This is a genomic window from Stenotrophomonas sp. KH_029 (assembly GCF_057839765.1).
The window spans coordinates 225696-417500 of the sequence record NZ_CM174498.1 but is presented as its reverse complement, the minus strand read 5'-3'; the positions used below and the strand labels follow the sequence as shown (position 1 = coordinate 417500).

At 67.5% G+C, this 191805-nt stretch carries 167 protein-coding genes, 1 tRNA gene and 1 riboswitch (2 of these 169 running past the window's edge); of the genes, 72 read left to right on the top strand and 96 right to left on the bottom strand.

Annotation, left to right across the window (positions count from 1 at the left end):
• Nucleotides 1-601 carry the start of a tyrosine--tRNA ligase gene (tyrS, locus tag AC3ITM_RS01875; protein ID WP_489267991.1) on the bottom strand. 611 nt of this gene lie to the left of the window's left edge, so 601 of the gene's 1212 nt are visible here — the first part of the coding sequence; it begins with the start codon at nucleotides 599-601; its stop codon lies off the left edge, out of view.
• A 169-nt stretch (nucleotides 602-770) separates the two neighbouring features.
• Between tyrS and AC3ITM_RS01870 the strand changes: the two genes are divergently transcribed.
• Nucleotides 771-2240 (top strand): M23 family metallopeptidase, encoded by a 1470-nt coding sequence (locus AC3ITM_RS01870; protein WP_489267990.1) that lies wholly within the window; start codon nucleotides 771-773, stop codon nucleotides 2238-2240.
• Between the two features lie 87 nt (nucleotides 2241-2327).
• Entirely contained in the window at nucleotides 2328-3455 is a 1128-nt protein-coding gene (locus AC3ITM_RS01865) for an anhydro-N-acetylmuramic acid kinase (protein WP_489267988.1), read from the top strand.
• A 152-nt stretch (nucleotides 3456-3607) separates the two neighbouring features.
• On the opposite strand, the gene AC3ITM_RS01860 is transcribed toward AC3ITM_RS01865, so the two are convergent.
• From AC3ITM_RS01860 to AC3ITM_RS01850, 3 genes are all read right to left on the bottom strand, one after another.
• A complete protein-coding gene (locus tag AC3ITM_RS01860; protein WP_489267986.1) occupies nucleotides 3608-3835 on the bottom strand; it encodes a hypothetical protein in 228 nt (75 codons plus the stop codon).
• A gap of 83 nt (nucleotides 3836-3918) precedes the next feature.
• Entirely contained in the window at nucleotides 3919-5286 is a 1368-nt protein-coding gene (locus tag AC3ITM_RS01855) for an AmpG family muropeptide MFS transporter (RefSeq protein WP_489267984.1), read from the bottom strand.
• A complete protein-coding gene (locus AC3ITM_RS01850; protein WP_489267982.1) occupies nucleotides 5283-6083 on the bottom strand; it encodes an exodeoxyribonuclease III in 801 nt (266 codons plus the stop codon). The genes AC3ITM_RS01855 and AC3ITM_RS01850 overlap by 4 nt, the downstream gene beginning before the upstream one ends.
• Before the next feature lie 195 nt (nucleotides 6084-6278).
• Here AC3ITM_RS01850 and pyrE point away from each other — a divergent pair, with 195 nt between their 5' ends.
• The 8 genes from pyrE (at nucleotide 6279) to AC3ITM_RS01810 (ending at nucleotide 15970) form a co-directional block, all read left to right on the top strand.
• Nucleotides 6279-6938 carry an orotate phosphoribosyltransferase gene (pyrE, locus tag AC3ITM_RS01845; protein WP_489267980.1) on the top strand — a complete coding sequence of 220 codons (660 nt, stop codon included), beginning with the start codon at nucleotides 6279-6281 and terminating at the stop codon, nucleotides 6936-6938.
• Nucleotides 6939-6953: 15 nt separating this feature from the next.
• Entirely contained in the window at nucleotides 6954-7616 is a 663-nt protein-coding gene (locus AC3ITM_RS01840; RefSeq protein ID WP_489267978.1) for a hypothetical protein, read from the top strand.
• 413 nt (nucleotides 7617-8029) lie between these two features.
• Entirely contained in the window at nucleotides 8030-8122 is a 93-nt protein-coding gene (locus AC3ITM_RS01835; protein WP_017355708.1) for a potassium-transporting ATPase subunit F, read from the top strand.
• 12 nt (nucleotides 8123-8134) lie between these two features.
• Nucleotides 8135-9853 (top strand): potassium-transporting ATPase subunit KdpA, encoded by a 1719-nt coding sequence (kdpA, locus tag AC3ITM_RS01830; RefSeq protein WP_489267976.1) that lies wholly within the window; start codon nucleotides 8135-8137, stop codon nucleotides 9851-9853.
• A gap of 26 nt (nucleotides 9854-9879) precedes the next feature.
• The gene (gene kdpB, locus AC3ITM_RS01825) at nucleotides 9880-11931 is read left to right on the top strand and encodes a potassium-transporting ATPase subunit KdpB (RefSeq protein ID WP_489267974.1); all 2052 of its coding nucleotides are present in this window, start codon (nucleotides 9880-9882) and stop codon (nucleotides 11929-11931) included.
• Nucleotides 11928-12572, top strand: coding sequence for a potassium-transporting ATPase subunit KdpC (kdpC, locus tag AC3ITM_RS01820; protein WP_489267972.1), 645 nt, complete (start codon nucleotides 11928-11930; stop codon nucleotides 12570-12572). The genes kdpB and kdpC overlap by 4 nt, the downstream gene beginning before the upstream one ends.
• 37 nt (nucleotides 12573-12609) lie before the next feature.
• Nucleotides 12610-15270, top strand: coding sequence for an ATP-binding protein (locus tag AC3ITM_RS01815; RefSeq protein ID WP_489267970.1), 2661 nt, complete (start codon nucleotides 12610-12612; stop codon nucleotides 15268-15270).
• A complete protein-coding gene (locus AC3ITM_RS01810) occupies nucleotides 15251-15970 on the top strand; it encodes a response regulator transcription factor (RefSeq protein WP_489267968.1) in 720 nt (239 codons plus the stop codon). Before AC3ITM_RS01815 ends, AC3ITM_RS01810 begins: the two co-directional genes overlap by 20 nt.
• Before the next feature lie 242 nt (nucleotides 15971-16212).
• Here the strand turns inward: AC3ITM_RS01810 and AC3ITM_RS01805 are convergent, their stop codons facing one another.
• Genes AC3ITM_RS01805 through coaBC form a run of 3 tightly spaced genes read right to left on the bottom strand, consistent with a single transcriptional unit; the run spans nucleotide 16213 to nucleotide 20296 of the window.
• Nucleotides 16213-18555, bottom strand: a complete 2343-nt coding sequence (locus AC3ITM_RS01805; RefSeq protein ID WP_489267966.1) for a phosphomannomutase/phosphoglucomutase — start codon at nucleotides 18553-18555, stop codon at nucleotides 16213-16215.
• Nucleotides 18556-18569: 14 nt separating this feature from the next.
• Nucleotides 18570-19043, bottom strand: coding sequence for a dUTP diphosphatase (gene dut / locus AC3ITM_RS01800; protein WP_228884524.1), 474 nt, complete (start codon nucleotides 19041-19043; stop codon nucleotides 18570-18572).
• Nucleotides 19040-20296 (bottom strand): bifunctional phosphopantothenoylcysteine decarboxylase/phosphopantothenate--cysteine ligase CoaBC, encoded by a 1257-nt coding sequence (gene coaBC / locus AC3ITM_RS01795; protein WP_489267965.1) that lies wholly within the window; start codon nucleotides 20294-20296, stop codon nucleotides 19040-19042. The genes dut and coaBC overlap by 4 nt, the downstream gene beginning before the upstream one ends.
• A gap of 496 nt (nucleotides 20297-20792) precedes the next feature.
• On the opposite strand from coaBC, the gene radC reads away from it, so the two are divergent.
• The 6 genes from radC (at nucleotide 20793) to AC3ITM_RS01765 (ending at nucleotide 26159) form a co-directional block, all read left to right on the top strand.
• The gene (gene radC, locus AC3ITM_RS01790; protein ID WP_489267963.1) at nucleotides 20793-21491 is read left to right on the top strand and encodes a RadC family protein; all 699 of its coding nucleotides are present in this window, start codon (nucleotides 20793-20795) and stop codon (nucleotides 21489-21491) included.
• Nucleotides 21492-21636: 145 nt separating this feature from the next.
• Nucleotides 21637-23325, top strand: a complete 1689-nt coding sequence (gene argS, locus AC3ITM_RS01785) for an arginine--tRNA ligase (RefSeq protein ID WP_489267961.1) — start codon at nucleotides 21637-21639, stop codon at nucleotides 23323-23325.
• A gap of 18 nt (nucleotides 23326-23343) precedes the next feature.
• Nucleotides 23344-24210, top strand: a complete 867-nt coding sequence (locus tag AC3ITM_RS01780) for an SPOR domain-containing protein (RefSeq protein ID WP_489267960.1) — start codon at nucleotides 23344-23346, stop codon at nucleotides 24208-24210.
• A gap of 50 nt (nucleotides 24211-24260) precedes the next feature.
• On the top strand, nucleotides 24261-24737 hold the full coding sequence (locus AC3ITM_RS01775; protein ID WP_489267958.1) for a type II toxin-antitoxin system PemK/MazF family toxin: 477 nt from the start codon (nucleotides 24261-24263) through the stop codon (nucleotides 24735-24737).
• Nucleotides 24738-24945: 208 nt separating this feature from the next.
• The gene (locus tag AC3ITM_RS01770; protein WP_489267956.1) at nucleotides 24946-25731 is read left to right on the top strand and encodes a DUF6597 domain-containing transcriptional factor; all 786 of its coding nucleotides are present in this window, start codon (nucleotides 24946-24948) and stop codon (nucleotides 25729-25731) included.
• Nucleotides 25732-25802: 71 nt separating this feature from the next.
• Nucleotides 25803-26159 carry a VOC family protein gene (locus AC3ITM_RS01765; RefSeq protein WP_489267954.1) on the top strand — a complete coding sequence of 119 codons (357 nt, stop codon included), beginning with the start codon at nucleotides 25803-25805 and terminating at the stop codon, nucleotides 26157-26159.
• A 42-nt stretch (nucleotides 26160-26201) separates the two neighbouring features.
• Here AC3ITM_RS01765 and AC3ITM_RS01760 read toward each other — a convergent pair whose 3' ends face one another.
• Nucleotides 26202-26951, bottom strand: a complete 750-nt coding sequence (locus tag AC3ITM_RS01760; protein ID WP_228884530.1) for an SDR family NAD(P)-dependent oxidoreductase — start codon at nucleotides 26949-26951, stop codon at nucleotides 26202-26204.
• Nucleotides 26952-26994: 43 nt separating this feature from the next.
• Nucleotides 26995-27480 carry a hypothetical protein gene (locus AC3ITM_RS01755; protein ID WP_489267952.1) on the bottom strand — a complete coding sequence of 162 codons (486 nt, stop codon included), beginning with the start codon at nucleotides 27478-27480 and terminating at the stop codon, nucleotides 26995-26997.
• A gap of 156 nt (nucleotides 27481-27636) precedes the next feature.
• Between AC3ITM_RS01755 and AC3ITM_RS01750 the strand changes: the two genes are divergently transcribed.
• On the top strand, nucleotides 27637-28107 hold the full coding sequence (locus AC3ITM_RS01750) for a YehS family protein (protein WP_489267950.1): 471 nt from the start codon (nucleotides 27637-27639) through the stop codon (nucleotides 28105-28107).
• Nucleotides 28108-28250: 143 nt separating this feature from the next.
• Here the strand turns inward: AC3ITM_RS01750 and AC3ITM_RS01745 are convergent, their stop codons facing one another.
• Nucleotides 28251-28955 (bottom strand): TorF family putative porin, encoded by a 705-nt coding sequence (locus AC3ITM_RS01745; protein ID WP_489267949.1) that lies wholly within the window; start codon nucleotides 28953-28955, stop codon nucleotides 28251-28253.
• A gap of 175 nt (nucleotides 28956-29130) precedes the next feature.
• On the opposite strand from AC3ITM_RS01745, the gene AC3ITM_RS01740 reads away from it, so the two are divergent.
• Nucleotides 29131-29520: a DUF6165 family protein gene (locus AC3ITM_RS01740; RefSeq protein WP_489267947.1), complete on the top strand. Its 390-nt coding sequence runs from the start codon at nucleotides 29131-29133 to the stop codon at nucleotides 29518-29520.
• A gap of 21 nt (nucleotides 29521-29541) precedes the next feature.
• On the opposite strand, the gene AC3ITM_RS01735 is transcribed toward AC3ITM_RS01740, so the two are convergent.
• Both AC3ITM_RS01735 and AC3ITM_RS01730 read right to left on the bottom strand, forming a co-directional pair.
• Entirely contained in the window at nucleotides 29542-30285 is a 744-nt protein-coding gene (locus AC3ITM_RS01735) for a FadR/GntR family transcriptional regulator (protein ID WP_228884534.1), read from the bottom strand.
• 90 nt (nucleotides 30286-30375) lie between these two features.
• Complete coding sequence (locus AC3ITM_RS01730) at nucleotides 30376-33261, bottom strand: TonB-dependent receptor (RefSeq protein WP_489267945.1); 2886 nt, start codon at nucleotides 33259-33261, stop codon at nucleotides 30376-30378.
• A 281-nt stretch (nucleotides 33262-33542) separates the two neighbouring features.
• On the opposite strand from AC3ITM_RS01730, the gene AC3ITM_RS01725 reads away from it, so the two are divergent.
• Genes AC3ITM_RS01725 through AC3ITM_RS01700 form a run of 6 tightly spaced genes read left to right on the top strand, consistent with a single transcriptional unit; the run spans nucleotide 33543 to nucleotide 42395 of the window.
• Nucleotides 33543-35768: a polysaccharide lyase 6 family protein gene (locus tag AC3ITM_RS01725; RefSeq protein WP_489267943.1), complete on the top strand. Its 2226-nt coding sequence runs from the start codon at nucleotides 33543-33545 to the stop codon at nucleotides 35766-35768.
• A complete protein-coding gene (locus tag AC3ITM_RS01720; RefSeq protein ID WP_489267942.1) occupies nucleotides 35765-37996 on the top strand; it encodes an oligoalginate lyase in 2232 nt (743 codons plus the stop codon). The genes AC3ITM_RS01725 and AC3ITM_RS01720 overlap by 4 nt, the downstream gene beginning before the upstream one ends.
• Nucleotides 37993-39285 (top strand): MFS transporter, encoded by a 1293-nt coding sequence (locus AC3ITM_RS01715; protein WP_489267940.1) that lies wholly within the window; start codon nucleotides 37993-37995, stop codon nucleotides 39283-39285. Before AC3ITM_RS01720 ends, AC3ITM_RS01715 begins: the two co-directional genes overlap by 4 nt.
• 43 nt (nucleotides 39286-39328) lie before the next feature.
• Nucleotides 39329-40084, top strand: coding sequence for an SDR family NAD(P)-dependent oxidoreductase (locus AC3ITM_RS01710; protein WP_489267938.1), 756 nt, complete (start codon nucleotides 39329-39331; stop codon nucleotides 40082-40084).
• A gap of 29 nt (nucleotides 40085-40113) precedes the next feature.
• Nucleotides 40114-41295, top strand: a complete 1182-nt coding sequence (locus tag AC3ITM_RS01705) for a GDSL-type esterase/lipase family protein (RefSeq protein WP_489267936.1) — start codon at nucleotides 40114-40116, stop codon at nucleotides 41293-41295.
• A complete protein-coding gene (locus AC3ITM_RS01700; RefSeq protein WP_489267934.1) occupies nucleotides 41292-42395 on the top strand; it encodes a sugar kinase in 1104 nt (367 codons plus the stop codon). The genes AC3ITM_RS01705 and AC3ITM_RS01700 overlap by 4 nt, the downstream gene beginning before the upstream one ends.
• A 104-nt stretch (nucleotides 42396-42499) precedes the next feature.
• Here AC3ITM_RS01700 and AC3ITM_RS01695 read toward each other — a convergent pair whose 3' ends face one another.
• Nucleotides 42500-43096: a TetR/AcrR family transcriptional regulator gene (locus AC3ITM_RS01695; protein WP_489267932.1), complete on the bottom strand. Its 597-nt coding sequence runs from the start codon at nucleotides 43094-43096 to the stop codon at nucleotides 42500-42502.
• 112 nt (nucleotides 43097-43208) lie between these two features.
• Between AC3ITM_RS01695 and AC3ITM_RS01690 the strand changes: the two genes are divergently transcribed.
• Genes AC3ITM_RS01690 through AC3ITM_RS01680 form a run of 3 tightly spaced genes read left to right on the top strand, consistent with a single transcriptional unit; the run spans nucleotide 43209 to nucleotide 46080 of the window.
• Nucleotides 43209-44264, top strand: coding sequence for a sugar phosphate isomerase/epimerase family protein (locus AC3ITM_RS01690; protein WP_489267930.1), 1056 nt, complete (start codon nucleotides 43209-43211; stop codon nucleotides 44262-44264).
• Nucleotides 44264-45148 (top strand): alpha/beta fold hydrolase, encoded by an 885-nt coding sequence (locus tag AC3ITM_RS01685; RefSeq protein ID WP_489267928.1) that lies wholly within the window; start codon nucleotides 44264-44266, stop codon nucleotides 45146-45148. The genes AC3ITM_RS01690 and AC3ITM_RS01685 overlap by 1 nt, the downstream gene beginning before the upstream one ends.
• A complete protein-coding gene (locus AC3ITM_RS01680) occupies nucleotides 45145-46080 on the top strand; it encodes an alpha/beta hydrolase (RefSeq protein WP_489267926.1) in 936 nt (311 codons plus the stop codon). The genes AC3ITM_RS01685 and AC3ITM_RS01680 overlap by 4 nt, the downstream gene beginning before the upstream one ends.
• A gap of 88 nt (nucleotides 46081-46168) precedes the next feature.
• Here AC3ITM_RS01680 and AC3ITM_RS01675 read toward each other — a convergent pair whose 3' ends face one another.
• Both AC3ITM_RS01675 and AC3ITM_RS01670 read right to left on the bottom strand, forming a co-directional pair.
• On the bottom strand, nucleotides 46169-46597 hold the full coding sequence (locus tag AC3ITM_RS01675; protein WP_489267924.1) for an NUDIX domain-containing protein: 429 nt from the start codon (nucleotides 46595-46597) through the stop codon (nucleotides 46169-46171).
• A 127-nt stretch (nucleotides 46598-46724) separates the two neighbouring features.
• A complete protein-coding gene (locus AC3ITM_RS01670) occupies nucleotides 46725-47297 on the bottom strand; it encodes an OmpO family porin (protein ID WP_489267923.1) in 573 nt (190 codons plus the stop codon).
• 701 nt (nucleotides 47298-47998) lie between these two features.
• Between AC3ITM_RS01670 and AC3ITM_RS01665 the strand changes: the two genes are divergently transcribed.
• The gene (locus AC3ITM_RS01665; RefSeq protein WP_489267921.1) at nucleotides 47999-48358 is read left to right on the top strand and encodes a DUF1428 domain-containing protein; all 360 of its coding nucleotides are present in this window, start codon (nucleotides 47999-48001) and stop codon (nucleotides 48356-48358) included.
• 316 nt (nucleotides 48359-48674) lie between these two features.
• On the opposite strand, the gene AC3ITM_RS01660 is transcribed toward AC3ITM_RS01665, so the two are convergent.
• The 3 genes from AC3ITM_RS01660 to AC3ITM_RS01650 all read right to left on the bottom strand — a co-directional run bounded on the left by AC3ITM_RS01660 (nucleotide 48675) and on the right by AC3ITM_RS01650 (nucleotide 50919).
• Nucleotides 48675-49076 (bottom strand): hypothetical protein, encoded by a 402-nt coding sequence (locus tag AC3ITM_RS01660; RefSeq protein ID WP_489267920.1) that lies wholly within the window; start codon nucleotides 49074-49076, stop codon nucleotides 48675-48677.
• 381 nt (nucleotides 49077-49457) lie between these two features.
• Nucleotides 49458-50480, bottom strand: a complete 1023-nt coding sequence (locus AC3ITM_RS01655) for a histone (RefSeq protein ID WP_489267918.1) — start codon at nucleotides 50478-50480, stop codon at nucleotides 49458-49460.
• Nucleotides 50481-50523: 43 nt separating this feature from the next.
• The gene (locus tag AC3ITM_RS01650; protein WP_489267916.1) at nucleotides 50524-50919 is read right to left on the bottom strand and encodes a hypothetical protein; all 396 of its coding nucleotides are present in this window, start codon (nucleotides 50917-50919) and stop codon (nucleotides 50524-50526) included.
• 560 nt (nucleotides 50920-51479) lie between these two features.
• On the opposite strand from AC3ITM_RS01650, the gene AC3ITM_RS01645 reads away from it, so the two are divergent.
• The 9 genes from AC3ITM_RS01645 to AC3ITM_RS01605 all read left to right on the top strand — a co-directional run bounded on the left by AC3ITM_RS01645 (nucleotide 51480) and on the right by AC3ITM_RS01605 (nucleotide 59562).
• Nucleotides 51480-52907, top strand: a complete 1428-nt coding sequence (locus AC3ITM_RS01645; RefSeq protein WP_489267914.1) for a Do family serine endopeptidase — start codon at nucleotides 51480-51482, stop codon at nucleotides 52905-52907.
• A 115-nt stretch (nucleotides 52908-53022) separates the two neighbouring features.
• On the top strand, nucleotides 53023-53388 hold the full coding sequence (locus AC3ITM_RS01640; RefSeq protein WP_228884548.1) for a hypothetical protein: 366 nt from the start codon (nucleotides 53023-53025) through the stop codon (nucleotides 53386-53388).
• A 6-nt stretch (nucleotides 53389-53394) separates the two neighbouring features.
• Complete coding sequence (locus AC3ITM_RS01635) at nucleotides 53395-53895, top strand: phage holin family protein (RefSeq protein ID WP_228884549.1); 501 nt, start codon at nucleotides 53395-53397, stop codon at nucleotides 53893-53895.
• Nucleotides 53892-54353, top strand: a complete 462-nt coding sequence (locus AC3ITM_RS01630) for a protein sip-5 (RefSeq protein WP_489267912.1) — start codon at nucleotides 53892-53894, stop codon at nucleotides 54351-54353. Before AC3ITM_RS01635 ends, AC3ITM_RS01630 begins: the two co-directional genes overlap by 4 nt.
• Nucleotides 54354-54481: 128 nt before the next feature.
• Nucleotides 54482-55570 carry an AI-2E family transporter gene (locus AC3ITM_RS01625; protein WP_489267911.1) on the top strand — a complete coding sequence of 363 codons (1089 nt, stop codon included), beginning with the start codon at nucleotides 54482-54484 and terminating at the stop codon, nucleotides 55568-55570.
• A gap of 46 nt (nucleotides 55571-55616) precedes the next feature.
• Nucleotides 55617-56327, top strand: coding sequence for an HAD family hydrolase (locus AC3ITM_RS01620; RefSeq protein ID WP_489267909.1), 711 nt, complete (start codon nucleotides 55617-55619; stop codon nucleotides 56325-56327).
• Between the two features lie 23 nt (nucleotides 56328-56350).
• On the top strand, nucleotides 56351-57721 hold the full coding sequence (locus AC3ITM_RS01615) for a leucyl aminopeptidase family protein (RefSeq protein WP_489267908.1): 1371 nt from the start codon (nucleotides 56351-56353) through the stop codon (nucleotides 57719-57721).
• 153 nt (nucleotides 57722-57874) lie between these two features.
• Nucleotides 57875-58987, top strand: a complete 1113-nt coding sequence (locus AC3ITM_RS01610; RefSeq protein ID WP_489267906.1) for a catalase family peroxidase — start codon at nucleotides 57875-57877, stop codon at nucleotides 58985-58987.
• A complete protein-coding gene (locus AC3ITM_RS01605) occupies nucleotides 58984-59562 on the top strand; it encodes a cytochrome b (RefSeq protein ID WP_489267904.1) in 579 nt (192 codons plus the stop codon). The genes AC3ITM_RS01610 and AC3ITM_RS01605 overlap by 4 nt, the downstream gene beginning before the upstream one ends.
• Nucleotides 59563-59662: 100 nt before the next feature.
• Here AC3ITM_RS01605 and AC3ITM_RS01600 read toward each other — a convergent pair whose 3' ends face one another.
• From AC3ITM_RS01600 to AC3ITM_RS01590, 3 genes are all read right to left on the bottom strand, one after another.
• On the bottom strand, nucleotides 59663-63268 hold the full coding sequence (locus tag AC3ITM_RS01600) for an autotransporter outer membrane beta-barrel domain-containing protein (protein ID WP_489267902.1): 3606 nt from the start codon (nucleotides 63266-63268) through the stop codon (nucleotides 59663-59665).
• A 304-nt stretch (nucleotides 63269-63572) separates the two neighbouring features.
• Entirely contained in the window at nucleotides 63573-64175 is a 603-nt protein-coding gene (locus AC3ITM_RS01595) for a response regulator (protein WP_489267900.1), read from the bottom strand.
• Nucleotides 64172-65407, bottom strand: coding sequence for a sensor histidine kinase (locus AC3ITM_RS01590; RefSeq protein ID WP_489267898.1), 1236 nt, complete (start codon nucleotides 65405-65407; stop codon nucleotides 64172-64174). The genes AC3ITM_RS01595 and AC3ITM_RS01590 overlap by 4 nt, the downstream gene beginning before the upstream one ends.
• A gap of 348 nt (nucleotides 65408-65755) precedes the next feature.
• On the opposite strand from AC3ITM_RS01590, the gene AC3ITM_RS01585 reads away from it, so the two are divergent.
• The 4 genes from AC3ITM_RS01585 (at nucleotide 65756) to AC3ITM_RS01570 (ending at nucleotide 70333) form a co-directional block, all read left to right on the top strand.
• Nucleotides 65756-66994: an efflux RND transporter periplasmic adaptor subunit gene (locus AC3ITM_RS01585; RefSeq protein ID WP_489267896.1), complete on the top strand. Its 1239-nt coding sequence runs from the start codon at nucleotides 65756-65758 to the stop codon at nucleotides 66992-66994.
• A 154-nt stretch (nucleotides 66995-67148) separates the two neighbouring features.
• Nucleotides 67149-67838, top strand: coding sequence for an ABC transporter ATP-binding protein (locus AC3ITM_RS01580; protein ID WP_489267894.1), 690 nt, complete (start codon nucleotides 67149-67151; stop codon nucleotides 67836-67838).
• 13 nt (nucleotides 67839-67851) lie between these two features.
• The gene (locus tag AC3ITM_RS01575) at nucleotides 67852-69009 is read left to right on the top strand and encodes an ABC transporter permease (RefSeq protein ID WP_228884561.1); all 1158 of its coding nucleotides are present in this window, start codon (nucleotides 67852-67854) and stop codon (nucleotides 69007-69009) included.
• A gap of 13 nt (nucleotides 69010-69022) precedes the next feature.
• Nucleotides 69023-70333: an ABC transporter permease gene (locus tag AC3ITM_RS01570; RefSeq protein ID WP_489267892.1), complete on the top strand. Its 1311-nt coding sequence runs from the start codon at nucleotides 69023-69025 to the stop codon at nucleotides 70331-70333.
• Nucleotides 70334-70468: 135 nt separating this feature from the next.
• Here the strand turns inward: AC3ITM_RS01570 and rarD are convergent, their stop codons facing one another.
• Both rarD and yedA read right to left on the bottom strand, forming a co-directional pair.
• On the bottom strand, nucleotides 70469-71377 hold the full coding sequence (gene rarD / locus AC3ITM_RS01565) for an EamA family transporter RarD (protein WP_489267890.1): 909 nt from the start codon (nucleotides 71375-71377) through the stop codon (nucleotides 70469-70471).
• Complete coding sequence (gene yedA / locus AC3ITM_RS01560) at nucleotides 71374-72273, bottom strand: drug/metabolite exporter YedA (RefSeq protein ID WP_489267888.1); 900 nt, start codon at nucleotides 72271-72273, stop codon at nucleotides 71374-71376. Before yedA ends, rarD begins: the two co-directional genes overlap by 4 nt.
• A gap of 186 nt (nucleotides 72274-72459) precedes the next feature.
• On the opposite strand from yedA, the gene AC3ITM_RS01555 reads away from it, so the two are divergent.
• Nucleotides 72460-73800, top strand: coding sequence for an MFS transporter (locus AC3ITM_RS01555; RefSeq protein ID WP_489267886.1), 1341 nt, complete (start codon nucleotides 72460-72462; stop codon nucleotides 73798-73800).
• Between the two features lie 124 nt (nucleotides 73801-73924).
• Nucleotides 73925-74503: a hypothetical protein gene (locus AC3ITM_RS01550; RefSeq protein ID WP_489267884.1), complete on the top strand. Its 579-nt coding sequence runs from the start codon at nucleotides 73925-73927 to the stop codon at nucleotides 74501-74503.
• 6 nt (nucleotides 74504-74509) lie between these two features.
• Here AC3ITM_RS01550 and AC3ITM_RS01545 read toward each other — a convergent pair whose 3' ends face one another.
• The 4 genes from AC3ITM_RS01545 to AC3ITM_RS01530 form a co-directional block, all read right to left on the bottom strand.
• The gene (locus tag AC3ITM_RS01545; protein ID WP_489270004.1) at nucleotides 74510-76162 is read right to left on the bottom strand and encodes a M28 family metallopeptidase; all 1653 of its coding nucleotides are present in this window, start codon (nucleotides 76160-76162) and stop codon (nucleotides 74510-74512) included.
• A gap of 76 nt (nucleotides 76163-76238) precedes the next feature.
• The gene (locus tag AC3ITM_RS01540; RefSeq protein WP_489267882.1) at nucleotides 76239-77171 is read right to left on the bottom strand and encodes an MBL fold metallo-hydrolase; all 933 of its coding nucleotides are present in this window, start codon (nucleotides 77169-77171) and stop codon (nucleotides 76239-76241) included.
• 29 nt (nucleotides 77172-77200) lie between these two features.
• The gene (locus AC3ITM_RS01535; RefSeq protein WP_489267880.1) at nucleotides 77201-77539 is read right to left on the bottom strand and encodes a hypothetical protein; all 339 of its coding nucleotides are present in this window, start codon (nucleotides 77537-77539) and stop codon (nucleotides 77201-77203) included.
• Nucleotides 77540-77664: 125 nt separating this feature from the next.
• On the bottom strand, nucleotides 77665-78954 hold the full coding sequence (locus AC3ITM_RS01530; protein WP_489267878.1) for a tryptophan--tRNA ligase: 1290 nt from the start codon (nucleotides 78952-78954) through the stop codon (nucleotides 77665-77667).
• A gap of 107 nt (nucleotides 78955-79061) precedes the next feature.
• On the opposite strand from AC3ITM_RS01530, the gene AC3ITM_RS01525 reads away from it, so the two are divergent.
• Complete coding sequence (locus AC3ITM_RS01525) at nucleotides 79062-79868, top strand: hypothetical protein (RefSeq protein ID WP_489267876.1); 807 nt, start codon at nucleotides 79062-79064, stop codon at nucleotides 79866-79868.
• Nucleotides 79869-79969: 101 nt separating this feature from the next.
• Here AC3ITM_RS01525 and AC3ITM_RS01520 read toward each other — a convergent pair whose 3' ends face one another.
• From AC3ITM_RS01520 to birA, 8 genes are all read right to left on the bottom strand, one after another.
• The gene (locus tag AC3ITM_RS01520; RefSeq protein WP_228884570.1) at nucleotides 79970-80191 is read right to left on the bottom strand and encodes a CsbD family protein; all 222 of its coding nucleotides are present in this window, start codon (nucleotides 80189-80191) and stop codon (nucleotides 79970-79972) included.
• Between the two features lie 191 nt (nucleotides 80192-80382).
• The gene (locus AC3ITM_RS01515; protein ID WP_228884571.1) at nucleotides 80383-80520 is read right to left on the bottom strand and encodes an entericidin A/B family lipoprotein; all 138 of its coding nucleotides are present in this window, start codon (nucleotides 80518-80520) and stop codon (nucleotides 80383-80385) included.
• Nucleotides 80521-80589: 69 nt separating this feature from the next.
• Nucleotides 80590-80742: an entericidin A/B family lipoprotein gene (locus tag AC3ITM_RS01510; protein WP_228884572.1), complete on the bottom strand. Its 153-nt coding sequence runs from the start codon at nucleotides 80740-80742 to the stop codon at nucleotides 80590-80592.
• 149 nt (nucleotides 80743-80891) lie between these two features.
• Nucleotides 80892-81812, bottom strand: coding sequence for an arginase (gene rocF / locus AC3ITM_RS01505; protein WP_489267873.1), 921 nt, complete (start codon nucleotides 81810-81812; stop codon nucleotides 80892-80894).
• A 154-nt stretch (nucleotides 81813-81966) separates the two neighbouring features.
• A tRNA-Thr gene (locus AC3ITM_RS01500) sits at nucleotides 81967-82042 on the bottom strand.
• A gap of 43 nt (nucleotides 82043-82085) precedes the next feature.
• A complete protein-coding gene (locus AC3ITM_RS01495) occupies nucleotides 82086-82883 on the bottom strand; it encodes an SPOR domain-containing protein (RefSeq protein WP_489267871.1) in 798 nt (265 codons plus the stop codon).
• Between the two features lie 10 nt (nucleotides 82884-82893).
• Entirely contained in the window at nucleotides 82894-83631 is a 738-nt protein-coding gene (locus AC3ITM_RS01490) for a type III pantothenate kinase (RefSeq protein ID WP_489267870.1), read from the bottom strand.
• A complete protein-coding gene (gene birA, locus AC3ITM_RS01485) occupies nucleotides 83628-84596 on the bottom strand; it encodes a bifunctional biotin--[acetyl-CoA-carboxylase] ligase/biotin operon repressor BirA (protein WP_489267869.1) in 969 nt (322 codons plus the stop codon). Before birA ends, AC3ITM_RS01490 begins: the two co-directional genes overlap by 4 nt.
• Before the next feature lie 130 nt (nucleotides 84597-84726).
• Between birA and AC3ITM_RS01480 the strand changes: the two genes are divergently transcribed.
• Together AC3ITM_RS01480 and AC3ITM_RS01475 are read left to right on the top strand one after the other, a co-directional pair.
• Nucleotides 84727-85005, top strand: a complete 279-nt coding sequence (locus AC3ITM_RS01480; RefSeq protein ID WP_228884576.1) for a hypothetical protein — start codon at nucleotides 84727-84729, stop codon at nucleotides 85003-85005.
• The gene (locus AC3ITM_RS01475; protein WP_489267866.1) at nucleotides 84972-85760 is read left to right on the top strand and encodes a M90 family metallopeptidase; all 789 of its coding nucleotides are present in this window, start codon (nucleotides 84972-84974) and stop codon (nucleotides 85758-85760) included. The genes AC3ITM_RS01480 and AC3ITM_RS01475 overlap by 34 nt, the downstream gene beginning before the upstream one ends.
• 139 nt (nucleotides 85761-85899) lie before the next feature.
• On the opposite strand, the gene AC3ITM_RS01470 is transcribed toward AC3ITM_RS01475, so the two are convergent.
• The 6 genes from AC3ITM_RS01470 to AC3ITM_RS01445 form a co-directional block, all read right to left on the bottom strand.
• Nucleotides 85900-87318, bottom strand: a complete 1419-nt coding sequence (locus tag AC3ITM_RS01470) for an ATP-binding protein (RefSeq protein ID WP_228884578.1) — start codon at nucleotides 87316-87318, stop codon at nucleotides 85900-85902.
• A gap of 23 nt (nucleotides 87319-87341) precedes the next feature.
• On the bottom strand, nucleotides 87342-88025 hold the full coding sequence (locus AC3ITM_RS01465; RefSeq protein WP_228884579.1) for a response regulator transcription factor: 684 nt from the start codon (nucleotides 88023-88025) through the stop codon (nucleotides 87342-87344).
• 75 nt (nucleotides 88026-88100) lie between these two features.
• Nucleotides 88101-88466, bottom strand: a complete 366-nt coding sequence (locus AC3ITM_RS01460) for a hypothetical protein (protein ID WP_228884580.1) — start codon at nucleotides 88464-88466, stop codon at nucleotides 88101-88103.
• Nucleotides 88467-88678: 212 nt separating this feature from the next.
• Nucleotides 88679-89683: a tRNA dihydrouridine(20/20a) synthase DusA gene (dusA, locus tag AC3ITM_RS01455; RefSeq protein WP_489267864.1), complete on the bottom strand. Its 1005-nt coding sequence runs from the start codon at nucleotides 89681-89683 to the stop codon at nucleotides 88679-88681.
• A 103-nt stretch (nucleotides 89684-89786) separates the two neighbouring features.
• On the bottom strand, nucleotides 89787-92159 hold the full coding sequence (locus tag AC3ITM_RS01450; protein ID WP_489267862.1) for a VgrG-related protein: 2373 nt from the start codon (nucleotides 92157-92159) through the stop codon (nucleotides 89787-89789).
• 24 nt (nucleotides 92160-92183) lie between these two features.
• The gene (locus tag AC3ITM_RS01445) at nucleotides 92184-92786 is read right to left on the bottom strand and encodes a lysozyme inhibitor LprI family protein (RefSeq protein WP_489267860.1); all 603 of its coding nucleotides are present in this window, start codon (nucleotides 92784-92786) and stop codon (nucleotides 92184-92186) included.
• 190 nt (nucleotides 92787-92976) lie between these two features.
• Here AC3ITM_RS01445 and AC3ITM_RS01440 point away from each other — a divergent pair, with 190 nt between their 5' ends.
• The gene (locus AC3ITM_RS01440) at nucleotides 92977-93933 is read left to right on the top strand and encodes a cation diffusion facilitator family transporter (protein WP_489267858.1); all 957 of its coding nucleotides are present in this window, start codon (nucleotides 92977-92979) and stop codon (nucleotides 93931-93933) included.
• A gap of 9 nt (nucleotides 93934-93942) precedes the next feature.
• Here the strand turns inward: AC3ITM_RS01440 and AC3ITM_RS01435 are convergent, their stop codons facing one another.
• Nucleotides 93943-94788: an AraC family transcriptional regulator gene (locus AC3ITM_RS01435; protein WP_489267856.1), complete on the bottom strand. Its 846-nt coding sequence runs from the start codon at nucleotides 94786-94788 to the stop codon at nucleotides 93943-93945.
• Between the two features lie 110 nt (nucleotides 94789-94898).
• Between AC3ITM_RS01435 and AC3ITM_RS01430 the strand changes: the two genes are divergently transcribed.
• Nucleotides 94899-95324: an organic hydroperoxide resistance protein gene (locus AC3ITM_RS01430; RefSeq protein WP_489267854.1), complete on the top strand. Its 426-nt coding sequence runs from the start codon at nucleotides 94899-94901 to the stop codon at nucleotides 95322-95324.
• A 199-nt stretch (nucleotides 95325-95523) separates the two neighbouring features.
• Here AC3ITM_RS01430 and mmsB read toward each other — a convergent pair whose 3' ends face one another.
• Genes mmsB through AC3ITM_RS01405 form a run of 5 tightly spaced genes read right to left on the bottom strand, consistent with a single transcriptional unit; the run spans nucleotide 95524 to nucleotide 101068 of the window.
• The gene (gene mmsB / locus AC3ITM_RS01425; RefSeq protein WP_489267852.1) at nucleotides 95524-96414 is read right to left on the bottom strand and encodes a 3-hydroxyisobutyrate dehydrogenase; all 891 of its coding nucleotides are present in this window, start codon (nucleotides 96412-96414) and stop codon (nucleotides 95524-95526) included.
• On the bottom strand, nucleotides 96411-97586 hold the full coding sequence (locus tag AC3ITM_RS01420; protein WP_489267850.1) for an enoyl-CoA hydratase/isomerase family protein: 1176 nt from the start codon (nucleotides 97584-97586) through the stop codon (nucleotides 96411-96413). The genes mmsB and AC3ITM_RS01420 overlap by 4 nt, the downstream gene beginning before the upstream one ends.
• Entirely contained in the window at nucleotides 97583-98380 is a 798-nt protein-coding gene (locus tag AC3ITM_RS01415) for an enoyl-CoA hydratase (protein ID WP_489267849.1), read from the bottom strand. The genes AC3ITM_RS01420 and AC3ITM_RS01415 overlap by 4 nt, the downstream gene beginning before the upstream one ends.
• On the bottom strand, nucleotides 98377-99543 hold the full coding sequence (locus AC3ITM_RS01410; protein ID WP_489267847.1) for an acyl-CoA dehydrogenase family protein: 1167 nt from the start codon (nucleotides 99541-99543) through the stop codon (nucleotides 98377-98379). The genes AC3ITM_RS01415 and AC3ITM_RS01410 overlap by 4 nt, the downstream gene beginning before the upstream one ends.
• Nucleotides 99544-99562: 19 nt before the next feature.
• Nucleotides 99563-101068 (bottom strand): CoA-acylating methylmalonate-semialdehyde dehydrogenase, encoded by a 1506-nt coding sequence (locus tag AC3ITM_RS01405; protein ID WP_489267845.1) that lies wholly within the window; start codon nucleotides 101066-101068, stop codon nucleotides 99563-99565.
• Between the two features lie 111 nt (nucleotides 101069-101179).
• Between AC3ITM_RS01405 and AC3ITM_RS01400 the strand changes: the two genes are divergently transcribed.
• Nucleotides 101180-102550: a helix-turn-helix domain-containing protein gene (locus tag AC3ITM_RS01400; protein ID WP_489267843.1), complete on the top strand. Its 1371-nt coding sequence runs from the start codon at nucleotides 101180-101182 to the stop codon at nucleotides 102548-102550.
• Between the two features lie 3 nt (nucleotides 102551-102553).
• On the opposite strand, the gene AC3ITM_RS01395 is transcribed toward AC3ITM_RS01400, so the two are convergent.
• A complete protein-coding gene (locus AC3ITM_RS01395) occupies nucleotides 102554-104443 on the bottom strand; it encodes an RpoH suppressor (RefSeq protein WP_489267841.1) in 1890 nt (629 codons plus the stop codon).
• Nucleotides 104444-104811: 368 nt separating this feature from the next.
• A riboswitch (cobalamin riboswitch) is annotated at nucleotides 104812-105045 on the top strand.
• A gap of 213 nt (nucleotides 105046-105258) precedes the next feature.
• Here AC3ITM_RS01395 and metE point away from each other — a divergent pair.
• The 3 genes from metE (at nucleotide 105259) to pncA (ending at nucleotide 108988) form a co-directional block, all read left to right on the top strand.
• A complete protein-coding gene (gene metE, locus AC3ITM_RS01390; RefSeq protein ID WP_489267839.1) occupies nucleotides 105259-107553 on the top strand; it encodes a 5-methyltetrahydropteroyltriglutamate--homocysteine S-methyltransferase in 2295 nt (764 codons plus the stop codon).
• Between the two features lie 70 nt (nucleotides 107554-107623).
• A complete protein-coding gene (locus AC3ITM_RS01385) occupies nucleotides 107624-108304 on the top strand; it encodes an epoxyqueuosine reductase QueH (RefSeq protein WP_489267837.1) in 681 nt (226 codons plus the stop codon).
• Between the two features lie 57 nt (nucleotides 108305-108361).
• Nucleotides 108362-108988, top strand: coding sequence for a bifunctional nicotinamidase/pyrazinamidase (gene pncA / locus AC3ITM_RS01380; RefSeq protein ID WP_489267835.1), 627 nt, complete (start codon nucleotides 108362-108364; stop codon nucleotides 108986-108988).
• A 173-nt stretch (nucleotides 108989-109161) separates the two neighbouring features.
• Here pncA and purU read toward each other — a convergent pair whose 3' ends face one another.
• Both purU and aceE read right to left on the bottom strand, forming a co-directional pair.
• On the bottom strand, nucleotides 109162-110013 hold the full coding sequence (purU, locus tag AC3ITM_RS01375) for a formyltetrahydrofolate deformylase (RefSeq protein WP_489267834.1): 852 nt from the start codon (nucleotides 110011-110013) through the stop codon (nucleotides 109162-109164).
• Nucleotides 110014-110079: 66 nt separating this feature from the next.
• Nucleotides 110080-112752: a pyruvate dehydrogenase (acetyl-transferring), homodimeric type gene (gene aceE, locus AC3ITM_RS01370; RefSeq protein ID WP_489267832.1), complete on the bottom strand. Its 2673-nt coding sequence runs from the start codon at nucleotides 112750-112752 to the stop codon at nucleotides 110080-110082.
• A gap of 153 nt (nucleotides 112753-112905) precedes the next feature.
• Here aceE and AC3ITM_RS01365 point away from each other — a divergent pair, with 153 nt between their 5' ends.
• Nucleotides 112906-113838 carry a substrate binding domain-containing protein gene (locus tag AC3ITM_RS01365; protein WP_489267830.1) on the top strand — a complete coding sequence of 311 codons (933 nt, stop codon included), beginning with the start codon at nucleotides 112906-112908 and terminating at the stop codon, nucleotides 113836-113838.
• Between the two features lie 43 nt (nucleotides 113839-113881).
• Here AC3ITM_RS01365 and AC3ITM_RS01360 read toward each other — a convergent pair whose 3' ends face one another.
• The 7 genes from AC3ITM_RS01360 to AC3ITM_RS01330 form a co-directional block, all read right to left on the bottom strand.
• Nucleotides 113882-114991, bottom strand: coding sequence for an NADH:flavin oxidoreductase/NADH oxidase (locus tag AC3ITM_RS01360; RefSeq protein ID WP_489267828.1), 1110 nt, complete (start codon nucleotides 114989-114991; stop codon nucleotides 113882-113884).
• Nucleotides 114992-115102: 111 nt separating this feature from the next.
• Nucleotides 115103-115912 (bottom strand): NAD-dependent protein deacetylase, encoded by an 810-nt coding sequence (locus AC3ITM_RS01355; RefSeq protein WP_489267826.1) that lies wholly within the window; start codon nucleotides 115910-115912, stop codon nucleotides 115103-115105.
• A 40-nt stretch (nucleotides 115913-115952) separates the two neighbouring features.
• On the bottom strand, nucleotides 115953-116366 hold the full coding sequence (locus AC3ITM_RS01350; RefSeq protein WP_489267824.1) for an acyl-CoA thioesterase: 414 nt from the start codon (nucleotides 116364-116366) through the stop codon (nucleotides 115953-115955).
• Between the two features lie 326 nt (nucleotides 116367-116692).
• A complete protein-coding gene (locus AC3ITM_RS01345) occupies nucleotides 116693-117712 on the bottom strand; it encodes a ribonucleotide-diphosphate reductase subunit beta (RefSeq protein ID WP_038691153.1) in 1020 nt (339 codons plus the stop codon).
• Between the two features lie 228 nt (nucleotides 117713-117940).
• Nucleotides 117941-120352 carry a ribonucleoside-diphosphate reductase subunit alpha gene (locus tag AC3ITM_RS01340; RefSeq protein ID WP_489267822.1) on the bottom strand — a complete coding sequence of 804 codons (2412 nt, stop codon included), beginning with the start codon at nucleotides 120350-120352 and terminating at the stop codon, nucleotides 117941-117943.
• 534 nt (nucleotides 120353-120886) lie between these two features.
• Complete coding sequence (gene zapE, locus AC3ITM_RS01335) at nucleotides 120887-121987, bottom strand: cell division protein ZapE (protein ID WP_489267820.1); 1101 nt, start codon at nucleotides 121985-121987, stop codon at nucleotides 120887-120889.
• Nucleotides 121984-122670 (bottom strand): alpha/beta hydrolase, encoded by a 687-nt coding sequence (locus tag AC3ITM_RS01330; protein WP_489267819.1) that lies wholly within the window; start codon nucleotides 122668-122670, stop codon nucleotides 121984-121986. Before AC3ITM_RS01330 ends, zapE begins: the two co-directional genes overlap by 4 nt.
• 56 nt (nucleotides 122671-122726) lie before the next feature.
• On the opposite strand from AC3ITM_RS01330, the gene AC3ITM_RS01325 reads away from it, so the two are divergent.
• Entirely contained in the window at nucleotides 122727-123596 is an 870-nt protein-coding gene (locus AC3ITM_RS01325) for an EamA family transporter (RefSeq protein ID WP_489267817.1), read from the top strand.
• An 84-nt stretch (nucleotides 123597-123680) separates the two neighbouring features.
• On the opposite strand, the gene AC3ITM_RS01320 is transcribed toward AC3ITM_RS01325, so the two are convergent.
• From AC3ITM_RS01320 to AC3ITM_RS01310, 3 genes are all read right to left on the bottom strand, one after another.
• Nucleotides 123681-125126: an ExeM/NucH family extracellular endonuclease gene (locus AC3ITM_RS01320; protein WP_489267815.1), complete on the bottom strand. Its 1446-nt coding sequence runs from the start codon at nucleotides 125124-125126 to the stop codon at nucleotides 123681-123683.
• A gap of 94 nt (nucleotides 125127-125220) precedes the next feature.
• Nucleotides 125221-125739: a c-type cytochrome gene (locus tag AC3ITM_RS01315; protein WP_489267813.1), complete on the bottom strand. Its 519-nt coding sequence runs from the start codon at nucleotides 125737-125739 to the stop codon at nucleotides 125221-125223.
• A 114-nt stretch (nucleotides 125740-125853) separates the two neighbouring features.
• Nucleotides 125854-126459: a TetR/AcrR family transcriptional regulator gene (locus AC3ITM_RS01310; protein ID WP_489267811.1), complete on the bottom strand. Its 606-nt coding sequence runs from the start codon at nucleotides 126457-126459 to the stop codon at nucleotides 125854-125856.
• 139 nt (nucleotides 126460-126598) lie between these two features.
• Here AC3ITM_RS01310 and AC3ITM_RS01305 point away from each other — a divergent pair, with 139 nt between their 5' ends.
• The 3 genes from AC3ITM_RS01305 (at nucleotide 126599) to AC3ITM_RS01295 (ending at nucleotide 131430) form a co-directional block, all read left to right on the top strand.
• The gene (locus AC3ITM_RS01305; protein ID WP_489267809.1) at nucleotides 126599-127762 is read left to right on the top strand and encodes an isovaleryl-CoA dehydrogenase; all 1164 of its coding nucleotides are present in this window, start codon (nucleotides 126599-126601) and stop codon (nucleotides 127760-127762) included.
• Between the two features lie 10 nt (nucleotides 127763-127772).
• Nucleotides 127773-129383: a carboxyl transferase domain-containing protein gene (locus AC3ITM_RS01300; protein ID WP_489267807.1), complete on the top strand. Its 1611-nt coding sequence runs from the start codon at nucleotides 127773-127775 to the stop codon at nucleotides 129381-129383.
• A 64-nt stretch (nucleotides 129384-129447) separates the two neighbouring features.
• Complete coding sequence (locus AC3ITM_RS01295; protein WP_489267805.1) at nucleotides 129448-131430, top strand: acetyl/propionyl/methylcrotonyl-CoA carboxylase subunit alpha; 1983 nt, start codon at nucleotides 129448-129450, stop codon at nucleotides 131428-131430.
• A 16-nt stretch (nucleotides 131431-131446) separates the two neighbouring features.
• On the opposite strand, the gene AC3ITM_RS01290 is transcribed toward AC3ITM_RS01295, so the two are convergent.
• Complete coding sequence (locus tag AC3ITM_RS01290; RefSeq protein ID WP_489267804.1) at nucleotides 131447-132622, bottom strand: putative peptide maturation dehydrogenase; 1176 nt, start codon at nucleotides 132620-132622, stop codon at nucleotides 131447-131449.
• Between the two features lie 192 nt (nucleotides 132623-132814).
• Here AC3ITM_RS01290 and AC3ITM_RS01285 point away from each other — a divergent pair, with 192 nt between their 5' ends.
• Entirely contained in the window at nucleotides 132815-133111 is a 297-nt protein-coding gene (locus AC3ITM_RS01285; protein WP_489267802.1) for an NHLP-related RiPP peptide, read from the top strand.
• Here AC3ITM_RS01285 and AC3ITM_RS01280 read toward each other — a convergent pair.
• The 4 genes from AC3ITM_RS01280 to aceB all read right to left on the bottom strand — a co-directional run bounded on the left by AC3ITM_RS01280 (nucleotide 133098) and on the right by aceB (nucleotide 139962).
• Nucleotides 133098-135647 carry a putative peptide modification system cyclase gene (locus tag AC3ITM_RS01280; RefSeq protein ID WP_489267800.1) on the bottom strand — a complete coding sequence of 850 codons (2550 nt, stop codon included), beginning with the start codon at nucleotides 135645-135647 and terminating at the stop codon, nucleotides 133098-133100. The two genes, AC3ITM_RS01285 and AC3ITM_RS01280, sit on opposite strands and share 14 nt — an antisense overlap.
• 14 nt (nucleotides 135648-135661) lie before the next feature.
• Entirely contained in the window at nucleotides 135662-136705 is a 1044-nt protein-coding gene (locus AC3ITM_RS01275) for a GGDEF domain-containing protein (protein WP_489267798.1), read from the bottom strand.
• 256 nt (nucleotides 136706-136961) lie between these two features.
• Nucleotides 136962-138254: an isocitrate lyase gene (aceA, locus tag AC3ITM_RS01270; protein WP_489267796.1), complete on the bottom strand. Its 1293-nt coding sequence runs from the start codon at nucleotides 138252-138254 to the stop codon at nucleotides 136962-136964.
• 61 nt (nucleotides 138255-138315) lie between these two features.
• Complete coding sequence (gene aceB, locus AC3ITM_RS01265) at nucleotides 138316-139962, bottom strand: malate synthase A (protein ID WP_489267794.1); 1647 nt, start codon at nucleotides 139960-139962, stop codon at nucleotides 138316-138318.
• A 108-nt stretch (nucleotides 139963-140070) separates the two neighbouring features.
• Here aceB and AC3ITM_RS01260 point away from each other — a divergent pair, with 108 nt between their 5' ends.
• From AC3ITM_RS01260 to AC3ITM_RS01250, 3 genes are read left to right on the top strand one after another with little or no spacing between them, the layout of a single operon-like run.
• Nucleotides 140071-141036, top strand: coding sequence for a LysR family transcriptional regulator (locus tag AC3ITM_RS01260; RefSeq protein ID WP_228884635.1), 966 nt, complete (start codon nucleotides 140071-140073; stop codon nucleotides 141034-141036).
• Between the two features lie 10 nt (nucleotides 141037-141046).
• Nucleotides 141047-141952 carry a LysR substrate-binding domain-containing protein gene (locus AC3ITM_RS01255; RefSeq protein ID WP_489267792.1) on the top strand — a complete coding sequence of 302 codons (906 nt, stop codon included), beginning with the start codon at nucleotides 141047-141049 and terminating at the stop codon, nucleotides 141950-141952.
• Nucleotides 141949-142461 (top strand): hypothetical protein, encoded by a 513-nt coding sequence (locus AC3ITM_RS01250; RefSeq protein ID WP_489267790.1) that lies wholly within the window; start codon nucleotides 141949-141951, stop codon nucleotides 142459-142461. The genes AC3ITM_RS01255 and AC3ITM_RS01250 overlap by 4 nt, the downstream gene beginning before the upstream one ends.
• Nucleotides 142462-142482: 21 nt before the next feature.
• On the opposite strand, the gene AC3ITM_RS01245 is transcribed toward AC3ITM_RS01250, so the two are convergent.
• Nucleotides 142483-143757 carry an MFS transporter gene (locus AC3ITM_RS01245; RefSeq protein ID WP_489267788.1) on the bottom strand — a complete coding sequence of 425 codons (1275 nt, stop codon included), beginning with the start codon at nucleotides 143755-143757 and terminating at the stop codon, nucleotides 142483-142485.
• Between the two features lie 132 nt (nucleotides 143758-143889).
• A complete protein-coding gene (gene lepB, locus AC3ITM_RS01240) occupies nucleotides 143890-144528 on the bottom strand; it encodes a signal peptidase I (protein WP_489267786.1) in 639 nt (212 codons plus the stop codon).
• 180 nt (nucleotides 144529-144708) lie between these two features.
• On the opposite strand from lepB, the gene AC3ITM_RS01235 reads away from it, so the two are divergent.
• Nucleotides 144709-145119, top strand: coding sequence for a hypothetical protein (locus AC3ITM_RS01235; protein ID WP_489267785.1), 411 nt, complete (start codon nucleotides 144709-144711; stop codon nucleotides 145117-145119).
• Between the two features lie 3 nt (nucleotides 145120-145122).
• Nucleotides 145123-145572, top strand: a complete 450-nt coding sequence (locus tag AC3ITM_RS01230; protein ID WP_489267783.1) for a 3-dehydroquinate dehydratase — start codon at nucleotides 145123-145125, stop codon at nucleotides 145570-145572.
• Nucleotides 145573-145796: 224 nt separating this feature from the next.
• On the opposite strand, the gene dcp is transcribed toward AC3ITM_RS01230, so the two are convergent.
• The 3 genes from dcp to arfB form a co-directional block, all read right to left on the bottom strand.
• On the bottom strand, nucleotides 145797-147968 hold the full coding sequence (gene dcp / locus AC3ITM_RS01225) for a peptidyl-dipeptidase Dcp (protein ID WP_489267781.1): 2172 nt from the start codon (nucleotides 147966-147968) through the stop codon (nucleotides 145797-145799).
• Between the two features lie 142 nt (nucleotides 147969-148110).
• Nucleotides 148111-148671, bottom strand: a complete 561-nt coding sequence (locus AC3ITM_RS01220; RefSeq protein ID WP_228884890.1) for a lysophospholipid acyltransferase family protein — start codon at nucleotides 148669-148671, stop codon at nucleotides 148111-148113.
• 46 nt (nucleotides 148672-148717) lie between these two features.
• The gene (arfB, locus tag AC3ITM_RS01215) at nucleotides 148718-149149 is read right to left on the bottom strand and encodes an alternative ribosome rescue aminoacyl-tRNA hydrolase ArfB (protein ID WP_228884641.1); all 432 of its coding nucleotides are present in this window, start codon (nucleotides 149147-149149) and stop codon (nucleotides 148718-148720) included.
• A 141-nt stretch (nucleotides 149150-149290) separates the two neighbouring features.
• Between arfB and AC3ITM_RS01210 the strand changes: the two genes are divergently transcribed.
• Nucleotides 149291-149857, top strand: coding sequence for a DUF2059 domain-containing protein (locus tag AC3ITM_RS01210; RefSeq protein WP_489267779.1), 567 nt, complete (start codon nucleotides 149291-149293; stop codon nucleotides 149855-149857).
• 44 nt (nucleotides 149858-149901) lie between these two features.
• On the opposite strand, the gene AC3ITM_RS01205 is transcribed toward AC3ITM_RS01210, so the two are convergent.
• From AC3ITM_RS01205 to AC3ITM_RS01195, 3 genes are read right to left on the bottom strand one after another with little or no spacing between them, the layout of a single operon-like run.
• Nucleotides 149902-150669 carry a pseudouridine synthase gene (locus AC3ITM_RS01205; protein WP_489267777.1) on the bottom strand — a complete coding sequence of 256 codons (768 nt, stop codon included), beginning with the start codon at nucleotides 150667-150669 and terminating at the stop codon, nucleotides 149902-149904.
• 39 nt (nucleotides 150670-150708) lie between these two features.
• Nucleotides 150709-152367 carry a ubiquinone biosynthesis regulatory protein kinase UbiB gene (ubiB, locus tag AC3ITM_RS01200; RefSeq protein ID WP_489267776.1) on the bottom strand — a complete coding sequence of 553 codons (1659 nt, stop codon included), beginning with the start codon at nucleotides 152365-152367 and terminating at the stop codon, nucleotides 150709-150711.
• Nucleotides 152364-153005 carry a ubiquinone biosynthesis accessory factor UbiJ gene (locus AC3ITM_RS01195; RefSeq protein WP_489267774.1) on the bottom strand — a complete coding sequence of 214 codons (642 nt, stop codon included), beginning with the start codon at nucleotides 153003-153005 and terminating at the stop codon, nucleotides 152364-152366. The genes ubiB and AC3ITM_RS01195 overlap by 4 nt, the downstream gene beginning before the upstream one ends.
• 168 nt (nucleotides 153006-153173) lie before the next feature.
• Here AC3ITM_RS01195 and ddlA point away from each other — a divergent pair, with 168 nt between their 5' ends.
• On the top strand, nucleotides 153174-154280 hold the full coding sequence (gene ddlA / locus AC3ITM_RS01190; protein WP_489267773.1) for a D-alanine--D-alanine ligase: 1107 nt from the start codon (nucleotides 153174-153176) through the stop codon (nucleotides 154278-154280).
• 95 nt (nucleotides 154281-154375) lie between these two features.
• Here ddlA and AC3ITM_RS01185 read toward each other — a convergent pair whose 3' ends face one another.
• The 3 genes from AC3ITM_RS01185 to oleC form a co-directional block, all read right to left on the bottom strand.
• Nucleotides 154376-154531 (bottom strand): DUF1328 domain-containing protein, encoded by a 156-nt coding sequence (locus AC3ITM_RS01185; protein WP_228884647.1) that lies wholly within the window; start codon nucleotides 154529-154531, stop codon nucleotides 154376-154378.
• A gap of 66 nt (nucleotides 154532-154597) precedes the next feature.
• A complete protein-coding gene (gene oleD, locus AC3ITM_RS01180) occupies nucleotides 154598-155608 on the bottom strand; it encodes a 2-alkyl-3-oxoalkanoate reductase (RefSeq protein WP_489267771.1) in 1011 nt (336 codons plus the stop codon).
• Entirely contained in the window at nucleotides 155605-157260 is a 1656-nt protein-coding gene (gene oleC, locus AC3ITM_RS01175) for an olefin beta-lactone synthetase (RefSeq protein ID WP_489267769.1), read from the bottom strand. The genes oleD and oleC overlap by 4 nt, the downstream gene beginning before the upstream one ends.
• 117 nt (nucleotides 157261-157377) lie before the next feature.
• On the opposite strand from oleC, the gene AC3ITM_RS01170 reads away from it, so the two are divergent.
• Nucleotides 157378-157806, top strand: a complete 429-nt coding sequence (locus AC3ITM_RS01170) for a YkgJ family cysteine cluster protein (RefSeq protein ID WP_228884651.1) — start codon at nucleotides 157378-157380, stop codon at nucleotides 157804-157806.
• Between the two features lie 72 nt (nucleotides 157807-157878).
• Here the strand turns inward: AC3ITM_RS01170 and AC3ITM_RS01165 are convergent, their stop codons facing one another.
• The 7 genes from AC3ITM_RS01165 to AC3ITM_RS01135 form a co-directional block, all read right to left on the bottom strand.
• Nucleotides 157879-158766 carry an alpha/beta fold hydrolase gene (locus AC3ITM_RS01165; RefSeq protein ID WP_489267767.1) on the bottom strand — a complete coding sequence of 296 codons (888 nt, stop codon included), beginning with the start codon at nucleotides 158764-158766 and terminating at the stop codon, nucleotides 157879-157881.
• Entirely contained in the window at nucleotides 158763-161264 is a 2502-nt protein-coding gene (locus tag AC3ITM_RS01160) for a DEAD/DEAH box helicase family protein (RefSeq protein WP_489267765.1), read from the bottom strand. The genes AC3ITM_RS01165 and AC3ITM_RS01160 overlap by 4 nt, the downstream gene beginning before the upstream one ends.
• 1 nt (nucleotide 161265) lies before the next feature.
• Nucleotides 161266-162888 (bottom strand): site-specific DNA-methyltransferase, encoded by a 1623-nt coding sequence (locus tag AC3ITM_RS01155; protein WP_489267763.1) that lies wholly within the window; start codon nucleotides 162886-162888, stop codon nucleotides 161266-161268.
• Complete coding sequence (gene fic / locus AC3ITM_RS01150) at nucleotides 162888-164006, bottom strand: protein adenylyltransferase Fic (RefSeq protein WP_489267762.1); 1119 nt, start codon at nucleotides 164004-164006, stop codon at nucleotides 162888-162890. Before fic ends, AC3ITM_RS01155 begins: the two co-directional genes overlap by 1 nt.
• Nucleotides 164007-164162: 156 nt before the next feature.
• The gene (locus AC3ITM_RS01145) at nucleotides 164163-165179 is read right to left on the bottom strand and encodes a 3-oxoacyl-ACP synthase III (RefSeq protein WP_489267760.1); all 1017 of its coding nucleotides are present in this window, start codon (nucleotides 165177-165179) and stop codon (nucleotides 164163-164165) included.
• Between the two features lie 113 nt (nucleotides 165180-165292).
• Nucleotides 165293-165610, bottom strand: a complete 318-nt coding sequence (locus AC3ITM_RS01140) for a DUF4156 domain-containing protein (RefSeq protein ID WP_228884654.1) — start codon at nucleotides 165608-165610, stop codon at nucleotides 165293-165295.
• Nucleotides 165611-165856: 246 nt separating this feature from the next.
• Nucleotides 165857-168721 (bottom strand): M16 family metallopeptidase, encoded by a 2865-nt coding sequence (locus AC3ITM_RS01135; RefSeq protein ID WP_489267758.1) that lies wholly within the window; start codon nucleotides 168719-168721, stop codon nucleotides 165857-165859.
• Nucleotides 168722-169111: 390 nt separating this feature from the next.
• Between AC3ITM_RS01135 and AC3ITM_RS01130 the strand changes: the two genes are divergently transcribed.
• Both AC3ITM_RS01130 and trmL read left to right on the top strand, forming a co-directional pair.
• On the top strand, nucleotides 169112-169576 hold the full coding sequence (locus AC3ITM_RS01130; protein ID WP_489267756.1) for an XAC0231 family protein: 465 nt from the start codon (nucleotides 169112-169114) through the stop codon (nucleotides 169574-169576).
• Between the two features lie 43 nt (nucleotides 169577-169619).
• Nucleotides 169620-170096: a tRNA (uridine(34)/cytosine(34)/5-carboxymethylaminomethyluridine(34)-2'-O)-methyltransferase TrmL gene (gene trmL, locus AC3ITM_RS01125; RefSeq protein WP_489267754.1), complete on the top strand. Its 477-nt coding sequence runs from the start codon at nucleotides 169620-169622 to the stop codon at nucleotides 170094-170096.
• 74 nt (nucleotides 170097-170170) lie between these two features.
• Here trmL and AC3ITM_RS01120 read toward each other — a convergent pair whose 3' ends face one another.
• Nucleotides 170171-171334, bottom strand: coding sequence for an acyl-CoA dehydrogenase family protein (locus tag AC3ITM_RS01120; RefSeq protein ID WP_228884658.1), 1164 nt, complete (start codon nucleotides 171332-171334; stop codon nucleotides 170171-170173).
• Nucleotides 171335-171456: 122 nt separating this feature from the next.
• Here AC3ITM_RS01120 and AC3ITM_RS01115 point away from each other — a divergent pair, with 122 nt between their 5' ends.
• The 3 genes from AC3ITM_RS01115 (at nucleotide 171457) to AC3ITM_RS01105 (ending at nucleotide 174352) form a co-directional block, all read left to right on the top strand.
• The gene (locus AC3ITM_RS01115; RefSeq protein WP_489267752.1) at nucleotides 171457-171957 is read left to right on the top strand and encodes a GNAT family N-acetyltransferase; all 501 of its coding nucleotides are present in this window, start codon (nucleotides 171457-171459) and stop codon (nucleotides 171955-171957) included.
• A 198-nt stretch (nucleotides 171958-172155) separates the two neighbouring features.
• The gene (locus tag AC3ITM_RS01110) at nucleotides 172156-173832 is read left to right on the top strand and encodes an electron transfer flavoprotein-ubiquinone oxidoreductase (RefSeq protein WP_489267750.1); all 1677 of its coding nucleotides are present in this window, start codon (nucleotides 172156-172158) and stop codon (nucleotides 173830-173832) included.
• Between the two features lie 100 nt (nucleotides 173833-173932).
• The gene (locus tag AC3ITM_RS01105) at nucleotides 173933-174352 is read left to right on the top strand and encodes a c-type cytochrome (RefSeq protein ID WP_489267748.1); all 420 of its coding nucleotides are present in this window, start codon (nucleotides 173933-173935) and stop codon (nucleotides 174350-174352) included.
• On the opposite strand, the gene AC3ITM_RS01100 is transcribed toward AC3ITM_RS01105, so the two are convergent.
• Nucleotides 174338-177940, bottom strand: coding sequence for an ATP-binding protein (locus tag AC3ITM_RS01100; protein WP_489267746.1), 3603 nt, complete (start codon nucleotides 177938-177940; stop codon nucleotides 174338-174340). The two genes, AC3ITM_RS01105 and AC3ITM_RS01100, sit on opposite strands and share 15 nt — an antisense overlap.
• 82 nt (nucleotides 177941-178022) lie before the next feature.
• On the opposite strand from AC3ITM_RS01100, the gene AC3ITM_RS01095 reads away from it, so the two are divergent.
• Nucleotides 178023-178658 (top strand): response regulator, encoded by a 636-nt coding sequence (locus tag AC3ITM_RS01095; protein ID WP_489267745.1) that lies wholly within the window; start codon nucleotides 178023-178025, stop codon nucleotides 178656-178658.
• Nucleotides 178659-178870: 212 nt separating this feature from the next.
• On the opposite strand, the gene AC3ITM_RS01090 is transcribed toward AC3ITM_RS01095, so the two are convergent.
• The 11 genes from AC3ITM_RS01090 to AC3ITM_RS01040 all read right to left on the bottom strand — a co-directional run.
• Nucleotides 178871-179659, bottom strand: a complete 789-nt coding sequence (locus AC3ITM_RS01090; protein ID WP_489267743.1) for a YaiO family outer membrane beta-barrel protein — start codon at nucleotides 179657-179659, stop codon at nucleotides 178871-178873.
• Between the two features lie 4 nt (nucleotides 179660-179663).
• The gene (locus AC3ITM_RS01085; RefSeq protein WP_489267741.1) at nucleotides 179664-180269 is read right to left on the bottom strand and encodes an LbetaH domain-containing protein; all 606 of its coding nucleotides are present in this window, start codon (nucleotides 180267-180269) and stop codon (nucleotides 179664-179666) included.
• Nucleotides 180256-181395 (bottom strand): glycosyltransferase family 2 protein, encoded by a 1140-nt coding sequence (locus AC3ITM_RS01080; RefSeq protein ID WP_489267739.1) that lies wholly within the window; start codon nucleotides 181393-181395, stop codon nucleotides 180256-180258. The genes AC3ITM_RS01085 and AC3ITM_RS01080 overlap by 14 nt, the downstream gene beginning before the upstream one ends.
• Nucleotides 181395-182006, bottom strand: coding sequence for a PIG-L deacetylase family protein (locus AC3ITM_RS01075; protein WP_489267737.1), 612 nt, complete (start codon nucleotides 182004-182006; stop codon nucleotides 181395-181397). Before AC3ITM_RS01075 ends, AC3ITM_RS01080 begins: the two co-directional genes overlap by 1 nt.
• Before the next feature lie 1181 nt (nucleotides 182007-183187).
• The gene (locus AC3ITM_RS01070) at nucleotides 183188-183676 is read right to left on the bottom strand and encodes a hypothetical protein (protein ID WP_489267735.1); all 489 of its coding nucleotides are present in this window, start codon (nucleotides 183674-183676) and stop codon (nucleotides 183188-183190) included.
• 179 nt (nucleotides 183677-183855) lie between these two features.
• On the bottom strand, nucleotides 183856-184107 hold the full coding sequence (locus tag AC3ITM_RS01065; protein ID WP_489267733.1) for a hypothetical protein: 252 nt from the start codon (nucleotides 184105-184107) through the stop codon (nucleotides 183856-183858).
• 113 nt (nucleotides 184108-184220) lie between these two features.
• Nucleotides 184221-187208: an autotransporter family protein gene (locus tag AC3ITM_RS01060; RefSeq protein ID WP_489267731.1), complete on the bottom strand. Its 2988-nt coding sequence runs from the start codon at nucleotides 187206-187208 to the stop codon at nucleotides 184221-184223.
• A 148-nt stretch (nucleotides 187209-187356) separates the two neighbouring features.
• Entirely contained in the window at nucleotides 187357-187854 is a 498-nt protein-coding gene (locus tag AC3ITM_RS01055) for a DUF1120 domain-containing protein (protein WP_489267729.1), read from the bottom strand.
• Nucleotides 187855-187961: 107 nt separating this feature from the next.
• Nucleotides 187962-190493, bottom strand: coding sequence for a fimbria/pilus outer membrane usher protein (locus tag AC3ITM_RS01050; protein WP_489267727.1), 2532 nt, complete (start codon nucleotides 190491-190493; stop codon nucleotides 187962-187964).
• Nucleotides 190494-190544: 51 nt separating this feature from the next.
• Nucleotides 190545-191228 (bottom strand): fimbria/pilus chaperone family protein, encoded by a 684-nt coding sequence (locus AC3ITM_RS01045; RefSeq protein ID WP_489267725.1) that lies wholly within the window; start codon nucleotides 191226-191228, stop codon nucleotides 190545-190547.
• 275 nt (nucleotides 191229-191503) lie between these two features.
• On the bottom strand, nucleotides 191504-191805 hold the 3' portion of the coding sequence (locus AC3ITM_RS01040; RefSeq protein WP_489267723.1) for a hypothetical protein. Its footprint extends 10 nt past the window's final position; only the last 302 of its 312 coding nucleotides appear in the window; the start codon falls outside the window, past its right edge — the gene reads right to left on this strand; its stop codon occupies nucleotides 191504-191506.

The following is a 191805-nucleotide window of genomic DNA, read 5'->3' as shown; positions in this document are numbered from 1 at the left end:
GGCCACGGCCCATCAGCAGGTTGAACTTCTGGTCGGTGCCGCCCAGTTCGACGTCGGCCTCCAGCGCCACCGAGTCGTAGCCCTGCACCAGCGGGTACAGGAACTCGTGCAGGGCGATCGACTGCTGGGCGGCGTAGCGCTTGGCGAAGTCGTCGCGCTCGAGCATGCGCGCCACGGTGTGCTGGCCGGCCAGGCGGATCATGTCGGCCGCGCCCATCTTGCCGAACCACTCCGAATTGAAGCGGACTTCGGTCTTCTCGCGGTCCAGCACTTTGAACACCTGCTCTTCATAGGTACGCGCGTTGGCCAGCACGTCGTCCTTGCTGAGCGGCTTGCGGGTGACGTTCTTGCCCGAGGGATCGCCGATCATGCCGGTGAAGTCGCCGATCAGGAAGATGACCTGGTGGCCGAGGTCCTGGAACTGGCGCAGCTTGTTCAGCAGCACGGTGTGGCCCAGGTGCAGGTCCGGCGCGGTGGGGTCGAAACCGGCCTTGATCCGCAGCGGACGGCCGCTTTCCAGGCGCTGGCGCAGTTCCTCGGGCTTGAGGACTTCGTCGGCGCCCCGACCGATCAGGGCGATGGCTTCTTCAATCGAGGACACGGTGCAACTCCCGGCAATGCCTTATTTACATGAATGACGTTAAGTACAAGTTAACCGCATGTGCTTCACAAAAGCCAATAGGCACAAGGGTTTGACGCGGTATTTATACCTGTCTATGTTACCGACGTTTGGGCCCGCGCTCCCGGGCCAGCCAAGGAACACACCGACGATGCTCAATTCCGATCCAGGCCGCGCGCGCAAGCAGCGCTTCAAGGAACGTCTCCACGTCCTCCACGACACCGCCCTCCATCGGAAGCTCAAGCAGCATCTTCCCGCCGCCTTCAACCAGCGGTGGACCCGCCGGCACTGGATGCACGCCAGCCTGTTCGCCACCATCGGCGCACTGGTGGCCACCATCGTGCCCGGCTTCTCGCACACCATCGATGCGCCCTACCCGGCCGGCCATTCCACCCTGGCCCTGCCGCTGCCGCCGCTGTCGCTGGAACGCCGGCAGCAGACCCCCGGCGACAGCTGGCAGGTACTGCGCGTGCAGCGTGGCCAGACCCTGAGCAACCTGTTCGACGAGGCCGGCATCCCGGCCACGGTGATGCACCAGGTGCTGGAGCACCCGGGTGCGCGCGAGGCGCTGACCAGGCTGCGCCCGGGCGCGGAGATCGCCTTCGACCTGCCGCTGTCGGGCAACCTGCGCACGATCCGCTTCGACCGCGATGCCGACAACCGCGTGGAGCTGTCGCTGAAGGATGACCGGATCACCGAGAAGGTGATCAAGCGCGAATCCTCGACCCGCCGCATCGTCGCCAGCGGCGAGATCACCAGCTCGCTGTACGTGGCCGCGCGCAAGGCCGGGCTGTCGCCGTCGGCGATCGCCACGATGACCGACGAGATCTTCAAGTACGACATCGACTTCTCCAAGGACCTGCAGCCGGGTGACCGCTTCAGCGTGGTCATGGACGAAACCTGGCGCGAAGGCGAGAAGGTGGACACCAGCAAGATCCTGGCGGCCACCTTCACCTCTGGAGGCAAGACCTACAGCGGCTTCCGCTTCGACCGCAACGGCAAGTCGGAGTACTTCGATGCCAGCGGCCGCCCGCTGAAGAAGAGCTTCATCCGCATGCCGATCCCGTTCGCCCGCCTGAGTTCCAGCTTCGGCGCGCGCAAGCACCCGGTGCTGGGCAAGATGCGCATGCACAAGGGCGTGGACTACGCCGCGCGCACCGGCACCCCGATCATGGCCGCCGGCGATGCCCGCGTGCAGTTCGCCGGTACCCAGCGCGGCTACGGCAACGTGGTGATCCTGGACCATGGCCGCGGCCACACCACCCTGTACGGGCACATGTCGCGCTTCGGCAAGATCAAGACCGGCCAGCGCGTGGCGCAGGGCACGGTGATCGGCTACGTCGGCTCCACCGGCCTGGCCACCGGCCCGCACCTGCACTACGAATTCCGCGTCAACGGCGTGCACCGCAATCCGCTGTCGGTGACCATGCCGCCGCCGGAACCGCTGCAGGGCAGCGAGCTGGCCGCCTTCCGCGCGCAGACCGCGCCGGCCCTGGCGCGTATCCAGGGCATGGAAAAGCTGATCTACGCCGAGGCCAGCCCGGCCCCGCAGGCGGCCCCGGCGCAGACCCAGACCCAGACCGCCAGCGCGGCCAAGCCGGCCCGGCGCAACCGCGGCTGAGGCCGGCCACAGCGCGCGGGCACGCGCGCATTGACGGCGGCAACGGGTTGCGCCGAAGCTGGGCGCACCCCGTTTGACTGCCCAGACATGACCGCTGCCGCCGATCCGCATTCCCCGCTCTTCATCGGCCTGATGTCCGGCACCAGCGCCGACGGCATCGATGCCGCGCTGGTGCAGTTCCCCGCCGAGGGTGGCTGCCGCTTCGTGCATGGGCATACCCACCCGTGGGACCGGGCCTTCCGCGCCGAACTGATCACCCTGGGCGAAGGCGGCCAGCTCGCTTCGCTGGATGCGCTGGGCCGGATCGATGCGCAGATCGGCATCGCCTTCGCCGCGGCCGCCAACGAACTGCTGCGCGCCAGTGGCGTGGCGCGCAGCCAGGTGCGGGCGATCGGCTCGCACGGGCAGACCGTGCGCCATCGGCCGCTGGCCGACCCGGCGTTCACGCTGCAGCTGGGCGATGCCAACCGCATCGCCGAGGCGACCGGCATCACCACGGTGGCCGATTTCCGCCGCCGCGATGTGGCCGCCGGTGGGCATGGCGCGCCGCTGATGCCGGCCTTCCACCTGGCCATGCTGGGCACCACCGACGAAGACCGCGCCGTCCTCAACCTGGGCGGCATCGCCAACCTGACCCTGATCCCGCGCGACGGGGTGCCGCGTGGCTTCGATACCGGCCCGGCCAATGCACTGATGGATGCCTGGTGCCAGCGCCACTGCAGCATGCCGTTCGATGCCGATGGCGCGTTCGCGGCCAGTGGGCAGGTGGATGAGACGCTGCTGGCACGGTGGCTGGCCGAGCCGTGGTTCGCGCTGCCGCCGCCGAAGAGTACCGGACGCGAGCAGTTCCACCTGGACTGGGCAGCGCGGGCGATGGGCGATGGCCAGCACGCGGCGGCCGATGTGCAGGCCACCTTGCTGGAGCTGACCGCCGCCACCGTGGCCGATGCGCTGCTGGCGCACCTGCCCGGGGCGCGGCGGGTGCTGGTGTGTGGCGGCGGGGTGCGCAACCGGCAGTTGCTGCAGCGGCTGGCGGCGCGGCTGCCGGGGGTGGTGATCGAATCCAGCGCGGCGCACGGGCTGGACCCGGACTACCTGGAGGCGATGGGGTTTGCGTGGCTGGCGCAGCGCACGTTGGCCGGGTTGCCGGGCAACCTGCCCAGCGTCAGCGGCGCGCGCGGGCCGCGCATCCTGGGGGCGATCCATTTGGCGTGACCGGAGCGCCGGCCCGGTTTCAAGGTCATGCCGATATCGAACGTTGATCCAGGGTCGGCAGTCGACTGGGGTGCGACCCTACCAGTGCACGCCGACGGCCGCCGCAAGCGTAAAAACGGCGTCGGCCGTCGACCTCCGCCGCGCGGCGGAGATCAAAGCCCCTGTGCGTCAGGCAACGCCTGCAACGCGGCGATCGCGTCAGCCAGTGCATCCACTTCCGGGCTCTGGAAGCCGCTGCGGACCTCCAGCTCACTGGCGAACAGGCCCTGCTCCAGCAGCACCACGCAGGTGTGTTCGCGGGTCCAGCCGCGTGCAACCGCCACGCGCCGGATGCGTTCGTTCAACAGCGGGTCCAGATCCCGCAGCAGTAGATCAGCCATCGTTCTCCCCGTTGGCAACGCACCGCCCCCACGGCACAACGGGGTCGATCATGGCGCAGCGGGCAGCGCCGGGCAACCGCGGCTCAGGCCGGATGGAGCCGGCGTTGCTGCACGATCAGCAGGGCGCACAGGATCACGACCGGGATGGCGATCAACGCGGTGCCGATGAAGAACAGCGCGTAGCCCTCCAGCAGCGTCCGGCCCTGGGCCAACGACTGCACCGCCCAGCCGGACAGGCCTTTCAATGCCTTGCCCGGCATCGCGTAGAACGAACTGAGCAGGGCGTACTGGGTAGCGGTGTAGCCGATGCTGGTCAGGCTGGACATGTAGGCGATCAGCGCGGTGCCGGCAAAGCCGCCGGAGAGGTTGTCGATCGCCATGGCGATGGCGAAGCTGGTCTGGTCCGGGCCGACGTAGGCCAGCCAGGCGAAGGCCAGGTTGGAGGCCGGGCCCAGCACCGCGCCCACCAGCAAGGTGGCCAGTACCCCCCAGCGCACCGAGACCAGGCCGGCGGCGGCGATGCCGATGAAGGTGGCCACCAGCCCGACCGAGCCGCGCACCGCACCGACGGTGTCCTCGCTCAGGCCCAGGTCGACGTAGAACGGGTTGGCCATCGGCCCCATGACGAAATCGGCCATGCGGTAAATGCTGATGGCCAGCAGGATCAGGATCGCGCCGCTGCGGTGCTCGCGCAGGAAGGCGATGAACGGGCCCACCAGCGCATCGAACAGGCCACGCGGGGTCCACAGCGGGGCCGTCTGGAGCTGCACGGCCAGCTGCGCGCGGGCCGGTTCGCGGGCCATGACTACCGCGACCACGCCCAGCGCCATCAGCCCGGCCATGATTTCGTAGGAGATCTGCCAGCCGACCCGGGCGGCGATCAGCAGGATCAGCGCATCGGTGACCAGCAGCGCGGTGCGGTAGCCCAGCGCCGCCGAGGAGGTGAGCAGGCCGAGCTGCTCGCTGTTTTCAGCGCTCTCGATGCGCCAGGCGTCGATGACGATGTCCTGGGTGGCCGAAGCGAACGCCACCACCGTAGCCAGCACGCCGAACACCAGCAGATGCTCCCAGGCGATGCCGAGGAACAGTACGTGGCCGCCCTTGGGCTGCACCAGCGCCATACCCACCAGGGCCACGGCCACCACCAGCTGGGACAGCAGCATCCAGCCGCGGCGCCGGCCGAAGCGGCCCAGCAGCGGCGCGTCGATCTTGTCCACGATCGGCGCCCACAGGAACTTCATCGAGTAGGCCAGGCCCACCCAGGACAGGAAGCCGATGGTGTCCAGCTCGATGCCTTCCTTGCGCATCCAGAAGCCCAGCGTATTGCCCACCAGGTAGATCGGCAGGCCCGAGCTGAAGCCCAGCAGCAGCATCGCCAGCACCTTGCGCTGGCGCAGGTTGGCCAGCACCCGCTGCCAGGGGCGCCGGGGCTTGGCGACCGTGTCGGTCATGGGGCGTAGTCCACCGTGAACGGGGCATGGTCGGAGAAGCGTTCGTCGCGGTAGATCGAGCAGCTGCGCAGGCGCTCGCGCAGGCCGGGGCTGACGAACTGGTAGTCGATGCGCCAACCGACGTTGTTGGCCCGCGCCGCGCCGCGGTTGCTCCACCAGGTGTAATCCTGGCCTTCGGGGTGCAGCAGGCGGTAGGCGTCGGTCCAGCCCTGGCCGGCGGCGATGTCCAGCGCCTGGCCGGCATCGGCGCACTGGCCGTTGAGCCAGTCGCGCTCGGGCGGCAGGCAGCCGGAGTTCTTCTGGTTGGACTTCCAGTTCTTGATGTCCAGCGCCGAGCGCACGATGTTCCAGTCGCCGCACAGCACGTAGTCGCGGCCGCTGGCCAGCCACTGGGCCAGGATCGGGCGCAGCCACTCCATCACTTCGTACTTGAAGCCCTGGCGCAGGTCGCCCGAGCTGCCCGAGGGGATATAGAAGGAGACCACGCTGAGGTTGCCGTAGCGGGCCTCGATATAGCGGCCTTCATCGTCGAACGGGGCCCAGCCCAGCGAGGTGATCACCTGGTCGGGCTCGCGCTTGCTGTAGATGGCCACGCCGCTGTAGCCCTTCTTGGTGATGGCGTCGCGGTAGAAGCAGTGGTGGCCGTCCGGGCGGAACATCGGGTCGGTCAGCTGGTCTTCCTGGGCCTTGGTCTCCTGGATGCACAGAACGTCGGCGTCCTGGGCGCGGAACCAGTCGAGGAAGCCCTTGGTGGCGGCGGAACGGATGCCATTGGCATTGAAACTGATGATGCGCATGCTGACCCGGGTCTGGAGCGGTAACCGCCAAAGCATACCGGGAAGACCCGGCCCCGGCGCGCCGGAATGCGCCGCCATTGCTGGCTGACCGAGCCTGCCCGGGCCGGCGGCGGGGCCCGGCCCAGGCCCGTGAAAGGGCGAAAAAGCCGCCCATGCATTAGGATTTGTGGTCCAAATGAATTCAATAGAGTCCTGATGAGCGACCATCGCCACCGTTTCCTGCAACTGGCCCTGACCGCCGATGCCCTGCGTTTCGGCCAGTTCACCCTGAAGTCCGGGCGCCTGAGCCCGTATTTCTTCAACGCCGGCCGGTTCGACTCCGGCGCGCGCATGACCCAGCTGGCCGCCTGCTACGCCGATGCGGTGGAGGCCACCGGGCTGAAGTTCGACGTCGTGTTCGGCCCGGCCTACAAGGGCATCCCGCTGGCCACCGCCACCGCCTGCGAATTCGCCCAGCGTGGGCGCGACCTGCCGCTGTCGTTCAACCGCAAGGAAGCCAAGGCGCACGGCGAAGGCGGCAACCTGATCGGCGCGGACATGAATGGCAAGCGCGTGCTGATCGTGGACGATGTGATCACCGCCGGCACCGCCATCCGCGAGGCGCTGATCATCATCAAGGACGCCGGCGGCACCCCGGCCGGGATCGTGGTGGCGCTGGACCGCCAGGAGATCGCCTCGGAAACCGACCCGCGTTCGGCCGCCCAGGCCGTGGCCGAAGAAGCCGGCATTCCGGTGGTGGCGGTGGCCACGCTGGCCGACCTGCTTGATTTTGCCTCCGGAAATCCGGAACTTGTCGGGTACCGGCAGCCGCTGGAGGACTATCGGTCCCGCTACGGCAGCCGTCCGACACGCTGACAGCAGGGGGCTGCCATGTCCAGGATTGCCACGATCACCTTCATCGGCCTGTTGCTGGGCGCGCCGACGCTGCCGGCCCACGCCCAGCGCAGTAGTGGCGAGGCCAAGCCGAAGAAGCTGTATTGCTGGAACCAGGGCAAGGAGCGGATCTGCAGCGACGCGCTGCCGCAGGATGCGGTGAACAGCGCGCGCGAGGAATTCAGTGCCAGCAGCGGCCTGCGCAGCGGTGAAGTGCAGCGTACGCTGACCGCCGAAGAACGCGCCGACGCGGCGGTAACCACCGCGCAGCGCCAGCTGGACGCGGCGGCCGATGAGACCCGGCAACGCACCGAGCAGGCGATGTTGTCCACCTACGAGAACGAGGGCGACCTGCGCCGGGTGTTCACCGAACGCACCGGGATTCTGGGCAACAACGTGCAGACCGCCAGTTACAACGTGGCCAGCCTGCGCGATGCGCTGGTGACGCTGCTGGCCGCGGCCGGCGACCGCGAGCTGGCGGGCAAGCCGGTGGCCGAAAAGCAGGCCCAGAGCATCCGCCAGCGCCACGCCGAGCTGGTCGCGCAGCGACGCATGCAGGCCGCCTTCGAGCAGCAGCGCCGGGCGCTGGACGTGGAGATCGAAGAGACGCTGCAGCGCTATCGGCTGCTGAAGGGCGTGGCGGCCGACCCGCAGGCGTGATGCGCTGGCAGGATCGGTAGAGAGAGAGGCGGCCTTCGGGCCGCCTTTTTTATGGATCCCGAACGGGTACGCGCAACGGTAGTGCCCGCCGCTGGCCGGCTCCTCGCACATCCGTCCAGCATCATGAGGAGCCGGCCAACGGCCGGCACTACCGGGTCGGGGACAGCCGGATGGTGACCGGCCGCATTTTTATGCACTTTTTACGCTTGGGCACGGCCCTTGGCGTGGCCCCTTTATGCCGGTGAAGCAGACCATGGCTGCCTGACGTGGAGTGGTTCCACCTGGACGTCCCATGAGCCTGCATCTGCCTGCCCTTCCTGCCGCGAGCGCCCCCGGGCGCCGATCGCGTGCCTGCCCTGCCGCCGCTGCCCCGTGCACGGCGGCCTTTCCTTCCCGCATCTGAGGCCACGACCATGCCTGCCTGGCTTTCCCTGGTGTGCGGCGTGCTGGTGCTCGTCGCCGCCGCCTATCTGCTGTACGTCGTGCTTCGGCCCGAAGCGTTCTGACCGGAGCCGACCATGACCGAGATCCTGTTGATCCTGCTGGCCAGCATCGTGCTGGCCTTTCCGCTTGGGCTGTACCTGGCCCGGGTGATGCGCGGTGGCCCGATGCGCGGCGATGCGCTGTTCGGGTGGATTGAAAAACCGCTGTACTGGCTGCTCGGGGTGAACCCGGCGCGCGGCATGTCCTGGCGTGGCTACGTGATGGCCTTCCTGCTCAGCAACGTGGTGATCGCGGTGCTGGTGCAGGCGGTGTTCATGACCCAGGCCTGGCTGCCGTTCAATCCCGACCAGATTCCCAACATGCGCTGGGATACCGCGCTGCACACCATGGTGTCGTTCCTGACCAACACCAACCAGCAGCACTATTCCGGCCAGGCCCAGCTGTCCTACTTCGCGCAGATGACCGCAATCACCGGCCTGCAGGTGGTGACCCCGATGATGGGGCTGGCCCTGGCGGTGGCCACCCTGCGTGCGCTGTTCGGCGCCCGCCCGGACGAGGTGGATGCGCAACAGGCGGCCCAGCTCAGTGGCGACCGCCGCGTGGACGTGGGCAACTACTACGCCGACGTGGTGCGCGCCTGCGTGCGCTTCATGCTGCCGCTGTGCCTGTTGTGGGCGGTGCTGCTGACCAGCCAGGGCGTACCGTCCACGCTGGCCGGTGGCCCACAGGCCACGCCGATCGATGCAGCCTCGGGCATGGACGCGCAGAAGCTGCCGCTGGGCCCGGTCGCGGCGATGGTCGCGGCCAAACAGCTCGGTGCCAATGGCGGTGGCTGGTATGGCCCCAACAGCAGCATGCCGTATGAAAACCCGACCCCGCTGTCCAATGCGCTCGAACTGATCGGCATCCTGCTGATCCCGATCAGCGTGATCTTCATGCTGGGCGCGTTCACCGGGCGCCGGCGGCTGGCCGGGCTGGTGTTCGGCTGCATGCTGGCGATGTCCAGCCTGTCGGTGGCGGCTACGGTGTGGCTGGAAGGCCATTCGGCGACCGCCGCCAGCCCCTTGCTGATGGAAGGCAAGGAAGTGCGCTTCGGCGCTGACGGAACCGCCTTGTGGGCCGCGGTGACCACCCAGGTCTCCAACGGCTCGGTCAACGGCATGCACGACTCGCTCAGCCCGCTTGCCGGCGCCGTGCCGCTGGTCAACATGCTGGTCAGCGCGATCTGGGGCGGCATCGGCTGCGGCCTGCAGCAGTTCCTGGTGTACCTGCTGCTGGGCGTGTTCCTGGCCGGGCTGATGACCGGGCGAACCCCGGAACTGTTCGGACGCAAGCTGGAAACGCCGCAGATCCGCCTGCTCGCCCTGCTGGTGCTGCTGCAGCCGATCACGCTGCTGACCCTGACCGCGGTGACGCTGGCGATCCCTTCGATCACCGGCACCTCCAATCCAGGCTTCCATGGCGTCAGCCAGGTGTTCTATGAGTACACCTCGGCGTTCGCCAACAATGGTTCGGGCTTTGAGGGGCTGGGCGATGCCACGGTGTGGTGGAACCTCAGCTGCACCCTGGTGCTGCTGCTGGGCCGCTACCCGGTGCTGATCATTCCGCTGGTCGTGGCCGCGCAATTGGCCGCCAAGCGCCGCGCCCCGGAGTCGGCCGGCACGCTGCAGATCGAAACCCCCACCTTCGCGTTCACCCTGATCGCGCTGATCGCCATCCTGACCGTGCTGCAGTTCATGCCGGCACTGGTGCTGGGCCCGGTGGCCGACCACCTGTCGCTGACCTCGCACTGAGACCTGATGTCATGAGTACCGCTCCCATGAGTAGCTCTTCCCTGAACGCTTCCACCCACCGCCGCCAGCGCCTGCTCGACGGCGCCGGCTGGCGCCGTGCGCTGCGCGATGCGGTGATCAAGCTGTCGCCGCGGCACCTGCTGCACAGCCCGGTGATGGCCGTGGTGATGGCCGGTACGGTGATCAGCCTGCTGATCACCGTCACCGGCAACGCGCCGCTGGGCTTCGGCCTGGCGGTGACCGGCATCCTGCTGCTGACCGTGCTGTTCGGCAATTTCGCCGAAGCAGTGGCCGAAGCGCGCGGCCGCGGCCAGGCCGCGTCGTTGCGCCGTGCCCGCCAGGACCTGAGCGCACGCCGGCTGGCCGCCGCCCATCCCGCCGCCAGCCAGACCCAGGTGCCCGCTGCCGAACTGCGCCCGGGCGACCATGTGATCGTCAGTGCCGGCGAACTGATTCCGGCCGACGGCGAGATCGTGCAGGGCCTGGCCACCATCAACGAAGCGGCGGTGACCGGTGAATCGGCGCCGGTGCTGCGCGAGGCCGGTACCGACCGCAGCGGCGTGATCGGCGGCACCAAGGTGCTCTCGGACCAGATCATCGTGCGGATCACCGCCGAACCGGGGCACAGCTTCCTGGACCGGATGATCGCGCTGGTGGAAGGCGCCAACCGCCAGAAGACCCCCAACGAAGTGGCGCTGACCCTGCTGCTGGCGGCGATGACGCTGACCTTCCTGGTGGTGGTGGCCACCCTGCCGGCGATCGGCGCGTTCGTCGGCGTCAGGGTCGACCCGCTGCTGCTGATCGCCCTGCTGGTATGCCTGATCCCCACCACCATCGGCGGCCTGCTGCCGGCGATCGGCATTGCCGGCATGAACCGGGCGCTGGCGGCCAACGTGCTGGCCAAGTCGGGCAAGGCGGTGGAAGTGGCCGGCGACGTCGACGTGCTGCTGCTCGACAAGACCGGCACCATCACCTATGGCGACCGCCAGGCCACGCACTTCCATGCGCTGGCCGGCGTCGATGCCAGCCAGCTGCGCGAAGCGGCGCTGCTGTCCTCGCTGGCCGACCCGACCCCGGAAGGCAAGTCGGTGGTGCGGCTGGCGCGCGAGCTGGGCTGCAGCACCGCCGAACCGGACCGTGCGGACTATCTCGCCTTTACGGCGCAGACCCGCATGTCCGGCGTGGACCTGGACGGTGGCCGGCGCATCCGCAAGGGCGCCGGCGATGCGATCACCGCCTATGTGCGTGAGCTCGGTGGCACGGTGCCGGCCGAACTGGCCGGACGGGTGGAACAGGTGGCGCGCAATGGCGCCACCCCGCTGGTGGTCTGCGAAGGCCGCCACGTGCTGGGGGTGATCGAGCTGTCGGACGTGGTCAAGCACGGCATGCGCGAGAAGTTCGCGCAGCTGCGCGCGATGGGCATCCGCACGGTGATGATCACCGGCGACAACCCGCTGACCGCCGCGGCGATCGCTGCCGAGGCCGGGGTGGACGACTACATCGCCGAGGCCCGCCCGGAAGACAAGCTGGCCCGCATCCGTGCCGAACAGGCCGGCGGGCGGCTGGTGGCGATGGTGGGCGACGGCACCAACGACGCCCCCGCGCTGGCCCAGGCCGACATCGGCCTGGCGATGAATTCCGGCACCCAGGCCGCCAAGGAGGCCGGCAACATGGTCGACCTGGACTCGGACCCGGCCAAGCTGCTGGCGGTGGTGGAAGTGGGCAAGCAGCAGCTGATCACGCGCGGTGCGCTGACCACCTTCTCGCTGGCCAACGATGTGTCCAAGTACTTCGCCATCCTGCCGGCGCTGTTCGCCTCCACCCTGCCGGCGATGGCCGCGTTGAACGTGATGCAGCTGTCCAGCCCGCGCAACGCAGTGCTGGCGGCGCTGATCTTCAATGCCCTGGTGATTCCGGCGCTGATCCCGCTGGCGCTGCGCGGGGTGCGGTTCCGCCCGGCCACCGCCACCGTGCTGCTGCGGCGGAACATGCTGGTCTACGGGCTGGGCGGCGTGCTGCTGCCGTTTGCGGCCATCAAATTGATCGACCTCTTCCTTGTCACGGTGTTCGGCGCATGAACCGCTCGCTTGCTACCCCTGCTTCTCCTGTGGCGCGCGACCGCGCCACTCCCGCCACCGCCCTGCAGCAGCACGGCGCCTGGCGCCCGGCGCTGGTGCTGGGCGCAGCCAGCCTGCTGCTGCTCGGGCTGGCCTATGCGCTGGCCACCACCGGCGCCAGCCGGCTGCTGTTCCCGGCCCAGGCCGATGGCAGCCTGCTGGTCCGCGACGGCCAGGTGCGCGGCTCGCGGCTGATCGCCCAGCCGTTCACCGGCGAGGGCTACTTCCAGGCGCGCCCGTCAGCGGCCAACTACGACCCGATGGCCGCCGCCGGCAGCAACCTGGCGCGCAGCAACCCGGCCCTGCAGCAACGCGTGCAGGCCAGCATCGCCACGGTGGCCGCGCGCGAAGGCGTGCTGCCCGCGCAGGTGCCCGGCGACCTGGTCACCCAGTCCGGCGCCGGCATGGACCCGGAGCTGTCGCCGGCCGCCGCGCAGCTGCAGATCGCGCGGGTGTCACGCAGCCGCGGGCTGCCGGCAGCGCGCGTGGCGGCCCTGGTGCAGGCCCATACGCTGGGCCCGCAATGGGGCGTGTTCGGCCAGCGCCGGGTCAACGTGATGACGTTGAACCTGGCGCTGGATGACCTCAAGGCCGCCCCGTGATGCCAGGATCGCGCCGCCGGGCGCACAATCGCCACCCATGAACGACCCCCGCACCCGCCAGGCCGATGCCCTGGTCGAACGCCTGCAACGCGAAGCCGGTGGCAAGCTCACCGTGTTCCTGGGCGCCGCGCCCGGCGTGGGCAAGACCTACAGCATGCTCAGCCGCGCGCACGAACAGCTGCGCCGCGGCGTGGACGTGGTGATCGGGCTGGTGGAAACCCACGGCCGCGCCGAGACCTCGGCGCTGCTGGAGGGCCTGCCGCAGGTGCCGCTGCTGCAACGCCAGTACCAGCAGCACGTGTTGGGCGAGATGGACCTGGACGCGGTACTGGCCCGGCACCCGGCGCTGGTGCTGGTGGACGAGCTGGCCCACCGCAACGTGCCCGGCAGCCGCCACGAACGGCGCTGGCAGGACGTGATGGAACTGCTGGAGGCCGGCATCGATGTGTGGACCACGGTCAACATCCAGCACCTGGAAAGCCTCAACGATGTGGTGATGCGCATCACCGGGGTGCGGGTCAGCGAGACCGTGCCCGATGCGGTGCTGGACCGCCTGCACGACATCGTGCTGGTGGACCTGCCGCCGCGCGAACTGATCGAGCGGCTGCAGCAGGGCAAGGTCTACGTGCCCGAGCAGGCCGCGCAGGCGCTGCAGGCATTCTTCTCGCCGTCCAACCTGACCGCATTGCGCGAGCTGGCCATGCAGGAGGCGGCCGACCGCGTCGACACCAGCCTGCGCGAGACCCGCGCCGCCCGTGGCGAGGGCAACCTGCCGCTGCGCCGGCGGGTGCTGGTGGCCATCGACGGCGGTGGCCAGAGCGAGTACCTGGTACGGGTGGGCCGGCGCATCGCCGAGCGCCGCGACGCGCCCTGGACGGTGGTGACGGTGCAGAACCGCCGCCAGGACGAGGCCACCGGGCGCGAGATCGATGCCGCCTTCGCGCTGGCCCGGCGGCTGGGCGGCGAGGCCGAGCTGCTGCACGGCACCAGCATCGCCGATGCGCTGCTCGACCATGCCGCGCACAACAGCGTGTCCACCCTGGTGCTGGGCCGTACCCGCGAGCGGCCGTTCGCGCGCATGCTCAACCGCACCCTGACCCAGCAGCTGATCCAGCGCGGCGCGCACTACGAGATCACCATCATCGGCACCCCGCAGGCGCGCGCCCGGGCCCGCCGCGTGGGGCTGTCGATGCCCACCCGCAGCACCGGCCAGGATGCGCTGCTGGCCCTGGCCGCCACCGCGCTGGCCTGCCTGGTGGCCATGCTGGCCGAGCGCTGGATCGGGCTGTACGACCTGTCGATGGTGTTCATCCTGGCGGTGGTGATGGTGGCCGCGCGCAGCCGCACCAGTGCGGCGGTGATCGCCGCGGCGCTGTGCTTCCTGTCCTACAACTTCTTCTTCATCGCCCCGCGCTTCACCTTCGCCATCAGCGCCCGCCAGGGCGTGATCACCGTCTTCCTGTTCCTGGTGGCCGCGCTGGTCGCCGGCCGCCTGGCCTCGCGCCTGCGCATGCAGGTAGTGGCGCTGCGCGCGGCCAACCGGCATGCCAATGCGCGCCAGGCGCTGGGCCGCCAGCTCAGCCGCGCGCCCAGCAACGAGCAGGTGGCCCAGGCCGGCCGCGAGGCGCTGGAGCAGGCGCTGGATGCGCCGGCCTGGCTGCGCATCGGCCAGGACACCAGCACCAGCGGCAGCGCCGCGCCGGGCGAGACCGACCTGGCCGCGGCCGACTGGGCACGCCGCCACGGCCAGCCCAGCGGCCGCTTCACCGATACGCTGGCTGGCGCCGAGTGGTGGTTCCTGCCGCTGCTGGACGGCGATGACCGCGCCATCGGCGTGGCCGGCATGCGCTTTGCGCGCAGCGCATCGCGGCTGACCCCCGAGCAGCGCCAGCTGGCCGAGGCGATGGTGGACGACATCGCCCAGGCCGCGCTGCGCACCCGGCTGGTGGCCGAGCTGGAACAGGCGCATGTGAGCAACGAGACCGAGCGGCTGCGCTCGGCGCTGCTGTCGTCGGTATCGCACGACCTGCGCTCGCCGCTGGCGGCGATGATCGGCTCGGCCGACAGCCTGTCCAGCTATGCCGATGCGATGGACGCGCAGGACCGGCGCGCGCTGCTGGACACCATCCTGGTCGAGGGCGAGCGGCTGGACCGCTATATCCAGAACCTGCTGGACATGACCCGGCTGGGCCACGAAGGCCTGCAGATCAACCGCGACTGGATCGGCGTGGACGAACTGGTCGGTTCGGCCGCACGCCGGCTGCAACGCTACCAGCCCGAGGTGCGCCTGCAGCTGGACATTCCGGCCACGCTGGCGCCGATCTGGGTGCACCCGGCGCTGGTCGAGCAGGCGGTGTTCAACGTGATGGAAAACGCCGCCAAGTTCTCCCCGCCCGGCGCGGCGGTGGAGGTACAGGCGCGCCTGGTGGAGGGCGAGCTGCGCATCGACGTGCTCGATGCCGGCCCGGGCATTCCCGACCAGGAGCGGGCGCGCATCTTCGACATGTTCTACAGCGTGGAGCGCGGCGACCGCGGCCGCCACGGCACCGGGCTGGGCCTGACCATCTGCCAGGGCATGATCGGCGCCCACGGCGGCAGCGTGCAGGCACTGCCGGGCCGCGACGGACGCGGTACCCTGATCCGCATCACGCTGCCCCTGCTGCAACCCCACCCTGCCGATGACAACGACGATTCCTGAACTGCCCCAAGGCGTGCCCCCGGCGCGCGTACTGGTGATCGATGACGAGGCGCAGATCCGCCGCTTCCTCGACATCAGCCTGCGCGCGCAGGGCTACCGCGTGCACCAGGCCGCCACCGGCCAGGCCGGGCTGGAACTGCTGGTGAGCGAAGGCGCGGACCTGGTGATCCTGGATATCGGCCTGCCGGACATGGAGGGGCATGAGGTGCTGGCCGAGCTGCGCCAATGGAGCCAGGTGCCGGTGATCATGCTGACCGTGCGCGCCAGCGAGACCGAGAAGGTGCGCGCGCTGGACAACGGCGCCAACGACTATGTGACCAAGCCGTTCGGCACCCAGGAACTGATGGCGCGGGTGCGTGCGCTGCTGCGTTCGCGCACGGTATCGGCCGATGGCGTGCTGCCGCAGTTCGACGATGGCCACCTGCATATCGACCTGGTGCGCCGCGAAGTGCACCTGGATGGCGCCGCGGTGGCGCTCACCCGCAAGGAATACGCGTTGCTGTCGCTGCTGCTGCGCAACGCCGGCCGGGTGGTGACCCAGCCGCAGATCCTGCAGGAAATCTGGGGGCCCACCCACCAGCACGACACCCACTACCTGCGCATCCTGGTCGGCAAGCTGCGGCACAAGCTGGGCGATTCGGCGCTGGATTCGCGCTACCTGTTCACCGAACCCGGCGTGGGCCTGCGGTTCAAGGGGTGAGCCGGGCGGCGTTGAACGCCCGGGCGTGACACGCGCTGGCAGGGTCGCGTCCGGATCGACTGCCGGTAGCGGTGCCGCGCGCGATGGCGGCATGAACATTGGCGGAGAAGCACGCTTCCGATTCGTGGTCATGCCGATACCGAACGCTGGCTGTTCCACTGCGGTTGATTGGGATGCAACCCTACCGGGGTGCCCGCCGCATCCCAACGAAGGTACCGGCCATGGGCCGGTACCTTTCCCGATCAGAAGCCCAGCGCCACGCCGGGCAACAACGGTTGCAGCTGCTCGCGGAACAACGCCTTGATCCGCTCCAGCGCCGCCTCGTCGTCGGCTTCGAAGCGCAACACCAGCACCGGGGTAGTGTTGGAGGCGCGCAGCAGGCCCCAGCCATCGGAGAAATCGGCGCGCAGGCCGTCGATGGTGGCCAGGCGCGCGCCGGCGAACGGCGAGTCCTCGGCCTGCGCGGCCGAGACGAACAACGACACCAGCGCATGCGGCGTGCCCGATTCCACCGGCACCTTCAGCTCCGGGGTGGAGATGCTGTCGGGCAGCGCGTCGAGCACCTCCGACGGCGTCTGTTCGCTCTGGGCCAGGATCTCCAGCAGGCGCGAGGCCGCGTACAGGCCATCGTCGAAACCGAACCAGCGTTCCTTGAAGAAGAAATGCCCGCTCATCTCGCCGGCCAGCTCGGCGTCGGTCTCGCGCATCTTGGCCTTGATCAGCGAATGCCCGGTCTTCCACATCAACGGGCTGCCACCGTTGCGCAGCACGTAGTCGGACAGCTTGCCGCTGCACTTGACGTCGTAGATCACCAGCGCACCCGGGTTGCGCATCAGCACATCGGCCGCGAACAACATCAACAGGCGGTCGGCATAGATGATGCGGCCCTCGCGGGTGACCACGCCGAGGCGGTCGCCATCGCCATCGAAGGCCAGGCCGATATCGGCGTCGAAGCGCTTCACGGTCTGGATCAGGTCTTCCAGGTTGCGCGGGTCGCTGGGATCGGGATGGTGGTTGGGGAAGGTGCCGTCCACATCGCAATACAGCGGAATGACTTCGGCGCCGATGGCCTCCAGCAGCGGCTGGGCCAGCTCACCGGCCACCCCGTTGCCGGCATCGGCCACCACCTTCAGCGGGCGGTCCAGCTGCACGTCATCGGCGATGCGCTGGATGTAATCGGCGTTGACCTCGCGCTGCTGCAGGCTGCCCGGTTCGGCGGCCACGTGCAGCTGGCCCTCGGTGATGCGCTGGTACAGCTCGGTGATGGCATCGCCGGACAGGGTTTCCCCGCCCACCACGATCTTGAAGCCGTTGTAGTCCGGCGGGTTGTGGCTGCCGGTTACCGCCACGCAGCTGCCCGCGCGCAGGTGGTAGCTGGCGAAATACACCACCGGGGTGGGGGCCAGGCCGATGTCGATGACATTGCAGCCGGCGCGGCGCAGGCCTTCGATCAGCGCCGCGCTCAGTTCCGGGCCGGACAGCCGGCCGTCGCGGCCCACCACGATGTCGCGCAGCCCCTGCACCTGCAGCACCGAGCCGATCGCCTGGCCGATCAGCGTGGCCACCGCTGCGGTCAGCTCGCGGCCGACCACCCCGCGGATGTCGTAGGCGCGGAAGATGCCGGCCGGCACGTCCTGGCCGGCCACGCCGGGCAGCGCCGGTGCGGCAATGGCCGCTGCGGCCGGCTCGCCCTCGGCCACCGGGGCCAGCGCGATGCTCTCGCGCAGGGTGGGGCCTTCATCGCCCACGGCCTGGGCGCTGGCGCGCCGGCGTGGCATCGGCATGCGGCCCTTGCCGAACTGCAGCATCGCCGCAATCGCCAGCAGCAGTGCGGCCACCACCGCACTGCCCAGGCCGCCGATGCCCAGCGGGCCGGGCTCGATATCCGGCACCGCCGCGGCCAGGCGCAGGCCGCTCTTGCCGATCGGCCGGGCCAGGCCCTCGGCGCCCTCGGACAGTTCGGCGCTGCCCTGCTCGATCACATTGTGGTTGCCCTGGCGCAGGGCCAGGTAACCGGCGTCGGGCACCCGCACCTGGTCGAAGATGGCGGTCAGGCGCAGCAACGGCTGGCGCACATAGACCAGTGCCGGCCCCTCGCTGCCCAGCACCACCGGCGCGGCCAGGCCCAGGCGCTGGCCACCGGCGTCGCGTACCACCCGCGCCACCACCCCTTCGCCGGCATTGGCCGCTTCAAGCAGGGCCAGGCGTGAATAGCCGAACGCCTTGGGATCGGCATAGGCCGCATCCAGCGCGGCCGGCAGCACCTGCACCTCTTCGGTGCCGGGCCAGCCCTCGCGGATGGCCAGCGCGGTCGCCCCGGTATCGCCGGCGGCCAGCGCGGCACTGACCCGCCCGCTCTTGAGCAGCGTGCGCAGCTGCGCCTGCTGGCCGTTCAGCGCCGCCAGCAGGCCGTCGGCCACCTGGTCGCGCGACTGTTCCAGCGCGGTGCCCACCGAGGCCTGGCGCCACTGCCGCACCGCGCTCCAGCCGAACCACAGCGCCAGCAGCACCAACACCCCGACCAGCAGTGGCCCGGTACGTTTGCTGGCCAGCCGTGGCTGCTTCTCCGCGTTCGTCGTGCTCATGGATGTTCCCCCTGTCAGCGCACCCCGGTATGGCCGAATCCACCCGTTCCCCTGGCGCTGTCGGTGAAAGTATCCACTACCTGCAGGCCAACGCGCGCGATGGGCAGCACCACCAGCTGCGCGATGCGGTCGCCGGGCTGCAGGGTGAAGGGCTCGCGGCCCCGGTTCCAGGCGCTGATCAGCAGCGGGCCCTGGTAATCGGCGTCGATCAGCCCGGTGCCGTTGCCCAGCACGATGCCGTGGCGGTGGCCCAGCCCCGAGCGCGGCAGTACCACCGCGGCCAGGTTCGGGTCGGCGATATGGATGGCGATGCCGCTGGGAATCAGCGCGGTGTCGCCCGGCTGCAGGGTGAGCTCGGTTTCCAGCGCCGCGCGCAGGTCCAGCCCGGCGCTGTGCTCGGTGGCATAGGCCGGCAGCGGCCAGGTATCGCCGAAGCGCGGGTCGAGCAGTTTCACCTGCAGCGGCTGAAGGGTGGAATCAACGCTCATGCGTGCAACCTCTGGGCAATCAGGGACAACAGTTGTTCGGCCAGCACGGCCTTGGAGGTGCCGGGGAACACCTGTTCGCCGCCCTGCCAGTAGGCCGTGGCCGCGTTTTCATCGCTTTCAAAGCCGCCGTTGGCAATGCCCACCTGGTTGGCGATCACCAGGTCCAGGCGCTTGTCGACCAGCTTGCCGCGCGCGTACTTCTCCACCTCGTGGGTTTCGGCGGCAAAGCCGACCACCAGCTTGAGCGCGTTGGTCTGCGCGGCCACCTCGGCCAGGATGTCCGGGGTGCGCACCAGTTCCAGGGTGAGGGTCTGGGTGCCGGCGGTCTTCTTCAGTTTCTGCGGGGCGACCTGGCGCGGGGTGTAATCGGACACCGCCGCCGCACCGATATAGATATCGGCCGGCAGCGCGCCCAGCACCGCCTCGCGCATCTGCGCGGCCGAGCGCACATCCACCCGCTGCACCCCGGCCGGGGTGGCCAGCTGCACCGGCCCGCTGACCAGCACCACCTGCGCGCCCTGGCGCACGGCCGCAGCGGCCAGCGCGTAGCCCATCTTGCCGCTGCTGCGGTTGCCCACGTAGCGCACCGGGTCCAGGTCTTCATAGGTGGGGCCGGCGCTGATCACCACGCGCAGGCCCTTGAGCTGCTGCTCGGGCGCGTCGGCCACGGCCGGTGCCTGCTGCGCGGCCAGCGCCGCGACGATCGCATTGGGTTCGGTCAGCCGGCCGGGGCCGGACTCGCCCTCGGCCAGCGGGCCGTCTTCGGGCCCGATGACCTGCGCGCCGCGCTGGCGCAGCAGGGCGATATTGGCCTGGGTGGCCGGGTGCTGCCACATACGGTGGTTCATCGCCGGGCACACGGTGAGCGGCGCGGTGGTGGCCAGGCACAGCGTGGTGACCAGGTCATCGGCATGGCCCTGGGCCAGCCGGGCGAGCAGGTCGGCGGTGGCCGGCGCCACCACGACGCGATCGGCCCAGCGGGCCAGCTCGATATGGCCCATGGCCTGCTCGGCGGCGCTGTCCCACAGCGTGGTGCGGGTGGGCTGCCCGGACAGGGCCTGGAAGCTCAGCGGGGTGACGAACTGCTGGGCCCCGGCGGTCATCGCGACCTGCACCCGGGCCCCGGCATCGCGCAGGCGGCGCACCAGTTCCAGCGACTTGTAGGCGGCGATACCGCCGCCCACGCACAACAACAACTTCTGGCCTTCCAGCGGGCGCACCGACGCCGGGGAAGCCTGGGGGGAGTCAGCCACCTTGGGTGTTCCTGTCGAACCGAGGCGATTAGCTTACCTGATGGGGTGTGGGGGGCTGATGCCCCAGGGGCATGAAGGGGGTGTTTTTGGTTATGAGGGACAGCAGGTTTCCCTCCTGGTTTTGGCTGGCCGTCGGCGGGCAAGGTGCTCCAATCACCCTTCAACCAGTGAACGGTGGCCCGCGTGGTGTCAGTCGTTAAAAAAGAATGCTTTAACAACGCGTGCAGCTGGGAAAGATGTCTTTCGCAGCTGAAACCGCATCCAAAGGATGCTTTGCCATGCCGCGCATCACCGGGACCTATCTGACTACTGCGACGCGCGGTAGACCCGGCGTTCGGCCCTAACGCTTGGCGGATGAAGATCGCGACATGTTCCGCCGTAGTGGATCGCCCCGATAGTCAGAGTCTACAAATGGCCAATGTCCCGGGTTTCTCAGACCCAATGACGCGGCGGTCTCTGATGGTCGTGCAGCGCACGTGCCTCCAAGCTGTCCAGCATGGCAATCAAAAACTGGCCCAAGGACGAACAACCGCGCGAGAAGCTGCTGGCACGTGGCCCGGCGGCGCTGTCGGATGCCGAGCTGCTTGCTTTGTTCCTGGGTACCGGCTGTAAAGGCCTGGATGTGATGGAGAATGCGCGGCTTCTCCTTAAAGACCACGGCCCACTGCGGCGATTGCTCGATCTGAGCGCCCCGAAGCTGAAAAAGCTGCCAGGTCTCGGCCCTGCCCGCGCCTGCGAACTGGTGGCCGCACTGGAACTGGCCGACCGCCACCTGCGCGCCCAGCTGGATCGCGGCGAGAGCATGCGCGAGCCCCAGTCCGCGATCCGCTACTTCAAGCAACGCCTGCGCGGCCGCCCGCATGAGGTCTTCGCCGCCCTGTTCCTGGACACCCGCAACCGCACGCTGGCCTTCGAGGAACTCTTCACCGGCACCATCGACGCGGCCACCGTCTACCCGCGCGAAGTGGTCCGCCGCGCCCTGCTGCACAACGCCGCGGCGGTGATCGTCAGCCATAACCACCCCTCCGGCAGCGCCGAGCCGTCGGCGGCCGACCGGCAGATCACCCGGCACCTGCAGGAGGCGCTGAACCTGGTGGGGGTGCGGCTGCTGGACCATGTGGTGGTGGGGGAAGGCACGCCGGTGTCGATGGCCGAGCGGGGCTGGCTGGAACCGGCGCTGACCTTCCGGGGCTGAACGGGCCGGTCAGGCCCGGGGCCTTGGGGGCCTGGAACGGCTGGGGGGCCGCCGCGCGCGGCCCGGTCCGCTGCGGTTCAATGGATCGGGGCGGCATCTGGGCTAAAATTACCGATTCCGCCGCTCCAGTCCCAAAGCAGGCCTTGTGAAAAATCTCCTCCGCGCCCTGATCAGCCAAGGCATCGAAGCCTTGCGCGCCAACGGCACTCTGCCGGCCGATACCCTGACCCCGGAATTCGTGGTGGAACGCCCGAAGACCCGCGAGCACGGCGATTTCGCCACCAATGCGGCGATGCTGCTGGCCAAGCCCGCGCGCAGCAACCCGCGCGCCCTGGCCCAGGCGCTGCTGGATGCGCTGCCCAAGAGCCCGGATGTGCTGCGCGTGGAAATCGCCGGCCCGGGCTTCATCAATTTCCACCTGGCCCCCAGCGCCTACCAGCGCGAAGCGGCCGGCGTACTCAAGGAAGGGGCCGATTACGGCCACAACCTGAGCGGCAACGGCCGTACCGTGGGCGTGGAATACGTGTCGGCCAACCCGACCGGTCCGCTGCACGTGGGCCACGGCCGCGCCGCGGCCATCGGCGACTGCCTGGCGCGCCTGCTGGAAGTGAACGGCTGGAACGCCAAGCGCGAGTTCTACTACAACGACGCTGGCGTGCAGATCGAGAACCTGGCGCTGTCCACCCAGGCGCGCGCCAAGGGGCTCAAGCCCGATGAGGCCGGCTGGCCGGAAGCGGGCTACCGCGGCGACTACATCCAGGACGTGGCCAACGCCTACCTGGCCGGCGCCAGCGTTGAGCTGGAAGGCCACGCGGTGGTGGGCGAGCGCGATGCCGACAACCTCGATGCGATCCGTCGCTTCGCGGTGGCCTACCTGCGCAACGAGCAGAACCAGGACCTGGCCGCGTTCGGGGTGGATTTCGACATCTACTTCCTGGAAAGCTCGCTGTACAAGGACGGCAAGGTCGAAGAGACCGTGGCCAAGCTCAATGCGGCCGGGCATACCTACGAGGAAGGCGGCGCGCTGTGGCTGCGCTCGACCGATTTCGGTGACGACAAGGACCGCGTGATGCGCAAGTCCGACGGCACCTATACCTACTTCCTGCCGGACGTGGCCTACCACCTGAGCAAGTGGCAGCGCGGCTACGAGCGCGCGATCACCGAGCTGGGGGCAGACCACCACGGCTCGCTGGCGCGCGTGCGCGCCGGCCTGCAGGCGCTGAACGTGGGTATCCCGCAGGGCTGGCCGGAATACGTGCTGCACCAGATGGTGACGGTGATGCGCGGCGGCGAGGAAGTGAAGCTGTCCAAGCGTGCGGGCAGCTACCTGACCCTGCGCGACCTGATCGAGGAAGCCGGCCGCGATGCGACCCGCTGGTTCCTGATCGCGCGCAAGCCCGATTCGCAGCTGACCTTCGATATCGACCTGGCCCGCCAGCAGAGCAACGACAACCCGGTGTTCTACGTGCAGTACGCGCATGCCCGGGTGTGCAGCCTGCTGCGCCAGGCGCAGGAGAAGGGCCTGCCCTACACCGCCAGCGAAGGCGTGGCCGGGCTGGCGTCGTTGGACGACGAGGCGTCGCTGTGGCTGATGATTGAAATGTCGCGCTTCCCCGAAGTGGTGGAAGCGGCCGGTATTGCGCTGGAACCGCACCTGGTTGCGCAGTACCTGCGTGAATTGGCGCATGCGTTCCACACGTGGTATCACGGCACGCAGGTGCTGGTGGCCGATGCGCCCGAGCGCAATGCCAAGCTGGCCCTGGCCTGCGCGGCGCGCCAGGTCCTGGCCAATGGCCTGAACATCCTGGGCGTTTCCGCCCCGGAAAAAATGTAAGCAGTGGAGAAGCAGTAAATGGCAGCACGACGCGGCAAGAGCCAGGCACGACGCAACAGCAGCCAAGGCACACCGGGATGGGTGTGGCTGGTGGCCGGTGTGGCGATTGCGGCCGTGGTGTTCCTGGCGGCACCAAACCTGTTCAAGAGCGACGGCGATGGCTTCCTGCGGGTAGGCCCGCAGCCGGACCCGAACGCACAGCCGGCGCCGGTCAGCGATGCCGACCCCGACGTGGGCGCCGAGCTGCCCAAGCCGGGCACCACGCCGGCCGAACCGGCCAAGCCGGCGGCGACGCAGTACGACTTCTACACCCTGCTGCCCGGCAAGGAAGTGGAAATGTCCGATGCCGAGCTGGCCGCCAGCGCCCGCGCCGAAGACCAGCGCCGCGCCAAGGCCGAGGCCCAGCGCGCGCAAGCGGCACTGGAAGGCCGCCCGGTACCGGCCGGCCCGGCCACCGCCGCGCCGGCGGCCACCGTCGCCACCGCCACGCCAGCCACGGTGACCACCTCGCCGTTGCCAGCGCCGGTGACCGAGCGCCCGGCGGCCACCACCGCGCCGGCCGCTACGCCAGCGACGGCGGCAGCCACCACTGCACCGAAGCCGGCGGCGACGGCCGCGGCAACGCCGGCCGCCGCCGATCCGGCGGCCAGCAATGTGCGTTACATCCTGCAGGCTGGCGCGTTTGGCGCTTCCGGCGATGCCGAGGCGACCAAGGCCAAGCTGGCCATGATCGGCCTGGCGGCGCGGGTGGAATCGGCGCAGATCAACGGCAAGACCGTGTACCGCGTGCGCATGGGGCCGTACGGCAGCGCCGGCGAACTGGCCGAGGCCAAGCAGAAGCTGGATGGAACCGGGCTTCAAGCGATGGCGATCAAAGCTCAATAAGGTTCCAACGCATCGGCGGGGGCGCACCCTGCCGCCAAGCCAGGGAGGGCATGAAGGTGGCATTGCATTACCAGCCGAAAGTGGGAGAAGTAGTCGAATGCGACTTCGGCCAGTTCCCCGATCCGCCGATCACGCCACCGGCCAATGGGCGTATCCCCAATGAGATGCGTAAGCGGCGACTGTCGCTGGTGCTCAACGGCCGCCTGCCCAATGGTTGCGTGCTGGTGGTGCCCCTATCGTCCTCGCACAACCCCGATGCGGTGACGCGGGGATTCCATGTGTTGTTGCCATCGGCGCTGATTCCGCTCACCCACGCCTACGACCCGCGCGACCGCTGGGCCATCGGCGAGTGTGTGACCCACGTGGCGCGTTCACGCCTGCATCCGCTGCGCGACCGCAATGGGGCGTTGAGCGTATACCTGCCCAGGACGGTGGTGGCCGATGTGCAGCGGGCGGTACTGCGCAGTTGCAGCGGGCTGTCGCTGCTGGCCCCTGCGGCGGTGGCGGACCAGGCCCAGCCTGCCTGAACGCTTCCCGGCGCGGATTTGACGTTGCCCCGGGTGAGCGGTAGCATCGCGTCATTGGCCTTAGAGCCCTTTGCTTCACCTATTTGGCCTTGAGCCCTGAAAAAGCCCCGTACTGCGGGGCTTTTTCTTTTTCCGACGCCGGCCGATGCTGTTGCGGAGCGAGGCGGTTTTACCCAAACCCGGGCAGCCGATCGGCTATCGTCCGCGCATGACCTCCCTCCCCGATCCTGCTGACCTTCCCGGCGTTGCCGGTGCCACCGGCCGCTACCGCGAATGGGCGCCGGCGGCGCCGCTGCGTGGCTGCTTCGGGCAGCTGTGGCGCAGCGATCTGCCGGTGGGCCACAGCGGCGCGGTGGCGGTGCTGCCCGATGGCTGCGTGGATATCCTGTGGCGCGATGGGCGGCTGTATGTGGTGGGGCCGGATGTGGTGGCCGCGCACCCGCAGCTGGCGCCCGGCGCGCAGGTGCTGGGCGCGCGCTTCCAGCCGGGGGCGGCGCGGGCGTGGCTGGGCCTGCCGTTGTCGGAGCTGGTCGGCACGGCGGTGGAACTGGACGCGCTGCTGGGCGCGCGGGCGCGGCAACTGGCCGCGCGCCTGAACGATATCGGCGATGCCGATGCCCGCCAGCAGCGGTTCGCGCTGGAACTGGCCGCGTTGCCCGGCAGCAGTGGCGGCAGCCCGCACGCCAACGCGGCGCAGGTGTTCGCGCGGGTGCGGGCCGGCGACATGGACCTGGCGCAGTTGTCGGCCACGCTGCAGCTGAGCACGCGCAGCCTGCGCCGCCTGTGCCATGAGCAGTTCGGCTATGGGCCGAAGATGCTGGAGCGGATTCTGCGGCTGCAGCGGTGGCTGGCACTGGCGCGGGCGCAGCCGCGCGCCGGGTTGGCGGCACTGGCCCTTGACGGTGGCTACGCCGACCAGTCGCACCTGAGCCGCGAGGTGCGGGCGTTGGCCGGGATCGGGGCGGCGCAGCTGTGCGCGCAGTGGCGGGCCTGACTGGCCGTTTTGTTCAAGACCGCGCCGCTGCGGGCGGCGATGCTGGGGCCCACTTCAACGCAGGACCCCCCATGGGCACAGCACACGACAACGACCGCCGCATCGACAACATCGAATTCAACGTGGCCGATATCGCCCGCAGCAAGGCGTTCTACGCGCAGGCGTTCGGCTGGTCGTTCACCGATTACGGCCCGGCCTATACCGAGTTCAACGATGGGCGGCTGTGCGGCGGCTTCACCACCGGCGAGCCGGTGCGGCCCGGTGGGCCGTTGGTGATCCTGTATGCCGACGACCTGGCCGCCGCCCGGCAGCGGCTGGAAGCAGCCGGGGCGGAGATTTGCCGGGAGGCGTTCGATTTTCCCGGTGGACGGCGGTTCCATTTCCGCGACCCGGATGGGTATGAGCTGGCGGTGTGGACGGCGGTGTAGGCAGCGCCGAGCACACCGACACCGCCGCGACCGGTCTACGCGTCAGTCGCGGGCCACCTGGAAGCCGGCGAAAGACTGGCTGACCGGCATGATTTCCAGGCGGTTGATGTTCAAGTGGGCCGGCAGGGTGGCCACGAAGAAGATCTGCTCGGCGATGTCCTCGGCAGTCATCGGGTTGGCGCCGGTGTAGAGGGTGTCCGAGGCGGCCTGGTTGCCGTGGGTGCGCACGAGGGTGAACTCGGTTTCGGCCATGCCCGGTTCAATGGTGGTCACGCGCACGCCGCTGCCGTGCAGGTCAGCGCGCAGGCCCAGCGAGAACTGGCTGACGAAGGCCTTGGTGCCGCCGTAGGCGTTGCCGCCCGGGTACGGGTAGACGCCGGCCACCGAACTGATGTTGATGATGGCGCCCTTGCGCGCCACCAGTTGCGGCAGCAGGTGGTGGGTCAGGGTGACCAGGGCGGTGACGTTGGTGTCGATCATGGTGCGCCAGTCCTCCAGCACGGCGCTCTGGGCCGGGGCGGTGCCTTGGGCCAGGCCGGCGTTGTTGACCAGCAGGTCGATGTCGGCGAACCCGGCCGGCAGCGCGGCCAGGGCGGCGGCCATGGCCGCGCTGTCGCGCACGTCGAAGACGGCGGCATGTACCTGCCCGGGGCCGTAGGCATCGACCAGCGGCTGCAGCCGTTCGGCACGGCGCCCGGTGGCGATGACCCGCCAGCCGGCCTGGGCGAAGCGATGGACGGCGGCGGCGCCAAAGCCGGAAGTGGCGCCGGTAATCAGGGCGGTACGGGTCATCGGGGTACTCCGTGCAGAGAGATCCCGGTCATTTTCGCACCGATCAGCGGATGCGGAACACGCGCGCCTTGGGCAGGTCTTCATCCACCTGCAGGAACCAGCGGCCGGCAATGCCGGGCACCACGACGATCTCGGGGTTGCTGCGGCTGGCGTTGAGCTTCATCTCGCCCTTGAGCACCTGCCACTGCTGGCCGTTGTCGAGAGTGAACACAGAGCCCGGGGCCCAGCCGTCCACCTGGCCGGTGACCCTGGCCTTGATGGGGCCGTCGTCCAGACCGGGGAACATCGGGGCCGGGGTGGGCGCGCCGGGCGCGGCGACCGGGGCGGCGGCCACCGGCGGCGGTGGCGCGCGCTCATCGGCTTGCCGCAGCAGGCGGTTCAGGGCCTGCAGCTGGGCGGGGGTGAGCCCCACCTGGGCCAGTTCCTGCGGGTCCACGCGCTGTTCGATTGCCACGTAGGGCACCTGGGCGGCGGCCGACCCGGCCAGCCACAGCATTCCCACACCCGCCACTGCCTGCCACCTGCGCATTGCCTGCTCCACTGCCTGTCGATGCCTGAAGGCGGCACTGTGCTTCACTTTCATGGCGGCCAGATGACAGCGACAAGCGGCCGCCGCAGGGCCGGGCCCGGCAGGGGGTAAAATGGCGGCCAGCCGCGCAGCCGCGCCGGCGGTATTGGACGTGACATGATCAACAACGATGTACTGCGCAGCATCCGCTACATGCTCGACCTCAGCGACGGCATGATCGCCGATACCTGTGCCCTGGCCGACCCGGCCTTCGTGGTCGACAAGGCCGACGTGGCCGGTTGGCTGCGCAAGGAAGACGAGGAAGGCTTCGTGCCCTGCGACGACCGTACCCTGGGGCATTTCCTGGACGGGCTGATCGTGCATTTCCGTGGCCGCGACGAGAGCCAGCCGGTGCGCCCGGTGGAAAAGCGCATTACCAACAACCTGGTGCTGAAGAAGCTGCGCGTGGCGTTCCAGCTGAAGGACGTGGACATGCACGAGATCTTCGATGCGGCCGGTTTTTCGGTGTCCAAGCCGGAGCTGTCGGCGCTGTTCCGCCAGCCGGACCACAAGAACTACCGCGCCTGCGGCGACCAGATGCTGCGCAACTTCCTGAAGGGGTTGACGCTGCGGGTGCGCGCGGCCTGAGTTGGATGGGCGGATCGACCGATGCCGATCCGGTGGACGTGGCGGTGTACGCGCGCTACAGCCAAAGCAGCCGGCCAGCGGCCGGCACTACCGGGCAAGGGCAATAGCCGCCCGGTAGCGGGCGGCAAGCAATGCCGCGAGGTTCAGAACGCGGTCTGCAGCGCGAACTCCACGCGTGAGCCGGCGTTGCCGGGGAACAGGCGCTTGCCGGCGCCGTCGGTGTCATGCGCGGTCAGGCGCAGCTCCCAGGGGCCGTGGACCTTCCAGATGGCGCTGAGCTGGCCGTGCAGGTAGTCGTCGGCCTGCGCGCTGGCCAGCCAGTAATGGCCCACCGCCGCTTCCAGCCGCCACTGCTGGCCCAACGGCAGACGCGCGCCGAGTTGGGCGTAGGTGCCGGTGTGGCCGCCGGCCAGCGCGTCGTCGGACACGCCTACCTGCAGCCAGTAGCGCTGCTGCCAGGTGAGGGTGCTGTTGAGCTCGGTCCAGTTCAGGTCCACGTTGCTGGACGGGTACAGGTAACGGGTCAGGTTCACGTCCAGCGCCCAGTCCCCGCCCAGCGCCCCGCCCCAACCGGCCACCACGTCGAACTCGCTGCGCGCGCCGTTGTCCGGGCGGAACGATACCCCTGAACCCCACGCCGACGCATACCAGCCGCTCTCGCTGCCCAGCTTCACCCCCGCCTGCGCGGCCGGGTCGCCGTCGCTTTGCGAACTGCCGCGCCACACGTAATCGGTGGTCAGCGTCGCGTTGCCTTCCACCGCGGCCGATGCCGCCCCACTCACGGCCAGGCCGAGCAGCAGCCCGCAGCCACGGCGCGCCAGGCGCCCTTTCGATTGTTCAACCACCACACTGCACTCCATCGGACGGCGGCGCCGTCGAGGTGGGCAGTGTTCCCGCAGCGGGCGTAAAGCCGCCATGGCGGCGCCGCCGGTTCGGCGCAAATTCACTGTAAATCCTGCATCGGCGCTGGCCGTTTGGAGCCCGCGTTATGATGGGCGCCCTGACCCTGTTGCGAGTAACGGCGTGGACGCGATCCTGACCCCGGTATCGATTGGCGAGCTGATCGACAAGATCACCATCCTGGAAATCAAGGCCGAGCGCATCGCCGATGCGGACAAGAACGCCAACGTGCGCAAGGAGCTGCAGGGGCTGTGGCCGCTGTGGCAGCAGCAGCTGGACGCGCAACCCGGGCTGGATACGCTGAAGACCCAGCTCAAGGCGATCAACGAGCGCATGTGGGTGATCCAGGACCAGCTGCGCGACAAGGAAGCGGCGCAGGTCTTCGATGACGCCTTCATCCAGCTGGCGCGCGGGGTCTATGGCACCAACGGGGAGCGGGTGAAGGTCAAGAACGAGATCAACCGCATCGCCGGCTCCGCGCTGGTCGAAGAGAAACAGTACCAGGGCGAGTAAGCCACCCCGGCCACGCCGGGCTCAGTGCCCGGTGGCGGCCATGAAGCGTTCGCGGTCCTGCTGGGTGCGCCGGCGGATTTCGGCCAGGGCTTCGTTCTCGGTGGCTTCCAGCATCGATTCGAACAGGCGCTGGAAGTGGTTGCGCATCGCCAGCCGGGCGCCGGCCGGGTCGCGCTGGCGCAGCGCATCGAGGATGGCGGTGTGTTCTTCGTCGCGGGTGTCATCGTCGTTGTGGCAGACGTTGGCATACACCTGCTTGACCCGCGGCAGCTCGTTGCGCATCCGCCAGATCAGCTGCACGCAGTGCTCCACCACCGGGTTGCCGGCAATGCGGGCGATCGACAGGTGGAACTGGCGGTCGGCCTCGCTGGCCGCCGCCTCGCCCGAGGCCGGGTCGACCATGGCCGCGATCAGCCCGGCCAGGTCCTCCAGTTCGGCATCGGTGATGCGGCTGGCCGCCATCGCCGCCGCCTCGGCCTCGATCACCGCACGGGCGGCGGTCAGGTCGAACGCCGAGACATCGGGCAACGCACCCGGCGCCTGCGATGGCTTGGCTTTCACATACACGCCCGAGCCGGTCTTGATGGTGATCAGGCCCTGCGCTTCCAGTGCGATTTCCGCCTCGCGCACCGTTACCCGGCTCACCCCCAGGCGTTCGGCCAGGTCGCGTTCGCCGGGCAGGCGCGAGCCTGGCGGGAATTCGCCCTTTTCGATCAGCGCGACGATTTCGGCGGCAATGGACTGGTACAGACGCGGTTCGGACATCATCAAAGGCCTGGCTGACAGGTGGCTGGGGACCAACACTCGGGCCGCGCCCTCAGGCAGCGGCGCGGCCGGAAAGCCGCGCCACCGTCCTCAGAAGCGGTAGCGCACCCCCAGATAATAGCGCCGCCCGTAGGTGGTGTACTCGCGGAAGCTGCCCAGGATGGGCATATCCGACACCCGCGGCTCATCGGTGAGGTTGCTGGCCGACAGCGACAGCGACAGGTGCTTGTTCACCTTGTAGGTGGCGCGGAAGTCCAGCGAGCCATTGTCGCGCACATAGCGGTTCTGCGAGGGGTCGCCGACGAACTGCTGGTAATAGTCCGAGCGGTACTTGTAGATCGCCTGCAGGTCCAGCTTGCCCAGGCCCCAGTAGACCTGGGCCGAGGCCACGTGCTCGGACAGCCCGAAGATGTTGGCCGGCTCGACGATACCGGGGGTGAACACGCCGGTGGCCGGGTCGGTGGACTCGCCCAGGCGCAGGTCTTCGGTCTTGAAGTTGGAGTGGGCGTAGTTGTAGCTGGCCTTCACGCCCAACCCGGAGAAGATCCCGGGCAGGTAGCTGAACGTGTGCGAGCCGGTCAGCTCGAAGCCGATCAGGTCGCTTTTCTGGTCGCTGGTGGCCAGCTGTTCGACCGGCACGGTGACGCTCTGGCCATCGATGTCGAAGGTTTCGCCCACCACCACCGGCACCGAGCCGCCGTTGAACTGCTTGTAGTAGATAGCCGTGGACAGCATCGTATCGGCGTTGGCATACCACTCCAGCGAGACATCGGCATTCCACGACATCAGCGGCTTGGCGCGCGGGTTGCCGGTGGCGGTGATGCTGCCCAGCGCATCGGCGACGCTGCCGAACTCGGTGTCGGCCTCGTCCAGGTTGAAGCTGCGGCCATAACCTTCGGCGGCCAGGTCCGGGCGCGACATGGCGCGGTAGGCCCCTACCCGCAGCAGCAGGTCCGGGCGCAGCTCGAAGGCGGCGTTGAAGCTGGGCAGCCACTGATCGTTGCTGGACTTGAGCACCTGGCGGGTGAACTCGCCGGTGGGGCGCAGGGTGACGGTGCCATCGGGATTGCTGGTCACGTCCATGCCGCTGCGCAGGCCGACCGAGCTGACGTCGGTGCGTACCCAGCGCAGGCCGATGTTGCCGGTGACCGGCAGGCCGAACCACTCGCTGCTGTAGTCGCCCATCAGGTAGATGGCGTTGGTCTTCTCGGTGACATCGTTGTTGGCCGGGTCGCGCAGGTCTGCGCTCAGGCCGGTGTCGTCCACGCCGGTGAAGGCCTTGAACAGGCAGCGGCTGTCGAAGCTGGCCCACTGGTCGATGGTGTTGCCGCTGGCGTTGGCCAGGAAGTCCTTCTGCGGGAATGCCTGGCGGCAGGCGCGGTTGGCCGCGCGGATCGCCGCCACGTTGGTGGTGGTGATGTCGCGGGTGTCGGTGAAGTCGGTATAGGTGGCTTCGGAATGGCGCAGGCCGCCCTTGATCGCGGTGAAGAAGCCGCTTTCCGGGGTGAAGGCCGCATCGAAACGCTGCGCACGGATGGTGTGCTGGCGGTTCTGCTGGCGGCGGCGGACCAGCGCCGAGTCGGTGTAGTTGTCCGGGTTGTTCACATCGAACGCCGGATCGAGATAAATGCTGGGCACATCGCCGCTGTAGTCGTAGGTGTAGTCGACGTAGCGGGTGTTCTTGATGCCGCCCACCGGCCTGCCGTTGACGTCGGTGCGGCCGGCGCGCAGGCGGGTGGAGCGTTCGATCTGGTCGCGCTGGGTGTTGGAATAGGACAGGTCGGTGGACAGGGTCCAGGCCGGGGTGGGCCGGAAGATCACGTTGAGCCCGCCGCCGGTGTATTCCTCCTTGCGCTCGAGGAAATTGCCGGTGGAATCGATGGTGGTGCTGCCGGTGTGGTGCAGCAGCGCGCCGTCGTCGCTGACCACGCGGTTGTTGAGGTTGCGCATCATCGACGACAGCGACAGGTCCGAACGGTCTTCGGTGTAGTCGCGCTTGGAGTGCTGGTAGTCCAGGTTGACCTCCAGCGCATCGTTGGGCCGCCACTGCAGCGCGGCGAACTGCGAGTCGCGCTTGTCGTGTTCGATGAACTGGCGGTAGATGCGGCTGCTGGGCACCAGGTAGTACGGCACGCCGTTGGCGACCTGGTTGCCGTCCACCGTGGTGCAGTTGCGGGTGGCACCGACCACTTCGCGGCCATCGCAGGCCACCCAGGTGGAACTGCTGGAGAACATCTCCTCCGGGTTGCTGCCTTCCAGCGCCTGCACGCCGACCGACACGCCCAGCTTGCCGGCGCCGCCCATGTCGAACTGGTCGATATAGCTGGCGGTACCGCGCCAACCCACCCCGTCCTTGTCCTTGAGGCGGTCGTCGTAGTCCTGCCAGGTGCCGCGGCCATCGAGCTGGATGGTGCGCTTGCCGTACTCCAGCGGTTTGACTGTTTCCATGTTGACCGTGCCGGCCACGCCGCCTTCGACGAAGTCGGCGCGCTGGGTCTTGTAGATGGCCACCGCGTTGATCAGTTCGGACGGGAACTGGTTGAAGTTCACCGAGCGGTCGCCGCTGCCGTTGGTGGCTTCGCGGCCATTGAAGGTGGACGAACCCAGGAACGGGCCCAGGCCGCGGATCGAGATTTCCGACGCGCCGCCCTTTTCGCGGTGGGTGGAAGCGCCGGTGATGGTTTCGATCGCCTCGCCGATCGACAGTGCCGGCAGGTCGCCGATGTCTTCGGCGGCCAGCACGTCGGCGATCACCGTCTCCTCGCGCTTCTTGTCGATCGAGGTCTGGATGGTGCCGCGGATGCCGGTGACCTGGACCTGGTCCAGGGTGGTGGCCTGAGCCGGCGGCGGCTCGGCAGCGTCCTGTGCGTGCGCCAGCGGCAGCGCCGCAGTGCTGCACAGGGCATAGAACAGCGCGGTATGCAGCGCGGTGGGGCGAAAGCCTCGTGGCGAGGCCGTACGGCGGTCATGCAACATCGTGATCTCCCTCCCAGGATGGATCGTCCGATTACACGGATTCGATCCGGAAGATTCACCGTTGAAGGACCAATGTCAACAAATTGGTACTAAAGTCTACCCCGGTGTTCCGCCTAGACCACTTGCCGCGTACTTAATGTGCGGATGCAGCAGGAATATGCGCAACAGGCCAACCACATGCACCTAAAGTGGTATGCGATTGTGGTTGACGTTCGCGCCCCGCGACCTGCTACGATCCAGACTCACGTTGAATGCCACGGTTGATCTGGGAGGGTAAGCCTGTGACTTTGCGACACTCACACACGCCGACGGCATTGCGTCCGCTGGCCACCGCGCTGCTGCTGGGCCTCAGCCTGGGCAGCTTGCCGGCGTTCGCCGCCGATCATCTGGTGCGCGACGCCGCCGAGTACGCGGCGGCCACCCGCGCGCTGCAGCCCGGCGATACGGTGATCCTGGCCGACGGCATCTGGCGCGATATGGACCTGCTGCTGCAGGGCACCGGCACAACTGGTCAACCAATTCGTCTGACGGCGCAGACCCCCGGCAAGGTGATTCTCAGCGGGCAATCCCGGCTGCGTTTGGCCGGGGCCTACCTGGAGGTATCCAACCTGGTGTTCCGCGATGGCTGGGCGCCGGGCAGCGAAGTGGTGTCCTTCCGCGCCTCGTCCAAGGCCTGGGCCACCCACAGCCGGGTGACCGGGGTGGTGATCGACGGCTACAACAAGCCCGACCGCCAGCAATCGGACAACTGGGTGGGGATGTACGGCCAGTACAACCGCTTCGACCACAACCAGCTGCTGGGCAAGACCAATGCCGGCACCACCCTGGTGGTGGTACGCAATACCAGCAGCGGCCTGGACAACCGGCACCGCATCGACCACAACTGGTTTGGCCCGCGCCCCAACCTGGGCAGCAACGGCGGCGAGACGATCCGGGTGGGCACCAGCACCGACTCGCAGTCCGATTCCAATACGGTGGTGGAAAACAACTGGTTCGAGCACTGCGACGGCGAGGTGGAGATCGTCTCCAGCAAGTCCGGCGGCAATCTGTACCGCGGCAATGTGTTCTTCGAATCGCGCGGGTCGCTGGTGCTGCGCCACGGCCACGGCAACGTGGTCGAACGCAATGTGTTCCTCGGCAACAACAAGGCGCATACCGGCGGGGTGCGGGTGATCAACCGCCACCAGATCGTGCGCGACAACTATTTCGAGAACCTGGCCGGGGACAACTTCGCCGCCGCGCTTGCGGTGATGGCCGGTACCCGCGATGCGCCGTTGAACCGCTACGAGCAGGTGGACGATGCGGTGATCGAGCGCAACAGCTTCATCCAGGTGCGCCAGCTGTTCCTCGGCGCCGGGCTGGACGAGGAACGCAATGCGATGCCGGTCAACAGCCGCATCGCCGGCAACCTGTTCATCGGCACTGGCAGCGGCGAACTGCTGCGCAGCCAGGGCGACCTGTCCGGGATCGCCTTCAGCGCCAACGTGCAGAGCCCGACGCTGTCGCCCGGCTTCCCCGGCGGGGTCAGCGCCATGCCGCTGACCCTGCAGCGCGCGGCCAACGGCCTGCAGTACCCGGTGGAACCGATGACCGCCGGCGCGCCCCGCGACCTGGCGCCGATCGCGCGCGACCAGGTGGGCGTGTCGTGGTATCCGAAAACGCTGGGCAGCGTTGCGCTGGACAGTGGCACGGTGCGCAACGTCGCCCCCGGCGATGACACGTTGCGCCGTGCCATCGCCGCCAGCGCACCCGGCGACCAGCTGCAATTGCAGCGCGGCCTGTACCGGGTGGACCAGGTGCTGGGCGTGGACCACCCGCTGAGCGTGGTCGGCCCCCGCCGTGGCCGGGCCAGCCTGCAGTTCAGCCGCCCCAGCCTGTTCGAGATCCGTGCCGGCGGCGCGTTGAAGCTGTCGCGGCTGGATATCGACGGCGCGCTGGCACCGGACGCGGCCGGCAACGCGGTGGTGCGCATCGCCCCGGGCAGCCAGGCCTTCAACTACACGCTGCTGATCGAACACAGCCGCATCCACGGGCTGACCACCAACAAGGCCTTCGACGTGGTCAACGCCGGCAAGGGCAGCCTGGCCGCGCGCATCGCGCTGGACAACACCACGGTGGAGGACATCAGCGGCAGCGTGATCGCCGCGGCCGCCGAAACCGACGACCTGGGCACCTACAACGCCGAACAGGTGGACATCGTGGACTCGCAGTTCCGCCGCATCGGCGGGCCGCTGGTGAACCTGTACCGCGGCGGTACCGACGAGAGCACCTTCGGCCCCACCCTGCGCGTGCACGGCAACCAGCTCGACAATGTCGGCGTGGCCGCCGACACCAGCCTGCGCCTGCACGGCGTGCAGACCGCCACCCTCACCGGCAACCGGTTCGCGCACAGCGGCCGCGTGCGCTTCAGCCACCGCGTCGGCGAGCCCCGCCTGCGCGTACGCGACAACGTGCTTACCGCCACGGCGGCAATGCAGTCCGATACTCCAGCCGAGACCCTGCCATGACGCGTTCCACGCCCTTGATGCTGCTGCTGGCCGCTGCCTTCAGCGCCGCCGCCCTGCCCGCCGTGGCCGCTGCCGCGCCCGGCACCGCGCAGGCGGCCGCCGCCAGCGCACCGGTGCTGGTCACCGCCGCGCAGTGGCAGCAGATGCGCAGCGACGGCGCCAGCTACCCGGTATTTGCCAGGGAGCAGCAGCGCGCCGAGCGCCTGGTGCGCGGCATGCTCAAGGCCGGCATCGACGTGCCGGTGCCCAAGGACAAGGGCGGCGGTTATACCCATGAGCAGCACAAGCGCAATTACCAGGCCATCCAGGCCGCCGGCGCGCTGTACCGGCTGACCGGCGACAAGGTCTACGCCGACTACGCGCGCGACCTGCTGCTGGGCTACGCCAAGCTCTACCCCGGGCTGGGCGCGCACCCGCAGGGCCGCGGCCAGATCCCCGGCCGGCTGTTCTGGCAGACGCTCAACGATTCGGTGTGGCTGGTCAGCGCGGTGCAGGGCTATGACGCGATCCGCGACAGCCTCAGCGCCGCCGACCGCGCCACCATCGACGACAAGGTGTTCCGGCCGATGGCCGATTTCCTCAGCGGCACCCCGGAAAACTTCGACAAGATCCACAACCACGCCACCTGGGCGGTTGCCGCGGTGGGCATGACCGGCTATGTGCTGCGCGATCAAACCTATGTCGACAAGGCTTTGAACGGCAGCAAGCGCGACGGCAGCGCCGGCTTCCTCAAGCAGGTGGACCAGCTGTTCTCGCCGGACGGCTATTACGAGGAAGGCCCGTACTACCAGCGCTACGCGCTGGCGCCGTTCATCCTGTTCGCCAACACGGTGCAGCGCAACGAACCACAGCGCGGCATCTTCAAACGCCGCGACGGGGTGCTGCTGAAGGCGGTCGACGCGCTGGTGCAGAGCAGCTACGGCGGCTATTTCTTCCCGATCAACGACGCCATCCTGGACAAGGGCCTGGACACCGAGGAACTGGTGGCCGGAATCGACATCGCCTACGCGCAGACCGGCGATGCGCGGCTGCTGTCGGTGGCCAAGACCCAGAAGCGCGTACTGCTCTCGCCCGAAGGCCTGCAGGTGGCCCAGGCGCTGGCGCAGGACAAGGCCAAGCCGTTCGCCTTCGTGCCCACCCTGCTCCGCGATGGCCCGGACGGCACCGAAGGAGCGTTGGCGATCCTGCGCATGGGCGGCCCCGACGGCCAGGCGCTGGTGATGAAGAACACCAAGCAGGGCATGGGCCACGGGCACTTCGACAAGCTCAACTGGCTGTTCTACGACAACGGCCAGCGCGTGGTCACCGACTACGGCGCCGCCCGCTTCCTCAATATCGAAGCCAAGGCCGGCGGCATCTACCTGCCCGAGAACAACAGCTGGGCGCGGCAGACCATCGCCCACAACACGCTGGTGGTGAACGAACAGAGCCACTTCGGCGGCGACTGGAAGCAGGGCCAGGCGCTGGCGCCGGCGCCGCTGCTGTTCGCGGCGGGCGATGACACCCAGATCGCCTCGGCGCGCATGGACGGTGCCTACGACGGCGTCAGCTTCACCCGCACCCAGGTGCTGCTGGCCCACCCGGCGCTGACCGAGCCGGTAGTGCTGGACCTGCTGCGGGTGACCGGCAGCAAGGCCGCACGCTATGACCTGCCGCTGCACTTCAACGGCCACATCATGGACGTGGGCTTCAAGACCCAGTCGGCGGTGGCCAACCGGCCGGTGCTGGGCAAGGCCAATGGCTACCAGCATGTCTGGATCGACGCGGCCAGCGAGCCCACCAGCCAGGCGCGCAGCCTGACCTGGCTGCTGGACGGGCGCTTCTATACCTACCGCTTTGCCAGCACGGCCCCATCGCGGGCGCTGATCGGCGAGAGCGGCGCCAACGACCCCTCGTTCAACCTGCGCCGCGAGCCGATGCTGCTGCAGCGGGTGGACGGCCAGGCCGCCACCACCTTCTATGGCGTGCTGGAGCCGCATGGCCAGTACGACGGCACCGCCGAGACGGTGCGCGGCGCCAACAGCCGCATCGATGCGATCGCCCATTACCGCGGCAAGGATGCCGACGTGCTGGTGCTCGATCTGGCCGGCGGCAAGCGGGTGGCGGTAGGCATCGCCGACGAGCCAAACAAACCCGGCAGCCATGAGGTGAGTGGCGGTGGCCACAGCTGGCGCTGGGACGGCGGCTGGAAGCGCTTTGATACCGGCACCGGCAAGGACGGCAAATGAAGGTCACCACCCAGGCCCGCACCTACGTCCGTTGGCTGATCGTGGCGCTGATCGCCATCGCCACGGTCATCAACTACATCGACCGCAACGCACTGGCGGTGATGTGGCCGCAGATCTCCAAGGATGTCGGCGCCACCAAGGAGGACTATGCGCTGCTGGTGACGGTGTTCATGCTGTTCTACGCCGCTGGGCAGTTCGTGTTCGGCCGGCTGTTCGACATCATCGGCACCCGGCTGGGCTTTGCGCTGTCGATCGCGGTGTGGTCGGTCTCGATCGCGCTGCATTCGGTGACCCATTCGATCCTGTCCTTCAGCCTGGTCCGGGCGATGCTGGGCATCAGCGAGGCCGGCGCGTGGCCGGGCGCGGTCAAGGCCAATGCCGAATGGTTCCCCGCCCGCGAGCGGGCGCTGGCGCAGGGCGTGTTCAACGCCGGCGCATCGATCGGCGCGATCGTGTCGGCGCCGCTGATCGCGGTGCTGTTCCTGTGGCTGGGCTGGCGCGGCACCTTCATCCTGATCGGTGCGATCGGCTTCATCTGGCTGCTGCCGTGGCTGATCATCTACCGCGCCGGCCCGGACAAGCACCCGTGGGTGAGCGCGGCCGAGCGTGCGTTGATCCTGGATGCGCCGGCCGAAACCCCGGCCACGCCCAAGGCCGAGTACGTGCCGAGCATGCGCCAGCTGCTGGGCCATCGCCAGACCTGGGGCATCCTGATTTCGCGGTTCTTCCTGGACCCGATCTGGTGGCTGTTCGTGTCCTGGCTGCCGCTCTACCTGGCCGACACCTTCGGTTTCGACATCAAGCAGATCGGCATCTTCGCCTGGGTGCCCTACGTGGGCGCGATGATCGGCAGCCTCGGCGGCGGCTGGTTGTCCGGGCGCTTGATCGGCGCCGGCTGGAGCGTGGACCGCGCGCGCAAGGTGGTCATCACCCTGGGCGGGGCGATCATGGCCCCGGCCCTGCTCGGCGCGGTGCTGGCCACCGACCCGATGTGGGCGGTGGTGACCATTGCCTTCGTACTGTTCGGCTTCCAGATCGCCATCGGCAACATCCAGACCCTGCCCGGCGACATCTTCAGCGGCAAGTCGGTGGGGTCGGTAGCCGGCCTGGGCGGCATGGCCGCGGTGGCCGGCACGCTGATCACCACCTGGCTGGTGCCGGCGATGACCCACGAATCCTACGCCCCCATTTTCATCCTGGTCGCCGCGCTGGTGCCGGCCTCGCTGCTGGCGCTGTGGCTGGTCACCGGCCGCGTCGAAAAACTCGACGGCCCGGCCCAACCGCGCTGAACCCTTTCTTTCCTTTCCCCCAACGCACTACTGGAGTTTTTCCATGACCCAATTCAACGACAAGGTGGCCATCGTCACCGGTGGTGGCCGCGACATCGGCCGCGAGATCTCGATCAAGCTGGCCGCCGCCGGCGCCAAGGTGTGCATCAACTACGCCAACGACGAAGCCAGCGCGCAGGAGACGCTCCAGCAGATCGAGGCGGCCGGTGGTACCGCGATCGTGCACCGCGCCGACGTCACCGATGCCAAGGCGGTGGCCGGCATGGTGGCCGCGACCCAGGCGGCATTCGGTGAGCGCATCGACGTGCTGGTCAACGTGGCCGGCGGCATGGTGCAGCGCCGTCCGCTGGCCGAGATCGACGAGGCGTTCTTCCACAAGGTGATGGACCTCAACATGAGCTCGGTCTACCTGACCACCCACGCGGTGGTGCCGCATATGCCCGAGGGCGGCGCGATCGTCAACTTCGCCTCGCAGGCCGGCCGCGATGGCGGTGGCCCGGGCGCGGCGATCTATGCCACTGCCAAGGCCGCGGTGATGACCTTCACCCGCGCCATGGCCAAGGAACTGGGCCCGCGCGGGATCCGGGTCAACGCGCTGTGCTGCGGCATGATCGCCACCCGCTTCCACGACGAATTCACCAAGCCCGAAGTGCGTACCGCGGTGGCTGGCAATACCCCCCTGCGCCGCCAGGGCCGTCCGCAGGAAGCGGCCGATACCGCGGTGTACCTGGCCTCGGATGCGGCCGGTTTCATCACCGGTGCCAACGTCGACGTCAACGGCGGCACCTACTTCTCTTGATCGACTGCTGACCGCCTGGGAGGGCTGACATGCTGCGCTGGATCTCTGCATTTTCGATTGCACTTGCCACCAGCGCCGCTGCGCTGCCCGCCCATGCCCAGGTCTGGGTGCCGGCGTGGACCGCCTCGCCGGCACCGGACCGCCAGGACGGCACCCCCGAAGCACCGGTGCAGTTCGCCCACCAGACCGTGCGCCAGGATATGCGCCTGGCCAGTTCGGCCACGGCGCTGCGCTTCCGCATCAGCAATGAACTCGGCGATGCGCCGCTGACCATCGGCGGCGCGTCGGCGCAACGCACCGGCACGGCCACCCCGGCCAAGCTGGTCACCTTCAATGGTCGCAGCGAAGTGGTGGTGCCGGTGGGCGCGGCCCTGCTCAGCGACCCGGTGGCGATGACGGTGCCGGCGCTGGCCGATGTATCGCTGACCGTGTACTTCCCCGATGCCACCCGCCCGGCCGTGCGCCGCACCGCGCTGCGCATCGCCGACGGCCGCCTGGCCGAGGTGGCCGACAAGGTCAAACTGGCGTACCGGCAGAACGTGGTGTCGGCGGTGTTGGCCGAACGCAGCAGCAAGCCGGTGGTGGTGGTGGCGCTGGGCGATTCGATCACCGAGGGCGCCACGGCCACCCGTGGCAGCAACGGCGATTGGCCGGCACTGCTGGCCGCGCGCCTGCAGCAGGCCTGCCCGGACCAGGTGGTGCTGGTCAATGCCGGCATTAGCGGCAACAAGGTGATGGACCACGGGCGCAGCCACAGTGCGCTGGCCCGGTTGGACCGCGATGTGATCGCCCTGCCCAACGTGGCCAAGGTGATCGTGTTCGAAGGCATCAACGATATCCGCCACGACGGCGGCACCCCACCCAAGCCCGGCCGCAATGCCGAGGACATGGTGCTGGGCTACCGGCAGATCGCCGAGCGCCTGCACGGCAATGGCATCGGCGCGATCGCCGCCACCCTCACTCCGTTCGGTGGTTCGGACCGTTACGAGCCGATCTCGGCGGCCACCCGCACCAGCCTCAACACCTGGATGCGCGGCGGGCGCAGCGGCTTTGATGCGCTGATCGATTTCGATGCGATGCTGCGCGATCCGGCCAACCCCGAAAGCCTGCCCGGCGACATCACCCGCGACTACCTGCATCCCAATGATGAAGGCTACCGGCGCATGGCCGCCGGCGTCGACCTGGGCCTGCTCGGCTGCCGCGCACGATGAGTGCGCAGCAGTTCCGGCTGGCCCCGCACGCTGCCCCGCGCTGGGACGCGCTGGCGCTGGGCGAGGTGATGCTGCGTTTCGACCCGGGTGAAGGGCGCATCCGCAACGCGCGCCAGTTCCAGGTCTGGGAAGGCGGCGGCGAATACAACGTGGCCCGCGGGCTGTGCAGCACCTTCGGCCACCGCAGCGGCGTACTCACCGCGCTGCCGCGCAATGAGCTGGGCGTGCTGGCCCAGCAGTTGATCCAGGCCGGCGGGGTGGATGCCAGCCAGATCGTATGGCGCGAGTACGACGGCATCGGCCGCAACACGCGGATGGGGCTGAACTTCACCGAGCGCGGCTTCGGGGTGCGTGCTCCGCTGGGGGTGTCCGACCGGGCGTATTCGGCTGCCGCGCAGCTGCAACCGCATGAGTACGACTGGGATGCGCTGTTCGGCCGCGACGGCGTGCGCTGGCTGCATACCGGTGGCATCTTCGCTGCCCTTTCCGAGCACAGCGCGCGCACCGCGATCGCGGCGGTGCAGGCCGCACGCCGGCATGGGGTGGCGGTGTCCTACGACCTCAACTACCGCGCCAGCCTGTGGAACAGCCATCCCGATCCGGATGCGGCGCGCCACGCCAACTGCGCCATCGCGGCAGAATGCGACCTGCTGGTGGGCGACGAGTATTCCTTCGCGGCCTGCCTGGGCATGGACCTGGCCGACCTGGGCCGGCGCGCCACGCCGATGGACGTGGGCCCGGCCGATGCGGCCGCACAGCGGGCACTGCAGCGGTTCCCCAACCTGCAGGCGGTGGCATTCACCCTGCGCGATGCCAGCAACGCCGCCCGCAACGGCTGGGCCGGCGCGCTGCGCACGCGCCAGCAGCTGTTCGTGTCCGCTGCGCGCGAAGTGGACCTGCTCGACCGGGTCGGCGGCGGCGATGCATTCGTGGCCGGGGTGGTGCATGCGCTGCTGGCCGGCAAGGGCGAGCAGGCCGCGGTGGAGCTGGGCGCCGCGCATGGCGCATTGGCGATGTCCACGCCAGGCGATACCGCCTGTGCCAGCCTGCAGGAAGTGGAAGCGGTGGCGCGTGGCGAGGGCGCGGCGGCGCGGCGCTGAAGCGCGGCTTCGACCGCTTTCCTCAGTCCGTCCTTGCACCCGGCCGGCCTGTCACTGACCCGGGCCGGCGCCGGGGCTGGCTGGACCGGCAGGACTTCAGCCAATCAGCCGGCGGTCTGTTCTGGCAGGGCCTGCATCGCCACCGCCACCGCGGCCAGCAGGCGGGCACGGCTGGCGCCGTCGCGGGCCTGGGTGGAAATACCGTGCAGCACGGTGGCGAAGTAGTCGCCCAATGCCTGCACATCCACGCCCGTGGCCAGGTCACCGGCACTGGCGGCCTGCTGCAGCCGCGCGATGATCTGCTGGGTACGCTGGCGGCGGTGTTCGGCCAGCCAGTCCATCACCGCTTCGTTCTCCGGTGCGGTACTGGTAGCCGCCGAGACCACCAGGCAGCCCTGTGCACGTCCACGCCGGGTGTAGGTGAGCACCGCGTCGTGGAGCATGCGTTCGATCGCCGGGCGCACCGCCTGCTCGCGCAGCGCGCGGTCGGCAAAGCCACCGTCGCCGGCTTCGTATAGCGCCACCGCCTCGCGGAACAACTGCTCCTTGCTGCCGAAGGCGGCGTAGATGCGTGCCGAGGCAATTCCCAGGGCTTCCACCAGCGCCGACATCGATGTGCCCTCGTAGCCACGCGCCCAGAACAACAGCATCGCCTGCCTGAGGGCTTGGTCTTTGTCGAATTCGCGGGGGCGGCCAGCCATGGGGCATCACTACGGAAAGAAGCGGTGCGGCAATTCTAGCGATACCTGGCGTTGACCGGGTCGAATTCGTCGTCTATTCTTTGTTGATCGACAAACAATAAGGCGACACCCGATGCGCACCATCCAAGGCCCCAGCCTGCACCTGGCCCAGTTCAGTGCAGACCAGCCGCCCTTCAACGACCTGCCCTCGATCGCCGCCTGGGCGGCAAGCCAGGGCTTCAAGGCACTGCAGATCCCGGCATGGGACGAGCGCCTGTTCGACGTGGAACAAGCCGCGCACAGCCAGCAGTACTGCGACGACATGATCGCCATGCTGGCCAGCCACGGGCTGGTGATCAGCGAGCTCACCACGCACATCTTCGGCCAGCTGGTGGCGGTGCACCCGGCCTACGACGCGCTGTGCGACAGCTTCGCCCCGCCGGCCCTGCACGGCGACCCGGCCGCGCGCAGCGCCTGGGCGATCGAGCGCATCACGCTTGCCGCCAAAGCCTCGCAACGACTGGGGCTGGACCGCATGGGCACCTTTTCCGGTTCGTTCGCCTGGCCCTACCTGTTCCCGTTCCCGCAACGACCGGACGGACTGATCGAGGCCGCGTTCGAGGAGCTGGCGCGACGCTGGCTGCCGATCCTGGACGTATGCGAGGCGCATGGCGTCGACCTCTGCTACGAAATCCACCCCAGCGAAGACCTGCATGACGGCACCAGCTTCGAGCGGTTCCATGCCGCGGTGGGTGGCCACAGGCGCTGCCGGATCCTGTTCGATCCCAGCCACTTCGTGCTGCAGCAGCTGGATTACCTGGCCTTCCTGGATATCTACCGCGACTTCATCGGCATGGTCCACATCAAGGACGCCGAGTTCAATCCGAGCGGCCGCCAGGGCATCTACGGCGGTTACAGCGGCTGGACCGAGCGCGCCGGGCGCTTCCGTTCGCTGGGCGACGGGCAGGTGGACTTCAAGGGCATCTTCTCCAAGCTGGCCCAGTACGACTACGACGGCTGGGCCACGCTGGAGTGGGAGTGCTGCCTGAAGAACCAGGAAGACGGCGCCCGCGAGGGCGTGGCATTCATCAACGCGCACATCATCAACGTCACCGACCGCATCTTCGACGATTTCGCCGGGGCGCCGGTGAGTCGTGCGCAGATCCACGCCATGCTGGGGATCCACTGATGAACACCACCGACACGAACGCCGCGCTGGACGGGCTTGTCCACCGCCACGTGCGCATCGACGGCCGCAGCGTGCATTGCGCGATCCTGGGCGAAGGCCGGCCGGTACTGCTGATTCCCGGCTGGCCGCAGACCTGGTACGCCTGGCGGCATATCCTGCAGGCGTTGGCCGACCAGGGTTTCCAGGCCATTGCGGTGGACCCGCCGGGCACCGGCGATTCGGACACCCCGGCCCATGGCTACGACACCGGCGCCATCGCTGCCACGCTGCACGCGGTGATGCAGCAGCTGGGCCATGCGCGCTACCAGGTGGTGGGCCATGACGTGGGCATGTGGGTGGCGTACGCGCTGGCAAGCGACCAGCCGCAGGCGGTGCAGCGGCTGGCCATCACCGAAGCGGTGATTCCCGGCCTGGCCGATGCGCCACCGGTGTTCGTCGCCCCGGAGGACAACATTTTCCTGTGGCACTTCATGTTCAACCAGGTGCGTGACCTGCCCGAAGCGCTGATCGCCGGGCGCGAGCGCGCCTATCTCACCTTCATGTTCGACCGTTGGGCGCACCGACGCGAAGCGGTGGCCTGCGAGGTGTACATCCGTGCCTACGCCGCACCGGGTGGATTGAGCGGTGGCTTCGGTTACTACCGCGCCATTCCCGATACCATCCGCCAGAACCGGCAGCGCGCGCGCACCCCGTTGGCGATGCCGGTGCTGGCGATCGGCGCCGAACACGCTACCGCCGACATGCCGATGGACACCATGCGCGCGCACGCCAGCGACCTGCGCGGCACGATGATTGCCGACTGCGGCCACTTCGTGATGGAAGAAGCCCCGCAGGCGTTCCTGGACCAGCTGTTGCCATTCCTGCTGCCGGACTGCGCAGCATGAGCCTGGATGCGGATGTTGCACGCTTCCTGCGTTCCCTGCCGCCGCCGGAGACGGTGGCGGGGTTGACGCTGCAGCAGATACGCGTGGCCAGCGAGGTTGCCCTGCCCGCGCTGCAGGGACGGTTGGAGCAGGTGGCCGACGTACGCGATTTCAGCGTGGCCGCCAGCGATGGCCATGCCATCACCGTGCGTGCGTACTGGCCAGACGGACATCGCCAGGGCCAGGCACGCCCGGGGCTGCTGTTCGCCCATGGCGGCGGTTGGTTTCAATGCTCGCTGGCGGTGTACGACAACCCATGCCGGGCGCTGGCCAACGCCAGTGGCTGCGTGGTGCTTGCCGTGGATTACCGGCTGGCGCCGGAGCACCGCTACCCGGTGCCACTGGAAGACGTGTATGCCGCGCTGTGCTGGAGCCACCGCGAAGCCGCCCTGCTGGATATCGACCCGGCACGGCTGATGGTCGGCGGCGACAGCGCCGGCGGCAACCTGGCCGCCGCAGTGGCCCTGCTGGCGCGCGATCGCGGCGGGCCGCCCATCCACCACCAGCTGCTGTTGTACCCGGCCCTGGACACGGCAACCGACAGCGACAGCCATCGGCAGTTCGGCGAGGGCTACTACCTCAGCACGGCATTGATGCAGCGCTGCTGGGAGGCGTACCTGGGCGACGGCTACGCCGCCACCAGCGGCCATGCGGTGCCCGCGCGCGCCGCCAACCTGCGCGGGCTGCCACCGGCCAGCGTGCTGGTCTGCCAGTACGACCCGCTGCGCGACGAAGGCGAGCACTACGCCGCGCGGCTACGGCAGGCCGGGGTGGCCGTGCATTGCGAGCGCCTGCCCGGCATGGTGCATGCCTGCCTGCATCAGCTGGGGGCTGCGCCGGCGGCACGGCTGGTGCTGACGCGCAGTGCGGCGCTGCTGGGCGCGGTGGCCTGAGGCGTGGCGGTGGCGTGCCGGCGCGCGCGGCCGCCAGTGCCGGTCAGCCGCGCATGGCTTGGCTGATCGGCCCGCCAAAGTGGCCAGTTCAGTGCGCCATCGACAGCTCGGCCAGTGCGCGCCGCGCCGAGGTGGTCAGCGGCGCAGGCAGCGCGTCGGCGGTGAACCAGCCCAGTTCCGGCAGGGCCTCGGGCTCGCGCACCTGCGCCACCTGGGCCGCATCCAGCATGCGCACCACATACACCGGCGCCACCCAGTGCTGGGCCAGCGCCGGTTCGAAGTGGTCCACCACGCACAGCAGCCGCTCCACCGCCACGCGCAGCCCGGTTTCCTCCTCGACTTCGCGGACCACGGCGTGCTCGACCGTTTCCATCCAGTCGACCTTGCCACCGGGCAGGCCCCAATGGCCCTGCTCGGGCTGGCGCCCGCGCAACATCAGCAGGATAGCGCCATCGGCACGCTGCACCACCGCGCCGCAGCCAAGCCGCGGGCGTTGCAGATCGTTCTGTGGGTTCATGCGGGCCTATCCTCGGTCGGGAAAGGCATAGCGTATCGGCAACGGCGGCCCAAACGGAAAAGGCCCGGCATTGCCGGGCCTTTCCTGCCACGCCGATCAGGCGCGTGACGTTGCGGTCACACCGCTATTACCAGCTGAAGCGCGGGCCGACCGACCATTCCTTGTCGCCGTGGCGGTTCATCTTGATGTCGCCGTTGATGCCCCAGTTCTGGTTCAACTTCACCTGGCCACCCAGGCGGCCGTAGAACTCGCCATCCGGGTTGATGCCGTGCTTCTTGCTGTAATCCTCGTAGCCGGCCATCGCATAGACTTCGGCGTGCTGGCCGAACGCGGTACGGATACCGGCTTCGGCGCTGTAGCCGTTGAAGTCCAGGCCTTCCTTCGGGTCGAACTTGTTGTAGGCAACGCGGCCGACGAAATCGGTGCTGTTGCCGATTTCCTGGTTGTAGCCCACGCCGACGCGCCACTGGTCAACCTTGAAGTTGCCGATGTCGGTCTTCTGCTGGTTGTACTCACCGAAGGCGTGGAAGTTCGGCAGGAAGCCGTAGGAACCCTTCACGCCCCAACCATCGGCCTTGCCACCGTCGGCGTCGGTCTTGACGTAGTCGCCTTCAGCGTAGTTGTAGGACAGGCCTTCGGCAGCCGAAGCGGCGAACGGCAGGGCGGCGGCGAGGGCCAGGGCAATCAACGAAGTCTTCATGGGGGTACACCTTTTTGTCTTGAACTTCTTGCAGGTGGCGCGGACGCCGGCCTGCATCGGGAAGTTAATTCTCCGTTATTCGCCCTAACCCGCCCTGAAGTTCGGCGTTTTCATTCCGCTGAATTTTTGGCAAAGGTTCAGTTGCGCTCTGGCATACGCGCGCCGCGCGGAAACCACTGAAAAACAGCGGCGCGCGGCGCGACGTGGCGATTGCGCCGGTGACGATGCTGAACCTTCGGGGAAGTGGCCGGGGAATCTGGCGACACGCCAGCATCGGCAAAAGGAAACGGGTCACGACGATGCCCTTGCGGGGCGTCACGCGTTGGGGAAGCCGCTCTTGGGGAGTAGTCGGCTAACGCGCCCTTCCTCGGTGATACACCGGCTGACGCCGATCCGGCGCCAGACCTCAGGTCGCTGGGGATGCTTCCTTTCCGGCAGCTCGATTCTGGGCTGATTCCGTCACGGGTTCTATCAGACGGTTCTTAGTCTGGATTAGGAATTCTCTGACACGACAAGCGGGCTTTTCGCCGGAATACTCCCGTAAGTGGCTGAATTACATGCCGATCACTATCACACGCCCCCTGCGTCTCCCTCACACCGCTACGGCGCGGCCCGGCGCAGTGTCGATTTCCCCCGCCCGTGTTCGTCGTATACAGACCAGGCGCCCATTCCGGCGCGCCGTGACCCACCGGAGGCAACCCATGTCCTATATCGATGGTTTCGTGCTGGCCGTCCCCACCGCCAACAAAGACAAGTTCCTTGCCCACGCCCGCGAGGCCGACGCGATGATCGTGGAGTACGGCGCGCTGCGCGTGGTGGAGTGTTGGGGCGATGACGTCAGCCATGGCAAACAGACCGATTTCTTCCGTGCGGTGGAAGCCAAACCGGATGAAACCGTGGTGTTTTCGTGGATCGAATGGCCCGACAAGGCCACCCGCGATGCCGGTATGGAAAAGATGATGGCCGACCCGCGCATGGACCCGGCCAACAACCCGATGCCGTTCGATGGCAAGCGCATGATCTATGGCGGCTTCGTGCCGGTGGTCGATCTGCCGGGCTGATCTGGCCAACACGCGATAAGCATCAGCATGGGGGCGCGTAGGGACTCTCGCCGTTTACTCCACCCCCATGCTGCTGCCACCACCGCATATGAGTCGCTCGTCGTGCCGGACAGGATGATGTCCAACAACGCCGCCTACCCGGTATCGCGGATGCAGCGCGTGCTGCATGCCCCACCGCCGTCGACAAGTGGCAGAACATCGTTGCTGGCCGCGCCCGGCCGCAGCTGACGCACACCATGCAGAGGCCATAGTCCACCTGCAATGCGCTGGTGAATGAACTACCAAGGCCTGTAGGGAAAGATCATCGCAACCGGTATCAGCGCGACAGCCCGGCCGGCCACAGACGATCTACCAGTGCTTCCATTTCAAGGGGATGCCCGGCCGCATCAGCAGTTGCCTTGAACTGCTCCGGGGCCGGCATGCGCTGCAAAGGTGCGCCACCCCACAACGTCGTTCCCAATGCGAGTACCAGCACGCCGTCGGTGGCCGCAAAAGGCGGCACTGTCTCTACCGCCGCCCGCAAAGCCTGGGCACTTGCGGGCGGAAGCGCAGGTTCCAGGTCCAGCCAGACACGCGCCTGCCCACCCGGACGCACGGCCAGTACCAGATACCCACCACTTGGCGTTGCAGGCAGTACGGCGAGGGCCTGCTCGCTGGCCATCTGCACGCGCTTGAGATAGTCGACCACGGCGTCAGCCGATGGGGAACGCTGCTGCATGACCGACTCCGGCTGCAGCATCACCAGGCCCCGCCACTCATTCACTGCAGGCGCGGCAGCGACCGCACTGCAGAACATGACAAGTGCGGCTATCACGCCCAGTTGCCCGAGTATCCGCCATTGGACCACATCGCACCTCGTCCCTGATCATCAGCGCCTTGACGCTGCTGTTATGGCACAGACTGACCGTGGCAGGAAGCAGATGCCGTGCCGGCGGGCAGGGATATCCATCGCGAGCGGGCGCTGCCGCTACTGACTGGCACCGTGCGCAGGTACAACAGGATGGAAACACACGCCGAAGGCGTGGGGCGGGCACGCAGGGAACACACACCTGCCGCCGCGTCACGGCGCCCGCCCGGAGGCAGGCGCCGTGCGTACTGCTTACTTGCGGGCGCGCTTGGCCGGGGCCTTGCGGGCCACGGTCTTGGCGGCGCTGGCGCGCTTGGCCGGTGCAGCCTTGCGGGCTACGGCCTTCTTGCCGATCACCTTCTTGGCGACAGCGGTCTTCTTGCCGACCGTCTTCTTGGCCACGGCAGCCTTCTTGCCGATCACCTTCTTGGCGGCGACGGTCTTCTTGCCGACCACCTTCTTGGCAGCGGCAGTCTTCTTGCCGACGGTCTTCTTGGCAGCGGCGACCTTCTTGCCGACGGCCTTCTTGGCTACGGCGGTCTTCTTGCCGACCGCCTTCTTGGCCACGGCGGTCTTCTTGCCGACAACCTTCTTGGCGGCAACCGTCTTCTTGCCGACGACCTTCTTGCCCACCACCTTCTTGGCGGCAGCCGACTTGCTGGCCACAGCCTTCTTGACGGTGGCAGCCTTCTTGCCGACCACCTTCTTGGCGGCGGCGGTCTTCTTGGTCACCGCCTTCTTGGCGGTGGCGACCTTCTTGGCGATGGTCTTCTTGGCCACGGCGGCCTTCTTGGTCACGGTCTTCTTGGCGGTGGCGACCTTCTTGGCGATGGTCTTCTTGGCCACGGCGGCCTTCTTGGTCACGGTCTTCTTGGCGGTGGCGGCCTTCTTGCCGGCAGCCTTGGTGGTCTTGGTCACGGCCTTTTCGGCGGCGGCCTTCTTCTTGGCGACCTGCTTCTTCAGCGCGGCGGCCTCGGCCTTGGCGTTGCTCTTGGCTGCTTCCAGCTTCTTCTTGGCGCCGGCCAGGGTCTTGCCCACCGACTTGGCAGCCTTGTCAGCCTTCTTGGCGACGGTCTTCTCGGCCTTCTGCACGGCCTTCTTGACCTTGGCAACCTGGGTGGTGGCGGCCTTGCGCGCGCGCTTGACGGTCTTCTTCACCGATGCCACGGCGTCTTCGGCGGTGGTGGCGATGCTCTCGCCCACTTTGCCCGCGACTTCTTTCACTTCGTCTACGCCGTGCGACAGGGTCGCGGTCACGCCATTTCCATTGCTCATGATTGCCTCCTAAGGGGACTGGTTAGTCAAATCGCTGGCGATGCTATACCGGCGCGGTGCTTCGTGGAACGGTCTTGTCGCACGCCATGCGCCGCATCTGTGCTTGGCGGGCCGGTGCTGCACCCGCCCGGCGAACCGGGCATCTGCAACAAACCCCTTTAAAACAGCTTCCATCGTTGGCCTGCATGCTGCCGCCGCGCACGTCCCCGCGCGCGGCGAACCGATGCAGGGCAATGTGCAATTGACCGTCGCAGGTGGTCCGGCCAGTACCCTTTACCTCGACAACTGCGCCATCTTCGCGCGGGAAACGGCCACCGCCTTCATGCAGGCTGGCAGTCCCGAGCCGCGCGTGGCAGGCCGCGGCGGCAGTCAAACGCATGTCGATGCCGCCGGTTGATCGGCACGCCTGGGCGATGCGGCAGTGGCGTTTACCGATCACGCCGCAGCGCCGTCGGCAACGCGTTGCAGCGACGGCATGGGGCCATCGGTGATCCATGCACATGCATGGATCGGCATGCGCAACGCGGGTGCGTCTCCTGGTCGATGCCGATTCCCTGCAGGCCGACCGCATGCTCCCGGCGCCCACGTCGATCCGGCATCGGGCGATGCATGCAGGGGACGACAGGCAGGCCGATGCGACCGTAGCGACGACCATGCGCACCGAATGCCGCTGACGGCAGGCCAGGGAGGGGCGATGGAGAACCGTTCAACACAGTGGCGGTCATGGCGCATCCGTGGCGGAAGGGTATTGCCCCGGGCCGACAGACCCAACCTCTTGGGGAAATCCAGATCGGCAACGCAACATATTGTGGCCGATGCCCTTGCAGCTTACGCCGGCACGGCACCCTGTCAACGCCCCTGCCGGGCCGGCGCGCCCTGTCGCGGTAGGCCGCCGGCCGCCGTGCGATGGCGACTTGGTTAAGCCGCATCCACACACATTCATTCAGCTTGAACTACCGTATGCGTGTCTTTGCCTTCTTGTTACGGAACCGCCGGACCATGCGACCGCTCCCGACCCTGCTTACGCTCGCACTTGCCGCCGCCTTCGGTGGCTTCATCGCCTCGGCGATCAACGCCCACCTGGACAACCGCGCCGAGGCGGCGCCGGTGTCGCTGGCCATTCCGGCCACCGCCGCGCTGCCGGCCGCCGTCGCCGGGCAGGCGGTGCCTTCGCTGGCGCCGATGCTGGAGCGGGCGATGCCGGCGGTGGTCAGCGTCAACACCAAGCAAGTGGTGCGGGTGCGCAACCCGTACTTCAACGACCCGTTCTTCCGCCGCCTGTTCCCGGAAGTGCCGCAGGAGCGCATCAACGAATCGCTGGGCTCGGGGGTGATCATCGATGCCGGCGCCGGGCTGGTACTGACCAACCACCATGTAATCGACAACGCCGACGACGTACAGGTCACCCTGTCCGACGGGCGCACGGTCAAGGCCGAGTTCATCGGCTCGGACCGCGACACCGACATCGCGCTGATCCGCATTCCGGCCGACAAGCTCACCGCGCTGCCGCTGGGCAACAGCGAACAGCTGCGCGTGGGCGATTTCGTGGTGGCGATCGGCAACCCGTTCGGTTTCAGCCAGACCGTCACCTCGGGCATCGTCTCGGCGGTGGGCCGCAGCGGCATCCGCGGGCTGGGCTACCAGAACTTCATCCAGACCGATGCCTCGATCAACCCGGGCAATTCCGGCGGCGCGCTGGTCAACCTGCAGGGCCAGCTGGTGGGCATCAATACCGCCAGCTTCAATCCGCAGGGCAGCATGGCCGGCAACATCGGGCTGGGCCTGGCCATTCCGTCCAACCTGGCCCGCGATGTGGTCGACCAGCTGGTCAAGCACGGGGTGGTGGTGCGCGGCACGCTGGGGGTGGAAGCGCAGAACCTGACCCAGCAGATCGCGCAAGGGCTGGGCCTGGGCGAGGCGCGCGGTGCGCTGGTGACGCGGGTGCTGGCCGGGTCCGGCGGCGCCGCGGCCGGGCTGCGGCCGGGCGATGTGGTGGTGGCGGCAAACGGCCAGCGCGTGGACAGCGCCCAGGCCCTGCACAACGTGGAAGGTCTGCAGCCGGTGGGCAGCACGCTGAACCTGGAGATCCGCCGCGACGGTAAGCCATTGCAGCTCAAGGCCACGCTGAAGGAACAGGCGCGCGCGGTCAGCGGCGACACGCTGGACCCGCGGCTGGGCGGTGCCACCTTCGTGGACCTGCCCGAGGCCCTGCGCCAGGCCGGGATCAGTGGCGTGCAGGTCAGCGAGGTCAAGCGCGGCAGCCGCGCGGCGACGTCGGGATTGGCCGCCGGCGATGTGATCACCGAAGCCACCGCCGGCGAGTTCGCCGACCTGGCCAGCTGGCGCGCCAACTTCCAGCAGCGCCCGGCGCAGCTGGTGCTGCGCATCATCCGCGGCAATACGCCGGGCGTGCTGGTGATGCGCTGAACGGCGGCGGGCGCCGTAACGTCGCTTACACCCCCCCGATGCTATTACCTTGTGTTCGTTGCCGACCGGTCCGCCGGCGGCCACCTTCCCCATCGCCACCATACGGAGAGTCACGATGAGCCCCACCAATACCGAGAACCTGAAGGAACACCTGGGTGAAGCCGGTTCGCACCTGAAGTCGGCCGCCAGCGCCGCCGGCGGCGCGATCAAGGGCGCCACCGGCGCTGCCACCGACGAACTGCGCATCGGCAAGGCCAACGTCAAGGCCGAGCTGTCCGATACCGCGCTGTCGGGCCTGGCCGCCGCCGAGTTCGGCGGTGCCGCCGCCAAGGAACAGGTGGATGCACTGATGGACAAGGGCAAGGACCTGGTCGACAGCGCCGCCGAACTGATCCGCGAGCGTCCGCTGGCCTCCTTCGGCGTGGCCTTCGCCGCCGGCTGGATCATCGCCAAGCTGGCCCGCAGCGGCGGCGACAAGTAACCCGGCGTGAGCGATCCAACCCCGTCGACCGCTGCCGGTGGTGCGCAAACCCCACCACCGGACAGCGGTGAAAAAGCCCCCCACCTGGACGAAAGCATCCGCCAGGTCGGCCAAGCCGGCCGCGACACCGTGGACGCGGCCAAGCACACGCTGCGTTCGCTGCGGCGGCTGGCGTCGGCCGATTTCGCGTTGGCGCGCAGCGCGTTCGGGCGTGCGCTGGCCTGGAGCGGGGTGGCGATCGTGTTCGGCGCCTCGGCCTGGTTGTTGCTGGCCGGCACACTGATCGCGCTGATGGTGCGCTGGGGCATGTCCTGGTTCCACTCGCTGCTGATCACCTCGATCCTCAGCCTGGTGGTAACCGGCTATGCGATGTGGCGGGTGTCGTTCTTCTTCCGGCATACCGGCATGCATGCCACCCGCCGCCAGTTGTCGCGGCTGGGGCTGTATGACGAACCGGGCGAGGAAGATCCCGATGCCGACGTCGATACCACCGGGGCCAAACGATGAACTTTGAAGCCTTGCGGCAGCGCGTGCAGCGTGCCGAACTGGTGGTGGCGGTGCGGGTGGAGAAGACCCGCAGCAACTGGTCCACCCTCAGCACCGTCTGGCGTTCCGGCTGGACGCCGTTGCGGATCATCACCGTCGGCCTGGCCGGCGGCTTCCTGGCCGGCCGGCTGGAGCCGACCGGGCTGGGCGCGAAGGTACAGGGTGCGCGCTGGCTGCAGATGATCGGGTCGGTCTCCAGCCTGGTGGCCAGCACCCAGGCTGCGTTCGCCTCGATCCAGGCCGGCGAAGCGGCCGATACCGCCGAGCAGGCGGCCGACAAGGTCGACCAGGCCGCCGATGAACTGCCGCGCCAGGCCCCGGCGGCGACGCCCGCAGCCAGTCCGCAGGTACGTGCAGACACGGATGCGGCACGGCAACCGCAGCCGGCCGAAGCGGCCACCGATCTTTCCGAACGCTGACGTAGAAAGAAGCGAGGTCCGGCCACGGCCGGACCTGGAAACGTCCGACCATGGGTCGGACCTGCCTGCACACACCGTACGCACCCGGCGTACCCAATAATGGCGCTCCTTCCCTGCCCGGCGCCCGCATGAGCGTTCCTGCCGTTTCCCCCGACGAGGCCGTCGCCGCCCCGCCGCCACGTCCGCGTGCATCGATGTCGCTGGTGGTGCTGGCCACCCTGGCGGTGGGCTTCACCCTGTGGGCGGCGCAGGAAGTCATCCTGCCGGTGCTGCTGGCGATGTTCTTCGCGCTGGTCGGCAACCCGATCCTGCGCCTGCTGGGCAAGCTGTGGATCCCGCGCTTTCTCGGTGCGGTGCTGGTGCTCGGGGTGGGCCTGAGCGGTGCGGCCGCGCTGGGCGTGCAACTGGTCGGCCCGGCCATGGAATGGGCACAGGAAGCGCCGCAGCAACTGCGCAAGGTAGCGCGCCAGGTACAGAACCTGACCAAGCCGGTGCAGCAGGCCAACCAGGCCGCGGAGAACTTCGCGCGCGTGGCCGGCGGCGAAGGCAGCCGGCGCGTACAGATCGTGCGCACCCAGCTGGACGATCCCTACAAGGTGCTTACCCGCGCCCCGCGGCTGGCCGCCTCGGTGCTGGCGGTGGTGCTGCTGACCCTGTTCTTCATGATCTACGGGCAGAACCTGCAGAAGCATGCCATCGCGCTGTTCCCCAACCGCCAGCAGCAACGCTTCACCACCGACATCCTGCGTTCGATCGAACGCGAGGTGTCGCGCTATGTGCTGACCATCACCGTGATCAACACCGCCGTGGGGCTGGTGTTTTCCGGGGTGTTGCTGCTGCTCGGGGTCAGCCTGCAGGAGGCGCTGCTGTGGGGCACGGTGGCCGCGCTGCTGAACTTCGCGCCGTACGTGGGGCCGCTGATCGGGGTGGCGCTGATGCTGCTGATGGGCTTTGTGGAATTCAGCGACCCGCTGGCGGCCCTGCTGCCGGCAGCCTGCTACCTGGCCCTGCACACGGTGGAAGGCCAAGTGGTGACCCCCATCGTGCTGGGCCGGCGCATGGCGATTTCGCCGCTGATCCTGATCCTGGCGCTGATGGTGTTCGGCTGGCTGTGGGGCATGGTCGGGCTGCTGCTGGCGGTGCCGCTGCTGGTCTGCATCAAGCTGGTGCTGGCCCGGCTGGAGGGCACGCAGGGCTGGGCGCGGCTGCTGGAATGAACCGATCCGGCATGCCCGGCGCGGACGGCAGGAGTAGAATGGCGCGGTGAATTTCCCTATCCAAGCCATTACCCTGGACCTCGACGACACCCTGTGGCCGTTCGCCCCGATCGGCGCGCGGATCGACCAGGTACTGTTCGACTGGATGCTGCAGCACAGCCCCGCCACCGCCGCGATGTACCCGGTGGCGGCGATGCGCGAACTGCGTGAGCGTTCCTTCCACGACAACCCGCAGCTGCACCATGACCTGAGCGCGTTGCGCCGGCTGACCCTGCGCGAAGCGCTGGAGCGCAGCGGCGCCGACCTGGCCCTGCTGGAACCGGCCTACGAAGCGTTCTACGCCGCGCGCAACCAGGTGGAGTTCTACCCCGACGCGCTGGACGCACTGGCGCGGATCGCCGCCAGGGTGCCGGTGGCCGCGCTCAGCAACGGCAATGCCGACCTGCAGCGGATCGGGGTGGCGCACCATTTCAGTTTCCAGCTGGGCTCGCGCGAACACGGCGCGGCCAAACCGGCGGCCAGCATCTTCCATGCCGCCTGCGACCGCCTCGGGGTTGCCCCGGCACAGGTGCTGCACGTGGGCGACCACGCCGAAATGGACGTGGCCGGCGCGATCCAGGCCGGCCTGCGTGGCTGCTGGATCAACCGCGAGGCGCACGCCTGGAACCATCCTTCGCTGCAGCCCGACCTGCAGTTCGACACCTTGACCGGGCTGGCCGACTGGCTGGATGCCAACGCATCGGCCGCGCACGCCTGACCACGAACGGAGCCACACCCCGCATGACCCAGATCAACGGTTTCACCCCCGATGCCTCCAAGGCGCTGCCGCTGCACGTGATGAACCGCGAACAGTTCAGCACCTGGCGCGCGCAGCAGAGCCCGGCACTGGGCGCGTGGGTGGATGCGCAGCACTTCAACGGCAGCGGCGCCAGCGTGGTGCTGCTGCCCGGTGAGCACGGCCTGGCCGGTGCGATCCTCGGCGTGGGCGATGCCGGCGATGCCTACGCCTATGCGCACGCCCCGTTCGCGCTGCCCGAGGGCAGTGTGTGGCAGCTGGCCGATACGCTGCCGGCGGAAATGGAAACCCTGCTGCACCTGGGCTGGGGCCTGGGCAGCTACCGCTTCAGCCGCTACCGCAAGCCCAACCGCGCCCCGGCGCAGCTGGCCGCCACCCCGTCGGCGGAAGTGCGCGATGTGGTGACCGCCAGCCTGCGCGTGCGCGACTGGGTCAACACGCCCAGCGAAGACATGGGCCCGCAGCAGCTGGAAGACGCCGCGCGCGACCTGGCTGCCGCCTACGGTGCGCAGATCGAGGTGATCACCGGCGATGCGCTGCTGGAGCAGAACTTCCCGTCCATCCATGCGGTGGGCCGGGCCTCGCACCGCGCGCCGCGGCTGATCGCGCTGCGCTGGGGCAACGAAGGCCAGCCGCACGTGGCGCTGGTCGGCAAGGGCGTGTGCTTCGATACCGGCGGGCTGGACATCAAGCCGGCCGATGGCATGCGCAACATGAAGAAGGACATGGGCGGCGCGGCGCATGCGCTGGCCCTGGCCGGGCTGGTCATGGCCCGGCAGCTGCCAGTGCGGCTGACCCTGCTGATTGCCGCGGTGGAAAACGCGATCGGCCCCGATGCGTTCCGCCCCGGCGAAGTGATCGCCACCCGCAAGGGCCTGAGCATCGAGATCGACAACACCGACGCCGAAGGGCGGGTGATCCTGGCCGATGCGCTGACCTATGCCAGCGAGCAGCAGCCGGAGATCGTGCTGGACTTCGCCACCCTCACCGGCGCGGCGCGCATCGCGCTGGGGCCGGACCTGCCGGCGCTGTTCAGCAACGACAACACCCTGGCCCAGCAGTGGCTGCAGGCCGGCGAACGGACCCGCGACCCGGTCTGGCGCATGCCGCTGTGGCGCCCGTACCTGCGCTACCTGCACAGCAACATCGCCGACCTGGCCAATGCCGGCTCGCGCATGGCCGGTTCGGTCACTGCCGCGCTGTACCTGGAGCGTTTCATCGCCGAGGGCCAGAAGTGGGCGCACCTGGATGTGTACGCCTGGAACGACGGCGAACGCCCGGGCCGCCCGGCCGGCGGCGAAGCCCTGGCACTGCGCTCGGCCTGGGCGATGCTGCAGGCGCGTTACGCCGGCTGACCGCCGCGTGCCGACGGCTGTCCCCACAGATCCCCGCTTCGGCGGGGATCTGCGTTTTGAATACTTGTCAAAAATGTGAATATCGGCCCGACCACTGTTCTGACACCATGCCTGCGTCGCCCACCCACACGCATCGTGAAGGCAGGAAACCGCATGTCGCTCTTCGGCTATACCCGCGCCGGCCAGGAGCCGGGCGCCCCGCGGCCGCCCTCGCCGCTGCTGTGGCTGGCGCTGATCGCGCTGATTGCCGGGCTGCTGGTGCTGGCCTTCGCCTGGCTGGCCGGCTGGATCGGCCGCGACCGCGCCACCGCGCAGGCGTTCACCGACAGCATCGAGGCCACCGGCCCGCCGCACCCGGGTTTCCGCCGCGCGCACAGCAAGGGCGTGTGCGTCAGCGGCAGCTTCCAGGGTACGCCGGAGGGCGCGGCGCTGAGTTCGGCGCGGGTGTTCCGGCAGCCGCAGGTGCCGGTGCTGGGCCGGCTGTCGATCGGCGGCGGCGACCCGCACGGCGCCGACGCCAATGCACGCGTGCGCAGCATGGCGCTGCAGCTGGTCAGCGATGACGGCCAGGAATGGCGCACGGCCATGAACAGCTTCCCGTTCTTCGCCGTGCCCACGGCCGAGGCCTTCCTCGAACAGACCCGCGCCAGCATTCCCGACCCGGCCACCGGCAAGCCGGACCCGGCGAAAATGGCCGCCGTGCTGGAAAAGTACCCGTCCGCGCGCGCCTTCCAGCAGTGGGCCAAGACCGAACCGTGGTCCAACAGCTGGGCCAATACCGCCTACAACGGGGTCAACAGTTTCCGCTTCACCGCCGCCGACGGCAGCCATCGCTACGTGCGCTGGAGCATGCGGCCGCAGGCGGCGTTCGTGGAGATGACTGCCGCCCAGCGCGCGCAGGCCGGGCTGGACTATCTGGCCGATGAGTTCCAGCAGCGGCTGGCCCAGGGCCCGGTGCGCTGGGACATGTGGGTGACCATCGCCGAAGACGGCGACCCGATCGACGACCCCTCGCAGCCCTGGCCGGCGCAACGCCGCCAGGTCAAGGTGGGCACGCTCAGCCTGGTGTCGATGCAGCCGCAGGCGCAGGGCGCCTGCCGCGACCTCAACTACGATCCGTTGATCCTGCCCAGCGGCATCGGCGGCAGCAATGATCCGATCCTGGCGGCGCGTTCGGCGGTGTATTCGCAGTCGTTCAACCGCCGCGAGCGCGAGATCGCCAGTGGCAAGGGCGCGGCCGCCACCGGCAAGGAAGGTGCACGATGAACCGCGATGCCGGCCACTTCAACCTCACCGCGCGGGTGCTGCACTGGCTGATGGCGGCGATGATCCTGACCATGCTGTTCGTCGGCGTGGGCATGGTTGCCGCGCTGCAGTGGCGGCCGCTGCTGATCGACCTGCACCGCCCGCTGGGCATCGCGATTCTGCTGCTGGTGATCGTGCGCCTGTACAACCGCCTGCGCCACCGGCCGCCACCGTTGCCGGCTGATCTTCCGGCTTGGCAGGCCGCTGCCGCGCATGCGTCGCACTGGGTGTTGTATGGGCTGATGCTGGCGATGCCGCTGGTGGGCTGGTCGATGCTGTCGGCCGGCGGCTACCCGATCGTGATGTGGTCCGGCTTCAACCTGCCGGCGATCGTGCCGCACGACCCGGCGCTGTACGCCGCATTGCGCAACGCGCACAGCCTGCTGGCCTACGCGCTGTTCGCCACGGTGGTGGTGCACCTGTCGGCCGCGCTGTTCCACCTGTGGGTGCGCCGCGACGGCGTGTTCCAGGCGATGGCGAAGGGACCGACAGCGGGTGGGGTAAAGGACGATAGCGATGGAGAAGCCGTTCGATAGCTGCTGCCGCCGTACCGGTCCCTGAGGCATATCAACCAATACGGCTCCCACCTATCCCCGCTCCCGCCCCTCCGGTTCGAGGGACGGGAGCGGGGCGATGTCACCAGGCGTACTTGAGACCCATCAGGGCGCCGTAGTTGCGGTAGTTCTGCGCACCACGCCCGATGCTGAGTTCACCCCAGGCGGTCAGGCCGTGGCCGAGCTGCAATTGCGCACCACCCTTGACCTCGTAGACATCGCGCGGCGCCGCACCTTCCAGCGCCACGTCGTCCAGCCAGACCGCATTGGCGCCACCATGGCTGCGCATCCAGTTGACCGCCGCAAACGGCTGCACCCGGTTCACGCTCTCCAGAGCGGTATGGCCATACAAGCGCACGCCCAGACGGGTACGCACGCCACCGGCGTTGGCGACGCGGACATCGGTGCCATTGGCTTCGGCATGGTGTCCACCGCCCATGCGGTAGTCGCTCCAGATCACCTGCGCTTGTGGCTCCAGGTACATTGCGCTGGCACTCCCACGATGCACGTTGAAGGCATAACCGGCTTCCACCGAAGCACTGGTGCTGCGGCTGTCATAGCGTTCGCGCTGCAGTGCATCGCCCTGGACGGTGTTGCTGAAGCGTGCAACCTGGGCCCAACTGTCCAGGTACAGGCCACCGTCATCGGCAGCGCCGGGCAGCCAGGTCCCATAGACGCCTGCGGCACGCCCCTTGACCCGGCCTTGTGCTGCGTAGCCGGTCACCCTGGACAGTACCTGCTCGGTGGCTTCGCCGGTTCCGACCATCACACCTGCCACGCCACGGTCACCGCGGCCCCAACGGGTGAGGTCGGCGCCGACCTGCAGCAGGTGCTGGCGGCCCTGGCGGCCCAGCTGGTCACTGATCCGGCTGCGGGTGTGGTCGCTGGTCACGCGCGCCCAAGCACCACCCATCTGGTCGCGGGTCTTCTGGCGCTCTATCAGGTTCGGTTCACCGACGCGCTCATGCAGGGTCAGATCGAACATGCCCACCGCTGCAGCCTGATTGGCAAGATAGGCACCGGCTTCCGGACGCTGCACCGGCGTAGGCACCGGCGGATCGAAGCAGGCCGGATTCTGTGGATTGGCCGCACACTCATCGATCGGCGCCACCGGCAACTGCGAGCGCAGGTACCAATCGCCATCGGTCGGATCAGTGCGTCCGCCCTGATGCAGGAAATACTCGTAGGCGCCGCCCACCGCACGACCCTGCAGCTGGTACCTGCCGGCCGATACGCCATCGACCTGGACCAGCTGGATACCGTCATTGGTCAGGGCGCCACGGCCGCCGATGTTGTTCACCGCGATGCGCGCCGTGCCGGAGGTGTCGCCACGCACATGCAGACGATCGGTGGGAGCACTGTCATCGCCCAGCGCGGTGTTCATCACCAGCAAGCCATCGTCGGCGTGGAAATCACCGTCGACAGTGACGGTCTTGTAACGCCCATCGGCATGGTCGAAGGCAATGCTGGCATTGGACAGCGAGAGGCTGCCGACCTGCGAATCGCCGGTCACGTCCCAGCGGCTGCCGTTGGCCAGCGACAGATCGCCAATGGCGTCGGTTGCCCCTTTCCAGATGCTGTTGTTGTCCAGTGCCAGCGATGCGGTTCGGTCGAGTACACCGTTTGCATCCGTATCAATGGCACCATCAGCAAAACGGATATCGCCCAGCGCAACCACGTTGCGGTTGAAGGTGACCGTGCTGGTTGCGTCCGAACCGAGCTCGATGGCCCGGCCATTGCCACCTTCGATACGGGTACCGTCGCTGGCGGCCAGGTGCGCCGCATCGAGCCGCACGCCGGCGCCGCGGCTCGCATACAGCGCACTGTCGGCGAGATCCAGCTGCGCGCCGTTGCTGGCGCGGGCTGCATACGCGTCGGCGCCCTGCGTGACCACCTGCGTACCAACCGCCTGCAGGTAAGCGCCATCGATCGCATCCAGCCCATGCGAGCCCTCCCCGAGCGTGGTCACGGTGGCATCCAGGACCCGTGCGCGGCTTCCCACACCCGACGCCACCACACCACGTGCGCCACGGCCTTCGGTCAACACCTGGACCCGTTCCAGGGTCAACATGTTGTTGCCACCGTAAGCGGCTGCCCCCTTGGAGTTCTCCCCCGTGGTGTGCACGCTACCGCCGATCATGTGCAGTGCCGAACCATCCAGCTCCACATCGACACCATCGGCCCAATAGCCGGTGGTGGCAACACGGGTGTCTTCCAGGATGGCCTGACCACCAGAGGATACGACCACACCGGCCGCCCCGAAGGGGCCACCACTGACGTCCGGGGTACGGTCGCCCGCGGTTTCGATCAGGGAGTTGGACACATGCACAGTGCTGGCACCGGACGCCCATATGCCGCGGCTGCGGTCTGCGAGCGTGGTGATATGGCTGCCATCGATCACCGCGCTGGCTTGGTCGCTCAACAGCACGCCATGCGAATCCTCGGTCGTGGTCTGGATGTCCGACCCAGCCACCGTCACTACCGTACCGGCGTTGCGGGCGGTGATGCCGTTGGCGCCTGCGGCGTTCAAGCTGGAGTTGATGATCGTCAGCTGCGCACCGGCCAGGGCCGCCGCGCCATGTCCGCGATCGGTGGTGGTCACACGGCTGTTGCTCAGTTCGATCGCCGCATCGGGCCCGCGTGCGAACACACCGATGGAACCCAATCCGGAAGTAGTGATGTCGAGGTTGTCGGCACGCACCGAGCCAGCGGTGGCATAGATGCCATGCGCCTCCCGCCCGGTGGTGGACACCTGCCCGCCACTGACGGCGATCATGCTGTCGGCGTTATCGACCACCACGCCATGCGAATTAAGGCCACTGGTGGCGATGTCCGTCGTGGTGGCAGTGATGCTCCCACCGGTAGTTGCATACAAGCCATAGGAGCTGGTGCCGATGGTGCTGATCGAGGTGTCCCGCACATCTACATGCCCGCCGTTGTCAGCGGAGACGCCATGACTATTTATCCGATCGGGACGTCCGGCTTTGATTGTGGTGCTTTCGACGACCGCTTGTCCCCCCAGCGTGGCAGTCACACCAGACGCCAGCGAGTTGATCGTAGCGTCGCGAATGTTCAGGCGAGCGCCCGCTCCGCCCGCGAATCCAGCCGGACCATTGCTATAGATGGTCACACCATCTGCATTGATGGTGCCGCTGGCATCAGCGGCCGTACTGCCTGCGAGCAGGCCTACAGAGCCGCCCATGTTGTTGATGATGGTACCCTGGCCTGTCGCGTCGCGGCCGATGTTCACCACACCATCGAACATTGCGCGAACGCCGTCGGCATACCTTGCGGACGTCGAGATTCGCCCCCCGTTGAAAGTCACCTCACTGCCAGCGCCGCTGGCTTGGATTCCCCGCCCGTTATTGCCTGTTGAGCTGAAGGTCACTCCCTCCGCGACGATCCTGCCGCCCCCCACCGCGTTCAAGCCTGGCGAAATGTAGCCGGAAGTGGTGATGGTGCTGTTCCGCAGTTCGATCCGACTGCCCGACCCGCTGGCAATGGCTCCCGAAGCCTGTTCACCGTTTGTGGACAGGTTCATGTCAGAGGCGTTGATGCTACCTCCATTCGTCGCGCTCAGTGCATGGCCTAAATAGCCGGGGTTCCCGGCGATGGTGTCTCCCTCTGCGTCGACATGAGTTCCATCGGCGACGATGGGTGGGGCCGCCTGCGCATTGGCTGCTGCCATTGCAAGCACCGAAGCAATTGCCAGAGACAGGGCACGTGGTAGCGAAACCGTAGACGTCATTGGTGAAACCTCGCAATTTGAGGCACCGATATGTGCCGGGAAGGTCGAGGTCGCAACAGTAGGGACAGGGTCAAAAATGGGATATGCAACTAGTTGTAAATGTGCTGCAGATCACACTTTATTTAGTTTCGATTTACCTTTGTCAGCGCGCCATGCACAGCGACGTAACGGCCGTAACGGCCGCTAGCCGGCTTTGCACCATCCGATCGACATCCCCCCGGGTGGCTGCAGGCGCCTGCAGTGCCTACAGCCAGCCTTTCTGCCGCGCCAGCCGGTACGCCTCGATGCGGTTGGCCACGCCCAGCTTGCCGATGCATTCGGACAGGTAGTTGCGCACGGTGCCGTGCGACAGTCCCAGCTGGGTGGCGATCTCGCTGGCCGAACGGCCGTCGCCGGACAGGCGCAGCACCTGGCGTTCGCGGTCGTTGAGCGGGTCGGCCTGCGACCACGCATCCAGCGCCAGCTGCGGGTCGATCGCGCGGCCGCCGTGCTGCACCTGGCGCAGCGCGTCGGCCAGGCGTTCGGCCGGCGCGTCCTTGAGCAGGTAACCGCACACCCCGGCATCCAGCGCGCGGCGCAGGAAACCCGAGCGCGCGAACGTGGTGACGATCACCACCTTGATCGGCAGGCCCTGGCGGGTAATCCGCTGGGCCAGTTCCAGCCCGGACAGGCCGGCCATTTCGATATCGGTGACCAGGATGTCCGGCTGCAGCTGCTGCAGCATTCGCCAGGCGCTTTCGCCGTCGGCGGCGCTGCCCAGCACCTCGATGTCCGGCTCCAGCCCGAGCAGCGCCGACAACGCGCCGCGCACCATCGCCTGGTCTTCGGCCAATACGATCCGGATCATGACGCGTGCCCCACCGGCAGGGTGGGCGCGCCCGCCGCCTGGACAGGCAGCGCAGCCACGGCGGTGGTGGCCGCCGGCAGCGCTACCCGCACCGTCACGCAGGTGCCCTCGCCTTTCACCGACTGCAAGGTCAGCGTGCCGCGCAGCGCGGCCACGCGCTCGCGCATGCCGGTCAGCCCATTGCCATCGACGTGCGCGCCGCCGCGGCCGTCATCGCGGATTTCCATCACCACGTTGCGCCCTTCCTGTTCGAAGCGTATCCAGGCCTGGTGCGCCTGCGCATGCCGGGCGATGTTGGTGGCCGCCTCGCGCAGCACCAGCGACAGCGCGCGTTCGGCCTCCGCCGGCATCGGCGGCGGCGGCATGTAATCCAGGTGCACGTGCTGGTACTCCAGCAACAGCCGCGCCGAGGCCAGCTCGGCGGCCAGGTCGCTGGCGCGGATGCCGGTGACCGCACTACGCACTTCGGCCAGGGCCTGGCGTGCGATGGCTTCGGCCTCGGCCACTTCGCGCCGCGAGCCGTCCGGGTCGCGCTCGGCCAGCTTGCGCGACAGTTCCAGCTTCAAGGTGATCAGCGACAGCGTATGCCCCAACAGATCATGCAGGTCGCGGCCGATGCGCTCGCGCTCGGCGGTAGCGGCCAGCCGCCGCACTTCGTCCTGCGACAGCTGCAATGCCGCGTCCTTTTCCTGGTTGGCGGTACCCACGTTGACCGCCAGGCTGACGATCACCGCCATGCTGGGAATCCAGATCAGCGCCTGCCACGGGTAGTGGGCCAGCAGCCCGACGACCACGAACAGCGCGTTCAAGCCCGCCAGCTGCAGCAGATAACGCCCGAAGCCACCGCGCCGCGAGACCCGCAGCATCACGCAACCGAAGATGAAGTAGCTTACCGCCGAGGGATACCACGCCAGCGGCAGCAGGCCCAAGGCCACCATCGACAGCGCGTAGCGCGGGGCGTGATGGCGCGGGGCCAGCAGCACCGCGGTGAACAGGGCCAGGAACAGCGGGTAGGTCACTACGGTCAGCAGCACCCAACGCAGGCTGTAGCCGCTGCCGAACAGCGGGGTCAGGAACACCCACAGCGACCACAGCAGGTGGATCGCATCGGCCCAGGGCGATTTGCCGCGGCGCAGGTTCTCGGCCATCGCAGAGTCCGGCGCGGGGCGCAGCAGGGAGGCGAGCGGACGCGGCACGGGCAGTTCCAGGGCAGGACGAACAGGCGCGATCATGCCACTTCCAGCCGATGCGCCACAGGCGCCGGGCGGCCAGGCACCGCGACGGCACGGTGACGCACAGTGGCACCGGCACCTGCTCCCACCCGACGCTGGGCCGGGTGCAGCCGGGCCGGTGGCGCAATCGTCGGGTCGAACATGGGCGGGCTCCCGTGGCGGACAGGGGTAGCGTCGCCGGTCGCGATCGGCCCGCCCAGTGGCCGGCGTCAGCGCAAGCGCATGACAGCTGTCACTGCCGCGATACGGGGCCGGCAGGCATGCTGTGCCCGGCCCGGTGCGCCTGCCGGTTTGCCCCGCCACCGCCGTTGCGGTCACACTCGGCCCGATTCCCCGTCCAGACTCACGATGAACGCATCCGCTGAACTGCTCAAGGAACTCCGCATCGACCGCAAGGCGGGCGCACCGCCGCCGTCCGCGCCCCGCCGTGGGCTGTGGATCGCGCTGGCCGTGGTCGCCCTGGTGCTGCTGGCGGGCATCGGCTGGTTCATGTTCGGCCGGCAGCGCCCGATCGAAGTCAGTACCGCGACGGTGGTCGCCATCCAGCAGGGCACCGCCAGCAGTTCGGTGCTCGATGCCAGCGGCTATGTGGTGGCCCGGCGCATGGCCACGGTGTCGGCCAAGATCACCGGCAAGGTGCGCGAGGTGATGATCGAGGAAGGCATGCGGGTGGAGGAAGGCCAGGTGATGGCCACGCTGGATCCGATCGATGCCAATGCCCAGCGCAGCCTGTCGGCCTCGCAGTTGGAAGCGGCGCGCAGCCAGCTGTCCGGCCTGCAGGCGCAGGTGGCCCAGGCCGATGCCGAGGCCGGCCGGCTGCAGGCGCTGGTTGGCCAGCAGCTGGTGTCGCGCTCGCAGTTCGACCAGGCCATCGCCCAGCGCGACAGCCTGCGCGCGCAGCTGCGCACCGCCCAGCGCAATACCCGCGTGGCCGACGATGCGCTGGCCATCGCCGACCTGGGGGTGGACAACAACATCGTGCGCGCACCGTTTTCCGGGGTGGTCACCGCCAAGGCCGCGCAGCCGGGCGAGATCGTGTCGCCGCTGTCGGCCGGTGGCGGCTTCACCCGCACCGGTATCGGCACCATCGTGGACATGGAATCGCTGGAGATCGAGGTCGAGGTCGGCGAAGCCTTCATCGGCCGCGTGCAGCCGAAGATGCCGGTGGAAGCCACGCTCAACGCCTACCCGGAGTGGAAGATTCCGGCCGAGGTGATCGCCATCGTCCCCACCGCCGACCGCGGCAAGGCCACGGTCAAGGTGCGCGTGGCGCTGAAGGTGAAAGACCCGCGGATCGTGCCGGAGATGGGCGTGCGGGTCAGCTTCCTGGAAGCGGCCGCACCGGCCCGGGCCGCCGCGCCCACCGGCGTGCGCGTCCCGTCCACGGCACTGGTGCAGCGCGACCAGGCTGCCGTGGCCTTCGTGGTCGGTGAGGACCAGCGGGTGCAACAGCGCCCGGTCAGCACCGGGATCGCCCTCAACAACGATCGCCAGATCACCGGCGGCCTGCGTGCCGGCGAGGTGGTGGTGGTCAACCCGCCGCCGGAACTGCGCGACGGCGGCAAGGTCGTGGAAAAACAGCCGTAACCGGCAGCGCCGGCGCCGGCGCTGCCACCGCGTGTGGTGCCGACGCGGCACAGGCCGCAGGGCAAGGTGTGCGCGCCAGCGGTGCCGTACAGGCGCGTGCCGCGCCATGCCGTGCTTCCGTTTTCATTCCCGTTCGATCCTCGGAGAACCACCCATGTCGACCCTGGTTTCGCTCCGCAACATCACCAAGACCTACCAGCGTGGCCCGGAAAAGGTGCAGGTGCTGCACGGCATCGACCTGGACATCCAGAAGGGCGATTTCGTCGCCCTGATGGGCCCGTCCGGCTCGGGCAAGACCACCCTGCTCAACCTGATCGGCGGGCTGGACACGCCCAGCGGCGGCGAGATCGAGATCGAAGGCGAGCGCATCGACCGCATGAGCGGCGGCCAGCTGTCCACCTGGCGCAGCCACCATGTCGGCTTCGTGTTCCAGTTCTACAACCTGATGCCGATGCTGACCGCGCAGAAGAACGTGGAACTGCCGCTGCTGCTGACCCACCTGGGCGCAGCCCAGCGCAAGCGCAATGCCGAGATCGCGCTGACCCTGGTCGGCCTGGCCGACCGCCGCAGCCACCGTCCCAACGAACTGTCCGGCGGCCAGCAGCAGCGCGTGGCGATCGCCCGGGCGATCGTCTCCGACCCCACCTTCCTGATCTGCGACGAACCCACCGGCGACCTGGACCGCCAGTCCGCCGAGGAGATCCTGGGCCTGCTGCAGCAGCTCAACCGCGAACACGGCAAGACCATCATCATGGTCACCCACGACCCCAAGGCCGCCGAGTACGCCACCCATACCGTGCACCTGGACAAGGGCGAACTGGCCAGCGCGCCAGCGGCCCACTGAGGAGGATGCCGCGATGAAGTATTTCTCGCTGGTCTGGGCGCAGTTGTTCCGCAGCAAGACGCGGACGCTGCTGACCCTGTTGTCGGTGGTGGCCGCCTTCCTGTTGTTTGGCATGCTCGATTCGGTGCGCGTGGCGTTCAGTTCCGGTGGCAGCGTGGAAGGGGCCAACCGCCTGATCGTGGCCTCGCGGCTGTCGATCACCCAGTCGCTGCCAATCCGACTGGAACCGCAGGTGCGCCAGGTGGCCGGGGTGCGCGATGTCACCTACGGCATGTGGTTCGGTGGCATCTACCAGGACCCGAAGAATTTCTTCGCCAACTTCTCGGTGGCGCCCAATTACTTCGACATCTACCGCGAACTGCAGCTGCCGGCGGCACAGGCCGAAGCCTTCCAGGCCACCCGCACCGGCGCGGTGGTCGGCGAGGCGCTGGCAAAGGAGTTCGGCTGGAAGATCGGCGACACCATTCCCCTGCAGGCCACCATCTTCCCGCGTGGCGGCAGCAACGACTGGCCGCTGCAGCTGGTGGGCATCTACCGCTCCAAGGACCGCACCCTGGCGGCCAACGAAGAACGCCAGCTGATGATGAACTGGAAGTACTTCGACGAATCCAATGACTACATCAAGAACCAGGTCAGCTGGTACACGGTGACCCTGGACAACCCCGCGCACGCCTCGCGCGTGGCCCAGGCGATCGATGCGATCTCGGCCAACTCCGACCATGAAACCAAGACCCAGACCGAATCGGCGTTCCAGCAGGCCTTCGTCAAGCAGTTCGCCGATATCGGCCTGATCGTCACCTCGATCATGGGCGCGGTGTTCTTCACCCTGCTGCTGCTCACCGGCAACACCATGGCCCAGGCGGTACGCGAACGCGTACCCGAGCTGGCCACGCTGAAGACGCTGGGCTTCCAGGACCGCACCGTGCTGGTGCTGGTGATGGTCGAGGCGGTGCTGCTGATCGGGCTGGGCGGGGCGATCGGCATGGGCCTGGCCGCGGCCATCCTGCCGGTGCTGGCGCCGCGCACCATGGGGCTGCTGCCACCGCACGTCCCGGTGCAGACCTGGGTGATGGGGGTGGGCCTGATCGTGCTGATCGGCATCGTGGTGGGGCTGCTGCCGGCGCTGCGCGCCAAGCGGTTGAAGATCGTCGACGCATTGGCTGGCCGCTGAGAAGGAGACCGACATGAACAACAAATGGGTGGCAAACGGGTTGTCGATCCTGGTGCTGCTGGTCGGCCTGGGCGTGTGGATCGCCCTGCCCTGGCCCGTCGTGGTCGCCGTGGCGGTGGCGGTGCTGCTGTGGCTGCTGCTGACCCGCAGCGGGCGGCTGGCGCTGGCCACCACGCGTATCGGCATTGCCAGCCTGCCGCAACGCTGGGGGGCTTCATCGGTGGTGGTGGTCGGCATTGCAGGCGTGGTCGGAGTGCTGGTGGCGATGCTGGCGATGAGCGAAGGTTTCCAGGCCACGCTCAACAGCACCGGTGATGAAAGCACCGCGATCGTGCTGCGCGGCGGCTCGCAGGCCGAGACCAATTCGGTGATCACCCGCGACCAGGTACCGCTGCTGTCCACCCTGCCCGGCGTGGCCAAGGACGAACGCGGCCGTGCGCTGATTTCCCCGGAGTTGTCACAGGTGGTCAACCTGACCTCCAAGGGCGACGGTACCGACGTCAACGCACAGTTCCGCGGTGTCGGTGAAATGGCCTGGGCGGTGCACGACAAGATGAAGATCACCCAGGGCCGCCGGTTCACCCCGGGCCTGCGCGAGGTCGTGGTCGGCCAGGGCGCGCAGTCGCAGTTCCGCGGGCTGGAGGTGGGCAGCACGCTCACCCTGGGCAACCAGACCTGGACGGTGGTGGGCGCCTTTGCGTCCGGCGACGCGCACGACTCGGAACTGTGGACCGACGCGCAGACCCTGGCCACTACCTACCAGCGCAGCGCCTGGCAGTCGATCAGCGTGCGTACCCTGGGCAAGCCCGGATTCGAGCAATTCAAGGCGGCGGTCGGCAGCGATCCGCGGCTGAAGCTGGACGTGGAAACCACCCAGGCGTACTACGCCAAGCAGGGCGGCGGCTTGACCAAGCTGATCAGCGTGCTGGGCACGGTGATCGGCGCGATCATGGCGATCGGTGCGGTGTTCGGCGCGCTCAACACCATGTACGCGGCGGTGGCCACCCGGGCGCGCGAAATCGCCACGATGCGCGCGATCGGTTTTCGCGGGCTGCCGGTGGTCACCGCGATCATGCTGGAGACCATGCTGCTGGCCCTGATCGGCGGCGCGCTGGGCTGCCTGGTGGCGTGGGCGATCTTCAACGGCTACAGCGTGTCCACCATCGGCAGCAACTTCAGCCAGGTGGTGTTCCAGTTCAAGGTCTCCCCGGCGCTGCTGTGGAGCGGGTTGAAATGGGCGCTGGGGATCGGCCTGGTCGGCGGCTTGTTCCCGGCACTGCGCGCGGCGCGGCTGCCGATCACCAGCGCGCTGCGCGAGACGTAGTAGAGCCGGGCCCTGCCCGGCTGTCGTTCACGGCCGCCGGGCATGGCCCGGCACTACGCGCTCATGTGCGGCAGGACATCGGCGCACGCCGATGGGTTGGTCGGTACGGCGCCCCGGCCGGTTCGCGGCGCGGCGTTACCGGGTGCGGCGCGACCGCCACAGGCTGTCGCCGACAAACAGCAACAAGCCGGCCCAGATCGCCGCAAAGCCCACCGCCCTGGCGGTATCGAACGCTTCATGGAAGAAGAACACGCCCAGCAGCAGCACCAGGCTGGGCGCGATGTACTGCAGGATGCCCACCAGCGACAGCGGGATCCGCTTGACCCCGTAGGCGAACCCGATCAGCGGCAGCGCGGTCACCGCGCCGCCCAGGATCAGCAGCGCGTCATTGCGCCAGCCCCAGCCCCCGAAGAAGCCACCGCCGTGGCCGTTCTCGCTCCACAGCGCAAAGCCCAGCGCCGGCAGGAACAGGCACAGGCTTTCCACGCCCAGCCCGGCCACCGGGTCGACCGCGATCATCTTGCGCAGCAGCCCATACAGACCGAACGAACAGGCCAGCCCCAGCGCGATCCACGGCGGCGTGCCGGCGTCCACGGTCAGCCATGCCACGCCCAGCGCCGCGCAGCCCACTGCCAGCCACTGCAGGCCGCGCAGGCGCTCCTTGAGCACCACCACGCCCAGCACCACGCTGACCAGTGGGTTGATGAAGTAGCCCAGGCTGGTTTCGATCACGTGGCCGGCGTTGATCGCCCAGATGTACAGGCCCCAGTTGAAGCCGATCGCCAGGCTGCTGACGGCCAGGGTTGGCAGCGCGCGCGGCTGGGCCAGGATGGCCTTCCACCAGCGCGTGCCGCTGCTCAGCAGCAGCCAGCCCACCACCAGCAGGGTGCTCCAGATGATGCGGTGGGCGATGATCTGCAGCGATGGCACCGCATGCAGCAGGTGCCAGTACATCGGCACCAGGCCCCACAGGGTGAAGGTGAAGGCGGTGATCGCAAACCCGCGGCGTTGTTCCTGCGGGCTGGGTTGCACGGGCAGGTTCATTTCGCGCGCGTCCTGGCCAGGGTCAGCACCACCACGCCGGCCAGGATCACCCCCATCGCCAGCAGGTCATGCGCACCGAACCGCTCGTGGCCGATGATCGCGCCCAGCACCACCGCGATCACCGGGTTGACGTAGGCATAGCTGCCGGCCAGCGCCGGGCGCACGTTGTGCAGCAGCCACACGTAGGCGGTGAAGGCCACGATCGAGCCGAACACGCACAGGTAGGCCACCGCCAGCAGGCCATCCAGGCTCGGCCATTGGGTGGGGCGCTCGCCGCTGGCCAGCCCCAGCGCCACCAGCATCACCCCGCCGCACAGCATCTGCCCGGCGGCGGTCATGAACGGCGCCGGCAGGTCCAGCCCGCGCGTCCAGACCGAGCCGAACGCCCAGCCGACCGGCGCCACCAGCAACAGGATCAAGCCCTGCGGCGAAGCGGTCAGGCTGCTGCCGGCATTGAGCCAGACCACCCCGACGAAACCGATCGCGATGCCCAGCCATTCGCCGCGGCTGGCGTGCTGCCCACGCATCGCACCGAACAGCGCCATCCACAGCGGCACCGACGCCACTGCCGTGGCGGCCAGGCCCGAGGACACCGTGCGTTCGGCCAGCACCACCATGCCGTTGCCCAGCACCAGCATGGTCAGGCCCATGATCGCCAGGTTGCGCCACTGGCGCCGGGTCGGCGCCGGCATCCCGCGCCAGCGCAGCACCGCATACATCAGCGAGCCGGCGATGATGAAACGCGCACCGGACACCGTGGTCAACGGCAGCGCCCCGCCCTCCAGCGCCAGCCGGATCCCCAGATAGGTGGACCCCCAGACCACGTACACCAGCAACAAGGCCAATGCGACCAGGCCGCTACGGGGAGCGGCCGCGGTGGGTTCAGGTGAGGACATGGGGGCAGCGCCATCCGGGGGAACCTGGATTTTAGGGCACGACGCTGTCGGTTATCACCCCGGAAAACGGCATGCTGTATCCGCTCACATTTCCTGTAAACCGAAATGGTTACCCTCAGGGCCAGGCTGCCCCGCCTCCGGTGTCTTTCCGACCGTACCGATTTTCCGTAGAGGACCGTTTCCCGCATGAGCATCCCCCCTGCTTCCGCCGCCACGCCACCGGAGCGAGCCGCGCTGCGGCGTTCGATCTCCAACACGCTCAAAGGTTCGGCCGGCAACCTGGTCGAGTGGTATGACGTCTACGTCTACTCGGTGTTCGCGGTCTATTTCGAGTCGCAGTTCTTCTCGGCCGCCGACAAGAATTCCACCATGTACGTGTGGGCGATCTTCGCGGCCACCTTCCTGATGCGCCCGATCGGGGCGTGGTACTTCGGCCGCTTCGCCGACCGCTACGGGCGCCGGTTGGCGCTGACGGTGTCGGTGTCGGTGATGGCCGGCTGTTCGTTCCTGATCGCCATCACCCCCAACGCCGGGCAGATCGGCATCTGGGCGGCGGTGATCCTGTTGTTCGCGCGGCTGCTGCAGGGCTTTGCCACCGGCGGCGAGTACGGCACCAGCGCCACCTACATGTCCGAGGCGGCCATTCCCGGCCGCCGCGGTTTCCTGTCCTCGTTCCACTACGTCACCCTGGTCGGCGGCCATGTGCTGGCGCAGCTGACCCTGCTGGGCATGCTGACCTTCTGGGACAAGCCGCAGATTTCCGAGTGGGGCTGGCGCATCGCCTTCGGCATCGGCGGCATCGCCGCGATCGTGGTGTTCTGGCTGCGCCGCAGCATGGACGAATCGCTGGGTGAGGACTCCATCGAGGCGGCCAAGGAAGGGCGCGCCAAGGCGTCGGGCTCGATGTACGAATTGTTCGTGCACCAGTGGCGCCCGCTCCTGTTGTGCTTCCTGATCACCGCCGGCGGCACCGTGGCGTTCTACACCTACTCGGTGAACGGGCCGAAGATGATCCAGAGCGCCTTCGCCGGCGACGATGTGATGACCGGGACGCTGATCAACCTGGGCGTGCTGACCTTCCTGATGCTGCTGCAGCCGATCGGCGGCTGGCTGTCGGACATCGTCGGGCGCAAGAGCCTGCTGGTGTTCTTCGGCGTGGGCGGCGTGCTGTACAGCTGGTACCTGGTCACCGAGCTGCCCAACCAGCACGACCCGCTGATGGCCTTCGTGGTGCTGGCGATCGGGTTTGTCATCCTCACCGGCTATACCTCGATCAACGCGGTGGTGAAGGCCGAACTGTTCCCCACCCACGTGCGTGCGCTGGGCGTGGGCTTCGGCTATGCGGTGGCCAACTCGCTGTTCGGCGGCACCGCGCCACTGCTGTACCAGGCCGCATTGAAGACCGGCCATGTCGCCCAGTTCGCCATCTACGTCACTGCGGTGATCGCCGTGTCGCTGGTGGTGTACGTGTTCTTCCTGAAGAACAAGGGACCGAACTGGCTGGACGGCACCCGCACGCACCCGTAAGCGCTCCCCGGGCGGGCCGCCGACGCGGCCCGCCCGGCGCTGCCGGGGCAAGGCTCGGGTATCCTTGCCCCGCCCGGTCGCGCGCATGCCCCGGGCGTTGGGCGGCAACCAAAGGAAGCAGCAGGTGCGGGGATGGATCCTGATGGTGGTGGTCTGGCTGGGCCTCGCCCTGCCCGGATCCGGGCTGGCCCGCGAATGCCGCGCCGGGCAACCGATCCCCGACCGCTACCGCGGTACCGTCGCGGAACTGCCGTTCGCACCGACCCCGGCCCATACCCTGGCGTGCCAGCAGCTGGCACGCCGTGACCAGGCCCTGCGCCCGTGGGTGAAGCCGGTCACCCAACTGCTGCGCCTGGTGATATTCGGCAGCGCACTGCTGGCCACGTTCGCCCTGTTCCGGCAATGGCGCCATGCACGCCGCGGGCACGCGCACCGTTACGCCGGCGTGGCGCTGCTGGGGCTGGCGCTATGGTCCCTGCTCAGGATCGGGCTGGCGCTGTATCGCGGGGTGACCGAACTGGGCGTGCGCGGGCCGCCACGCTGGCTCTGGCAGGAGCTGTCGCCGGTCCGCTTCGGGGTGCAGCAGTGCATGGAGGCAGCGATTGCCATGGCCCTGCTGGTGGCGGCCTGGGCGCTGCTGCGCAGTGCCCGTCCCGGTCCACCCCCCAATCCACTGCCACGGCGCGGACCGCGGCGGCGCTGAGCCGGCTCAGCGGCGCGCGGATTCGGTCTTGTCACGCTCTGCGCGGAACTCCGAGCCTTCTTCCCAGTGCGGCCAGCGGCGGCTGTTGGCCAGTTCGGCGCCCAGGTCGTAGACCAGCAGGGTGTCGGCGGCATGGCCGCTGGCATCCCAGCCAGGCGTCCAGGCGTCGCAGGCCTGGTGGTAGCAGGCGGCGAAATAGGCATCGCGCAGTTCGCGGCCCTTTTCCACGCCGCCCTCGCGCATGTCCAGCCCCGGCCCGATGGTGATCGCCGGCACGCCCAGGCGGGCGAAGGCGAAGTGGTCGGCGCGGTAGAAGAAGCCGGCTTCCAGGTTCGGGTCCGGCGAGTAGCGGCGGCCGCGGGCCTTGGCCACGCGTTCAAGATCGCCTTCCAGCGACACCCGGCCCTTGCCCCACGAGGCGATGTCGCGGGTCGGCCCATCGGGGCTGAACATCTCGATATTGATCACCGCCGCGGTCTTGTCCAGTGGCGCCAGCGGGTGCGCGGCGTAGTAGCTGGCACCGAGCAGGCCCTTTTCCTCGGCGGTAAGCGCAACGAAATACAGGCTGCGCTGCGGCTGCGGGCCGGCGGCGAATACCCGGCCCAGTTCCAGCACGGTGGCCACGCCGGTGGCGTTGTCGATCGCGCCACGGCGGATGCGGTCGCCCTTGGCATCGGGCTGGCCGATGCCGAAGGCATCCCAGTGCGCCGAGAAGATCACCGCTTCATCGGCATGCGCACCGCCGGGCAGCTTGGCCACCACGTTGCGGGTGACCACCTGCTCGCGCTTGAGCTTGAACGCCACCGACAAGGTGGCATCGCCCAGCGCGACCGGCTTGAACGCGGCGGTCATCGCACGGCGCTTTTCGGCGTCGAAATCCAGCCCGGCAGCGGCGAACAACTGCTCGGCCAGGCTGCGCTGCATCCAGCCGCGCACCGGCACGTGCTGGGCCAGCGCCTGTTCGGGGCTGCGCTCGATGTCGAACAGCGGCGAGGTGCCCGAACTCTTCACCGTGGCCCAGCCATAGGCGGCCGGGGCGGTCTCATGCACGATCAGCACGCCCTGCGCGCCGCGCCGTGCGGCTTCCTCGAACTTGTAGGTCCAGCGGCCGTAATAGGTCACCGCCTTGCCGTCGAAGGCGCCGGGCTGGTCGGCCTGGAAATCGGCATCGTTGATCAGTACCACGGCGATCTTGCCGTGCAGGTCGACGTCCTTGTAGTCGTTCCACTGCCGCTCGGGCGCATCGATGCCGTAGCCGATGAACACCAGCGGTGCGTCCTGGATGTCCACCGCCTGCTGCGGGCGCAGGCTCTGCAGGGTGACATCCTCGCCATTGACCAGCGCGCGCGACTTGCCCTTCTGGCGCAGCTGCGCACGCACCGGGCCATCGACCTGGGCGCGCACCATCGGCACCGGCTGCACCCAGCTGCCATCCACGCCACCGGGCTGCAGGCCGTACTTGCTGAATTCTTCGATCAGGTACTGGACGGTGCGCTCTTCGCCGGGGCTGGCCGGGGCGCGGCCTTCGAATTCATCGGAGGCCAGGATGCGTACGTGCCGCGACAGCGCCTGCGGGTCGATGCCACCGCCGGGCAGGTCATTGGCCGCGTGGGCCAGGCCGCCCACGAACAGGCAGGACGACAGCAGCAGCATGCGCATCGGATTCACGGCAGACACCAGGCGGAAAACGGAATGCCAAAGTGTAACGTGACACTTGCATGACCGGATGCTGCGTTCAGCGCCGGTCACGATCCAGCCAGCAAGCCAGGCCCTGCGCGTTGAGTTCGATGTCCATGGCCAGCACCGCGGTCACCTGTGCATCGTCCAGCCTGCAGCCATGCGCCTGCGCGCGCTCCAGGTACAGCGCGGTCAACGCCGCGACCAGGCAGCGGTGACGGTCCGGGCGGCCGTCGCATTGCCGGGCGATCTCGACCATCGCATCGATCTGCTCGACCAGCTGCGCGGCCAGCGCCGACACCTGTTCCACCCGCCCGTAGTGGGTCAGGTACATCGCCTGCGGCTGGTAGGCCAGCATCCGCGCGATCGACTGTTTCAGCGGTTCGGGCTCGAACTGCACCGGCGAGGAGGTCGGCACGATGAAGGCGCCGCGGTCGCTGTCCAGCTCGCGGTAGGACAGCCCGAAGGTGTCGCCGGTGAACCAGCTGCGGCTGCGCGCATCCCACACGCACAGGTGGTGCCTGGCATGCCCGGGCGTATCCAGGCACAGCAGCGGGCGCCCGGCCAGATCGAGCTGGTGGCCGTCGTCGGCGACCACCACGCGCGCGGCGGCCACCGGCAGGATCGGCCCATAGCTGCGCGCGATTTCCGCCTCGCCGTAGACCTCGGTGGCACCGGCGATCAACCGCGCCGGGTCGATCATGTGTGGCGCGCCACGCCGGTGCACCAGCAGGCGGGCATTGGGCAGCTGCTGCATCAGCAGGCCGGCGCCGCCGGCATGGTCCAGGTGCACATGGGTGAGGATCAGCCAGTCCACCGCCTCGGGCGTGCAGCCGGCGCGCGCCAGCGCAGCCAGCATCGCCGGCACCGACAACCCGGTGCCGCAGTCGATGAACGCCGCACGGCCGTGCTCGACGATCAGGTAGGCGGCATCGAAATCATCGCGCTGGAACGCCGTGTCGATGGTGTGGATGCTGGAGTCGACGGACATCGGTGCTTCCCTGGCGAGTTCGCCCCATCTTAGGACGATCCGCGCACCGGCTTCGATGCGGCTTTGGTCGCACCCCGCGCCAGCCACGCAGTGCGCAGCGCGATCGCGGCCACCATCACCGCCAGGAAGGCGCCGTAGGCGTACAGCACGGCCAGCACCTGGCGCCAGATCGGCCCGGCGTCGTCCTGCACCACACCGATGTGGTGGCCCCACAGCATCGCGGCGATGCTCAGCACGAACGCCGACAGCAGCGTGACGGCATCGAACAGGCGCCGCGCCGCGTGCCGCGGTTGCCGCGGGAACAGCCAGAACAGGGTGCCCAGCAGGGCAAACCAGGGCAGGAACAACAACAACGACAACCAGGCCATCGCAGTCTCCCCTTCAGGATGCCCGCATCATGCCATGGAGCATGAGCGGCCGCGCCGGGTAGTGCCGGCCGCTGGCCGGCTCCTCGCACTGCCGCGTTCCATGGGGAGCCGGCCAGCGGCCGGCACTACGCGCGCAGCGCCTGCAACGCGGCCAGCACCACGTCCACTTCGGCTTCCAGCTTGAACAGGTCGCTCTGCAGGCCATCGCCGTGTTCGGTCTGCTTGAGCACCCCGATCAGCTGGCCGGCATCGCGCGGCGAATCGAAGCCGCCGCTCTGGATCAGCAGGCTGCCATCGCCGGCCAGCAGCTTGAAATAGAAGCGCCCGTCCTTCTCGCGATACTGCTTGAACAACGGCGGTGCCGCGCGCGCCACGCTGTCATCGTCGCCGGCCAGGCTGCCGGCGCTGGACAGGTCGCGCAGGCCCACCGCGTGGCGCAGTTCGGCCAGCAGCGGCAGCGCGTACTGCTCGCGCAGCTGCTGGCCACGCCGGCGCAGCAGCGCCTCGATCTTGTGCGGCTCGGCCATCAGCGCGTCGTAACGTTCGCGCAGCGGGGTCAGCTCGGCATCGATGCGCTCGAACAGCTGCTGCTTGGCGTCGCCCCAGCTGATGCCCGCAGCGAACGCTTCGGCAAATGCGGCCGTCTGCTCGGCGCTGGCGAAGGCCTGGTACATCTGGAACAGCGCCGAGCCCTCGGTGGCCTTGGGCTCGCCCGGTGCACGCGAATCGGTGAGGATGGAGAACACCAGCTTCTTCAGCTCCGCACGCGGGGCGAACAGCGGAATGGTGTTGTGGTAGCTCTTGCTCATCTTGCGGCCGTCCAGGCCGGCCAGGGTGGCCACCTGCTCGTCGATCACCACCTCCGGCAACGGGAAGTACTCCTTGCCGTAGACGTGGTTGAAGCGCTGGGCGAAATCGCGCGCCATCTCGATGTGCTGGATCTGGTCGCGGCCGACCGGCACGCGGTTGGCCTTGAAGATCAGGATGTCGGCCGCCATCAGCACCGGGTACATGAACAGGCCCGCGCTGACCCCGGCATCGTCGTCGAGCTGCTCTTCGCGGTTCTTGTCCACCGCCGCCTTGTAGGCATGGGCACGGTTGAGGATGCCCTTGCTGGCGATGGCGGTCAGGAACCACATCAGCTCGGTGGTTTCGGGGATGTCGCTCTGCCGGTAGAACCACACCTTGTCCGGGTCCAGGCCGCAGGCCAGCCAGCTGGCGGCGATCTCCAGGGTCGAACGCTGGGTCCGCTCCGGCTGCTGCGCCTTGATCAGGCTGTGCAGGTCGGCCAGGAAGAAGAAGCTTTCGATGCCCGATGCCTGGCTGGCCGCGATGGCCGGACGGATGGCGCCCACGTAGTTGCCCAGGTGGGGGGTGCCGGAGGGGGTGATGCCGGTAAGAACGCGGGTGGTCATAGGGAAATCATTACGGACAGTTGAACGCCCCCAGTTTACCTGCCCGCGTGCAACCCCGTTGGCCGGGCTGGCGCGTTCAATCCCCTACCTGACCCCGGATGCCTGCCATGAAACGCCTGACCCTGCCCCTGCTGGCCGTGCTGATGCTGTGCGGCTTCACCCGTGTGGCGCCCCCGCGCAACGATGCCGGCCCGGTGTCGCTGCAGATCCTGGACCGCGATGCCGGCCAGTTGCTGGACCAGTACCGCCAGGGCCCGCAACGCTGGGTGGCCGGCCGCCAGGGCCATCGCTACAGCGTGCGGCTGCACAACGACAGCGGCCAGCGGGTGCTGGTGGTGCTGTCGGTGGATGGCCTGAACGCGATCACCGGCGAGGTCGCCGGCCCCGCCCAGACCGGCTATGTGCTCGACCCGTGGCAGACCGCCGACATCAGCGGCTGGCGCAAATCGTCCCGGGAAGTGGCCCAGTTCGTGTTCACCGACCCCGGCCGCAGCTACGCCGCACGCACCGGCCGCGCCGACAACATCGGGGTGATCGGTATCGCGGTGTTCAACGAGGCCAGCCGTTACCTGCCGCAGCCGGCGGCACCGCCGATCGCGCGGCCCGGGCGCCCGGCCCTGCGCCGCCAGATCCAGGGCGAAGCGGTCGCGGACATGGCGTCCAGCGCCGAACGCGCCGCACCGGCCCCGCAGCTGGGCACCGGCCATGGCCAGCGCGAGACCTCGCTGGTGGACAACACCAGCTTCGAACGCGCCAGCAGCATGCCCGCCCAGCGCGTGGACGTGCGCTACGACAGCGCGCGCAACCTGATCGCGCGCGGCATCATGCCGGCCCGGCTGCCGCGCGGCGAGGATGCACCCCAGGCGTTCCCGAACAGCTACGTGCCCGATCCGCCCGCGCGCGGCTGGCGCTGAATCCTGGCCAGGCCGCAAAACAACAGGCGGGCCGCATAGCGGCCCGCCTGTTGTCATACCCCCGGCGGCCCAGGCCGCCTCACTGCACCGTTACAACGGCATCAGTGGTAATCCGGATATTCCTTGCGCATGGCTTGTTCGAAGTCACGCACCTCGGTTTCGGCGCGGTCGCGCGCCCAGCCGTAGCGTTCCTGCAGGCGACCGGCCAGGTACTCGGCGTTACCTTCGGCCACCTTGAAATCGTCGTCGGTCAGGTCGCCCCACTTGGCCTGCGCCTTGCCCTTGAGCTGGGTCCACTTGCCGGAAATGATGTCTTTGTTCATCGCTTCGCTTCCTCGATTGAAACGGCATCGTCGCCGTGGAAACAGCATGCGATGGACAACGTTCGGTCACGGTCAAGCACGGATGAAACGCGTACTCACCTGCTTGAACGGGCGCTTGCCCGGCAGCGCATTACGGGCAAGAAAAAGGCCGGGAGATCCCGGCCTTTTCCATCGCGGCACTGATCGGTGGATCAGTTGCCCTTGGCAGCGTCTTCAACCTTCTCGCCAGCCTTCTGCACATCCTTGCCGGCACCGGCAACGGTGTTGCAGCCCGACAGCACGGCCACCGAGAACATCGACAACAGCATCAGTGCGATAACACGCTTCATGGGGTTCTCCTGTTTATTCAATTCGACACCGAAATCCGGTCCCACCTGTCAGATGAGCTGCCAGTGCGGTCAGCACTTGCCGTCGCTGCAATCGCCTGCCTTGTCCTCGACCTTCTCACCGGCTTTCTGCATGTCCTTGCCAGCGCCGGCCATGGTGTTGCAGCCACTGAGCATGGCCGTGGAAAACAGACCCAACAGCAACAGGGAAATGACGCGCTTCATGATTGCTCCTCTTCCTGATCGCGGTGGCGTCGATGCCGTCGCCGACACTGCCGCCGCGTGAGATGCAATCTGGCGGCAGCGGCGTGCAGTTCATGTGAACGCACGCCGCCGCTGTTCAGCCAGCCGCCGGAAAGGCCCGCCGGCGGGCCTCAGTCGCGCATCAGGGTGGATTTGCCAAACAGGCTTTCCACCAGGTCCACCGCCAGCACGGCGGTGCTGTTGCGGTTGTCCAGCAGCGGATTCAACTCGACGATATCCAGCGAGCCCATGCGCCCGGTGTCGGCGATCATCTCCATCACCAGCTGCGCCTCGCGGTAGTTGACCCCGCCGGGCACGGTGGTGCCCACGCCCGGCGCGATGCTCGGGTCGAGGAAGTCCACATCGAAACTCACGTGCAGGTGGGTGTTGGCATCGATGCCCTGCAGCGCCGCTTCCATGGTGCGCTTCATGCCCGCCTCATCGATGTAGCGCATGTCGTACACGTCCACCTGGTGCTGCTTGATCAGGCGTTTTTCCTCCTGGTCCACCGAACGGATGCCGATCTGGTGCACCTGCTGCGGGCGGATCGCCGGCGCATCGCCACCCAGCCGGGTCAACGCATCCGGGCCGAGGCCGCACAGGCAGGCCACCGGCATGCCATGCACATTGCCCGACGGCGTCACCTCGCTGGTGTTGAAATCCGAATGCGCGTCCAGCCACAGCACGCGCAGGGTCTTGCCCTGCTCGCGGCACCAGCGCGCCACCGCGGTGATCGAGCCGATGCCCAGGCAATGGTCGCCGCCGAGCATGATCGGCATGCGCCCGGCCTGCAGTTCGGCATAGGTGGCGTCCATCAGCGCGCGGTTCCAGGCCACCACTTCGTCCAGGTGGCGATAACCCTGCACCGGCGCGGTCCACGGATTGCGCGGCCCATCCAGGTTGCCCAGGTCGCGCACGTCCACGCCACGGGCGACCAGTGCCTCGGACAGGCCGGCGATGCGCAGCGCATCCGGTCCCAGGCCCGCGCCGCGATGGCCTGCGCCAATGTCGGTGGGGACGCCAATCAGGGAAACCGGGGGATACATCGCCATCGCTGCTGCTCCATTGCAAAGAAGCACAGTCTAGCCAGCGCAGCCCCCCGCGACCTGCGGCGGTGCAACAGCGTAGCTACCGACCGTTGGTCGGTAGACGTCATATTGGTCGGTAGACGTCACACCGGTCGGTAGACATCACGTGGGTCGATGGTGGTGCCGGCACCCGGATTCGAACTGGGGACCTACCGCTTACAAGGCGGTTGCTCTACCAACTGAGCTATGCCGGCATCGGCACGGCGAGCGGCACGGGGCCGTCGCGGAGCACGGATTCTAGCGCAAGCGCGCGCAATCCAGCGAACGCTGTTGTGCCGCACCGCTGCGCTGGCGGGCACTGGCCGGGTCGGCCTGCCCGGCCAGGGTCGCATCCAGCCACCACTGCGCGCTGCCGTCGCCGCCGCTGGCCACCAGCCGGGCGTTGAAACCGGCGGCGCTGAGCGCGGCCATGCGCCGATCGGCGCCTTCGCGATTGCGGTACTGGCCCAGTGCGATGGCATTGGTTTCTTCGCCCTGGGCAATGATGTAGTAGTCGCTCAGGCCGGCAGCCACGATGCGCTTGACCGTGGCCTGGGCTTCTTCGCGGCTGGCCGCGGCCGGCAATACCACCCGGTAGCGGGTGGCACCGGCGTCGGCGACCTCGCGCAGGCGGGCGCCGCGCAGCAGCGCACCGGCCCTGGCCTGCGCGGCCTGGGCGGCGGCACGGTCGGCGAACGGCCCCAGGCTCAGGCATTGCACGGGCACCGGCGCGGCAGTGGGCGGCGGGGGTGCCACTGCCGGCGCAATGACTGCGCTGGCCGTGGCAGGCGCCGCGACGGGCGTCGGGCTGGGCGCTGCCGTTGCGGGGGCGGCGGCTGGCGCAGGCGTGGCGGCGGGGGTCACATCATCCAGCGCTGCGGTGGGTGCGGCGGCAACGGCCGGTGCCGGCGTGGATACCGCCGGCAGCAGCTGCAGTTGCGCGACACCACGCGCCGGTTCGGGCGCCGGCGGCACCGGTTCGCCACGCAGCATCCACCACAGCGCCACCCCCAGGTTGAGGATGACCAGCACGACAATCAGGGCACGGGTAAGCATGCGGGCGATCCTACCGTGCCGCCGGTGGCTGGTGCACCGCCCAGCGCGCCAGGCCGTCCAGCACCAGCGACGGCTGGAACTGCGCATCGGCCAGCAGCGGCAGCAGCGCCGGCGCGCCCCCACCGTGCACCAGCAGGGTCGGCAGGCTGCCGAGCACGCTGGCGGCCTGCACGCGGCTGCGTTCGATCAGCGCCACCGCCGCACCATCGCAGCCGGAGGCCAGCGCATCGGCGGTGTCATCGGCGAATTCGCGGTAATCGCCACCGCTGGCCGGCAGCTGCACGGCGCGCGCATGCAGCGCCTCGCGCATGGTGGTGGGCGAGGCGGCGATGCGGCCGCCGTGGTGGCGGCCATCGGCGTCGAGCAGGTCGATGGTCAGCGCGGTGCCCACCCCGGCCACGATCACCGGTTGCTGGCGCTGCGCCGCCGCCAGCAGGGCCAGGAACCGGTCCACCCCGAACCTGGCCGGATCGGCATAGGCGATACGCACGCCGGCATGCTCGGCGGTGGTACGCACCACCTGCACCCGGCCGAACCGCGCCTGCAGCACGGCCAGCATTGCTGCGGTCAGCGCCGGCGCGGCCACGCTGGCCACATAGGCGGTGTCGCCCTGCGGCAGCGCGGCCAGGGCCGGCGCCGGCATCGCCTCGGCACCGTGCGGCCAGGCCTGCACCGCACCGGCGCGGGCGTCCAGCAGCGGGGCGAACTTGAACCGCGAATTGCCCAGGTCGAACAACCAGTCGCTCATTGCGCCCTCACGCTGACTTCGCCGGCATGGAACAGCCGCTCGCTGCCGCCGATGCGCACGCGCAGCGCGCCGTCGTCGGCCAGGCCCAGTGCCTGCCCCTCGTACCAGTCATCGCCCTCCTGCACCCGCACCGCACGGCCGGCCAGGCAGTCCAGCGCGGCATAGCGCGGCAGGAACGGGGCCAGGCCATCGGCCTCGAAGGCCTCCAGCGCCGGCAGCAGGCGGGCCAGGATGCCGGCCACCACCGTAGTGCGGTCGACCGCGCGGGCGCCGGCCAGGGTGGCCAGATCGGTCCAGGGCTGGGTGATCTGCGCGGCGAACAGGGCCGGCATGCGTACGTTGACGCCCAGCCCGATCACCGCACGGGCCGGGCCGGCGAACTCGCCGCCGCCCTCGACCAGCAGGCCGCCCAGCTTGTGGCCATCGACCACCAGATCGTTGGGCCATTTCAGCGCCACCCCGGCAAAGCCCTGCGCGCGCAGCGCCTCGGCCACCGCCACGCCGGCCACCAGGCTCAGCCCGCCCAGCCGCGACAGGCCGCCGGCGAAGCCGCGCAGCACCGACAGGTAGACATGGGCGGCCAGCGGCGAGGACCAGGCCCGGCCGCGGCGGCCACGGCCGCCGGTCTGGCGCTCGGCCAGCAGCACCCTCGAGCCGCGCTCAGGCGCGCTGCAGCGCAGCAATTCGCTATTGGTCGAACCCACGCTCCAGGCGATCTCCAGCGAGGCCAACAGCGGTGCCAGCGTCGCCGGCAGCGCAGCATGCAAGGTGCCGGCATCGAGCAGGTCCAGGGTCTGCTGCAACTGGTAGCCATCCCCGGCGCGCCCGTCGATGGCAATGCCGGAAGCCCTAAGCCCTTGAATCCGCTTCCAAATTGCAGCGCGGGTGTGGCCCAGCTCGCGGGCCAGCGCATCGCCGGACAGGCGCCCGGCGCCCAGTTTGGCCAGCAGTTGGCGGTCGTCCACGGCAGCTTCCATCAGGTAATCGGCAAAATTATGCGGGAAAGCCGCGCCCAGCGCCCGCCGGGCGGTCTTCCAATGCAGCCGCTGAATCGGGCTAGAATCGAGGACTGTCCCGTTCCTACGGATGTCGACGATGCGCCCGTTCGCCCCTTGCCTGATCCTGCTGATGGCCCCCATGGCCGCGCATGCTTCCGATGCGCTGACCAGTTCGGGGCGGGGTGGCTGTGTGTATTCGCCGACCGACAACGAACGTACTCCCCCCGCATCGGCGGCCCCGGCGGCGCGCGCGCCGGCCACGGCCAAGCCGGCAGCCAGCGGCGGTACCAGCAGCGGCGGCGGCGGTGATGACGATGTGCTGCCGCGCCTGCGCGCCCCGAAATGGCACAGTTTCCTGCCCGGCATGTTCCGCTGATCGAACGCATGTGGGGTTGGTTGCGGCGCACGCCGCGCACGATTGATCCGGTGTTGTGGCAGCAGGCCTGCCAGCGCGGCCCGTGGTTGCAGGCACTGGATGCGCCGCGGCGCGAGCGCCTGGCCGCGCTGAGCGCGCGCTTCCTGCACGAAAAAACCATCAGCCCGGTCGGCGGCCTGCAGCTGGACCAGGCCGATGGCGTGCTGCTGGCGGCGTTGTGCTGCCTGCCGCTGCTGGAACTGGGCGAGATCGGCCTGCGCGGCTGGTCGCAGCTGATCGTCTACCCCGATGCGTTCCGGGTGCAGCGCAGCCATGTCGATGCCGCCGGCGTGCTGCATGAGTGGGACGACGAGCTGATCGGCGAATCCTGGGACAGCGGCCCGTTGATCCTGTCCTGGGCCGATATCCAGGCCGACATCGCCGACCCGCATGCCGGCTATTGCGTGGCGGTGCATGAGATGGCGCACAAGATCGACGCGCTGGACGGGGCGATCGACGGCACCCCGCCGCTGCCGCGAACCTGGCAGAAGCAATGGGCCGCCGATTTCCAGGCGGCCTACGATGGATTCTGCGCACAGGTGGATGCCGGCCGGCCGACACGCCTCGACCCGTATGCGGCCGAGGCGCCGGAGGAGTTCTTCGCGGTGGCCACCGAATACCATTTCTCCGCACCGGACCTGCTCGAGCAGGAACTGCCGACGGTGGCCGCGCATCTGCGCCGGTTCTATGGGGCTCCGCCGGGGTTGGTCGGATAGCGCGTGTACCGACCAACGGTCGGTACCTACCGGGTAGATGGGGTCGATGACCGGCGGTTGGATGGCGGCGACATCCGGCGGGTCGATGACGTCGGCGCCTGGCGGGTAGGCATCGACCGTTGGTCGATGCGCGCGGTGGTCACGGCCCCGGCGGCAGCTGCACTTCGAAGCGCGCCCCGCCCAGCTCGGGCGAACGCTTGACCTGCAGTTCGCCGCGGTAGTCCTTGATCAGGTCCTGCACGATCGACAGGCCGATGCCGTGGCCCTGTACGCGCTCATCGCCGCGCACACCGCGCTGCAGCACCTTGGCGATGTCCTCCGGGGCGATGCCCGGGCCATCGTCGTCCACCGACAGCACCAGCCCGGGGCGGCGCGCGCCCGGCGCCGGCAGCGGCCTGGCGGTAAGCAGCACGCGCCGGTTGGCCCACTTGAAGGCGTTCTCCAGCAGGTTGCCGAGCAGTTCCTGCAGGTCGCCGGGCTCGCCATGGAAGCGCGCGGCGGCATCGATGTCGAACTCGCACAGCACGCCCTTGCCGGCGTAGACCTTTTCCAGCCCGCGCACGATTTCCTCGGCATTGGACTCGATCGGCAACGGCGCCGAGAACAGCTTGTGGCCCGACGAGGCCGCGCGCGCCAGCTGGTAGGACACCAGGTTGTTCATGCGCCGCAGTTGCACGTCGAATTCCTCGCGCAGGTCCTGGTCGTGCGCGCCGCTGTCGAGCTGGGTGCGCAGCACCGCCAGCGGAGTCTTCAGGCTGTGCGCCAGGTCGGCCAGGGTGTTGCGCTGGCGCTCCAGGTTCTCGCGCTCGCTTTCGATGAAGGCATTGATGCTGTCGGTCAGCGGTTCCAGCTCGCGCGGATGGCGCTCGCTCATGCGCTCGGTTTCACCGCGCTGGACCTTGGTCAACTCGGTGATCACCCGCCGCATCGGGCGCAGGCTCCACTGCAGGATCACGGTCTGCAGCATCAGCAGGATCAGGCCGGCGCCGCCCATCCAGAACCAGACCCGGCCGCGGAACACGCGCAGCTGCGCGCCCAGCGCGCGCGAGTCTTCCATCACGTAGATGGTGTACGGGAATTCGGTGGCCGGGTCGGCGTCGGCGTCCCACACCAGGCCCCAACCGTAGCGGTAGACCGCCCCTGGGCTGCCATCGATCTGGATCATCGGCAACGGGCCTTCGAACACTTCCTGGCGTGGGGCCAGCAGCCCGGCGGTAGGCAGCATCGGGCCCTCGGCAGACAACGAATTGCCCTTGCCCTCCGGCATCACCACCTGCAGGTACAGGCCACTGCCTGGCGTGTCGAAACGCGGATCCGGCGGCTGCTCGCGGATGTACAGCGAGCGGTCGCGGGTGAAGTCGATCCCGGCCGCATAGGCGCGGGCGTAGTTCTTCAGGCGTTCCTGCAGGTTGGCGCGCGCGGTATCGGCAAAGGCCGCATCCAGCGCATAGCCTGCGATCGCCAGGAACGCCACCAGGCCCACCGAGGCGGCCAGCAACTGGCGCGCCTGCAGCGAGCGCGGCCGCCAGCGTTTAAAGAACCACAGACGGCCTGACATCATTCAATCGCCGGTTTAGCGGCTCAGCCCTCGTTGCGCGGGATCGCGAACCGATAGCCGCGGCCACGCACGGTTTCGATCGGCTTGAGTTCGCCGTCGGCATCGAGCTTCTTGCGCAGGCGGCCGATGAACACTTCCAGCACGTTGGAGTCGCGGTCGAAATCCTGCTGGTAGATGTGCTCGGTGAGATCGGCCTTGGAGACCAGTTCACCGGCATGCATCATCAGGTATTCGAGCACTTTGTACTCGTAGCTGGTGAGGTCCACGTTGCTGCCGGCGACGCTGACCGTCTGCGCGGCCAGATCCAGCGCGACCGGGCCGCATTCCAGGGTCGGCTTGCTCCAGCCGGCGGCACGGCGCAGCAGCGCATTGACGCGGGCCAGCAGCTCTTCGACATGGAACGGCTTGACCAGGTAGTCGTCGGCGCCCTGCTTGAGGCCCTCGACCTTGTCCTGCCAGCTTGAGCGGGCAGTGAGGATCAGCACCGGGAATTTCTTGCCCTCGTCGCGCAGCGCCTTGATCAGCTCCATGCCCGACATCTTGGGCAGGCCCAGATCGATGATGCCGACGTCGAACGGCACTTCGCGGCCCATGTACAGACCTTCCTCACCGTCCTGCGCGGCATCGACGGCAAAGCCTTCGCGCTTGAGCCGGGCTGCCAGTGTTTCCCGCAGCGGGGCTTCGTCTTCGACCAGAAGGATACGCATGAACTCTCCCTAGTTTCCTGGGTATGGCCGGGGCCAGTGGGTGACAAACAGATGACTGCGGACAACTATCCCCGTTCAGGGGTTATCGCCGCGTAGTGATGACATATCCGAACGCGGGGGGCGGGGCTGTGAACGCGATGGCGCGGCGTCGTCCATGTAGCGGACCCGGCCCCGGTCGTCCATGTACTTGACCCGATTGATGTCGCGCCCGTCGAACGGCACCCGCTCGGCGCCCAGGATGTGGCCGCCGGTGGTGCGCTGGACGCGGCGCACCGCATCGGACAGCGAACGCTCCTGCGGGGCACCGCGCGCGGCCCGGACCATCTCGGCACGGGCCGGCTCCGGCGGTTCCTGCGCCGCGACACTGCCGATGGCGGCAGCGGCGCCCGTCGCCAGCAGGGCGAGGACGACAACATGGCGGTGGCAGGTCACGGAGAACATCGGTCTGATCCTAGCGGAGCGCGGCAAAACGTTCAAAATGTGTGAATCGACAACTGCCCGCCGAGGCCGGCACTTTACGAATCTTTAGCGAATTCTTGGTTTTACGCAGTGAATCCGGTCTGAACTTTTCCGCCTGCCTCCCGATGCCGTTCATCTAAGTGAACATTGGCGGCTATAGCGTGCTGCTTGTCAAGTCAGCAGGGTGATGCCGTTCACGCTGCGACCCGTTCGGCCTGGGCGCGGGTCACCGCCAGCGCCTGCTCGATCAGGGTCCAGTCGGCCCCTGCGCGGTGCGCGCCCTCGCTGAGCACCTGGCGGAACGCGCGGCCGCCGGGCTGGCCGTGGAACAGGCCCAGCAGGTGGCGGGTGATGTGTTTCAGCGCCAGGCCGCGGCCGAGCTGCTCGTCGATGTAGGGGCGCATGGCGCGCAGCAAGGCCTCGCGCGGCAGCAGCGCCGCGCCGGTCTGGGCGGCCTCCAGCCGGTGCAGCAGGTAGGGGTCGTGGTAGGCCGCCCGGCCCAGCATCACCCCATCCAGCGCCGGCAGCTGCGCCTGGGCGGCCTCGACCGTGACCAGGCCGCCATTGAGCACGACCTGCAGCTGCGGGCGATCGGCCTTGAGCTGGCGAGCCCACTCGTAGCGCAGCGGCGGCACCTCGCGGTTTTCCTTCGGCGACAGCCCCTTCAACCAGGCGTTGCGGGCGTGCACGATGAACATCGCACTGCCGGCGTTGGCCGATTGATCGACGAAGTTCAGGAAGTTTTCGTAGCTGTTGTCTTCATCCACGCCCAGCCGGCACTTCACTGTGACCGGGATCTCAACCGCCCCGACCATGGCCGCCACGCACTCGGCCACCAGGGCCGGTTCGCGCATCAGGCAGGCACCGAAGCGCCCGGCCTGGACCCGGTCGGAGGGGCAGCCGCAGTTGAGGTTGACCTCGTCATAGCCCCAGTCCTGGGCGATCCGCGCGGCCTGCGCGAGCAGGGCCGGGTCGCTGCCGCCCAGCTGCAGGGCCAGCGGCTGTTCGCTGCGATCAAAACCCAGCAGGCGCTCGCGGTCGCCCTGGATCACCGCATTGGCGTGCACCATCTCGGTATACAGCCGCGCACCCGGTGCCAGCAGCCGGTGGAAGTACCGGCAATGGCGGTCGGTCCAGTCCATCATCGGGGCGACGGACAGGCGCAGGGAGGCGGTGTAACGGGCGGCGGCGGACGTCATCGGGCAGCAGATCGCGGAAGACTGGCATTGCCAGTGAGATCAATAGTTTACACCCGCCGTCTGAACGGAGCAGCGGGCGGGGCCAATCGCCCCGCCCGTGCGCTCACAGCCCGCGCGCCCGGGCCTGCTCCTGTTCCTGCGCCTGCGGATTGAACTGCTTGTCCAGATCCTGCAGCTGGCGGCTGCTGGCCTCCAGCGATTGCGACAGCGCCTGGTTGCGGTCGACGAAGATGCGCTGCGAGGCCGGGTCGTTCACCGCGCCCTGCACCGCGAACAGGCCGCTGCCATCGGGCCGGGCGACCACGTTGTCGATCTGGCGCATGCCGGCCACCTTGCTTTCGTAGGCAAGCTGGCCGGCGGCGCGCTCGGTCTGTTCGGGGGTGGCGAACAACGGCGCCAGGCCGCCGTGCGCGCGCTGCTGTTCCAGCGCCTGCAGTTTCTCCAGGGCCTGGCCGAAGCGGGCGTGCTCGGGATGGGCGGGGTCGCGCATGCTGGGCGCCGTGGCCGGCAGCGGTGGTGCCGGCTCGGTACGTGCCGGCGCGGCGGGCTGGGCCCTCGCTGCCGCCGGGTCGTCGGCGCGCGCCAGGGTCCTGCCGCCGGCCTTGCCATCCACCTCCAGGCCGTTGTTGGCCTGGAACTGCCGGACCGCGGCCACGGTGTCCCTGCCGTAGATGCCATCGGCAGCCAGCGGCCTGCCATCGGGCGCCTGGTAGCCCAGTGCCGACAGTTTTCCCTGCAGCGCCCTGACCTGGTCACCGCGCTCGCCCTGGATCAGCACGCCATCGGACATCGGCGTCTGCGGCCCCTGCGCGTTGACCCGGCCACCCAGGGTGATGCGGTCGTTGAGCACGTCGCCCAGGTAGCGGCGGAACTGCTCCGGCTCCAGTTCGATATGCGCATGTACCGCACCGGGCGTACCGGCGTCGGACTGGCGGATCAGCGGTGCGCCGTATTCGACGAAATCGCCGGTCTTGTACGGCGTGGTGGCGCGGGCGCCGTGCAGCACCTGGCCGACCAGTTCCCGCTGTGGATCGCCGGCTGGATGGCTCCAGATGCTGATGGAGTTCCACTGGTCCGCGTTGACCTGGACGTAGCCGGCCACCGGGTTGGGAATCATCACCCGGCGGGCGCCGTCCGGGTCGGTCAGGATCAGGTCCTTGTGGACCAGTGGAATGCCGTTGCGGTCGCCGCGTTCGCGGACGGTCTCCAGGCTGCCTTCGACCATCTGCGAGGGCCGGTCGGCCTTGCTGGCATCGCCGGTGCGCTCGGCCTCGCGGTTGGTGTTGGGGTGATGGATCTTCAGGTCGCGGTAGGCCTGCTCACCCGAGATGCCATGGGCGATGACCCGGTTGGAGGTGTGGTTGCCGAACGGCTCCACCAGGGTGATGCGTTCGCCACCGGGTGCGGCCGCTGCAGCGGCGGCGGCGACCGGGGCCTGCGCGGTGCCACCCGGCCCGCGGGCCGTTGGCGCCGCTGCCGCCGGTTGTACGGCCGCCGGCTGGCGCGCCACCGTGTCCAGCGCCGCCAGGGTATCGCTGCCGGCCTTGCCGTCCACCGTCAGCCCCTGCGCCCGCTGGAACTCACGTACCGCGTGTTCGGTGTTCTGGCCAAAGTGCCTGTCGGCGGCCAACGGCTGGCCCTCCCTGCCGGTATAGCCGGCCGCGATCAATTTGGCCTGCAGCGCGCCGACTTCTTCGCCGCGCTCGCCGGCCACCAGCATGCCGTCGGCCATCGGCGCAGCGCCGGGCCGGCGTGCCGATCGCTGCGGTGCCGGTTCGCCGAACGCCTGCTGGTAATCCTGGCCCTGGTAGCGCTGCGGGTCGCGGTTGACCTGGTCATAGCGCGCCAGCGCGACCAGGTCGCCCTTCTCGTCGAGGGCGCGGTCGCGCAGCGCATCCCATTGCGTCGGCGAACTCTGGAAATGCCGCTGCACGTTGGCGTGCTTGTAATCCTGCACGGCGCGCACGATCTGCTCGTCGCTCAGGCCGGCCAGGCTGTAGTTCTCCCCGTAGGCCTCGGCCAGCCCCTTCTGGAATACCGAACGGGTGAGTCCGCGGTACTGCACCGAGGTGCTCCACAGCGCGTCCTGTACGGCCGGGCCGCGGCCGGAAAGGTCCACGCCGGCGTCCTTGAGGCGACCGAGCTGGACGTCGTAGTACTTGTGCTGGATGAAGTCGTGCTGGTCCCGGGCAAAGCCGGCAGGGTCGGCCGCGGCCACTTCCTTCCAGCGTTCGGTGAAGGCCGGCGTCCCGGGCTGCAGCCCGGCGAACTGGCTGCCGTAGCGCGAACGGGCGACATACTCGGCCGCGCCGCCCACGTTGGTGGCGTACTGGTAGCTGCCGTACGACACGCCACCATGATCGCCCCGCCCGGTGGAGACGTGGCCGGGGCCGCGGTCGCCGGTTTCGTAATGCGCCGAGGTCTGGCCGCGGTGCCAGCTGTCCATCTTCTGTCTTGCCTGGGTGACCACATCCATTGCCGACGCTCCTTTGCAGGGAGGCTACTTCGAGGAAAGGGCCTGCAACTGGTCGGCCCGGTTGGCGGTGCGGTTGATCCGGCACGACTGCGCATCCAGCATCTGGCCCTGGCCTTCCTCTTCCGGGTTCCAGCTGCAGTAGCGGTCGGTGTCGTCCATATAGGCGGCCTGCTCGTCCATCAGCGCATCCTTGGCCTTGCCATCGGGGCCGGCCACGATCTTGGCGAAGGCGGTGCGCAGGCGGCCCTGCTGATAGGCGAACTCTTCATCGCCGCAGGCCTGCAGGGCCGGGGTGACGCCGCCGGTGGCACTCACGCAGGCGCTGTACTCCGGGCGCAGCGTGGCGTTGCGGTAGGAATCATCGGGGAGCGGCGCCGGCAGGTCGGCGTCGGCCGTGGCGGCATCTGCATCGGCGCTGGTGGTGGCGGGCGCGGCCGGCACGGTTGCGGCAGCGGGCGCCGCCGTGGCGGCAGGCGCTACCGGTGCGGTGGTGCCGGCCTGGGTGGCCGGCGCTGCCTCCGGTGCCTGGCAGGCGGCCAGGGCCAGGCTCAGGGCCAGGACTGCCCAGCCGCGGCCCGGGCCGGCCAGGGTGCGGTGGAATGCCGACGGTCCGTTGGTTGCTTGCATTGCTCGCTTCTCCTTGCCGGTGGCCAGCATCGCCGGCCCCATTGTCACTGTCGTATGTCCATTCTGCGCAGCGGATCGTTACGCAACCGCGATGCCAGGGCCAGTATCGGCGTCGATCCGGGCCGGCAGCGGCCGCCCCCTGCCGGCGCTGCCGGGCCACAATAGGCCTCCCGCCCGCTTCGGCCACCCCATGCGCAGTACCCGGCCCGCCCGTTTCGACCCCACCACCGAACAAGGCGTCCTGCGCCTGTCGATCGCCGCTTCGCTGGCGATGGCCGCCGCGGCGGTGGGGTTCGGTTTGCTGGCCAATTCGTCGCTGATCATCTTCGATGGCATCTACGGCCTGATCGATGTGGTGATGACCTGGCTGTCGCTGCTGGTGGTGCGGCTGATCAGCCAGTCCACCCAGGTGGAGGCGCTGCAGTCGCGCTTGAACCAGCGCTTCACCATGGGCTTCTGGCACCTGGAGCCGATCGTGCTGGGGGTCAGTGGCAGCCTGATGATCGGCGCGGCGCTGTATGCCGGGGTCAACGCGGTGGACGCGCTGATGTCCGGCGGGCGCCAGATCGCGTTGGGGCCTGCGATCGTGTTCGCGGCGCTGTCGATCGTCGCCGAAACCGGGCTGGCGCTGTTCGTGCGCCACGCCAACCGCGCGATCGGTTCGGAATTCATCGCGCTGGATGCGAAGAACTGGGTGGTGGCCGCCAGCATGTCGGCCGCCTACCTGGTCGCCTTCGTCGGCGGCTGGGCGCTGGGCGGTACGGCCTGGGCGTGGCTGGTGCCATACATCGATCCGGCGATCCTGCTGCTGGTGTGCCTGTTCGTGGTGGTCGCCCCGCTCGGTACCGTGCGCCAGGCGTTGTCGGACATCCTGCTGATCACCCCGGCGGACCTGCAGGCACACGTGGATGCGGTGGCGCGCGAGATCGTGGCCAAACACGGTTTCCTCGAATACCGCAGCTACGTGGCCAAGGTCGGGCGTGGCGAACAGATCGAGCTGTTCTTCGTGGTGCGCGCCGATGACCGGCCACGCGCGCTGCTCGAATGGGACCGCCTGCGCGATGAGATCGGCCAGGCGCTGGGCGAGGAGTCGACCGACCGCTGGCTGACCATCATGTTCACCACGGATCGGGAGTGGGCGATCTGAGCGTCCCGCTCAGGACGCGGCCGCCACTGCCGTGCCTGCCGCCTGCTTCCACTGCCGCGGCGACTGCCCGGTCTGCGCCTTGAACGCGCGCGACAGCGCGGCCTCGCTGCCGTAGCCGACGTCGATGGCGATGCGCTTGAGCGGGTGGCCGCGGCGCAGCGCCTGCTGCACCAGGCGGGTGCGCCAGCCCTGCAGGTAGTGGCCGGGGGTGCTGCCGATGGTGTCGCGGAAACTGTCGGCAAACGCGCTGCGCGACATGCCGGCGCGCTGGGCCAGCGACTCCAGGGTCCACTCGTCGGCCGGGGCCTCGTGCATGGCCACCAGCGCGTGGCGCAGGCGCGGATGGGCCATGCCGGCGAGCAGGCCGACCCGGATCTGGCCGCTTTCCATCAGCGCGCGCAGGATCTGGATCAGCACCACTTCGAACAATCGGTCGAGCAGGGCCTGGCGGCCGCAGCGCTGTGCGAAGGCTTCCTCGAACAGCAGCGACAGCACCGGCTGGCCACCGGGCAGGGTGTCCAGCGGCAGGCAGACCACCGGTGGCAACGCGGCGGCAACCGGGTTGTTGCCCGCGCCTTCGAACTGCAGGTGGGCGCAGGCGAAGTCGGCGCCGCGCTGCGGGTCGGTGACGAAGCGATGGGCCAGCGGGCGCGGGTACAGCAGCACACTGGGCCGGGTGATCTCCAGCACCTGGCCGTCGGCGTGTTCAACGCGGACCTGGCCGGCGCCGATCAGGTGCAGCTGGCCGCGCTCGCCATCGGCGGCCAGATCGTTGATGCCGCACAGCGGCCCGGCATGGAAGACCTCCGCGGTGACCGCGAAACGGCCCAGCAGGGCTTGGAGACGATCGACCATTTCAGACTCTTGATCAAGTTTGATAGACGAAATGTAACCCAAAGCCGCGCCGGACAGGTCAAAGTACACCTGCCATCTGGCCCACCCCTTTCACTCCGCAGGAGACTCCCATGTCCATCGAAAAGGTTCTGTACACCGCCACTGCCACCGCCACCGGCGGCCGTGAAGGCCACGCCACCTCCTCCGACAAGGTGCTGGACGTGCAGCTGTCCACCCCGCGCGAGCTGGGCGGTGCCGGCGGCCCGGGCACCAACCCCGAACAGCTGTTCGCCGCCGGCTACTCGGCCTGCTTCCTGGGCGCGCTGAAGTTCGTGGCCGGCCAGGCCAAGGTCGCGCTGCCGGCCGAGACGACGATCACCGGCAAGGTCGGCATCGGCCAGATCCCGACCGGGTTCGGCATCGAAGTGGCGCTGGAGATCAGCGTGCCGGGCCTGCCGCGCGAGCAGGTCGAAGAACTGGTGCAGAAGGCGCACATCGTGTGCCCGTACTCCAACGCCACCCGTGGCAACATCGATGTGACGTTGACGGTTGCCTGATGCGGCAGCCGTGCCGACCAACGGTCGGCACCTACCGGTAACAAAAAAAATGGGCGGCTGCCTGGCTTGGCCGCCTGGCAACCGCCCATCCCACCGCGGTGGATCCCCGGGCCGGTGCCCAGGGATGCGTCTGGTTTACCCGGTGCAACGACCAACGGTCGTTGCCTACCGGTGGGCAACCGCTGTGCGATTGCCGCCCTTAATTGTCGTGCGTGATCAACTGCACCACGCTGGAGAAATCCAGCTTGCCGCGACCGGCCTGGTGGTTCATCGAATACAGGTTGCGCGCCAGTTCGCCCAGCGGGATCGAAGCGCCCACGCTCATCGCCGCCTCCACCGCCAGGCCCATGTCCTTGAGCATCAGGTCGCTGCCGAAACCGCCGCTGTAGCCGCGCGAGGCCGGGGCATTTTCCAGCACGCCCGGCCACGGGTTGCACACTTCGGTGGCCCAGCTGCGGCCGGTGCTGACCGCCATCATCTGCGACAGCACTTTCGGGTCCAGCCCGTGCGCCACGCCCAGCGCGATCGCTTCGCCGGTGACGGCCATGATCACGCCCAGCGCCATGTTGTTGCACAACTTGGCCACCTGGCCGGCACCGCTGGCGCCGACATGGAAGATGTTCTTGCCCATCGCCTGCAACAGCGGGCGGGCGCGTTCGAGCGCGTCGGCTTCGCCGCCGACGATGAAAGTCAGGGTACCGGCCTGGGCACCGGCGGTGCCGCCGGAGACCGGTGCATCGAGCATCTGCAGGCCGCGCGCGGCCGCCGCTTCGGATACCTTGCGTGCGGTGGCCGGGGCAATGGTGCTGCAGTCGATCACCAGCGCGCCGCCGGGAATGTCGGCCAGCAGGCCGTCATCGCCCAGGTAGACGCCTTCGACGTGGCGGCTGGCCGGCAGCATCGAAATGACGATCTCGGCGTCGGTCAGAGTATCCACTGCCGAGGTGGCAGCGGTCGCGCCGGCATCGACGGCGGCCTGCACGGCGGCAGGCACCAGATCGAACACGCGGACGGCGTGGCCGGCCTTGGCCAGGTTGGCGGCCATCGGGCCACCCATGTTGCCCAACCCGATGAATGCAATACGGCTCATGCGTGGCTCCTTTCAGGGACGGTGGCACCGAGGTCGGCGAGCGGATGCGCGGCGTCGGACCAGGGCGATACGAAGAAGGTCTGGGCCCACTGCGCGGTGGCCTCGGCCAGCGTGCGCGGCTGCCACTGTGGGTTGCGGTCCTTGTCGATCAGCAGCGCGCGGATGCCTTCGGCGAAATCGCCATGGGCCGCCGCGTGGAGCGCTGCGATGTATTCGATGCGATAGACCTGCGCCAACGAGGCACCCTCGGCCAGGCGCTGCAGCTCGAACGCGAGCCGCGCCGACCCCGGCGCACCGGCAGCAAGCGTGGTTTTCGCGTTGGTCAGCCAGGCGTCGTCCGTCTCCAGGGCAAGGATCGCATCGACGATCGCGCCGAGGTCGTCGCCGGCGCACAGCGCATCAACGGCGGCGGCATTGCGCAGCAACGGGCCGGTTGCCGCGTCGCTGGCGTGCTGCTGCAGCAGCGCGGTCAGTTGTTCGTGGTTGCGCTTGGCCTCGCGGCTCCAGTGCACGTCCGCCAGGGCGTTGAACACGGCCTGGCGCTGCGCCTCGGCGATATGGATGTCGGCCAGGCCGGCATAGATCGCATCGCCGGCATTGAGCGGGGCGCCGGTCAGGGCCAGGAACAGGCCGCCCTTGCCGGGCACGCGCGGCAGCAGCCAGCTGCCGCCCACATCGGGGAACAGGCCGACGGTGATCTCGGGGAACGCCAGCTTGGAACGCTCACTGACCACACGGTGGCTGGCGCCGGACATCAGACCGATGCCACCGCCCATGACGATGCCATGGCCCCAGCACAGGATCGGCTTGGGATAGGTGTGGATGGCGTAGTCGACGCGGTATTCCACATCGAAGAATTCGGCGGCGTAGGCGTTGTCGCGGATGTCGGCCTTCTGACCGTCGCGATAGTCGACCATGCTGCGGTACAGGCTGTGCAGGTCGCCGCCGGCGCAGAAGGCTTTTTCGCCCGCGCCCTGCAGCACCACCAGCGCGATGCCGTCATCGTTGGCCCAGGCGTCCAGCCGCGCGCGCAGCAGATGCGCCATCGGCAGCGAAAACCCGTTGAGGGTGCGCGCTGCGTTGAGCGTGGCGATGCCGATGCGCGTGCCGTTGCCGGCCTGGCGCTCTTCGAACAGCACCGGCGCCTCGTCGTTGGCGGCGGCGGTACTCATGCGTTCTTCCACTGTGCAGCGCGCTTTTCCAGGAAGGCGTTCACGCCCTCGGCCTGGTCGGCGCTGTCGAACAGATCGACGAAGGCCTCGCGCTCGGCGACCAGGGCAGCGGCGTGGGTGCCGCTGCGGGTGGCCTGCACCAGGGTCTTGCAGGCGGCGATGCTGGTCGGGCTCTGCTTGCCGGCCTTGTGCGCCCATGCCAGTGCCAGGGCCTTGGCTTCACCCTTCCCAACCTTCTCTTCGACCAGGCCGATACGCAGCGCGGTGTCCGCATCGATGCGCTCGCCGAGCAGGATCATGCGCTTGGCCCAGCCTTCGCCGACCAGGCGCTGCAGGTTCTGGGTACCGCCGGCGCACGGCAGCAGGCCGACGGTGGCCTCCGGCAGCGCCACCTGGGCGTGTTCTTCGATGATGCGCAGGTCGCAGGCCAGCGCGCACTCCAGGCCACCGCCCATCGCGTAGCCGTTGATCGCCGCGATGGAGACGCCGCGGAAGCCGGACAGCGCTTCAAAGGCCTCACCGAAGCGACGCGCAGCGATGCGTGCGGCCGCCTTGTCGCCGGACGCGAACTGCTTGAGGTCGGCGCCGGCCGAGAAGAACTTCTCGCCGTCGCCGGTGATCACCAGCGCGTAGATATCTCGGTCTGCGTTGAGCGTGCCGACCAGGTCGCGCAGCGCCGACAGGCTGTGCACGGTCCAGGTATGCGCCGGCGGGTTGTTGAGGGTGATGACCGCAACGTGGCCGTCGGCCTCGACCTTCAGGCCGACATGATCATGCTGGCGCCAATCCATCATCGCAGTTCCTCTTCGGTGTTGAGCAGGTGGCGGGCCACGATCACCCGCATGATTTCGTTGGTGCCTTCCAGGATCTGGTGTACGCGCGAATCGCGCAGCAGGCGTTCGATCGGGTATTCGCGGATGTAGCCGTAGCCGCCGTGGATCTGCAGGGCCTCGTTGCAGATGGTGAACCCGGCGTCGGTGGCGAAGCGCTTGGCCATCGCGCACCACACGTTGGCATCGCCGGCGCCGGCGTCGAGCTTGCGCGCGGCGGTGTGCACCATCAGCCGGGCGGCGACCAGCTGGGTGGCCATGTCGGCCAGCTTGAACTGCAGCGCCTGGAACTCGGCCAGCGCCTTGCCGAACTGGCGGCGCTCGCCCATGTAACGGCGTGCGGCATCCAGCGCGCCCTGGGCCGCCCCCAGCGAGCAGGCGGCGATGTTGATGCGGCCGCCGTCCAGGCCCTTCATGGCCAGCTTGAAGCCGCCGCCTTCCTCGCCGAGCAGATGGCTGACCGGCACGCGCACGTTTTCGAAGGTGATGCCGCGGGTGGGCTGGCTGTTCCAGCCCATCTTCTCTTCCTTGCGCCCGTAGCTGATGCCGGGCAGGTCGGCCGGCACCGCGATCGCGCTGATCCCGCCCGCGCCGGCACCGCCGGTGCGGGCCATCACCACCAGCAGTTCGGTGGCACCGGCGCCGGAGATGAAGGCCTTGGAGCCGTTGAGCACGTAATGGTCGCCGTCGCGCACCGCGCTGGTCTTCAGCGAGGCCGCATCCGAGCCGGCACCCGGCTCGGTCAGGCAGTACGAGGCCAGCTTGGTGCCGGCGGCAAGGTCTGCGCCCCACTCGGCACGCAGGCTCTCCTGGCCCCACTTGGCCACCATCCACGAGGCCATGTTGTGGATGCTGACATAGGCCGCCGTGGACGGATCCACATTGGCGAGTTCCTCGATGACGACGGCGGCGTCCAGACGGCTCAGCCCGCTGCCGCCAACTTCCGGGTCCATGTACAGGCCACAGAACCCCAGTTCCCCGGCCTTGGCGATCGCCTCGCGCGGAAAGATGCCCTCCGCATCCCATCGCGCGGCGTGCGGCGCCAGTTCGGCCTGGGCGAAGTCGCGCGCAGCCTCTCTATAGGCCTGCTGTGCTTCTTCCAGTTCCGTCGTCATCGAGTGGCTCATGGTCGAACTCCGTTGTTGCTTACTTCAGGCTGATGGTGGTGTTGACGCCATGACCCAGCGTCTCGTCATCGAACCAGCGCGAGGTGATCGTCTTGGTCTGGGTGTAGAACATCACCACCTGCTTGCCGTACGGGCCCAGGTCGCCGAGCTTGGAAGCGCGCGAACCGGTGAAGGAGAACAGCGGCACCGGCACCGGGATCGGCACGTTGATGCCGACCTGGCCGACGTCGATGTCTTCCTGGAACTTGCGCGCGGCCGCGCCGGACTGGGTGAACAGCGCGGTGCCGTTGCCATTGGGGTTGGCGTTGATCAGTTCGATGGCGTCTTCCAGCGTGTCCGCTTCCAGGATCACCAGCACCGGCCCGAAGATTTCTTCGTCGTACACGCGCATGCCCGGCTTCACGCCGGCGAAGATGGTCGGGCCGACGAAGTTGCCCTTCTCGAAACCATCGACCTGCGGGTTGCGGCCGTCCAGCACCAGCTTGGCACCCTGCTCCACGCCCGAGGCGATCAGGCCCTCGACACGCTCACGCGCGGCGCAGGAGATCACCGGCCCGACATCGGTCCCGGCGACGCTGCCACCGCTGACCTTGAGCGTCTTGGCCTTGGCCACCAGGTCCGGCACCCACTGGCGCGCTTCGCCGACCAGCACCAGGGTGGAGGCGGCCATGCAGCGCTGGCCGGCCGCGCCGAAGGCGGCACCGACCATCGCGTTGAGGCTCTGTTCCTTGTTGGCGTCAGGCAGCACCACGGCATGGTTCTTGGCGCCCATCATGCACTGCACGCGCTTGCCGGCCAGCGAGGCGCGGTTGTACACATGCGTGCCGACGCGGGTGGAACCCACGAAGGAAACCGCCTTGATATCCGGGTGGTCGCAGATCGCGTTGACCACGTCTTCGCCACCGTGGACGACATTCAGCACGCCCTTGGGGATGCCGGCTTCCAGCGCCAGTTCGACCAGGCGCATGGTCACCATCGGGTCCTGTTCGGACGGCTTGAGGATGAAGGTGTTGCCGGTGGCGATGGCCATCGGGAACATCCACAGCGGAATCATCGCCGGGAAGTTGAACGGGGTGATGCCCGCGCAGACGCCCAGCGGCTGCAGCAGGGTATAGGTGTCCACGCCGTTGGCCACGTTGTTGGCCAGCTCACCGAGCTGCAGGTTGCCGATCGCCGCAGCGTGCTCGACCACTTCCAGGCCGCGGAACACATCGCCTTCGGCATCCGGCACGGTCTTGCCCTGCTCGGCGCTGAGGATGTGGGCCAGCTCGCTCATGTGCTCGCGGATCAGCTGCTGGTACTTCAGGAAGATGCGCGCGCGGGTACCGATGGGGGTCTTGCGCCAGGTCTTGAAGGCTTCCTTGGCCGCAGCCACGGCGGCGTCGACTTCGCTAGGGGTGGCGAACGGGACCTGGGCCAGGACGTCCTGGGTGGCCGGATTGACCACGTTCTGCCAATGCGAGCTGGCCGATTCGATGAACTGGCCATCGATCAACATGCGGATACGGGGCGCTGCAACAGTCATGGGAATCCCGGCGGGTACGAAAGTTGTTCGCATTATTCACACTGCCAACCTCGATTTCCGGGCTGTATGCGCTTAATCTGGCCAACGCCCGCAACGATTCTTGTGAATTTTGTGAACGAAGCCAGCCCCCACCGCCAACTTGGCCTGCGCCTGCTCAAACTGCGCGAGCAGCGCGGCTATGGCCAGGCTCAACTGGCGCGGGCGCTGGGTCTGTCGGCCAGCTACCTGAACCAGATCGAGCGTAACAAGCGCCCCCTGACCCCGGCGGTGCAGGCGCGGTTGCGCGAGGTATTGGGCGACGTTTCAGGGCTGTTCGACGTGGATGAGCCCGCGGCGCTGCAGGAAGCGCTGGGCGAGACCCTGCGCGACCTGGGCCTGGCCGAGGTCAGCAGCACCGAACTGCGTGCCATGGCCGGCAACCTGCCGCAGGTCAGCCGCGCCCTGCTGGACCTGCACCGCCGCCACCTGATGCTGCGCGAGCACGCCGCCGCGCTGGAATTCCAGCTGGGCGACGTGCATGCCGGGCAGGCGCTGCCGGCCGGCGACCAGGTGCGCGACTTCTTCAACCGCATGCACAACCACATCCCCGAACTGGACGACCTGGCCGAGCAGCTGTTCGGCGAATGGGGGCTGGTGGCCGGGCACGTGGCGCCGCGCCTGCGCCAATTGCTGGCCGACCGCCATGGCGTGCTGGTGGAAGTGGCACCGCTGCAGGCCGGGCGCGAAAAGCGCGTGTACGACGGCGGCAGCCGCACACTGTGGCTGCCCGACTACCTGGAGCCGGGCCAGCAGGCGTTCCAGATGGCCGCCGAGCTGGCCCTGCTGGGCTATGCGGCGCAGATCGATGCGGTGATCGCGCGCGCCGGCTTCGGCCAGGCCGAGCAGATCGCCCAGGCGCGGATCGGCATGTCCAACTATTTCGCCGGTGCGCTGGTGATGCCGTATGCGCAGTTCCTGCGCGCGGCCGAGCACAGTGCCTACGACATCGATGCGCTGGCGCACCGGTTCGGGGTGGGCTTCGAGGCGGTCTGCCATCGCCTGAGCACGCTGGCGCGGCGCAGTGCGCCGGGGCTGCCGTTCTTCTTCATCCGGGTGGACCGCGCCGGCAACGTATCCAAACGCCACTCGGCCACCGATTTCCACTTCTCGCAGGTGGGCGGCTCCTGCCCGCTGTGGATCGTCTACGAGGCCTTCAACCAGCCCGGGCGGGTGCTGACCCAGACCGCGCGGATGCCCGATGGCCGTCGCCATTTCTGGCTGGCGCGGCAGGTCAGCAGCGGGCCGGTCGGGCATGGCCAGCCGCGCAAGACCTTCGCCGTCGCGCTGGGCTGCGACCTGCAACACGCCGAACGCCTGATCTATTCGCGCGGGCTGGACATCCAGAGCCCCGGCAACTCGGTGTCGATCGGCCCGGGCTGCCGGGTCTGCCCACGCGAGGACTGTATGCAGCGCGCGTTCCCGCAGTTGCCCGGACGCGGGTAATCCTCAGTAAATCGGGGTGACCTTCATCTGCGGCAGCGGGCGCGGTGCACCGTCGGTGAGGTCCGGGCCGAGGTCTTCCCAGGCCTGGCCCTGCTCGACCATCAGCCGCCACAGCTGCTGCGATGCACGGCGCTTCTCTTCCGAACTCAACCGGTACGAGGGTGCCGGCGGTTGTCCGCTGGCCACGCTCTGGTACGCATCGGCCCAGGCCGCCACCCGCTGCGCGGGATCATCGGTGCGCGCGATTTCCAGCGTGTAGCGCTGGTAGGCCGAGGCCAGGTTGCGCCAGCGGATCCAGAAGTGGTTCTGGAAGGAAAAATCGCAGAAGCGCTCGCCGGCCAGGCTGCCCTTGGCGGCGATGCGGCCGAGCACCTCCTGCGGCATGTCCAGGTTCATGCCGCCCTCGTCGCCCTGCAGCGACACGTGCACGATGCGGTCACGGTAGCCGGGCGCGCGCGCCTGCAGCACATCGCGCCAGTTCTGCATGGTCGACACGATCGAAAACAGGAAGCCGGACATTTCCGCTGCCGCCAGCGGCCGGGCGATGGACTGGTAGCTGCGCTGCCAGCCCTGGCGGTTTTCGGTGGGCAGGAACACCGCGTGGTCGATCTGCGCCTGGGCCGTGCCTTCAGCCAGCATGCTGACCGCATCGGCGTGGCGCGGGTAGACCAGGTTGATGCCGAAGGTGGGCCAGCGCGGCAGCGCCGCATCGAACAGGTGGATCGGGAAGTTGCTGCTGATACCGCCATCGGAGAACCAGCACACCCGGAACGCGGTGATCACCGGGCTGCGGTCCTGCCCGCCGCTGGTCAGCCCTTCCATGCTGTCGGCGACGTTGCTGTTGTCGCGCGGCGGGGCGGTGTCGGCCTGCGGCTCGCAGCGGCGTTCGCGGCGCGCCGGTTCGTGCAACGGCACCGCGCTGATCAGCAGCGGAAAGCTCAGGCTCATGCGGGTAGCCACCAGCACCGGCAGCTGTTCGCCATCGACCAGGCGGTAATAGGTGCGCCCGTCAACCTGCTCGGGCGCACCGGCATGCGCCACCAGCCAGTCGACCACGCTGGCCGGGAACAGCTGCGCGAACTCTTCGCGTACGAACCAGAAATGCGCCGCGCTGAATGGCAACGTGCGCGGCTCGGTGTGCGACACGCAGGTGGTGATCATCTGCAGGCTGATCGCCTGCGCGCCAATCGGTTCACCGTCATAACGCGGCGCGTGGTGCAGGTCGCCGAAGGTCAACGGCTGGTCCAACGGCATGCCGGCCAGTGCCTGCAGGCGGGCATGCAGCCAGTCGGTGAGGGCCGGGGTGCTGCTGTCGGCCTGGGTGGCGCCGCTGCACAGGCCCAGCAGGTTGCGCCGCGCCACCCGTGCCACGCGCAGCGCCGACGCCAGCACGCCGGCTCCATAGGCACACAGCAGCGACGGCAGCAGCGTGGCCCAGATGCCATCGCTGCCCGCGGCCAGCCAACCGATGCCCAGCAGCACCAGCAACGATGCCAGCAGTTCCAGCGGCGCGATGGCGAACACCGCCGCCAGCAGGCAGGCGGCCTTGCGCGGCAGGCTGGACTTGCCGGTCAGCATCACCAGCAGCCGGTAGGCGGTGCGCGCGCCGTGCGCCGGCTGGAACAGGCGGTAGATGAAACCCCGCGTGGACAGTTGCGCCGACACGGCGGCCAGGCCGGGGAAACCGACCTCGTCGGCCACCACCTCGCCGGCGTGGCGGCGGCGGTCGCCCAGCGCGGCCGCCGCCGCCACCGCTGCGGCGATGGCGCCGGCCGAGGTGCCGCCGATGTTCTTGAAGCGGTACTGGCGGGCCAGCGACAGCACCGCATTGGGATACACGATGCCGCTGGTGATGCCGCCTTTCATGACCAGATCGCAGTACTTGTCCGCCACGCTGCCCTCCTCGCCGCCGCCTGCGCGCGGCCGATCCGCACGCGCCCCGTGCCGGTACCGGACGCGGCCGGCACCCGGATGGGCTGATAGCGACAGTATCCCCCGAGGCCTTCTCAGGGCCTGAGAAGTGCGGCACGGAACGGCTTTTCCGGTTCGGCCGCGCCGACTGCCGGACCCGACACATCCGGAACGGACCAGCCACATCCAGCCCGGCAGATCGCCACCTGGCCGGCAGCGGTCCGCCTCAAACACCAGGCCGGTCCCCGGCTGCAGCGGGTCAATCCCCCCTGGCGATGCCATAGCGCCACCTGGCGCCAGCGAGGATTCCCGCCAGCGCCCTTCCCCCTTGACCATCGGCCGCCTTCGGCCTAACGTGTGCTCGCCGAAGGTATCCATCGCTTCATGCAGATGAAGGGATGGGTTTAAACGGGAATCCGGTGAAGGCGCCTCGCGCGCCCATTCCGGAGCTGCCCCGCAGCGGTGAATGGAAACGAATCCTGCCAACAGCACTGGGCACCATCGCCTGGGAAGCGGCAGGTACTAGGTGGGCGCCCGCGCCCGTGTCCATCAGCCCGAATACCGGCCCCGGCCGGGGGACATGACCGTCCCCTGATTCGACCTGGAACGTCCGCGGGGAGGTTGCCGGGGCCTGCCGCCATGCCGTCCGCGTGGCGCTGCCCCCGTGCGTCCGCTTCGTGGCATCCGGTTCGCCCGCGGGGGCGAAGGTCGCTGGCGGGGCGGACACGGCAGCAATGGCGTGGCCGGCGCGCGGTTCCTTCGTTCCTCAATGCCGCTATGCAATGAGGACACGTTCCATGACCACTGTTACCAACCTGGGGTTTCCCCGCATCGGCGCCAAGCGCGAACTCAAGCGCGCACTGGAAGCCTTCTGGGCCGGAGAGAGCAGCGCAGCGTCGCTGCAGGACACCGCCCGCGGCCTGCGCGCACGCCACTGGACGCTGCAGCGCGAGGCCGGCGTCGATGTGCCGCCGAGCAACGACTTCAGTTTCTACGACCAGGTGCTGGACACCGCCTTCCTGGTCGATGCGATCCCGGCCCGCTACCGCGTCCTGGCCGATGCCGACCCGTTGGCCGGCTACTTCGCGCTGGCCCGGGGTGTGCAGCGCGACGGCTATGACCTGCACGCGCTGGAAATGACCAAGTGGTTCGACACCAACTACCACTATCTGGTGCCCGAACTGCAGGCCGGCCAGGGCTTCGCGCTGCGTGGCGACAAACCGCTGGCCGAATACCGCGAAGCAAAAGCGCTGGGCATCGAAACGCGACCGGTGCTGTTGGGCCCGGTGAGCTTCCTGCTGCTGTCCAAGACCGTGGACGGCAGCCCCGCGCTGGACCTGCTGGATGCGCTGCTGCCGGTCTATGCGCAGCTGCTGGGCAGCCTGAAGGAGGCCGGCGCCCAGTGGGTGCAGCTGGATGAGCCGGTGCTGGTGCAGGACCTGGATGCGGCCGCACGCGCCGCGTTCGCGCATGCCTATGCGGTGCTGTCCGGCGTGCCGCGCCCGAAGGTGTTGCTGGCCACCTATTTCGGCGCACTGGAGGACAACCTGGGGCTTGCCGCCGCGCTGCCGGTGGAAGGCCTGCACGTGGACCTGGTCCGCGCACCCGAGCAGCTGGACGCCGTGCTCAAGGTTCTGCCGGCCGACCGCGTGCTCTCGGCCGGCCTGGTCAACGGCCGCAACATCTGGCGCACCCACCTGGACAACGCGCTGGTGCTGGCCCGTTACGCGCACGGCCACCTCGGCGACCGCCTGTGGCTGGCACCGTCGTGTTCGCTGCTGCACAGCCCGGTCGACCTCGACCTGGAAACCAGGCTGGATGGCGAGCTGCGCGGCTGGATGGCGTTCTCGAAGCAGAAGTTGCAGGAACTGCGCCTGCTGGCCGACGCGCTGGACGCCAAGCCGCAGGCCGAAGCCGGGCTGGCCGAATCGCGCGCACGCATCGAATCGCGCCGGCAGTCGCCGCGCGTGCACAAACCGGCCGTGGCCGCCCGCCTGGCTGGCTTGACCCCGGCCGATGCACAGCGCCACAGCCGCTACCCCCAGCGCCACCTCGCCCAGGCCGGTGCATTGAAGCTGCCGCGCTTCCCCACCACCACCATCGGCTCGTTCCCGCAGACGCTGGAGGTGCGCGAGGCGCGTGCCCGCCACAAGTCCGGCAAGCTCTCCGACGCCGACTACGACGCGTTCCTGGCCACCCAGACCGAACACTGCGTGCGCGTGCAGGAGCAGATCGGGCTGGACGTGCTGGTACACGGCGAATTCGAACGCAACGACATGGTCGAGTACTTCGGCGAGCAGCTCGATGGCTTTGCCTTCACCAAGAATGGGTGGGTGCAGAGCTACGGCTCGCGCTGCGTCAAACCGCCGGTGATCTTCGGCGATGTGACCCGGCCACGGCCGATGACGGTGCGCTGGTCGCAGTACGCCCAGTCGCTGACCGACCGCCCGATGAAGGGCATGCTGACCGGCCCGGTGACGGTGCTGCAGTGGTCGTTCGTGCGCGATGACCAGTCGCGCGCCGATACCTGCCGGCAGATCGCGCTGGCCCTGCGCGATGAGGTACTGGACCTGGAAGCGGCCGGCATCGGCGTGATCCAGATCGACGAGCCGGCCATCCGCGAAGGCCTGCCGTTGCGCCGCGCGCAGTGGCGCGATTACCTGGACTGGGCGGTCGAAGCGTTCCGGATCAGTGCCAGCGGCGTGCGCGATGCGACCCAGATCCATACCCACATGTGCTATTCCGAGTTCAACGACATCATCCACTCGGTGGCGGCGATGGATGCCGATGTGATCTCCATCGAAACCTCGCGCTCGCGCATGGAATTGCTGGATGCGTTCGTGCGCTTCCAGTACCCCAACGAGATCGGCCCGGGCGTGTACGACATCCACTCCCCGCGCGTACCGGACAAGGAGGAAATGCTGGCGCTGCTGCGCAAGGCCGCGCAGGTGCTGCGCCCGGAGCAGATCTGGGTCAACCCCGATTGCGGGCTCAAGACCCGCGGCTGGAAGGAGACCCGCGCGGCGCTGGAGGCGCTGGTGGCGGCTGCACGCCAGCTGCGCGAGGAAACCGCCGACGCCAACGCGGCCTGACCCGCCTTCCGTAGATGGCCCCAAGGACCGTACCGCCGCCGTTGCCGGCGGTGCGGTCGACGAGAGATGCATGCCACACCTGACACCGATCGACCGCCCCACCCTGTCCCTGCCCGACGGCCACACCCGGCTGCTGCTGCATTCGTGCTGCGCGCCGTGCTCGGGCGAAGTGATGGAGGCCATCACCGCCTCGGGCATCGACTACACGATCTTCTTCTACAACCCCAACATCCATCCGGCGAAGGAGTACGAACTGCGCAAGCAGGAGAACATCCGTTTCGCCGAGAAGCATGGCGTGCCGTTCGTGGACGCCGACTACGACACCGACAACTGGTTCGCCCGCGCCCGCGGCATGGAGAACGAACCCGAGCGCGGCATCCGCTGCACGATGTGTTTCGACATGCGCTTCGTGCGTACCGCCCTGTATGCGCACGAGCACGGTTTTGCGGTGATCAGCAGTTCGCTGGGCATTTCGCGCTGGAAGGACATGAACCAGATCAACGACTGCGGCCACCGCGCCGCCGCGCATTACCCCGGCATCCAGTACTGGGACTACAACTGGCGCAAGGGCGGCGGGGCGGCGCGCATGGTGGAGATCAGCAAGCGCGAGCAGTTCTACCAGCAGGAGTACTGCGGCTGCGTGTACTCGCTGCGCGATGCCAACCGCCACCGCCGCGACACCGGCCGCGAGCGGATCAGGATCGGCCTGCTGTATTACGGGCAGGACAACGGCGCGCCCACGGGCGATTGACGTACGCGCGGGGCGCCGCCACGCTGGTCGCCCCTGTTCTGTCGCGTTGGACCTGCCATGACCGCCCTGCCTGCCGATGTGGCCCTGCTGGTGATCGACCTGCAGCCGGACTTCATGCCCGGCGGCGCCCTGGCCTGCGAGCACGGCGATGCGCTGGTGGCACCGATTGCCGCGCTGCTGGCGCAGCGCCGCTACCGCACGGTGGTGGCCACCCAGGACTGGCACCCGGCCGACCACGCCTCCTTTGCCAGCCAGCATCCGGGCCACCTGCCGTTCGAGGCGATCCTGCTGCATGCCCAGCCGCAGACGCTGTGGCCGGACCACTGCGTGCAGGGCAGCGCCGGTGCGGCGCTGCACGCCGGCGTGGACTGGGCCGTGGCCGACCTGATCCTGCGCAAGGGCAGCCGCCGCGAGGTGGACTCCTACAGCGCCTTCCGCGAGAACCATGGCCCCGACGGCAGCCGCCCGGCCACCGGCCTGGCCGGTTGGCTGCACGAACGCGGCATCCGCGAGGTGCATGTGTGCGGGTTGGCGCGCGACTACTGCGTGCTGTGGAGCGCGCAGGACGCGGCGAAGGCCGGGTTCCGGGTCAAGTTCCTGTGGGAGCTGACCCGGCCGGTCACCGGGGCCAACGATGGCATGGTGCGCCAGGCGCTGGCCAAGGCGAAGATTGCGATCCTCTGACCGCATGCCGCGATCACGGTAGTGCCGGCCGCTGGCCGGCTCCCGATATCGTCTGGGATGTGCGAGGAGCCGGTCAGCGGCGTACCGACCAACGGTCGGTACCTACCGCCTGTGACGTAGCCACCAATCAAGCGCCGTACCCACCAACGGTGGGTGCCTACCCGCTTCTGCAGTCAGCGGAATACCACCGTGCGGTGGCCGTTGCGCAGGATGCGGTGTTCCACATGCCGGCGCACGGCACGGGCCAGCACCTGCGATTCGGTATCGCTGCCCAGCCGCACCAGGTCGCGCGGGGTCATCGCATGGTCCACGCGGGCCACGTCCTGTTCGATGATCGGGCCTTCGTCGAGGTCTTCGGTGACGTAGTGCGCGGTGGCGCCGATGATCTTGACCCCACGCGCGTGCGCCTGGTGGTAGGGCTGGGCGCCCTTGAAGCTGGGCAGGAAGCTGTGGTGGATATTGATCGCCCGGCCGGCCAGTGCCTGGCACAGCCGCGGCGACAGGATCTGCATGTAGCGCGCCAGCACCACCAGGTCGATCTGCTCGCGCTCGACCAGATCGATGATCTGCTGCTCCTGGGCCGCGCGGTTGTCGGCGGTGACCGGCAGGTGGTGGAACGGCACCCCATAGGAACCGGCCAGGGCGGCGAAGTCGTCGTGGTTGGAGGCCACCGCGGCGATTTCCACCGGCAGCTGGCGGCTGTGGGTGCGGAACAGCAGGTCGTTCAGGCAATGCCCCTGCTTGCTGACCAGCACCAGCAGGCGCGCGCGGCGGCGCGCATCATGCAGTTGCCAGTCCATGCCGAACCCGGTGGCCAGCGCCGCCATGCCCGCCTGGATGTCGGCCAGCGGCTGGCTGGCGGCACGGTCGAAATGCACGCGCAGGAAGAACCGGCCGCTCTCCTCATCGCCGAACTGCTGGGCGTCGAGGATGTTGCAGCCCAGCTCGAACAGCAGGCCGGACACACGGTAGACGATCCCGGTACGGTCCGGGCATGACAGGGTAAGAATGGAATCGGGGCGCATCGGCCCAGTTTAAGCGAGCACCGCCGTGCTGCGGGCGATGCTGTCAGATGCAACCAAGCCGGCCTGCTACACCCCCGCCGGGTCCAGCTTGTCCACGTTGATGCCGTACAGGTCGATCGCCACCTGCAGCCGGCTGCGCGCGATGCGGCCGTCATCGGCCAGCGCCTTCAGCGCGGCCAGCACGATGAAATGGCGGTCCACCTCGAAGAAGCTGCGCAGCGCCTCGCGCGTGTCCGAGCGGCCGAAGCCGTCGGTGCCCAGGGCGGCGAAGCGCCGGCCCTCGACGAACGGGCGGATCTGGTCGGCGACGATCTTCATGTAATCGGTGGCCACCACCACCGGGCCCGGGTGCGCGGCCAGGCACTGCTGCACGTAGGGCACGCGCGGCGCCTGGGCCGGATGCAGCAGGTTCCAGCGTTCGGCGGCCAGGCCATCGCGGCGCAGCTCGGTCAGGCTGGTGGCGCTCCAGACATCGCTGGCAATGCCGAAATCCTGTTGCAGCAGCGCCGCAGCCGCTTCCACTTCGCGCAGGATCGCGCCGCTGCCCAGCAGCTGTACGCGCAGCGCCGGGTCGCTGTCGGCCGCGGCCGGGTGCAGCAGGTACATGCCATTGAGGATGCCCTGCTCGGCGCCGGCAGGCATGGCCGGGTGCGGGTAGTTTTCGTTGAGCACGGTGATGTAGTAGTAGATGTCTTCCTGGTCCACGTACATGCGGCGCAGGCCGTCCTGGATGATCACCGCCAGTTCGAAGTTGTAGGTGGGGTCATAGGAGAGGCAGCTGGGAATCACCGACGACAGCACGTGGCTGTGGCCATCGTCGTGCTGCAGGCCTTCGCCCATCAGGGTGGTGCGCCCGGAGGTGGCACCGAGCAGGAAACCGCGGGTGCGCGCATCGGCCGCGGCCCAGGCCAGGTCGCCGACGCGTTGCAGGCCGAACATCGAATAGAAGATGTAGAACGGAATGGTGGCCAGGGCATGGTTGCTGTAGGCGGTGCCGGCGGCGATCCACGAGCAGATCGCGCCGGACTCGTTGATGCCTTCCTGCAGGATCTGGCCGTCCTTGGCTTCCTTGTAATAGCTCAGCTGGCCGGCGTCCTGCGGGGTGTAGAGCTGGCCCAGGTAGGAATGGATGCCGATCTGGCGGAACAGGCCTTCCATGCCGAAGGTGCGCGATTCATCGGGCACGATCGGGATGACCAGTTTGCCCAGCGCCGGGTCCTTGAGCAGCGTCCCGAGGATGCGCACAAAGCCCATGGTGGTGGACTGGCCGCGCTCGCCACTGCCCTGCAGCTGGGTGGCAAACGCCGACAACGGCGGCACCGGCAGCGGGTCGACGTGGGTCAGGCGTGCCGGCAGCTGCCCGCCCTGGGCCTGGCGGCGCTGGGCGAAGTAGCGTTCCTCGACGCTGCCCGGGGCCGGGCGCAGGTAGGGCATGTCTTCCAGCTGGTCGTCGGCTACCGGCAGGTCGAAGCGGTCGCGGAACGCACGCACCGCCTCCAGGCTCATCTTCTTCAGCTGGTGGTTGATGTTCTGGCCTTCGCCGGCCTCGCCCATGCCGAAGCCCTTGACCGTCTTGGCCAGGATCACGCTCGGGCGGCCGTTGCCGGCCACCGCCTGCGCGTAGGCGGCGTAGACCTTCTGCGGGTCGTGGCCACCGCGCGCCAGTGCCCAGATGTCGTCATCGCTCAGGTCGGCCACCAGCGCCAGCAACTCGGGGTACTTGCCGAAGAAATGCTCGCGCACGTAGGCGCCGTTCTGCGACTTGAAGGTCTGGTAGTCGCCGTCCACGCACTCCATCATGCGCTGGCGCAGCAGGCCGCTGCGGTCCTTGTCCAGCAGCGCGTCCCAGCCGCCGCCCCAGATCACCTTGATCACGTTCCAGCCGGCGGCGCGGAAGGTGCCTTCCAGTTCCTGGATGACCTTGGCGTTGCCGCGCACCGGGCCGTCCAGGCGCTGCAGGTTGCAGTTGACCACGAACACCAGGTTGTCCAGCCGCTCGCGCCCGGCCACCGAGATGGCCGCCAGCGATTCGGGCTGGTCCATTTCGCCATCGCCGAGGAAGGCCCAGACCTTGCGGCCCTGGTGTTCCTTCAGGCCGCGGTATTCCAGGTAACGCATGTAGCGCGCCTGGTAGGCCGCGGTGAGCGGGCCCAGCCCCATCGATACGGTGGGGAACTGCCAGAATTCAGGCATCAGCCGCGGGTGCGGATAGGAGGACAGGCCGTCGCGGTCGGACTCGCGGCGGAAGTTGTCCATGCGCGCCGGGTCGATGCGGCCTTCGACGAAGGCGCGGCCGTAGATGCCCGGTGCCGAATGGCCCTGGATGTAGATCATGTCGCCGTCGAAGCTGTCGGTGCGGCCACGGAAGAAATGGTCGAAGCCCACGTCATACAGCACCGCGGCGGACTGGTAGGTGGCGATGTGGCCGCCCACGTTGGAGTGCTTGCCGGCGCGCAGCACCATCACCATCGCGTTCCAGCGGATCATCGCGTTGAGCCGGCGCTCGATCGCCAGGTCGCCCGGATACGCCGGCTGGCGCTGGACCGGGATGGAGTTGACGTAGGCGGTCCAGGCGCGCGTGTGCAGGTCGCCATGGCCGGCCACGTCCTGGTCGCTGAGCTGGTCGATCAGGTAATGCGCGCGCGGACGGCCGGCCGCCTCGGTGACCGCCTGCAGGGCTTCACGCCATTCCTGGGTTTCCTGGGGGTCGGTGTCGAGGGGGACGGTCGCAAGGTTCATGGTGATCTCCAGGAAAGACGGCCGGGCCGGGCGCGGTGTGCGCTGGCCGGGGGAGAAACACCATAGGAGCCGCCCCGGGCCGCCGGTAGATCCGGCCCTGTTGGCTCTTTGCAAAGACAAACTTTGTAATCACAGGCGAGAATGGCGGTAACCATGAACATTCTCCAGTCAATCCGCAGCTTCATCCGCACCGCCGATGCCGGCAGCCTGGCCGCCGCCGCACGCACGCTGGGCATCAGCGCCGCAGCGGTGGGGCAGAACATCGCCCGGCTGGAGGCGCACCTGGGCGTACGCCTGTTCAACCGCACCACCCGCACCCTGGCGCTGACCGAGCGTGGCGCGCTGTACCTGGCCCAGGTGCGCTACATCGAGCGCGACCTGCAACGGGCGCAGGCGGCGGTGACCGACCTGGACGCCACCCCCGAAGGCCGCCTGCGCATCGCCTGCAGCACCTCCTTCGGCCGGCACAAGCTGGCCCCACTGCTGCCGTCGCTGAAGGCGCGCTACCCACGCCTGGCGATCGAGCTGCTGCTGGCCGACCGCAACGTGGACCATGCGCGCGAAGACGTGGATGTGAGCATCCGCATCGAGCCGCAGCTGGAGGAGGGCCTGGTCGCCCGGCCGATCGCCCAGGTGCCGTTCGTGTTCTGCGCCGCGCCGTCCTACCTGGCCCGGACCGGGATACCGCGCACGCCCGAAGCGCTGCGCGAGCACCGCTGCCTGCTGTTCCGCCATCCCAGGGACGGCCGCCACCTGCGCTGGGGGTTCGTGCGCGAGGGGCTGCGCTTCGACGCGGACGTCAGCCCGGCGCTGGTCAGCGATGACATCGACGCACTGGCGGCGATGGCGCTGGCCGGCGGCGGCATCACCCGGCTGGCCGCGTTCGTGGCCGCGCCCTACCTGGCCCGCGGCGAGCTGCAGGCATTGTTCGAGGACAATGCCGCCGGCGATGCGCAGGCGTTGCCCGAACCGATGCGGTTGTTCCTGTGCGTCAGCGACCGCCGCGACCTGACCCCGAAGGTGCGGGCGCTGATGCAGCACATCGTCGAAGGCCTGCCGGCGCAGTGGCGGGTGGACGTGGAATAGCCGCGCAGGCACCGGCCGCTGCCAGTGCCTGCGCACCGGTTGCTCAGCGCGGCGGGGCGATGAACACACCGCGCGCTTCGCGCGGCTCGCAACGCAGGTATTGCGGCGCCGGTTCGAGCGAATCGCCCAGCGCGGCGGCCGCATGCCACGGCCAGCGCGGATCGTAGAGGATGCCGCGGGCCAGGGCGATCGCATCGGCATGGCTGTGGCGCAGGATCGATTCGGCCTGGGCCGGGTCGGTGATCAGGCCCACGGCGATCACCGGCATGCGCAGCTTCTGCGCCTTGATCGCCTCGGCGAACGGCACCTGGTAGCCCGGCGACAGCGGAATCTGCTGGCGCGGGTCGTTGCCGCCGCTGGACACGTGCAGGAACTGGCAGCCACGGCCATCCAGCACATGGGCCAGGGTGGTGGTCTGCTCGATGTCCCAGCCGCCGGCCACCCAGTCGCTGGCCGAGATGCGCACGCCCACCGCGATGCGCGCCGACACTGCCTCGCGCACCGCGTCGAACACGCGCACCAGCAGGCGCATGCGGTTCTGCAGCGAACCGCCGTATTCGTCGTCGCGGCGGTTGCTCAGCGGCGACAGGAACTGGTGCAGCAGGTAACCGTGCGCGGCATGCAGTTCGATCAGGTCCAGGCCAATGCGTTCGGCACGCTGGGCGGCGGCGACGAAGGCGGCCACGACCGCATCGATGCCGGCCGCGTCCAGGGCCTGCGGGGTCGGGTCGGTGGCCGCGAACGGCACCGCCGACGGGGCCAGGGTGGTCCAGGCGCGCGGATCGGTGGCCGGCAGCGCGCCGCCGCCGTCCCACGGCCGTGCCGAGGACGCCTTGCGCCCGGCATGGCCGAGCTGGATGCCCAGCGGCATCGGCGACCAGCGCCTGACCGCGTCGATCACCTGCTTGAGCGCCGCTTCGGTGGCATCGTCCCACAGGCCCAGGTCGGCCCAGCTGATGCGGCCTTCGGGCGACACTGCGGTGGCTTCCAGGATCAGCAGGCCGGCGCCGGATTGGGACAACTGGCCCAGGTGGATCTGGTGCCAGTCGTTGGCCAGGCCGTCGGTGGAGGAGTACTGGCACATCGGCGCGATGACGATGCGGTTGGCCAGCTGCAGCGGGCCAAAGGACACGGGGGAGAAAAGCTGACTCAAGGGAGGGACTCTGGCGGGAACGGGAAACCGGCCGCTATTGCACTCCTGCTGCGCGTGCGAGGCAACCGTGCCGATGGATCACAGTTTCGCGGCGGTACACGCCCGCACCGTTCAGCCCTGTAGCAGGAAGGCCAGCGCATCGGCGCAGGGCTCGGCGATCTTCAGGCCGATCAGCTCGTCGGCGCGGGTGCGGCCCAGGTTGAGCGCGGCCACCGGCAGGCCGGCGTTGGCGGCGGCCTGCACGAAACGGAAGCCGGAATAGACCATCAGCGAGGAGCCCACCACCAGCACCGCATCGGCCTGCGCCAGGTGCGCCTGGACAGTAGCGACCCGGTCGCGCGGGACGCTTTCGCCGAAGAACACCACGTCCGGCTTGAGGATGCCGCCGCAGTGTGGGCAGGCCGGCACCTGGAAACCGCTGAAATCCAACCCGTCCAGGTCGGCATCGCCATCGGGGGCCTGGGCCGCGTCGAGCAGGTCCCAGCCGGGGTTGGACGCCAGCAGCAGGTGCTGGACGTCCTCGCGTGGAATGCGGACCTCGCAGCCCATGCAGCGCACCTGGTCCAGGCGGCCGTGCAGGTCGATGACCGCACGACTGCCGGCGCGCTGGTGCAGGCGGTCCACGTTCTGGGTGAGCAGGACTTCCAGTTGTCCGCGTGCCTCCAGCGCCGCCAGCGCGGCATGGGTGCCGTTGGGCCGCGCCTGGCCGAACCGCGGCCAGCCGAGCAGGCTGCGCGCCCAGTAGCGCTGGCGGGTGCCCGGCTCGCCCATGAAGGCCTGGTAGGTGACCGGCGGGGTGCGTTTCCACTGGCCGTCGGCATCGCGGTAGTCGGGGATGCCCGAGTCGGTGCTGCAGCCGGCGCCGGTCAGCACGAACAGGCGCTGGGCGCGGTCGATGAAAGCGGCAAGCGGGCTGGGCATGCTGATCAGGTGGGGGCGCATGGCCGGCAACGCAATCGGCTTACGGGCCGGGGATGCTGTCGGGCAGCGGCGGCACCGCGATGGGATGGCCATCGGCATCCAGGGCGATCATCACGAAGTGGCCGCGGGTGCACAGCTTGCGCTCGCCGGTATGCAGGTCTTCGGCGATCAGTTCCACTTCGACCTTCATCGAACTGCGGCCGACCTCGACGATGCGGCCGATGGTTTCGACCATCTGGCCGATGCGGATCGGCAGCTTGAAATCGACCTGGTCCGAGCGCGCGGTGACCACGGTGCGGCGCGAATAGCGCGCGGCGGCCAGGAAGGCCGCCTTGTCCATCCAGGCCAGCGCCTGGCCGCCGAACAGGGTGCCCAGGTGGTTGGTGTGGTTGGGGAAGACGATCTCGGCCATGCTGATTTCAGTGGGCGGGATGATGTCGGGGACTGGGGTCATGGCGGTGGCCGATGGAAGGGTGGGGTCGGCGCGGATGATACGGCAGGGGGCGTTAGTGGGTCGCGCAGAGCGTTGGGCGTCTTTCCGTTGGTAGGGGAGGAGGGGCGGCGGCCTATCGCAAGACACGCCGTGAACCCCTCCCTGGGGGCTCCTCCACAACATCCATGTTGTGGAGGGTCTTTCGATAGGCCACTGCCCCTCCTCCGCACAGTCCGCGCGGGCGGTTGGATGAACTGCAGCCATGCATGGCATGGCTCTACCGTGTTCCGGGCAACAAAAAACCCCGGCATTGCCGGGGTTTTCCGCTAACGCGCAAACCGCTGCAATCAGAACGACATGTCGAACGACACTTCGCCCTTCACGCCCACCTGGTAGGCCGAGGAGCGGCGCTCGAAGAAGTTGGTCAGTTCCTGCACGTCCTGCAGTTCCATGAAGCTCAGCGGGTTGCGCACGTTGTACTTGCGCTCCATGCCCAGGCGGTGGAAATGGTTGTCGGCGCAGTGCTGCAGGTACTGGCGCATGTCGCGGGTGGAAATGCCGGCCACGCCGCCGGACAGCACGTCCTCGGCGAACTGCACTTCGCATTCGATCGCTTCGGCCAGCATGTCATAGACCTGCTGCTTCATCGCATCGTCGAACAGGTCCGGCTCTTCTTCGCGGATCACATCCACGCACTCGAAGGCGAACTCCATGTGCGCGCTTTCATCGCGGAACACCCAGTTGGTACCCGAGGCCAGGCCGTTGAGCAGGCCGCGCGAACGGAAGTAGTACACGTAGGCGAAGGCGGCAAAGAAGAACAGGCCTTCGATGCAGGCGGCAAAGCAGATCTGGTTGAGCAGGAACTGGCGGCGTTCGTCGCGGGTTTCGATCCGGCGCAGGTCCTGGATCGAGTCGATCCACTTGAAGCAGAAGTCGGCCTTCTTCTTGATCGAGTCGATGTTCTCCACCGCCGCGAACGCCTTGACGCGCTCGTCCGGGTCGGGCAGGTAGTTGTCGAGCAGGGTCAGGTAGAACTGCACGTGCAGGGCTTCTTCGTACAGCTGGCGCGACAGGTACATGCGCGCTTCGGGCGCGTTCAGGTGCTGGTACAGGTTCAGCACCAGGTTGTTGGACACGATCGAATCGCCGGTGGCGAAGAACGCGACCAGGCGGTGGATCAGGTGGCGCTCGCCCGGCGACATCTTGCTGTGCAGGTCGCTGATGTCGATCTGGAAATTGATTTCCTCGACAGTCCAGGTGTTCTTGATCGCGTTGCGATACATGTCATAGAACTGCGGGTAGCGCATCGGGCGCAGGGTCAGTTCAAAACCTGGATCGAGCAACATCTGGCGCGGCGTGTCTGCCATGGGGATTTCCTTGGTTCGGTGGGCAGCTTCCCGGGGGAAGCGTCGAAAGACCCGCGCGTGTGCGCGGCGGGCTTCCGGCACCGCGCGCGCTGCGCGCGTGCGGTGTCAGCGGTGTTTGGGGTACAGCGGCCGGGCATGCCCGGCGGTGTGGCGGGGCCGATCGTTTTTACGTACCCACCAACGGTGGGTACCTACCGCGGAGGCCGGCCCATGGGGCCGGCACGCCTTTTACTGGCACGCCTCGCAGCTTTCCGGGTTCTCCAGCGAGCAGGCCACGGCTTCGTCGGGGGTGAACACCTTTTCCGGCGCAGCGTGCGAGCCCTGGCTGATCGTGGTCTTGGCGATCTTGGTGGCCGGACGCGAACGCAGGTAGTAGGTGGTCTTGATGCCCTGCTTCCAGGCGTACATGTACATGGACGACATCGCACCGATGCTCGGGCTTTCCATGAACAGGTTGAGCGAGGCGGACTGGTCGATGAACGCGCCGCGCTCGGCGGCCATGTCGATCAGCGAGCGCATCGGCAGTTCCCAGGCGGTGCGGTAGATGTGGCGCAGGGTTTCCGGGATCTGGGTAATGCCCTGGATCGAGCCTTCGGCCATCTTGATCGCATCGCGCATTTCCGGCGTCCAATGGCCCAGCTTCTTCAGCTCGGTCACCAGGTAACGGTTGACCTGCAGGAAGTCGCCGGACAGGGTCTCGCGCTTGAACAGGTTGGACACCTGCGGCTCGACGCACTCGTAGCAGCCGGCGATCGAGGCGATGGTCGCGGTCGGGGCGATGGCGATCAGCAGCGAGTTGCGCAGGCCATGCTCCTTGATGCGCTCGCGCAGCACATCCCAGCGCGCGGTGTCTTCGGGCACCACGTTCCAGGCATCGAACTGCAGCTCGCCGCTGGCCGCGCGGGTGTCGGCGAAGGACGGGTGCTTACCACGTTCCTGGGCCAGCTCGCACGAGGTTTCCAGCGCGTGGAAGTAGATCGCCTCGGCGATCTTCTTCGACAGCGCGCGCGCTTCGGCACTGTCGAAGGCCAGGCGCTTGCGGAAGAACACGTCCTGCAGGCCCATGCAGCCCAGGCCGACCGGACGCCAGCGCAGGTTGCCGCGGCGGGCGGTTTCGATCGGGTAGAAGTTCAGGTCGATCACGCGGTCGAGCTGGCGCACGGCCAGGCGCACGGTGTCGGCCAGCTTGTCGAAATCGAACTCGCCATGCGCGTCGAAATGGTTGCCCAGGTTGATCGAGCCCAGGTTGCACACCGCGGTCTCTTCGGCCGAGGTGATTTCCAGGATTTCGGTGCACAGGTTGGACAGGTGGATCACGTTGCCCGGGCGCAGGGTCTGGTTGCTGGCGCGGTTGCACTTGTCCTTGAAGGTCATCCAGCCGTTGCCGGTTTCGGCCAGGGTACGCATCATCCGCGAGTACAGCTTGCGCGCGGAGATGGTGCGCTGGGCCTTGCCCTGGGCTTCGGCCTGCAGGTAGGCCTGCTCGAAGGCTTCGCCGAACAGGTCGGTGAACTCGGGCACCACGCGCGGATCGAACAGCGACCATTCCTGGTCGGTCTCCACCCGCTGCATGAACAGGTCCGGGATCCAGTTGGCCAGGTTCAGGTTGTGCGCACGGCGCGATTCGTCACCGGTGTTGTCGCGCAGTTCGAGGAAGTCCTCGATGTCGGCGTGCCAGGTTTCCAGGTAGACGCAGGCCGCGCCCTTGCGCTTGCCGCCCTGGTTGACCGCGGCCACCGACGAATCCATGGTCTTCAGCCACGGCACGATGCCGTTGGAATGGCCGTTGGTGGACTTGATCAGCGAACCGCGCGAACGCACGCGGGTGTAGCTGACGCCGATGCCGCCGCTGAACTTGGACAGCTGGGCGATGTCGCCGTACTTGGCGTAGATCGACTCCAGCGAATCCTGCGGCGAATCCAGCAGGAAGCACGAGGACAGCTGCTCGTGGGTGGTGCCGGAGTTGAACAGGGTCGGGCTGGACGGCAGGTAGTCCAGGTTGCCCATGCGCTTGTACAGCGCCAGGGTTTCGGGCACGTCTTCGCTCAGCGCGCTGGCGATGCGCAGGAAGAACTGCTGCGGGGTCTCGATCACCTTGCGGGTGTGCGGATGGCGCAGCAGGTAGCGGTCGTACAGGGTACGCAGGCCGAAGTAGTCGAAATGCAGGTCCAGGCTCGGGTCGATCGCATCGTTGAGCTTGCGCGCGTTGACCTGCACGAAGTCGAGCAGGCGGGCGTTGATCAGGCCCACTTCGTGGCCGCGGCCGACCGACTGCGAGAACGCGTGGATTTCCTGGCCGGACACTTCCTTGGCGATGAAGTTGGCCAGCAGGCGTGCGGCCAGGCGGCCGTATTCGGGTTCTTCGCCGATCAGCAGCGCGGCGGTGCGGATCGACAGCTCGTCCAGTTCCTGGGTGGTGGCGCCGTTGTACAGGCCGGAAATGGTGCGGGTGGCCACGCGCATCGGGTCCACCGAATGCAGGCCCTCACAGCAACGCTGCACCGCGCGCACGATCTTGTTCAGGTCCACCAGCTCGGTAGTACCGTTGCGCTTGGTCACGCTCATGGCGGTAGCGGTGGGCGGCGAGGTCAGCAGGAAGTCGTTTTCCTGCTCGGTGGCTGCGCGGGTTTCGGTGCTCACGGCGGTATCCTCTTGGCGTGATTTGGGGTGGTACGGCATCACCTGGCTTGCTGGCACAGGACCGGTACACCAACCCTCAGAGTGGACCTTCGGTGTCGCATGGGCCGCGACTGCGCAGGCAGGCCTGCGGGCGGTTTCCCTGCGTCACCGGTCCTCTCCCCCGAGAGTGGTGCGGCCGGCACCGCACGCTGTACTTCGTGCGGCTGTCGATCGCGCTCCAGGCCATCGGCGTGGAGGCGGTTTCCCCGTCAACTTGTGGTTGGCCGGACCGACAGCCACAAGATAGTGGGGGTACCGGGGATCGTCAACGTCGGATGCAGGGTTTTTCGCCAACCCCTTGCGGCGCAAGGATCCGCCTTCCAGGCGCGCCGACGAACGGTGCGGACCCGTCGAAAGCGAGTGCGCAGTCAAGGCCGAAACAGCCATGCCGGATGCGACGCAGGGGCACGGAAAACAGAACAACCCGGCTCACATGGTTCTAACAAACGCCCCCCGGCGGCCCCGGCCGGCGCCCGCCCGCGGGGCGCGCCCCGTTCAGGCCCGGTGCGCGGTGCCCAGGTACTCGGCGCTCTGCATTTCGATCAGGCGCGAGGCGGTGCGCTCGAAGGCGCCCTGCAGGCGCTGGCCCGAATACAACGCCACCGGGCTGTCGGTGGCGGTGCAGACCAGGTTGACGTGGCGGTCGTACAGCTCGTCGATCAGGTTGACGAAGCGGCGCGCGGCATCTTCGTTGCGTGTGTCGAAGTGCGGGATGTCGCCCAGCAGCACGGTATTGAACTCGTGGGCGATCTCGATGTAATCCGACGGGCCGCGCGGGCCCTCGCACAAGGCCTTGAAATCGAACCAGACGATGCTCTTGCCGCGCCCGCGCACCGGAATCTTGCGCGCCTCGATCTCGATGTTGCCCGCCTTGGCCGGCTGCCCGCCGCTGAGTTCGGCCCAGCGCGAGCCCAGCCAGGCATCGCTGCCGGCATCGCGCGGGGCCTGGTACACCGGCGAGCGGGTCAGCGCGCGCATCCGGTAATCCTCGGTGCCCTCGGCATACAGTTCCACGCAGTAGGTCTGCAGCAGGCCGATCGCCGGCAGGAAGCTGTCGCGCTGCAGGCCGTTCAGGTACAGGTTCTCCACCGCGGTATTGGAGGTGGTCACCAGGGTCACGCCCTCGGCGAACAGGCGCTCGAGCAGCCGCGCCAGCAGCATCGCATCGCCGATGTCGGTGACGAAGAACTCATCGAGCACCAGCACCCGCAGCCGGCTGCGCCATTCCTGCGCGATCTTGGCCAGCGGGTCGCTCTGCCCCTGGTGCTCGCGCAGGCGCTCGTGGATGCCGCGCATGAAGCGATGGAAATGGGTGCGGTACTTCTGCTCGATCGGCAGGCCGTCATAGAACAGATCGACCAGGAAGGTCTTGCCGCGCCCCACCCCGCCCCAGAAATACAGGCCCTTGACCGGCTCGGGCTTCTTCCAGAAGGCCGACAACCGGTCCAGCCAGCCGTCCTGGGCGCTGTCGACCAGCGCCACATGGATGCGGTCCAGCTCGGCCAGGGCGGCGTGCTGGGCCGGGTCGTTCTGCCACTCGCCGCGGGCCACGCCATCGGCGTAACGCTGGGAGGGCGTCATCGCGGTGTCGCTCATGCCGCGTCGGGTGCCGCGCCGGGTGCGGGATTGGGCAGCCACTGCTTGACGCCATGCATGAGCGCACCGCGCAGATCGACCACCTTGCGGTGGAAGAAGTGGCTGGTGTCGGGCATGCGCACCAGTTCGTGCGGGGCATCCAGGCCGTCCAGCCATTCATAGACCGCCTGCGGATCGACGATCTCGTCTTCCTCGCCCTGGATCACCAGCCACTGGGCCGGCGGCTGCACGCCGTCGAAATCCCAGCGCCCGGCCGGTGGCGCGATCGAGATCAGCGTGGTCGGCTGCAGTTCGCCGGCGGCCCGCAGCGAGACATAGGCGCCGAAGCTGAAGCCGGCCAGCCACAGCGCCTGGCCGGGCCGCTGCGCGCGTACCCAGGCGGCGACGGCCTTGAGGTCGTCCTGTTCGCCCACGCCGTTGTCGAAGGTGCCGGCCGACTCGCCGACGCTGCGGAAGTTGAAGCGCACCGTGGCAATGCCCAGGTCGCGCAGCGAACGCGCGGCCATGGTCACCACCTTGTTGTGCATGCTGCCGCCCTCGGTGGACAGGGGATGGCAGACGATCGCCACCACCGGCTGTACCGCGACATCGGCCTCGGGCAGATCGACCACGACATCCAGCGGACCGACCGGTCCGGCCAGCGTCAGCGCACCGCTTTGTTGGGGAAATGGGGGATTGTGCATGGCGTCATAATACCGTCCCTCCGCGTGCTTCAGCGCCGCCACCGCCGGGTCCGTACATGCACTATCTGGTTTTCAGCGTTCTCTGCAGCGTGCTGGTCTCGGTCCTGCTGAAGCTGGCCCCACGCCGGCGGCTGGACATGGCCCAGGTGGTGACCTGGAACTACCTGGTGGCCGCCGTGCTCAGCCTGGTGCTGCTGCGCCCGTCCCTGGCCATGCTGCAGACCGGCCACGCGCCGTGGCTGGCCCTGCTGGGGCTGGCGATCACGCTGCCGACGATTTTCCTGGTGATGGCAGCTGCGGTCACCCGTGCCGGCATCGTGCGCAGCGACGTGGCCCAGCGCCTGTCGCTGCTGCTGTCGCTGCTGGCCGCCTTCCTGGTGTTCGGCGAAACCGCCAACGGCTGGAAACTGGCCGGGCTGGGCCTGGGCCTGCTGGCCATCGTGGGGATCAGCGTGCGCCCGCGCGGCGCGGCGGCCGAGCCCGGCGGGCAGCGCGCATGGCCGTGGCTGCTGGGGGTGTGGGTGGGCTACGCGCTGGTGGACATCATGCTCAAGCAGGTGGCGCTGTCGGGTACCCCGTCGATGGCCGCGCTCACCGCCAGCTTCGGCCTGGCCTTTGTGCTGATGCTGGCGCTGCAGCTGTGGCGGCACGTCCGCCGGGCCTCACCGCTGCACTGGCGCAACCTGGGCGCCGGGGCGCTGCTGGGCCTGCTCAACTTCGGCAACATCCTGTTCTACGTGCGCGCCCACCAGCACCTGCCCGACAGCCCGGCGGTGGTGTTTGCCGGGATGAACATCGGGGTGGTGGTGCTGGGCGCGCTGGTGGGCGTGTTCGCGTTCGGCGAACGCACCAGCGTGTGGAACCGCGTGGGCCTGGGGCTGGCGGTGGTGGCGATCGGGCTGATCGCCTGGGGCACGGCCCGGTAGGGATCGACCGTTGGTCCACACGCCGGTAGGTATCGACCGTTGGTCAGCGCACCGGTAGGTATCGACCGTTGGTCGATACACCGATCAGCGATCGAACCCCAGCAGCAGCGGGTCGTGGTCCGAACTGCGCCACGGGCCCTTTTCATTGCGGTCGCGGTAGCCCACGTCGTCGGCTTCGTCGGCGTTGGTATGCCATTCGGCGGCGCCGCGCAGGCGGGCGGCCATGCCCGGGCTGAGCAAGGCGTGGTCCAGACGGCCGCTCATGCCGTTGTAGACGTAGCTGTAGGGGCGCTCGACCTTGGCCACGGCGAAGGCATCGCGCCAGCCGGCGTCGTGCAGGGTGCGGATCGGATCTTCCATCGCATAGGCGTTGAAGTCGCCCAGCAGCACCGCATCAGCGGTGCCGGCGCCGGTCGGGTCGGTACGCAGCCACTGGTCCAGCAACCGCGCCGATTCAACCCGGGTCGCATTCCAGCAGGCCTGGTCGTCCTTCTGGTCGGCGTCGGCCCCGGTCGCTTCGGAGCAGCCCTTGGACTTGAAATGGTTGGCCACCACCACGAACGGTGCGCCCTTGCCGGCACGGAACGCCTGCGCCAGCGGCACCCGGCTGTGCGGGCCGAAGGGCCCCTGCTCCAGCGTGGCCGGCGCGCCCACCGGGGTCAGCCGGGAGGCGCGGTAGATGATGCCGACCCGGATCGGATTGCCGCCCGGGCCCTTGCCGGCATCGATGAAGTGCCAGTCGGCGCCGGCGCCACGGTCGGCATTGAGTGCATCGACCAGCTGGGCGATCGCCGACTGCGGGCCATACCCATCGTTCTCCAGCTCCATCAGCGCGGCCACATCGGCGCCCAGCGCGTTGATGGTGCCCACCAGCTTGGCCTTCTGCGCCTGGTGTTCGGCCGGCGTGCGGGCGCCGCGCAGGGTCGGGAAGCCACCGCCCTGGCCGTCGCCGTTGAAGAAGTTCTCCAGGTTGAACGCCGCCACCTTCAGCTTGCCGGCCACCACCGGCACCGCCGGGCGCTCCAGCGCCGGCAGCGCCGGCGGCCGGGTCACCTGCAGGCGCGCGGTGCCCTTGGCATCCACCCGCACGATGCCTTCGACATTGCGCAGGACCATGCCGGTGCGCAGGTTGGCGCCGGCCGGCAGGTAGGCCACCGGGCCGGGATCGCGCGCATCGCTGCCGTCGTCGAGCAACAGGCGGCGATGCGCATTGTCGGCGGTCACCTGCGAATGCCCGGCACTGCGCGGGGCGGCCACTTCGCTGGGCTGCCAGAGACGGCCGCCGAAGGCCACGGTCAGCTCGCCGAAGCGCGCCAGCCCGTCGGTGCCGGCCAGGGTCAGCGGCGCGGCGATGCGCACCTGCTGGCCGTCCAGCGCGCGCCAGTCGCTGGGCGGCGCGGTCAGAGTGACCGTGGCCGGCGTGGTCGGGGCCGGGCGGGCCTGCGCCGAGGGGGCAGCCTGCGGCTGAGCAGCATGGACGGCAGCGGACAATGCCAGCGCGAGGGCGAACACGAGAGGGGTACGGCGCATCGGAAGCGGAACTCCAGGAAAGTGCGGCAAGGCTAACCACATAAAGTGAAACGCCGCCCTTCGGCGGCGTCGGTGGCCTGATCCGGCAAAGCCGTTATTTCAGGTTGGCCAGCATCCAGTCGACGGTGGCGTGGATCTGCTCTTCGGTCAGCGCCGGGTTGCCGCCCTTGGGCGGCATGATCCCGCCGTCGGGGCCGGTATAGCCTTCCAGCGCGTGCTTGTAGAGGGTGTCCTTGCCCTGGGCGATGCGCGCATCCCAGTGGCTGTGGTCCAGCGTGGGCGCCTTGCCCACCCCGTTGGTATGGCAGGCGGTGCACAGGTTGTCGTAGATCACCTTGCCGTCGGTGGTACCGCCATAGGCCACCTGCGAGGCGGCCTTGGCCATGGCGGCGGCTTTGGCGGCCGCCTGCGCGGCCACGCCGGTGCTGCCGGCATACACCGCACCGGCCGGGGCGATGCGTTGTTCGGTGCGCTTGACCGCCAACGGTGAGACTTCCGGGGGAATACTGGTGTGCAGGTAGGCTGCGAACAGAATCAGGCCGAGCGTGATGGCCATCAATAACGCGATGACCATGGAAAAGCGTTTCAGGAACTCGAGGTCGTAATTCCGCACTCTCTATACCCCTGGCTGGTAGTCGTTGGACCACGGCTTGTCGCCCGAGTATGACCAGCGTCGGCCGGGCTCTGCAAGCGGGCCCGGTCTATCGCATTGCAGCATGGGCGCCGCTCAGGCGCCGGCAGCGCGCAGGCAGAAATCGCAGATCGAGGCGACCAGTGCATCTTCGTCGCCATGCGCATCGCGGCTGGGCGCGGTCGGCCCGACCAGGGCCTCGGTGAAGGCGCCGACGATGCAGGCCGCGGCCACATGGCTGTCCTGTGGCGGGAAGCTGCCGGCCTGGATGCCCTCGGCGACGATGCGGTGGAACACCTGGCCGAACAGCCGGCGGCAGCGGATGCGCTCGGCTTCCACTTCCGGATCGACCGGTTCGGCGATGAAGGCATAGGCCAGCCCGGGCCCGGCCAGCGCGCGCCGCACGAAGGCGGTGATCGCCCGGCGCAGGCGCTCGGGCGCCGGCAGCGGTTCGGCCGCGATCGCCTCGAAAATGCGCAGCTCATGGTCCACCGCCGCGGTCAGGACCTCGACGAACAGCTCGGCCTTGGACGGGAAGTGGCGGTAGATCAGCCCGGTGGAAACCCCGGCCTGGGCCGCCACGGCGGTCACCGGAGCATTGCGGTAGCCGCCGGCCGCCACCAGCTCGCGGGTGGCCAGCAGGATTCGTTCGCGGGCTCCGGCGAGGCGTTCTTCCATCAATGCAGAGCGTTTGTAGGCCATTTGTTGATTCTATGTTCAATTTTTGAATTTGTATTCACTTCTTCGACAAACCCCGCTACGCTGGGCCAAATCGCCCGCCGGACGGCCGTTGCCGTCCATTCCAGGTGGCGCGCCCCATCCAGCCGTTGCGGAGTCGACCATGCACGTCCCCACCATGAATTTCGACCTCGGCGACGAGATCGACCTGCTGCGCCAGAGCGTGGCCCATTTTGCCTCGGCCGAGATCGCCCCGCTGGCCGCCCAGGCCGATGAGGACAACGTGTTCCCCAATGCGCTGTGGCGCAAGCTCGGCGAGCAGGGCCTGCTCGGCCTGACCGTGGAAGAAGAATATGGCGGCAGCGGCATGGGCTACCTGGCCCATGTGGTGGCGATGGAAGAGATCTCGCGCGCCTCCGGCGGCATCGGCCTGTCCTACGGCGCGCACTCCAACCTGTGCGTGAACCAGCTGCGCAAGAACGGCAACGAAGACCAGAAGCAGCGGTTCCTGCCCGGCCTGTGCAGCGGCGAGAAGGTCGGTGCGCTGGCGATGAGCGAGCCGGGCGCCGGTTCGGACGTGGTGTCGATGAAGCTGCGCGCCGACAAGCGCGGCGACCACTACGTGCTCAACGGCAACAAGATGTGGATCACCAACGGCCCCGACGCCGACGTGCTGGTGGTCTACGCCAAGACCGACGTGGACGCCGGCGCCAAGGGCATCACCGCGTTCCTGGTCGAAAAGGGCATGCCCGGCTTCAGCACCGCGCAGAAGCTGGACAAGCTGGGCATGCGCGGCTCCAACACCTGCGAACTGGTGTTCCAGGATTGCGAAGTACCGGCCGAAAACGTGCTGGGCGCGGTCGGCGGCGGGGTCCAGGTGCTGATGTCCGGGCTGGACTTCGAACGCGTGGTGCTGTCCGGCGGCCCGCTGGGGCTGATGGCCGCGGCGATGGATGTGGTGATGCCCTACGTGCACGAGCGCAAGCAGTTCGGCCAGGCGATCGGCACCTTCCAGCTGATGCAGGCCAAGCTGGCCGACATGTACGTGGGCCTCAATGCCTGCCGCGCCTACGTGTATGCGGTGGCGCGCGCCTGCGACCTGGGCCGCACCACCCGCCAGGACGCCGCCGGTGCGATCCTGTACTCGGCCGAGAAGGCCACCTGGCTCACCGGCCAGGCCATCCAGGTGCTGGGCGGCAACGGCTACATCAACGAGTACCCGACCGGGCGCCTGTGGCGCGATGCCAAGCTGTACGAAATCGGCGCCGGCACCTCGGAGATCCGCCGCATGCTGATCGGCCGCGAACTGTTCCAGCGCACCAAGTAAGGGCCCTGCCATGACCGTATTGAGCACCCAGCTGCAACCGGGCAGCGACACCTTCCAGGCCAACCACGCCGCGCTGCAGGCGGTGGTCGACGACCTGCGCGCCACCCTGGCACGCACCGCGCTGGGCGGCAGCGAGGCGGCCCGGGCCAAGCACACCGCACGCGGCAAGCTGCTGGTGCGCGACCGCATCGATGCGCTGCTCGATCCGGGCAGCGCGTTCCTGGAGATCGCGCCGCTGGCCGCGCACGGCATGTACGACGACCCGATCCCCAGTGCCGGCGTGGTCGCCGGGATCGGCCGGGTCAGCGGCGTGGAGTGCGTGATCGTGGCCAACGATGCCACCGTCAAGGGCGGCACCTATTACCCGATGACGGTCAAGAAGCACCTGCGCGCGCAGGAAGTGGCCGAACAGAACCGCCTGCCGTGCATCTACCTGGTCGACTCGGGCGGTGCGTTCCTGCCGCTGCAGGACGAGGTATTCCCCGACCGCGACCACTTCGGCCGGATCTTCTACAACCAGGCCAACCTGTCGGCGCAGGGCATTGCGCAGATCGCCTGCGTGATGGGCAGCTGCACCGCCGGCGGTGCGTATGTGCCGGCGATGAGCGATGAAACGGTGATCGTGCGCGAACAGGGCACCATCTTCCTCGGCGGCCCGCCGCTGGTGAAGGCGGCCACCGGCGAGGTGGTCACGGCCGAAGAACTCGGCGGCGCCGACGTGCACACGCGCATCTCCGGCGTTGCCGACCACATGGCCGACAACGACCTGCAGGCGCTGGCCCGGGTCCGGGCGATCATCGCCCAGCTCAACTGGCGCAAGCCCGAACCGGCCCTGGCCGTGCAGGCCGCGGTCGAACCGCGCTACCCGGCCAGCGAACTGTACGGGGTGATCCCGGCCGACACCCGCAAGCCCTACGACGTGCGCGAAGTGATCATGCGCCTCGTCGACGACTCGCGCTTCGATGAATTCAAGCCGCGCTACGGCAACACCCTGGTCACCGGCTTTGCGCACCTGCACGGCTACCCGGTGGGGATCATCGCCAACAACGGCATCCTGTTCTCCGAATCGGCGCTCAAGGGCGCGCACTTCATCGAACTGTGCACCCAGCGCGGCATCCCGCTGGTGTTCCTGCAGAACATCACCGGCTTCATGGTCGGGCGCAAATACGAGCACGGCGGCATCGCCAAGGACGGGGCCAAGCTGGTGATGGCCGTGGCCTGTGCCAAGGTGCCCAAGTTCACCGTGGTGATCGGCGGCTCCTTCGGCGCCGGCAACTACGGCATGTGCGGCCGCGCCTATTCGCCCAACTTCCTATGGATGTGGCCGAACGCGCGCATCGGCGTGATGGGCGGCGAACAGGCCGCCAGCGTGCTGGCCACGGTCAAGCGCGACGGCATCGAGGCCAAGGGCGGGCAGTGGACAGCCGAGGAAGAGGAAGGTTTCAAATCGCCGATCCGCGCGCAGTTCGAATCGCAGGGCCATCCCTACTACGCCAGCGCGCGGCTGTGGGACGACGGCGTGATCGATCCGGCCGATACCCGCCGCGTGCTCGGCCTGGCGTTGTCGGCCAGCCTCAACGCGCCGGCGAAGAAGACCGAGTTCGGCGTGTTCCGCATGTAAGGCACGCGCGGCACCGCGTGGTGCCGCCCCCTGTTCGGCCACTGGCCCGCGCAACGAGACCACCATGTTCACCAAGATCCTGATCGCCAACCGCGGCGAAATCGCCTGCCGCGTCATCGCCACCTGCCAACGCCTGGGCATCGCCACGGTGGCGGTGTATTCGGACGCCGACCGCAACGCGCGCCACGTGCGCCTGGCCGACGAGGCCATCGCGATCGGCCCGGCGCCGGCGCGCGAGAGCTACCTGCGCGGCGATGCCATCCTGGAGGCCGCGCGCCGCACCGGCGCCCAGGCGATCCATCCCGGCTACGGCTTCCTGTCGGAGAACGCGGGCTTCGCGCAGGCCTGCGCCGAGGCGGGCATCGTGTTCATCGGCCCCTCCGCTGCGGCGATCCGCGCGATGGGCGACAAGAGCGCGGCCAAGGCGCTGATGCAGCAGGCCGGCGTGCCGCTGACCCCCGGCTACCACGGCGATGAGCAGGCGCCGGCGTTCCTGCGCGGCCAGGCCGACGGCATCGGCTACCCGGTGCTGATCAAGGCCAGCGCCGGCGGCGGTGGCAAGGGCATGCGCCGCGTGGACGACAGCGCGACCTTCACCGAGGCGCTGGCCAGCTGCCAGCGCGAGGCGCAGTCCGCGTTCGGCAATGCGCACGTGCTGGTCGAAAAATACGTCGAGCGCCCGCGCCATATCGAGATCCAGGTGTTCGGCGACAGCCATGGCAACGTGGTCTACCTGTTCGAGCGCGACTGCTCGGTGCAGCGCCGCCACCAGAAGGTCCTGGAAGAAGCGCCCGCCCCGGGCATGACGCCCGGGCGACGCGCCGCGATGGGCAAGGCCGCGGTGGATGCCGCGCGCGCGGTGAACTATGTGGGCGCCGGCACGGTGGAGTTCATCGCCGCGCCCAACGGCGATTTCTTCTTCATGGAAATGAACACCCGCCTGCAGGTGGAGCACCCGGTCACCGAGTGCATCACCGGCACCGACCTGGTCGAGTGGCAGCTGCGCGTGGCCAGCGGTGAGCCGCTGCCGCTGCAGCAGGATCAGCTGCAGATCAGCGGCCATGCACTGGAAGCGCGCCTGTACGCCGAAGACGCCGACCGTGGCTTCCTCCCCTCTACCGGCACCCTGCGCCACCTGCGCCTGCCGGCCAACAGCGCGCACGTGCGGGTGGATGCCGGTGTCGAACAGCATGATGCCATCACCCCGTTCTACGACCCGATGATCGCCAAGCTGATCGTCTGGGACGTGGACCGCGACGCCGCGCTGCGCCGCATGCAGCAGGCCCTGGCCGAATGCGAAGTGGTCGGCGTGACCACCAATGCCGCGTTCCTGCGCCGGCTGGTGATGACCGACTCGTTCGCCCGGGCCAACCTGGACACCGCGCTGATCGAACGCGAACACGCCGCGCTGGCGCCCCATGCCGGCGACAGCGATCCGACGCCCTGGGTACTGGCCGCGATCGCCGCGATCGGCAGCCGGGCCGCCGCCAGCGTCGACGCGCGCGACCCGCATTCGCCGTGGCAGCGCCAGGACGGCTGGCGCATGGGTGCGCACGCCGCGTCCACGGTCACCCTGGAACACCGCGGCAACCAGCAGACGGTGACGCTGCAGGACCACGACGGCGCGTGGTCGGTAACAGTCGGAGAGGCACGCGTGCTCGCCCACGGCGGCCTCGATGGCGATGCGCTGCGCGTGCAGAACGGCGACACCCTGCACCGCGCCCGCGTGGTCCGCGACGGCAACGCGCTGTACCTGTTCGGCCGCGACGGCACCCGGCACTTCATCCTGCACGACCCAGTCAGCGAAGCCGACCAGGCCGTGGCCGACGCCGGCAGCCTGGTCGCCCCGATGCCGGGCCGGATCGTGGCCACCCCGGTCGCACCGGGCACCCGGGTCAAACGCGGCGCGCCGCTGCTGGTGCTCGAAGCAATGAAGATGGAGCACACCCTGCAGGCACCGGCCGACGGCGTGGTGCAGGGCTACCGGGTCAAGCCGGGAGACCAGGTAGGGGATGGGGCGGTGCTGGTGGATTTCGAGGCGGAGTGAGGGTATGGGCTGATGCTCAGCCCACCTGCTCCCAGACCTGCTCGAGAGGATCCAGTTCGGCAGTCTGCATGTGCGTGGCGCGCCAGCCAAAGCCACAGACGGCCAGTGCCCCTTGCCGGATCGGGTCCAGGCCCAGCCCGCGCTCCAGGTGGCGCTCATTGATGGCGCCGGTGATGAAAGCGCCCAGTCCGAGGTCGGTAGCCGACAGGTACAACGTCTGCGACAGGTGACCGGCCTCAAGGGTCACAACGCGATAGCCCTTGGCGTGCCGCCGATACTTCCAGAAAGTCCGGTCGAAGCGCGGCACCATCACTACCAGGCAATGTGCGTTGGCGAACCAATGCTGCTGGCCGACGCTTTCCATGGCGAAGTCACGCAGCGGCTGGTCCAACGGCGGCAACGGCAACAACCGGTGCGAATCACAGAGGTAGAGGTACATACCGGCCGCCACCCCCTCCACGTTCTGCACGATCAGGTACGCCTGCATCGGATGCAGGCCACCACCTGAGGGGCTGTTCTTCTTCTGGAACACCAGGTCGTCACCGACCTTCACTTCCGCCTGCGCGGCGAACACGCGCTCCAGCATCTGCGCAAACAGCGCCAACGGCAGCGGGCGGTCTTCATCGAAGTTGCGGCAGGTGGCCCGCCGCTGCAGCAGCGCATCGAAATCGCCGCCCTGCGCGCGCGGCAACGCTAGTGCCGCCGTCATGTCGGCATCTGCGGGCGCAGGGGGCGGGCCCAGCACGTCGCGCATGCCGGTGGCGGTATCGGTTCCCGAGTCGAAGGTGTTCTTGACCGCATCCACCCCATCCCAGCGGGTGAACGCATGCAAGATCGCACCCAGCGGATGCCAGTGCACGGCGCGCAGCCGCATGTCGTTGTCATGGTGGTCCGGGGCGGTCGGTCGGTCCGATCCAGGCTGCGCCAGCACCAGACCACTGTCGAGTAACGTCTGCAGTGCGCTGGCATCCAGCTCTAGTGTGTCCGGATCGACCCACTCGCTCGGGCTCAGCCGGCCCAGGACTTCGCGTTGCCCCGCATCCAGCTCGATGGGCTGGTCCAGATGCGGCGCCAATGCTTGCCACGCAAGCGAGCGCACCAGGCCATTGCCGCCTTCGAGCAGATCCTCAAGCTGAAAGCTTGACCGCTCCACCGGTTCGAGCATCACGATTGCGCAACGACGTATCCGCACTTCTGTTCCTCGTCATGGACATGCCGCACACTGCTGGGCGCGGTATGCCTGGGGATATCGGCTACCGCGCGCCGATCTGGATGCCGGCCTGGCCGCCAACTTGGGCTAAAGGCAGGCGCGCAGCGGTCGATGTAAGGCTTTCCATCCGTGCACCGCCACGGTCCTGCACCCTATCCTCCATTGGAAGTACCCATGTCCTCCCCGCCGCTTGAACCCGCCCTGGCCCTGGAACTTACCCGCCGCCTGTCGCAAGACGACGAATTCCGCGATCTGTTCCGCCAGAATCCGGTGGCGGCCCTCATCCAGGTCGGCCTGTCACCCGACCGCGCCGATGCGCTGCGCGTGTGCTGCAAGGTCGGCCGACTGGCATCCAAGCAGGCGATCCTGGAAGCACAGCAGGAAATCCAGACCATGCTCACCGCCGGCCTGGGCCAGATCGTGCCCGCCCTGGATGCGAACCCGAAGGGCCGTCACCTCAAATCCCCTTAACCGTCCTCGCCGGGGCAGGCATGGCGGCGGCCGTGGCTGATGTACTGGCCGCCGTCGTCAGGTCCGTCACGACCTGCCCGGCCTGGTTGCTGTCGATCACGTTCATGGGTTGCAGGCAGTAGCCGCAGTTCAACTCCGAATAGGCCAGCCCACGGCTTCGGCTCAGGAAGCGCGCCTGGCGCAGTGCGTCATCGCGCTGCCCCAGGGCCAGGTGGGCCTTCATAGCCACCACCCGGGTCTGGAAGCGCGCATTGCCGCCCAGGAATGGCTGCAGCAGACGCAGGGCGTTGGCAGGCTGCCCGGCAAGGCGGGCCTGTTCAGCTTCCACCACGCGACTCATTTCGCTCAGGGGAGCTTCGCGGGACAACTCCGGCCGGGCCCGCACCGCAGCAAGGATGCGTGAGGCGGTCGCGCTGTCATTCATGCGCAACGCCAGCAATGCAGCCCCCAGGGCGACCATGGCATCGTCGCTGGTATCCACGCTTGCCGGATCGGCAAGGCGCGACAGGCTCGCCTCCACAGTGGCACGCAGGCTTTTGACAGCGGCGTCGCGGTTATCGCCTGCCCACTGCACCGTTGCCAACGGCAACAGGTACAACCGACGGTCATAGCCCGTTTCAGCGGCCATGCGCTGCAGCCCGGAGCGCGCAGATGCCTCCGCGCGCGACCATTGATGGCGATCGGCGGCCAGCGAGGTGCGCTCAATGTCGGCGTACTTGTTCGATGGCAGCTTGTCCAGCAGCGCCTCGGCCCCCTTGTAGTCGCGTTCGCTGGCAGCCAGCCCGGCCAGGTAGCGCTGGCTGGCGCTGCGCCCCCCGGCCACCGCCTTTTCGAAGGCGCGCCGCGCTGCGGGTTGGTCGTCCATGGCCAGTAGGATGCGTCCCAGCTGGTCATAGGCGATGTTGGACAGTTCGAAGCGGGAATCGGTTGCCTTCGTGGCATAGGGCACCGCTTCCTTGAAACGGTTCTCGACAAACAGCCACATGGCCGCGTTGTGCTGGGCGGCGAAATAGTCCGGGTACAGGCTGGCCAACTGGGTCCAGGCACCGGCCGCGCGCCCCTGATCAGTCAAACTGGCCGACCACGCGTCCAGGTACAGCACTTCGCGGGGCGTCAGCCGCGTAGACAGGCTCTTGACCTGCTTCAGGGCCTTCAACGCGCCGGCATTGTCCATGCTGGTGAAGCGCGCACGCACCTGGCCCATCCAGGCCAACGCGAATCCTTCGTCCAGCCGCACGGCCTTTTCGTACATCGCCAGTGCGCCACCGTAATCGCCGCTGGCGTACAGGTTCTGACCGAGCGCATAGGCACGCAGCGCATCCAGGCTGGAGGTCGTCACCAGCGGCAACGGTTTGGAATCGGCTCGCAACTGCGGCGCTGCTTCGCCCAGCTGCTGGCGCAACCGGGCGGTAACCTTGTCCACCGAATCCAGCAGCGATTCCATGCCATTGGCTTCGGCGGTGGCCACGGACAGCGTCTGCTGCGAATGCGGATCCACCACTTCCACGCTGATCCGCGTATGCCCACCCACTTCTGCCACCGTCGGCAGCAGCACCATGCGTGCGCCGGTACGCATGGCCACTTCCGACGCCGCACCGGCGTCCAGGCGTGAACCTGCCTCGCGCTGCATCAACTGCAGCACGTTGCGCGCCTTCATGTCGCTCAGCACATTGACGTAGCGCGACTGCTCCAGGCTGATCCGGAACGCCTGCTGCAGTGAATCATCCAGCAGCGTGTTGCCGGTGAGGTTGCGCATATCGCCGATCACCACCCAGTCCCGTTCGGCGAAGGCAATGGCCGGGTCCGGACGCAGCAGGGTCCACACCAGCACGACCAGCACCGCACAGGCCGAGGTCTCTGCCAGCAGGGCGCCAGGGCGCAACCACAATGGTCGATCCAGCCAGGCCTTCTTGCTGCTGGCCGGGCGGCGCACGGTGGTGCTGTCGTCGCCGGCAACCTGCCAGATCTGCTGCGGCTCGGCCATGCCCTTGAAGCGCCAGCGACCATGCGACTTCCACTTCAGACCCTTGTCACGCTCACCCAGTTCAGCGCTGCTGCGACGGACCACCGACTCGGCCAGGGCCGACAACAGGATCTGCCCGGGACGGGCCAGCTGCATCAGGCGGGCGGACATCGGCTTGGCCAGTCCTTCCACTTCGATCGGCTTGGCACCATGCGCCACCGCCTCGGCGCTGTTATTCCACAGGATTACTTCGCCTACGTGCAGGCCAGCGCGTACGCGCAGCGGAAGGTGTAGCTGCCTACCCAGTTCCTGCAGGCGCTGCTGATAGTCCAGCGCAAACCCCAACGCATCGATGGCCCGGTCGAACAACAGGAACAGCCCGTCGGAGCGATCGATCTGGTGCCCGTTCCACTGCTGCTGCAGGGTCAGTACCAGCCGGTCGTGCTGCTGGAACAGTTCGGCCGCGGCGGCATCGCCGATGCGCTCGACCAGGATCAACGAATCGCACAGGTCGGTAAACAACAGCGCCCGCATCTGCGGGGCCTGGGTCGACGTTCCGTTGTCGCCGTTCATGCGTTTGATTCCGCTCAGGGTGTGGCGGTCGCGGCACGCGACCAGTGCAGCCGGTTGCCGCCCAGGCGCTTGGCCTGGTACAGCGCGTTGTCGGCGCGGGCGTACCATTCGCTCCAGTCGGTATGCGGGTCCAGCAGGCTGACCCCGATGCTGATCGGGCACATGTGCGGCAGGCCATGGGCACGGTCCATCAGACCGTGCACGGCGCTTTGGATGAACTCGGCGGCATGCTGCAGGCTGTCGGCGTCGGCGGCGCGCAGCAGCAGGCAGAACTCGTCGCCGCCCAGCCGGCAGGCCAGGTCGGCCTCGGTGGCCACCGAGCGCAGGATGTTGGCCACGCTCTGCAGCACCCGGTCGCCGGCCTGGTGGCCGTGTTCGTCGTTGACCTGCTTGAAGCGGTCGCAGTCGATCAGCAGCAGGCCCTGCGGCGGGCCGTCCTGGTGGGCGCGGCATTCCTGCAGGTACAGCGCCAGCCCGCGACGGTTGTGCAGGCCGGTCAGCTCGTCGGTACGCACCAGCTCGCGGGTATGGGTGAGCTGGTGGGTGGTGACGTACAGGTTGTCCAGCGCGGTTTCCAGGTCGTGGTTGCGCCGGCGCAGCTGGCGGATCAAGACCTGTTCGTTGCTGACCACGCGCATGATCGTACGCCGCAGGAAATAGGCGATCAGGCCGGGGTCGCGTTCGACCAGGCGCTGGAAATCGGCGTTGTCCAGCTCCAGCACCACGCTGTCGGCCACCGCGCGCGCATCGGCGCTGCGTGGATGGTCGCCGATCAGCAGGCCCAGTTCGCCGAAGAATTCGTTGGCACCCAGGGTCTTCACCAGCAGGTCTTCACCGAAGTCCAGTTCGATCACTCCGCTGACGACTACATACATGGTGTCGCCGGGATGACCGCGGCGGAACAGATGGTCGCCCTCGGGCAACCGGCGCTGCTGGCCGAATTGCGCGAACAGGGCGAACTCGCCCGGGCTCAGGACGGCGTGCACGATCTCAGCCATCGCGGTCTGGGCGATGCCTGCTTCCTGTTCGCACACATTCGCTGCAACCTTGCCGGTCATCCCGTGCACCCGCTTCCCAGCGTTCCCCCGGTTAGCCGAAGAGGATACCACCCCTAAAAACTGTGCGCTTCATACCACTTTTGAATATGGGCGCCGCTTTTCCGTTGGCGGCACCCGGCCATTCCCCCGGCACAACGCACTTTACCCCCGGATCCGGCCGTATGCCTCCCACCGGCGCGGTCTACCCCGGCCCGGCGCCGGGCGGCGGCCCTCCCAGCCGCCGCCCGGCGCCCAGCCGGGGTAGACCGCGCCGGGCTCAGGCCGCCCGCTCGGCGTTGAACTGCTCCTCCTCGGTGGACCCGCTCAGCGCGGTGGTCGAGGACTGGCCCTGCTGGATGGCCTGGGTGACCGCGTCGAAGTACCCGGTGCCGACCTCGCGCTGGTGCTTGACCGCGGTGAAGCCACGGTCGGCGGCGGCGAACTCGGCTTCCTGCAGCTCCACGAAGGCGCTCATCTGGCGGCGGGCGTAGCCGTGGGCTAGGTTGAACATGGAATAGTTCAGGGCGTGGAAGCCGGCCAGGGTGATGAACTGGAACTTGTAGCCGTACTTGGCGATTTCCTTCTGGAAGGTGGCGATGGTGGCGTCGTCCAGGTTCTTCTTCCAGTTGAAGCTGGGCGAGCAGTTGTAGGCCAGCAGCTTGCCCGGGAATTTGGCGTGGATGGCCTCGGCGAACTGGCGGGCGAACTCCAGGTCCGGCTTGCCGGTCTCGCACCAGATCAGGTCGGCATAGGGCGCGTAGGCCAGGCCGCGGCTGATCGCCTGGTCCAGGCCGTTGCGGGTTTTGTAGAAGCCTTCCACGGTGCGCTCGCCGGTGGTGAACGGCTGGTCGTTGGCGTCCACATCGCTGGTCAGCAGGTCGGCGGCCTCGGCATCGGTACGTGCCACCAGCAGGGTCGGCACGCCCAGCACGTCGGCGGCCAGGCGCGCGGCGTTGAGCTTTTCGATCGCCTCGCGGGTGGGCACCAGCACCTTGCCGCCCATGTGCCCGCACTTCTTCACCGAGGCCAGCTGGTCCTCGAAGTGCACGCCGGCCGCGCCGGCCTCGATCATCGCCTTCATCAGTTCGAAGGCGTTGAGCACACCACCGAAACCGGCCTCGGCATCGGCCACGATCGGCTGCAGGAAGTCGATGTCGTCCTTGCCTTCGGCGTGGTGCAGCTGGTCGGCGCGCAGCAGGGTGTTGTTGATCCGCTTGACCACCGCCGGCACCGAGTCGGCCGGGTACAGCGACTGGTCCGGGTACATCTGGCCGGCCAGGTTGGCATCGGCGGCGACCTGCCAGCCGGACAGGTAGATCGCATTCAGGCCGGCCTTGACCTGCTGCATGGCCTGGTTGCCGGTCAGCGCGCCCAGCGCGTTGACGAAGTCTTTTTCCTGCAGGTAGGTCCACAGCTTTTGCGCACCCAGCCGCGCCAGCGAATGCTCCACGTGCACGGTACCGCGCAGGCGCACCACGTCGGCGGCGGTGTAGTTGCGGGCGATCCCGGCCCAGCGCGGGTCGGTGTTCCATTCGTGCTGGATCTGTTCGGCGGTCGGCAGCTTGCTCATGTCGTTTCTCCAGGGGGAACGCGTAAAGGGATGAAGCGGTGCGGAAGGCAGGGCGCAGGGTTCAATCGAGGCGGTCGTAGGCGGGCAGGGTCAGGAAGTCGGTGAGCTGGTCGCGGCGGCTCAGTTCGGCCAGCAGTGCGATCGCCTCGGCGATGCGGGTACCGCCGGGCAGCGCGGCGGTATCGCCCAGCGTGGCCGGCAGCCGGGCCAGGGTGGCGTCGAGCAGGGCCAGGTCGATCGCGGTGCCGTCGTCCAGGTGCTGGCCGGGCACGTGCAGCCACTGCCACAGCTGGCTGCGGCTGATCTCGGCGGTGGCCGCGTCCTCCATCAGGTGGTGGATGGGCACACAGCCGTTGCCGTCCAGCCAGGCCGCCAGGTAGCGCACGCAGACCTCCACGTTGCCCTGGAAACCGGCCCGGGTGATGGTGCCGGTGGGCGGGGCGATCAGCGCATCGCGGTCGGCCTGCACGTCGCGGCGCAGCACCTGGTGCTGGTTCGGGCCGGGCATGTGCTCGTCGAAGATCGCCTGCGCGATCGGGATCAGCGCCGGGTGCGCCACCCAGGTGCCGTCGTGGCCGGCGTTCACTTCGCGCAGCTTGTCCGCGCGCACCCGCGCCATCGCCTGCTCGTTGGCGGCGGCATCGTGGTTGATCGGAATCTGCGCGGCCATGCCCCCCATCGCGTGCGCACCGCGGCGGTGGCAGGTGCGGATCAGCAGTTCCGAATAGGCTTTCAGGAACGGCTGGGTCATGGTCACCTGGCCACGGTCGGGCAGCACCTTGTCGGCGTGGCGGCGGAAGGTCTTGATGTACGAGAAAATGTAGTCCCAGCGCCCGCAGTTCAGCCCGACGATGCGGTCGCGCAGGGCGTACAGGATCTCGTCCATCTCAAACACCGCCGGCAGCGTTTCGATCAGCACGGTGACCTTGATCTGGCCGTGCGGCAGGCCGAGCATGCCTTCGATGTGCGACAGCGCGGTCTCCCACAGCGCGGCCTCTTCCATCGACTGCAGCTTGGGCAGGTAGAAGTACGGGCCGCGCTGCCGGCACATCAGGGTGCGCGCGTTGTGGAAGGCGAACACCGCCGCGTCGAACAGGCCGCCGGCGATCGGCTGGCCGTCGATGCGCACGTGCTTCTCATCCAGGTGCCAGCCGCGCGGGCGCACGATCAGCACCGCCTGCTCGTCGAGCGGGCGCAGCGTGTACTGCTTGCCGGGCCGGCCGTCCACGCTCGGGCCGGTGTAGGTCAGGTCGCCGCGCACCGCGCCGATCAGGGCCTGCTGGCCGGCCAGCAGGTTGCGCCAGGCCGGCGCGGTGGAATCCTCGAAGTCGGCCATGAACACCTTGGCCCCGGAGTTCAGTGCGTTGATCACCATCTTCGGGTCGGTCGGGCCGGTGATCTCCACCCGGCGGTCCTGCAGGGCGTCGGGCAGCGGCGCCACCTTCCAGTCGTCGGCGCGGATGGCGGCGGTGTCGGCGCGGAAGTCCGGCAGGCCGCCGCCATCGAAGAAGGCCTGGCGGGCCAGCCGCGCCTGCAGCCGGCGCTGGCGCTCCGGTTCCACCGCCCGGTGCAGCGACACCAGCAGCGCCAGTACCCCCGCCGGCAGCAGCGCGGACTGGCCGGCCAGCTGGGTGGTCAGGGCGATCCCGGGCGTGGCCCGGGCGTCGGCGGGGGTGGGCTGGGCGGTGGCGTAAGCGACGGCGGACATGGCGGACTCCTGCGTTGCGGTTGGACCCCACCGTGCGCCGCCATGCCGTTATTTGACAAAGCAGTTATTGCAATGCTTTACATAAGACTTGCTTATACTCGTTACACCATGACCACGCCGACTCCGCCAAGTCCCCGTTTTTCCTACAAATCCGACCGGCTCAAACCGTTGCGGGCGTTCTGCCAGACGGTGCGGCTGGGCTCGGTCTCAAGGGCAGCTGAGGCGCTGTTCGTCAGCCAGCCGGCGATCAGCCAGCAGTTGCAGGCCCTGGAGCGCGAACTGGGGGTAGGCCTGTTCGAGCGCAGCGGGCGCCGGCTGGTGCCCAGCCGCGAGGGCCAGCTGCTGTTCGAAATGGCCCAGCCGCTGGTGGAGCAGCTGGACGGGCTGGAAGCCAGCTTCCGCGACAAGGTCAAGGGGCTGGACGCTGGCGAGCTCAATATCGCCGCCAACAGCTCGACCATCCTGTACCTGCTGCCGCGCATCGTGGAACGGTTCCGCCAGCGCCACCCGGACGTGCGCCTGACCCTGCACAACGCGATCAGCGCCGACGGCACCGACCTGCTGCGCAGCGACGCAGCCGACCTGGCGGTGGGCTCGATGACCGATGTGCCGGCCGACCTCAGCTATGCCCCGGCCTACCGCTTCGAGCAGGTGCTGATCGCCCCACCCGGGCATGCGCTGGCGCGCGGCGAACTGAGCCTGGAGGCAATCTCGCAGTACCCGCTGGTGCTGCCACCCAAGCGCCAGATCACCTACCGGCTGGTCGACCAGGTGTTCCAGCGGCATCGGTTGCCCTACACCGTGGCGCTGGAGGTGGGCGGCTGGGAGGTGATCAAGCAGTACGTGGCGATGGGCATGGGCATTTCGATCGTGCCGGCGCTGTGCCTGCACGACAGCGACCGCGACAAGCTGGTGACGCGCTCGATGAGCGCCTGGTTCCCCGAACGCAGCTACGGGGTGATCGTGCGCCGCGGGCGTTTCCTGTCGCCGCAGGCGCGCGCCTTCATCGAGCTGATCCAGCCGGACCTGTTCAGTCCGCGCAGCTATGATGAAAGCGGACACTCCGAACGCTGACGCGCCTGCCATGTCGATCGAACTGCGCCACCTGCGCTACTTTCTGGCCGTTGCCGAATCGCTGCATTTCGGTCGCGCCGCCGAACGGCTGGGGATGTCGCAGCCACCGCTCAGCCAGCAGATCCGGCAGCTGGAAACCCTGCTGGGCGCACACCTGTTCCTGCGCGCCAACCGCCGGGTGGAACTCACCGACGCCGGGCGCGTACTGCAGGAACAGGCGCGCGAGGTGCTGGCGCGGGTGGATACCGCAATCGATCTGACCCAGCGCGCGCAGCGCGGGGAAACCGGCGAGCTGCGCATCGGGCTGACCCGGGCCACCCCGCTGTCCACGCAGATTCCGCGCGCGATCTTCGCCTACCGCCAGCAGTTCCCGCAAGTGCAGCTGAAGCTGCGCGAGATGAACACCCTGCAGCAGATCGATGCGCTGATGGCCGGCGAGCTCGACGTGGGGCTGATCCGCAAACGTGCCCTGCCCGCACCGTTGATGTCGCGCAAGCTGTTCAGCGATCCGCTGGCGCTGGTGGTGCACGACCAGCACCCGCTGGTGCGTGATCTTGCCGCCGATGCGGCGGTGGCGCTGCGCCTGTTCGCGCATGAGCCGTTCGTCGGCTTCCTGCGCGAGGTCGGCGCGGGCATCCACGACCACTTCATCGCGCTGTGCCGCAGCGCCGGCTTTACCCCGCGCATCGTGCAGGAAGCGGGCGAAGCGTCGACCCTGATCAGCCTGGCCGCCTCCGGCCTCGGGGTGACCGTGCTGCCGGCGTCGTGCAGCCATATCCAAGTGGACGGGGCGCGCTTCGTGGCGCTCAGCGACCGCGCGGCCAGTTCGGAAGTGCACGTGGCCTGCCGGCGCGGCACGGCCTCGCCGCTGATCGCGCACTTCACCCGGCTGCTGCAGGGCCAGACCAACCGATGAGCATTGGCGATGCCCGCAGCGGAATGGAAACACCCCACGTCAGGACAACCATGTTGATCGGCAAACCACGTTCCATCTTCAACCCATACGAGTGGCTGCCCGGCTATGGCGAATCAGGGGTGTATTTCCACTCCCGGGGCCTGGACGTCTTCCTCGAGGTGGTCTACGAAAGAGAAACGCCGGACGGTGACGGGCATGAGGCCATATCGACGCTGACGCGGGAGATACGCTTCGGCCGCGTACACTCGTTCATCAAACTCCCGTTTCCCGGCCGCGCACCGTTCGAGTTCGACGCCGGGTCAGGGGAGTTCAAGGTCGGTGAGCTGACTGAGTTCATCCAGTCCGAATGGGTCACGAGCAGCCTGGCGGCATGGCGATCGCTCTGGTCCCATGCCCCGCCCTCGATAAGGCACTTCAGCATTCAATTCATGGCTGAGAACGTGGCGTTCCACGTCCTCGCTGAAGACGTTGCGCTGCTGGATGAGCACTGCGTCGTTCATCCCCGCTAAGCGGTTTGGACGACGCTGCAGTCAGCGGCTGAGCGCGGGCGTGGCACCCGCCGGTTGCGCGTTGCGCCCCAGCCGCCGGGCGATCGCGCCACCGGCCACGGTCAGCACGCCGACGAAGCCACACACGCCCAGCCAGTCCCAGTGGCTGTAGAACACCCCGCCGAGCACGCCGACCACGCTGGAGCCCAGGTAATAGGCGAACAGATACAACGCCGACGCTTCGGCGCGCAGCAGGCCGGCGCGGCTGCCGACCCAACTGCTGGCCACCGAATGGCCGCCGAAGAAACCGAACGTCACCAGCGCGATGCCGGCAGCCATGCAGCCCAGCCACGGCAGCGCCAGCAGCGCGATGCCCGATGCGATCAGCCCGTAGCAGATCGCCAGCACCCGGCCACGGCCATGGCGGTTGGCCTGCTGCCCCATCCAGGCCGAGCTGAAGGTGCCGACCAGGTACACGCTGAAGATCAGCCCGACCACGGTCTGGCTGAGGCCATAGGGCGGGGCGAGCAGGTGGAAACCGAGGTAGTTGTAGAGGGTGACGAACACCCCCATCAGCACGAAGGCGGTGGCGAACAACCACGGCAGGCCGGGATCGGCGAACAGGCTGCGCCAGCGCGCAGGCAGTTGCCGCAACCCGCCGCGACGGTGCTGGAAATGGCGCGACGGCGGCAGCTGCATCCACAGCAGCACGGTACTCAGCAGCGCGATCAACGAGACCACGCCGATGCCCCAGCGCCAGCCCCAGTGATCGGCGACGATGCCGGCGATCAGCCGCCCGCTCATGCCGCCGATCGCATTGCCGCCGATGTACAGGCCCATCGCCAGGCCCAGCGCGCGGCTGTCCATTTCTTCGGCCAGGTAGGTCATGCCCACTGCCGGTACGCCACTGAGCGCGATGCCGAGCAGGGTGCGCAACACCAGCAGCGTGGTCCAGTCATCGACCATGGCGGTGGCGACGGACAATACGCTGGACGCCAGCAGCGCGGCGACCATCACGCTGCGGCGGCCGATGCGGTCGGAGATCAGCCCAGCGATCAGCATCGACACCGCCAGCAGGCCGGTGCTCAACGACAGGGTCAGCGCGCTGCTGGCCGCCGAAACACCGAAGTGCCGGCTGAACTCGGGCAGCAGCGGCTGCACCGTGTAGAGCAGGCCGAAGGTGGAGAAGCCGGCCAGGAACAGCGCGGCCGCGGTGCGCCGGAAGGCTGGCGTGCCCTGCTGGATCTGGTCTGCAGCTCCCGCCGTGGCGGGGAGGTGGGGCCTGCGGTCGGGGACCGCTGCGGTGTCGCCATTCATGCGGGCAAGACCCGCGTGGGCGGGCCGGAACGAAGAGTCGGCGCTCAGGATAGGCAGCGCCGACAGGTCGATCCATAACCTGGAATGTCTGGATCGAGATGTTTTCGATATCGGTTCAGCGGGCCCGTCGGGTTACAGGGCCTGCCAGGTCAGGCCTTGGCCGCGCCGGTAATAGACGTGCGACGCCTTGCCGTACAGCGCGCCGGCGGGGACCAGGCCGAAGTAGCGCCCATCGGCACTGTTGCCGCGGTGGTCGCCCAGCATCAGCACCTCGCCGGCCGGCACGGTCAGCCCGGTGATGTCCGGCCCGCCGCCCTGGCCCAGATCCAGTTGTGCCAGATGCTGGCCGAAATCCTCGACCTCGACCTCGCCCTGGCCGGCGTCGGCCAGCGGCCGGCCGTTGATGCTGAGGTGGCCGCCCTGCAGCTCGACCCGGTCACCGCCTACCGCGGCAATCCGCTTGATCAGGCGGGTGCCGTCCTGCGGCGAATCGAACACCGCCACCTCGCCGCGCTGCGGCTGGCCGGTGTGCAGCAGTTCCACCGAGGTGAAGGGCAGGCGCACCCCGTAGGCGCGCATGTCCACCAGCACCCGGTCGCCGGGCATCAGCGTGTGCTGCATCGAGCCGCTGGGCACCTGGTAGTGGTTGGCCAGGGTGTCGCGCGCGGCGGCAAGCAGGCCCAGCATCACCAGCAGCGGCAGGGCTTCTTTCTTCAGCCAGTGCAGCACGCGCTGGCGCGGCGGTGCGTGGGCGGCGGCGGGGGTATCCATGCGGGCGCTCCGGGAGGGGTGCGGCTGTGACCGCTGGGCGGGCCGGCAAGTTCCCCGCCCCACCCGGGCAAAAAGCTACGCACTGTTTACGCCGCGGCGATGCGCCCGGCATCGCGGTTTTACGCGCGGCGGCCGCATCGTGGCCACACCGCGCCGAACGGCGCCTTGAAGAGACCGTCCATGACCATCCTGCTGATCCGGCACACGCCGCCCAACGCCGTGCCGGACGCATCGCCGCTGCCGGTGCGCGTTGGCGGGCACCGCCTGGCCTGCCGCGACTGCGACTCCCTGCCGGCGCTGCTGCGCTGCCTGCAACGGGCCCAGCGCAGCCGCCCGGCGCTGGTGCTGATCGCCACCGCTGCGGTGGATGCACCGCAATGGGCGCGCTATGGCCAGGCGTTGCGCACGGCGCTGGAGGCGCTGCCGGCACCGTACATCGAGATGGCCAGCAACGACGACGACGCGCTGGACGAACACCTGCACCCGCAGCATGCACCGGCCGCGCGCGTGGTGTGCAGCAGCGGCCGCGCCGATGCCTGCCGGCTGTCGCTGGCCATCGCCGCGCGCCGGCTGCAGGCGATGGAGGGCTGAGCGATGTCGATCTTCATCATCCGTGGGCCCGAAGCGAGCGGGCCGCTGATCCGCACCGCGCCGCCGTTGCCGGCACCGGTGCTCAAGGCGCTGGTGCACCGCGCGATCGATGCCGGCACCACGGTGGCGATCCGCGCCTGTGGCTCGGAGCAGGAACTGCTGGATGCGCTGCGCGTGGCCGACCACAGCCGTGGCGAGATCACCCTGCTCGACCCGGGCGCGTGCGTGGACAGCGTGCGCCTGCAGCGGCTGCTGCCGCACCTGCACAATGCCTACGTGGAAGTGCACGACGACGACACCCGCGCGCCGGAGGCGTGCCTGCCGCCGGACGTGGGCCGGCGCATCGGCGTGGCGCACGGCTACTGCGCACAGAGCTACATGCATGGGCTGGAGATCGCGCTGGACCACCTGGGCCGCAGCGAGATCGTGGAAGGCGTGCACGTGGGGACGTGATGCATCCGCACGGCCGAACCGAGGGCATCCACGCATGGCGTGGATCTACCGCGGTTGAGAACGCGTGGTGACGTAGATCCACGCCATGCGTGGATGGCGCGGTGCCGGCGATCCCGAACGCAAAAACGGCAGGGTTTCCCCTGCCGTTTGTTTTGCAACGTGTACCGTCGGGCGGCGTACCGACCAACGGTCGGTACCTGCCTGCACCCACCAACGGTTGGCGCCTACTTCAGGCCGCGGTTGACCAGCAGCGGTTCCACCGACGGATCCTTGCCGCGGAAGTCGCGGTACAGGTCGGCCAGCTCCACGCTGTTGCCGCGCGAGAGTATCTTGTCGCGGAACACCTGGCCGTTCTCTGGGGTCAGGCCGCCGTTTTCCTTGAACCACTCGAAGGCATCGTGGTCGAGCACTTCGGCCCAGAAGTAGGCGTAGTAACCGGCCGAATAGCCGCCGCCCCAGATGTGGTCGAAGTAGGTGGTGCGGTAACGCGGCGGCACCTGCGGCAGGTCGACCTTGAACTTCTTCAGCGCGGCCGCTTCAAACGGCGCCACGTCCTGCAGCGGCGCGTCGGCCGGCTGGGTGTGCCAGGCCAGGTCGAGCAGCGCGGCCGACAGGTACTCGGTGGTCGCATAGCCCTGGTTGAAGGTTCGCGCCTTGAGGATCTTGTCGACCAGCGCCTGCGGCATCGGCTCGCCGGTCTTGTAGTGCTTGGCGTAGTTGGCGAACACCTTCGGGTCCAGCGCCCAGTGCTCGTTGAACTGCGAGGGGAACTCGACGAAGTCGCGCGAGGTGCTGGTGCCGGCGATCGACGGGTACTTCACCTTGGAGAACATGCCGTGCAGCGCATGGCCGAACTCATGGAACATGGTGGTGACGTCGTCGAAGCTCAGCAGCGCCGGCTGGCCGGCGGCGGGCTTGGTGAAGTTGCAGACGTTGTAGACCACCGGCTTGGCACCGGTCAGGCCGTCCTGTTCGACGAACACGTCCATCCAGGCGCCGCCGGACTTACTGTCACGCTTGTAGTAGTCGGTGTAGAACAAGGCCAGCGAGGTGCCGTCCTTGTCGAATACTTCGTAGACCTTCATGTCGGCATGGTAGGTCGGGATGTCGGTGCGCGGCTTGAAGGTGATGCCGTACAGCTGGGTGGCGGCGTAGAACACGCCGTTGTTCAGCACGTTGTCCATCTCGAAATACGGCTTGATCTGTGTTTCGTCCAGGTCGTACTGGGCCTTGCGCACCTGTTCGGCGTAGAAGTCCCAGTCCGACGCGGCCAGCTTGAAGCCGCCGGTCTTTGCGCCAGCATGCTGTGTGTCGATCACCTTCTGCATTTCGCCGATCTCGCCACGCGCCTTGGCAGTAGCCGCCGGCACGGTATCGGTCAGCAGCTTGAGCGCGGCGGCCGGGGTCTTGGCCATCTGGTCGGCCAGGCTGTAGGCGGCGTAGTTGTCGAAGCCGAGCAGCTTGGCCTTCTGCGCACGCAGCTGGGCCAGGCGCTGTACGGTCTGCCGGGTATCGTTGGCATCGCCCTTTTCGGCGCGGGTTTCGGAGGCCTTGAGCACGGCGGCGCGCTGCTCGCGGTCGCTCAGCGAGGCCAGCACCGGCTGCTGGGTGGTGTTCTGCAGCGGCAGCAGGTACTTGCCGTCCAGCTTGCGGTCCTTGGCGTCGGCCGCGGCGGTGTTGATCGCGTCCTCGTCCAGGCCGGCCAGCTTGGCCTTGTCGTCGACCACCACCGCACCGGCGGCCGTGGCGGCGACCAGGCGGGTGTGGAACTGGGTGGCCAGCGTGGTTTCTTCCACGTTGAGCTTGCGCAGCGACGCCTTGTCGGCATCGCTCAACTGCGCGCCGGCACGCACGAACTCCTGGTAGTCGCGCTCGACCAGGCGCTTCTGCACCGGGTCCAGGCCCAGCGCATCGCGCTGGTCGTAGATGCTCTTGATGCGCGCGAACAGCTTCGGGTCCAGGTTGATCTCGTCCTGGTGCGCGGCCAGCTTCGGGGCGACTTCTTCCTGGATCTTCTGGCGCGCTTCATTGGTATCGGCCTGGACCAGGCCGAAGAAGATGCGCGACACCCGGTTCAGGGTTTCGCCGCTGCGCTCCAGCGCTTCGATGGTGTTGTCGAAGGTGGCCGGCTCGGGGTTGTCGGCGATCTTGCGGACGTCGGCCAGGTGCTGCTTCATGCCTTCATTGAAGGCCGGCAGATAATCGCTGTCCTTGATCTTGTCGAACGGCGGCGCCTGGAACGGCAGCGTGCTGGCGCTCAACAGGGGATTGGTGGAGGCGTCGGCCGGTTGCGAGGCGGCGGGGGTCTGGGGATCGGACACGGCGGTGGACTCCTTGCCGGAACAGGCCGCCAGCGCCAGGCTGATGGCAGCGGCCAAAACTACGGTACGCGACATGAAACGGGCTCCTGGGAATGGAATACGGCGGCGCGATGCCGCGGCCGACAACCCTACTCCCAATGCCGGCGACGGGCATGTGCCGGTCGTGGCGCCTGGCTGTGCGGGCCCCGGCGCCAGTGGCCGCCCGGCCTGGCGGTGCTCAGGCGGTGCCGCGGTTCTTGCCCTGCCAGGGCCGGTAGTAGGCACGGATGGCGGCCATGTCGGCCACATCGTCGCCGCTGGAATAGAACAGCGGGCCGATCCCGATGACTTTCTCCGGGTAGTGGAAATAGGCCGCCAGTACCGGTACGTCGGCCATCCGCGCGATCTTCAGGAAGCCGGCCTTCCAGTGGGTCACCGCCTTGCGGGTGCCTTCGGGGGTGAGCGCGTACCACATACGCTCGGAGCCGCGGATCAGGCTGACCGCCTGTTCGACCGTGCCCTGCGGCGAACTGCGGTCCAGCGGAATCACTCCCAGCTTGCGCAGCAGCGGCGCCAGCGGCCACCAGAACAGCGAGGCCTTGCCCAGCACCTTGACCTGCATGCCCAGCGCGATCTTGGCCGCCATGCCCCAGAAGCCATCCCAGTTGGAGGAATGCGGGGCGATGATGAAGACCAGCTTGGGCACGTCCGGGAAGGTACCCACCACCCGCCAGCCGCCCAGCCGCAGCGTGCAGCGGGCCAGCCAGCGGATGAAGCGGTTGGGTTTGACCTGCGGCATGTTGGGCGGAATGGCCGGCAACAGCGGTCGTTGGTTGTTCAAGCAGTCACTCCCAATTGCGTGTGGTGCGCCCGCGCTTGATCTGCGCGCGGCCCTTTTTTTCATCCAGGCGACGCAGCTTCGCCCCGTACGTCGGCTTGGTGGCGACACGCGGCTTGGGCACGCTCAGGCTGGCCTGGATGAAGCTGGCCAAGCGCTCGCGCGCGTCTTCGCGGTTGCGGTCCTGGGTGCGGAAACGCTGGGCATCGATGACCAGCACGCCGTCGCCGGTCATGCGCCGGTCGCGCCGCGCCAGCAGGCGCGCGCGCAGCGGCTCGGGCAGCGAGGGCGAGCCGGCCACGTCGAAACGCAGCTCCACCGCGGTGGAGACCTTGTTGACGTTCTGCCCGCCGGCGCCACTGGCACGCACGAACCGCTCGACAATCTCCGTATCGGGGATCGCCAGGTGCGCGTTGATGGTGACGGGTCCGGAGGCCATGGGCCGCATTGTAAAGGCAGGACCGCTGCGGCGGGTGGGCGCAACATCCCCGATGACGCCGATAACGTCGACAAAATGCGGCCCACCGGCGGCGCCGGGCGGGTATCCTCGAGCTTCCACGCAACGCAGGATGCCCCGCACATGCCCTCGATTCGTTACTTGGCCCGGTTCGGCCTGGCCCTGGCCCTGGCCCTTGTCCTCGGCCTGGCCGCCGCCGCCCCGGCACTGGCCACGCCGCCGTCGGACGCCGACATCAACCGCCTGCTGGCCGCCTCGCGCGCGCAGAGCCTGCTGGACGGCATGCTGCCGCAGCTGGAAAGCATGCAGCGCCAGCAGTTCGAGCAGATCGCCCGGCAGCGCCAGCTGGATGCCCAGCAGACCGAGCAGCTGCAGCGGATGGAACAGCGCACTACCGCCACCATCCGCAAGGCACTGTCGTGGCAGGAGCTGCGGCCGATGTATGTCGACCTCTACAAGAAGAGCTTCAGCAAGGAAGACGTGCTGGCGATGGCCGAATTCTACGAGAGCTCGGCCGGCCAGAGCCTGCTGGACAAGACCCCGCTGCTGATGCAGAACGTCATGGTGGCGATCCGGGAAAAGATGGAACCGCTGCTGGCCGACCTGGAAAAGGACATGCAGGCCATCGCCAACGAAACCCAGCCACCGATCGTTGATGTTCCGGCACCGCGTACGCCGCCGGCGAAATAATCCAGCCGCGCTGCGCCCGGCCGGCCGCAGCGCACACCCCGTGTTCAGCGATGCCAGCCCAACAGGTCCATCGCCTTGGCGAATTCGCCTTCCACCGGCGCGCTGACATCCATCGGCGTGCCGTCCGGATGCGGGAAGCGCAGCCGCTCGGCGTGCAGCAGCATGCGGTGGATACCCTGCATGCGGAAGCTGCGGTTGTGGCGGCCGTCGCCGTGGCTGGTGTCGCCGATCAGGTGGTGCGAGAGGTGCTTGAGATGGCGGCGGATCTGGCGGAAACGACCGGTCTGCGGCTGGCAGCGCAGCAGGGCATAGCGCGAGGTCGCGAACTCGCCCACCGGCACGGCGATTTCGCCCACGGCCACGCGCTGGAAATGGGTGATGGCCTGCTTCTTGGCCGGCTTGCCGGGGCCGCCATCCAGGTCGTGGTCGACCGTAAAGGCTTCCTCGGCCGGCCAGCCGCGGCAGATCGCCAGGTAGTCCTTGCCGACATCCCCGCCCATCAGCGCCTTGCCCAGCGCACTGGCGCTGTCGCGATCGAAGGCCAGCAGCAGGCAGCCGCTGGTGGCGCGGTCGAGCCGGTGCACCAGGAAGATCGGCTTGCCCAGCTGGTCGCGCAGGCGGTCGGCGAGGAAATCGTCTTCGCCACGGGCCAGCTTGCTGTCATGCACCATCAGCCCGGCGGGTTTGTTGACCACGGCCAGGCGTTCGTCCAGGTGCAGTAATTGCAGGGGGGCCGCGTGGCGGGCGGTATCGGCGGCGGTATCGATGTCGTTCACCGACCGATTATCCCCGTCCGCTGCAGGCAGCGCCATCGGCGACGGTTCAGCCCGGGCGGCGAACGGCGGCCGGCCTCAGCGGCGCCACCACGCACTGGCCAGCGAGAACAGGCCGGCCGCACCGCTGATCCAGCTCCACAGCGGCGCATCGCCGAAGTACCAGCCACCGGGCTGCATGCCGTACAGCACCGCCGCGACGATCAGCAGGCCAACCCCGGCGATCGCGGCGACCGCGCGCTTCTGCAGCTTCTGCAGGTTGCTGTTGAGCGCCACCAGGTCCTGCGAACGCATCGACAGCTCATGGCCGCCTTCCACCTGCTGCTTCAACCAGGCGTGCACCAGGCGCGGCATGTCCGGGGTGTGGGTCATGATCTCCGGCAGGCGCTTGCGGATTTCCTTCAGCACCCGGCGCGGGCTGTAGCGCTCGCGCAGGATGCGCTCGAGCACCGGCCGCGCCACCGCCCAGATATCCAGCTGCGGGTCCAGCTGGCGGCCGACGCCCTCGATGTTGAGCAGGGTTTTCTGCAGCAGGATCAGCTGCGGCTGCAGGGTCAGTTCATACCGCTGCGCCACCCGGAACAGCTTGATCAGCACCTCGGCCAGCGAGATCTGCGACAGCGGCCGGGTGAAGTACGGTTCGCACACCGAACGGGCGGCCGCTTCGAGTTCGTCGATGCGCACGTTGCCGGGCATCCAGCCGGCCTCGACATGGAGCTCGGCCATGCGCCGGTAGTCCTTGTTGAAGATCGCCATGAAGTTCTCGGCCAGGTAGTACTGATCTTCCTGCGAGAGCTGGCCCATGATGCCGAAGTCCAGCGCGATGAAGCGCGGGTTGTCGCGGCGCGCCGGGTCGGTATCGACCCAGATGTTGCCGGCGTGCGCGTCGGCGTGGAAGAAGTTGTCGCGGAACACCTGGGTGTAGAACACCCGCACGCCCTTGGCGGCCAGCGCCTGGCGGTCGATGCCGGCCTTGTCCAGGGCGGCGATGTCGTCCGACGGAATGCCCCAGACCCGCTCCAGGGTCAGCACGCGTTCGGCGGTATGGCTCCAGATCACTTCCGGGACGTACAGGTCGTCCGAATCGATCCAGTTGCGGCGCAGGACGCTGGCGTTGGCGCCTTCGCGCTGCAGGTCCAGTTCGGCGGCCAGGGTGTTTTCCACCTCGGCCACCACTTCGCGCGGGCGGATCTTGTCGGCGCGCGGATGGGCGCGCTCGACCAGCGCGGCGGCCGACTTGAGCAGGGCGATGTCGGCATCGATCTGCCTTTCGATGTCCGGGCGCAGCACCTTGACCACTACCTGGCGGCCGTCGGCCAAGGTGGCCGCGTGCACCTGGGCGATCGAGGCCGAGGCCAGCGGCTGCAGGTCGAAGCTGGCGAACGCCTCGCTGACCGGCCGGCCCAGCGCCTGCTCGACAATGCGCTGGGCGGCGTCGCCGTCGAACGGCTTGACCCGGTCCTGCAGCAGGGTCAGTTCGTTGGCGATGTCGGCCGGGATCAGGTCGCGGCGAGTGGACAGGATCTGCCCGAACTTGACGAAGATCGGCCCCAGGTCCTGCAGCGCCAGGCGCAGCCGCGCGCCGCGCGACTGCACCGCGATGTCGGCCGAGGCGCGCGGCACGAACGGCTTGGCCAGGCGCAGCCAGCGTTCGGCCACGGTGCCTTCGAGCAGGTCGTCCAGGCGGTAACGCAGGATCACCCGGCCGATCCGGGTGGCGCGGAACATCGCCTTCATGCGCGCACCTGGCCCAGGCGCTGCACGCGCACGGCGATGCGCTCGACATCGTCGCGGATCACGTCCACGTCGTCATGGAAAGCTTCCAGTTCTGCACGCGCTACCACGTCGCGGGACTCCTCGGTGACATATTCGGCGGCGCTGTGCGCCAGGTCGGACGCGCCGCGCCGCGCGTGCTGCAGGGCCGAGCGCAGGCTGTGGGCGACCTGCACCCCCAGCACCTCGCCGAACACGCGCACGAACGGCTGCTGCCAGTCCGGATCGAAACGGCTGGCCAGCTGCTGCAGGCGCCGCGCCAGTTCGGCATCGCCGGAGACCTTGACCCGCCCGGCCGGGGCATCGCCGCCACGGCGCGCATTGGCCAGCAACGGCAACTGCGCCAGCACCCCGCCCAGCGTGCTGCGCACGGCCAGGTCCGGCTCCTGCTGCGCATCCACCGGCCCCACGGTCAACCGCTCACCGTCCACCCCGATCCGCATCGCCAGCGCGGGCGATTCCAGGGTCAGCGCGATATGCCGGCCATCCAGCGCGGCCAGCGCGCTGCGGGTGTCCGGGTCCAGCGCCAGCGCGCGGTTGAGCGCCAGTTGCAGCGCATTGCCGGCCAGCGGCTTGAGGGAACTGAGGAGGGAACGGGCCATCGGCGCATTCTACCGCGCCCCCTTGAACGACGGGCGCCTGCGGCGTTGGCGCCTCGCCACGCGACGGGCGACGGGCGACGGCCACATCGGCATCGCAGACGCTTTTTGCCAGGCACCGCGCGCCGGTCCATCCTTGCGATTCCAGAACACGCAGGAGCGGCAACAGGCATGGGCAAGACGCGGGTAGGCATCATCTTCGGCGGCCGGTCGGCCGAGCACGAGGTCTCGCTGCAATCGGCCAGGAACATTCTCGATGCCCTGGACAGGGAACGCTTCGAGGTCACCCTGATCGGCATCGACAAGCAGGGCCAGTGGCATGTCAGCGACCCGCAGGGCTTCCTGCTGCATGCCGACGACCCGGCGCGGATCGCACTGCACCGGTCGGGCAAGGCGGTGGCCGTCCGCCCCGGCGTGGCGCAGCGGCAACTGGTACCGGTCGACCCGGCCAGCGCGCTGGAACAGATCGATGTGGTATTCCCGATCGTGCACGGCACGCTGGGCGAGGACGGTTCGCTGCAGGGCCTGCTACGCATGGCCAACCTGCCGTTCGTGGGCTCGGGCGTGCTCGGCTCGGCAGTGGCGATGGACAAGGACGTGGCCAAGCGGCTGCTGCGCGATGCCGGGCTGGCGGTGGCGCCGTTCGCCTGCTTCAACCGCGTCACCGCCAGCAGCGCCGACCATGCCGCGCTGGTGGCGCAGCTGGGCACGCCGCTGTTCGTCAAGCCGGCCAACCAGGGCTCTTCGGTGGGGGTGAGCAAGGTCGGCAACGCGCAGGAATTCCGCGACGCGCTGGCCCTGGCCTTGTCCTACGACCACAAGGCACTGGTGGAATCGGCCATCGACGGCCGCGAGATCGAGTGCGCGGTGCTCGGCAACGAGCGGCCCGAAGCCAGCGTGTGCGGCGAGGTGGTGGTGCACGACGCGTTCTACTCCTACGACACCAAGTACATCAGCGAGCATGGCGCCGACGTGGTGGTACCGGCGGCGATCAGCGACGCGGACCAGCAACGCATCCGCGCCATCGCGGTGCGCGCCTACCAGGTGCTGGACTGCGCCGGCCTGGCCCGGGTGGATGTATTCCTCACCCGCACCGGCGAGGTGGTGATCAACGAGATCAACACCCTGCCCGGCTTCACCCGGATCAGCATGTATCCAAAGCTGTGGGCGGCCAGCGGGCTGGATTACACCGCCCTGATCAGCCGGCTGCTGGAGTTGGCGCTGGAGCGCCATGCGCGCGAAGGCGCCCTGCGCAGTTCGGTCGCGGCAGACCGCTGATGCGACGACGGCCTGGGGTGCTTGCGCACGCCAGACCGTCGGCAGGCTTGCCCGGGCACCCCGCGCCGGAGAGAGTGGCGCGGGGTGCCCGCAGACTAACCTCGCTTGCGGAACATCGACACCACCGCCAGGATCAGGAACACCACGAACAGAACCCAGGCGATGTTGCTGGCCGCGCCGGCGATGCCGGAGAAGCCGAGCACCGCCGCGATGATGGCGATGACAAAAAAGATGACGGCGTAATGCAGCATGTCGACCCTCGCAGAATGTAGTGCGTGCCGGATTGGCGTGCTGCCATCTTCACCAAGCCGCGGTGTTCAGCGAGTGATGGCGCCCTGTGCGCGCAATGAAGAATTCAGTCTGGTGAGCCCTTCGTCAATGCTCACCTGCGGCACGTAACCGAAGTCGCGCCGCGCCGGTTCCATGCTGTACCAGTGCGGCGTGCACAGCTGCTCGGCGAGGAAGCGCGTCATCGGCGGTTCGCCGCGCAGGCGCAGCAGCGGCCACAGCCGTTCGGCCACCGCACCGATGCGGTAGGCGGTCTTGAAGCTGATCGACTTGTGTACCGGCGGTGCGCCGACCGCAGCCAGCAGCTTGTTGAGCAGTTCGCGCATCGGCAGCGGTTCGCCGTTGGAAATGAAGTAGGCCTTGCCGGCGCAGGCCGCGCCCGGGGCCAGCGCCTCGAAAGCCAGGAAGTGGGCCAGTGCGGCGTTGTCGATGTAGGTGGTGTCGACCAGGTTGTTGCCGTCGCCGACCAGGCGCAGCCGGCCGGCACGGGCACGCTCGGCCAGGCGCGGCACCAGCTGCAGGTCGCCCGGGCCCCAGATCAGGCGCGGGCGCAACGCCACCGTGGCCAGGCTGGCATCGTTGGCGGCCAGCACGCGTTGTTCGGCGATGGTCTTGGTGGCCGCATACGGCGCCTGGAAATTTTCGCCATAGGGCACCTCGTGCGCACCCAGGCCTTCGACCGGATGGGTGGCGCGGTGGGTGACGCTGGGCGTGGAGGTGTAGACCAGCCTGGCCACGCCGTGTTCGCGGCAGGCGGCGATCACGTTGTCGGTGCCGACCACGTTGGCGCGGTGGTAGCTGTCATAGCTGCCCCAGGCGCCAGCCTTGGCCCCGTTGTGGAACACCGCATCGACCCCGGCCACGGCATGGCGCACCGCGGCGGCATCGGCCAGGTCGCCGCGGATCTGGCCCACGCCCAGCACGGCCAGCGGCGGGTAATCGCCGCGGTTGAGGCTGAGCACCTGGTGGCCGCGCGCGACCAGGCCACGGCACAGGGCCTGGCCGAGGAATCCACCACCACCGGTCACCAGGATCTTCATGCGTGCGTTTCCACTTGGGTTGCGGCCCAGACCGCCAGCTTCTCGCGGCCGATCTTGGCGTTGTGGCGGATATCCACCGGGAAGCCGGGGTGCATCAGGAAGCGGTCGATGCGCTGGGTATGCGCGTGCGCGTCGGCCTGGCGGCGCAGGCGGTCGCGCAGTGCCGGGGTGTCGCCGCTGCCGGGCAGCAGTTCCACGCACAGCACCGGCTGCTGGCGGCCGGCCGCGCCCACCCCGACCAGCGCGGTGCGCGCCACGCCTTCCACGGTGTTGAACACCGGTTCCACCTGTTCGGTGTACAGCGGCCCGTGCGCGGTTTCCAGGCGGTGGGTCTTGCGCCCGCAGAACCACAGGCGGCCCTGAGCGTCGAAGTAGCCGACATCGCCCATCCGGTGCACCACCCGGGTGCTGCCATCGGCCAGCACTTCGCCGATCTTGGCCGCGGCGGTGGCCTGCGGGCGGTTGAAGTAGCTGTCGGTGGCGGTGGGCCCGGCCACGGTGATTTCGCCGACCACGCCCACGCGCAGCTCGCGCACCTGCGACCAGTCCGGCAGCGGCGCGTCGTCGATGGCGATGATGCGCACCTGGTTGGGCGCCACCACCCGGCCGACGCAGGTGCCGGCGCCGTCCTCGGTGGCCTGGCGGGTGCTCTCCAGCTCGCGTCCTTCGATCACCGCCACCGGCAGGCACTCGGTGGCCCCGTAGGGGGTCCAGAACTGCGCATCGTCGGGCAACAGGCGGCGGATCCGCGCCACCACGTCCGGCGGCACCGGCGCACCGGCCGAGGTGACCCGGCGCACGCCCGGCAGCGGCTGGCCATGGTCGGCCAGCACCCGCATCAGCGCCGGCGAGCCGAACAGCTGGGTGACCCCGAAGCGGGTGATGGCATCGTGCAGCTTGCGCGGGTCGGCCTTGGCCGGGCGGGTGGGGTCCATGTCCGGAATCACCGAGGTCAGGCCCAGTGCCGGGTCGAACAGCGCGAACGGCGGGAAGGTCGGCAGGTCCACGCCACCGGGTTCCATCCCGAAGGCATTGCGCAGCAGGTCGACCTGGCCGACGAAGTGGCGATGGCGGTAGACCACGCCCTTGGGCACCCCGGTGGAGCCGCTGGTGAACAGGATCGCGGCCACATCCTCGCCGTCGGTGGCGGCCATCGGCTGCGGCGCGCCCGCGCCGGCGGCCTCGATCCGGGCCAGGGTGGTACCGCCCCAGCCCCAGCGCCGGCCCACCGTGACCAGGCGCCTGGCCGACGGGTACCAGCGCAGCAGCAGGCGCGCCACGTGGGCCAGGCCGATGCCGATGAAGGCCTGCGGCTGGGCTTCGTCCAGGCATTGGCGCAGCGCGCGCTTGTCGATGCCCGGGTCGACCAGTACCGGCACCGCGCCGTTCTTGAACAGCGCGAACATCAGCAGGAAGAACTCGGGCGAGGGCCGCACCATCACCACCGCGCGTACGCCGCGACCGATGCCATAGGCGGCCAGCCCGGCCGCCATCGCATCGCTGCGGGCGTCCAGGGTGCGGTAATCCAGGGTCACTTCGTAGCGCGCCATGCCGTCGGCGCCGGGCTTGCCGGGGCAACGGATGGCGATCTGGTCGGGGCGTTCGCGGGCCAGTTCGGGCAGCCGCGCGGCGATATTGAGGGCGCTGTTCATCCGTTCATTGTCGCCGCTGCAGAAAAATCTTGCGCGGCCAGCCGTGGCGTGGAAAATTCGCGCCCTTCCCACCCCATCCACGCATGGCGTGGATCCCCCCCTTCACGCCGGTGCCCCATGCCCCATCCCTGCCTCACCTGCGGCGCCTGCTGCACCCAGTACCGGGTGGCCTTCCACTGGATGGAATCGGATGAGGTCACCCCCGGCGGCGTGCCGCACGAGCTGACCCAGGTGCTGGACCCGCACCGGCTGTGCATGCGCGGCACCCTGTCCAAGCCGGTCTATTGCGTCGCGCTGGATGCGGAAATCGGCGTGTACTCGCGTTGCAGCATCCACCCCAACCGGCCCAGCGTGTGCCGCGAGGTGGATGCGTCGTGGGAGTACGGCAAGGCCAGCCCGCAGTGCGACAAGGCGCGCGTGGCGCATGGCATGCCGGCACTGACCCTGGCCGATTGGCGATGGCGGGACGAGGCGGACAATGACGATGATCATCCCGATGACAACGGGAGTTCCCCGGCGCCGCCGCAGGCACCGATCGCCGCGTGAGCCGCGTACCGACCAACGGTCGGTACCTACCGGATCGGCAATGGTAGGTGGCGACCGTTGGTCGTCACCTCGTCAAATCGGGTTCGCGTCCAGGAACGCGCGGATCTTCGGCACCAGCACTTCATGCTTGTCTTCCAGCACGTAGTGCCCGGCGTCCACGAAGGCGTGCACCTCGGCCTGCGGCAAGGCCGCCTTGAAGCCGGCCAGGAAGTGGTGGTCGAACACGAAGTCGCGCAGGCCCCAGCCGATGAAGGCCGGACGGTCGGCGTAGGAGGCCAGGGCCTGGCCGGACCGCTCCAGCAGCGACCAGGCCGGGTCGGCCGGCGACAGCGGGATGTCCTGCATGAAGCGGATGGTGCTGATGCGGTTGGCGTAGCTGTCGTACGGCGCCACATAGGCGCGGCGCACATCGGCCGGCATCTTGCGCTCCACGCCCAGCCAGGAGGCCCCGGCGGAGAACGCATTGAAGGTGCGGATGATCCACTCACCGATCTTCCAGTGCCGGCCCAGCGCGATCTGCCACGGCATCTTCTTGGCCGCCGGCATCGGGAACGCGGCGGTGTTGAGCACCACCAGGCGCTTGACCTGCGCAGCGTGCGACAGCGCCCAGCCGAAGCCGATCATGCCGCCCCAGTCGTGCACGGCCAGGGTCACCGGGCCGGTGATGCCCAGGTGCCGCAGCAGCGCGTCCAGGTCGTCCACGCGCGACTGCAGGGTGTAGGCGTAGTGCGCATCATCGGGCTTGTCCGACAGGCCCATACCGATATGGTCGGGCACGATGCAGCGGTACCGGTCCGACAACCCGGCCACCAGAGTGCGCCAGTAATAGCTCCACGACGGGTTGCCATGGACCATCACCACCACCTCGCCGTCGCGCGGGCCTTCGTCGAGATAGTTCATCGACAGGCCCGGGCGCACTTCGAACTTGTTTGAGTTTACTGGATAACCGGGAAGATTCATTGAAACCGCAACCTGTCGATACTGAAGGCGCCATCGCCTTGCAATTTTCCATCGAGCTCGCGCAGAAACACGAACTCACGTTCACCGCGCTTGCGCCCGATCATGAAAACACGTCCATAAGTAAGATGCACGGCGGCAGCTTTTTCCACCTCCGATGACAGCCCCCAGAGATGCGAACCCTTGAGCTCAAGCAATGCTATGCCATCCCCAGGGCGATCCCGCAAGCTGACGATGAAGTCCGGATAGAATCCAGCACCGTCATCCCATCGATACAAGCCGACGCCCTGATGCGGGATATTGCGATGCCACCAGCGCACGAGTGGATTGACATCCAAAAGCTCGGCAATGACCTGTTCGTCATTGTTCAGTCCGAGGGGAAACACTCCATAGAGGCCCTTGCTGGCCGTACGTAGGCGCTGATCGCTGTGAAACTCTGCGGGCAAAGGCACATCCACATCCATTACTTGATGCTGCCTCATGCGGCGGTATGCGTCACGCAGAAGGTGGGGGCGACGAACGGTAATCAGGTCCAACTGCTGCATTCGGAGCTCCTCATCAAGGGGTGCTTCGGCACCTGACTCCTCAATGGCCCGTACAAACCTCTCAAGCAGGCGTGCGTACAACTCCCGATCATTGGCTTCGGGCAGCCGCAGACGGATCTGTTCGGCGCGGTCGGCGACAGCTTCCGGCGACAGGCTCGCCCAGATATCTTCACCATCCTCAGCAATACCATGGCCATCGAACAAACCACCATCAAGGCGCTGAATCTGCACCCGGCTTCGCATTCGATCTCCGAGTACTTCAACGGAAAAGTCAACATGCGCTGCCAAGCCAGCCTCGAAGTCTGTAGGAGCTGGTGGCAGCTTCTCGCCGCGCAAAACTGCAGGCGCATCGGCCCGTCGTTGGTACCGGTAAAGGTAGTCCTGTACCAACGCCAACTCGGCGGCGATGCCCTGGGTGTCTTGGGTCGGTACGATGCCGGCCCCGCCCGTGATCTCAAGCAGCGTCTGAGTGACATTGGCAAAGCCAGAAAATGGTGTCTGCGCCAATGATGCACTGGCGCCGGCCACTTCACCCAATGTCGCGCTGTGAGCCGGATCATCCGCATCAACTACGCTAGCAACGCCGTTGGCGACCAACAGGCTTAATGGCTCGCCACTGCGCACCACCTGCAACTCTGTACTGTTACCGATTACAGTCACAACCGTCTGCGTCCCCAGCTCAGGGGCTTGCGTGCTCAATGCGTTGATCTGTGCGCCCGCCTGCAGCAGTCCTTCCTGCGTCTCGGAGTTGGCGAGAAAAACGTACCCTTGATCAAGCATCTTGGGCAGGTCACGCCGCGCTTGCAACACAGCATGGCGGCGCACAATTCGTCCTATCACCTGGATGGCAAAGTTGACATCACGCGCGCCGCGTAACGCCGTCAAAGTGAAAGCCCGCGGAGCATCAAACCCCATTGCTACCGCCATCTTGAAGATCAGCACCTCTACAGTCGGATCTTGTGCCAGTGCCAACAAGTCAGGATCGGGCTCATCGGCGGTGTGTATGCGAACAGCAGACTCCTCGAACTGCAAGGTGTCCACGAGATAGCGGCGAGCTGCTTCCTGCGATGCCTTGCCATCCGGCACCTGCACAAGCATGAGTGGGATCAGGGCCACTTCCTGCGCACGAAGCTCTTCCTTGATGCGACGATGCATAGCGGTGCATTCACGCAGCGCCAAATGCTCGAAGTCCACCAACTGAGCTGTATCTCCATCGCGAGCCAGAAAACGCACCACTCTTACGCCATGCTTCAGTAGTCCCTCGGCTACTGCATCAAAACGACTGACTGATGCCCAGTCGGCCGGTTCGCCCACGGTGTAACCGATAGCACTCTCAAAAGCCTTCATGTCGGCATCGCGAGGCGTAGCCGTCATCAGCAATGCGTAGTCGGGCTGCAGAACATCGCGGAAGAAAACACGCGCCTGGGTAGCACGCTGAAAACCATGGTGCGCCTCATCCACCACACAACCGAGGCGCAACCCCTCCTCCCGTGCCAACGCGATAACGTCGTCGATTGCCAATCCAGAATCACTAGCCTGCCGTGCACGACGTGAGTCCGCGCTACGTGCCGCCACTGATGACCAAGTCACCACAAAAACGCCGCCATTGCGAACTGAATCAAACTGTCGGTCGCTGCCCAGATCAAACAGCGGAAGTTCCGGCGCTTGGTCCAAAATCACTCGGCGTGACTGCTCGACGAGCCCGGTGAACGGTGCGAACCAGAACCACAGGACGCGCTCCTGTGCCGATATACGGCGCATGGCTTCCACTGCGATCAGGGTCTTTCCGGCCCCCGTAGGAGCCTGTAGCACCAGGGCAGCATCATTACGTCGCGCCTGGGCGCGTCGCTCAGGGACAGCAGTGCTCAATTGGGTATAGAGCGTTCGAACGTTTTCGAACCGCGCAACGATGCCGGCGCAGACCGTTTCTTGGAATTTTTTCAGCGAGGCGGCCATATCAGCGTCCGAAACGTTCACGCAAGTGTTGGGGAATGGCTCGCCAATCATGTGGCGACCCAGTGATACGGTAACGCTCCGGCGACCAGGTATAAACCGTCGCCCCTTGATTGCCTTGTGCTGCCAGCCACCCCTCCATCCGAGTGCGGCTCGCAGGGTAAGCATCTGAGAGATAGGCGAAAGCACTACCTGTATCTGGGTCATGATCCACAGCGAAGCCTCCGCCCTGCCAGAGCGTCAGCGGGCGGCTGTGCAGCAGCTGCAGAGCGTTCCAAATTTCTGCGTGATCTAGCTTCTGAGTCATACGGTGCGAAGGAATACGGCGTGCTCGCAGGTAGGCGAAGCCGGAACCGAAGCCATCGACTTGCTCCCCTCTGGCATTGGTGTAACCAGCCTGAACTCGACGTACGCGCTCGGCGCAGATATCCCGGCACAAGTTTTTGTTCAACTGTTCATTAGTCGCTTCAGTACTGCTAACGAGTATGAATCGACGATGGCCGCCATCTTCGGCATTCATCTTCGCAACCGCATGAGCTGTAGTACCTGAACCTGCAAAGAAATCGAGTACACACCCCCCATCCCTTAGTGCAATCGCCAACACCCTCTCAAGTAGCCGCACTGGTTTTGGGGTCTCGAACGCTGTCTGCGTTCCAAATATTGCCTGAATTTCCTTACGCGCCTCATCGGTATGCCCGACCTCTTCATGGGGCCACCATGTCCAAGGAACCAAACCTTCTACTTCAGAGAGGTACCGAATCAGACTTGGCTGTGACGCTCCATCTTTTCCAAAGTAAATGCGCCCCGCCTCGCGCAGCTTGTTGAACTCCGACTCGACCGTCGACCAACACCTCCCCTCAGGAGGTGTATGAACACTTCCATTTGGCGAGGTTATTTCGTACATCTGATTCGGTCGATATCCCTGCGCAGTCATAGGTATCGCGCGCCAACGGCCTTTCGGGTCGTTGTTTGTATTTTTGTATACCTTTGCCTGATCTTTAGTTAACGGAATACGACCACGACTTTGCTTGAATTCCTCTTTATCCGCTGCGTAGACCAGAAGGTACTCATGCGCATCTCCAATTGCACCTCTATTTTCTCGCGAATATCTCTTCTGCCAGACCACGCTCGCGACGAATTTCGTCGCACCAAACACCTTATCCATCAACATCCCGAGGCGGAACACCTCGTTGTCATCAATGCTGACAAAGATCACGCCATCATCGGCTAGGAGTTCCTTCGCAAGCAACAATCGCTGATACATAAACTCGAGCCACAACGAATGCCGGAAGCGATGCGACTTATCCACAAAGCGGTCGTTGTAGACGAAGTCCCGGTTGCCAGTATTGTATGGCGGGTCGATATAGATGCATCGAATGGCACCTTTGTGGCTGATGCGAAGCGCGCGCAGAGCGTCGAAGTTGTCACCTTCGATAATTAAATTTTCCCACGGCGCGTCACCATGGCTCAGATCTGGATCCAAGGTCAGCGCGACAAAGTCACTGTTCAGTGCCTTGTCTGCCTCAATTTCATCCCGCTCCCAGACCAATCCCAGCTGGCGCTCCGCGTCCCGTCGCTTCAACAGGCGAAGCAGGGTATCTCGATCCAAGTCGTCGTAATTTGCCATCACTGCGCCTTCTTTTGCAGCATTACATAGTGCTGTGGCGAATGGTTGTTGTCGGATAACAACCGAAGATAGGCTGGATGCAGGAATAATATTTCCTTTCCAACCCGTTGCTCCTGAAGCACGCCGATGTCCACCAGTTCACGCAAGTAACGCGCAGCAGTCTCGCGCTTCGCAATACCGGCGTCGACCACATTCTGGATGCGGCAATAAGGTTGACTGAAAAGCACGTCGACCAGCTCGCGGCTGTAGATCTTGGGCCGCTGCGCACGAACCCACTCACAGGCTTGTTCATGCAGGCGGCGGATTGCATCGATCTTGGCGCCTGTCCAGCGCGCGGTATCGGCAATGGCATCGAGCATATAGGCAACCCACTCGACCCAAGCACCGTCACGCGTCACCTCAAGCAGCAAACGATAGTATTCGGCCTTGCGCTCAATGATGTAGCGCGAGAGGTACAGAACCGGTTGATCTAGCAGGTCCTGCTCGACCAGCATGAGTAGATTGAGGACGCGCCCGGTGCGGCCGTTGCCATCAGTGAACGGATGAATCGCTTCGAACTGATAGTGAGCCACCGCCATGCGGATCAGAGGATCGATGTCACGTTCGTCGTGAATGAAACGCTCCCAATTGGCCAATTTGTCGCGCAGCAATCCTTCGCCTACCGGCGGCGTATAGATCACCTCACCGGTGTGCTGATTGGCGAGGGCAGTCCCCGGGACGCGACGCACCTGCATCTGCACGTTCTTGATACGGCTGCAGACCCGCTCAGCGGTAGTGGTCGAAAGCGGCCTGTCGCGCAGGGACTGGAAACCTTCCTGCAGCGCACTGCGATAACGCAGTGCTTCACGCGTGGCCGGATTGGCCGCATCCTGCTGATCGGCGAAACGGAACAGCTCGTCGGCGGTGGTGACGATGTTCTCGATCTCGGAACTGGCCTGAGCTTCCAGCAGCGGTATTGTATTGATCAGCACGGCCGGATTGGGCAGGTGCTCGGTGGCCCGGCGCAGCGATGCTAGCGCCTTGTGGGCCTCGATGCAGGCCTTGAGCAGATCCCTGGTTTCCAGCTCGGCGGCCGGTGGCAACAGGGGTAGGTCGTTGTAAGGGCACTGGAAATCCATGCAGACCGCTCATGTCGATGGAATCGACATGATGCCGGTTACATGTCGAAAAATATACAAAATTCGCACATGAATGGCGGCCGAGTGCGGTTTTTCGAACCCAGCATCGAAGTAAACCTGGTCGACCTCATGCCGCTGAGGTCGACCCAGACGCAATTACCAGACCACTTCGGCCATCGAGCAGTTCAGGCCCGAGCCGATGCCGAGCAGCGCGATGCGGTCGCCCTTCTTCAGCCGGCCCAGTTCCTTGAGCTTGCTCAGTACGATCGGCACCGAGGCCGGGCCGATGTTGCCGTGCTCGCCGAAGATGGTCATGACCTTCTTCGGGTCGATGCCGAAGTTCTTGATGAACGCCGCGGTATGCGGCTGGCTGACCTGGTGGATGACGAACTGGTCCAGCTCGTCCACCGCCCAGCCCAGGGCTTCGCGCGCGGCCAGGAAGGTCTTCTGCGCCAGCTTGATGCCTTCGATCAGCAGCATGCGGGTGTCGGTGACCATGCGGTCCAGGTTGCCGCGGCACAGCTGGTTCCATTCGGTGGCCGAACGGGTCACGCCACCGCGGTAACGCGGCGCGTCGGGCACCAGCTCGGTACGCGCCATTACCATCGCCGCGGCACCGCAGCCCAGGGTGAGCGCAGCCATCTCGTTGCGGAAGTCGTCGGCGGTCACGCCCGGCAGGGCCATGCGCTCGAGGGTCTTCTCGTAGACCAGGTTGGCGGTTTCGCCATCGACGATCAGCGCGTAGTCGATTTCGCCGCGCTCGAGCATGCGCGCGGCGATGTCCATGCCGTTGATGAAGGCCAGGCAGGCATTGGCGACGTCGAAGGTCATGCACTGGTCGGTCACGCCCAGGTTGCCCGAGACGATGCTGGCGGTGGACGGCTCCAGGTAGTCGCGGCTGACCGAGGTGTTGACCAGCAGGCCGATCTTGTCGGCGCCGATGCCGGCGTCTTCCAGTGCCTTGCGGGCGGCCAGGGTGGCCGCGTCGGAGGCGAGCATGTCCGCATCCCACAGGCGGCGGGCATGGATGCCGGCGATGTCGCCGAGCACGTCGGTACGGATGCCCAGACGATCCAGCGTCGGCTGCAGACGTTCGTTGATTTCCTTGGACGTCAGCGTGTGCGGCGCGTCGATGTGCGCCAGGCCGGCGATAGAGACATTCTTGAAGAGCATCAGTTAGCGCCAAGGCTCAGGCAAAGGGGGCGCTATTGTAAGCCGGCGCCGCCTTCACCGCACCTTTACGAATTCACACCGGGGCGTATGGTGCCGCCTGGTCCGTGAAGGGTTCAGCGTGGCGGGCACTGGAAGGCCAGGAACCGCTGGCTGCCGTCGGCCGGCAGGCCGGCGGCCTGGACCGCATTGGCCCCGGCACTGGGGGCCTCGTTGCGTGCCAGGGTTTCCAGTTCTTCCTGCACGCGCAAGGGGTTGCGGTTGTAGAAGGCCACCTTGCTCTTGACCGTCACCACCACCTCGCCCTTGGCCTGGCAGCCACTGGGCACCTGCCCTGCCGGCAGCACGCGCACGGTCTTGCCCACCGGTTCGATCGGCACCCAGGTGCAGGCGGTGGCACTGAGGGTGAGCAGGGAGAGCAGGAGAATGCGCATGCGGGAGACCTGGCGGGACGACAGAGGGAAGTGTGCCGGAAACGGCTGAATCGGGGGTGATGGGGGCGCCGGGCGGTGGCCCGGGGCCCCATCGGGTGGCATTGTTGAGGGTGCCGGCCAGCGGCCGGCCGAACGAGCATGTGTCTGGAGGAGAGCCCCCCCTGAGTCAGGGGGGCGCGCCGAAGGCGCGGGGGTGTGGATGCTGGTGAGTTGGGGCCCACGATCCGCATGCGGATCGTGGGAGCGTCAGCGCGATTGCGCTGCCGCGTCCCCCAGCACCTTCCCGTCGGCATCGATCACCTGCACCTCGCCAAGATTCAGCGCGCGCACTTCCTTTTCGGTCTGCTTCAGGTCGCCCACCACCACCCAGGTCAGGGTGTCGGGGTCCAGGGCGGCGGCGGCCTGCTGCACCTGGGCCGGGGTCATCGCCTCGATCTCGGCCTTGCGCTTGAACACATAGTCGTCCGGGCGCTGGTAGCGCACGATGCCGCTGATGGTGCCCAGCACCGCGCTGGCGGTTTCATACGCACCGGGCAGGCTCAGGTTCTGGATGTTGCGGATGCGGCTGACCTCGGCGGCGGTGGCCGGTTTGGCGCCGCTGGCGAACTCGGCGATCTCCTTGCGCATTTCCTGGATCGACTCTGCGGTCTTGTCGATCTGCACCGGCGCGCGCGCCATCCACGGGCGCTGTCCCAGGGTGTTGCTGGCGCTGCTGCCGGCACCGTAGGACCAGTGCTTCTGCTCGCGCAGGTTCATGTTCAGGCGCGAGGTGAAGTCGCCGCCGAGCACGCCGTTGGCGATGTCCAGGCGGGTGCTGCCCGGATCGGTCGAGGAGGGCACCACCTGGCCGGCGAACAGGTTGGCCTGCACCGCGCCGGGCTGGTCGATCAGGTAAACGCGCGCCCTGGCCGGGCGTGCCACCTCCACCGGAGGCTTGGCCTGCGGGGCGGTGCCAGAGCTCTTCCAGTCGCCGAACTGGCGCTCCAGCAGCGGCACGATGTCCTTCAGCGTGGTGTCGCCGACCACGATCAGCGTGCCCTGCTCCGGGCGCAGCCAGTCGTTGTGGAAGTCGACCAGGTCGGCGCGGGTCAGCGAGGTGATGTCCGCCTCATTGCCGCTGCCGGTGAACGGAATCGCATACGGGTGGCCGGCGCCGTACAGCAACGGCGGCAACACGCGCATCGCCACCGCGCTGGGGTTGACCTTCTCCTGGTGGATGCCGGCGATCCAGGTCGCCTTGACCCGGTCGATCTCGCTCTGGTCGAAGCGCGGCTGGCGCAGCATGTCGGCATACAGGGCCAGCGACGGGGCCAGGTTCTCCTTCAGCGCCGACAGGTAGACGCTGGCGCTGTCCAGCGAGGCCGAGGCGCCCAGGCTGGCGCCCAGCGCATCGGCGGCGTCGGCGAAGGGCAGCGCGCCGAGCTTGCCGGCGCCTTCGCCCATCAGTTCCATGGTGAAGTTGGCGGTGCCCTGCTTGCGGCCCTGGTCGGCGGTGAAGCCGCCGGGGAATTCATAGCTGAACTGCACCACCGGGATGTCGTGGCGCTCGGCCAGGATCACCCGGGTGCCGTTCTTCAGCGTGGCGCGGTGCAGCTGCGGGAACTTCAGGTCCGGGAAGGTCCTGGTCTGCGGCACGCCGCTGCTGCGGTCGACCTGCGTGGGCAGGGTGCTGAATTTGGCATCCACCGCCGGCACGGTGAACGGCTTGGGCGTTGCCGACGGCAACTCGGCCAGCGCCACCCGCGCGCCCGGCTCGACCACGATGGTGTGGTCGCCGGCGCCCAGCCAGGTACCGCCCACCTTGCGCACGTCGGCGGCGGTGGCTGCATCGATGACGGCCAGCGAACGGCGGAAGCAGCCCGGGTCGCCTTCGTAGACGGCGCACTCGGCCAGCGCATCGGCCTTGCCGCCGAAACCGCCGATGCGTTCGATGCCGCGGATGAAGCCGGCGCGGAACGCGGTCTTGCCACGGCTGAGTTCGTCGGCGGTGGGGCCGTCCTTGATCAGGCGCTGGATCTCTTCATCGATGATCGCCTCGACCCTGGCCGGGTCCACGCCCTGCTTGACCGTGGCCATCACCACGAAATTGGAGCCCAGCTGCGAGCTGTAGGCGCCGGCGCTGATGTTGTCCACCAGCTGGTCCTTGTGCAGCAGGCGCTGGTCCAGGCGCGAGGACTTGGCCCCGCCCAGCACCTGGGCGAACAGCTGCAGCTGGTCGATGTCGGTGGTGCCGACCTGGGCCACGTTCCAGGCGCGGTAGATGCGTGCCTGCGGCACCTTGTCGGTCATCACCTCACGCGTGCTCTTCTCGCGCTTGGCCACGTCGACCTTGGGCTGGGCCATGCTCGGGCCGGCCGGGATGTCGCCGAAGTAGCGGGCGACCTTGTCCTTGGCGGTGGCCAGGTCGATATCCCCGGCCAGCACCAGCACCGCGTTGTTGGGGCCATACCAGGTGCGGAACCAGGTCTTGACGTCATCCAGCGAGGCGGCGTTGAGATCGTTCATCGAGCCGATCACGCTGTGGTGGTACGGGTGCCCTTCGGGGTACATGGCGCGGGTGAGCTTTTCCCAGACCTGGCCATAGGGCTGGTTCTCGCCCTGGCGCTTTTCGTTCTGGACCACGCCGCGCTGTTCGTCGAGCGCGGCCTGGTCGATCGCGCCGAGCAGGTGGCCCATGCGGTCGGACTCCATCCACAGCGCCATGTCCAGCGCGGTGGTGGGCACGTTCTCGAAGTAGTTGGTGCGGTCGGTGTTGGTGGTGCCGTTCTGGCCGGTCACGCCAACCTGCTTGAACGGTTCGAAATATTCGCCGCTGTGGTTTTCGCTGCCCTGGAACATCAGGTGCTCGAACAGGTGCGCAAAGCCGGTGCGGCCGGCCGGTTCGTCCTTGCTGCCGACGTGGTACCAGACGTTGACCGCCACGATCGGCGCCTTGCGGTCGGTGTGCACCACCACGCGCAGGCCATTGGGCAGGGTGAACTGCTCGAACGGAATGTCGACCTTGGCTGCCGCAGCCGGCCTGGCCTGCACCGGGGCCGGCGCGAAGCCGCCCAGGGCGGCGGAGAGCGCTACAGCCAGCAGCGCGGCACGCGGACGAAACTGGACGGTCATCCCGATTCCTTGGTCATGAAAGTGAAGGCCGATGCTAGCGCGGGACTCCCTGTAATGGCATCGGCCAACAGTCATTGCCCTGGTAGGGGAAATCCGGGGCAACGCCCGGCCCGGCAGGCCGTATGCGCGGCGGTGACCGCGGACAGGCCGCTGCCGAAGCGGACAGGTGTCCGGACAGCGGACACCCGGGAAAGATAAAAATTCCTTGTGAATCAACAAGTAAAAGTTGGCACGAAGCCTGCTTCCTACTGGGCGTGGCAAGCGGCGATCAAACTTAAACTGACTGGTCGCTGAACAAAAACAAGAAAAACGAAATTGTTCTTGCAAGCCCCGAATCGGTGTACTACCTTACTACCACACCACTGCTCACCAACACTAAACAGGCCCGCCATGAACACCAAGACCATCGCTATCGCCATCGCCCTCGCCGCCGGCACCGCGTTTGCTTCCAACGTCCATGCCGCCGCCATCACCACCCTGGACAGCGTGCAGGTGCGCCCCTCGGCCGACCAGATCGCCCAGGCCGCCATCGAGCGCAGCAGCGCCATCCCGACCCTGGCCGTGGTGGAAGTGCGCCCGACCGCCGGCCTGATCGCCGACTACCGCGCCGAACTGGCCGGCAGCCGCCGCGTCACCACCCTGGCCGCGGTCGAAGTCCGCCCGACCGCCGACCAGCGCCAGGCGCTGGCTGCCGAACAGGCCAATGACCGTGGCTACGTGGCGACCCTGACCGCCGCCGCCACCGCGGTTGCCCATGAGGTGATCATCAACCTGCCGACCCTGCAGGTGCGCCCGTCGCCGGCCGACCTGCAGGCACTGGCGCTGGAAACCGCTGCCTCGGTGCTGGCCCGCTGACCGCTGGCTGCGCACCTTCGCAGCCACCGCGTACACTGCGGCGATGACCGCGCCCACGTTCCACGTCATCCTGTTCCAACCCGAGATTCCGCCGAACACCGGCAATGTGATCCGCCTCTGCGCCAACACCGGCGCGCGGCTGCACCTGATCGAGCCGCTGGGTTTCGACCTGAGCGACAAGCAGCTCAAGCGCGCCGGCCTGGACTATCACGAATACGCACGAATGCAGGTACATCCGGACCTGGATACCGCCCTGCAGGCCATCGCACCCAAACGCCTGTTCGCGCTGAGTACCCGCGGCAGCGTGCGCTATGACACCCCGCAGTTCGACGATGGCGATGCCTTCCTGTTCGGCCCGGAAACCCGCGGCCTGCCGCAGGACCTGCTCGATGCGCTGCCCGATGGCCGCCGCCTGCGCCTGCCGATGCAACCGGACAACCGCAGCCTCAATCTCTCCAACACGGTAGCCGTGGTGATGTACGAGGCATGGCGCCAGCGCGGATTCGCCGGCGGGGTGTGACATTGCGTCATCGCGTGCCGACCAACGGTCGGCACCTACCGGCCGCGTAGCACCTGACCGTTGGTCAGGTGACCTTAAAACGCGTTTATCCCCGTCAGCTCGCGCCCGATCACCAGCTGGTGCACGGTCTCGGTGCCTTCATAGGTGATCACCGATTCCAGGTTCAGCGCATGCCGGATCGCCATGTGCTCGGTGGTGATGCCGGCGCCACCCAGCAGGTCGCGGCATTCGCGCGCGATGTCGATGGCCATCCGGCAATTGTTCCACTTGGCCAGGCTGACCTGCTGCGGCTGCAGCTGCCCGGCATCCTTCAACCGCCCCAGCTGCAGTGCCAGCAGCTGCGCGGTGGTGATCCGCCGGGCCATGTCGGCCAGCTTGATCTGCGCACTCTGCGTGGCCGCCACCGGGCGGCCGAACAACACGCGCTGCTTGGTGTAGTTCAAGGCCTCGTCCAGGCAGGCCACCGCCGCGCCGATCGGCCCCCAGCTGATGCCGTAACGGGCCTGGTTGAGGCAGCCCAGCGGGCCCTTCAGGCCCTGTACGTTGGGCAGGCGGTTGCGCTCGGGCACGCGCACGTTGTCGAAGAACAGCGCACCGGTCAGCGACGCACGCAGGCTCATCTTGTGCTTGATCTCCTGGGTGGTGAAGCCGGCCATGCCCTTCTCCAGCACGAAGCCCTGGATGCCGTCCTCGGTATGCGCCCAGACGATGGCGATGTCGGCCACCGGACCGCTGGTGATCCACATCTTGCTGCCGTTGACCACCCAGTCGCCGCCGTCGCGCACCGCGCGCGTCTTCATCGCCGCCGGGTCCGAACCGCCGTGCGCCTCGGTCAGGCCGAAGCAGCCGATCACCGTGCCGGCGGCCATGTCCGGCAACCAGCGCAGCCGCTGTTCTTCGCTGCCATAGGCGAAGATCGGGTACATGCACAGCGAGCTCTGCACGGACACGAAGCTGCGCAGGCCCGAATCGCCGCGCTCCAGCTCCTGGCAGATCAGCCCGTAGCTGACCGCGTTGAGCCCGCCGCCGCCGTACTGCTCGGGCAGGCTGCAACCGAGCAGGCCCAAGGCGGCGATCTCGGGGATCAGTTCATCCGGGAAGCGCCCCTGGTCGAACGCGTCGCCGATGATCGGCAGCACGCGCTGGTCGGTGAAGCGTGCCACCGTGGCCTGCACGGCGCGCTCCTCCTCGCTGAGCAGGGAGCGGACATCAAACAGGTCGTAGGGATTCAGTGACATGGCTATCGGGGCATCGTGGCGGCGGAACACGCGCCCATTGTGGTGCCTGCCGCCCCGGCAGGCCAAGGCGGTCCGCAACACGACCTACAATGCCAGCCTTCATTGCGCCCAGGAGCGATGCCATGCAGATCCGCGCTGAACGCCCCGAGGACATCGCGGCCATCCACGCCCTTACCCGCGATGCCTTCGCCGGCGCCACACACAGCAGCGGCACCGAGCCGCACATCGTCGATGCGCTGCGCGCCGCCGGTGCCTTGGCGGTGTCGCTGGTGGCCGAGGAGGCCGGGGTACTGGTCGGCCACGTGGCGCTGTCGCCGGTGGCCTGCAGCGACGGCAGCGCGCACTGGTACGGGCTGGGGCCCATTTCGGTGGCGCCAGCCAGGCAGGGCCAGGGCATCGGCAGTGCCTTGATGCAGGCCGCGATCGAGGCACTGCAACAGCGCCAGGCCGCCGGCTGCGTGCTGCTCGGCGAACCAGGCTACTACGGCCGCTTCGGCTTCCGCGCCGACCCGCGCCTGCGCCTGCCCGGCGTTCCGGCCGCGTATTTCCAGGCGCGCGTGCTGCACGGGCCCTGCCCGGACGCCGAGGTGAGCTACCACCCCGCCTTCTACGTAGCGGCCTGAGCCGGCCCTGCAGCAGCGCGCGGCGCGGTTGACGCACTGCAACATAGGCTGCCGGCAACCGGGGCGACCTAGGCGGAAACGCCGCGTCCCGTTACCCTGATGCCCTGATCCAGCCGTTGCGCCGTGTGTTTCGCGCGCGATTCCCAGGCAACCGCCCCGGCCTTGGCCGGCGGCACTACCCAAGAGTTACGCACCCCCATGAGCGAACAAACCACCGCCCTGCCCCCGCGCGAAGCCATGGAATTTGACGTGGTGATCGTCGGCGCCGGCCCGGCCGGCCTGGCCACGGCGATCCGGCTGCGCCAGCGCGCCGTCCAAGCCGGCCGCGAGCTGTCGGTATGCGTGCTGGAGAAGGGCTCCGAGCCTGGCGCGCACATCCTGTCCGGCGCGATCATGGACACCCGCGCGCTGACCGAACTGTTCCCGGACTGGGCCGAACGCGGCGCCCCGCTCAGGCAGCAGGTCACCCGCGACGAGTTCCTGTTCCTCAGCCCGGACGGCGCGCGCAGCACGCCCAAGGCGCTGCTGCCGGAGTGCTTCCACAACGAAGGCAACTACATCATCAGCCTGGGCGAGGTGACCCGCTGGCTGGCCCAGCAGGCCGAAGCCCTGGAAGTGGCGATCTTCCCCGGCTTTGCCGCCGCCGAAGTGCTGTACGACGACAACGGCGCGGTGATGGGCGTGGCCACCGGCGACATGGGCATCCGCAAGGATGGCGCGTACGGCCCCAACTTCGAACGCGGCATGGAACTGCATGCCAAGTACACGATCTTCGCCGAAGGCTCGCGCGGCCACCTGGGCCGCCAGCTGATCGCGCGCTACCAGCTCGACGCCGGCAAGGACCCGCAGGCCTACGGCATCGGCATCAAGGAACTGTGGCAGATCGACCCGGCCAAGCATGAGCCGGGCCTGGTGGTGCATACCGCCGGCTGGCCGATGGACAGCGACACCTACGGCGGTTCGTTCCTGTACCACGCCGACGGTGGCAAGGTCGCCGTCGGCTTCGTGGTCGGCCTGGACTACCGCAACCCGTGGCTGAGCCCGTTCGAGGAGTTCCAGCGGTTCAAGACCCACCCGGCGATCCGCAAGCACCTGGAAGGCGGCAAGCGCATCGCCTACGGCGCGCGCGCGATCACCGCCGGCGGCCTGTTCTCTTTGCCCAAGACGGTGTTCCCCGGTGGCGCGCTGGTCGGCTGCGAGGCCGGCTATCTCAACGCCAGCCGGATCAAGGGCAGCCACGCGGCGATCAAGACCGGCATGCTCGCCGCCGATGCGGCGTTCGACGCGCTGGCCGCCGACCGCCAGCGCGACGAACTCAGCGCCTACCCGGCCGCGTTCGAGGCCAGCTGGCTGCACGACGAGCTCAAGCTGTCCAAGAACTTCAAGCAATGGTTCAAGAAGGGCCGCACCGTGGCCACGCTGATGACCGGCATCGAGCAATGGCTACTGCCCAAGCTGGGCGTGCGCAACCCGCCGTGGACCCTGCGCCACAGCAAGCCGGACCATGAGTGCCTGGAACCGGCCGCGCAGCACGCCAGGATCGACTACCCCAAGCCGGACAACGTGCTGACCTTCGACCGTCTCAGTTCGGTGTTCCTGAGCAGCACCAACCATGAAGAAGACCAGCCCAGCCACCTGACCCTGAAGGACGCCAGCGTGCCGGTGCGGGTCAACCTGGCCGAATATGCCGGCCCCGAAGCGCGTTACTGCCCGGCCGGCGTGTACGAATTCGTCGGTGCCGATGGCCACGAACAGCTGCAGATCAACGCGCAGAACTGCGTGCACTGCAAGACCTGCGACATCAAGGACCCCACCCAGAACATCGTCTGGGTGACCCCGCAGGGCGGCGGCGGCCCGAACTACCCGGCGATGTGATGCGATCGGCCTGCGGCCATCGGTCGCAGGCCGCCGCCAGGCCCGGCAGGGCCGGGCTGGCTATCATCGGCCGCTGTTGCCTGCCTTGCGGTTGCCTGCCATGCATCTCCCCCGCCTGTTCTGCCTGACCGTGGCCAGCCTGTGCCTGGCCGCCTGCGCGCGCACACCGCAGACACCCGAGCAGGCGCACCAGCAGGAACTGCAGCGCGCCTTTGCGATCTGCGCCGGGTGCCACACCGTCAATCCGGGCGGCGTGCATCGTTTCGGTCCCAACCTGCATGGCGTGATCGGGCGGCGTGCCGGCAGCCTGGCCGACTATCCCTATTCGCCGGCCATGCGCCAGGCCACCATCAGCTGGAACGAACAGACCCTGGATGCCTTCCTGCGCGCGCCGGCCAGCGTGGTGCCGGGCACGCGCATGGTCAATGCCACGGCCGACCCGCAGCGCCGACGGCAGGTGATCGAGTACCTGCAGCAGGCCCGCCAGGCCACCACGGACGCCGCATCAGGCCTGCAGTGAATCCAGGTAGGCGCGCAGCAGCCCTTCGAACGCCTCGATGTCGGCGCTGTACGCCGCCACCCCGTGCCGATCGACCTGCTGCATCAGCGCGCGCCCCTGCTCGGCCAGCTCGCCGGCCCCCAGCGTGCCCAGCCCGCCGACGATGCGATGCAGTACCTGCACGGCGGCCTCGCTGTCGCCCTGCTGGCGGGCGGCATGGCCACGCTGCAGGTCTTCTTCGGTGGCCGTGCGCATGCTGTCGATCAGCACCGTGGCCACGTGTTCGGAGCCGAAGCGGCGCACGATCGCCGCGCGCGTGGGCGCACTGCCGAGCGGGGCCGCCTCCGGGGGTGGAGCCTCCACCGCCGGAGGCTCGGTGCCCGGCTGCGGCAGCCAGCGCAGCATCGCCTGGCGCAGCGTGGCCAGTGCCACCGGCTTGGCCAGCAGATCGTCCATGCCGGCCTCGCGGCAGCGTTGCGCATCCTGCGGCAGCGCGCTGGCGGTCAAGGCGATCACCGGCAACCGCGGCGTACCGCGCTGGCCATTGCGTTCGCGTTCGCGGATATGCCGGGTGAGCGTGTAGCCGTCCATCACCGGCATCCGGCAGTCGGTGATCACCAGGTCGAAATGGCCGTGTTCGAGCAGGGCCAACGCGGCCTGGCCGTCCTCGGCCAGTTCGTGCGACAGGCCCAGTTGCTGCAGGCGCCAACGCATCAAGGCCTGGTTGGTGGGATGGTCTTCGACCACCAGCACCCGCCGCTGCAGCATCGACGCCGGCAAAGGCGGCACCTCGGCGGCCGGCCGCCGCGTGCCGTCGTCCTGTTCCTCGCCCGGCACCACCGGCAGCGGCAGCCGCACCACCACCTCGGTGCCCTGGCCGGGCACGCTGTGCATGTCCAGCTCGCCGCGCATCAGCCCGACCAGGCGCTGGCAGATGCTCAGGCCCAGGCCGGTGCCGCCGTACTGGCGGGTGATCGATGCATCGGCCTGGGCGAACGGCTTGAACAGGCGGTCGTACTGGTCGGCGGAGATGCCGATGCCGGTATCGGTCACGCTCAGGCGCAGCCGCTGCGCGCCTTCCTCGTTGTGCTCCACCGCCAGGGCAATGCCGACCGTGCCGTGGTCGGTGAACTTGATCGCATTGCTGAGCAGGTTGAACACGATCTGGCGCAGGCGCAGGCCGTCGGCCAGGTGCATCGGCGCCACCGCCTCGTCCACCTGCAGGCCCAGCGCCAACCCCTTGGCCGAGGCCTGCGGCGACAGCAGCTGCTGCACGTTGTCGAGCAGGCCGCGCAGCGATACCGGCTCAAGCTCCAGCGGCAGCGCACCGGCCTCGATCCGCGAATAGTCCAGGATGTCATCGAGGATATGCCGCAGCATCTGCGCCGAATCCTCGATCACCCCGATGATGCGCCGCTGCTCGAGGTCCAGCGTGGTGTGCGACAGCATCTCCACCATGCCCAGCACCCCGCTCATCGGGGTGCGGATTTCATGGCTCATGGTCGCCAGGAATTCGGACTTGGCCGCCGTGGCGCGCTCGGCGGCGGACTTGGCCGTGGCCAGGGCCTCGGCCTGCGCGCGCGCCTGGGTCACATCCACCCAATAGCCGCTCCACAGCACCGTGCCGTCTTCGGCCGCATACGGCAGCGCGCGCGAACGCACCCAGCGTTCTTCGCCGCGCGGGCAGGTGCGGAACTCCATGTCCAGCGCGCCCAGATCGCGCGCGGCCTGCTCCAGGGTCTGCTGCACGCGTTCGCGGTCGCGCGGATCGATCCTGTCCCTCAGCCGCGCTTCGTCGGCCATCGCCTCGGCCGCGCTCAGGCCGAACAGGGCATCCATGTCGCCGGTGATGTAAGGGAAGGAGAACACCCCTTCGCTGTCGCGCCGCGCCTGGTAGACGATCGCCGGCAGGTTGTTGGTCGCCTCCTGCAGGCGCTGCTCCAGCCGCCGCCGCATCGCCACCTCGCGGCGCAGCCGCCAGTGCCCCCAGCCATGCACCGCCAGGGCGGTCAGCAGCACCAGCGCCAGCGGCACCGCCCAGCGCGCCACCGCACGCCAGTCCATCGGGCTGCGGTACTCGGCCGACAACCAGTCGCCGCGGATCGCTTCGTGTTCGCGCGCGGTCAGGTTGATCAGCATGCGATCGAAGGTGGTGGCCAGTGGCGCGTACTCGCGCTTGACCGCCAGCGACAGACGGTCGTTGAAGCCGGCCGGGGCGGTGACCATCAGCTGCGCGGGGTACTGTTCGCGCACGATCCGGTCCACCAGCGCCAGATTGCCGATATAGGCATCGGCATCCCCGTTGGCCAGGCGCGCCAAGGCTTGCTCGGCGCCGCGCGCCGGCACGATGCGGGCGTTCGGTGCGTGCTGCAGGATGTAACCGCGCAGGCGTTCGGGATCGGACAACAGAATGCTGCGGTGGTCCAGGTCGGCCAGGTCCAGCACCAATGGACTGCCACGGCCCACCACGATGACGTTGGGCACGGTGATGAAGGGTTGGCTGAACACCCAGCCCGGGCCAAGGTAGGTCGAATCATTGGGGATGCCCAGCACCGCATCGACCTGCCCGCGGCGCACCTGCTCGCGCACCTCGAACCAGTCATGCGCCGGCGCCCGCTCCAGCTGGGCGCCGGCCATGCGCAGCTGGCGCAGGTAGTCGCCGGCCACGCCGCTGGGCTGGCCGTCCTTGTCGACGAACGACAGCGGCGCCGCGCCGGGCGCAAAGCCCAACCGCAGCGGCGTGGCCAGCACGCGCTTTTCGGCATTGCCCAGGATCAGCCGCGACTGCGTGGACCAGTGCAGCGGCCGCAACCAACGCTGCGCCACCGCATCGCGCTGCGCCGGGGTCAGCGCCACCAACGCGCTGTCCAGCGCCTCGGCCAGCGGCTGCTTGGCGTTGGGCACGCCGAAATGCAGGCGCTCGGGGGGCAGGTCGCTGGGCCGCAGCAGCGCCACCTGTTGCAGCGCATGCTGCTCGATCATGGCGTTGGCGACCTGGGCGTTGCCGATGTAAACATCGGCCTGACCGCGCGCCACCATCGTCAGCGCGGCCAGGGTATTGGCCGCGACCACCCGGCGCGCGCCGGGAAAGCGCGCGCGGACCTGGTCGCTGGTGACGAAATCCTGTTCGGTGACCACGCCCAACCCGTGCAGATCCGGGTCGGTGGAGGGACGGGTATCGTCGGGCCGGCCGACCAGTGCCAGCGGCGCATCCACGTAGGGGCGGGTATAGACCATGCAGCGGGTACGGTCGGCGGTCAGGGTGATGTTCATCACCACATCGACCTCGCCACGGCAGGCCGCATCGAGCACCTCGCTCCAGCTGCGGTACATGCGCACCTTGACCTGCACGCCGAGCTGTCGGGTCAACAGGCCCAGGTAGTCGTAGCCCAGCCCGCGTGGCTGGCGCTCCTGAATCGACTCGAACGGCGGCCAGCCGCTGTCATACAGACCCAGGATGATGGTAGGGTGCACGCTGAGCCAGTCGCTCTGCCGAGGTGAAAGCAATGGTTTGGTAGCGACCGGACCGGCAAGGCAGGCAGGCACGGCCAGGGCCAGGGCCATCGTCATGCCCCACAGAAACAGCCAGCGGACAATCAGGATACGCATGCTGTCTGATTCCCGAAAGTAGAATGTTATTCCCTCCTAAGTACAGCCCGAACGGCGGCTGCCTCATAGGCAATACTAGTCCATGGCCCTGCGAATTATCATTGCTGATGACCACCCCGTCGTCCGAATCGGCACAAGAACGGTAATCGAAACCAGCGGCGTCGGCGTAGTGGTGGCCGAAGCCAGTAGCGCCGATGAGCTGCTCACGGCATTGACCTCCCATCCCTGCGATGTGCTGGTGACCGACTATTCGATGCCCGGCAGTCAGCAGGCTGACGGTTTCGCCATGATCGGGATGATCCGGCGGCGCTACCCGAAACTGCCGGTGCTGATGCTGAGCGTGTCCAGCAACCTGGCGATCCTGCGCATGGTGGTCGCCGCCGGCGTGCTTGGTCTGGTCGACAAGGCCTCCTCGATGGAAGAGCTGCCGCTGGCGATCCAGACCGTGCAACGCGGCTTGCCCTATATCAGTCACACCTTGAAAGAACGCATCGACACGGTCGGCGCCAAGAACGTCGATAACGACACCAGGCCGCTGTCGCCGCGCGAAATCGAAGTACTGCGCCTGCTCGGCAGGGGCTTGACGGTAAAGGAGATCGCACTTCAGCTGAACAAGGGTGTAAGTACCATCAGCCGCCAGAAGGGTGATGCGATGCTCAAGCTGGGCCTGAAGGGCGATGCGGAACTGTTCGACTACCTGCGCGATGGCAAGATCTGAGGCCCCGGCGCCTGATCGCAGCCCCTACGACAGTGCCAACGGCTGTGCGGTGACGGATGAGTCCCATGTGCGACGACCGGCTGATCACCACGATTCCCGACGCCCCCTCCCCCTTAGGAGAGGGGGGGTAGACCGATATTGTGGGAATCTGGTGACCGAAAGCCTGATTTTCCATTGATGGAATACTTATTCAGACCATTTCAAACCGATGCTTACCAGCGATAGCCCAAGCCCAAGTGTGAATTCACACTGGTGAAACGATCAACCCGGGTCTTGTGCCAGGTTTTGCCGAGGCCAACGTTAAGCACCAGGTGCTCACCTAGCGGCTGGTTGCGACGCAGAAACACCCCAGTGGACTCGTGCTCGTGCAGCAGCAGCGGATCCAGTTCCGCCCCATAGGCTGAAGTCCCGGTGCCGACCCACAGTTGGCTGGATCCTCTGCCACGCGCATCTTTCAGACGCAGCGACAGCGTGCTGCCGTCACCACCGCTTCCCGACGAAAGCTGGTGCTTGCTGTAGCGGTATGACGCGGTGATCCGCGGGAAGTAGTACGAGGCACCCACCGACCACGCCGATACATAGGCATTGCCGTGGTACTCGGCGTATTTGCCGCCGGCGGTAAGCACGGTGTTGGGAATCACTTTCAGATTGAAGTCGTGGGCGATTTCGCGGTTGACGAATACTGGATTGTCGTCGGACACCACTACTGCGGTACGGGTTGACAGGCGCGGACTCCAATCGTGATGCAGCGAGCCCATCAGGCGCGTGCCTCGATAGCTGGCGCTACCGTAGTCACGCTCACCACTCGCCACGTTCACCTGCCACCGACTGTCAGCGATGCGGCCAATTGCATCCACGCCGAACACGTCGCGCTTGCCATAGCCCTTACCGTAGTCGGTATGATCGAGTTTTGCGGATACCTCATCAACGCCGGCACGTGCGCTCGATACGGCCGCCAACATCAGGCCGCAAGATAGTACGCTGCGGGTAATTGAACGCATTGGGTTACTCCAGGGGTTGAAAGTGCAGTTGTTGCACAAGGCGATAGCGCCCCGGCGGCAGGTTTTTTTCCACGGTGATCCGTGGGCCGACCTCAGTACCGACAGCGATCACGCGACCAGGCAGAACGATCACGCCAACGCCCAACGCGGCACCTGCGCCGACCCAGGCACCGAGCTTGTGTAGGCCGGTATTGAGCAGCGCGCCGTTCTGCATCACCTTGACGGTATCTCCATCAAGCCGGTGATTGCTGGTACGCACCAAGGCACCAAGGTAGACACCGGAATCAATCCGGCTATCGGCAATGAAGCATTGCGGCCCGACACTGACGTCATCGTCGAGCCGTGCGTTCTTCAGTTCGGTGGCAAACCCTACACGACAGCGGTCGCCGATGACCGTGGCGCCACGCACCAATGCGTTGTTGCCGATCATGCAGTCGCGACCGATCCGTACCGGGCCCTGTATCACCGCGCCATCGCAGATGCGGCTGCCCGCGCCCACTTGCACCGCGCCGAGCAGGGTGGCACGCGGGGAAACCACGGCCCACGGATCGATGCCGGGCTGCAGGCTCGCCAACGCATCAGCCTGTGCACGCAGATTACTCCACCACATGGGGATACCGGGTCGGCTTATCACGCACCGGCTCACGCCCAGTGATCAGGCCCTTGAACCCGTGCACCAGCCATATCACATAGGCTAACAGGACGTACAGCACGGAGAACACCGCTGCCGGGATCAACCAACCGTTGCGATGATGCACCGCACTGATACTGCCCAGCACGACCACGACCGCGATCCAGATCCAGGGCAGTATCGTCAGGACGATCTCGGCAGGGTCATGTCGCCCAACCGCGCCCAGCCAAGTGCCCAGCAAAGTCACTACGCCGGCCAGGACCAGCACTACCATTGGCAGGATACTGAAAATGCCGAAGCGGGTCAGCAACAGGCGTCTATGCAGACGCATGCAGACCGCATAGCCGACGATCCAACGTCGCCAGCGTCGCCACTCTTCGGCCAAGGTGTTGCATTCCTGTGGATACACAAAACAGCGATTGCATTGGCGCAGCCGGTAACCGTGTGCGACCAACGACCAGGACATGTCCAAGTCTTCTACTTTGGTGCGATCGGAAAATCCAACTGTGCGCAGCACCTCTGTGCGGAACATGCCGCACGAGCCGGAAATGATGAACGGGGCACCACCAAGCAGTTGCTGAAAACTGCGCTTGATCACGATCATCGGCAGCTTCAGGCTGGCCCGAACATGCGGCAGGAACCCAGCGCCCTGCAGGCACGAAGACGGAATGCCACCGACTGCATCAGCACCGTCGCGGAGTTCCGCCAGAAGATAACCCAGACCCTCACTGCGCGGATCGATGCGGGTGTCGGCATCGGTCAAGAACACCTGCGCGGCGGTGACGTACTGCAAGCCATGCATCAACGCCCCTCCCTTGCCCGTATTGGCCTGGTGCACAGCAAACAGTCGTCCGCTCCACCGCGCCTGCAACCGCTCCAGCACGACGGCGGTATCATCGGTCGAACCATCATTCACACAGATGACGCGCGCGATATACGGATTGTGCAATAAATCTATAAGTGAACGCTCCAGGCAGGGAGCTTCGTTGAAAGCAGGCACGATCGCATCAACGCTGCGCAGTTCGCCGCAGGGTCGGCGCCGAAACCGCTGAGCCATATGACCGACAATGAACACGCACATCGCAATAAACAGCAGCGTCTTCATCACAGCACCAGCCGATAGGGAATGAAGCCCTCGCTGGGTCCGATACCGATCTGTTGCCCCCGGAACTGAGCATGGCAGCGCAGGTAATCCTCTTTCATGTAGTAACGGTCCCGTTGGCTGGCATGCTCACGCAGTGCCTCGATCTTCAGCTCCAGCTGTGCAGAAATGTCTTCGAATACCTGCGGCATGAACTGCGGCAAGGTACTCGGGGTTTCGTAACACAAGATTTGCGGTACGCCACGGCAAGCCACAATGGTCGCTTCATAGACGGCACGATGGTCCTGATGACGATCGTCCGGGCTCATCGTGTAGACCCGGTCAGGACACAGCTGCGCGCAAGTGCGCTCGAGCTGCTCGACAATGGCGTTGTGCGCCGTCGGGAAACAGGTATCCGGAAAATCCATCTGCAGCACCTCTGCCACACCAAGGCGGCGCAGTGCCCTATGGGATTCACGCGTACGGTCAACGTTGTCACGCGAGCCCATTCTGCCTGCGCTGAGGGTCAGCGCATGGATGCGTGCCCCGCTGTCGGCAAGCTTCACCAAGCTGCCGCCACAGCCCAACTCGATATCGTCCGGATGTGCGCCTATCGCAAGAATATTCAGATCCATTGCCAACTTTCACTCTGCACGATTGATGAAGCCCTATGCAAAAATGCCAAAGGCATGGACAGCGTTCAGCCAGACCTGCATGATGACCCGCGCAGCCTAGCCAATTACCGTTTTATGAAATTTTACAGCCCCCATAAGATAGCTGTTCAACGGAACAATGGCTCTACAACAATTACGAAAACACCCTCGTCGCCTGCGCGCTGCAGCAGGCCGAGCTGGGGAGAACTATCGCAAGATGGGCATAGCCGAGCCCACGCTTTACGTGCGGCACAAGAAATACAGCGGCCTGAGGCCATCCGAGCTGAAACAACAGCAACGGAGTGCGGCACGCGCGGATGCGCGAGACGGATGCGAACACGCTTTTGTGGCACTACGTCGTGATGACCGGCCTGACAACCACAAGCGGATTCGCTATTACAAGGAAGAGGCTTGGCTTTGAGGCACTGCAGGCCGCAAAGCAGCTGCAGCGCACGACGGGCGCCAGCTCATCAAGCTAACCACCAGGCCCGATGCACTATGGAACATGAACGCCGTCAGTGCCGCACTGTTCGATGGCCACCGCTCTCATCTTGACGGTGGTGGATCCCCCCACCCACGAGCGCCTAGATTTCGCCGTGAACCAGTCGCTACGAGGGAGCCAATACCGCGCCTCGTGACGCATCGCAGCGTGGCTGCAGCGACATGCTCAAATCGACCCCTGAATGCCTATGAAACTCTGGCCGCTCCACACCGGGTCATAATTGTAATGATTCACGATATAGCACCGCACACCGCGAGGCATCGGATTGCATTCTGACCATTAACTCTTTTTGAAACGGAAGATAGTCCAAGCCAAGATCAACCTGGACTCGCATAATGGAAAGCAGAACGACGACCTCATAACCTCGCTGAGCCAATATTCTTTTTGACTTCCCAATCACCGTGGTATTGGAATCAGAATTCGCACAGATGTATGCGTAGCCACGCGCACGAAAATTCTTTATCTCGCGACACTCGAAAACCAGCAGGTAAGAATTACTATTCATTATAGCCAATGAATCACATCAAAGTAGCTTGATGAAACGGGCCGGAATATGCATCAAAGCAATGCCACCCCTATCAGGCTGCACTCCGCACTTTGACTTTGGATGACCAAACCCATGACGCCGCGCCATCGCCGATGGTTTCTCGAGACCGGAGCTTCAGCGCAAGTAGATCCAGCACAACCCACCCGCCAGAATCAATAGCCCGGCACTGAAAAGCGACCATGCTAATACACCACCTACCCTCTTCACACTCGTAATCTTACTGGGCATGCCGGCAGCCAAGATACCAGACAGCAGTCTCTCAGTCTCCGTATAAAATTCGCCCGCCGCAGCATCTGCAGCCATCACTCGCATATGCAGTTGATCCAATCGAGCATTCAGCTGGGCACGCTCCTCATCCAGCTCCAACACCCCGCTGCGCAGCGGCTCGCTCCCCAGCCCACTTGATTCAGCTTGCTCGGCTACATTTCCACGCTGCTTCTCTTTTGCCCAAGCCACCAATGTCGCCAGTGTGTGCAGTTGCAATAACCCGCAGCTTTCACACCAGACGCCAAAAACCGGCATGGCCCCAGACTGGGACTCGTAGTTATAAATCAACCTCCCCGACCCGGGATCTTCAACGGTCTGCCGTGTAGGAATGATCATGGCTGATTCATTGACCGGCCCAACCAGCATAACGGACCGACCAGGAGCATCGCAGGCAGGACAATCCGCGCGCTTGGTCTTTTCCCGCAGGAATTCCAAGACATCCGCCGTGCTCACCGACACACCGAATACCGTCAGAGCCCCCCCCCGGAGATTTCACTTGCTCGTTCATGGCTTCTCTACTTGTCATTCAATGGAAGCTCGTTGGATTCATCGTCCTCCCACCTTGCTTGACCAACTTGTAACCTAACACCAACCGGCGCCAGCGCCGTCTTGCCCAGCTCAATAGCCAATGCTCGTGCCATCGCCACGGCTTCATCGAACGAGGCAAGAAACCGCAGCTCGGTAATCGCGCCACCTCGTACGCTCCAACGGCTTCCCACCGGAACGACGTACAAATAGATCCTGGCAGCAGCGTGTGCGGGAATCATGGCAAGATCCTCCCCACCAAGCGGGTTGTTAGGCGATGAATTTCGCGCATATCATTGATCATCTGATCTGGCCGCATGGCCGGTGCAAGGCACCGGCCATGCGGCAATCTACATCACCAGCGGTACTGGAGGCCAAGCTGCCCACCAACTTCTCGGTAGCTGCTGTTTCCGCGACCCACACTCAGATCCCCCCACCCGGACAGCCCCCCCATGCGCACCACTTCTGCGCCGACTTTGAGCTGGTAGCGATCACGCGGCACACCAGCAGCCAGTACCTCATCATCGAAGGCGATACTGTCAGGATTGCCACGGCGGTACCAATCAAGTGCCACAAAAGGACGTACAACAGCGCCGATGGAGCTCTTGGCCTGACCGGCGATTCGAACACCCAGGCGACTGCTCATCCCCGCACCTTGCTGCCCGTCCACCCGGGTACCGTTGGCCTCCTCATGTCGATCGGAATTGAATCCAGTGTGGGACAACTGCAGCTGCGGCTCGGCCGTAATCTGCGCGCCGTCGCCATCGAGGATGGTGAAGCGGTATCCCGCCTCGATCGAGGCCAACGTTGCGCGTGCGTCATAACGCTCTTCCTGCAGCGCATTACCTCGCACCTTATTCTTGAAGCCTGCCTGCTGAATCCAGGCATCTACATACCAGCGTTCCGCCAACCAAGTGCCATAGACCCCGATGGCGGTACCGTTGACCTTGCCTTCGGCATTGTAGCCAGTCAGTTCTGCCATAGCGGTACTGGTGGCCTTGCCCGCCGCAGCCATCACGCCGATGCGGCCACGATCATTGCCGCCAAAGCTCAGCAGATCCGAACCCACCTGCAACGTGGAGCTGTTGCCATTGACATCCAGTTGCCGGGAAACTGCGCCGTAGTCAGCCTGATTGTGGCTGATCCTGGCCCAAGCTTGGCGCCCATCTTGATTGGCGTCAGTGGCGCGATCATGGTAGCGCTGCTGGAACATCTGCATCGCTGCCACTTGATTGGCCAGATAGGCCCCCGGCTCGGGGCGCAATACGCCCGGCTGAACCGGGCAACCAGGCATGCTCGGATCGGTCAGGCACGGATCGCCAGGCGTATCGGTGAGCTCCGAACGCAGATACCAATCACCATCATTGGGATCGGTTTTGCCGCCCTTGAACAGGAAGTACTCATACTGACCACCGACCGCGCGGCCAGCCAGGCTGAACTGCCCATCCGAGCTGCCATCGATTTGAATGATCTGGATACCATCTGCCGTTTGCGCACCGACCCCGCCCACATTACTGACAGACACCTGCGCCTGACCGCTGCTGTTGCCCAATATATGGAGCTTGTCCGTTGCCGAACGATCGTCACCCAAGGCCGTATTGAACAACAAGGTTCCACCACTACTGGTGAAGTCGCCCGTCACCGTGAGAGTCTTGAATGCGCCACCGGCGGGCGCCGCGAAGACAATCTGGCTGCCGCCATCCAGGCTCAATTGCCCCACCGACGAATCGCCGGTCATGCTCCAGGTACTTCCGATCATGCCAAGCTCGTTGAGGTTCTCGGCACGCCCGATCAACGTGGAGGCCCGCAGATCCAGCGCAATCGAACCACTGCTCTGATTGAGGACATCGCCCTGAATCAGACTGGCATCTGCACTGATGGCAACCCGGGAGACCGGCGTACTGGAATTATCCATCAACACGATCGCAGACCCGGCCTGGCCGCCAGTGCGGCCGATGAGCGTGGCACGCGTCAGGTCCAGGTTCAGCCCACCACCGCTGACTTGCACTGCACTTCCGTCATTGGCCACAAGCGTGCTGTCGGTCACCGCCGCTGTATTGGAATTGCCCGCCACGGTATTCTGCGACAGCAACGCAGCACTACCTGCACCCAGCACCTGCACCGTTGCCCCGGTGGCAGTGAAGGCGCCTGTATTGCTCAGATTGATGCCATGCGCGGCCGCCCCCTGGGTTTCCACCAGCGTGCGATCGGCCACAATGTAACTGCCTGCACCGCCGCTGGACAAAGCCGACGCATTATCACCGGTGGTGGTCACACTGCCACTGCTCAAATGGGCCTGCGCGCCGGCTCGCACCACCACGCCAACGGCATTGGCACCCTCGGTGCGCACGTCCACATTGGTCGCGGTGATGATGGCATTTTCCGCCCCGTCCTTCTGCGCCAGAAGACCATGCGAAGATACGCCCTGGGTTAGTACCGAGGTATTCTCCAGCGTTGCTGATGAGCGACGCAGGTCCAGGCCCATCGAGCCATCGCCAATGGTGGTCAGGGCGGAGTTGCGCACATTGATGGTGCTCCCAGGCGCAGGCGCCCAGATCGCCGCCGCCGCGCGACCTTCGGTCCGAATGGTAACCGCCTCAAGGTCTGCTTGACTATTATCACCATTAACATTGATGCCGTAGGCGAAGTCACCAGACGTGCTCACATTGACATCGGTCAGTCCAGCCCGACTATCGCGAGCCAGGAACACGCCATGCGCGCCGCTCCCCTGGGTGACAATATTGGCCTGCTGCAGCTGAGCCATGGAACCGGCACCAGCAACTTCAACCGCCACGCCATTCAAACCGGTGGTAGTGATCGTGCCATCAGTGAACAGCAACTGGTTGTTCACACCTTGCGAGATCATCCCGCGAGCATTATCACCGCCCACTTCGATATCACTGCCTGTCAACGAGACAGTACTTCCGCCTACGGCATGAACGCCATGCGAGCTTGCGCCTGTAGCCCGTAGTGTAGAACCGTTCAATACCACGCTGCCGCCCGCTTCTGCCCTGACTACCGCTGCATTGTCACCGCCCGTGGTCAAGGTGCTCTGGTCCAGTTCAATCCGTGAACCCGCGCCGGTGGCGAACGCTGCATTTGCTCCGGCACCGCTGGCGGTCAAATTGACCGGACCAGTCGGAATGATTGTGCCGCCATTGACCGCAGAGAACACGTGGCCCGCTGCACCGGCATCAGAGGTCGTATAGTCGCCAGGCGAAGGGGTGACCGCGACGCCGTCGGCAGGCACCTGCTGGGCAGCCAGCGGCCCACTACTTAGCAGCAAAATACTGGTGATCGCTAGTGAAAGCGAATGAGTGTGTATTGAGGACGATGCTTTCATCGTAGATGGCTCACAGTAAGGAAGGGGAAATAACAGGCGACTCGGGCCCAGGGGATGACCCAATACATGGATCCTTGAGAAGCGACAAACCTGAACTGCAGTATCCTCCAGCGCATGAGGCTGAATTATGACTTCGCTCGCCTGCCGACTAGGGCCCCGTAACGGCAGTCACACTCAGCTTTCCTATTGTCTCAAGTTGGGTCCGTTGCGCGACCCGGGTAGCCTCAGCGGGCACTCGAGGCTCTACGTCGATCTCAAATGAGAACGACATTCCTAGCGCACTCATCGCATTGGCGATGGGTATCAATCTTTCGTTTGGTCGAATGAGCATCGTCGGCCCAGCGTCAGCAACAGCGTCCTCGGCCGCCAGCAAGCTGCTGGTACCATCCACCTGAACAGAGAGAACACGCAATTGCAATGATCCAGCTCCATACGCGTAGCGGTCCACATCCCGCGCAGGTGCAATAAAGGCTACCGTCACTCGCGACAGCACCGGGCAATGAATACTGAGCATCACCGTACGCTTGGGCAGCACCGCTTCGGCCTGGCCTACATGCTCAAGCAGGCTGCTGCGCGTGCCACTGCCATAGTCCAGCAATGCAGGGTTCACCTGAACCTGGCAGTCCACGGCCTCGGCCAGGGCCATCCCACTCGGTAGCAACCCTGCCAGCAACATGGCCCACCTGACGGTTCGGCATCTGAGCGCAGGGATTGGTGAAGCATTGTTCATCTTTTCGCCTTTACTCATGGGGATCACGGCTGACACAGTGCCGGGGCTGTCTCAAACAACGCTTGGGCATCAGCTTCAGCAGGGATAACAAAACGCAGCGCACAAGTGCTTTCATCTGGGCGAACGGCGTGCAGTTCCATATCTGGCTGAATATCGGTGAGAAATACCTTTCCACCATCAAGGGCGGTGGTGACATAGCGCCTCTGTGCATCGTAGATGCCCGATCCCTTTGGGAGGAACTGACCATCCGGGGTGCTGATGGTGAGCAAAACCCGGCGTACGGTCACCACGTTAAAGGGCAGCCAGTGAACCGAGCCGCGGCCCGCTTCAATTTCCTTGTAGCCATTGCCCACATCCACATTGCGCGGAAGGCTGGAAGTGTCCACCTCCAACCGGCTCAAACGATACGCCGTCAGGTTCGATGCTATCGCCAGCCCCCGCGCATCGGTCCACACCGGGCCACCAGGGGTGTTCACCTTGACGCCTGCTCGTTCCCCCAGCTTCAGCACAGCAAAGGTGTCACGCACCGGGTAGGGCGACAGGGTCACCCCGTGGCTATGCAACGCAACCCCACCGCGCAAGCTGACATCCACGCTGCTCGCTCCGTCCTGCCGATGAGATACGCCCATATCGAGCTGTGCGTAGTGTGGCAATAGATTCACACGACCACTCAGATCGGTCTTTCCAGCGTCATTTCGCTCAGCTCCGATCGTGTACCCGAAGGTATCGTCAAGCTGCTGATTGACCCTCATCCCAGTGCGCAGCCCACGCCCTTCATCATGATTGGCGTAGAACCGACTGGTGGCACGCGGCCCCAGTGGCACGCTCACCGAGAGATAAGCAGAATCGCCATCTTTATCTTCCCGGCCACGCATCGAGCGCTGCAAGGACAGCGAAACACTCGTGCGGCCATACATTTTTGACCAGCCCACCCCAGCCCTATCCCGGGAGAAGCCGTCGAAGGTTGCCTGACGCGAGTAAGAAGCATTGAAGGAACCCAGACGCGCCGACGACCAGCTAAGCCCGCCGGCAAACTGGCTCTTCTCTCGCCCGATGAAATGATCATCGTCGTCCCAGAGCAGTGTCGTGTCAGTAAGCGTTCGAAAACCCGGTGACTGTATGTTTGTCGACAGGCTAGCCGATACCGAAGGAGAAATCGCCGTAGCAAATGTAGCCTGAAGCTGAGTGCCACGCTTGCCTTCGCGCGTTGCATCAGTCGCCAACTGCTGTACCGAGAAACTCGACGCCAAGCCAAGCCGGCGCTGCACCGACCACCCCAGGGCACTGTACCCCTTGGCGAGCAGGAAACCCGTTGAAAACTCGGCATCCGTCCCAATTCGCCATCCTTTGTTGGCCGTGACAAATGCCGGCTCTTCGCCTTGGTAGTTGCCCACACGGCGTACTTTGCCAGCGGCCACAAAGTAACGCGGCAACGCCCCAAGCGAGACCGCGCCGCGCAGACTGGCAGCCGGGACGGTGAAGCGCTGCTGCGCGCCCCCCTCTTCAATAACTGTTACTTCCAGGTCGAGCTTGCGGCTCAGCAATGAAAGATCGTCGAGCGTAAACGGCCCAGCCGGCACCACCGTAGCGTAGACAAGAACGCCGCTTTGGCGCACCTCCACCCGCGAGGGCGAGAACGCAACCCCGCTCACCGTCGCCCCCGGTTCTCGCGCCTGTTGAGCCAATGCGGCCTCAGGTTGAATCTGGATGCCGGTAAAGGCACCCAACGAATGCATGGGCGAAGCCGAGTTCAACTGGCCAATCTGAATGTTGGCACCCGCTCGCTCCCAGGTTCGGGTGGCGTAGGTATACAACTGATCAAAGTGGCTGTTGCCTCCTACGGAAGTATAGCTCTGGCGACTGCGTACTGCCCAGCCACCGATATTCAAGCCAGCTTCCGTACGCAAACTCCGGAACTGGGTGGTTTCACCCTGATAGCGCGACTGCATCACCAGCGCTTCGTAATTGAACAATGCACCCACGCCGCCATTCGAGTATCCGCGTCGCTCCCTCGCCCGTGGCAGTAGTGCATCCGCTGCCACGATCAACGCCACCTGCTCCTTACCAGGGCTCAGACGTACCAACAGTTCAGGGAAAACCTCTGCCAGCAACTGGCATGCCGAGCCGGGCGCGTCTCCCTGCATCTTCGCGCCATCGGGGAAGCGCAACCCCGATTTTTCCAGTAAATGACTGGTTAGGCAGACCTGACCATGATCATTGAATCGAACCAGGGCCCTGCCCCTGCCCTCTCCATTGACCAGCAACTCGACACTCTGCATCCCAGGCGGAAAGCGCGGCGCATCTTTAAAGTACTCAGCTAGCGCCGGGTCCAAGCCGCGCTGCCGAAGCAGCGCGGGATCAAAGGTAACTTCCGAGCCCTCATCCTGCAGCGGCGGAAACTGCGGTGCCGGCGCACTCTCTTGCACCGGCAACGGCGAAGCTCCGGCGCTCCCCGCTGCCATCCCGCCGAACAACAGCACCGCACGGCAGGCGCGTGAGAGACGATTGCGCCTGAGATTCATGCATTCATGATGGGCCGGTACGGCAGAAATCATCGTACGTGCTCTTCCCCGATCAACCGCCGGGATGGTTGTAGGAAGGTGCCATTAGTTGCCATTCAACGCGGCCTCGTAAGGCGCTACCGCAAATCCATAGATCGTGGCCGGCTGCAGCTTCACAGCGGCCTGTACGCCCAACCCTTTCGGCAGCGCAATACGTTGCTCGGTTTCCGGCAGCACATAGTTGCGGTTTAGGTCCAGGCTTTGATTGGACGGCAGCAGCACAAATACGCTTGACAGGCGCACCACGTACGGACTCGGGTTGCGCACAACCAGCTCATCCCCCTCGCGCGTCCACACCAGGCGCTTCCATGCCTCCCGCTCCAGCGGCAGATTCGCAGGCCGAATAACCGCCGGAATGTTCTGCTCCACACTCATCGTCACCCGCGGGCCTGAATAGGGCTCCTGCGGCTTGATTCCCTCAAATGCAATGCGCTTGAGCCGCTCAGTCTTCAGTGGCGCCGAATTCTGCAGGATGAAGCGCACCAACTGGGTTTCACCCGCCTCAACCCGCGCCACCGGCGGGGTAACCACCAACAACTCTTCGTCGTCTTCCGGGATGTTCAGGATCGTGGTGTGCAGCAGCGAGGGGACGCTGTCGGTGTTCTTCACCTTCATCGTCGCCTCGCCACTCTTCTCATCCACAATCAGCACCGGGGTCTCCGGCACCATGCCATCGGCAAACGCCGCACCTGCCTGCATCAGCAGACACAGGCCCAATACATTTTTCAAAGTTCTCTTCATAATATGGCACTCAAATGGCTGACTGAATTAGTTGCAGCCTACCGACCAGCTGCGGCTCGCAAGCGAATTTCACGACTATTATCCAATGAAGCTACTGTTGCTGGCTGGACAATCAAACCATGAACGGGGCCTTCCTCCGCATGCGTCCATAGAAATGGCAACGGAATTTCACTAACTACAGGCAGCTACCAGTCCCAACGAGCGTTTGATTTTACAGCATACTCTCGAATCAAGAGCACCCCAGTCCCATCAACCGTATACTCTTAGAGATACATCACTGCAAAGATGAGCGAACCCGCCAACGGAATTTCATTAGTAAGCGGCAATTCATCGCCATTTCGAATAACAGGCAGCGCACGGAATGGCATGGCGTGAACCAAACCAGTGACGGGGGTACCCACTGTACCCCCGACCGTACCGGCACTGAAATTAGCGCCTGCCGCCCTACCCCTGGAAACATAGCGGCCCGAACGGATAGCATTCGTCCAACTCGCGCCAGCCCCATCTTTGAACAGCCGCTCCATCGGCACTCCATCAATCGTCGGGCTGTTAACATCCGACAGCA

Bases quoted from the DNA above. Each gene is read 5' to 3' on its own strand.
- AC3ITM_RS01870 (WP_489267990.1), top strand. From the start codon at position 771: ATGCTCAATTCCGATCCAGGCCGCGCGCGCAAGCAGCGCTTCAAGGAA.
- AC3ITM_RS01865 (WP_489267988.1), top strand. From the start codon at position 2,328: ATGACCGCTGCCGCCGATCCGCATTCCCCGCTCTTCATCGGCCTGATG.
- AC3ITM_RS01860 (WP_489267986.1), bottom strand. From the start codon at position 3,835: ATGGCTGATCTACTGCTGCGGGATCTGGACCCGCTGTTGAACGAACGC.
- AC3ITM_RS01855 (WP_489267984.1), bottom strand. From the start codon at position 5,286: ATGACCGACACGGTCGCCAAGCCCCGGCGCCCCTGGCAGCGGGTGCTG.
- AC3ITM_RS01850 (WP_489267982.1), bottom strand. From the start codon at position 6,083: ATGCGCATCATCAGTTTCAATGCCAATGGCATCCGTTCCGCCGCCACC.
- pyrE (WP_489267980.1), top strand. From the start codon at position 6,279: ATGAGCGACCATCGCCACCGTTTCCTGCAACTGGCCCTGACCGCCGAT.
- AC3ITM_RS01840 (WP_489267978.1), top strand. From the start codon at position 6,954: ATGTCCAGGATTGCCACGATCACCTTCATCGGCCTGTTGCTGGGCGCG.
- AC3ITM_RS01835 (WP_017355708.1), top strand. From the start codon at position 8,030: ATGCCTGCCTGGCTTTCCCTGGTGTGCGGCGTGCTGGTGCTCGTCGCC.
- kdpA (WP_489267976.1), top strand. From the start codon at position 8,135: ATGACCGAGATCCTGTTGATCCTGCTGGCCAGCATCGTGCTGGCCTTT.
- kdpB (WP_489267974.1), top strand. From the start codon at position 9,880: ATGAGTAGCTCTTCCCTGAACGCTTCCACCCACCGCCGCCAGCGCCTG.
- kdpC (WP_489267972.1), top strand. From the start codon at position 11,928: ATGAACCGCTCGCTTGCTACCCCTGCTTCTCCTGTGGCGCGCGACCGC.
- AC3ITM_RS01815 (WP_489267970.1), top strand. From the start codon at position 12,610: ATGAACGACCCCCGCACCCGCCAGGCCGATGCCCTGGTCGAACGCCTG.
- AC3ITM_RS01810 (WP_489267968.1), top strand. From the start codon at position 15,251: ATGACAACGACGATTCCTGAACTGCCCCAAGGCGTGCCCCCGGCGCGC.
- AC3ITM_RS01805 (WP_489267966.1), bottom strand. From the start codon at position 18,555: ATGAGCACGACGAACGCGGAGAAGCAGCCACGGCTGGCCAGCAAACGT.
- dut (WP_228884524.1), bottom strand. From the start codon at position 19,043: ATGAGCGTTGATTCCACCCTTCAGCCGCTGCAGGTGAAACTGCTCGAC.
- radC (WP_489267963.1), top strand. From the start codon at position 20,793: ATGGCAATCAAAAACTGGCCCAAGGACGAACAACCGCGCGAGAAGCTG.
- AC3ITM_RS01780 (WP_489267960.1), top strand. From the start codon at position 23,344: ATGGCAGCACGACGCGGCAAGAGCCAGGCACGACGCAACAGCAGCCAA.
- AC3ITM_RS01775 (WP_489267958.1), top strand. From the start codon at position 24,261: ATGAAGGTGGCATTGCATTACCAGCCGAAAGTGGGAGAAGTAGTCGAA.
- AC3ITM_RS01770 (WP_489267956.1), top strand. From the start codon at position 24,946: ATGACCTCCCTCCCCGATCCTGCTGACCTTCCCGGCGTTGCCGGTGCC.
- AC3ITM_RS01765 (WP_489267954.1), top strand. From the start codon at position 25,803: ATGGGCACAGCACACGACAACGACCGCCGCATCGACAACATCGAATTC.
- AC3ITM_RS01760 (WP_228884530.1), bottom strand. From the start codon at position 26,951: ATGACCCGTACCGCCCTGATTACCGGCGCCACTTCCGGCTTTGGCGCC.
- AC3ITM_RS01755 (WP_489267952.1), bottom strand. From the start codon at position 27,480: ATGCGCAGGTGGCAGGCAGTGGCGGGTGTGGGAATGCTGTGGCTGGCC.
- AC3ITM_RS01750 (WP_489267950.1), top strand. From the start codon at position 27,637: ATGATCAACAACGATGTACTGCGCAGCATCCGCTACATGCTCGACCTC.
- AC3ITM_RS01735 (WP_228884534.1), bottom strand. From the start codon at position 30,285: ATGTCCGAACCGCGTCTGTACCAGTCCATTGCCGCCGAAATCGTCGCG.
- AC3ITM_RS01730 (WP_489267945.1), bottom strand. From the start codon at position 33,261: ATGTTGCATGACCGCCGTACGGCCTCGCCACGAGGCTTTCGCCCCACC.
- AC3ITM_RS01720 (WP_489267942.1), top strand. From the start codon at position 35,765: ATGACGCGTTCCACGCCCTTGATGCTGCTGCTGGCCGCTGCCTTCAGC.
- AC3ITM_RS01715 (WP_489267940.1), top strand. From the start codon at position 37,993: ATGAAGGTCACCACCCAGGCCCGCACCTACGTCCGTTGGCTGATCGTG.
- AC3ITM_RS01710 (WP_489267938.1), top strand. From the start codon at position 39,329: ATGACCCAATTCAACGACAAGGTGGCCATCGTCACCGGTGGTGGCCGC.
- AC3ITM_RS01705 (WP_489267936.1), top strand. From the start codon at position 40,114: ATGCTGCGCTGGATCTCTGCATTTTCGATTGCACTTGCCACCAGCGCC.
- AC3ITM_RS01700 (WP_489267934.1), top strand. From the start codon at position 41,292: ATGAGTGCGCAGCAGTTCCGGCTGGCCCCGCACGCTGCCCCGCGCTGG.
- AC3ITM_RS01695 (WP_489267932.1), bottom strand. From the start codon at position 43,096: ATGGCTGGCCGCCCCCGCGAATTCGACAAAGACCAAGCCCTCAGGCAG.
- AC3ITM_RS01690 (WP_489267930.1), top strand. From the start codon at position 43,209: ATGCGCACCATCCAAGGCCCCAGCCTGCACCTGGCCCAGTTCAGTGCA.
- AC3ITM_RS01685 (WP_489267928.1), top strand. From the start codon at position 44,264: ATGAACACCACCGACACGAACGCCGCGCTGGACGGGCTTGTCCACCGC.
- AC3ITM_RS01680 (WP_489267926.1), top strand. From the start codon at position 45,145: ATGAGCCTGGATGCGGATGTTGCACGCTTCCTGCGTTCCCTGCCGCCG.
- AC3ITM_RS01675 (WP_489267924.1), bottom strand. From the start codon at position 46,597: ATGAACCCACAGAACGATCTGCAACGCCCGCGGCTTGGCTGCGGCGCG.
- AC3ITM_RS01670 (WP_489267923.1), bottom strand. From the start codon at position 47,297: ATGAAGACTTCGTTGATTGCCCTGGCCCTCGCCGCCGCCCTGCCGTTC.
- AC3ITM_RS01665 (WP_489267921.1), top strand. From the start codon at position 47,999: ATGTCCTATATCGATGGTTTCGTGCTGGCCGTCCCCACCGCCAACAAA.
- AC3ITM_RS01660 (WP_489267920.1), bottom strand. From the start codon at position 49,076: ATGCAGCAGCGTTCCCCATCGGCTGACGCCGTGGTCGACTATCTCAAG.
- AC3ITM_RS01655 (WP_489267918.1), bottom strand. From the start codon at position 50,480: ATGAGCAATGGAAATGGCGTGACCGCGACCCTGTCGCACGGCGTAGAC.
- AC3ITM_RS01645 (WP_489267914.1), top strand. From the start codon at position 51,480: ATGCGACCGCTCCCGACCCTGCTTACGCTCGCACTTGCCGCCGCCTTC.
- AC3ITM_RS01640 (WP_228884548.1), top strand. From the start codon at position 53,023: ATGAGCCCCACCAATACCGAGAACCTGAAGGAACACCTGGGTGAAGCC.
- AC3ITM_RS01630 (WP_489267912.1), top strand. From the start codon at position 53,892: ATGAACTTTGAAGCCTTGCGGCAGCGCGTGCAGCGTGCCGAACTGGTG.
- AC3ITM_RS01625 (WP_489267911.1), top strand. From the start codon at position 54,482: ATGAGCGTTCCTGCCGTTTCCCCCGACGAGGCCGTCGCCGCCCCGCCG.
- AC3ITM_RS01615 (WP_489267908.1), top strand. From the start codon at position 56,351: ATGACCCAGATCAACGGTTTCACCCCCGATGCCTCCAAGGCGCTGCCG.
- AC3ITM_RS01610 (WP_489267906.1), top strand. From the start codon at position 57,875: ATGTCGCTCTTCGGCTATACCCGCGCCGGCCAGGAGCCGGGCGCCCCG.
- AC3ITM_RS01605 (WP_489267904.1), top strand. From the start codon at position 58,984: ATGAACCGCGATGCCGGCCACTTCAACCTCACCGCGCGGGTGCTGCAC.
- AC3ITM_RS01600 (WP_489267902.1), bottom strand. From the start codon at position 63,268: ATGGCAGCAGCCAATGCGCAGGCGGCCCCACCCATCGTCGCCGATGGA.
- AC3ITM_RS01595 (WP_489267900.1), bottom strand. From the start codon at position 64,175: ATGATCCGGATCGTATTGGCCGAAGACCAGGCGATGGTGCGCGGCGCG.
- AC3ITM_RS01590 (WP_489267898.1), bottom strand. From the start codon at position 65,407: ATGATCGCGCCTGTTCGTCCTGCCCTGGAACTGCCCGTGCCGCGTCCG.
- AC3ITM_RS01585 (WP_489267896.1), top strand. From the start codon at position 65,756: ATGAACGCATCCGCTGAACTGCTCAAGGAACTCCGCATCGACCGCAAG.
- AC3ITM_RS01580 (WP_489267894.1), top strand. From the start codon at position 67,149: ATGTCGACCCTGGTTTCGCTCCGCAACATCACCAAGACCTACCAGCGT.
- AC3ITM_RS01575 (WP_228884561.1), top strand. From the start codon at position 67,852: ATGAAGTATTTCTCGCTGGTCTGGGCGCAGTTGTTCCGCAGCAAGACG.
- AC3ITM_RS01570 (WP_489267892.1), top strand. From the start codon at position 69,023: ATGAACAACAAATGGGTGGCAAACGGGTTGTCGATCCTGGTGCTGCTG.
- rarD (WP_489267890.1), bottom strand. From the start codon at position 71,377: ATGAACCTGCCCGTGCAACCCAGCCCGCAGGAACAACGCCGCGGGTTT.
- yedA (WP_489267888.1), bottom strand. From the start codon at position 72,273: ATGTCCTCACCTGAACCCACCGCGGCCGCTCCCCGTAGCGGCCTGGTC.
- AC3ITM_RS01555 (WP_489267886.1), top strand. From the start codon at position 72,460: ATGAGCATCCCCCCTGCTTCCGCCGCCACGCCACCGGAGCGAGCCGCG.
- AC3ITM_RS01545 (WP_489270004.1), bottom strand. From the start codon at position 76,162: ATGCGCATGCTGCTGCTGTCGTCCTGCCTGTTCGTGGGCGGCCTGGCC.
- AC3ITM_RS01540 (WP_489267882.1), bottom strand. From the start codon at position 77,171: ATGTCCGTCGACTCCAGCATCCACACCATCGACACGGCGTTCCAGCGC.
- AC3ITM_RS01535 (WP_489267880.1), bottom strand. From the start codon at position 77,539: ATGGCCTGGTTGTCGTTGTTGTTGTTCCTGCCCTGGTTTGCCCTGCTG.
- AC3ITM_RS01530 (WP_489267878.1), bottom strand. From the start codon at position 78,954: ATGACCACCCGCGTTCTTACCGGCATCACCCCCTCCGGCACCCCCCAC.
- AC3ITM_RS01525 (WP_489267876.1), top strand. From the start codon at position 79,062: ATGAAACGCCTGACCCTGCCCCTGCTGGCCGTGCTGATGCTGTGCGGC.
- AC3ITM_RS01520 (WP_228884570.1), bottom strand. From the start codon at position 80,191: ATGAACAAAGACATCATTTCCGGCAAGTGGACCCAGCTCAAGGGCAAG.
- AC3ITM_RS01515 (WP_228884571.1), bottom strand. From the start codon at position 80,520: ATGAAGCGTGTTATCGCACTGATGCTGTTGTCGATGTTCTCGGTGGCC.
- AC3ITM_RS01510 (WP_228884572.1), bottom strand. From the start codon at position 80,742: ATGAAGCGCGTCATTTCCCTGTTGCTGTTGGGTCTGTTTTCCACGGCC.
- rocF (WP_489267873.1), bottom strand. From the start codon at position 81,812: ATGGCGATGTATCCCCCGGTTTCCCTGATTGGCGTCCCCACCGACATT.
- AC3ITM_RS01495 (WP_489267871.1), bottom strand. From the start codon at position 82,883: ATGCTTACCCGTGCCCTGATTGTCGTGCTGGTCATCCTCAACCTGGGG.
- AC3ITM_RS01490 (WP_489267870.1), bottom strand. From the start codon at position 83,631: ATGAGCGACTGGTTGTTCGACCTGGGCAATTCGCGGTTCAAGTTCGCC.
- AC3ITM_RS01480 (WP_228884576.1), top strand. From the start codon at position 84,727: ATGCGCCCGTTCGCCCCTTGCCTGATCCTGCTGATGGCCCCCATGGCC.
- AC3ITM_RS01475 (WP_489267866.1), top strand. From the start codon at position 84,972: ATGGCACAGTTTCCTGCCCGGCATGTTCCGCTGATCGAACGCATGTGG.
- AC3ITM_RS01470 (WP_228884578.1), bottom strand. From the start codon at position 87,318: ATGTCAGGCCGTCTGTGGTTCTTTAAACGCTGGCGGCCGCGCTCGCTG.
- AC3ITM_RS01465 (WP_228884579.1), bottom strand. From the start codon at position 88,025: ATGCGTATCCTTCTGGTCGAAGACGAAGCCCCGCTGCGGGAAACACTG.
- AC3ITM_RS01460 (WP_228884580.1), bottom strand. From the start codon at position 88,466: ATGTTCTCCGTGACCTGCCACCGCCATGTTGTCGTCCTCGCCCTGCTG.
- dusA (WP_489267864.1), bottom strand. From the start codon at position 89,683: ATGACGTCCGCCGCCGCCCGTTACACCGCCTCCCTGCGCCTGTCCGTC.
- AC3ITM_RS01450 (WP_489267862.1), bottom strand. From the start codon at position 92,159: ATGGATGTGGTCACCCAGGCAAGACAGAAGATGGACAGCTGGCACCGC.
- AC3ITM_RS01445 (WP_489267860.1), bottom strand. From the start codon at position 92,786: ATGCAAGCAACCAACGGACCGTCGGCATTCCACCGCACCCTGGCCGGC.
- AC3ITM_RS01440 (WP_489267858.1), top strand. From the start codon at position 92,977: ATGCGCAGTACCCGGCCCGCCCGTTTCGACCCCACCACCGAACAAGGC.
- AC3ITM_RS01435 (WP_489267856.1), bottom strand. From the start codon at position 94,788: ATGGTCGATCGTCTCCAAGCCCTGCTGGGCCGTTTCGCGGTCACCGCG.
- AC3ITM_RS01430 (WP_489267854.1), top strand. From the start codon at position 94,899: ATGTCCATCGAAAAGGTTCTGTACACCGCCACTGCCACCGCCACCGGC.
- mmsB (WP_489267852.1), bottom strand. From the start codon at position 96,414: ATGAGCCGTATTGCATTCATCGGGTTGGGCAACATGGGTGGCCCGATG.
- AC3ITM_RS01420 (WP_489267850.1), bottom strand. From the start codon at position 97,586: ATGAGTACCGCCGCCGCCAACGACGAGGCGCCGGTGCTGTTCGAAGAG.
- AC3ITM_RS01415 (WP_489267849.1), bottom strand. From the start codon at position 98,380: ATGATGGATTGGCGCCAGCATGATCATGTCGGCCTGAAGGTCGAGGCC.
- AC3ITM_RS01410 (WP_489267847.1), bottom strand. From the start codon at position 99,543: ATGAGCCACTCGATGACGACGGAACTGGAAGAAGCACAGCAGGCCTAT.
- AC3ITM_RS01405 (WP_489267845.1), bottom strand. From the start codon at position 101,068: ATGACTGTTGCAGCGCCCCGTATCCGCATGTTGATCGATGGCCAGTTC.
- metE (WP_489267839.1), top strand. From the start codon at position 105,259: ATGACCACTGTTACCAACCTGGGGTTTCCCCGCATCGGCGCCAAGCGC.
- AC3ITM_RS01385 (WP_489267837.1), top strand. From the start codon at position 107,624: ATGCCACACCTGACACCGATCGACCGCCCCACCCTGTCCCTGCCCGAC.
- pncA (WP_489267835.1), top strand. From the start codon at position 108,362: ATGACCGCCCTGCCTGCCGATGTGGCCCTGCTGGTGATCGACCTGCAG.
- purU (WP_489267834.1), bottom strand. From the start codon at position 110,013: ATGCGCCCCGATTCCATTCTTACCCTGTCATGCCCGGACCGTACCGGG.
- aceE (WP_489267832.1), bottom strand. From the start codon at position 112,752: ATGAACCTTGCGACCGTCCCCCTCGACACCGACCCCCAGGAAACCCAG.
- AC3ITM_RS01365 (WP_489267830.1), top strand. From the start codon at position 112,906: ATGAACATTCTCCAGTCAATCCGCAGCTTCATCCGCACCGCCGATGCC.
- AC3ITM_RS01355 (WP_489267826.1), bottom strand. From the start codon at position 115,912: ATGCCCAGCCCGCTTGCCGCTTTCATCGACCGCGCCCAGCGCCTGTTC.
- AC3ITM_RS01350 (WP_489267824.1), bottom strand. From the start codon at position 116,366: ATGACCCCAGTCCCCGACATCATCCCGCCCACTGAAATCAGCATGGCC.
- AC3ITM_RS01345 (WP_038691153.1), bottom strand. From the start codon at position 117,712: ATGGCAGACACGCCGCGCCAGATGTTGCTCGATCCAGGTTTTGAACTG.
- zapE (WP_489267820.1), bottom strand. From the start codon at position 121,987: ATGAGCGACACCGCGATGACGCCCTCCCAGCGTTACGCCGATGGCGTG.
- AC3ITM_RS01330 (WP_489267819.1), bottom strand. From the start codon at position 122,670: ATGCACAATCCCCCATTTCCCCAACAAAGCGGTGCGCTGACGCTGGCC.
- AC3ITM_RS01325 (WP_489267817.1), top strand. From the start codon at position 122,727: ATGCACTATCTGGTTTTCAGCGTTCTCTGCAGCGTGCTGGTCTCGGTC.
- AC3ITM_RS01320 (WP_489267815.1), bottom strand. From the start codon at position 125,126: ATGCGCCGTACCCCTCTCGTGTTCGCCCTCGCGCTGGCATTGTCCGCT.
- AC3ITM_RS01310 (WP_489267811.1), bottom strand. From the start codon at position 126,459: ATGGCCTACAAACGCTCTGCATTGATGGAAGAACGCCTCGCCGGAGCC.
- AC3ITM_RS01305 (WP_489267809.1), top strand. From the start codon at position 126,599: ATGCACGTCCCCACCATGAATTTCGACCTCGGCGACGAGATCGACCTG.
- AC3ITM_RS01300 (WP_489267807.1), top strand. From the start codon at position 127,773: ATGACCGTATTGAGCACCCAGCTGCAACCGGGCAGCGACACCTTCCAG.
- AC3ITM_RS01295 (WP_489267805.1), top strand. From the start codon at position 129,448: ATGTTCACCAAGATCCTGATCGCCAACCGCGGCGAAATCGCCTGCCGC.
- AC3ITM_RS01285 (WP_489267802.1), top strand. From the start codon at position 132,815: ATGTCCTCCCCGCCGCTTGAACCCGCCCTGGCCCTGGAACTTACCCGC.
- AC3ITM_RS01280 (WP_489267800.1), bottom strand. From the start codon at position 135,647: ATGAACGGCGACAACGGAACGTCGACCCAGGCCCCGCAGATGCGGGCG.
- AC3ITM_RS01275 (WP_489267798.1), bottom strand. From the start codon at position 136,705: ATGACCGGCAAGGTTGCAGCGAATGTGTGCGAACAGGAAGCAGGCATC.
- aceA (WP_489267796.1), bottom strand. From the start codon at position 138,254: ATGAGCAAGCTGCCGACCGCCGAACAGATCCAGCACGAATGGAACACC.
- aceB (WP_489267794.1), bottom strand. From the start codon at position 139,962: ATGTCCGCCGTCGCTTACGCCACCGCCCAGCCCACCCCCGCCGACGCC.
- AC3ITM_RS01260 (WP_228884635.1), top strand. From the start codon at position 140,071: ATGACCACGCCGACTCCGCCAAGTCCCCGTTTTTCCTACAAATCCGAC.
- AC3ITM_RS01255 (WP_489267792.1), top strand. From the start codon at position 141,047: ATGTCGATCGAACTGCGCCACCTGCGCTACTTTCTGGCCGTTGCCGAA.
- AC3ITM_RS01250 (WP_489267790.1), top strand. From the start codon at position 141,949: ATGAGCATTGGCGATGCCCGCAGCGGAATGGAAACACCCCACGTCAGG.
- AC3ITM_RS01245 (WP_489267788.1), bottom strand. From the start codon at position 143,757: ATGAATGGCGACACCGCAGCGGTCCCCGACCGCAGGCCCCACCTCCCC.
- lepB (WP_489267786.1), bottom strand. From the start codon at position 144,528: ATGGATACCCCCGCCGCCGCCCACGCACCGCCGCGCCAGCGCGTGCTG.
- AC3ITM_RS01235 (WP_489267785.1), top strand. From the start codon at position 144,709: ATGACCATCCTGCTGATCCGGCACACGCCGCCCAACGCCGTGCCGGAC.
- AC3ITM_RS01230 (WP_489267783.1), top strand. From the start codon at position 145,123: ATGTCGATCTTCATCATCCGTGGGCCCGAAGCGAGCGGGCCGCTGATC.
- dcp (WP_489267781.1), bottom strand. From the start codon at position 147,968: ATGTCGCGTACCGTAGTTTTGGCCGCTGCCATCAGCCTGGCGCTGGCG.
- AC3ITM_RS01220 (WP_228884890.1), bottom strand. From the start codon at position 148,671: ATGCCGCAGGTCAAACCCAACCGCTTCATCCGCTGGCTGGCCCGCTGC.
- arfB (WP_228884641.1), bottom strand. From the start codon at position 149,149: ATGGCCTCCGGACCCGTCACCATCAACGCGCACCTGGCGATCCCCGAT.
- AC3ITM_RS01210 (WP_489267779.1), top strand. From the start codon at position 149,291: ATGCCCTCGATTCGTTACTTGGCCCGGTTCGGCCTGGCCCTGGCCCTG.
- AC3ITM_RS01205 (WP_489267777.1), bottom strand. From the start codon at position 150,669: ATGGCGCTGCCTGCAGCGGACGGGGATAATCGGTCGGTGAACGACATC.
- ubiB (WP_489267776.1), bottom strand. From the start codon at position 152,367: ATGAAGGCGATGTTCCGCGCCACCCGGATCGGCCGGGTGATCCTGCGT.
- AC3ITM_RS01195 (WP_489267774.1), bottom strand. From the start codon at position 153,005: ATGGCCCGTTCCCTCCTCAGTTCCCTCAAGCCGCTGGCCGGCAATGCG.
- ddlA (WP_489267773.1), top strand. From the start codon at position 153,174: ATGGGCAAGACGCGGGTAGGCATCATCTTCGGCGGCCGGTCGGCCGAG.
- AC3ITM_RS01185 (WP_228884647.1), bottom strand. From the start codon at position 154,531: ATGCTGCATTACGCCGTCATCTTTTTTGTCATCGCCATCATCGCGGCG.
- oleD (WP_489267771.1), bottom strand. From the start codon at position 155,608: ATGAAGATCCTGGTGACCGGTGGTGGTGGATTCCTCGGCCAGGCCCTG.
- oleC (WP_489267769.1), bottom strand. From the start codon at position 157,260: ATGAACAGCGCCCTCAATATCGCCGCGCGGCTGCCCGAACTGGCCCGC.
- AC3ITM_RS01170 (WP_228884651.1), top strand. From the start codon at position 157,378: ATGCCCCATCCCTGCCTCACCTGCGGCGCCTGCTGCACCCAGTACCGG.
- AC3ITM_RS01165 (WP_489267767.1), bottom strand. From the start codon at position 158,766: ATGAATCTTCCCGGTTATCCAGTAAACTCAAACAAGTTCGAAGTGCGC.
- AC3ITM_RS01160 (WP_489267765.1), bottom strand. From the start codon at position 161,264: ATGGCCGCCTCGCTGAAAAAATTCCAAGAAACGGTCTGCGCCGGCATC.
- AC3ITM_RS01155 (WP_489267763.1), bottom strand. From the start codon at position 162,888: ATGGCAAATTACGACGACTTGGATCGAGATACCCTGCTTCGCCTGTTG.
- fic (WP_489267762.1), bottom strand. From the start codon at position 164,006: ATGGATTTCCAGTGCCCTTACAACGACCTACCCCTGTTGCCACCGGCC.
- AC3ITM_RS01145 (WP_489267760.1), bottom strand. From the start codon at position 165,179: ATGCTCTTCAAGAATGTCTCTATCGCCGGCCTGGCGCACATCGACGCG.
- AC3ITM_RS01140 (WP_228884654.1), bottom strand. From the start codon at position 165,610: ATGCGCATTCTCCTGCTCTCCCTGCTCACCCTCAGTGCCACCGCCTGC.
- AC3ITM_RS01135 (WP_489267758.1), bottom strand. From the start codon at position 168,721: ATGACCGTCCAGTTTCGTCCGCGTGCCGCGCTGCTGGCTGTAGCGCTC.
- AC3ITM_RS01130 (WP_489267756.1), top strand. From the start codon at position 169,112: ATGAACACCAAGACCATCGCTATCGCCATCGCCCTCGCCGCCGGCACC.
- trmL (WP_489267754.1), top strand. From the start codon at position 169,620: ATGACCGCGCCCACGTTCCACGTCATCCTGTTCCAACCCGAGATTCCG.
- AC3ITM_RS01120 (WP_228884658.1), bottom strand. From the start codon at position 171,334: ATGTCACTGAATCCCTACGACCTGTTTGATGTCCGCTCCCTGCTCAGC.
- AC3ITM_RS01115 (WP_489267752.1), top strand. From the start codon at position 171,457: ATGCAGATCCGCGCTGAACGCCCCGAGGACATCGCGGCCATCCACGCC.
- AC3ITM_RS01110 (WP_489267750.1), top strand. From the start codon at position 172,156: ATGAGCGAACAAACCACCGCCCTGCCCCCGCGCGAAGCCATGGAATTT.
- AC3ITM_RS01105 (WP_489267748.1), top strand. From the start codon at position 173,933: ATGCATCTCCCCCGCCTGTTCTGCCTGACCGTGGCCAGCCTGTGCCTG.
- AC3ITM_RS01100 (WP_489267746.1), bottom strand. From the start codon at position 177,940: ATGCGTATCCTGATTGTCCGCTGGCTGTTTCTGTGGGGCATGACGATG.
- AC3ITM_RS01095 (WP_489267745.1), top strand. From the start codon at position 178,023: ATGGCCCTGCGAATTATCATTGCTGATGACCACCCCGTCGTCCGAATC.
- AC3ITM_RS01090 (WP_489267743.1), bottom strand. From the start codon at position 179,659: ATGCGTTCAATTACCCGCAGCGTACTATCTTGCGGCCTGATGTTGGCG.
- AC3ITM_RS01085 (WP_489267741.1), bottom strand. From the start codon at position 180,269: ATGTGGTGGAGTAATCTGCGTGCACAGGCTGATGCGTTGGCGAGCCTG.
- AC3ITM_RS01080 (WP_489267739.1), bottom strand. From the start codon at position 181,395: ATGAAGACGCTGCTGTTTATTGCGATGTGCGTGTTCATTGTCGGTCAT.
- AC3ITM_RS01075 (WP_489267737.1), bottom strand. From the start codon at position 182,006: ATGGATCTGAATATTCTTGCGATAGGCGCACATCCGGACGATATCGAG.
- AC3ITM_RS01070 (WP_489267735.1), bottom strand. From the start codon at position 183,676: ATGATCATTCCTACACGGCAGACCGTTGAAGATCCCGGGTCGGGGAGG.
- AC3ITM_RS01065 (WP_489267733.1), bottom strand. From the start codon at position 184,107: ATGATTCCCGCACACGCTGCTGCCAGGATCTATTTGTACGTCGTTCCG.
- AC3ITM_RS01060 (WP_489267731.1), bottom strand. From the start codon at position 187,208: ATGAAAGCATCGTCCTCAATACACACTCATTCGCTTTCACTAGCGATC.
- AC3ITM_RS01055 (WP_489267729.1), bottom strand. From the start codon at position 187,854: ATGGCCCTGGCCGAGGCCGTGGACTGCCAGGTTCAGGTGAACCCTGCA.
- AC3ITM_RS01050 (WP_489267727.1), bottom strand. From the start codon at position 190,493: ATGATTTCTGCCGTACCGGCCCATCATGAATGCATGAATCTCAGGCGC.